Raw genomic sequence first — 229812 nt, forward strand, 5'->3', positions numbered from 1 at the left:
CAGCTGCTCGGCGTCGGCGTGTTCGGCGCACAACCGGGCCGCGTCGGCGGCGACCGAACGCCGCATCACCGCGATGTCGTGCAGGATCCGCCGCGCGGGCACCGCGCCGGAGCGCGTGAGCGCGGTGAGGATGTCCAAGCCCGCGTGCGAGCGCCAGTCCAGAACCCGCGTCTTGCCGCCGGGCGTGACGCGCACCAGCCCGCTCTGCTGGACGCGCTTGAGCGCTTCGCGGACGGCGTGGCGGTTCACCTGGAACATCTCGGCCAGTTCGCGCTCGGAGGGCAGCGTCGCCTCCGGCGCGAGCTTGCCGCTCAAGATCGCGTCGATGATCTGGCCGAACACCACATCGGAGACGGCGGTGCGGGCGACCGCGGCGAATTCCATGCCGCCGAGTGTCGCGCAGAAGGGTCAACACGTCAACTGGTTGGACCAGTTGGTCGGAAGAAAAAGGCGGATGACCGCTCGATGCGGCCATCCGCCTTATGCGCTTCGGCCGGGCGCGTCGCTCAGCTCGCGTGCGCTCCGTGCGCGGCGCTACGGTCAGTGCTTGAAGGCGTCCTTGACCTTCTCGCCCGCGTCTTTCAGGTCGGACTTGATCTGGTCGGTGCGGCCTTCGTCGCGCTTGCCGCGGTCGCCCGCCGCCTCGCCGAACTTTTCCTTGGCCTGACCAGCGAGTTTATCGGTCTTGTTCTTCGCCTTGTCGACTGTGCTCATGTCACAACCTCCTTCTGAAGCGACCGGCCGGCCATCTTCAGCCGGTCTTCTTCGCAGTAGCCCGTTATCCGGCGGCCAAACATCGGCCATTTCCGCCGGAAAAGCAGAAGACCCGGCGGAAACCGGGTCTTCGCGGAAATCTCGCGTATTCGGAATCGAGGCCGGATCCGCGTAATGGGCGGTTTCCGGCACGGGGAACTTTACGCGGCGGGAACCGTCGGCGGCGTCAGAAGTCCTTGCAGCACACCCACACCCGCGCCGACGGCCGCGCCGACGGCGATGGCCGGGGAGGCGACGAATCCGTAACCGATGGCGGCGCCGAGGGCCATGACGGCGATCGTTCCGGTCGGAATCATCGGCAGGCCCGCGATGGCGCCGCAGATCGCGCCGATGACCGCACCGATCGAGGCCACCGGCGAGGCCACCATGCTGCCAACCGAGGCGCCGATGGCGGTGGAGCCGATGAGGTCGGCGGCGATGCGGTCCGAACGCGACGGTTCGAAGCCCGCAGAATCCAGGGTCTGCGCGATGCTTGCTTCCGGACCCGCGATCGCGTCGTTGAACATCTTGCCCTGCTCGGGAGTCATGAAATCGGGACGGCCGATCACCACCGAACCCACGCGCAGCGTGCCGGGCGGCGCCTCGATCGGCGCGACCGCGGGAGCCGGGGCGGCGGGGTTGGGCAGGTGCAGCCGCTGCGGCTCGATCGGCGCGAGCACGTTCGGATCCGGCATCGGCCGGTTGACGCTCAGGTCGTTGCGGCCCGCGGAGACCGGGGGCGCGGGCGGAAGGAACTCGGGCGGAACAGCTCCGGGGTCCGCGGGATCGGCCGCAGGGACGATGCCGAGGCCGGGCGCCGGGGCGAACGGGATCTGGACGGAGATCTCCGGCAGCAGCGGGTCGGCGGTGGCGCCGGCGGCGGCGCCGACCAAGGACAACGGGATGGCGCTCGCGACGACCAGAGTGACGGCGCGGCGTAAGAAGGGGTGTGCCGCAGTTTCGATTTCGGGTACTGCTGTGCCCATGAACTTACCCACCTCATTCTGAAGAGGACATATACCTACCCTTCTAGTTCGGTTCAGAAAGCCTTACGGATGCGCGGCAGTTCCATTTCTTTCGCGCGGGCGAGGAACCGCGCGTACGCCAATCGAATCCGCGTGCCGCCGACGAATAGCGGTGGCGCCGAGAGCCGGTCGATGGAAACTGCGGTTGCGGTTCAATTCATCGACGGTAATCAGGAAATCGCGCCCGAAACGGGTTTTCGCCCCGCTGAGCGGCTTCCGATCCGCATGGGTGACCGGGGAAGCGCCCCGGGGCCGATCGGCCCCGGGGCGCGACGCGTCAGGAAGCGGCGTCGAATCCGGCGCGCAGATCGGCGAGGATGTCGTCGATTCCCTCGATGCCGACCGCGAGCCGGACCAGGCCCGGGGTGACGCCCGCGGCCAGCTGCTCTTCCGGCGTCAGCTGCGAGTGGGTGGTGGAGGCCGGGTGGATCACCAGCGAGCGCACGTCGCCGATGTTGGCGACGTGACTGTGCAGCCGCAGCGCCTCGACGAACCGCTTGCCCGCGTCGACGCCGCCGGCCAGCTCGAAGCCGATCACCGCGCCCGCGCCCTTCGGCGCGAGAGCGCGGCCCCGCTCGTACCACGGCGACGACGGCAGACCCGCGTAGGACACCGAGGTCACTTCGGAACGGGTGGTGAGGAATTCGGCCACGGCCTGCGCGTTCTGCACGTGCCGCTCCACCCGCAGGCTCAGCGTCTCCAGGCCCTGGCTGATCAGGAACGCGTTGAACGGCGACACCGCCGAGCCCAGGTCGCGCAGCAACTGCACGCGCGCCTTCAACGCGTAGGCGGGCGCGCCGAGTTCGGCGTACACGACGCCGTGGTAGCTCGGGTCGGGCTCGGTGAAGCCGGGGAACCGGCCGCCGGTCCAGTCGAACTTGCCGCCGTCCACGATCACGCCTGCGATGGCCGCGCCGTGCCCGCCGAGGTACTTGGTCGCCGAGTGCACGACGATGTCGGCGCCGTGGGCCAGCGGCTGGATCAGGTACGGCGTGGCGACGGTGTTGTCCACGATCAGCGGAACACCGTTGTCGTGCGCGACACCCGCGATCCCCGGGATGTCGAGGATGTGGTTCTGCGGGTTGGAGATCGTCTCGCCGTAGAGCGCCTTGGTGTTCGGGCGGATGGCGGCCTTCCACTGCTCGAGGTCGTCGGGGTCGTCGACGAAGGACACCTCGATGCCGAGCTTGGGCAGCGAGTAGTGGAAGAGGTTGTAGGTGCCGCCGTAGAGCCGGGGGCTGGAGACGATGTGGTCGCCCGCGCCGGCGATGTTGAGGATCGCGAAGGTCTCCGCGGCTTGGCCCGAGGCCAGCAGCAGAGCCGCCACGCCGCCTTCCAGTGCGGCGATGCGCTGTTCCACCGCGTCCTGGGTCGGGTTCATGATCCGGGTGTAGATGTTGCCGGGCTCGGCCAGACCGAACAGCGCCGCCGCGTGCGCGGTGTCGCGGAAGGTGTAGGAGGTGGTCTGGTAGATCGGCAGGGCGCGGGCGTTGGTCGTGCCGTCCGGAATCTGTCCGACGTGGATCTGCTTCGTCTCGAAGCTCCAGTTCTGGGACAGGTCGGGTTCGGTCATCGGGAAGGTCCTTCCTTGTGCGTGGTCGATCTGGTCGGGACGGCCGCTAATCGGTGATCAGCGTGGTGTCGACCGGAGTGCGCCCGGTCGTGAGATCCAGCACGGGGCAGTGCGCGTCGACGGCCTGCTGGAGTTCGGTATAACGCTGCGCGGTCTCGGGGCCGCCGATGCGAACCGTCACCCGCACCGCTTGGAAGCCGGGGCGAACGTTCTCATCCAAGCCGAAGAATCCACGCACGTCGAGATCGCCTTCGGCGCTCACGGCCAGTTCATCGATCGTGATGCCGAGGCGCTGGGCCCAGAACCGATAGGTGACCACTTGACAGGCGATGAGCGACGCCAGATACACCTCGACCGGATTGGGCGCGGTGTCCGCGCCGCCGAGCGCCGGCGGTTCGTCCACGCGCACGGTGTATCTGCCGAGGGAGATCGCGCTGCCCACCGTCCCCTCCGGAGTCCCGGAGGCACGGAACACCACCAGCGCGTTCGCCGGGTCGTCGGCGACCGCCTCGGCCGTCGCGTCGGCGATGTCGTTGAGCGGGGTGCCCACATCAGTTGTCATGTCCACTGACGCTAGGAACCGCGGCGGGCGACGGCGATAGTTACATTCGGACTGAGTACAACGATGGTGCGCGGCCGCGGGCGCTGCGTCAGTCCGCGGGATCGCTGTCCGGTTCCGGCCGCGGCGCGGTGGCCGCGTCGATCTGCTCGCCGACGTAGCGCAGGACGACCGCGGCGATCGCCACGACGGGCACGGCCAGGAACGCGCCGACGATCCCGTACAGCGAGCCGCCCGCGGTGACCGCCAGCAGCACGATGACCGCGTGCAGCTGCATGCTCCTGCTCTGCAGGACCGGTTGCAGCACGTTGCCCTCCAACTGCTGCACGGCGACGACGATGCCGAGCACGATCAGTGCGGTGACGAAGCCGTTGCCGACCAAGGCGACCAGCACCGCGAGGGCCCCCGCGACGAACGCGCCGACCATGGGGACGAATCCGCCCAGGAAGGTGATCACCGCGAGAACCAGCGCCAGCGGCACTCCGAGGATGACCAGACCGGCGCCGATGAGCACCGCGTCGACCAGGCTGACCAGCGCCTGGGTGCGGATGAACCCGCCGAGCACGACCCAGATGCGGCTGAGCACCTCCTCCAGGTGCCTGCCGCTGCGGCTGCCGGAGACGCTGTGCAGCCAGGGCAGGAAACGCGGCCCGTCCTTGACGAAGAAAAAAGTGAGCACGAGCACAAGGAACAGGGTGATCAGCGCCGACGTCGCGGTGGTCACGCCGGTGAACACGCCGCTGGCGATCTGCGCGGAACTCGACTGCAACCGGGACACGATGGCGTCCACCGCCGAATCCAATTGCTCTTCGCGCACTCGCAACGGCGGCCCTTGCAACCAGTCGCGCACCTGGTTGACGCCCTCGCTCGCCTTGTCGGCCAGCTCCGGGGCCTGGTCGACCACCGAGGGCACGATCAGCGCGATCACGCCGGCCAGCACGCCGACGAAACCGAGCACCGCGATCGAGGCCGCCGCGGCGGGCGGCAAGCCGCGGGTGGTGAGCCAGCGCACCGGCGGCCACAGCACGGTGGCGATCACGATCGCCAGCGCCACCGGCAGGATCACCACCCACAGCCGGGCGACCAGGAAGCCGAGCACCCACGCGCCCGCCGCGATCGCGACGATGCACACCGCCCATTTGGCCAGCCACAGCAGGCCCATACCGATGACATCACCGCGATCGGGCGGTGTGGGTTCGTCCGGTCTGCCGCTTTTGCTGGTTTCGCTCACCGGCCCAGTCTGGCACGCCGTCGTGCGATCGAGCAGGGCTCGCGCTCGGCCGATCCCCGTGCGGGGGCGCCGCGGTCGCTGTTTGACCCCTCGGCCCTCGGTCATCACCTGAGCAGGTCATCGGAAGGGTGGTTGCCGTGCGGTGTGTGGTGTTCGGTGCGACCGGCTACATCGGCGGACGACTGGTGCCGGAGTTGCTGCGCGCCGGTCACACGGTTCGCGTGCTGGCACGCACACCCGGCAAACTCACCGAGGCGCCTTGGCGCGATCGCGTCGAGGTGGTGGCGGGCGACGTGACCTCGGCCGCCGACGTGCGCGCCGCGCTCGCGGGGCAGGACGTGCTGTACTACCTGGTCCACTCGCTGACGCGGGCCGATTTCGACACAGTGGACCGGGAGGCGGCCACGCTGGTCGCGGCCGAGGCGGCGCGCGCCGGGCTGACCAGGATCGTCTACCTGGGCGGCATCGTCCCTGACGCCCAGCGGCTATCGCGGCACCTGGCCTCCCGCACCGAGGTCGGCGAGATCTTGCGAGCGGGTCCGGTGCCGGTCTTGGTGCTGCGGGCCGCGGTGATCATCGGTTCCGGCTCGGCCAGTTTCGAGATGCTGCGCTATCTGACCGAGCGCTTGCCGCTGATGATCACCCCGCGCTGGGTGCGCAACCGGATCCAGCCGATCGCGGTGCGTGACGTGCTGTACTACCTGACCGCAGCGGCGACGCTGCCGGAAGGCGCGGGCGGCGCGTTCGACATCGGCGGCCCCGACGTGCTGACCTACCGGCAGATGATGCGCGAGTATGCCGAAGTGGCCCAGCTGCCGCGACGGCTGATCGTGCCGGTGCCGGTGCTGACGCCGTGGTTGTCGGCGCAGTGGGTGAACCTGGTGACCCCGGTGCCGCGCGCGATCGCCGTTCCGCTGATGGAGTCGCTGATCAACGACGTGGTCTGCCGCGACCACGCGATCGCCGACCTCATTCCGGACCCGCCGGACGGACCGACCGGTTACCGGCGGGCGGTGATGTTGGCGCTGCGCAAGATTCGTGATCTGGACGTGCCGACCAGGTGGTCGGACGCGCATCCGCCGGGCGCGCCGTCGGATCCGCTGCCCACCGACCCGGAGTGGTCGGGCGGTTCGCTGTACCGGGACGTGCGCGAACGCCACACCGACGCCGACCCGGCGACGCTGTGGCGGGTGATCGAGGCGATCGGCGGCGAGCACGGCTGGTATTCCTTCCCGCTGGCCTGGTCGCTGCGCGGATGGATCGACCGGCTCGCGGGCGGCGCCGGTCTCGGCCGCGGACGCCGCGATCCGCACCGGTTGCACGAAGGGGAGGCGCTGGATTGGTGGCGGGTGGAGCGGATCGAGCGGCCCCGGATGCTGCGTCTGCGCGCCGAGATGCGGGTTCCCGGCCGGGCGTGGCTCGAGCTCGCGGTGGAGCCGGACGGTCCAGGCGCCACCTATCGCCAATGCGCGGTGTTCGAACCGCATGGGCTGGCCGGACATCTGTACTGGAAGTCCATCGCGCCGTTCCATACGATCGTTTTCGGCGGGATGGCGCGCAATATCACCGGCGCCGCGGAGTCGTCCCGGCCGCGATGACACCGGTTTCGGCTATCCGGTGGCCGGGGAGGCCGCCAGCGCGGCGGCGATGAGCGGCCACGAGTTGTGCAGGTCCTCCTGCCAGTAGCCCCAGGAGTGGGTGCCGGAGGGGCGGAAGTCGAACGTCGCGGGGATGTTCAGTTCGCGCAACCGATCGCTCAAATCGTGCGCGCACTGGTTGATGATCGCCTCCAGCACGCCGCCGGTGACGAGCTGACTGACCAGTTTGTCGCGATTTCCGTCGATGCCTGGCCCATCGGGCCGGTCGAACGGTCCCGGTATGCCGGTGCCGGTGGAGACATAGATGGCGGTGCCGCGAAGTTGTTCGGCGTGCAGGTACGGGTCGTTGGCGGCCCAGTGCGGATCGGTGGGCGGGCCCCACATGTTCAGCGCGTTGCCGTGCCAGTGGGCGACGACGGCGGCGACCATGGCTTGGCCCTGCGGATCGCTGGTGCGGACGCATCCGCTGTAGGAGCCGACGGCTCGGTACAGCCCCGGCGCGTTGAGGGCGAGTTGGAATACCGAAGTGGCCGCCATGGAGATGCCCGCGACGGCGTTGGCCCCGTTGCCTCCGAAAGTGGCGTCGATCAGCGGCGGCAGTTCTCTGGTGAGAAATGTCGTCCAGCGTTGCCTGCCGAGGACCGGGTCGTCGGCCTGCCAATCCGCGAAATAGCTACCCTCGCCGCCCATCGGCACGACGACATTGACTTGTTTGTCGCCGAAGAAATCCTCGATATCGGTCCGGTGGGGCCAGTTGCTTCCTTCCGAGCCGCCGCTGGCGCCGTTGAGCAGATACAGCGTCGGCGCGGGTTCGGAATTATCCGGCGCGCGGATCACTTTCACCGGGACGGTGGCGCCCATCGCGGGGGAATGGATCTGCACTTCGATCAGGCGACCGGCGCCCGGCCCGATGCCGACCACTCGGGCGCCATCCGTGGCGGCTGGCGGATCCGGTGCCTGTGCCGTCGGTTCGGCTGTCGCCGCAGGCCAGGACGGTGACAGCGGTGTCGCGGCGAGCGCGATGGCGACGGCGATCGAGGTGATGATCGCGCCCGGCCTGCATGTCGTTCGAGCCCGCACGCGAGACCTCCGAACCTGTTTCGTGCATTTCGTGGTGGCGAACGTAGGGCGCGGTCGCACCCCCCGGCAAGCACTGGCGCGCATTCTTGGGAGACTCGACGAGCCGTCGGTGCGGCCGGCTGGTGGTGGTCACAAGATTTCGTGCAACCCATGGTCGCCGGACGACCGGAGTCGTTAACTTTCCTGGGGGTTCAGCCGAGGATTTCTCCTCGCAAGCACGAATCGAGAACACCTGTGGTCAATTTCGGTTTTATCGACGAATGGCAGCCGACGGCGGGAAAGCTCACCAGTTGGCGTGCGGCGCCGGAATCGCTCACCGTGGCGCGCCGTGCCCCGGTTCATCCTGCGCCGCCGTCACATCAGCAGGAGGAATATCTGCGCACCACGCACCGCAATGCCGATGCGGGCGTGCGCACTTCGCGGGTGTGCATGATCGCGTTCACGATTCCCGGCGTGCCGGATCATGCCGCGTTCACGCGAACGGTCGAGGCATTCCTGCGCAGGCACGACACGTTCTGGAGCTGGTTCGTCCTGACCGAGGACGACCGGGTGGAACGCAGGGTGCTCGACCCCGCCGACATCCGGGTGGCGGCGACCGAGCACGGCGTCTACACCGACAGCGACGCCATCCGAGCGCATGTGCTCACCGAGACGCCGGGCCCGCTGGACTGGGACTGCTTCAGCTTCGGCGTCATCGAGCACGCGGAAGCGTTCACGGTGTACGCGGCGGTGGATCACCTGCACACCGACGGCGTGGCACAGGCGCTGTCGTGCGTGGACCTGCTGACCCTCTACGGCAGTGAACTGTCCGGCGGCAGCCTGACGCCCGCGCCGGTGACCGGTCACATCGCCTACTGCGAGCGCGAGCGCCGCTACAGCGCCGAGCTCGCCGCCGACTCACCGCAGATCGCCGTCTGGCTGGATCTGCTGCGACGCAACGGCGGCGATGTTCCCGGCTTCCCGGTGGATCTGTGGGTGGACGGCGACGAGCACGTCCGGGGCGCCCAGGTGACGACCGTTCTCATCGATGAGCCGGGTGCGCTGCGCTTCGAGGAGGCCTGCCGCGCCAACGACGCCCGGTTCACCGGGGGCCTGTTCGCCGCGGCCGCGCTCGCGGAGACCGAACTGGCCGGTGGTGACTGGTATTTCGGTCTCACACCGGTGAACACGCGTCGCACCGAGGGCGAGGCGGCATCGGTCGGGTGGTACACGAATCTGATCCCGGTGGCCTTCCCGGTGAACGCCGACCAGTCGTTCACGGACGTGGCTGCCGCGGCTCAGCGGGCATACGACCAAGGCAAGGACCTGACCGACGTGTCCCTGCACCGGGCACTGCAACTTGCGCCGCCGGAGCTCGGCATCCGCACCCGCCCGGGTTGGTCCGCACGCATGCTGTCCTACCTGGACATTCGCAAGATGGCCGGCGTGGAGATGTTCGACAAGATCGACGGCGGCATGTTCGCCAACCGCGGCAGCTCGCGCGAGGTCTACATCTGGGTCAACCGGTTCACCGATGTCACCACGCTCAGCCTGCTGTTTCCCGATACCCCGCAGGCGCACGAGGCGATCGGGCGCTACGTCACCGCTATGCGGGCGATCGTGGCCGACGTCGCCGCGAAGGGCGACCGCGCGGTGCGGGTCGGCGCCCTGCCATGAGCACACCGGCGAGCACGACCACCGCGACGCCGACGGCGGTCTCCGGCTCGGGTGCGTGGGCGGCGCTGGGCGCGTGCCTGCTCGCGGTGTTCATGCAGATGCTGGACATGACGATCGTGAACACCGCGCTACCGAGCATCGCCACGGAAATGGCGGCGCCCGGTTCGGCGCAGGTGTTCGTCGTGGCCGGCTACAGCCTGGCCTTCGCGGGCACGCTGATGACCGCCGCGCGGGTCGGGGAGTCGGTCGGGCGGCGGCGGGTCTTCCTCGGCGCCATGGCGGCGTTCACCATGGCCTCGGTGTGGTGCGGCCTGGCGCACCTGCCCGGTGAGCTGATCGCCGCGCGCGCGGTCCAGGGGCTGTCCGCCGCCGCGATGTCCGCGCAGGTCATCGCCATCATCAGTGCGGTGTTCCCGAAAGCGCGGCAGCCATTGGCCTTCGGGCTCTACGGAGCCGCCGCCGGGCTCGCGGCCATCGTGGGGCCGCTGCTCGGCGGCGCGATCATCGCCTCCGATCCGTTCGGCCTCGGTTGGCGCGCGATCTTCCTGCTGAACGTTCCGCTGTGCGTGCTGGGCTTGCTGCTGGCGCACCGGCATCTGCACGTCGGCAGGCCACCGGGTCGGGAACCGCTGGACGTCGCCGGCGCGCTGCTGGCGACCAGCGGGCTGGTCGCGGTGCTGTACCCGCTCGCGGCCGGGCGCGAACAGCGCTGGCCGCCCCAGCTGTTCGGGTTGCTCGGCGTCGGGCTCGGGCTGCTCGTCGTGTTCGTCTGGCACCAGCGCAGGCGGCTGCGGGCCGGGCAGAGCCCGCTGCTGCGGATCGATCTGTTCGCCGACCGCGGTTTCGCGGTCGGCTCCGTGCTCACCCTGTTGTTCTTCGGGATCTTCGCCGCGTTCTTGTTCACCGTGTCGGTGACCGTGCAATCCGGGCTGGGATTCACCGCGCTGCGGACCGGAATCCTGGTGCTCCCGTTTGCCATCGGTGGCGCGTGCGGCGCGCTGACCTCGCCGATCGTGGTGGCGCGGCTGGGCAATCGTGGGCTCACCCTCGGTGTGCTCGGGTTCGCGGTCGCCATCGTGGTCATCGCGATGACCGTCGATCCCGCCGACGCGGCGATCGATCCGGGGCGCCTGGCCGTTCCGGTGTTCGCCGCAGGAGCCGGGATGGGGCTGTTCGCCGCGCCGCTGCCCGCGGCCATGATGGCGGGGGTCGCGGAACGGGCGACCGGGTCGGCCTCAGGAACGGTGCCGACCGTGCAGCAGATCGGCAGTTCGCTGGGCGTCGCGGTGCTCGGCGCGCTGTTCTTCCGCCGGGTAGACGCCGACACCGGCCTCGGCGTCGAGCACGCGAAAGCCGTACTCGCGGGACCGTTTTCGGACTCATCGGCTACGACCGCGCAGCGCGACGGCGTCGTCACGACGTTCGCCGACTGCGCCGAAGCGGCGCTGCGTTCGCCGACCCCGCACCTGGACGCGCACACCTGTCCCGGCGCGGGAGCGGATCTGGCCGGACAGATCGCCGCCGCCCACACCTTCCTCGCCGCCTGCGTCACCGTGCTGTGGGTGGTGGCGGGAACCGCGCTGGCGCTCGTCGCGCTCAGTCTCGCATTGCCGCCGCGGGGGGAGCCACGGTGACCTCCCCGCCTCGCCGAGACGCACTCCGGCGAGCGCCAACCGCTCGATGGACCAGCGAAAGGACACTCGCGCATGACGTCGGCAGCGCCCGGCATCGTCCACTACGACCGCGCCTGGTCGCACGACGAGCTTCTCGAACGCAAGCGGCACCGCACCGTCTCGGTGGTCGTGCCCGCCCTGAACGAGGAGGACACCGTCGCGGAGGTGGTCGCCTCGATCCGCGACCTCGTCGGCACCCTGGTCGACGAGCTGATCGTGCTCGACTCCGGCTCCACCGACCGGACCGCCGCCCGCGCCAGAGCGGCGGGCGCGACCGTCTATTCCCGGGAACAGGCGCTGCCCGCCGTACCGCCGTGTCCCGGCAAGGGTGAGGTGCTGTGGCGGTCGCTGGCGGTGGCCTCCGGTGATTTCATCGTGTTCGTCGACGCCGATCTGGTCGCGCCCGACCCGAGGTTCGTGCCGTCGCTGCTCGCACCGCTGCTGTCGGACGAGCGGCTACGGTTGGTGAAAGGGTTCTATCGCCGCCCTTTCGGCGCCGCCGCGGACGGCGGTGGGCGCGTCACCCAGCTCGTGGCCCGGCCGCTGCTCGCCGCGCTCGCGCCGGAACTGGCCGAGTTGCGCCAGCCGCTGGGCGGAGAGTACGCGGCCACCAGGGAACTGCTGCGGTCGTTGCCGTTCGCACCCGCCTACGGCGTGGAGATCGGCATCCTGATCGACACGTGGCGCAGGCACGGAGCGCGAGCCATCGGGCAGGTCGATCTCGGCGCCAGGGCGCACCGCAATCGGCCGCTGCACGAACTGGCCGAGATGAGCAGGCAGGTGATCGCGACGCTGCTCGACCGGCTCGGTATCCCCGATTCGGGCGCAGCGCTGACCCAGTACCTCCCGGACGGCTCGAGCTGGCGTGCGGTGCGGGGAGCGGCGCCCGCGCCCGACCGGCCGCCGATGGCCACGCTGACCGGCACCGGTGTCCGATGACGGCGGGGCGCGCCCCGCGCCGGAATCGTCGCAGGCCCAACCGCTAGCGGCGCGGCGAAGACTCCGCATGCTCGCGAGCCCGGCCTTACCCTGATCCGGTTGGGCGTTTCACGAGCGACGACGACTGGGAGTCTCGGTGGGCACGGCATTGGTCAAGGGTCACAACGGTGTACTCGACGCGGCTCACGTGCTGGTTTCGGTACGCACCGAGGCCGCGGTCGATGTGTCGGCGCTCCTGGTGACCGAAGCGGGCCGGGTGCGATCGGACGCGGATTTCGTGTTCTTCAATCAGCCGAGCGCGCCGGGTGTGGCGCTGGGCGCGGGAACACCCGGCACGCTCTCGGTCTCACTCGGCGATCTGCCCGCCGATATCGCGCAGGTGCGCGCGGTGCTCACCCTCGACGATCCGGCGCGGACCTTCGGCGGGTTCGCGCCTCCGGTCGCCACGGTGGCCGACCCGACGGGAAACATCCTGTACGAGTACCGCATCGAAGGGTTGGGCAGCGAATCCGTGGTGATCGCGCTCGAACTGTATCGCCGTGGAGGCGCGTGGAAGGTGCGCGCGGTGGGGCAGGGCTATGCGGGCGGGTTCGCCGCGCTGGTCACCGATCACGGTGTGAGCGTGGACGAGGAACCGGCCGGTGCGGACGTTCCTTCCCCGGATCGGGCCGGGCCGGGGGTCGCCCCGGCGGCGGAGGTGTTCACCGTTCCCGGCGAGGCGAAGCTCTCCTTCGAAAAACGCGCGACGCTGGACCTGCGCAAGCGCGAGGTCGCGAAAGTCCTCATCGACAAGGCCGCTTTCGGTGTCCGGGCCCGGGTGGTCCTGGTGATCGACAAGACCGGCAGCATGCAACGGCAGTACCGCGACCAGGTGGTGCATCGCGTCGTGCAGCGGATGATCCCGGTGGCCACCCAGCTCGACGACGACGGCGTCCTGGAGGCGTACCTGTACGCCCTCTCCTTCGCCAAGCTGCCCGATATCACGGTCGAGCACGGTGACGAGTGGGCCCGCACCTATCTGCATCTCGGCGGAACCCACGGCGACATCGATTACGACCGGCTCGGCGGCCGCAACGACGAACTACCGGTCATGCGCGACATCATCGACTCGTTGCGCCCTGGCGGCCGTCCGACGCTGGTGTTGTTCTTCACCGACGGCGGGTTCGCCAAGAAACGCGAGATCGCCGCGCTGATGCGCCGGGCCTCGCTGCTGCCCGCCTTCTGGCAGTTCGTCGGCCTCGGCCGCGCCAACTACGGTCTGCTGCGCGCTCTGGACGAATTGTCCGACCGGGTCGTCGACAACGCGGGCTTCTTCGCTCTCGACGACATCGACCAGGTCGACGACGCGCAGCTCTACGCCCGATTGCTCGGCGAGTTCCCGGACTGGCTGCGCGCCGCTCGGCATGCGGGCATCCTGCGCTGATCGCGCGAAGGGACGCGTCGATCACCGCGGCGGCAGACCCTGCCCGCCGCACACTGCCCGCTTGTTATAGCGAAAAGCTATGACGGTGTGTGTTTCCGGTTCGCGGCGGCTCAGCCGATGACGGCGTTCATGATGGTGCCCGCGCTGGTGGCGATCACCCCGCCGATCATGGCCCCGGCCACCATCTTCGGTGACTCGAGCCCGCCGCCGGTCCACTTCTCCCAGGCGAAGCGGCCACCGGCGTAGATGATGCCGCAGATGCCCGACAGGAGCACGAACCACGTCAGGTAGCGGACCAGTTGGAGGAACTTGTCGGAGATCGGCGGTGCTTCTGGAGTGGGGTTGCCGATCTGCGCCAGGGTGTCGTAAGCGGCGGCCAGGATCATCGTCGTTCGCTCATTCTGGATTCGGGACAGGGGCAAGTGATTCGCTGAGAAGATCGTATCCGTTCGTTCGCCCCGACGCAGTCAGGTCCAAGCAGCGCAGGGAAGTTCGTGTTTCCCGCGCCATCGGCCGGGTAGCCGGACCTGTGAGCGTGCTGCCCGTTCCACCGCTGGGCGCGAACGTCGCACGCAGTGCGCGCACCGCGGCGGCGTCTGTGCCCGTATCCTGGTTCGTGGCCGAATTCATCGGTGGTCGAACGGCTTTCGCAAAACGGCTGGTCGGCGGCAGGGTTGTATTCGAGCGTAGAGGGAGTAAACGGTGAGCATCATTCTGGCGTCGGTCGGCGATTCGTTCACGACGTTGGCGCAGATCGGCAATCCGACCCCGGAGGCGCCGCCCCTGGCGGACAAGCTCTTACAGTTCGTCCGGTACCTGACCTGGTTCGCTCTCGCGTCCGGCATCGTCAGCATCATCTACGCGGGCGGCAGATTCGCCTGGGAGAAGTGGAGCGGCGGCGGATTGCAGTCCCCGAAGATGATCGCCGGCGCGATGATCGGCGGAGTGGTGGCCACCAGCGCGGGCACCATCATGAACACCGTGCTCGAGTTCTGAGCGCGGGCGGTGCGGCCCTGCTTCTCGCGCGTTCGGCGGCGAACACGCGGTGAACGGGCCGCACCGGCCGTGATCGCGGGGGTCTGCCCCGGACCTCGTTGGAGCACGGTCGTCCACTTGGTCCGCGAAAGCCCTTCCAACCGCGGTTTCCGCCGTTTGTGCGGTCGTACTCCGGTGCGGATCTCGCGCTGCCGATAGGATCGGAGGCGGAGCGGATCATGGACGAGAGCACCGAGGACAAGCTCACGGTGTCGCGGCGCAGGGCGCTGGGCATCGCGGCGTCGGCGGTGGCCGCGCTCGGATCGGCGGCATGCGGCGGATCCGGGCAGGATCGCGCAACCGATTCCGCCCCTGGTGACGCCGCAACGATCGCCAAAGACGCCTACGTATTCGGCTACCCTCTGGTGTTGCTGGACGTCACCCGGATGGCGGCGGAGACGGTCACGCCGATCAACCGTTTCCAGCACGCGTCTGCGTTGCCCACCCCCGCGCAGCGCGACGTGGTGCGGCTGGACCGGGACACGCTGCGTTCGACCGCGTGGCTGGATGTGGCGAGCGAGCCGATGGTGCTCAGCGTGCCCGCGATGGACAGCGGACGGTTCTGGGTGGCCCAAGTGCTCGACGCCTGGACGAACAACGCGCACAACCCGAACAACCGTCGGCCGCAAGCGAAATCGGACCGGCCGCCGTACACCTATGTGGTGACCGGTCCGGGCTGGTCGGGTGCGCTGCCGGATGATCTCACGCCGTTGCCGATGCCGACGCCGACGGTGTGGTTGATCGTCCGGATCCAGGTCGACGGCGAGAACGATCTGCCCGTGGTGCGCTCGATCCAGCAGGGACTGCGGCTGGTGCCGTTGAGCGCCTGGGTGGCGGGCGCCGAGCCGCCCGCGCCCGCCGAGAGCGGGCAGGTGAGTGCGCAGCCGCCGCCCGAATGGGTCGCCGGGATGGACCCGAGGATGTTCTTCGACCGGATGTGCGCGTTGCTGTCGACCGACCCGCCCGCGCCTGGTGACGAGCCCGCGATGCGGCGCTTCGAGAAGATCGGCATCCGGCCGGGCGGTACGGTCCACGGCATCTCGGAGACCGAACTCACCGCGGCGGTGAACACCGCCAAGCAGCAGATCCCGGTGTACCTGGGCGCCCGGACGGTCAACGAGAACGGCTGGCTCGTCGACCCCGACGTCGGCAGGTTCGGCACCAACTACCTCCTGCGCGCCGCCGTCGCCCAGATCGCGCTCGGCGCAGGCCTGGCCGAGACCGCCTTCTATCCGACGCTGTTCGCCTCGACGGAAGCCGACGCGGGCGCGGGGCGGTTCCGGCTGCACTTCGCACCCGGCCAGTTGCCGCCAGTCGACGACTTCTGGTCGCTGACCGCCTATGACGCCGAGAGCTACCTGGTGCCCAACCCGGCTGGGATTTACGCGGTCGGCCATCCGGATCCGGTGGTGGTGAATCCGGACGGGTCCGCCGACATCGCGTTGCAGTACACCGACCCCGGCTCCGCCGTAGCCGCCGGGAACTGGCTGCCCATTCCTGAATCCGGGCAATTCTCGCTGACCCTGCGCCTGTACGCGCCGAAGGCGGAGGTCATCCAGGGGCGCTGGCGTCCGCCGCCGCTGTCGCCGGCGCGCTGATTTCGTGCATGGATGCCCGCGCTCGGCCGGTGAGGGGGACGCTCAGTCGGCTACCTGTCCGCAAACGTGCGGATATACTCCGGGACGGAGCTGACGCGGCGACCGATCGCATCGGAGGCGGACAGGATCATGGACGACTGGACCCACCGCGTTCCGGCGCTGTCACGGCGCGCCGTGCTCGGCATGGCGTCGGCGGCCGCGCTCGGTGTGGCGGCGTGCGGTGGTTCGTCCGAGGACGATTCGGCCCACCCGACCGTGACCGGCGACGCCGCGACGATCGCCAAAGACGCCTACGTGTTCGGCTTTCCGCTGGTGCTGATGGATGTCGCCCGCAGGACGTCCGAAGCGGCCACGCCGGTCAACCAGTTCCAGCACGCCACCTCGTTGCCCACCTCGGCCGAACGTGCCGTGGCGCGGCCGGACCCCGACACGCTGCACTCCACCGCGTGGCTGGATGTGGCGAGCGAGCCGATGGTGCTCAGCGTGCCCGCGATGGACGGCGGCCGGTTCTGGCTGGCCCAGGTGATGGATGCCTGGACGAACAATGTGCACGATCCCAGCGCCGCCCGGCCCCAGGCGCGGTCGGCGACGCCGCCGTACACCTACGTGGTGACCGGTCCGGGCTGGTCGGGTGCGCTGCCGGATGGTCTCACGCCGTTGCCGATGCCGACGCCGACGGTGTGGTTGATCGTCCGGATCCAGGTCGACGGCGAGAACGATCTGCCCGTGGTGCGCTCGATCCAGCAGGGACTGCGGCTGGTGCCGTTGAGCGCCTGGATGGCGGGCGCCGAGCCGCCCGTCGCGCCGCCCACGCGGGCGAGTGGGCAACGCCCGGTCGATCAGGTGCTGACGATGGATCCGCACGATTTCTTCGCGCGGATGTGCGGGTTGATGTCGACCGACCCGCCCGCGCCCGAGGATGAGCCCGCGATGCGGCGCTTCGAGAAGATCGGGATCCGGCCGGGCGGCTCGATCGAAGGCATCTCCGATGCCGATCTGACCGCCGCGGTGCGGACCGCTCAGCAGCAACTCCCGGTGACGCTGGGCCCGACTACGGTCAACGAGAACGGCTGGGTCTCCGACCTGGGTGCGGGCCGGTACGGCACCGACTATCTGCTGCGGGCGGTCACCGCGCTCGGCGCACCGGGCATGCCGTTGCCCCGGGACGCGCACTTCCTCTTCACGGCGGTGCCCGCGGGCGCGGGCCCGTTCCGGCTGCACTTCGCGGCGGGCGAGCTGCCGCCGGTGGACGCGTTCTGGGCGCTGGCCGTCTATGACGCCGAAGACTATCTGGTGCCCAACGAGGCCGAGATCTACTCGGTCGGCCACCACGTGCCCGTCGTGCTCAATCCGGACGGTTCCCTCGACCTCACGCTGCAACAGCACGATCCCGGCCCCGGCGTTCCGAAGGGCAACTGGCTGCCGGTGCCGGAATCGGATCCGTTCTCGGCGAGCCTGGCGTTGTTCGAGCCGAAGGCGACCGTCCTGCAGCGGCGCTGGCAGCCGCCGCCGCTGATCGCGCTGCGCTGAGCGCAAAAGTAAACGCGTTTTACTAAACGCTGTTCACGAACGGCGGTTCTGTGGTTGCATCTGTCTTGACCGTGTTCGTCAGGTCTGCGCCCAGACCGCCGTAGGAGTTAGCCGTGACCGTGACCACGCCCTCGATCCCGACGGGCTTCGACTTCACCGACCCCGACCTGCTCGCCACCCGCCTGCCCATCGAGGAGTTCGCCGAACTGCGCCGCACCGCCCCGGTGTGGTGGTGCGCCCAATCCGATCGGGCCAGCGGGTTCGACGACGGCGGTTACTGGGTCGTGTCCAAGCTCGCGCACATCAAGGAGATCTCGAAGAACCCCGAGGTGTTCTCCTCGCACGAGAACACCGCGATCATCCGGTTCAACGAGGAGACCACCCGCGAGCAGATCGACATGCTCGGCGACATGCTGCTGCTCAACCAGGACCCGCCCAAGCACACCAAGACCCGCCGCATCATCTCCAAGGGTTTCACCCCGCGAGCGGTGGAGAGCCTGCGTGCCGCGCTGACCGAACGCGCCGCGCGCATCGTGCACGAAGCCAAGAAGTCCGGCAGCGGCGACTTCGTCGAACAGGTCGCCTGCGAGCTGCCGTTGCAGGCCATCGCCGAGCTGATCGGCATCCCGCAGGAGGACCGCAAGAAGATCTTCGACTGGTCCAACCAGATGATCTCCTACGACGATCCCGAGTTCGAGGGCGACCACCACGCCGCCACCGCCGAAGTGATGGGGTACGCCTGGAACATGGCCGAGCAGCGGCGCGCCTGCCCGGCCGAGGACATCGTCACCCAGCTGGTCAACGCCGACATCGACGGTGAGCATCTCGGCTCCGACGAGTTCGCGTTCTTCGTCATCCTGCTGTCGGTGGCGGGCAACGAGACCACGCGCAACTCGATCACCCACGGCATGAAAGCGTTCGTGGACCACCCCGAGCAGTGGGAGATCTACCGGCAGCAGCGTCCGCGCACCGCGCCCGACGAGATCGTCCGGTGGGCCACGCCGGTCACCGCCTTCCAGCGCACCGCGACGCAGGACACCGTGCTCGGGGGCCAGGAGATCAAGAAGGGCCAGCGGCTCGGGTTGTTCTACAGTTCGGCCAATTTCGACGAGGAAGCGTTCGCGGATCCGTTCACCTTCGACGTGCTGCGCGACCCGAACCCGCACGTGGGCTTCGGCGGCACCGGCACGCATTACTGCGTCGGCGCGAACCTGGCCCGGTTGCAGATCGATCTGATGTTCAACGCCATCGCCGACGTGATGCCCAACCTTCGCCAGGTGTCCGAGCCGGTGCGGCTGCGGTCGGGCTGGCTGAACGGAATCAAGCGCTGGGAAGTCGAATACGCTTGAATCGATCGGTGCAACAGTCCAAACCCCGGGGCCGCTCGCCGGTGGTGACCGACACCGATATCCGGCGGGTGGCCAGCGCGCTGCTGGTGCAGCGCGGGCCCGACGCGGTCACCCTGCGCGCCATCGCACGGGAACTCGGTGTCACCGCGCCGGCGCTGTACCGGTACTACGGCTCGCTGGAAGACCTGCTGGAGCGGCTGCGGCTGGACTTCTGCGCCGACTTGGCCGAGGAACTGACGGCGGAGATCGCCACGCTGCCCGATGACGGCGCCGCGCAGTTCTTCGCCATCTGCCGTGGGTTCCGGCGCTGGGCGCTGACGCACACCAGGGAGTTCACCTTGGTGTTCGCCTCGCCCGGCGCGGGCAGGGCCCGCGCGCTGCGCCGCTTCGACGAGCCATTCGGCCGGGTCTTCCTGGCCGCGGCGGGCAGGCTGCTGGCGAACTACGACATCGTCACGCCCCCCACCGACGTCATCCCGCCGGAGTTGCGCGAGGATCTGGTGCACTTCCAGACCGAACTGCTGGCTGCGCTGTCGGAGTCGGGCCAGAAGTTCCCCGCCGAGAAGCTGGACCTCGGGGTGACGTACTTGATGATCCAGATCTGGGCGCGGCTCTACGGCCATGTCACGCTCGAGGTGTTCGGCAACTATCCGATCCCGCTGGACAATCCGGAGATCCTGTTCGACGCGATGCTCGCCGATCTGGGCCGCACCGCGGGCCTGCTCGGCGAGTGACACCGGGCTAGATGCGGGCCCCTTTGGCCCGGTTGCAGGCGCGGCACAGGATCTGGAGGTTGGCGGCGCTGGTCGCGCCGCCGCGGCTGAGCGGGATGATGTGGTCGAACTCCAGGTAGTGTCCGTCGCCGCATTCGACGCAGCGGCCGCCGTCGCGCTGCCACACCTGCGCCTTCACCTCTTGCGGGATGCTGCGGGTGTCGCGCTGACCGGGCGTGAGGACGAGACGTTTGGCCACGCGCAGCGCGCCTTCCAGCGCGGCCGAGACGTAATCCGGATCGTCGACGGCGAAGGTCGCGCCGCCGCGCGCCGACGTGGCCGCGATCACCACCGTCCCCTGTTCCGCGTGCACGGAAACCACTCGCGACCACAGCATCTCGATGCCGGTGTCGGCGCCGACGAACCGCAGCTTCTTGTTGCTTCCGATCAGCCTGCCCTCGGTCAGCTTCGGCCCGCGCGCGAGCTGCCGCACGTGCGTCGCGGGCAGGTCGAGGTGCACCGTCTCCTCGGGGTCCAGGTGCAGACCGGGTGTGCGGACGATCGGCAGATCGCCCGTGCGCAGCCGGTAGAGGGTGTTGCCGCGATGCATCCGCCTGCGCAGGTCTTCGATGAGCGGTCCGCCGAGGGCGAGTTCGGTGACCGCGTGCTCGAACAGCTCCAATTCCGCGTGCCTGACCTCACCGTCGGCGAAGGCGAAGGTGACCAGCCGCTCCACGTAACTGAGCGCCGCGTCGCGCAAGGCCGCGCGGCCCGCTCCGGCGTCGATGCGCTGGTAACGCAACGACGCCCACACTTCCGCCCACTCGGGGCCGCGCGGCCCGTGGCCGGTGAGCACCCGCCACGCCCGGGTATGCCAGTGCACGAGGAACTCCTCGATCTCCTGGGCACACCTCTGGCACGGCGCGAACCCGCCGAAGAACTTGCGTCGCAGCGCGTTTCCGCAGCGGGCGCAATGGCGATCGCCGGGCGGTGGCCGTAGACAGCGGTCCTCGGTCCATGCTGTGCCGTCCCACCAGCGCATGACCTGCGGGTTGTCCGGCTCGGGGTGCCAGTCCGCGAGCTCGGGCCGCGGGGGCGGGGGAGCGAGGGGCGCGGCGTCGCGGCTGTGCCGGTGGAGGTCGACCGCGCGGTGGGTGTGCCGCGGCAGGGGAGAGGTGTCCACGCGGTCGAGCACTTCGGTGTGCGACCGGGCAGGGGTGTCGATATCCGGGCGTACCTCGGTTGCTTCCAGCCGCCCGGCCGGGTCGTCGGCGCGGAGGCGCTCACGCGGGGCCGGTGCGTTCTCGGCGCTGTCGGTTCGCTCCGTATCTTCGGGAGATCGCCCGTTTCGCGGAGGTTGACCGGAGGGCAGCGATCCGTGCGCGAATCGTCGGGCCGGTTCGGTGGATTCTGTCCTGTTCGACGAAAGCCGCTCCTGCGCAGAGGTATTCACAGCCGGGCGGCGCACCCGGAACGGGTTGGTGGGATGGGTGGTGCGGGCGGGCGCCTCGGGGTCGTTGACCTGGACGCCGAACTCGGTGACCAACCCGGCCAGTCCGCTGGACCAGCCCTGCCCGATCGCGCGGAAACGCCACTGCCTGTCGCGGCGGTAGAACTCGCCGAACATCAGCGCTTGCACCGCGCCGGCGTCATCGATCTCGAACGTCACCACCGCCCCGTCGACCGAGTGCACCGCGACGGTGAGCCCGTGGATGTCGCCGAAAGTGGCGTCCTCCACCGAGCCGGAGACCACGATGCGCTCGACGTCGGCTTCGGTGCGCGGCAGCGAGACGCTCAGCCGCGCGGTGCCCGGCGCGGGTTCCTGATCGAGGGTGACCGCCTGGGACACGTGCCGCGGCGCGTTGTAGAACACCAGGTCGCGGTCGGAGCGCACCGAACCGGAGGCGTCCAGCAGCAAGGCGTGCGCGTCCACCGCGTGCTCCGATCGCCATGAAACAACTACGGCTAGAAGGGATGTCGGTACCGCTGCGTTCGCGCCCTTGCTGAGTTTCATGGTGCTCGCACTATGCCACGACCCTCCGACACGCCGAACGCGCGAGGGCGGTCCTTCGGCGGGGCGTGCGGCACAGTGTTCCCATGACGAGCCCGAAGCGCCCGGGTCGTAAGCCGCAGACCCCCAAGCTCCCCGGCGGGCGTGTGCCCGGTCCCGCCGATGTCCTCGCCGCCGCGCAGGCTGCGGTCGAAGCGGCGCAGACGGCCGCGGGCCAGGCGCTGGAAGCCGCCCAGCTGACCGCGACGTCGGCGTTCGACACGGCGGTGCGGCTGCCGCCCGCGTCGGCGCAGCTGGCCGCGCAACTGCCCGGCCTGATCGAGAACCTGTCCACCGCGATCGAGCGGCTCAACTCCACCATCGACCGGCTCGACCGCACCTTGGCCCTGGCCGATCCGGCCTTCGCCGCTTATGACCGGCTGCTGCCCCGGCTGGAGGCGATGATCTCGCTCGGTGAGGACGTGCTCGGGCGGTTGGCGAAGCTGCCCGGCGTGGCCTTGCTCGGCAAGCTGACCGGCCTCAGCGCGCCGGAGCCACCCGCCGACGAGCCGCCCCGGCGGAAGCCGGCCAGGCGGCGCAAATAGTCGAATCCAGCGCTCAGCGGTGCGCGGGGTCGGCGGCCGCGCGCAACGTGGCGGCCGCCTTGAGCAGCACCTCGTGATACTCGTCTGCCGGGTCGGAGTCGAGCACGATGGCGCCGCCCGCGCCGATCCGCCAGCGTCCGCCGTAGCGGACGGCGGTGCGGATCACGATGTTCAGGTCGGCGGTGCCCCCGAGCCCGAGGAAGCCGATAGTGCCCGAATAGACCCCGCGCGCTTCGGTTTCCAGTTCGTCGATGATCTCCATGGTGCGCAGCTTCGGCGCGCCGGTCATCGATCCACCAGGAAAGCAGGCCCGCAGGCAGTCGACCGCGCCGACCTCGGGCCGCAGTTTGCCGCGCACCGTCGACACCAGTTGGTGCACGGTCGCGTACTGCTCGGTGACCATCAGTTTCGGGACGTACACACTGCCGATCTCGCAGACCCGGCCCAGATCGTTGCGCAGCAGATCCACGATCATGAGGTTTTCCGCCCTGGTCTTCGGGCTGTCGGCCAGCTCGCGGCGCAGGCGCTCGTCCTGCTCCTGCGTCGCGCCGCGCGGCGCGGTCCCCTTGATCGGCTTGCTCTCCACGATGCGGCGGCGGTCGATCTTGAGGAAGCGCTCCGGTGACGAGCAGGCGATGTCGAGATCGTCGAAACGCAGGTAGGCGGCATACGGGGCGGGGTTGCACCGGCGCAGCGTGCGGTAGAAGTCGAGGCCGTCGGCCGCGGCGGCGGGGATGGTGGCGCTGTCGGTCAGGTTGATCTCGTAGGACTCGCCTGCGTGCAGTCGCTGCAGGCAGACCGCGATGTCGGCCAGATAGCGCTCCCGGCCGCGGGTGAGCAGTGGCGCGACGGCGTCACCGTCCGGTGGCAGCTCGAGGGGCGGCGGGTTCGTCCAGGTCGGAAGGGTATCGAGGGTTTCGCGGGTGTCGCGCAGCCAGTCGGCGGCCGACCGGGCGGTCTCCCCGTCGTCGCTCAGCGCCAGCAGATGCGTCCGGCCGCCGACGTGGTCGACCACCACCATCCGGTCGGCGAAGATCCACTGCGCGTCCGGAGTCGGCGCGCGATGCGCCATGTTCCCGCCGCAGTCGGCTTTGACCTCGTAGCCGAGATAGCCGACGTAGCCGCCGGCGAAATCGAAGGGCAGATCCGGCAGTTCGAGCTTGCGCGCGCGCAGCTCGGCGGCCAGGAACTCGAGAATGCCGCCGGGTGCGGTGCGCCGATGCCCGTCCGACGACTCCACGGTCACCGCGCCGTCGCCGACGCGGTAGCGCAGCACCTCGGCCAGCGGACCGCTCGCGTCGCCCAGGAAGGAGAAGCGGTCGGCGCCTGGTTCGACGTGTTCGCTGTCGAGCCAGAACGCGGTCGGGGAGTTGGCGTACAGCTGCACGAACGCGCTCTCGGTATCGATCGGCCGTTCGAGGACGGCCCGTTGCAGCCGGAAGGTCCGCGGGGCCGGGGCATAGGCGCGAACCGCGCGCCCGGCGGGACGCTCGAGTTCGGCCGCCCCGGCGGGGAACTGCTCGGCGGCCAGCGGCACGGGCGAGTCCCCGGTGCGGGCGGCGGTGAGCGGGCGGCCCTGGGCAACCGGCTCCGCGCCGAACGCCTCTCCCGCGTCGATCGACGGGCTCGGCGCGGGCGAGGCGCGCCCGCTCCGGTGCGCTGTGGTGAGTCTCGCGAAGTTGCGCAGCAGGGCCGCGCCGAACTCGCTGGCGATCGATTCCGGGTGGAACTGCACACCCCATTGCGGTCGCGTGCGATGCCGCACGCCCATCACGACGCCGTCACCCGACAGCGCGGTGACCTCGAGGTCGTCGGGCAGCGGCCGCAGCGCGCACAGCGAGTGATACCGCACGGCGGTGAAACCCTGCGGAACCCCGGCGAACAGATCCCGGCCGTCGTGCTCGATGCGATCGAGGTAACCGTGCCGAGCGGAAGGCGCTTCGGCCACCACGCCGCCCGCGGCGACCACGATCCCTTGATGGCCCAGGCACACGCCGAGCAGCGGCAGGTCGCTGTCCCGGATCACCGCCGCGGAGATCCCTACGTCGCGGGCCACGTCCGGCCGCCCCGGCCCCGGCGAGACGACGACGTTGTCGTAGCGTCGGAGACCGAGTTCGGCGACCGTGCGCGCCTCGTCGTTGCGCACGACCGTGGGCTCGACGCCGTTCACCTCGCTGATCAGCTGGTACAGGTTGTAGGTGAACGAGTCGTAGTTGTCGATCAACAGCGTGCGCATGGTGCTGGAAACCCTACGCCGCGCCGGTCGGGGCAAACTGTTGTCGTCTGCCTTCAGTTCGGGTCGGCGGGTGGTGCACAATGTGGTGCATGTCTGTTGCGCAACCGGTCGATGTGGATCCCGCCGTCGTCGACTTCGCCGTCGTCGGAAAGTGGATGGATGAGCAGGGTCTGTCCGGGGGTGAGTTCGAGGACGTGACCGCGCTGGGCGGCGGGACGCAGAACATCATGCTCCGCTTCACCCGCGGCGGCCGGACCTACGTGCTGCGGCGCGGACCGAAACATCTGCGCGCCAAGAGCAACGACGTGATCCGGCGGGAAGCCAGGCTGCTCGGCGCGCTGGGCGACACCGAGGTCAGCGCGCCAAGGGTGATCGCGGCCTGCACCGACGAGTCGGTGCTCGGCGCGGTGTTCTACCTGATGGAGCCGATCCACGGCTTCAATCCGCAGAACGAACTGCCGGAACCGCATGCGAGCGATCCGGAGATCCGCAGGCAGATGGGCCTGTCGGCGGTCGAGGCCATCGCGCGTCTGGGCGCGCTGGACTACCAGGCGCTCGGGTTGGCCGATTACGGCAAGCCGGAAGGTTTCCTGGAACGCCAGGTGCCGCGCTGGCTGGGTGAACTCGAGTCCTACTCGGCCAACGAGGGCTACCCCGGCCCCGAGATCCCCGGCGTGGCCGCGGTGGGCGAGTGGCTGGACCGCAATCGCCCCGCCCAGTGGACCCCCGGCATCCTGCACGGCGACTGCCATCTGGCCAACATGATGTTCTCCTTCGACGGACCGCAGGTGGCGGCGATGGTCGACTGGGAGATGTCGACCATCGGCGACCCACTGTTGGATCTGGGCTGGCAGATCGCCACCCGTCCGGAGCCGGGCACCACCGGTGCGGCGCTGGTCGGCAAGCTCGGCGCGGTCGGCGGGCTGCCGACGGCCGAGCAGATGATCGAGCACTACGCGCGGTTCTCCGATCGCGACCTGACCGCCATGCCCTGGTACACCGTGCTGGCCTGCTTCAAGCTCGGCATCGTCCTGGAGGGCACGCATGCCCGCGCGTTCGCGGGTAAGGCCCCCAAGCAGGTCGGCGACTTCCTGCACGCGATCACGCTGGAACTGTTCGAACGGGCGCAGCGGCTGATGGAGTGACGCTGTCGGGATGTGCCCGATAGTTGACCGGATATCGGTGGAAGGCGCGATACGGCCGCGCCTAGGTTGAGCGCATGCCGATCGTTCCCGATGTCAAGGACTGGACCTGGGTGCTCGAGCGCCCTTGCCCGGAATGCGGTTTCGACGCCGCCGCGACCACCTACGAAGCCGTGCCCGCCCTGATCCGGGCGACGGCTGTCCGCTTCGCCGCGGTGCTCGACCGCCCCGGCGTACGCGTGCGGCCGGATGAATCGACCTGGTCGGCTCTGGAATACGGCGCGCACGTGCGTGACGTGTGCCGTATGTCCGACACTCGCCTCGGCCTGATGCTGGCCGGTGACCCCGACGGCGAGCCGCCGCGCTTCCAGAACTGGGATCAGGACGCGGCCGCGGAAGCCGACCGCTACAACGAGCAGGACCCGGCCCGGGTGGCCGAGGAGTTCGCCGAGGCCGCCGAGCGGGCTGCGCGGTCTTTCGCCTCGGTGCCGCGCGAGCGGCGCGGTCTGCGGGGTGCGCGCAGTGACGGAGCGGAGTTCACCGTGGAGTCGTTCGCCCGGTACATCCTGCACGATCTGGTGCACCACGTGCACGACGTGCGCGGCTGAAACGCATCGCGGAACTGTAACGCGTTCGGCTAGAAGGTCACGCTCTACCGACGAATTTTTCGACCGACACTAGAACGCGTTACATTTTTCTCGTACTGTGGGTGCAGTCACATATAAGCACGTGCATGCGAGAGGGTCGACAGGAATGAAGACGAAGGGCGCGATCCTGTGGGGGATCGACCAGCCGTGGTCGGTGGAGGAGATCGAGGTCGGTGACCCGGTCGCCGGCGAGGTGCAGATCCGGATGGAAACCGCCGGTATGTGCCACTCCGACCACCACATCGTGACCGGAGCGACCCCGATGCCGTCCTTCCCCGTCATGGGCGGGCACGAAGGCGCGGGCGTGATCACCAAGCTCGGCCCGAACTGCCCGGCCGATCTGCAGGTCGGTGACCACGTGATCCTGTCGTTCATCCCCGCCTGCGGCCGCTGTCCGGCTTGCGTGGCAGGACATATGGCGCTGTGCGATCTGGGCGCCGGTCTGCTGATGGGACAGGCGATCAGCGATGGCACCTACCGCATCCAGGCCCGTGGCGAGAACGTCATCCCGATGTGCCTGCTGGGCACCTTCGCGCCGTACATGACGGTGCACCACACCTCCGTGGTGAAGATCGATCCGAGCATCCCCTTCGAGGTGGCCTGCCTGGTCGGCTGCGGCGTTCCCACCGGTTTCGGCTCCTCCACCCACGTCGCCCAGGTCGCTCCCGGCGAGACCGTGGTCATCGCGGGCATCGGCGGCGTCGGCATGAGCGCCTTGCAGGGCGCGGTGCTGTCCGGCGCGTCGAAGGTGGTGGCGATCGATCCGAATCCGTGGAAGCGCGAGCAGGCGCAGAAGTTCGGCGCCACGCACACCTACGAGAGCATGGCCGCCGCGATCATGCCGCTGATGGAGGCCACCGAGGGCCGGATGGCCGAGAAGGTCATCCTGACCATGGGTGAGATGCACGGCGAGTACATCGAAGAGGGCCTGATCCTCACCTCGAAGGCGGGCACCCTGGTGGTCACCTCGATGGGCCGGATGGACGAGAACGACGTCAAGCTGAACAGCTTCCTGCTGTCGATGCTGCAGAAGACGGTGAAGGGTTGCATCTTCGGTGGCGGCAACGCCCGCCAGGACGCGCCGCGCCTGCTGTCGCTGTACAAGTCCGGCCAGCTGAACCTGGACGACATGGTCACCCGCAGCTACTCCCTGGAGGAGATCAACCAGGGCTACCAGGACATGCTCGACGGCAAGAACATCCGCGGGATCATCAAGTACACCGAAGCCGACTGGTAGAGCGCCTCACCGCCGCTCGGCGAGCGCGATGACGACGCGTGCGATCAGCTCGTACGGCACCGGTTCGCCGAGCCGGAACCGCAGCGTTCCCTTGCCCGCCCGGTACGGCCCGAGCTCGCGGGCCAACGCGGGATCGCCGTCCGGGACCGGGTGGAGGCTCACATGCTGCTTCCACCCCGCGAAGTGCACGATATCGCGGCCGTGCGCCGGAAGGTGGGAATGCCGTAGCTCATCGCCTAGGTGGCTTCGTGCAGCGCGGTCGGTAACCGATCTGCCTTCGCAGGCATGGGTCTCGCGAGTGTAGGCAGCACCGGTGCGGGCGTCGTGGAAGGCTCGGCGCGGCGGGCTCAGATCCGGCAGCGCAGCAGCGCTTCGCGGAGGTTGCGGCTGCGGACGTCGTCGAGGACCGCCAGACCGAGCCGGTTCATCGTGTACCCGAAGCCGAGCCCCGTCGCGGGATCGGCGAACCCGAACGAGCCGCCGAGTCCCGTGGTGCCGTAGGCGCGTTTGTCCGAGCCGAAGCGAAAGCTCCCGCGCGACTTGCGGAAGCCGAGGTGGTAGCGGCTCTTGGTGTGCAGCACCAGGTCCTCGGCAGGCACATCGTCGGCGGTATCGGCCGCGGCGAGCCGGTCCAGCAGCGCGTCATCGATCGGCAGCGCGCCGGTGCGACCGGCAGCCGCGCCGTAGACCTTCGCCAGCGCGCGGGCGTTGCCGACGCCGTTGGAGCCGGGCAGTTCCACTTCCAGGAACTCGCGCCGGGTCGCCCGCGCCGGCGCTCCGCAGCGCGGGTTGGTCAGCGCCGCGTAGGACAGACCGCGTTCGGCGTAGATCTCCGCGCCGATGCGCAGCGGGATATCGCGTTCGTAGCGCAGCACGTCCAGCCCCCGGGTGGCCGACATCGTGGCGATGCGGTCCATGCTCTGCTCCGCGGGCAGGCCGATGAAGAAATCGGCGCCCAGCGGTGCGGCGATGTCCTCGGCGAAGATCCGCCCCAGCGTGCGGCGGCCGTGGTCGACCCGGCGCAGCAGTTCGCCCTGGTACAGGCCGAGAGTGATGGCGTGATACCCGTGCCTGGTGCCGGGCCGCCAAGCCGGTTTCTGCGCCGCCAGAATGGTCGCGAGGCCATCGAGGTCGGCGATCTGGGGCAGACGCACGGTCTGGCTGAGGCCGGACAACCCGGCCTGATGGTCGATCAGCTGACGCACGGTGACCGTTTCCTTGCCGTTGGCGGCGAACTCCGGCCAGTACTTCGCCACCGGCTGCTCGTAGTCGAGCAGGCCTTCGGCCACCGCGGCGGCGACGGTGAACGCCGCCATGCCTTTGGTCGAGGAGAACACCGGCACGATCGTGTCCCGCTCCCACGGGAGCGTGCGCTCGCGATCGCGGAACCCGGCCCACAGATCCACCACGGGGCGCTCGCCCGCGTAGACCGCGACAGCAGCGCCGATTTCGCCGTGGCGCTCGAAATTGCGGCGGAAGGCGTCGGCGACCGGTTCGAAGCCGGGCGCGACGTCTCCGTGAACAGTGGGCGTTTCACTCATGGTGAATGGATGGTAGCTATCCGGTTCTCGTAGGCTCGCAGGGTGCGTTCACTCGAGCAGATCCGGGAATGGCCGGTCCGGCACGCGGCGGCCGCGGTGGTCACCGCCGACGGCGGTGTCGCGAGCGAAGGTGATGTGCAGCGGGTGTTCCCGCTCGCGTCGGTGACCAAGCCGCTGGTGGCCTACGCGGTGCTGGTCGCGGTGGAGGAGGGCGCGGTCGAACTCGACCAGCCCGCGGGCCCGCCCGGAGCCACGGTGCGTCATCTGCTGGCGCACACGTCCGGACTCGCGTTCGACACCACCGACGTCCAGGCCCCGCCAGGAACCCGGCGGATCTACTCCAGTTCGGGTTTCGAGGTGCTCGCCGACTTCGTCACCGCCCAGACCGGGATCGCGTTCGACGAGTACCTGCGCGACGCGGTGTTCCGGCCGCTGGGCATGACCGCTTCGGTGCTGACCGGTCCGGCCGGGCACGCCGCGCGGTCTTCCGCGGCGGATCTGGCCCGTTTCGCCGCCGAATTGCTCCGTCCCCAGCTGATCTCGGCGCAGACGCACGCCGAGGCCACCTCGGTGCAGTTCCCCGGCATGAACGGCGTGCTGCCCGGTTACGGTTCGCAGCGCCCGAACGACTGGGGACTGGGCTTCGAGATCCGCGACGGCAAGACGCCGCACTGGACCGGTGGCACGAATTCGCCACAAACCTATGGACATTTCGGCCAATCCGGGACATTTTTATGGGTTGACCCGAGCACGGGGTTGGCGTGTCTCGCGTTGAGCGACGAGAATTTCGGCGACTGGGCGCGCGCGGCCTGGCCACCGCTGAGCGATGCCGTCATCGCGGAGGCGACCGCCACGCGCAACACGGTCACGAAGTAACACGTGTAACTTCGGGCACTCCAGTACACTCAGGCAACGCCAGTTCGACGAATCGTTGGGGAAGACGTTCCTCGTCGAAGCTGGAGGTGTTGGTGGTGCGCGCATCGAGTCAGTTCGCGGACGCGACGGCGGGTGTGGTCTACATCCACTCGTCGCCTGCCGCGCTGTGCCCGCATGTCGAGTGGGCGCTCACCTCGGCCCTCGGCGCCCCCGCGAAACTGCGCTGGACCGCCCAACCGGCCGACGGCCAACTGCGCGCCACCAGCGAGTGGATCGGCCCCGTCGGCACCGCGTCGAAGATCGCCCAATCTTTGCGCTCCTGGCCGGTTCTGCGCTTCGAGGTCACCGAGGACCCCAGCGACGGCGTGGACGGCGAGCGCTACAGCTTCGTCCCCGGCCTCGGTCTGTGGCACGGCTCCACGAGCGCCAACGGCGACGTCATGATCGGCGAGATGCGCCTGCGCGCGATGCTCCAGGCCACCCGCGAACTCGGCAAGTACTCCGCCTACGACCTGGCCGCCGAAATCGACCGCGCCCTCGGCACGGCCTGGGACGAGGACCTCGAAATCTACCGGTACGGAACGGAATCCGGCGCGGAGGTCACCTGGCTGCGCCGGGACGTGGGGTAGGGCTCGCGGCTCCGGGAGCCACCGGAATTGGCGGCTGCCCGGGATCCGACGACGGACGTAGGGTGGTCACGCGGTCGGGGCCGAGAGCGAGGAGTCGACCATGAAACATGCCGGTATGCGGATCATCGCCGCAGCGACGATTGCCCTGACGGCCGCGACAGCCGTCCCAGCGACGGCCACCGCCGAGATCAGCGCCGAACCGGTAGCGGCAGCAGTGGAGATTCCCCCAGGCATCGTCGACGCGGTTCGAGGCGCGATCGCGAGCGTGTTGTTCTTCGGCATAGTCGGCCTGTGCGTGGCGCGCGTCCTCCCCGCCGACCAGTGCCATCTGTTCTGAGGGGCTGAAGTTGCGAGCCGTGCGAACCGACAGCGCCGGGGATCATCCATTCGGCCGGGTCCGGTAGCTCGTTGTCGCTGCATCGGTTTCGGGTCAAGCGCGTTCGGAGGGGGGACATCGGCGCACCGAGCAATGCGGACAGCTGGTCCTCGACACCGATGTAGTTGTGGTCGTGCTCGGCGCCGACACGGCTAGGCGTAACGCGACGATGACCGTTGGCGCCGCTCCGGCGATCGTCGTGAGCGGACTCGTCCCGCTTTGTCGCGTCGTCGTTTCGCGGCAGTCGCGTCAACGGGCTCGGTGACCGAGCACGGCGAACATGGTGACCGACAGGTGGTAGTCGCCTTCGGCGATGCCTGCCTCCATGGTGGCCAGCAGGTCTCGTCCTTCCTGCTCGGTGATCGCGCCGCTGGTGCTCGCGGACGCGATCATCTGAGTGAACAAGGGACGGGCGGTTTCCGGGTTCCAGATCACCGCCTCCGATCCCATGTCGTCGATGGTGAAACCGGCGGCGGTGAGCAGGCCGCGAAGGTGGCGGCCCGACGCGGGGTTGGGGGTGGTCTCGAGCATCGCCTTCGTCAGACGGGTGACCACCTCGGGGTCGCCGGGATGGGCGATCACGGTGTGCCAGTCGGTGTCGATGAGCAGTACGCGACCGCCCGGTCGCAGCACGCGGGTGATCTCGGCGGTGGCGGCCGCCGGGTCGTCGAGGTGCTGGTAGACCCGTTCACAGCGCACCGCGTCGAAGTAGCCGTCCGGGAACGGCAGGTGATACGCGGTGCCCTCGACGAAACGGGCGGGGGAGTCCGCCGTCTCGGCGCGCCCACGGGCGATGGCGAGCATCGCGGGGTTCGGGTCGACCCCGACCGCCTCCCCGCCGGGCCCGACCCGGCCCGCCAATTCGATCACCTCGGTGCCCGTCCCGGCCCCGATATCCAGTGCGCGTTCGCCCGGCTGGACGTCCAGCACTTCGTGCCCCCATGCCCGCATTCTCCGGATACCCGGCAGCGCCGCTTGGAGATCGAGGATGCCGACCAGCACGGCCATCGGGTCGTCGGCATCAGCCTGTGATGTATCCGGAATCGCGCTTTCGTGAAAAGACGGGAGGGGCGGCGCGGACTCGCTCGGCATATCACGACACTAACCCCGCGCCACCACTGACGACAGCACCCCGCCCCGGCTCCCGCCCCGCATCCGCGCGAGTGGCACATGGCTGCGGCGAAACGCGAGAAGCCCCCACGATGGTGTGCCACTCGCGAAGCTGGTGAGAACTCCGGGGCAGCGCGCCCGGGTACCGTTTGCCGCGAGCTTTGCCGGGTAGACATCTGGGCGGCCGGCTTGCGCGCAGCCGCGAGGCGGAGGGACGGCTCTCGGCGCGGACGGGGCAGGCCGGAACGAATTCGATGGCTTTCGGCGGCATCCACCGACCCGACCACCAAGGGAGCGTCAGATGACCGAGCCTGGATCAGCGGACCTGAAGCGGCGGCATCGCGCGATGTGGGCGCTGGGCGACTATTCGTCCATCGCCACCGAAGTCATCCCCGGACTGGGCCGGCGTCTGGTCGAGGTCTGCGGGATCGGTCCGGGGCAGCGGGTGCTGGACATCGCGGCCGGATCCGGGAATGCCGCCATCCCCGCGGCCGAGGCCGGTGCGGACGTCGTGGCCAGCGACCTCACGCCGGAGCTGTTCGAGGCCGGGCGGCGTATCGCCGCCGCGCGGGGAGTCGAGCTGCGGTGGCAGGAGGCCGACGCCGAGGCGTTGCCTTACGCCGATGCGGAGTTCGACGCCGTGGTCTCGTGCGTCGGCATCATGTTCGCGCCGTTCCATCAGGCGGCGGCGGACGAACTGGTGCGCGTGACCAAGCCCGGCGGCACCATCGGGTTGATCAACTGGACGCCCGACGGATTCATCGGGCAGATGTTCGCCACCATGAAGCCGTTCGCTCCGCCGCCCCCGCCCGGCGCACAGCCACCGCCGCTGTGGGGCGACGAGGCGCACGTGCGGTCGCTGTTGGGCGATCGTGTCGCCGGACTGGAGCTGCGACGTGAAAAGGCCGTCATCGACCGCTTCGCCGACGCGGCCGAGTTCCGTGATTTCTTCAAGTCCTACTACGGCCCGACGGTCGCGGTGTACAAGGCCATCGGTGCGGAGCCCGACCGCGTCGCGCAACTGGATCGGGCACTCGTCGATCTCGCCGCCCGGCACGACGCGGGCAGCGGGCGGATGGAGTGGGAATACCTCCTTATCACCGGACGTCGCTCGGATTGAGCAGCGCCGACCGCACTTCGTCGGCGTGCACGACGTCAGTATGAGTCCGATCGAATTCAGGCGATCGACGCCCTGAACTCCGCGCCTTCCTGGACTCCCTGCGCGGCTTCGGCAATATCGACGACGGGGTAGATCTGGTAGTCCGCGAAAAAGGCGAACTTATTGGGAGCGTCCGCCAAGTCCGCCGCATTGTCGGTCTCCACCACCGCGAACCCACCGCTGCCGTCGAGTCTGCCGACGAGCTGGTGGTAGGTCGTGGTGGTGAGCGGTTTCCAATTCGCGAACACATCCAAGGCGCGCCGGATACTCGCCTCGTTCTCCGGTGCGGAGCCGGTCCATCGGTAAGTCCACGAAACCACGTACTTCATTTCATCCTCCCTTGGATACCGCGAGCTGAATGGGTATCTCGTCCTCAGGGTTTCCCCGCACGTGGACACCACCTACTTTGCTCGGGGGAGGCTCGAGAGGATATCAACCCTCGGGCCGGAATCTTTCGACTCCAGCGCTCGGGCACTGCGAGGGGAGGCCATGACCCTGCATACGATGACGACGTTCCGGCAAAGCCCGGTGAGAGCGTCGAGCGCGGCGATTCAGGAAACCGGGCGGGCAGGGCGATGGCGTGCGGGATCATACTGCTCGAAATACGACTCGCCCACGGCGAACATTCCGCGTTGCGGTAGCCAGAAGTCGCCCAATCTGGCCTGCTCGGCCAGAGGTCCCGGCGGGCCGATATCTGTTCCGTCGATCCGGGCCGTGCTGTCCTCTACGGTCCACAGCATTCGGGGATTGGCCAGGAACCATTGACCATTCGGGGAAGTGCCGCTGAGACGCACCCGCCCGAGACCGAGCGCCGGACCCGCCACCCGGGACATGAGCGCCAAGACGGCGGGACGCCGCCATAAAGCGGCGGGCATCATGCGACCGAGGCCGGTCATCGCGGCGGTAGCCACCGACCGTCCCAGCTCCAGATCCCACTCGATCCGGTCGCCCACCCGCACGGTGAACGCGGCGGGCCCCGTCCAATCCACCGAGATGTCCTCTACTCGCGCGTCCTCGAGTGCTGACCCGAAGTAGCGGGCGCAGCTGGTCGCCGGGGAAACACTGCTGTAGATCACCCATTTTTCGTCGGGATCTCGATGCCACACCGCGTCGTATCCCGCGCCGACCGAACTGGCGGGAAAATGCCGCAGGGCCAAGTAGTGACCGCTGACGAAAGGCATTCCCATCACTCCGTAGCCGGAAAATCGCTCATCCGCCGCACCCGGCGGGAGTGTTTTGTCGATGGCGGCAATTGATCGTGGACTGTCGGTCATCACCGACCTCCTGGAAAGTGGTTTCCGTACCGAGCATTTTACGTCCGCCGCATAGAGGGGCCGGTGCGACTCGATACGCGGCCGGTAGTGGGCGCAGCAACGCGCGAGTAAGGCAAGTTCCGCGATGCGAAGTGTGGGGTCCGTGTGCTTCATGGTCGCGCAGTCGCCTGTTCGGCGCAGCGGGGCGACCGTCGGACATGGACGGCGGTGTCGACCCAATACCGCCGTGCCGGACCGAGCTGGGTGTCCACGATCCGCTCGAGCACGCCGCCCTGGCGTTCGATGGTCTTCGCCGAGGCGACGTTGTCGGCCGCGCAGACGATCAGCACCCGGTCCATGCCCAGCTTCCCGGCCTCGTCGAGCATCCGGCCGAGCGCCCAACAGGCCAGTCCGCGCCTGCGCGCGGAGGGCCGGATGCCGTAGCCGATATGACCGGCCCACCGCACGAAGTCGTCGAACCCGTGCCGCAGCGCGATCCCGCCGACCACCCGCTCGCCTTCGATGATCCACCGATAGGTGCACCGCACCCGGCCGGTCCCGGCCCATGCCTCACTCGATTCGCCGGCCAACCGGTCCACCCAGGCCGCGAAACCGGCGGGCGAACGCACCTCGTCGTACGGCCGCAACCCGAAACCATCCTCATGCGGACCGGGACCCCACTCCCGATGCGCCTCGAGCCAGGCCGCATGCAGACGTGTCGTCGGAGCGATCAACGCGGGCATATCGCGACGATACCGATCCGGCCGCCCAGGACCAGGGCGAAAGACGAGCCTTTCCTGTGGTGGGCGCAGAGGGGATCGAACCCCCGACCGCTGGTGTGTAAAACCAGAGCTCTACCGCTGAGCTATACGCCCGTGCCGTTACCGGCGGCTTATGAATCTAGCGCGGCGAGCGCTTTCTCCCAAGCTGCCTGGTCACGGGGTTCGCCGGGGCCGTTCATCTCGGCGAAGCGGATGTAGCCCTCGCGGTCGACGACGAAGGTGCCGCGGTTGGGGTAGCCCGATTTCTCGTTGAAGACGCCGTAGGCCTGGGCGACCGCCCCGTGCGGCCAGAAGTCCGACAGCAGCGGGAAGGTGTAGCCCTGTTCGGCGGCCCAGATCTTGTGGGTGGGCGGCGGGCCGACCGAGATCGCGAGAATTTCCGCGTTGTCGTTCTGGAACTTGGGCAGTTCGTCGCGCACCTTGCACAGCTCGCCCTGGCAGATGCCGGTGAAGGCGAGCGGGTAGAACACGATCAGGACGTTCTTCTTCCCCCGGTAGTCCGACAGGCTGACTTCCTGGTTGTTCTGGTCCTTCAGCGTGAAATCCGGCGCGACAGTGCCAACCTCGAGCGGCATAGCGAATCCTCCATCGTGTCGGGTCTCCACCGGGCGGGCGTGCGGCGCCGCCCTGGTGGAAACCATAGCGCGGTGGCTCAGCGCTGCTTCGAGGGTGCCTTGGGCTGCACGAGTCGGCTGCCGGTCCACGAGCCGAGGCTGATCGCCGAGGTCTGCGTGAGACCGGCGGTCGGTGCGGATTCGGCGATTTCACTCGGCTCGACATGGCCGGGTTGCCCGGTCTTGGGCGTGAGCACCCAGACGAAACCGTCGTCGGCGAGCGGAGCGATGGCGTCCATCAGAGCGTCGACCAGATCCCCGTCCCCGTCGCGCCACCACAGCAGCACGACATCGATCACCTCGTCGGAGTCCTCGTCGACGAGTTCACCGCCGATCGCGTCCTCGACATCGGCCCTCAGATCGTCGTCGACGTCCTCGTCCCAGCCCAATTCCTGGACAACCAAGCCGTGTGAAATGCCAAGCTTCTGAGCGTAGTTCTGCGCGTCCGCCGCGGCGACCACGGTGGTGTCCTCCTCAACTCCCGACAGTAGATAGTTGCAAGCGAACATGGTTATGGGCTTCAGCGCAAGCCGATCGGGCGAAATAGGTACCGAATGTCGCGTTGCGATGGTGTGTCAAGGGCCTTCTCAGCGCTTCGGGCACGAGTCGCGCACGGCGTTGCGCGCGTCGTTGACCCGCTTGCTGGCGTCGTTGAGCGCCGCGACCGGGGCGGTGTAGGTCATCTTGCGGGTCTCGGCGGCCAGCGCGCGGGCGGCGTTGACGTATTCGGTGAACAGGGCCGCCAGGTCCGGGGGTAGCGCGTCCTTCGCGGAACTCACGCCGCTTTCCACCTTGTTGGCGGCGTCCTCGAGGGTCTGCACCGCCGAGTCGCGTTTGGCGACGTAGTCCGGCGCGTTCGAATCGTGCGCGTCGACGAACTCGTTGTATCTGCCGACGCCGGCGCCGGTGATGGTGGGGAACTGGCCGCAATTGTCGGAGATGGCCTTGGCCTGGGCCGCCGCGCGCCGGGAAGAGGTCGCCGCCGCCGACGATGACGCCGCCTCGGTCTTGTATGCCGCCAGATCGCTCGTGTTCGGACCCGCCACGCCTTCCACCCGGTTGGCGCACCCCGCGACGACCACTCCGACGGCGACCGCGCCGGTGGCGCACACCATTCCGAACCCGCGTGGGTTCAGCAGCTTCATCGTCCTCCCGCTCCTCAGGGCTGCCACGCTCGACATGCTCACCTTGCCTGTCGAACGGTACTGGATTTCCGGCTGACATGATGATTTGGGACGCGCCATCGGCAAGGATGGATGGTGCGCCCGAACCTTTCGTTTACGGGCGGTCCGCCAACCAGCGAACCCGCCCGGGGATACCGACGCCATCAGCATGTCCACCCCTGTACGAGGAGCAGATTTGACCGACCTGATCCACTCTTCCGCACCGGCGAAATCCGCCGGTACCAGCTCCGCTCCCGCGCCCGCAGCGAGCCGTGATCCGAATGGGTCGCACGCGCCGCAGCCGGCCGGACGGGTGCGGGTGATCCGCGAAGGGGTGGCGTCCTACCTACCGGACATCGACCCGGAGGAAACCAGCGAATGGCTAGAGTCGTTCGACGAGATGCTCGACCGGGAGGGCCCCGGCCGTGCGCGTTACCTCATGCTCCGTCTTCTGGAGCGGGCCGGTGAACGTCGGGTCGCCATCCCGTCGCTGACCTCCACCGACTACGTCAACACCATTCCCACCGAGAACGAGCCGTGGTTCCCCGGCGACGAGGAGGTGGAGCGCCGCTTCCGCGCCTGGATCCGCTGGAACGCCGCGATCATGGTGCATCGCGCCCAGCGCCCCGGCATCGGCGTCGGCGGCCACATCTCGACCTACGCGTCCTCGGCGGCGCTCTACGAGGTCGGCTTCAACCACTTCTTCCGCGGCAAGGACCACCCCGGCGGCGGCGACTCGATCTTCATCCAGGGCCACGCCTCGCCGGGCATCTACGCCCGCGCGTTCCTGGAGGGCAGGCTGTCGACCGATCAGCTCGACGGTTTCCGCCAGGAGTACAGCAACGGCGGCCCCGGCCACGGCCTGCCGTCCTACCCGCATCCGCGGTTGCTGAACAACTTCTGGGAGTTCCCCACGGTGTCCATGGGTCTCGGCCCGATGAACGCCATCTACCAGGCGCGGTTCAATCACTACCTGCACGATCGCGGCATCAAGGACACCTCCGATCAGCACGTCTGGGCGTTCCTCGGCGACGGCGAGATGGACGAGCCGGAGTCGCGCGGTCTCGCGCACGTCGCGGCCATGGAGGGTCTGGACAACCTGACCTTCGTGGTGAACTGCAACCTGCAGCGCCTGGACGGCCCTGTACGCGGCAACGGCAAGATCATCCAGGAGCTGGAGTCGTTCTTCCGCGGCGCGGGCTGGAACGTCATCAAGGTGATCTGGGGCCGGGAGTGGGACGCGCTGCTGGGCGCCGACCGCGACGGCGCGCTGGTGAACCTGATGAACAGCACCCCCGACGGTGACTACCAGACCTACAAGGCCAACGACGGCGCGTACGTCCGCGACCACTTCTTCGGCCGCGACCCGCGCACCAAGGCGCTGGTGCAGGATCTGTCCGACCAGGAGATCTGGAACCTCAAGCGCGGCGGCCACGACTACCGCAAGGTGTACGCCGCCTACGCGGCCGCGATGGCGCACAAGGGCCAGCCGACGGTGATCCTGGCCAAGACCATCAAGGGCTACACCCTGGGCAAGCACTTCGAGGGCCGCAACGCCACGCACCAGATGAAGAAGCTGACCCTGCAGGACCTCAAGGACTTCCGCGACCTGCAGCGCATCCCGATCAGCGACGCCGAGCTGGAAAAGGATCCCTACCTGCCGCCGTACTACCACCCCGGTATGGAGGCCCGCGAGATCCAGTACATGCTCGACCGGCGCAAGGCGCTCGGCGGGTTCCTGCCCGAGCGGCGCGCCGCGGCCAAGCCGCTGAAGCTGCCCGGCGACGAGGCCTACCGCTCGGTGCGCAAGGGGTCGGGCAAGCAGAACGTCGCCACCACGATGGCGCTGGTGCGGCTGATGAAGGAGCTGCTGCGGGACAAGGAGATCGGCAAGCGGATCGTCCCGATCATCCCCGACGAGGCCCGCACCTTCGGTATGGACTCGTGGTTCCCTTCGTTGAAGATCTACAACCGCAATGGGCAGTTGTACACCTCCGTCGACGCGGAATTGATGCTTGCCTACAAAGAGAGCGCCGTCGGGCAGATCCTGCACGAGGGCATCAACGAGGCCGGGTCGACGGCGTCGTTCACCGCGGCGGGCACCTCCTACGCCACGCACGGCGAGCCGATGATCCCGCTGTACATCTTCTACTCGATGTTCGGCTTCCAGCGCACCGGCGACGGACTGTGGGCGGCCGCCGATCAGCTCGCCCGCGGCTTCGTGCTCGGCGCGACCGCAGGACGCACCACGCTGACCGGTGAGGGCCTGCAGCACAACGACGGGCACTCGCTGCTGCTGGCCTCGACCAACCCGGCCGTGGTGACCTACGACCCGGCGTTCGCGTTCGAGATCGCCCACATCGTGCGCGACGGCCTGCGCCGCATGTACGGCGGCGGCACCCCGCCGCAGGGCTCGGCACCGCTGCCGGGCACCCGCCCGCACGGCGATCCCGGCGAGTTCGGCGGCGAGGACATCTTCTACTACATCACCCTCTACAACGAGCCGTACCCGCAGCCCGCCGAGCCGGAAGACCTCGACGTCGCCGGTCTGCTCAAGGGCATCTACCTGTACCAGCGCGGAGGCGAGGGCGACGTGCGCGCCCAGATCCTGGTCTCCGGCGTCACCGTGCCGGACGGCCTGCGCGCGCAGGCGCTGCTCGCGCAGGAGTGGGGCGTGCAGGCGGACGTGTGGTCGGTGACCTCGTGGGGCGAGCTCCGCAAGGAGGCGCTGGACAAGGAGATCGCCGCGCTGCGCGACCCGGGCGCCGAGCCGGGGGTTCCGTACGTCACCGAGGCCCTGTCGCGGGTCGAAGGTCCGTACGTGGCCGCGACCGACTGGATGCGGGCGGTGCCCGACCAGGTCCGCAAGTGGGTGCCCGGTGACTTCACCACGCTCGGCACGGACGGTTTCGGCTTCTCCGACACCCGCCCGGCCGCGCGGCGGGTGTTCAACGTCGACGCGCAGTCCATCGTGGTGGCCGCGCTGGCCGGGCTCGGCCGCACCGGCAAGCTCGACCCGGCGAAGGCCGCGGAGGCGGCGGCGAAGTACGGCATCGCCGACGTGGACGCCGCGCCGAAGGCGGCGGTGAGTTCGGACGAAGACCTCGCATAGCGGAATATTGGATGGTGGACCGTAAACCGCCGCGGCCGCGACGGATCTCCGAGGGCTCTTCCGAGCACGAGGTGTATCTGCCGACGGGCGCGCTCTCCCCGAACCGGCAGACCCGCGACCCTCTTCCGGACACGCTGCTCAAACGCGTGAAGCAGTTCTCCGGCCGCCTCTCCACCGAGGCGGTGGGGTCGATGCAGGATCGGTTGCCGTTCTTCGCCGATCTGGACGCCGCGCAGCGCGCCGGCGTGCAGATGCTGGTGCAGACCGCGGTGGTGAACTTCCTGGAATGGCTCCAGGACCCCGACAGCGACATCCGGTTCAGCCTGGACGCCTTCCAGGTGATCCCGCAGGATCTGGCGCGGCGGCTGACGCTGCGCCAGACCGTGGACATGGTCCGCGTCGCCATGGAGTTCTTCGAGCAGTGGCTGCCCGCGCTGGCGCGCAACGACCGGCAGCTGGTCGCGCTGACCGAGGCGGTGCTGCGGTACGGGCGTGAGCTCGGCTTCGCCGCCGCCTCGGTGTACGCCAGCGCCGCCGAGTCGCGCGGCGCGTGGGACACCCGGTTGGAGGCGCTCGTCGTCGACGCCGTGGTGCGCGGCGACACCGGCCCGGACATGCTCTCCCGGGCCGCCACGCTGAACTGGGACGCCACCGCACCGGCGACGGTGCTGGTGGGCACGCCGCCCGGCGAGCAGGGCGTCTCGTCGGTGGGGGCGGTGCATTCCATCGCGGCGCGGCACGGGCGGGCCGCGCTCGCGGTGGTGCAGGGCACCAGGCTGGTGATGGTGGTCTCCGGGCATCTGGGCGAGACCGCGCATATCTCCCCGTTCCTGGCCGACCTGCTCGCCGAGGTGTTCTCCGACGGCCCGGTGGTGATCGGGCCGACCACCCGCACGCTGGGCGCGGCCCACGCCAGCGCGGTGGAAGCGCTGGCCGGGATGGAGGCCGTGGTGGGCTGGCGCGGGGCGCCGCGACCGGTGCATGCGGCGGAATTGCTGCCGGAACGCGCTTTGTTGGGTGATCGAGCTGCGATCGACGCGCTGAACGAGTACCTTGTCCTACCGTTGGCCGCGGCGGGGTCGTCGCTGGCGGACACCCTCGATGCCTATCTGGATTGCGGTGGTGCGGTCGAGACGTGTGCGCGTCAGCTGTACGTCCATCCAAATACGGTGCGGTACCGCCTCAAGCGAATCGCCGAGATCACCGGCCGTGATCCGATGAACCCGCGAGACGCTTATGTGCTCAGGATCGCCGCGACAGTGGGTCGTTTGACACGAACCCGTAACGAATCGTCATCTCCTGCCCCAGAGGTCACTTCGATCGCGTTGGGTCCCGACGGCTTGTAACGCGCCGAGGGAATCGGTCGATTCGGACAGCCCACGTGGTCTTTTGTGGAACCCCCACAAAAGCGCTTCCGAACCTTCATCCGCGTCGACATCTCGTGCGGCCCGCCTCACAGTGTTTTCTTAGAGGCGTGATCGCGTTGTTCGCCCCTGGACAGGGCTCTCAGACACCCGGCATGCTCGCGCCTTGGCTCGACCTTCCCGGCGCGAACGAGCGCCTCACGCTGTGGTCCAAGGCTTCGGGCCTGGACCTGGTCCGTCTCGGCACCACCGCGACGGCCGAGGAGATCACCGACACCGCCGTGACCCAGCCGTTGGTGGTCGCCGCCGCGCTGCTGGCGTTCGCGGAGATCTCGCCCGAGGAGCTTCCCGCCGCTACCATCGTTGCCGGGCACTCGGTCGGTGAACTCGCCGCCGCCGCGGTCGCCGGAGTCATCTCCGCCGACGACGCGGTCCGGCTGGCCGCGATCCGCGGAGCGGAGATGGCCAAGGCGTGCGCACTGGAGCCGACCGGTATGTCCGCGGTGCTCGGCGGCGACGAGGCCGCCGTGCTCGAACGGCTCACCGAACTCGACCTCGTTCCGGCCAACCGCAACGCGGTGGGTCAGATCGTGGCGGCGGGCCGGTTGGACGCTCTGGCCGAGCTCGCCGCGAACCCTCCGGAGAAGGCCAGGGTTCGGGCGCTGCCCGTCGCTGGCGCGTTCCACACGGCGTTCATGGCTCCGGCGCAGGATGCTGTGACCGAAGCCATAACGAAGATCACGCCGAACGAGCCGACAAGGACCTTGCTCTCGAACTTCGACGGCAAGCCGGTCGCGTCCGGACAGGACGCGATCGACAAGCTCGCCGCGCAGGTCACCCGGCCTGTTCGCTGGGATCTGTGCACCGAGACCGTCCGGCGGGCCGGCGTCTCGGCGGTGGCGGAGCTTCCGCCGGCGGGCACCCTCGTCGGCATCGCCAAAAGGGAACTGAAGGGCACGCCCACGCTGGCCCTGAAGACCCCGCAAGACCTCCCCGCGTTGGCTGAGCTGACCGTCTCCGGCTAGCTTTCCTGCGCGACCATGCATCGCACGATGCGAGGTCGTGACCGAGAGGCGGTAACTATTACCGCGCTCGATCCGAAAAAAACCAGTAGAGCCCTACAAAGTATCAAGAAGGGAGCCACGAAGTGGCCGCTCTGACCCAGGAACAAATCGTCGAGGAACTCGGCAAGATCATCGAAGAGGTGACCGGCATCGAGCCCTCCGAGGTGACGATCGAGAAGTCCTTCGTCGATGACCTGGACATCGACTCGCTGTCCATGGTCGAGATCGCGGTTCAGACCGAGGACAAGTACGGCGTGAAGATCCCCGACGAGGATCTGGCCAGCCTGAAGACGGTCGGCGACGCCGTCAACTACATCCAGAAGCTCGAGGCCGAGAACGCTGAGGCGGCGGCCGAGCTCAAGGCCAAGTTCGACAACGCCGAGTAGGGCCGAAACTGTGACCACTCCTTCCACCTTGAACGGGAACTTCCCCAACGTCGTCGTAACCAGCCTTGCGGCGACCACGTCGATCGCGGGTGACGTCGATGCGACGTGGAAGGGACTCCTCAACGGCGAGAGCGGCATCGACGTTCTCGAGGATTCCTTCGTCGAGGAATACGATCTTCCGGTCCGCATCGGCGGTCACCTGAAGGTCCGGCCCGACACCCTGCTGTCTCGTGTCGAATGTCGGCGCATGGCCTACGTCGAGCAGCTCGCGACCGTGCTCGGTCGCGAGGTCTGGCGCAACGCGGGCAGCCCGGAAGTCGACCCGGAGCGGCTGGGTGTGGCCATCGGCACCGGATTGGGAGGCGGCGACGCCCTCATCGATTCCGTGGACAAGCTGAAGAACGGCGGCTACCGCAAGATCTCGCCGTTGGCTGTGCAGATGGTCATGCCGAACGGCCCTTCGGCCGTTGTCGGCCTCGAATTGAAGGCCAGGGCAGGAGTGGTCACTCCGGTCTCGGCATGCTCGTCCGGCTCCGAGGCCATCGCCAACGCCTGGCGGATGATCGTCATGGGTGACGCGGACATCGTCGTCACCGGTGGCGTCGAGGGCTTCATCGACGCGGTGCCGATCGCGGCGTTCACCATGATGCGCGCCATGAGCACCCGCAACGACGACCCGAAGGGCGCCTCGCGTCCGTTCGACAAGGATCGCGACGGTTTCGTCTTCGGCGAGGCGGGCGCGCTGATGGTCATCGAGACCGAGGAGCACGCGAAGGCTCGCGGCGCGACCATCCACGCGCGTCTGCTCGGCGCGGGCATCACCTCCGACGGCTTCCACCTCGTCGCCCCCGATCCGACGGGTGACGGCGCCGCGCGGGCGATGACCAGGGCGATGCAGTCCGCGGGTCTGACCAAGAAGGACATCACGCACATCAACGCGCACGCGACCGCGACGCCGATCGGCGACACCGCCGAGGCGAACGCGATCAACAAGGCCGTCGGCACGCACGCCTCGGTGTACGCGCCCAAGTCGGCGCTCGGCCACTCGATCGGCGCCGTCGGCGCCCTGGAGTCCGTGCTGACCGTGCTGTCCATCCGCGACGGCATCGTTCCGCCGACGCTCAACCTGGAGAACCAGGATCCGGAGATCGATCTCGACGTGGTGAAGGGCGAAGCCCGCCGCCAGGAGATCGAGTACGCGATCAACAACTCCTTCGGATTCGGTGGGCACAACGTGGCGCTCGCCTTCGGTCGGGCATAGCCGCGCGATCGACTGCACAACGATTCCGGCGGGGCCGGCCATCTCGATTGGCTCGGCCCCGCCGTGTTTCGACATACGCAGCCGCGGCAGCGGCACGCTCTTTGAAATGAGGAGACAACGCGATGACAATCATCGCTCCCGCGTTGCACCAGGAGACGGCGACCGACCCGCGCGATCCGCTCGGCCGGCTCCAGCGCTTCTTCGATCCGGGCACCATTCTTCCGCTCCACCCGCGTGACAAGTCCGGCGTGCTCGCCGCCATCGGCGAGGTGGACGGCGTCCGCACCGTCGCCTACTGCTCCGACGCCACCGTCATGGGCGGCGCGATGGGCGTGGAGGGCTGCAAGCACATCGTCGACGCGATCGACACCGCCATCGACTCCGGTGTCCCCGTGGTCGGCCTGTGGCACTCCGGTGGCGCTCGCCTTGCCGAGGGTGTCGAGGCGCTGCACGCGGTCGGCCAGGTCTTCGAGGCCATGGTCCGCGCGTCCGGCCTGGTCCCGCAGATCTCCGTGGTGCTCGGCTTCGCGGCGGGCGGCGCCGCCTACGGCCCGGCGCTGACCGACATCGTGATCATGGCTCCGGAGGGCCGCGTCTTCGTGACCGGCCCGGACGTGGTGCGCAGCGTGACCGGCGAGCAGGTCGACATGGCCACTCTCGGCGGGCCGGAGACGCACGGTAAGAAGTCCGGCGTCACCCACATCGTGGCCGACGACGAGTCCGACGCGCTGCACCGCGCGCGCAGGCTGGTGTCGATGTTCGCCGAGCAGGGCGAATTCGATCTGGTCGCGGCCGAGCACGGCGACGTGGACCTGAAGGCCATGCTGCCGGAGTCGGCCAAGCGCGCCTACGACGTCAAGCCGATCATCAACGAGCTGCTCGACAACGTCGACGGCGAGTCGTCGTTCGAGGAATTGCAGGGCGGGTACGCCCGCAGCATCGTCACCGGTCTCGGTCGCCTCGGCGGCCGCACCGTCGGCGTGCTGGCGAACAACCCCATTCGGCTGGGCGGCTGCCTGAACTCCGAGAGCGCGGAGAAGGCGGCGCGCTTCGTGCGGCTGTGCGACGCGTTCGGTATTCCGCTGATCGTGATCACCGACGTTCCGGGGTACCTGCCCGGCGTCGGCCAGGAGTGGGAAGGCGTCGTGCGGCGCGGCGCGAAGCTGCTGCACGCGTTCGCCGAGGCGCGCGTTCCGCGGGTCACGCTGGTCACCAGGAAGATCTACGGCGGCGCCTACATCGCGATGAACGCCCGCTCGCTCGGCGCGACGGCGGTCTACGCGTGGCCGGGTTCGGAGGTGGCCGTCATGGGCGCCAAGGCCGCGGTCGGCATCCTGCACAAGAAGGCTCTCGCGGCCGCGCCGGAGGAGGAGCGCGAAGCGCTGCACGAGCGGCTCACCGCCGAGCACGAGCGCATCGCGGGCGGTGTGGAGCGCGCCATGGCCATCGGCGTCGTCGACCAGGTCATCGACCCGGCGAAGACCCGCAGCATCATCGCCGCCGCGCTGGCGGCGGCCCCGGCCCGCGCCAGCCACCACAAGAACATTCCGCTCTGAACTACGCGCTGAAGCGGGCCCGGCACACCTTGGGTTCACGCGGTCGTCGCAACGCTCTCGAATCGGGAGATTGCGGCGACCGTGTCGGTTTGCGGGGCCGGCTTCGCGTTCGGCGACTTCGTATCCCGGCGGCGGTGTGGACTCGATGGTTTTGGGGTGTCGCACGCAGTCCGAGCGGCGAAATCGTGAGGTCTCACGGGGCGGGAGCGGCTCGATGGTCGGTAGCATCGGGAGGTGCGCTACGAAGAACTGGCCGATGTGCCGTGCTCGATCACGCGCCCGCTCGTGATCTTCGGTGACCGCTGGACGTTGCTGATTCTCAAGTCGTGCTTCTCCGGCATCCGTCGGTTCAACGCGTTCCAGAGCGCACTCGGTATCTCGCGCAGCAGATTGCAGGATCGTCTGGACCGGCTGATCGAGCACGGCATCCTCGTCAAGCAGAAGGCCGCCGTCGGCGCGCACGAGGAGTACCGCCTCACCCCCAAAGGCCACGACATCTACCCGATTCTGCTGGCCATCCGCGATTGGGGCGACACCTATATGGCCCCCGAAGGCCCCCCGGTGCGGTACAACCATCACGATTGCACGGGCGAGGCGCACGTCCGGCTCGAATGCGATTCGTGCGGAAGCGAACTCACCGCGCGCGATGTCACCCCGGCGCCGGGCCCCGGCTTGCTGGGCGTCACCGGCGCCGAGGCGACCGCGGGCAGCGCGCGCTAGCGGCGGGCGCGCCCTCGGGGGTCAGTCGGCGAACCAGGTGGTGACTTCGTCGGCGTCGGCCCTGGTGGTGCGAAAGCCGTTGACCGGATGATCGAGGTCCGGATATCCGAACGAGATTCCGGCGACGACCTTGCGCTGCTCCGGGATGCCGAAGTACTCGCGGAGGAAGGGGGAGTAGGAGGCCAGTGCCGCCTGCGGCGCCGCGCCGAGCCCGAGGCTCTGCGCGCCCAACAGGAAACTGCCGATGTACAGGCCGCAGTCCACCGCCCCGTAGACGCCCAGATCGGCTTCGGTGGTCACGATCGCCACATGCGGGGCGTCGAAGAGTTCGAAATTCCGGACGGCCTGCCGCATGGTCTTCTCGTGATCGCCTTTGGCGATGCCGACGCTGTCGTACAGCTGCTTTCCGCACTCGCGCCTGCGGTCCCGATAGACGCCGGTGTACTGGGCGGGGAACTCGAAATCGGGCGCCGGTGTCGCCGTCGCGATGTGTTCGAGCAGTTCCTTCCGGAAGCGATCGGTTCCGGAGCCCTCCGTCACCACGACCTGCCAAGGCTGGGTGTTGCACCATGACGGCGTCCGCTGGGCCAGCCGCAACAGGGCGCGGATGGTGTCGCGCTCGACGGGCTGGGAGCGGAATTGCCTGCAGGTCCATCGGTCGTCGAGCACTCGGGCCAGCGTCGTGAAGTCGTCGGTCGTCACGGTCATTCCCCCGCCTCCTTTGGCAGTCTTATTTTGAGACCGAACGCTAGCATCGAATGCCGTGGCGCGAAAGCCGGGGGGATCCGCCGTCGCCGGAACGGGGCGAGTCGAGCGCGACGCGCGCGGTCGCGCAAAAGTGTTGCCCGCGTTGCGGCAACGGGCGCGGTCGCAGCAGGCAGAATCCCGATATGGCGTCCGAAGCTCCCGCCGCGCGGGACCGCAAACGGCACGGCAGGCATTACACGCCGCCCGTGCTGGCCCGGTTCCTCGCGCAACGGCTGGTGCGCCATGCCGAGCCGTCGGCCGCCGGCGTCCTGCGCGTGCTCGATCCGGCCTGCGGCGACGGCGAATTGCTGTTCGCCGTGCACCGTGAGGTGGCCGCCCGGTTTCCCGGCATCCGTCTGGTGTTGATCGGCTACGACCTGGACGCCCGCGCGCTCGCGATCGCCCGTAAGCGCGCCCGCGCGGCGGGGATCGCCGTGCACTGGCGCGAGGCGGACTTCCTCGCGGTCGAGGCGCGGCTCGCCGACGGCTCGTTCGACGCGGTGATCACCAACCCGCCGTATGTGCGAACCCAGCAGTTGGGTGGGCCGACCGCGCAGTTGCTGAGCAAACGATTCGGTCTGCGCGGGCGGATCGACCTGACCCACCCGTTCGTCGCGACGCTGCCCCGGCTGCTGGCCGCGGGAGGTGTGCTCGGCCTGCTGTGCGCCAACCGGTTCCTGACCACCAAGGCGGGCGCGAACATCCGGCGGCTGTTGCTGACCGATCTGGCTCCGGTCGAGCTGTACGACCTGGGAGACACCAAACTGTTCACCGCCGCTGTACTGCCCGCGATCACCATCGCGCGCCGCGAAAACCACGGCGAGGGCTGCCGCTATGCCTCCGCCTACGAGGTCACCGGCGAAACACCCGGTGCGAAGACGCTGTTCGAGGCGCTGCTCGACCCGGGCGGTTCGATCGTCCAGTACAACGGCCGTACCTTCGCCGTCGAGGTCGGCAGGTTGGCGACCGAGTGCGGGCCGCCCGCGGACGCCGGAGCCGGTCGTGGTCGCGAGGAGAGTCCTGGCGCCGCGCCGGAACGCACGGTGGGACGGAGGATTTCCCGGGGCGTGGCGCGGGAGCCGGAGACCGCGTGGCGGATGTCGCACGACGCGATCGATGCGTGGCTGGCGCGGATAGCGGGGGCGACCTGGCGCAGTTTCGGTGAGCTGGCGCGCATCCGGGTCGGCATCAAGACGACCGCCGACCGCGTGTTCATCTCCGACCGCTGGGCACAGGCCGACCCGTGTCCCGAGCCCGAACTGCTGCTCGACCTGATCACCCATCACGATCTGGCACCGTGGCGAGCCACCCGCGCCCGCGACGTGCGCGTGCTGTATCCCTACGACCTGGCCCGTGCCCGCCGCACGCCGATCGATCTCGGCCGGTACCCAGGCGCGGCCGCGTATCTGCGGTCGCATCGCGCGACGCTGGCCGGGCGTCGCTATGTCGTCGACAGCGGTCGCGCCTGGTACGAGATCTGGGTTCCGCAGCGCCCGCACCTGTGGCGGCAGCCGAAGCTGGTCTTCCCGGACATCAGCGATCGGCCGCGTTTCGCGCTGGACAGTTCGGGCGCGGTGGTCAACGGCGACTGCTACTGGATCTCGCTGCCCGATCTGGCCGGTGCGCCCGCCGAGGCGACGCGCTTGGCCTATCTGCTGATGGGCGTGGCCAACTCGGCGCTCGGATTGCGGTTCTACGACGTGGTCTGCGGCAATCGGCTGTACTCGGGCAGGCGGCGGTGGATCACCCAGTACGTGTCCCGGCTGCCGGTGCCCGATCCGGCGACGGCCCGGTCGGCGCGCGTGATCGATCTGGTGCGCGAGTTCGTGGAGGGCCGGGCGGCGGACCCGGTGGCGCGGGCCGAGCTGGACGCGCGGGTGGCCGCGGCGTTCGGCGTCGGATCAGGCGCTGACCTGGACGCCGACCATCGGCAGCAGTGTGCGCCGGGCGAACTCGCGGGCCGCGTCCCGATCGCTGACCGGGATCAGGCCGTCGGGGGTGAGGGCCAGCGACAGCGCCAGCCGGGCCATGATCTCGGCGACCAGGTCGGCGTCGAAGTCGTGCGTGCCACCGGCATCCCGTAGCTCGCGCAGCTTCTCGGCCAGGTAGTCGCGGCCGACGGCGAGGATCGGGCCCGCCTCGGTGGTGAGCCGGGGCAGGATCAGGTCGGGCTCGGTGCGCAGCAGCCTGCGCAGCAGTTCGTTGCCCGCGATGGCGCTGATGAACGCGACGAAGATCTCGACCAGCTGATCGTCGTTGCCCGAGACGGTGTGCACCTGCTTCTCGATCGCCGCGACGAAGCGCTGCGCCTCCCGGACGCTGACCGCCTCGACCAGGTCGTTCTTGGATTCGTAGCGCCGATACAGGGTGGCGGGGCTGATGCCGGCGCGGCGGGCGATCTCGCCCATGCTGGTCCGCTTGATGCCGAAGTCCAAGAAGGCCGACAGCGCGCTTTCCAGGAGCTTTTCGCCGTCGGCGACCGGCTTCTCGAGGATGCGCTGCAACATGGGCGAGATGGTTGGCATCGGATCTCCAGTAGGTTCGGCGCGGTCGCCGGGCGGTGGCCGGTGGGCGCGGCATCGCGACGGGTGACGGACGGGGAAGTCCATTATTTCATTGGGTGGGCGCGGCGTGACCCGGCATCGGCCGTCGGCGCGGTGACACGGAGTGGGTCGCGTGTCCAAAATCGGGGGGCTAGCCTGTGGTCGGCGTCCGGCCGCGCCTTCGGCCGGCGCGGAAAGGGGTTGAGCCATGGGGTATTTCGCGAACCGCGTGGTAGCGGTCACCGGCGCGGGCGCTGGAATCGGCCGGGCGTTGGCGGTGGCGCTGGCGGGTGCGGGGGCCTCGCTGGCGCTGTCGGACAAGTCGGCGCAGGCCGTGGCCGAGACGGGGGAGTTGTGCGCGGCCGTCGGCCGCGAGCCGTCGGTGAGCACGGTGGACGTCACCGATCGCGCGGCGGTGTTCGCGTACGCGGAGCGGACCGTCGCGCGATTCGGGCGGGTCGAGGCGCTGTTCAACAACGCGGGCATCCTGCACGTCGGCAGTGTGCTGGAGTCGCCGTTCGGTGACTTCGAACGGGTGATGGCCGTCGACTTCTGGGGTGTGGTCAACGGGACCAAGGCGTTCCTGCCCCATCTGCTGGCCGCCGAGCGCGCCCACATCGTCAATATGTCTTCGGCGTTCGGACTGGTGGCCGTCGCGCGGCACGCGCCGTACAACGCGGCGAAGTTCGCCGTGCGCGGCTTCACCGAGTCGCTGCGGCAGGACATGCGGGCGGCGGGCGGCTCGGTGCGGGTCACCGGGGTGTATCCCGGCGGCGTGCTCACCGGCATCGCCCGGTCGGCGAGCGTCGCGCCGGGCGTCGACGCGGCAGAGGTGGTGCGCCGATTCGAGGGACACGTGGCCAGGACCAGCCCGGCCGCGGCGGCGCGGAGCATCCTGCGCGGCGTCGCGCGCGGCGAGGCGAAGGTGCTGGTCGGCATCGACGCCGTCGCTGTGGACCTGGTCACACGAATCGCGGGGTCGTACCACGAGAAGGTGCTGGACATGGTATTCCGTTCCTGACCGCACGCGGGTGGCGCGGTCGGCGATGGGGAGGGCGAAATGACAACCGGCCGAATATATTCCGAGTTACGGCGACTTGACGATGATGGCGCGCTGGGGTGCCTGTGGTGACGAAATGGCTTTTGCTCGAGTGCTTTTCGGGTGAGCCGGGGTGCGTGATCGCGGTGGGTTCCACGCCGAAGTCGTTCGTGCCGCTGGGCAATATCGTGCGCAATCCGCTGTCGCGGGCCGACGCGGAGGCGGCGTTGCGGCGGGCATGCGCCACCGGTGCGCCGGTCGCGCACGTCTCCGGTGACGGGCGGCGCACGGTGCGGGCCGAGCCGTTGCTCATCGCGCCCGGGCGGGCGCATGCCGTACGACTGTGGGTCGGTCCCCGGCAGGAGCCGGTCGCCGCGCCCGACCCGATGGGGGCGTGGTACTTCGATCTCACGAACAACCGGTCGGTGCGCAGCATCGACCTGCTGGACCTGTACGGCGTCGCGCCGGAGAACCGCGCCGCCGAACTGGCCATCGCGGGCGCGTTCACCCGGTTGGTCACCAACCGCGACGAGAGCGAGGCGCTGGCCAAGATCGTCAATTCCGCGCCCGGCACCGAACATCAGGCGGTCTGGACCATCCGGCGCGACGACGACGCCCTGCGCGCCGGGCATTTCTCCTGCCGGATCGTCGCCGAGCCGGATGACGCGGGCGAGCGGCGGGTGCTGCTGCGCGGCGTGACCCAGGACATCGGCGCGGCCACGGCCGTCTCCGCCGCTCCGCCGCCGACGATCCTCGAGTACACGGTGCTGGAGGCCGCCACCGAGCCCGGTGAGTACCGCGCGATCGTGGACCTGCGCTCGTTGCGGCTGATCCGGTGGATCGGGCCGCCCATGCCCGACGTCGCCTGGGCGGATCTGCCGGGACAGCCGAGACCGCAGATTCATCCGGAAGATCTGGCGACCGCGAAGGCCATGTCGCGGGACCTGGCGCGGCGGCGCACCGAGGGAACGGTGCGTCTGCGCCGGGTGGACGGCAGCTGGCAACCGGTACGAATACGAGCCGCGTTGATGGCGCTGGATCAGCACACCACGGCCGGACTCGCCACGCTCACCGCGGAAACGTGACCCGCGGTGAGCGTGGCGGCGAAGTCATTGGCGCGGCAGATCCAGCTCGGCCATTTCCTTCTCGATCGCATTCGCGGCGAAATCGACACCGCGAGAACGTAATTCATGAACCCGGCGCTGGAGCGCCTCGACTCCGCCGGGTTGGGCCGCGATGTCGGCGACGCTGATCCGGCCCTTGGGCCCGTGCACACCCGACTGCACGTACGACACCGTGATACCTCCTGCCTGCACGCTCGCCCACCCACCGACCCGGGTGGGTTCCCCACTGCGCTACAAGTCGCACGACGACCGTGTCGACAGGAGAGCCCGGGTCGCCGGGCACGCTGGCTGAATGCTATCAGCGATCTTTATTGGACACTTGATCAGTGTGTCCTGTTTCACACCTCATTCGCCGTGCGATGTTGGGCTGTATTTGCTAGGTAGACAGTCGCATTCAGGCGAATGCGATCTTGCTCCTCGGCGCCGAGTTCGCGTCGCACCTTGCCGGGCACGCCCGCCACGAGCGAGCCGGGCGGAATCCGCGCGCCTTCCGGGATCAGCGCGTTGGCCGCGATCAGGCTGCCCGGCCCGACCACGGCGCCGTTGAGGATGGTGGCGCCCATGCCGACCAGCACGTCGTCGCCGATGGTGCACCCGTGCAGGATCGCGTTGTGCCCGACCGAGACACCCGTCCCGACGGTCAGCGGGAAGCCCGGGTCGGCGTGCAGCACGCAGCCGTCCTGGATATTGCTGCGCGCGCCGACCTCGATGGTCTCCAGGTCGCCGCGCAGCACCGCGCTGTACCAGACGCTGACTCCGGCATCGAGCCGCACGCGGCCGATCACGGTGGCGTTCGGCGCGATCCACGCGCTCTCATCGATGTCCGGCGCATGTTCGCCCAGCTGAATCCGCATGGCCACGAACTTAGCTGGCCTGGCTGTCCGGGTCGCTCATGGCCCGCGGGGCGGCAGGCCGGTGCTGCCCCTGGAAGCTGGCGCGGTGGGCGGCGGGACTGGTGCCGAGGATGCGGTGGAAGTGGTGGCGCAAGCTCACCGCCGTGCCGAAGCCGGTGTCGGCGGCGATGCGTTCCACGGTGTCGGCGGTGGATTCGAGCAGCAGGCGCGCGCGGTCGGTGCGCTGGAGCAGCAGCCACTGCTGGGGGCTGGTGCCGGTGCGGTCGCGAAAGCGGCGGGTGAACGTGCGCCGGGACATGAGCGCCACGCGGGCCCAGTGGTCCAGGTCGAGCGGGTCGCCGAGATTCGCGCGCGCCCAGACCATGGCGCGCTCGATCGGATCGTCGTCGGCGGCGTCGGGCACCGCGACGGGAATGTACTGCGCCTGGGAGCCGCTGCGATGCGGGGCGGTGACCAGTGCCCTGGCCAACTCGGTGGCCGCTTTGCTGCCGAGATCGCCGCGGACCAGATGCAGGCAGCAGTCCAGCGCCGCGGCCACCCCGGCGGAGGTCACGACGTCGCCCAGATCCGACCACAGCGTGTCGGCGCGGACCCGAACCGCGGGGAACGCGCGGGCGAGTTCCGCCGCGGAGGCCCAGTGGGTGGTGACCTCGCGACCGTCGGCCAGGCCGGTGGCGGCCACCGCCCAGGAACCGAGGCACAGCCCGACGATTCTCGCGCCGCGCGCGTGGGCGGCGCGCACGGCGGCGCGCACGTCGGCGGGCAGCGGTTCGCCGAGTGGCCAACTCGGGATCACGACGGTGTCGGCGCGGGTCAGCGTCTCCAGGTCGTGCTGGACGTGGATGTCGAATCCGGCGGGGGTGCGCAGTCTTCCGGGGCGCTCGGCGCACACGTCCACGCGGTAAGGCGCCGGCCCCTCCACGCCGACCCGGCCGAAGACGAGGCTGGGCACGGACAGATGGAAGGGGCTTATCCCGTCGAAAGCGAGGACGGCCACCGTACGCATGGCCCGATCTTAACGGTAAGCGGCTCGCGGGCCACTGTCTCCGGACTTACGGGCAAGACAAGATCAACGGCATGAGCAACACGATCGAACGCACCGGCCTGGAACTCCTGCATGTCGGCGGCCCCACGGTGTGGTTCCGCTACGCGGGCCGCACCTGGCTGACCGACCCCACCTTCGACGAACCCGGCGACTATCCCGGCCCCGTCACGCTGCACAAACTCACCGGGCCCGCGGTATCGCAGGAGGACATCGGCCCCGTGGACGTGGTGCTGCTCTCGCACGACGAACACGCCGACAACCTCGACGACTCCGGCCGGAAGTTGCTGACCACGGTGCCGACCGTGCTGTCCACACCCGGTGCCGCGACCCGCATCGACGGCGTGCGCGGGCTGGCCGAATGGGAGACGGTGACGGTGCACGGCGTGCGGGTGACCGCTGTGCCGGCCCTGCACGGCCCCGAGGGCTGCGAGCCGTTCAGCGGAGTCGTCACCGGGTTCGTGCTGCGCGCCGAAGGCGAGCCGACGGTGTACGTCTCGGGCGACAACGCGTCGGTCGAGCTGGTGCGCCGTATCGCCGAGCGGATCGGCCGCATCGATATCGCGGTGCTCAATGTGGGCGCCGCGAACATCGGCCGTTTCGGCGACACCGACGTCACCCTGAACGCGCGCACCGCGCTGCAGGCGGCAGAAGCGCTCGGTGACGCGCTGATCGTGCCGGTGCACGCCGAAGGCTGGGCGCACTTCAGCGAGACGCTCGACTATCTGGGCCACGTCTTCCGCTACGGCGGCCGCGCCGAGCAGTTGCGCGTTCCGCCGCTGGGGCGCACCACCACCGTGTGAGCCGGCCCGCCCGCGTCCAGCTGGACAACGTGCCGAGAAACTCGCCCACGGCACGGGGTCAGGATGGTCGCCGTGCGCGTCCGGCGCGTCGGTCGTGGCGCGGACCCCGGCCCGGGGCGACGATGACGGTATGAGGATCGGAGTACCACGGGAGGTCAAGGAGCAAGAGTTCCGGGTAGCCCTGACGCCTGCGGGCGCGGGGGAACTGACCGGGCACGGACACGAGGTGCTGGTGCAGGCGGGCGCCGGGGCCGGATCGGGATTCCCCGACGCCGCCTACGCCGCGGTGGGAGCCCGCCTGATTCCCGACGCCGACCAGGTGTGGCGGGAAGCCGAACTGGTGTTGAAGGTGAAGGAGCCGATCGCGCAGGAGTACCCGCGGATGCGCCGGGGGCAGGTGCTGTTCACCTTCCTGCACCTGGCCGCGTCACGCGAATGCACCGACGCCGTGCTGCGCTCGGGCATCACGGCCATCGCCTACGAGATGGTGCGCGCGGCCGACGGATCGTTGCCCCTGCTGGCTCCGATGAGCGAGATCGCGGGCAAGCTCGGCGCGCAGGTCGGCGCGTATCACCTGATGGCTCCGCTCGGCGGCGCCGGACTGCTGCCGGGCGGCGTCCCCGGCGTGCGTCCGGCGGAGGTCGTGGTGCTCGGCGGCGGCGTCGCGGGGTCGAACGCGGCCGCGGTCGCCGTCGGCATGGGCGCGCGCGTCAGCGTGCTGGACACCAACCTGAACCGGTTGCGGGAACTGGACGCCCGTTTCGACGGGCGGATCGTCACCGTCGCCTCGAACGCCGCCGAGGTCCGGCGCGCGGTGCTGTCGGCCGATCTGGTGATCGGCGCGGTGCTGGTTCCCGGCGCACGCGCGCCGGAGCTGGTCTCCGACGAACTCGTCGGCGATATGCGCCCGGGCGCGGTGCTGGTGGACATCTCCATCGACCAGGGTGGCTGTTTCGCCTCGGCGCGTCCGACGACGCACGCGAATCCGACCTACCGGGTGGCGGATTCGTTGTTCTACTGCGTCGCCAACATGCCGGGGGCGGTGCCGCACACCTCGACGATCGCGCTCACCAACGCGACCCTGCCCTACGTGCGGGCGATCGCCGAACTCGGCTGGCAGGAGGCATGCGCCAGGCGCCCCGATCTCGCGCACGGGCTCACCGCGGACGCCGGGCGGCTGCTCTCGGCGGAAGTAGCGGCCGCGCACGGGTATTCGCGGCCGCTCGGCGTCGCGGGCTGACTACTCCCGCTCGGCGCGGCGTCCGCCGATGTACCAGTCGGGCTCGCCGGTGGTCGGCAGGTCACGCAGCTTGTCGGGGTTGCGCACCACGTCGATTGCGACGATACGACCGGCGTCGACGGTGAAGGAGAACACCCCCGTGTGGGTGCCGTCGAAGACCACCAGTCCGGGCTGGCCGTTGACCAGCACGGTGCGGCCCCAGCCGCCCGCCACTTGGTACCAGCCGAGCAGCAACTTGGCCACGAGCTCGGCGCCGTGCACGGGCTGGCGGATCGCGGGCACCTTGCCGCCGCCGTCGGCGGTGAGGCTCACGTTCGCGTCCAGGACGCCGAGCAGGGCGCTGAGATCGCCGGAACGCCAGGCCAGTGCGAAGGCCGACACCACCTTCTTCTGCTCGTCGGGGGAAGCGGGGAAGCGCGGAGTGCCCTGCTCGACGTGTTTGCGTGCCCGGGAGGCCAGTTGGCGGACGGCGGCCGGGGTGCGGCCGACCACTTCGGCGACCTCGGGGCCGCTCATGCCGAAGACGTCCTGCAGCACGAACGCGGTGCGCTCTGCGGGCGACAGCGACTCGAGCACGACCAGCAGCGCGGTGGTGACCCGTTCGTCCTGGGTGATCCGGTCGGCGGGGTCCTCCCAGCTGGTCACCTCCGGCTCCGGCAGCCATTCGCCCACGTACTGTTCGCGGCGCACCCGGGCGGAGCCGAGGTGGTCGAGGGCGAGCCGGCCGGTGACGGTGGACAGCCATGCCCGCAGGTTGTCGATCTCACCGGCGGCGCCGGTCTCGTACTGGCGCTGCAACCGCAGCCACGCCTCCTGCACGACGTCGTCGGCGTCGCTCAGACTGCCCAAGGTGCTGTAGGCGAGCCTGCGCAGATACGGGCGGTGTTCCTCGAAACGCCGAGCCAGCTCGGCCTGGTCGAGATGCTCGGGGGAAGGCTGCTCGGAAGTCACTGCTGTTCGCCGTTCGTCGTTCGGGCCCCCGCCGGGGCGAGTCTATGGATGCGTCACCGGGTCGACGACGCGGGGACGCGGAGTGTGACACGGCCGGGCCGTGCGGGCCGGTCGGGGGCCGCCCGATAGTGTCGCCGGGTGCAGAAGGGGACCTCCACCGCGCTCGGGTTGCTGCTCGGTTTCGCGCTCGATCGAGCGTTCGGCGATCCGCGGCGGTGGCATCCGGTGGCCGGATTCGGTTCCGCCGTCGCGGCGCTGGAGTCGGTGACCTATGCCGACCGGCGCGCAGCGGGGCTGGTGCACGAGGCCATGGCCGTCGGCGCGGTGGTTGGGCTAGGCGTGGCTTTTCGCCGGGGCGGCGTGGCCGCGACCGCCGTCGCGACCTGGACCGTGCTGGGGGGCCGAAGCCTGGCCCGGACCGGTCGCCGGATGGCCGACCACTTGGCGGAGGACGATCTGGACGGCGCCCGCGCGCTACTGCCCTCGCTGTGCGGGCGCGACCCGCGGGCGCTCGATGGCGACGGTCTGGCTCGCGCGGCCCTGGAGTCCATCGCCGAGAACACCTCCGACGCGGCCGTCGCGCCGGTGCTGTGGGGAGCGGTGGCGGGCATTCCGGGTTTGCTCGGGTATCGCGCGGTCAACACGCTCGACGCGATGATCGGCTACCGCAACGAGCGCTACCGGCGATTCGGCTGGACCGCCGCGCGCGTCGACGACGCGGCCAATCTGGTCCCGGCGCGCGTCACGGGGGTGCTCACCGCCCTGCTCGCCCCTTCGATCGGTGGACGACCCGCCGCCGCCCTTGCCGCGTGGCGGCGGGACGCCGCCGGGCATCCCAGCCCCAACGCGGGCGTGGCCGAAGCATCGATGGCCGGGGCGCTGGGCGTCCGGTTGGGTGGCCGCACCGACTACCCGCACGGCGTGGAGCTGCGCCCGGCCCTCGGTGACGGTCCGGCTCCGACCGTGCACGACCTGCGCCGCGCCGTCCGTCTTTCCGAGGCCGTGCAGTTCACCGCCACCCTGCTCGCCGCCGCCGTGGCCGCGATCAGGCGCTGACCAGGTCTGCGATTGCCGCCGCCGGAGTCTGCGCGGCAAGCCGCGCCAGGCATAGCCGCGTGCCGCCGCAGCCGGGGCCGGCGCGGCGGTGCGGGTTCGCCGCCCTGGCAAGCCATGGCGAACGGCAGCTACAGAACCGAGTCAACGGGGCGCACCGGCGGCCCCAGCCGGTTGCGATCGCCCTGCGACCGTGGGTCACCGGCCGCAACATGCGGATCACCCCTATCAGCGAGCGCCGCCGACCGCGTGAACCCGCGTTCGGGCTCGGCTAGGGTCGGCAGGTGCGAATCGCGCTCATGACCATCGTGGTGGCGGAGTACGACGCCGCGATCGACTTCTTCGTCCACGCGCTGGGATTCGAGCTGATCGAGGACTCCCCGGCGCGCACCGACGACGGCCGCCCGAAACGGTGGGTGGTCGTGCGGCCGCCCGGTGCCGAAACGGGCATCCTGCTCGCCCGGGCCGACGGTGAGACGCAAGCGGCGGTGATCGGGCAGCAGGTCGCGGGCCGTGTCGGGTTTTTCTTGCAGGTGGACGACTTTCAGTCGGCGTATGACCGAATGGTCTCGCATGGTGTCGAGTTCGTCAGAGTGCCCCGTAGCGAGTCATACGGGCAGGTGGCTGTCTTCCTCGACATCGCGGGCAACCGGTGGGATCTGCTCGGCCCGTAACAGCCTCAGCGGCCGTCCGGCGTCGAGTCAGGGCGGAGCGGAACTGCCCGGATCAACCGCGGCCGCGGCCGTAGCGGTCGGCGAGGCGGGCTTCCGTGGTCGGTGCGGCGGGCGTGGCCGGGGCGACCGGCTCGGACCGGGCCGGGTCGGCGGGAGACGTGGCGCGGGCTGGTTCGGCGGCGCCCTTTTCTTTCCTTCTCTCCCGGATCTCTGCGTAGATGAAATAGCCGAGGCCGAGGGGAGCCATGATGCCGAAGGCGAGCCATTGCAGGCCGTAGGAGAGGTAGGGGCCGGCATCGAGCTGGGGGAGCGGAGTGGGCGTGAACGCGCCCGGCTGGTTGTCGCTCAGTTGCAGATAGCCGCCGCGTTCGCCGCCGGTGGGCACGGGAGTCAGGGACTGTCGCAGGACCGCCGTCTCCTGGGTGGTGTCGATGGAGTACACCTGGCGATAGCCGTCCTGGACGCTCGGGTCCTTGCCGGGCGTGACGCCTTCGGACATGCGGACCCTGGCCTCGATGCGCTGCGGCCCGGCGGGTGGCTCGGGGACCTGCGGCGGGCGCGACCCTTCGACGGCCGACACCAGTCCGCGGTCGACGAGCAGCACCCGTCCGTCGTCCAAGCGGAACGCCGCCAGCACCGCGTATCCCGGCGCGCCGTCGAGGTGGCGCAACCGGACCAGGACCGTCGAGTCCGGCACATAACTGCCGGAAGCGGTGACACGCCGCCACTCGGTGTGCTCGCTCGCCGTGCCGGACAGCACGGTGGTGACATCGACCGGATCGGCCCGCACCGAGTCCGCGATCAGCTGGTTGCGGTGCGAGGTGGCCGTGTTCTTGCCGAGCTGCCACGGCGCGAGCACGGTGAAGCAGAGGTAGGCGAACGCGGCGACCAGCACCGCCAGGATCAGCCAGCTGGGGCGCAGCAGGAACGCGAGCCTGCGCATCACGGTCGCTCGTCGGGAACGGGGCGCAGACCGGGCGGTTCGGCGGCCGCGAGTTCGGCGCGCACCCAGTCGAGCAGGCCGGGGACGGCGGCCTCGATCTGGGCGCGCACGAGTTCGAAGTCGGCCGCGTCGCCGTAGTAGGGGTCGGCCACGTCATGACCGTCGGCGTCCGGGTCGAAGGCGCGCAGCAACCGCAGCCGCTCGGCGGGGACGCCGAGGCGGGCCAGGTCGCGCTGGTGGGAGCGGTCCAACGCGACCACCAGGTCCGCGTCGCTGTGCTCGGCGCCGAACACGGCGGCGACGTGCCCGGTCGGGTAGCCGTATTTGCGCAGGGTGGCGCTGGTGCGCGGGTCGGCGTCGTCGCCGACGTGCCAGGAACCGGTGCCCGCGCTGCTCACCCGCACCCGGTTGGCCAGTCCGGCCCGGTACAGGTGCGAGGCGAAGATCTTCTCCGCCATCGGAGAGCGGCAGATGTTGCCGGTACAGACGAACGAGACGTGCAGCTGGCCCACGCCTGCCATTCTGGCCGGTCCGGACGCGTGACCGCCACGTAGGGTGTGGTCTCGTGGCCGAGGACACCGTCGATCGAGCGAAACTGCGTCACCACGGCGACGTGGACGCTCGTCCCGGCATGCTCGATTTCGCGGTGAACGTCCAGGGTGACGCGCCGCCGGAATGGCTGCGGCGGCGCTTGGCCGCGCGCCTGTCCGATCTGGGGCGTTATCCGAGCGCGGAGGACGCCGAAACGGCCCGCCGCGCGGTCGCGGCCCGGCACGGCCGCGATCCCGACGAAGTGCTGCTGCTGGCCGGCGCCGCGGAAGGCTTCGCCATGCTGCCCCGCCTCGCGCCGCGGTCGGCCGCGGTGGTGCATCCGTCGTTCACCGAGCCGGAACTCGCGCTGCGGGAGGCGGGCGTCCCCGTCACCAGGGTGCTGCTGGAACCGCCCTACCGGCTCGATCCCGCCGGGGTGCCCGCCGAAGCCGACCTGGTGGTGCTCGGGAACCCGACCAATCCGACCTCGGTGCTGCACCCCGCCGACACCATCCGCGCCCTGCGCAGGCCCGGTCGCGTCATCGTGGTCGACGAGGCCTTCGCCGACGCGGTGGCCGGTGAGCCGGAATCGCTGGCCGCCGACCCCGCGCCCGACCTGCTCGTCCTGCGCAGCCTCACCAAGACGTGGGCGCTGGCGGGGCTGCGCTGCGGCTACTTCCTCGGCGCGGCCGGCGTGCTGGCGCGGCTGGCCCACGGGCGTCCGCACTGGCCGCTGAGCACCTTGCAGCTGGAGGCGATCACCGCCACCGCGAGCCCGGCCGCCGTGGCCGAATCCGAGCGCCGTGCCGAGACGCTCGCGGTGCACCGTGCCGCGATGATCGAGCGCCTGAGCGACCTCGGCGTGGCGGTTCACACTCCGGCGGAAGGCCCGTTCCTGCTGCTGCGCGTGGCGGACGGCGAATTGCTGCGCAAACACTTGGTCGCGGAGGGGATCGCGGTCCGGCGCGCGGACACCTTCCCCGGCTTGGGCCCGGATCATTTGCGCGTCGCGGTCCGTGGCCCCGCGGAGGTCGATCGGCTGGTCGCGGCGATCCGATCGGCGGATGTCCGGTGAGTGCGAGGCTCCGGCCGCGCCACGTCGATCCCGCGCGCAGGCCGGCCGGACGGACGGAGATCTCGCGCGCAGGAAGTCTCGCGGCCGGCGGCCGATCTTCACGACTCGGCGAGAACCTGCTGTGGAGTCGGTCGGAATTCCGCCGCATGGTGATCGCCGCATCGGGCATCCGGACGAGCAATGCAGCAGGCGGCGGTCACCTCGACAGCCGCCCCAGCGGCGCTCGTGGCGCCGGACGGCGCCCGACCACGCACAGCGCGTGCCCTAGAGAGGCGAGCGCACGCAGCCGCGCCGGCACGTCCGGCAGTGCACCCGGTGCCGCGCAGTGCAGGACCGAAGCGAAGGAAGGTGGACGATGACCACGCTCGCGGATCTCATCGGGGCGCTCGACGCGGCCTACCCGCCCGCGCTGGCCGAGCCGTGGGACTCGGTCGGCCTGGTCTGCGGTGACCCGGCCGAAGAGCTGACCCGAGTGCTGTTCGCGGTCGACGCGACCGCCGCGGTCGTCGACGAGGCGATCGACTGGCGTGCGCAGGCGCTGGTGGTGCACCACCCGCTGCTGCTGCGCGGCGTCGACACCGTCGCGGCGAGCACGCCGAAAGGCGCGCTGCTGCACCGGTTGATCCGCTCCGGCTGCGCGCTGTTCACCGCGCACACCAACGCCGACTCCGCCGATCCCGGCGTCTCCGACGCGCTGGCCGCGGCCATCGGTCTCACGGTGACCGGACCGCTGGACGCGAAACCCGAAGCTCCCGTCGACAACTGGGTGATCCAGGTGCCACGGACGCACACCGATGCCGTGCTCGCCGCGCTTTTCGCCGCGGGCGCGGGTGCGGGCGGGCACTGTTGCGACCGTGCGCTGCGCGTGCCCGCGACCGAGCAATTCCGTCCGATCGCCGAAACCGGTCCGGACCAAGGTTCGCTGACGGAACTGCGGTACGTCGAGGAGGATCGGATCGAGGTGTCCGCCCCGCGCTCCGCGCGTTCGGCGGTGCTCACCGCGCTGCGCGCGTCGCACCCCGGCGAAGACCCGGTCTATCACATCGGGGAACGCGCCGAGCTGCCGTCCTCGCTGGGCATCGGTCGGGTCGGCACGCTGCCGCAACCGGAATCGCTGTGCGCCTTCGCCGATCGCGTGGCCCGGGCCCTCCCGCCCACCGCATGGGGCGTGCGCGCCGCCGGTGACCCGGACCGCACCGTCTACACGGTCGCGGTCTGCGGCGGCGCGGGCGACTCCTACCTGGGCAGGGCCACCGGACTGGGCGTCGACGTGTATCTGACCTCCGACCTGCGCCACCACCCGGTGGACGAGCACCTGCGCAAGGGCGGGCCCGCCGTGGTCGACGCCGCCCACTGGGCGACCGAATTCCCTTGGTGCGCACAAGCGGAAGCGGTCGTGCGAACCGCCCTGCCGGGTCTGGAGACCAGGGTGTCCACGGTGCGCACCGACCCGTGGACGGTGCGCGCGCCCGGCTGATCCGGCGAAGCCGTTGTCCCGGCGCAGAACTGGCAACGGCGTGTCGGGGCGTGTCCGCGCCGAGCCGGGAAAGGATGGGCGGTTCGGGTGAATCGACCGGTTCGCGCGGGGTACAACTACCGCATGAACTTCCCGGTCGATTTCGGGCTCGTGCAGATCGGGCTGATCCTGCTGCTGGTCGTCGGTGTCGCGCTGATCATCTCCGGTCTGATCGCCGCGCGGCGGGTGGGAATGCGGCCGCTGCTCGCGCGGGGAACGGGTGGGCTCGCACTGCTGCTGGTCGCCGCGGTGCTGCTGTGGATCGCGACCCTGCTGCAGACCTACCTCGGATTGACCGGCGAGATCAAGGCGGCGCACGTGGTCGCCAAGCCGGTGGCGGGAGAAGAACACCTGCTCGACGTCGACCTCACCTTGTACGGCGACGACGACCACCCCGAACAGCGCCTCACCCACCGGGTCGAAGGCGACATGTGGGTGCTGCAGGCGGGCATCGTGGAGCTGGAACCGTGGGTGAACGCCCTCGGCTTCCACTCCGGTTACCGGATCAGCCGCCTGTACGGCCAGCGCCTCGACGGCGTCGCGACCAAGCAGAACCAGATCTTCCTCAACGACGGCGACCGCGACTTCTTCGCCGACATGCGCGAGGGCCGCTGGTGGACCCAGCCGTTCGTGCGCTCCGCCTACGGCAACGCGGTCATCGCGGTGCCCGGCGAGTACGACGTCTACATCTCCCGCGACGCGATCAAAACCCGCGCCGTCGGCGGCTGACGCCGATCCGCCGATCCGGCGGGGTACGGTTGAACACCAGTCCCGTCCACCCCGTCCAGGAGTTTGTCCGCGTTGAATGTCGAACCCCCGATCCAGGCCGAGCTGCTGCGGCTCGCCGCCGTCGACGCCGAGCTGACCCGGATCGCGCACCGCCGTACCGTGCTGCCCGAGCAGCAGGAGGTGGCGCGGCTGGAAGCCGAGCGCAACGCGCACTCCGACGCCGCCGTGGCCGTGGAGATCGTGCTGGACGACCTCGATCGCGACATCCGCAAGCTGGAGGGCGAGGTCGACGCGGTGCGCAAGCGTGAGGAGCGCGACAAGAGCCTGCTCACCGCGGGAACGGTGAACGCCAAGCAGCTTTCGGAGATCCAGCACGAGCTGGGCAGCCTGCAGCGCCGCCGCTCCGTGCTGGAGGACGAACTGCTCGAGGTGATGGAGCGGCGCGAGGCCTCCGCCGCCGATCACGAGCACGCGGGCGCGCGCTTGAGCAAGACCGACGAGGAACTCGCCGCCGCCCGGCGACAGCGCGACGAGGCGCTCGCGGATCTGGACGTGGCGCAGACGCGCTGCGAGACCGATCGCGCCGGCGTGGTCGCGAAGTTGCCCGGCGAGCTGCTGGCCATCTACGACCGTCAGCGGCAGCAGCACGGCGTCGGCGCCGCGCTGTTGCAGGCGCGCCGCTGCGGCGCGTGCCGCATCGAACTCGATCGCGGCGAGATCGCCCGCATCGCCAAGACCGCCCCGGACGTGGTCGTGCGCTGCCCGGAGTGCGGCGCCATCCTGGTCCGGACCAAGGAATCGGGGCTGTGAGTTCGCCGCGACCGGTTGCCACGGGAGTGCGATGAGTTTCCCGGAGGTGATCGTCGAAGCCGACGGCGGCTCGCGGGGCAATCCGGGGCCTGCCGGGTACGGCGCGGTGGTCTACGACGCCGACCACCTCCGGGTGCTCGCCGAGCGCCGGGAGTTCCTCGGCGTCGCGACCAACAACGTCGCCGAATATCGCGGATTGATTGCGGGGTTGGCGGCGGCCGCGGAACTGGGCGCCGAATCGGTCGTGGTGCGTATGGATTCCAAGCTGGTCGTCGAGCAGATGTCCGGTCGCTGGAAGATCAAGCACGCGGCCCTGATCCCGCTCGCCGACCAGGCGCGCAGGATCGCGGCCGGGTTCGCCCGGGTGAGCTACGACTGGATTCCGCGCGCGCAGAACGCCCATGCCGACCGGCTGGCGAACGAGGCCATGGACGCCGGAGCCGACGATGTCCGTGCGGCCGCCACCAGCTCGACGGAGGCCGCCGATCCGGCCCTCGCGGCCACGGAGCGCGAGCTGCCGAGCTGGATCGACGAAGCCAGGGACGCGAACGCCGGGCAGACCGAGCCTGCGCGGCACGGCCCCGGCTGGACCAGCGCCATCGGCAGGCCCACGCGTTTGCTGTTGCTTCGCCACGGCCAAACCGAGTTGTCGCTGCAGCGCCGCTATTCCGGTCGCGGCAATCCGCCGCTCACGCCGCTCGGCCGCGAGCAGGCCGCGCGTGCGGCGAAAATGCTGGCCGCCAAAGGCGACATCGCCGCGGTGGTCAGTTCGCCGCTCGGCCGGGCCAGGGAGACCGCTGAGGCGGCCGCCGCCGCGCTCGAGGTTCCGCTGGAGATCCACGAGGGGTTGATCGAGACCGACTTCGGCGCGTGGGAAGGTCTGACCTTCGCGGAGGCCGCGCAGCGCGATCCGGATCTGCACGCCCGCTGGATCGGCGACCCCACCGTCGCCGCGCCGGGCGGGGAGAATTTCGAGGAGGTCCGCGCACGGGTGGACGCCGCGCTGCGCGACCTGCTCGAGCGGTATCCCGGCGCCAATGTGGTGGTGGTCAGTCACGTCACCCCCATCAAGACGCTGCTGCGGCTTGCTCTCGACGCGGGCCCGTCGCTGCTGTATCGCTTGCATCTGGATCTGGCGTCGCTGTCGATAGCGGAGTTCTATCTCGACGGCGGGTCTTCGGTGCGTCTGGTGAACGATACGTCCTACCTCTGAGCCCGGCGACGTGCCGGAATCGAGGGCGAACGTGGTGCACGGAGGGCGAATTATGCACCATTGCAACACATTTGCGTTTCACAATCGCATGATGCGGTGAATCTCACTTCAACTCGGCCTTGCGCGCCGAGTAGCGGTAGGCTTCCGGACGGTCAGGCACAGGCGTCCCAGCTGCCTGCCCGGCCGGGGCCGACACGGTGGCCTCGGCCGGCGCTGCGCAGCGGGACGGTTTCGCGCGGGCGGTGTGGCCCGCGGGCCGCGTCGCGGCACGAAGCACCTGTGCCGTCGAGTTGTTCGATGAGAGTGCAGGTTCGATGAGCAGTCCGATCAAGGTTGTCGTTCTCGGGGCAGGGATCGGAGGACTCACCACCGCGGCCGCCCTGCGGCATGCGGGATTCGGCGTCGAACTATACGAAGCGGGCCCCGAACTGCGGGCACAGGGCTTCGGACTTTCGGTGCAGGCCAACGGCATCAACGCACTGCGCACCCTCGGCCTCGGCATCGACGAGCAATTGCTCGAGCGCGGCGGCCGGGTCGAGACCTTCCGCTTCTGCAACCCCGACGGCAGCCCGATCCGGGTGCTTCCGGTGCATCGGCTCGACGCCCAGCTCGGCGCACCCGCTGTCGCACTGCACCGCACCGATCTGCACGACGTGCTGCTGAGCGCGATCGGTGACACGCCGACTTTCACCGGCGCGCAAGCCACCCGGTTCGTCGACGACGGCGAACACGTGCGCGTCGAGTTCGCCGACGGCCGGGTCGCCGAGGGTGACCTGCTCGTGGGCGCCGACGGCATCCACTCGGTGGTGCGCGCCCAGTTGCACGGCCGCGCCGAGCCGCGTCCCGGCAATTTCGTCTGCTGGCTGGCCTGCATCCCGTTCGAGCATCCCAATGTCGCGCGCGGGTTGTCGGCGCATTTCTGGGGCACCGGAATGCGTTTCGGCATCCACGACATCGGTCACGGCCGGGTGTACTGGTGGGGCACCAAGACGCTGCCCGCCGACGAGGCCGCGAACTGGCAGGGCGGCAAGGACGACCTGCTGCGCCTGTACGCCGACTGGGCGCCGGAGGTGCGCGCCTGCATCGAGCAGACCGACGAGGCGGCGATCCTGGCCGTGCCCGCGCAGGACCGTCCGCCGCTGGCGGGGTGGGGCCGCGGCCGGGTGACGCTGCTCGGCGACGCGGCGCATCCGATGCTGCCCAGCCTCGGCCAGGGCGCCAACGCCGCGATCGAGGACGCGGTGGTGCTGGCCGGTGTGCTGCGCAAGTCCCTGGATCCGGTGGCGGGCCTGCGTCGTTACGAGAAATTGCGCGCCGACCGCACCGCCATGTTCGTCAACGGATCGGCCTCGCTGGCCAAGATCGAGCAGACCACCGACCCGCGCCTGGTGCGGGTGCGCGACACCTACTTCCGGCACGCGCCCACCGAATTCTTCCTGCGTAACCTCGGCAAGCCGATGTCCTTCCCCGAACCGGACGGGCCGACCGCGCGGCTGCCGCGTCCGCTCTCCCCGGTCGAGCGCTGGCACTGGATCGCCGATCAGCTCGCGCCGCTGCACATTCTGTCGCGGGTGCGCATCCGGGGCCACGTCGAGGCCGAACAGATCCGCGCGGGTCTGGACGAAGTGCAGCGCAGGCATCCGCTGTTGCGGGTCGCCGTCGCCGCCGAACCGGACGGCACCGCACCGCGTTTCGTGCCGGTGCAGGCGCCGATTCCGCTGCGGGTGATCGAATCGGAGGACAGCACGAACTGGCTGGCCGAGGCCGACGAGGTGGAGCTGCGCGAGCCGTTCGACTGGCGCACCGGCCCGCTGGCAAGGGCGGTGCTGATCAAGGAGACCGACGGCACCAACGAGCTGATCGTCACGCTGCACTACGCCATCGCCGACGGCGAGAGCGCGCTGTCGGTCGCCAAGCAGGTGCTCCAAGCGGCCGCAGGGGAAGGGGGCGATTTCGCACCCGCTCCGGTCCGGCCGGGCCCGGAGGAACTGTTCCCGCCGCGCTTCCAAGGCGCGGGCGGTGCGCTGCGCACCGCGGGTTCGTTCCTGCGCGACCAGAAGTCGCAGCTGCGCAAGCCGCGCAGGCTGGAGCCGACCAGGCTCGCCCCGCCGGCGCAGCGGCGCAGCCGGGTGGTGCACCGCAGCCTCGACGGCGACCGGTTGGACGCGCTCACCGCGGGCTGCGCCCGCCACGGCGTCGGCCTGCAGGCCGCCCTCTCCGCGGCGCTGCTGATCGCCGCGGCCAGGGAGGCGGGCACCGAGAAGGCCGCCTGGTACACCGTCGGCAGCTCGGTCAACTTCCGTGACCATCTCGACGGCGCCGCGGGCGACACCGAAGTGGGCACCTATCAGGGCATGATCGCCACTCCGGCCAAGTACGCGCCGTGGGCCTCGCTGTGGGAGATCGCCGCCGAGATCGAACGCGAGTACGGCGCCAGAATGGACCGGCGCGATCACCTGTCCGCGCTGAACCTGCTGAAGGTGGCCGCGCCGAAGTCGGTGGCCGCGAGCGCGTCCACGGTGAAACTCATGGACACCCGCGGCCCCGGTCATCTCTGTATGACCTACCTGGGCGACTACCCGTTCCCCGACAAGATCGGCTCCTGGCAGCTGGAGGGCGCGCAGTTCGTCTCCGGCATGTCCGTCAGCGGCTTCATCATGGCGACCGCCAACGCGACGCACAACGAGCTGTCCCTCAACATCGGCTACGTCGAGCCGGCGGTCTCCCGCGACCGAGCCGATCGTCTGGCCGACGAAAGCGTGCGTGCGCTGCTGTCGGCTTGCTGACCGGCCCGCATACCCCGCGATAACAACAGCAGAGTCGCGGCATCGGCACTGCCGATGCCGTGATTCGCGATATCGATAACTGGATAAGTGTGGTAGCAGCTTTGCGTGTCAGCGATCAGGGTGGGCCCGAGCGGATCCGCGCACGGCCGGTGCCGCGACTGTCGCGATAGGAGTGACTGTGACATTCGAACCGAGTGCTACTTCCGAGAGACCCCCCGAAGCCTGGCCGGTCAGCGCGTACCAGCGCGATGTGTTGTCGGTGGCCTACCGGTATGCCCCGGCTCCGGTCACCCGGAACGCGTACTGCGCGTTCATGGACGAGCCCTTCGACATGGACCGGTTGCGCGCCGTGGTGCGCAGGGCGCTGCTGTCGGACGAGGCGCTGCGCCTGCGGTTCGAGTTCTCCGAAGGCCGTTTCTGGCAATGGGTCTCCGACGAGCTACCCGAGGTGGAGCTGGTCGATCTCAGCTGGGCCTCCGACCCGGCCGCGGCGCGCCGGGACTGGGTGAACCGGGCCAATGTGACGCCGTCCCCGCCGCGCCAGCCGTTCCGGATCGCCGCGCTGGTCGACGGGCCCGACCACTTCCATCTCTACGTGGCGATGCACCACGCGATGATCGACGGCTGGGGCGTGAACGCGCTGTGGAGCGCCCTGGTGGACAACTACAGCCGCGGCGACCTCTCGCTCGAGCAGCTCGCCGAGCCCGAGCCGTTCACCGAGCAGACCGACCGCAGTGCGGCGACCTACCGCAGGATCGCCGCCGAACACGAGGAGTATCTGTCCTCGCCGCAGTGGGCGGCGGACCGTGACGCGCTGGTGCGCCGCTTCGAAGGAGTGGTCCCCGCACTCTTCTCCGGACGCGCGAGCACCCCGAACGTCGATCGGGGGCGTCGGCGCGTGGTCGTCGAACCCGCGTTCCTCGACCGCATTCGAGCCACCGGCTTCTCCGTCTTCGCGTTCACCGTTTCGGCCCTGGCCGCCTACCTGACCACCATTCACCGCTCCGAGGAGGTGGTGATCGGAGTCCCGATGCTCAACCGGCACAGCGCGGAGACCTTCCGCACCGCCGGGCACCGGACGAACGTGGTGCCCCTGCGCATCCGGGTCGATCCCACCGAGCCGCTGTCGGCGGTCGCTACCGAGGTGGCCGCGCAGATCCGGGAACTCAAGCGCTACGAGCGCTTCCCGTACGGCGACCTGGCCCGTGCCCTCAGCAGCGATCCGACGGCTCCGCCACTGTTCGACGTGGCGTACTCCTACATCAAGATGCCGCCCTCGGATCACCTCGACAAGATCCTCGGCACGCTCGACATCGTCAATCCGGGCACGGTGCTCGAGGCGTTGAACATTCTCGGCGTCGAGCACGCCCGCGACGGCTCGCTGAACCTCCAGCTGTATTACGACAAGGACGTCTTCGACGAGAATTTCCCGTTCGAATCGGTCGTGCGCGGCGTCGGCGCGCTGCTGGTCGCGGCGCTGGACCGGCCGGAGGCGCCGATCTCGGACCTGCCGCTGATGCCGAGGCGGGAGCAGGCGGCCATCGCCGCGTTCGAATCCGGTCCGCGCGCGGAGTTCCCGTACACGACGATCGACCGGCTGGTCGCCGACATGGCCGCACGGCATCCGGATCGGATCGCGATCGAACCGGTGGCGGGGTCAGGGGAGCAGCCGCTGCGCTACGCCGAATTGTCCACGCTGGCCGACGGCTTCGCCGCCAGGCTGCACGCGCTCGGCGCGACCGGCAACGAATGCGTACCGGTGGTGCTGCCCCGCTCGACCGAGATGCTCGTCGCCATCTTCGGTGTGCTGCGGGCCGGTTGCGCGTACGTGCCGCTCGACCCGGACTTCCCGGCCGCCCGCATCGAGACCGTGCTCGCCGACTGCGGGGCGCGCTTCGTCGTGGCGGGGCCGCGGCATCAGGCGGTCTTCGACGAACTGGGCGTCACGAGGATCACGGTGGCCGACACCGTCCCGGCCCGCGGCGTCGAAAGCGTCTCGCACCCGGCCGATCTCGGCTACCTCATCTACACCTCCGGTTCGACGGGCGTGCCCAAGGGCGTGATGATCGAGCACCGGTCGGTGGTGAACCGCCTGACCTGGATGCAGCGGCGCTACCCGCTGCGCGAGTCGGACGTGATCCTGCAGAAGACGCCGGTGACCTTCGACGTGTCGGTGTGGGAGCTGTTCTGGTGGGCGATCACCGGCGCGCGGGTGGCGCTGCTGGAACCGGGCGGGGAGCGCGATCCGCGCCGCATCGCCGACGCGATCGCCGCGCACGGCGTGACGGTGCTGCACTTCGTGCCCTCCATGCTGGCCGCGTTCGTCGACGAACTCGCGGCCGACCCGGCGACGGTGGCGCGGCTGGGCAGCGTGCGGCGGATCTTCTGCAGCGGTGAGGCGCTACCCCCGGCGCTGGTGCGCCGGTTCCACGCGGTCTTCGCCGCGGCCGGAGCGGCGGCGCCGCAGCTGGTGAATCTCTACGGCCCGACCGAGGCCACGGTCGACGTGTCCTATTTCGACTGCCCCGCCGACGAGCCGCTCGAGGTGGTGCCGATCGGGCGCCCGATCGACAACATCGACCTGCTCGTGCTCGATCACATCGGCCGCCGGGTGCCGGTCGGCGTGCCGGGAGAGCTGAACATCGCGGGCGTCGGCGTGGCCCGTGGCTATCGCGGCAGGCCCGAGCTGACCGCGGCGGCGTTCGTCGACGATCGCGCGGTGCCGGGGCGCCGCCGGTACCGCACCGGTGACCTGGCGCGCTGGCTGCCCGACGGCAACCTGGAGTACCTCGGCCGCTTCGACGACCAGGTGAAGATCCGCGGCAACCGGATCACCCTCGGCGAGGTGCAGAACGCCATGCTCGGCTGCGCCGGGGTTCGTGCGGCGGCCGTGGTGGACGAGGTCTCGGAGGCGCACGGCGTGCAACTGGTCGGCTACTTCGTCGGCGCCGACGTCTCCGGCGAGGAGATCGCCGAGCAGCTCGCGGCCAGGTTGCCCCGCTACATGGTGCCGTCGCGGCTGATCCGGGTGGACCGGATCCCGCTGACCCCCAACGGGAAGCTGGACCGGCGCGCGCTGGCCGAGCAACTCGTCCTCGGTCACGGCGCCGAACCGGCCGAGGGCGGCGAGCCGCGCACCGATGTCGAGGCCGGACTCGCGCAGGTCTGGCGCACCGTGCTGGGCGTCGAGTCGATCGGCGTGCACGACAACTTCTTCACCCACGGCGGCGACTCCATCCTCGCGCTGGCCGTGCGGACCGCCGCCGAACGCGCCGGGCTCTACTTCGACGTGGACTCGTTCTACCAGGCGCCGACCATCGCCGAACTGGCCCGCGTGGTGCGCGACGACCGCCGCGACGAGCGCGGCCGCGTCGCCGCGCCGCTGGAGACGGTGCCGCTGATCGACCGCGCCGCGCTGCACCAGGCCGAGGACGCGTTCCCGGCCACCGCGCTGCAACTGGGCATGCTGTATCACAGCATCGAGCGCGCCGACTCGGTCACCTACAAGGACGTGTTCCGCTACAGTCTCGAAATCCCTTGGGACGCAGCTGAGTTCCGTGACTCGGTGGGCCGGCTGGTGCGGCGTCAACCCGCGCTGCGCTCGTCGTTCGAACTGAGCAAGTACTCGGTTCCGCTGCAGATCGTGCACACAGCGCCCTCCTACGATCTCCAGATCGTCGATCTCGGCGAGATGGACGAGGCGGACGGCGAGGATCTGATCGAGATCCATCTCCAGGAGCGGGCCCACGCCCAGTACGACATCTCGGTCCCCGCGCTGTTCGCCATCCGGGTGTTCGTCCGCCCCGGGCCGCAGGAACCGGTCGGCACGGTGGACCTGGTGCTCAGCTTCCACCACGCCATCCTGGACGGCTGGAGCGTCGCCACGTCGGTGCTGGAACTGCTGCTGGACTACCTGCATCACCTGGGCATGACCCAGAACCAGGTCGAGGCCGCCCCGCATCCGGCCACCGTGCTCGCCGAATACGCGCGGGCCGAACAGGGCGCGGCACGCGACAGCGCGGCCCGCGCGTACTGGCGCACCGCCCTGGAAGGCGCCGAGCCCACCGCGCTGACCGCGCTCGGGGCGCACCAGCCGGTGGTGGCGGGCGTGCCGCAAGCGCGGGCGCTGGTGCCGCGCAGGCTGGCCGAACAGGTCTCGGCGTTCGCCACGCGCCATCAGGTGCCGGAGAAGTCGGTGTATCTGGCCGCGCACTGCCTGGCGCTGCGGGCGCTCACCGGCCGCACGGATGTCACCACCGGCGTGGTCAGCCACGGCCGCCCGGACCGAGCCGGCGCCGAACGAGTGGCGGGGCTGTTCCTCAACACGCTGCCGATCCGGTTGGACGGCGCCGCGACCACATGGCGCGCGGCGGTGGAGCAGCTCGCGCGACGCGAACGCGAGGCGTATCCGTTCCGCCGCTACCCGCTGCGGTCGATCCTCGCCGACGGCGGGCCGGTCTTCGAGACGGCGTTCAATTTCGTCAACTATCACGTCTTCCAGCCGATGCTCGTGCTGGACGGCGTGCGCCTGCTCGACTTCGAGGCCCGCGAGGAGACCAACTTCCAGCTGCTGGTCACCGCGGCGACCGACCCGCGCGACGGCCGGATGTGGCTGCGGGTGGACGGCGATCACACGCTCACCGCCGAGCAATGCGAGACCGTGGCCCGCACGCAGCTGCGCATGCTGGCCGGTATCGTCGCCGACCCCGACACGGCGATCGACCGCGGCGTGGGCCCCGCGACCGCCCGCGACGTGGGCACTCTGGTGGCCGAGGCCGCCGCGCTCCATCCGTCGCGCGTCGCCTTGGCCGGTGACGACGAATCCGTCACCTACGACCAGCTGATCGAACGCTCCGACCGGCTGGCCCGGCGACTGGCCGGGCTCGGGGTGTCGCCGGGCGACCGGATCGGCATCCTGATGGGGCGCCGCCCGCAATTGATCCTGCTCGTGCTCGCGCTGACCAGGCTCGGGGCCGCGTGCGTACCGCTGGATGTCAGCTACCCGCGCGCCAGGCTCAATCTGATGATCGACCGCGCCCGCCCGCACCGCGTGATCGCCGACGCCGCCTATCGCGACATCGTCGACGAGGCCGCCTTGGTGCTGGACACCGCCGCGCTCTTCGACGATTCCGAACCCGACGCGGAAGTGACGCTGCCCACGCACATCTCGCCCGACGCGGTGGCCTACGTCCTGTTCACCTCGGGCTCGACCGGCGAGCCCAAGGGCGTCGCGATGCCGCATCGCGGCTTGACCTCCCTGGTGGACTGGCAGAATCGCGCGGCCACCGGCACCGGCCTGCTGAGCACACTCCAGTTGGCGCCGTTGAGTTTCGACGTGTCGTTCCAGGAGATCTTCACGACCCTCGCGGCGGGGTCGACCCTGCGAGTGAGTTCGGCCGATCTGCGATCGAACGTCGAGCAACTGCTGCGCACCGTGGTGGATGAGCGCATCGAGCGGCTCTTCCTGCCGTACGTCGCCTTGCAGGCGTTCGCCGAAGCGGCAGTGGCGCACCGGATGTTCCCGACCGAGCTGAAAGTGCTGATCTCCTCCGGCGAACAGCTGCGCATCACCGACGAGATCCGCGCGCTGTGCAAGGTGGTGCCCGGTCTGGTGCTGGAGAACCAGTACGGCCCCACCGAATCCCACGTGGCGACCAAGTTCACCCTCACGGGTCCGGCCGACGAGTTCCCCGCGCTGCCGCCCATCGGGCGCGCCGTCGACGGCGACACCGTCGAACTGCTCGACAGCGCCCTGCGCCCGGTGCCGGACGGCGTGATCGGCGAGATCTATCTCGGTGGCCGTAGCATCGCCCGCGGCTACGAGGGCAGGCCCGCGCTCACCGCGCAGCGGTTCGTCGCCACGCACGCGGGCGCGGTCCGGTACCGCACCGGCGACCTCGGCGTCCGGCTGTTCTCCGGCGACATCGTCTGCCTCGGACGCAGTGACAGCCAGGTCAAGATCCGCGGCTTCCGTGTGGAACCGGCCGAAGTCGAGTTGTGCATCCTGAGCCTGGTGGAGAAGTTCCCCGGCATCACCGAGGCCGCCGTGGTGGCCCGTGGTTTCGGCGGCATCGACGGTTCGCTGATCGCGTTCCTGGTCGGCTCGCCCGAGCGGACCGACCTCGCCGCGCTGCGGCACGACCTGCGCACGATGCTGCCCGCGCACATGGTGCCCTCGCGGTTCGCCTGGCTCGACGAACTGCCACGCACGCCCAGCGGCAAGCGCGACGACGCGACGCTGCGCGCCTACGGCGAGGACGCCACCGAGACGGTGTCGGCGCGGCGGGAGCCCGCCGACGAATACGAACGCTCGGCGGTCGAACTGCTGGCCGAGTACGCGGGGCTGCGCGCGATCGGCGTCGACGACGACTTCTTCGCCGCGGGCGGCACCTCGATCGGGGCGATGCGCGTGGTGATGGCGCTGTCGCGGCGCTGGGGGGTGGAGGTGCCGCTGGACGCGTTCATCGGCGCGCCCACCGCCGCCGGGATCGCCACGCTGATCCGGTCGGGCGACGTGCGGCGCACGTTCGACCCGCTGGTGCCGATCAGCGTCGGCGGCAGCAAGCCGCCGCTGTTCCTGGTGCACCCGATCGGGGGCAACGTGCTGTGCTACTTGGCGCTGGCGCGGTACCTGGATCCGGATCGCCCGATCTACGGATTGCAGGCCGCGGGCGCGGATTCCGGCAGCGCCCCGGAGAAGACCATTCCCGCGATGACGGAGTCGTATCTGCAAGCGGTGCGGCGGGTGCATCCGAAGGGGCCGTATCACCTGGCGGGTTGGTCGTTCGGCGGCTACGTCGCCTTGGAGATGGCCCGCCAGCTGCCCGAGCACGAGGTCTCCAGTGTGACGCTGCTGGACACGATGGCGCTGCGCGCTCGCACCCGGACCCCGATTCCGGAGGAGAAGCTCATCCGGTGGTTCTTCCTCGAGCTGCTGTGGTACGCGCGGGGAAGCCGTTCCGCGCTGGTCGATTTCGAGCCCGACGTGCACAATTCCGAGGACTTGTTCGCGGCGATGCTGGCGGAGTCGGTGCGGTCGGGCATCCTGCCCGCCGACAGTTCGCCGCAGGCGATCCGGCGGCTCTACGAGGTGTTCTTCGCCAACTACTCGGCCATGCTGGACTACAAGCTCGAGCCGTACGAGCGCGACATCACGCTGTTGCGCGCCACCGAGGGCCTGCCGCCGGGCGTCGATCTGGCGCACCAGACCGTGGGCAGCATGTTCGACAGCGCCGACAACGGCTGGAAGCAGTACGCGGCGCGCAGGTTCACGGTGATCGACGTGCCGGGCGATCACCTGAACATGATGACCGAGCCGAACATCGCCGAGCTGGGGCTGCGGCTGGACGAGGTGCTCTCGGCCGCCGACCCCGACCTGGACCGCGAGTGGGACGAATCCATGCTGGACGCCTGAGGTCCGCTCACGCCTTCGCCGTGGCCGCCAAGCGCAGCGCGGCCGCGGTGAAGTCGTCGAGTGGATAGAACAATTCGATGGCCAGCTCCGACAGCGTCACATCGGCCGGAGCGCCGAAGGTGGCCATCGTGCTGAACATCGACAGCTCGCCCGCAGGAGTGCGGATGCGGATCGGCACCTCGAACGGGCTCGGCGTGCCGGTCACCGCCGCCGCGGCGTCCGCCCCCGGCGGATCGGGGTAGCCGGAAACCTCGTCGTACAGCGCGGACAGTTCCGCGTCCCCGCTCGCGCTGACCTGCCTGGCCAAACGCTCCAGGAACAATTCCCGCACCTGGGCGAGGTTGGCCAACCGGGACGAGAGGCCATCCGGGTGCAGCACCAGCCGGTAGACGTTGGGCCGGGGCGCGCGCACGTGCTCGGGGACGCCGTCCATCAGCACGCTCATCGCCGCGTTGCCCACCACAACGTTCCACAGCCGGTCGATCACCACCGCGGGGTAGGGTTCGTGCGCGGTCAGCATGGTCTCCAATGCGGTGCGCACCGACGCGAGATGGGCGTCGTCGAGACTGCTCTCCAGGTAGGCGGGGGCAAAACCCGCCGCCACCAGCACAGTGTTGCGTTCGCGCAGCGGCACCTCCAGCGTGTCGCACAACCGCAGCACCATCGCCCGGCTCGGCGCGGCGCGGCCGGTCTCCACGTAGGACAGGTGCCGCGCCGAGGTGTCCGCCGCCAGTGCCAGGTCGAGCTGGCTCAACCTGCGCCGTTGCCGCCATTCTCGCAGCAGGATGCCCGCTCTCGACTGTGTTCGCGCCGGTGTCACCCGGCCAGTGAAGCATCCCGCCCCGCGGTGCGGCCATGACCTCCGAGGTTATTGAGACGCGCACCTGCGGCCTGCAGGCTCGGCGCCGGGAGCCGACCGGCCCCGTACGGATGGACCGACGGGAGTACTCATGACATCCACCACCTCGGCTCGCCGCGACGCGTTCCTGCGTTTCGCGTTGCGCGTGGACGGCTGGAGCACCGGCGTCTTCGGCGCGGTGCTGCTCGCCGGGGCCAGGCCGCTGCGCGAGCCGCTCGGGGTGCCGACCGGGTGGAGCGTCGCGTTCGGCGTCGTCATGCTCGGCGGTGCGCTCGTGTTGCTGTCGATCGCCCGGCGTCCGGCGGTCGCCGCGCGCTACGCGGGGGCGGTGGTCGTCGTCAACGCGCTCTCGGCGGCCGGGATGATCGGGCTGGCCGGTTCGGGGGTCTTCGCGTTGAGGGGGCCGGGCGTCGCGTTCCTGCTCGCAGGCGCGGCGGCGGTGGCGACCTTCGCCGGGCTGGAGTTCGCCGGGCTGCGCAGGCTCGGTGCGGATCGCGCTCGATGACGCCCGCCTTTCCATCCAGGGGCACGACGATCCGGTTCGGCGTCGCCGATGTGGCGGTGATGGTTGCCAGTAGGTTACTGGTCCCGATGAGCGCCGCAGGAGGCCGGACCAGGATGGTGCTGCGGCGGGCGGGACGATGAATTGTGGACCGCGTGGCAGGACACGACCGTGCCGGGCGCGGGCGAGTGGACGGGCCCGTATCGACCGCGTTGTCGAAATCCTTTGTGCGGGAAGCCGTCGACCGGGTAGAGACATGCCGATGGACATCTCGATACCCGGGATCAGGTTGCTCGTGCCCGAGGACTGGGCGGTGTTCCGGCGGGTCCGCCTCGCGGCGCTGACCGACGCGCCGGAGTTCTTCGGGACCACCCTGGCCGAGGCGCGGGCTCGCACCGAAAGCGATTGGCGGCGCGCGCTGTCGGATCGGGCCCAGTTCCTGGCCGAGGCGGACGGGACCGGAGTGGGGACCGTCGCGGGCATGCCCGACCCGGAACGCGGTGGCGTGCACCTGATCTCGATGTGGGTGGCGCCGCGGGCGCGGGGAACCGGCGTGTCGGACCGGCTGGTCAGCGCGGTGCTCGACTGGGCGGTCGAGAGGGGGCACGCGGTCGTCCGTTTGGAGGTCGCCGAGCACAATGCCCACGCCGAGCGACTGTATCTGCGCAACGGGTTCGTGCGCACCGGGGTGAGCGGGCCGATGGGCCCTGGCGACCCGCGCCGGGAGTTCGAGATGGAATGGCGGCCCGGTTTGCCTGCTGATCCGCAGGGTATCCGGGCCGCGACGGCATCCGAGACATCCGTTTCCGTACCGCGAGGCCCAGCACAGGAGAAAGCCATGAACGAGCGCAAACCGACGGACAAGGGGACCGACGACCTGCCCGGCGCCACCGGCGGCGGGCCGGCCGGAACCGCGCAGTCGTCCGAGGGTGCGGCGCACGGGGCCGGCGGGGAATCGGCGAACCAGCGCGCGACGGATACCTCCAGCAACGGCGTCGCGGGAGCATCCGAACCCCCGAGCGGGGTGCGGCTATCGCAAGACACGTCTGTGCAGGCGGGCGGCATCGCCGATGCGGCGGAGACGGTGACTTCGGGCAGGGTTCCGACCGGGACGGCCCCGCAGGCGGGCAGTGCGCCCGATGCGGCGGACAGCGGTACGGCCCCGCAGGCGGGCAGTGCGCAGGATGCGGGGGAGACCGGCGCGGCTTCGCAGGCGGGTAGCGCGCAGGATGCGGGGGAGACGGCCTCTTCGGCGAAGACTTCGACAGGCGCGGCCTCGCGGGCCGGCGGTGCCGCTGGTGCGGCGGAGACGGTGACTTCGGGCAGGGTTCCGACCGGTACGGCCCCGCAGGCGGGCAGCGCGCCCGATGCGGCGGAGACCGGTACGGCCTCTCAGACGGGCAGCACGCCCGATACGGGAAAGACGGCGTCCTCGGCGAAGACTTCGACCGGCGCGGCTCCGCAGGCCGGCGGTGCCGCTGGTGTGGGGGAGGCCGTGTCGTCGGCGCGGACTCCGGAGGCGGCTGCGCAGGCGAGCAGCGCGGCTGGTGCTTCGCAGACCCCCACGACCGCCGGTACCGCCTCGCAGGCGGACAGCGCCCTTGGTGCTGGAGGGAACCAGGAGCCGAAGACGGTGGCCTCGAACAAGAGCGAGAAGAAGGCGGACGACATCGCCAGCGCGGCAGGAGAGACGGAGCCGGAATCCACCGGGAGGCATGCCGCCGAAGCAGCGGGTGGGCAGGAGACGCCGATAGCGGAGTCGGTTCGGCGTGCCGCCGAACGCGCCGAGCAGGTGGAGGCGGAAGCCGCCACCGCCGCCGAACGTGGCGCGGCGGGAATCCCAGGACCGGTGGCCCATCCGGGCCGCACGCTTCTGGAGACGCTCCGCGACAAGCCCGTCCTCGCCGCGATTCCCGCCTCGGTCCTGGCTTTCATCTTCTGGCGGGCGTTCCGCCGAGGCTGACCTGTCTCACACGCGACGCCGGTAGATCTGCCGCGACCCGCCTTCCGGCCCGGGATCCGCTTCCTCGGCGGGATGGAAGCCCAGGTTCTCGTAGAACGCGCGCGCACCACTGGTGACCGCGCCGGGATGGTCGGCTCCGAACGTCACCACCTCGAGCGTGCCGGGGGCGGGCACGTACCGGCGGATCGCGTCCGTGGTGAGCGCCCGGCCGATCCCGTGCCCGCGAGCCTGTTCCGCGACGACCAGCCAGTGCACCCGGTAGATCGGCGGGTCGGAGCCGAAGAGGATGCCGCCGAGGATCTCCGCCCCCGCCGACCGGGCGACGAGCGCCGTGCCGCGCCGCACGTGCCGCAGCACCGAGGCGCGAAACCCGGCGTCGTCGGCTCCCGCGCCGAACCACTGCTCGACCTGCCCCGCCAGTTCGAGAAAACCGGCGAGGTCGTCCTCTCGCGCAAGCCTGACAATCATCCGCGTCATCGTGACAGCATCGGCCGATTCCGTCGACTCGAACGGCACTCAACCGGCGGCGGATCGCAACGCGCCGTCGAGTTTGGTGCGGAAACGCCCGAAGTGCGGGTCGGTGTCGTCGAGGGCGAATCCATCCAGCGCCCACCATCGTTCACCGTCGAACTCGCGCGGGTCGAGGGTGTCGCCGTCGGCGCGGCCACCGCGGATGACGTACCAGAGGCTCACGTCCTCGTGGCCGGAGCCCGGACCGACCGTGGTGGTGACGGTGAGGAACAGCGGGTCGGACCCGACGACGTCGAACCGGGCCTCGACGCCGATCTCCTCGGCCGCTTCGCGCCGCGCGGTGTCGAGCGGATGCTCACCGGGATCGACATGCCCCCCGGTCGGCAACCACAGCCCGGCGAGGCGATGCTTGCCGAGCAGCACCGCCCGCGCCGCTGGATCGACCAGCACGACGTAGGCGACCAGGTGCCGCGGCGGGGTCGCCGGTCTGACCCGCCGGAAGATGTCGTCGGTCGACGCGAGCCAGGCCAGCGTCGTGTCGATGTGCTGCCGCTCGAGGTCGTCGAGCGGCGCGATCCGACGCACGATCTCGGCGACCGCGGCGGTGACGGGTTGCATGGCTCGGACTGTAGCGCCGGGCACCGACAAGTTCAGCCGTCCAGCGCAACGGCATTCAGCCGGGCCGCGAAACGCCCTATGGCCGCAGCACCGACACCAGGAATTCGGTCTGGTCGTACACGGTCTTCTCGAAGACCTCGTCGAAATAGATGTCGAAATGTCCCGCCGGATAACGCTTCACCACCGCGTGCTTGGTGCGTTCGGCCGCGCGCAGCGCCGATTTCACCGGCGCGACGGAATCGTCGTCGCACAGCGCGTACAGCACCGGCATCTTCAGGGCTTTCGCCCGTCGCCACGGTGCGTCGAAGAGAGCCGAGAATGCCACGCGCGCGGCCACTTTCGGTTCGTAGGTCTCGCTCTCGTCGGTCAGCCTGCGGAAGCCGTCCGGTACGTCGGGCGCGCTCATCAGTGCCGCGGCGCCGCGGCGTCCGGCCAGCCGGATGCCCACCGGCTTGCGCCGCAGCGTTCCGAGCAGCAGGTCGGTGGCCGCGATGGTGCTGACCTTGAGCAGGCTGATCGGTCCCTTCGCCAACGCCGAAGACAGGCCGCTGGTGAACGGTACCTGCGCGACCACGGCCGCGATATAGGCATCGTCCGGCGCGACCGAAAGCACGTGCCCACCGCCGAACGACGTGCCCCACAACGCGATCCGGGTCGCGTCGATGCCGCGCAACGTGCGGGCGTACGCGATGGCGGCATGCCAGTCCGCGCGCTGACGCGCGATGTTCAGCAACTGGCGCGGTGTGCCCTGACTGGCGCCGAAATGCCGATAGTCGAATACCAGGACCGCCATTCCCGCGGCCGCGAAACGCCGCGCGTACCGATCCAGTCCCATTTCCCGATTGGCCCCCAGGCCGTGTCCCATCACCACTAGCGGGCGGGGTTTGGGTGCGCCGTCCGGGCGGTATAGCCACGCCGCGCACTGTTCGCTTCCGGAGGGGAAGCCGACCTCGACACGTTCCATGGCCATCAACCGTACCCAGTATCCTGTTCTGGCGGACGAGTTGGTCGGGCGGCCGCGGCACCGGGAACGGGCACGGATGTGCCGCCGCCCGGCGCCGAGGAAAGTCCGGACTCCACAGAGCAGGGCGGTTGCTAACGGCAACCCGGGGTGACCCGCGGGACAGTGCCACAGAAAACAGACCGCCCACGGCCTAGCGGTCGTGCGGTGAGGGTGAAACGGTGCGGTAAGAGCGCACCAGCGCCCCGGGTGACCGGGGCGGCTCGGTAAACCCCGCCCGGAGCAAGGTCGAAGGCCGCACCGTAGCCGGTGCGGCTGCGCAGGTGTTCGAGGGCTGCTCGCCCGAGCCTGCGGGTGGACCGCTCGAGGCACCCGGTGACGGTGTGCCCAGATGGATGGCCGCCCCCCGGCTCAGCGCCGGGGACAGGATCCGGCTTACAGACCAACTCGTCCGCCCGGGGGTGCTTCGCACACCGGCTCGATTCCGCACACGCTTTGCGCGCGGAATCGGCGGGTGTGCGAAGCACGGCCGGATTGCGAGCGGGTCAGCACATGAGTTTGGCCATTTGGTAGATCGCCTTGGCTTCCTCGGTGCTGGGCTGGGTGGCGCCGCCCGCGCGCTTGACGATGTTCTTGACGACGTCGTCCTCGGATTTACCCGCTTTGATATCGCCGCAGGTCTCGGTCAGGATGCCGGCGATCTTCGCGTCGTCCTTGCCCTCGGCCAGCTTGGGGAACGCCCCGCGGAAGCTGACGAGGAACGCGCCCGCCTTCACGCTGTCGACCTGGGCGGCGGCCTGTGCCGCCGTGGTGGTGGCGGACGAGGTGGCGGTGCTGGTCTTGTCGTCCCCGCAACCGGTGAGGAGCAGGGCCAAGAGGGTGGCGCTGGCCGCGATCGCGGCGGTAGTTCTTGTCACGGAGCGGCATGCTAGCCGTCCACAACCACCGCCGCCTCCCGTCAGGTTAACGGGAGGCGACGAGTAGCGGGAAAAGAATCGCGCGGGTCAGATCGGATTGATCACGAAAACCTGCGCCCAGTACGCGGCCTGCTCGGGGCCCAGCAGCGGCAGCAGGTAGTCGAACAAAATCGATGACATAGGTATGGAGCTCCCAAATTGTCGACGTGCGGGACATTTTCCAAACGCGCGGGCGAACCAGCCCGTCACGGCGGGCCACGTTAGCAGCGCCGCCGCCGTCGTGTCTCGGGGCGAGATTTTCCGCTGTCCGATTCGTGCGGAACTGGCCCAGATGGTGATCGACGTCATAAAGTAGTCGCCGTTGGCTCGGCCCGGTGCGGGGCAGCATCGGGCCATTCATACTTCGATCGCGGGAAAGCAGGTCTCAACACATATGCGAGTAGTTCGCTCCATGGTCGCCGGCGCATTGGTCGCAGGCGCCGCTTCGGTTTTCGCGGTGCTGGGTGCGGGTTCGGCCGGCGCTGTCGCCGTGACCCCGCTGCCGGGTGGGGTTCAGGTCGACCTGAGTCCCGCCGACACGGTATGGGTGCACCAGAATCATGTCGGTCTGGCTATCGCCGGGTTGCCGCATCCGTCCGCCGCCTCCTTCGGCGAGGCGCTGGACGCGGCGGCTCAGGTGTCGTCCTCGGTGCCGAACGGCCGGGTCACCTTCACCGTCTACGGGCCGTTCGACCAGTTGAACGGCTCCATGCTGGCGCTGCAGTAGGACCCGGCGCCCAAGCGTGGAACTCCACCAGCGGATCGTGTCGGCGCCGGTCGATTTCGGCGCCATCCGATCCGAGTTCGGGCTGGCCTCGGCGTATCCCGCCGAGGCCGGCGCCGAAGCCCGCGACGCGGTGGACGCGTTCGCGGGCGATCGGGTCGATCGCACGGACATCCCGTTCGTGACGATCGACCCGCCCGGGGCCATGGATCTGGACCAGGCCCTGCATATCGAACGCACCCCCGGCGGCTTCACCGTTCACTACGCCATCGCCGACGTGGGCGCCGTGATCCCTCCCGACGGCGCGCTCGCCAAAGAATCCGGCGCCAGGGGCCAGACCTTCTACCTTCCCGACGGCACCGTGCCGCTGCACCCACCCGCGTTGTCCGAAGGGTCCGCCAGCCTGCTTCCGGATCGCACGCGTCCGGCCGCGCTGTGGACGATCGAACTCGACGAGCGCGCCGAACCGGCGCGGTTCTCGGTGGTCCGCGCCCTGGTGCGCTCCCGCGCCCGGCTCGACTACGCCCGCGTGCAGGCCGACGCGGAGTCCGGCCGGCTGCATCCCTCCATCGCGGCCCTGCCGGAGTTCGGCACGCGGCGCATCGAGGCGGGAATCGCGCGCGGTGCGATCGGGCTGCGGTTGCCCGCGCAGACGGTGGTCGAGGACGAGCACGCCGACGGGCACTGGCGACTGGTGGTGGAGCCGCGCACCGCGGCCGACGACTGGAACGAGCAGGTTTCACTGCTGACCGGCATGTGCGCGGCGCGGATCATGCTCGACGGCGCGGCGTCGGCGGGGGAGCCGATCGCGCTGCTGCGCACCATGCCGCCGCCGTCGGAATCCGCGATCGCATCGATGCGCCGGACCGCGCAGGCGCTGGGCGTGGACTGGCCCGACAACGAAGCGGTCGGGCAGATGCTGGCCCGGCTGGACGCAGGCACGCCCGCGGCGCTGGTGCTGATGTCCGAGGCGACGACGCTGCTGCGCGGCGCGACCTACACCGTCCTCGACGGCGCCGCAGCAGCGCCGTACGCGCAGGAAACACTGCGCCACAGCGCCATCGGCGCGCCGTACGCGCACGTCACCGCCCCGCTGCGGCGGTTGTCCGACCGGTTCGCGACCGAGATCTGCCTGGCCAGGTGCGCGGGTGCCGAGGTGCCGCGCTGGGTGCGCGAGGGGCTGGCGAGCGCGGCCGAGGCCATGCGGCGCAGCGACAGCGTGGCGGGCAAGATCGAGCGCGCCTGCATCGACCTCACCGAGTCGACCCTGCTCGCGCCGCGTACCGGCACGGTGTTCGACGCCGTCGTGGTGCGCGAGGCCAACGGCAACCGGCCCGCCGTGGTCTTCCGTCGCCGAACCGCCCGTGCTCGGCCCGTGCGTGGGCAGACCACCGGAAGGCGAGACCGTACGGGTGCGGCTGCTGTCCGCCGACCCGAAGGAGCGGAAAGTGTCCTTCACCTACCCCGCGTGAACGGGCGCGGCGCCGGAATCACCCCGTGACGGCCGTCCCGAACAGCGCGGCGGCGGTGGCCGGGTAGCGGCTCAGCTCGCGCCCGGCCGCTGCCTCCTCCGCCGCCGCGAGCAGTTCGTACAGACCCGCGTTCTCGCCCGCCGCGACGGCCTCGCCGGCCCGGTCCAGGATCGCGTTGTGCGATTCCACCGCGTCGCGGTGGTCGCCGAGCACGGTCTGCAGCTTCTTGGCGCGGTCGCCGCGCTCGGCGGCCTCGTCGCCGAGCACCTGCTCGGCCGCCTCGCACGCGTAGCGCAACCGTTTGGCGCTCTTGCGGATCTCGTGCAGCAGCTCCACCCGCTCGCGCGGGTCTACGGTGGGCTCGGTGCGGATCAGGGAGTCCACGCGGTCCAGATCGCGCCGCAGCACCTTCCGGAAGACCTCCGGGGCCGCCGCCTCGGCGCGGGCGGGGCGCAGCGGCGGATCGGTGCGCCATCCGGACAGTTCTTCGCGCAGCTCGCGGTAGCGGGCGCCGTCCAACGCGGCCAGCACCTCGTCGTGCGCCGTGCGATAGTGCTGCCGTTCGGCCTCGACCAGACGCGCGGTGACGGCGTCGAGCTCCGCCGGATCGGCCCGCTCGGCGTGATCGGCCAGCAGCGTGGCGAACCGGTCGGCGCGCACCTCCGCGTCCCGCGCTTCGCCGAGCAAACCGGCCAGCCACTTCAGCTCGGCGCGCATCCCGGTGGCGGGCTTGCCTGCGAGCAGTTCGCGGTAGGACCGCAGCACGCTGCGCAGCCTGCGGGTGGCCACCCGCATCTGATGGACCGAGTCCTCCGCGTCGGCGCGGACCTCGGGCTCCGCGGCCAGGAGCCGGTCGATGTCCTCGCGCAACGCCGCCGCGAAAGCGTCCCCCGCCGTGCTCACCGTGCCCGCCTCCGCTCTCGCGAATCGGTCGGTGGCCTCGACCAGGTGATGGGTGATGCCCGGCTCGTTCGCGGCGTGCCCAGCGTCGTCGACGATGTGCAGCACCGAGCCGGGCCAGGCCCGGTGCAGTTCCCACGCGCTGACCGTAGGGCAGACGATGTCGTGGCGGCCCTGCACGATCACGGCCGGGATGTGCGCGATGGCGTCGATGTCTCGTAGCAGCTGGCCCTCGTCGAGGAACCCGCCGTGGCGGAAGTAGTGATTCTCGATCCTGGCGAACGCCAGCGCGAATCGCGGCTGCGATGTCTCGGCCACCCGATCCGGATGCGGCAGCAGCGAACTGGTCGCGCCCTCCCAGCTGGACCAGGCGATCGCGGCCGTGCGGGCGAGCTGTTCGTCGGACGAGTGCAGCAGGCGGTGGTAGACCTCGACCAGATCTCGATCGCGTTCCTGCTCCGGCACCGGCGCGAGGAACTTCTCCCACTCGTCGGGGTAGACGTAGCCGGCGGCGCCGTTGTAGTACCAGTCGATTTCCTTGCGGCGCAGCAGGAAGATCCCGCGCAGCACCAGTTCGGTCACGCGGTCGGGATGGCGCTGCGCGTAGGCCAGCGCGAGCGTGGAACCCCACGAGCCGCCGAACACCTGCCAGCGATCGATGCCGAGATGGGCGCGCAGCGCCTCGATGTCGGAGATCAGATGATCGGTGGTGTTGTGCTCCAGGCTCGCGTCGTCGGCCAGGTGCGGGGTGGAGCGGCCGCACCCACGCTGGTCGAACAGCACGATCCGATAGGCCGCCGGATCGAAGAAGCGCCGATGGAACGGGGCGGTGCCGCCGCCGGGGCCGCCGTGCAGGAACACCACCGGCTTGCCGTCCGGATTGCCGCTGACTTCCCAGTAGACCGACTGGCCGTCACCGACCGCCAGCATGCCGGAAACGTAAGGCTCGATCTCGGGATAGAGGGTACGCATCCGGCCGCCCGGCTCAGAACGCCAGGCCCGAGGCCAGGTCGGGGATCCCCAGCGCCTCCACGGCCTGCTGGCGCACGTCCGGGCAGGCCTTGACGGTGACGCGGTCGACGATCGGCTTGTCGGCCAGCACCGCGCCGTTGATGCCGCCGTTGCGCAGCGCCCACTCGTGCACCAAGGCGTTCAGCCCGATCTTGCCCAGCGTGCCGCCCTGGATCCGCCAATTGGACAGCTCCGGCCGGATCATGTCGCACAGCTGGGTCGCCGCCGCGTCGGAGATCTCCGGGCTCGCCTGCGTGACGCGGCCGGACGTCGTACCGGGCGCGGCGGTGGCCGACACCGTGGTGGAGCTCGAGCTGCCGGTCGGCGCCGGGCCCGAGTCGCTGCCGCAAGCGGTCAACGCCGCGGCGGCGAGAGCGCCGGCCACCAACAGGGTGCTGCGTGAAATCCAACGGCTGTACGGCATGGGTACCTCTGGTCGTGTCGGGATTGTCGGCATCGAGTCTGCCATTGATTCCGCCGCCCGGCCCGAACCGGCCGCTGCCGGTGGGAATAGGTCAGCCGAAGTGCGCGCGTAGCTCGTCGAGCAGGTCTCGGCGGACGTGGTCGAAGGCGGGCTCGGCGTTTTCCACGGTTCGCCACGGGTGCAGGGCGACCAAGGGGGCCAGGCGTTCGGCCGTGGCGATCTCGGCTTCGGATATCCGCTCCAACTGCCGCCAGCGGGCGAAGTACTCCATGCGATGGGGGCTGTGCAGCAGGCGGTGGGACAGGAATGGATGGGTGATCACCGCGTCACCCCAGTCGAACAGCAGGCCTGGGCCAGGATCGCGTGCGAAGACGTTGCCCGGGTGCAGGTCGTTGTGTTCGATGCTGAGTCTGCCGGACTCGGCCAGCACCGCGGCGGCAGCTTCGATGCGGGCGCCGAGCCCGGGTGCCCGCGACTCGAAATGCCGGTAGACGCCGATCAATTCGCTTGGTGGAAGGTAAGGGGTGCCGGTGGCTCGCAGATCCGCCACGTGGGTGGTGAGCGAGTGCTGGAGATCGGCGTAGTGGCGGACGAGGACGGCCCATCCGTCGCCGGAATCGCCGGCGGTGGCGCCGCCGTCGGGACTGAGCAGCCAGCCGTTGTCCGCGTGCACCGCGAACGGCTCCAGCACGCTCCCGGGACGCAGGCGGGCCAGCAGGCGCAACAGCGGGCCCTCGTGCGCGAAGGCGCGTGCGTTGGCCTTCACCCACATCGTTCCCGCGTCGGTGGGGATGCGGGCCAGCAGCGACCACGCTCGCCGTTTCGTCTCGACCGCCGCGCCGGTGATCTCGATGTTCCCGGCGCGCAGCACCGTGCGCGCCCAGCGCACCAGAGGTTCCAGCGGTTGGCCGAGCAGCGCGACAGGTGCGCGCGCCGCCCGGCCGGTGGTCGCGGAATCGCCGGTCAGAAGCTGTGCTCCGGCCCGGGGAAGGTGCCCCGGCGCACTTCGTCGGCGTAGGCCGCGGCCGCGGTGCGCAATTCGTCGCCGACGTTGCCGAATCGCTTGACGAACTTCGCGGTCTTGCCGCTGGTGTAGCCCGCCATGTCCTGCCAGACCAGCACCTGCGCGTCGGTGTCGGCGCCGGCGCCGATGCCGACGGTCGGGATGGTCAGCTTGCGGGTGACCTGCCCCGCCAGTTCGGCCGGGACCATCTCCATGACCACGGAGAACGCGCCCGCCGCCTGCACCGCGATGGCGTCGGCGATCAGCTGCTCGGCGCCGTCGCCACGGCCTTGCACCCGGAATCCGCCGAGGGTGTTGACGCTCTGCGGAGTGAAACCGATGTGCGCCATGACCGGGATGCCCGCCGCCGTGATCACCGCGATCTGCTCGGCCACCCGCTCGCCGCCCTCCAGCTTCACCGCGTGCGCCCCGCCCTCCTTCATGAACCGGGTCGCCGTCGCCAGCGCCTGCTGCGGGGAGGACTCGTAGGTGCCGAACGGCAGGTCGGCCACCACCAGCGCGTGCGGCGCGCCGCGCACCACCCCGCGCACCAGCGGGATCAGCTCGTCCACGGTGATCGGCACGGTGGTGTCGTAGCCGTACACCACGTTGGCCGCGGAATCGCCGACCAGCAGCACGGGAATGCCCGCTTCTTCGAACAGTCGCGCCGAGGAATAGTCGTAGGCGGTCAGCATCGCCCAGCGTTCACCGTCGGCCTTCATCTGCTGCAGGTGGTGCACCCGGGTCTTGCGCACCTTCTTGGGCTCCGCGGGCGCCGCACCGTAGGCAGGGGTTTCCGAATCGGATACGGACATCATCGTCCCTTTCGTCTGTGTCGCCTCGGGGCCCGTCCGGGTCCCCGGGTTTGTCTGACGAGATTCAGTGTGCCACCCGCCACCGAGGCGGATTAAGGTCGATGACCGGTGCGATTGGTCACAGCACGGCAGTCTTCGCCCGGGGCGGCCGCCGCGTTTGCCCGATGGCAATATCGACAGCATGTCGATGGTGCGGAGTGGGCGCGGCGCGCTCCCGGTAGCGGTGCTGGCGTCGCTGGCTGTGCTGGTTTCGGGGTGCGGCGTCACCCGCACCGAGACGGGGCAGCCGCTGCCCGCGCCGCCCACCGGACTGGAGAAGTTCTACGGCCAGGCGGTGCAGTGGGGTGATTGCACCGGATTCGGCGGGCCGGACGATCGGTTGCCGCCGAGCACCGAGTGCGCGCGGATCACCGTGCCGGTGGACTACGCCGCGCCCGACGGGCCGACCGCGCAGATCGCGATATCCCGGATGCGGGCGACCGGCCGGCGGATCGGTTCGCTGGTGATGAACCCGGGTGGGCCGGGGGAGTCGGGCCTGGGCCTGTCGTCGCTCGGCAACAAGACGGCGTTGGCCGAGCGCTTCGACCGGATCGGTTTCGACCCGCGCGGCGTCGGTTCCTCCACCCCCTCGATCGTCTGCCAGACGCCCCAGGAGCAGGACGCCGAGCGCGCCGAGCCGGAGGACGACTACACCCCGGCCGGCATCGCCGACGCGGAGGCCGACAACCGCCGGTACGCCGATCGCTGCGCCGAGCGGACCGGGAAGGAGTTCCTCGCCCATGTCGGCACCCGCGAGGTCGTGCAGGACCTCGACATCATGCGCGCCGCGCTCGGGGACGCGAAGCTGACCTACGTCGGCTACTCCTACGGCACCAAGATCGGCTCGGCGTACGCGGAGCGGTTCCCCGACCACGTGCGCGCCATGGTGCTCGACGGCGCCATCGACTCCTCGCAGGATCCGGTGCAGGAGTCGCTGCGCCAGGCGGCGGGCTTCCAGAAGGTGTTCGACGCCTACGCCGCCGACTGCGCGCGGCAGCCGGACTGCCCCCTCGGCGCGGACCCGGCGCAGGCGGTGGCGCGGTTCCGCGCGTTGGTGAACCCGCTGTGGGACAAGCCGGCGGCGACCACCGACCCGCGCGGGCTGACCTACGGCGACGCGATCACCGGCGTGCGTCAAGCGCTCTACACCGACGAGTTCTGGGGCGTGCTCACGCTCGGGCTGTCCGAGCTGCGCGACGGGCGCGGCGACACGCTGCTCACGCTGGCCGATCTGTACGACGGCCGCCGCGACGACGGCACCTACGCCAACACCACCGACGCGTTCAACGCGATCCGCTGTGTGGACGATCCGCGCATCACCGACCGCGCGGTGGCCGGACGTCAGGACGCGGAATACCGGAAGGCGGCCCCCTTCCTGGACGACGGGCGCGGCACCGGCGCGGCGCCACTGGAGCTGTGCACCGCCTGGCCGGTGCCGAACTCGAGTGAACCGCATCGCATCTCGGTGACCGGCCTGCCGAAGACGGTGGTGGTCTCGACCACCGAGGACCCGGCGACGCCGTACCAGGCCGGGGTCGATCTGGCCGGCCAGCTGGGCGCCGCGCTGATCACCTATCAGGGCAACCGGCACACGGTGGCGCTCGCGGGCGGCGTTCCGTGCGTCGACGACGCGGTCGTCGCCTATCTGGTCGACCTGACCGAACCCGCTTCCGGCCTCACCTGCTGAGCGGACGGGCCGGGTTGCTGATCGATCACGCACCCCGGCCCGGTACGGAAAAAACTCACAAACCGGACGATCCGACTGTGCGGAGTCTTCCGAAAAAATCCAGGTCAGCAATCTTAAGCGTGTATGTAACACAGATTTAACGCCGGATGCTTACGCTCGCGGGCATGGATCGCCAGAAGGAATTCGTGCTGCGGACGCTCGAAGAGCGGGACATCCGCTTCGTACGTCTCTGGTTCACCGACGTCTTGGGCTACCTGAAGTCCGTCGCGATCGCGCCCGCCGAGCTGGAGGGCGCGTTCGAAGAGGGTATCGGTTTCGACGGCTCGGCCATCGAGGGCTTCGCCCGCGTCTCCGAGGCCGACATGGTCGCCCGGCCGGATCCGTCCACCTTCCAGGTGCTGCCGTGGGCCACGAGCAAGGGCCACCAGCACTCCGCGCGCATGTTCTGCGACATCACCATGCCGGACGGCTCGCCGTCCTGGGCGGACCCGCGCCACGTGCTGCGCCGCCAGCTGAACAAGGCGGGCGATGTCGGCTTCAGCTGCTACGTGCACCCCGAGATCGAGTTCTTCCTGCTGGAGAACACCTCGAAGGACGGCGTCCCGATCCCCGCCGATTCCGGCGGCTTCTTCGACCAGGCCGTGCACGATTCGGCGCCGAATTTCCGCCGCCACGCCATCGACGCGCTGGAGTCCATGGGCATCTCCGTGGAGTTCAGCCACCACGAGGGCGCTCCAGGCCAGCAGGAGATCGATCTGCGCTACGCCGACGCGCTGTCCATGGCCGACAACGTGATGACCTTCCGCTACCTGATCAAGGAAGTGGCCATCGACGAGGGCGTGCGCGCGACCTTCATGCCCAAGCCGTTCGCCCAGTACCCGGGCTCGGCGATGCACACGCACATGAGCCTGTTCGAGGGCGAGACCAACGCCTTCCACGACCCCGACGACCCGATGAACCTGTCGGAGACCGCGCGCGCGTTCATCGCGGGCATCCTCGAGCATGCCCCGGAGATCAGCGCGGTCACCAACCAGTGGGTGAACTCCTACAAGCGCCTCATCCACGGCGGCGAGGCGCCCACGGCGGCCTCCTGGGGCCGGTCCAACCGCTCCGCGCTGGTGCGCGTGCCGATGTACACGCCGAACAAGTCGTCCTCGCGGCGCGTCGAGATCCGCAGCCCGGATTCCGCGTGCAACCCCTACCTGGCCTTCGCCGTGCTGCTCGCGGCCGGTCTGCGCGGCATCGAGAAGGGCTACACGCTGCCGCCGGAGGCGGAGGACGACGTGTGGTCGCTGACCGTCGCGGAGCGCCGCGCGATGGGCTTCCGCGAGCTGCCGGGCACGCTGGACGAGGCGCTGCAGGCGATGGAGCGCTCCGAGCTGGTCGCCGAGACCCTCGGCGAGCACGTGTTCGACTTCTTCCTGCGCAACAAGCGCAGGGAGTGGGCGGACTACCGCAGCCAGGTCACGCCGTTCGAGCTGAAGGAATATCTCGGGTTGTAATCCGAGCGATGCCACGGGGCCGCGTGCCCCCGATCGCGGCCGGGTAATTTGAGAACCATGGTCCGGCCCCCCTCCGCGCGCTCCGCCGTCCCCGGCGTCGGCCGGCTCGGATTGCTCGAGCCCTCCGCCGCCGCGTCGCTGCGTGATCTCGGCTGGGACAACGTCGAGAGCATCCCCGTGCTGTGGTCGTTGTCCCGCGCGCCGGACGCCGATCTCGCGTTGACCACGCTCATGCGGCTGCGGGAGAGCATCGGGGACGGTTGGCACGCCATCGATTCGGCGATTCGCACGGATACCGCGCTGCGGGGCAGGCTGTTCGCGCTGCTCGGCTCTTCCAGCGCGTTCGGCGATCATCTCGTCGCGGCGCCGGAGGCGTGGGAACGGTTGCGGCGCAAGGAATTACCTGGACGCGACGAGCTGATCGCCGATCTGCTCGCTGTGGTCGACGCGGCGCAAGAGGAGGGGCCTAACGCGACCCCGATGCTGTTCCGCGCGGGCATCTCGGGGCCGGAAGTGGTGGCGTCGCTGCGCAAGCGGTACCGCGATCACCTGATGCTGCTGGCCGCGCTGGATCTGGCGGCCACGGTGGAGAACGAGCCGGTGCTGCCCTACCAGGTGGTCGGCAGGCACCTCACCGACCTGGCCGACGCCGCCCTGACCGCGGCGCTCGCGGTCGCGGTGGCGCGGGTCTGCAAGGACGAGCCGGTGCCGGTGCGGCTGGCGGTGATCGCGATGGGCAAGTGCGGCGCGTGCGAGCTGAACTACGTCAGCGACGTCGACGTGGTGTTCGTCGCCGAACCCGCCGACGCCACAGCCACTCGTCTGGCCGCGGAGATGATGAGCGTGGCGAGCCAGGCCTTCTTCGAGGTCGACGCGGCGCTGCGGCCGGAGGGCAAGGCCGGTGCGCTGGTGCGGACGCTCGATTCGCACATCGCCTACTACAAGCGCTGGGCACGGACCTGGGAGTTCCAGGCGCTGTTGAAGAATCGTCCCGCGACCGGTGACATCGCGCTCGGCGAGCAGTACCGCGACGCGGTCATGCCGATGGTGTGGTCGGCGTCGGAGCGGCCCGATTTCGTCGCCGACGTGCAGGCGATGCGCCGCCGCGTGGAGGATCTGGTGCCGGCCGATCTGCGCGAACGCGAACTCAAGCTGGGGCGCGGCAGTCTGCGCGACGTCGAATTCGCGGTGCAGCTCCTGCAATTGGTGCACGGGCGGGTGGACGAGACCCTGCACGTACAGGGCACCGTCGAGGCGCTGACCGCGCTGGCCGCCGGCGGTTACGTCGGTCGCGACGACGCGGCCAATCTCACGGCGTCCTACGAGTTCCTGCGGTTGCTCGAACACCGGCTCCAGCTCCAGCGGCTGCGCCGCACCCACACCTTGCCCGCCGCCGACGACGAGGAGGGCATGCGCTGGCTGGCCCGCGCGGCGCACATCCGGCCCGACGGCAGACAGGACGCGGTGGGCGTGCTGGGCAGCGAGATCCGCTGCAACGCCGTGCGGGTGCGGCGCTTGCACGCCAAGTTGTTCTACCGGCCGCTGCTGGAATCGGTGGTGCGGATGGAACCCGACGCGCTGCGCCTGAGCCCCGAGGCCGCCATCCGGCAGCTGGCCGCGCTCGGTTACGCGGCGCCGGAACACGCTCTCGGCCACCTGAAGGCCCTCACCGGTGGTGTGTCCCGTAAAGGGCGCATCCAAGCCTTGCTGCTGCCGACGCTGCTCGAATGGCTCGGGGAGACACCGAATCCCGACGCGGGCCTGCTGGCCTATCGCCGCGTGTCGGAGGGGCTCGCCGACCAGATCTGGTTCCTGCGCGAACTGCGCGACGAGGGGGCGATCGCGCAACGGTTGATGATCGTGCTCGGCTCCTCGGAATACCTGCCGGATCTGCTGATCAACGCGCCGGAGACGATCCGGATGTACGCCGACGGTCCAAGCGGCCCGCTGCTGCTCGGCCCGCAGCCCGACGAGGTGGCCCGCGGCATTCTCACCGCCGCCGCGCGCTACGAGGACCCGAAACGCGCCGTGGCCGCGGCGCGTTCGCTGCGCAGGCACGAACTCGCGCGGGTGGCGTCGGCCGATCTGCTCGGCATGCTCGAGGTGCCGCAGGTGTGCCTGGCGTTGTCGTCGGTGTGGGTCGCGGTGCTCGAGGCGTCGTTGCGCGCGGTGATCCGGGCGAGCGAAGCCGACCTGGGCTGCCGTGCGCCCGCCGACATCGCGGTGATCGGCATGGGCAGGCTCGGTGGCATGGAACTCGGCTACGGCTCCGACGCCGACGTGCTGTTCGTCTGCGACCCACGGCCCGGCGAGGACGAGACCAAGGCCGTGAAGTGGGCGATCGGGGTGGCCGACCGGGTGCAGCAGCTGCTCGGCGCGCCGAGCACCGACCCGCCGCTGCACGTGGACGCCGGGCTGCGTCCGGAGGGCCGCAACGGCGCGCTGGTGCGCACCCTGGCCGCCTACGCCGCGTACTACCAGCAGTGGGCGCAGCCGTGGGAGGTACAGGCGTTGCTGCGCGCCCACCAGGTGGCCGGTGACGAGGAACTCGGGGTGCGCTTCCTGCACGTCATCGACAAGGTGCGGTACCCGGAGGGCGGTGTGTCGGCCGAGGCGGTGCGTGAGATCCGGCGGATCAAGGCCAGGGTGGACGCCGAGCGGCTGCCCCGCGGCGCCGATCCGGCCACGCACACCAAGCTGGGCCGCGGCGGGCTGGCCGACATCGAGTGGACGGTCCAGCTGCTGCAGCTGCGGCACGCCCACGAGGTGCCCGGCCTGCACAACACCTCCACGCTCGAGGCGCTGGACGTGATCGAGCAGACCGAGCTGCTGGACGCCCAGGACGTGGCGCTGCTGCGCGACGCGTGGCTGACCGCCACCAACGCCCGCAACGCCTTGGTGCTGGTGCGCGGCAAGCCGAGCGATCAGCTCCCCGGCCCGGGGCGGCTCCTTTCCGCCGTCGCACGTGTCGCGGGATGGCCCAACGACGACGGCAGCGAATTCCTCGACCACTACATGCGCGTCACCCGGCGCGCCAAAGCGGTTGTCGAACGAGTCTTCGGGGCGTGAGGTTGCTGCTCGGTCGGGGTCCTTCTCGGCGGAATCGAGCGCGCCCGGACTCAGGCGCCGACGGTGAGGCCGGCACGGGCCGCGCGCTGTTCGCCCCAGTCGTAGAGCGCGGTGAGCACGGGGACGAGCGTGCGGCCCTCGTCGGTGAGGGTGTATTCGACTTGCGGAGGCACCGTGTCGAAGACGGTGCGCCGGACCAAGCCGTCGGACTCCAGCTCACGTAACTGCTGGATCAGCATCTTCTCGCTGGTGGACGGCATCCGCCTGCGCAACTCGCCGTAGCGGTGCACGCCCTCCTTCAAGTGGGCCAGGATCACCGGCTTCCACTTGCCGCCGATCAGATCGACGGTCACCTCCACGGCGCAGTTGTAGCGCTTGCCGGGCACCTGTCCTCCGGGTACTCACTGAAAAGTGCGTTCTTGTAACACTGTAATCATCGCGATTCCATGAATGACGTTCGGATCGACCACCGCAGACATGGAGCGAAACATCGTGAAGGTCATCGTTTTCGACCGCTTCAAGCCAGGCGTCACCCTGGAGACGATCAACCCGTACCTGCCCGAGGAGGTCGCCAATGTGTGGCGGCTGTGGAAGGCGGGCATCGTCCGGGAGAACTACGCCCGCGCCGACGAGCCAGGCGTGGTGATCGTCTTCGAGGTCGGCAGTGTCGAGGAGGCGCGGAAGTACGTAGCGGACTTCCCGCTGACCAAGGCCGGCTACCTGGAATGGACTTTCGTCCCCGTCCAGGCGCCGCTTCCGCTGGAGGCGCTGATGGATCCGGCCGTCGACGTCGCCGAGCCCTACGACCGGACCGCGTGAGCATGCGGCACGCATTCGGCCTGAGCATTCCGCAGACCGTGCCGGAAGCCTGCGATCCCGCGCGGATGGCGCTGCTCATCTATGACATGCAGGTAGGCATTGTGCGGCAGATTCCCGGCGGCGAGGAGATCGTGCGGGCGTGCGTCCGGCTGCGCGATGCCGCGCGAGCGGCGGGCTTCCGGGTGTTCTACACCCGGCACATGTCCTTGCCGGTCGCGGCATCGGGCGTTGCCCAACTGCGCGGCGCGATGTCCTGGCAGCGGGTGGACGATCCGGCGCAGGTGCGCTCGAGCTTTCCGCAGGGGTCGCCGCAATTCCACTTGGTCCCCGAGTTGACGCCGGGTCCGGACGAGGTGGTGTTCGACAAGATCACCATGTCGGCGTTCGTGGCCACCCCACTGGACTTCGCGCTGCGCGACTGCGGGATCGACACCTACGCTGTGGCGGGCATCGCCATGGAGGTGGGTATCGAGCCGACCGTGCGGCACAGCCTGGACCTGGGCTACCTGCCGATCATCGTCACCGACGCGTGCGGCGCCGGTCATCCGGCGGCGGCCGAGAGGTCCTATGCCACGCTCGAGTTCACCGGTGGATCGCTGACGACGGACACCGCCGCGCTGACCGCGGCCATGAGTCGGCACGCCGACCGACGTTGACGGTCCGAGCCGGTGCGCGCGGCGTGCCGGTGTCATGGTCATCGCCTTGTCCGCCCGGCCGAACGGGCAGCCATATCCGTACGCAGCGAACCGCGATCCGGTCGCACGGTTTCCTGGGCTGCCCGAGTCGACGACCGGCCGGACGAGGCAGCCGGGTCACCGGCTCCGGCGAGGCGAGTCGACGCGCGGTGGGACGTTCGCGCCGCCGGTCAAGCTCTGGAAGCGATCGACGAACCGGCGCAGGGCCTGCCGGTCTTCGTCGCCGAGCCCGTTCGCGGTGGTGACGGTGACCTCGGTGCCGGAGCGGATCCGCAGGACGTCCCAGGCCACCGGCAGCACGGGCGCGTGCACGCTGCGCCCGTTGCTGCTGATCGTGATGGACGAACGATACATACTCGGAACGAGTGCCAGGTCTTCGGCGATCTCGGCCGTCAACGGTCCCGCCGCGCGAAACTCCTCGACGTACATTCCTCCCCCTTTCACGACGCCGCCAGTGTAGGCGGGATATCACCCCTCCCGGCGCCCACCGAGCGGATCAGGCGCGTCGCGTGCGAAGGTCCCCGGCCTGGGGCCGGTGCACTGATATTCGTTTGCTATGACGACACCGGATGATCTGGATTTCGATGCCATCTATCGGGGCGCGGGCGGCCCGTTCGGGCCGGGTGTCAAACCGCCGTGGAGTATCGGCGAACCGCAGCCGGAGCTCGCCGTCTTGATCGAGCAGGGCAAATTCCACGGTGACGTGCTCGACGTCGGATGCGGGGAGGCGGCGATCTCGCTGTATCTGGCCGAGCGGGGTTACCGGACCGTGGGATTGGATCTGTCGCCGACCGCGATCGAGCTGGCTCGTGCCGAGGCGGCCCGGCGTGGCTTGCCGAACGCTTCGTTCGAGGTCGCCGACATCACCTCGTTCACCGGCTACGACGGCCGCTTCGGCACCATCGTCGACAGCACGCTGTTCCATTCGATCCCGGTCGAGTCGCGGGATGGTTACCAGCAGGCGATCGTCCGCGCCGCCGCGCCGGGCGCGTCGTACTTCGCGCTCGTGTTCGACCGGGCAGGCTTGCCCGAAGTGCCCCAGCCGGGGCCGTCGCCGGTCACCGCCGATGAGCTCGGGGAGGTGGTGTCGAAGTATTGGACGATCGATGAGATCAGGCCGGCGCGAATTCACGCCGACTTGCCCGCGGAGTTGCCCGAGGGCGCGCCGGTCCGGTTCGAAGGGATACGCGACGAGCCCGGCGGCCGCAAGTCGGTTCCGGCCTGGCTGCTGTCGGCCCACCTGGGCTGATTCTCCGACAGCGAGGTCGCATCGAAGTGCCCGGGCTTCCTCTGCGCTGGTCTCGAGCTGCACCATCTCAAGGGCTTCACCGGCATTGCCTAGGCTCGACCGCATGCGTAGATGGATGGACCGGGCATTGCTCGGTGTGGGGTGGTGCGCAGTAGCCGTGGGCGCCATCGGGATGGTGCTGCACTTCGGGGCGTGGCAGCGACGCGGGCTGGTGTTGCTCGCGTCGGGGGCGTCGTATTTCATGACCGGCGCGATCGTCGGCCTGGTGTTGTTGCTTATAGCGCGCGGGTGGCGCAGCGCGGCTGTCGCCGGGGTGCTGGCCGTCGCGGCGCTGTGGACGCTGGTGCCCGCGTTCGTGCCGGAGAGCCGCGCCGCGAGCGGCCCGGAGCTCACCGTCATGCAGTCGAATCTGCTTTTCGGCGGCGCCGATCCGGCCGCCGTGGTGCGCGCGGTGCGGGACAACCGGGTCGACGTGCTGACGGTGGACGAACTGACCGAGGCCGCGCTGGATCGGTTGGCGAGCGCAGGCCTGCCCGGCGAATTGCCGTATCACTACACCGAGCCCACCCGCGACGGCGGTGGCGGCACCGGTATCTACAGCCGTTATCCACTGCGCGACACCGTGAAATACGACGGATACATCCTCAACAACGTCTCCGCGACGATGGATCACCCCGAACGGGGTCCGATCACGGTCTTCGCGTTCCATCCGGTCCCGCCGCCGTTCGATTTCCCCGCCTGGCAGGCGGAGATGCGCAGAACCCTGGAGATCCTCGACGCCCAGCGTGGTCCGGCCATCGTGGGCGCCGACTTCAACGCGACCCGCGACCACACGGCCTTCCGCGACCTGCTGCGTGGACGCTTCGCCTCGGCGGCCGACCAAGCGGGAGCGGGCCTGCTGCCCACCTTCCCGGCCGATCGCACCTGGGGACCGGTGATCGGCATCGACCACATCTTGCTCGCCGACGCCACCGCCGAACAGGTGCGCACCCTCTCCGTCCCCGGCTCCGACCACCGAGCGCTGCTGTCCCGCGTCCGCCTGCGGTGACGGGCGTGAAAACGCTGCGCGCCTTGCCCGTTCGGAGGCGATCGTGGCGTTGTGATGCGCGCAGCGCGCTCGCGGCGATTACGATGTGAGCGCTCGGCGGGCCCGAGACGCGGTACTCGGGGAGGCGAGTTCATGACGAGGATCAGGCGATTCGGTGTTGCCGTGCTCGCGGTGATGGCGACGGTGGTGGCCGGATGCGCGCAGGGCGCGAACGGCCGTGCGGCGCAGCCGGTTTCGCCGCCTTCCGACACCTGGGAGCTGGCCGGATCGATGACGGCTTCCGGCCCGAACGGGCCTCGCAAGGGCGTGCCGGACGCGCCGCTCACGGCGGAGAACGGCGACGGCGGCGCCGTCGACAAACTGGCTCTCAACACCATCGCCGACGTGCAGGACTTCTGGACCACCGAGTATTCCGAGCATTTTCCCGGCACCTTCAAACCGGTGACCAGGTTCATCTCCTGGGACGCCGAAGCGCCCAGGACCCAGTCGGTCAAGTTCTGCAAATCCGACACCTACCAGGTGGTGAACGCCGCCTACTGCGGCGGTGACCACACCATCGGCTGGGACCGGGGAGTCCTGCTGCCGAAGCTGGTGCAGAAGTACGGCGAGATGGCGGTGGTGATGGTGCTGGCCCACGAGTACGGGCACGCCATCCAAGGGCAGGCCAGGCTCGCGGGCTTGCTGACCCCGCCGCTGGTGCAGGAGCAGCAGGCCGACTGCCTCGCCGGTGTCTTCCTGCGGCATGTGGCCGAAGGGAATTCGGCGCACTTCACGCTCAACACCACCGACGGCCTCAACGCCGTGCTCGGCGCGACGGTGGCCGTGCGCGACCGGGACCCGAACGATCCGGACAACGTGCACGGCTCGGCCTTCGAGCGGGTGACCGCGGTGCAGATCGGCTACACCGACGGCGCCGACGGCTGCAAGAAGATCACCAGGAAGGAGATCGCCCAGCGCCGCGGCGATCTCCCCACCACCTTCGAGCCCGGTGAGGAGCAGGCGCAGCTTCCGGTGGACGCCGCCGCGCTGACCAGCCTGAGCACGGCGTTGACCAAGATCTTCCCGGTCACCCGCACGCCGCAATTCGACTACTCCGGCGTCGGCCGCGGCTGCTCGGACGGAACCGTCACCCGGCCGGTGTCGTACTGCCCGAGCGTCAACCGGATCGGCACGGACGTGCCCGCCCTGGCCCGCCGCGGCGGAACGATGGCGGACGACGACCCGCTGTCGGCGGTCGTGGACGGCGACTACAACGCGTTCGTCGTCTTCGTCTCGCGCTATGTGCTCGCGGTGCAACAGGATCGCAAGCTGTCGCTGACCGGCGCGGAGACAGCCGGTCTGCGCACCGCCTGCCTCAGCGGCGTGGTGACCACCAGATTGAGCGAGCCGGGCAGCGACCCGCACCTGTCCGCGGGCGACCTGGACGAAGCGGTCTCCGGCCTGCTCGCCGACGGCCTCGCTGCCGCCGACGTGAACGGCAAGGTCGTGCCGAGCGGCTACCAGCGGCTGGAAGCGTTCCGCACCGGCGTCCTGGACGGTGAGAGCGCCTGCCTGGCCGAGTTCCGGTAGGCGCTACACCGGCAGCGACCGCAGCGAGCTGAGCGTGCCCGCCAGCGCGCGGGCCGCTTCGGCGCCCTTGGTCACGAAATGCTCGGTGAAATACGTGACGTGCTCGCTGTGCTCGTGGAAGTGGTGCGGGGTGAGCACCACCGAGAACACCGGCACGTCGGTGTCCAGCTGCACCCGCATCAGCCCGTCGATCACCGCCGAGGCCACGAAATCGTGCCGGTAGATACCCCCGTCCACCACCAGCGCGGACGCGACGATCGCCGCGTACCGGCCGGAACGCGCCAGACGCTTGGCGTGGAGCGGGATCTCGAAAGCGCCCGGCACCTCGAAGACATCGATGGTCGCGGGATCGAAACCGAGGTCGGCGTACTCGGCGCGGAAGCCCTCGTACGCCTTGCCGACGATCGAGGCGTGCCAGCTGGCACGGATGAACGCGATGGATCCGGTGGTACTCATGCAGGGATACTACTGTCCGGTAAGGTGCGCTTCCAGCCATCCGACGACATCATCGAGCACTTTGTCCTGCTCGGGCTCGTTGAACACCTCGTGGTAGAGCCCTTCGTAGCGGATCACCGTGAGGTCTTTCGACCCGGCGCCCCGCTCGATGAGGTCGGAGCTCGACGGAGCGGCGATCGCGTCGGCCGTGCCGTGCAGCACCAGCAGCGGCACGGTCACCCGCGCCAAGCGCTGCTTGACCGTGTCGGTGGCGCTCAGCATCTCGGCGCCGGTGCGCGCGGGCAGCTTGCCGCGATACACCAGCGGATCGTTGTCGTAGGCCGCGACGACCGCGGGGTCGCGGCTGATCTGCGACGAATCGAGTTTCAGCACACCGAGATTCGGGGTGAACCTGCTCAGCACCGGCGCGAGCGCGCGCTGCACCGGATTGCCAACCGGGATGTCCAGCGGCGGGGCGGACAGCACGATGCCCGCCACGTCGATCGGCGCGCGGGTGGCCAGGTACAGGGTGATCAGGCTGCCCATCGAGTGCGCGAGCAGGAAGCGCGGCACGCCGGGCTGTTCCCGGCTCGCGATGTCCAGCATGGCGGCGACATTGTCCGCGGCGCCCGCCATGGAGCCGATATTGGCCTTGCCGCCCGCGGACTTGCCGTGGCCGATGTGATCGAGCGCGTAGACCGCGAAACCGGCGGCGACCAGACGCTGCCCCACGTGGACATAGCGGCCGGAATGCTCGGCCACACCGTGGACCAGGACGATCACGCCCCGCGGCGCGCCCTCCGGCAGCCACGCCCGCCAGGCCACTCCGCTGCCGACGCCGTCGAACTCACCGGACTCGGTGCGGATCGCGGGCGTGGCGTCGCCCGCCGTCGGCTCGGTCGTCATCCATCAGCTCCTGACGTCGATGGCGCGCCGACCGTCGCGAAATGCTCGATCAGTCGCCGGTTGAACTCGATGAGTCGAGCGTAGTTGACGCGGGAGATGCGCTCGTCGGTTCCGTGGATCGAGCCGAGGTCGCGCTCGTCCAGCACGATGGGGGCGAAATTGCACCGGGTGCCCGCCAGGTCGTCGTAGTGCCTGGAGTCGGTGGCGCCGGGGACGATGCCGGTGGTCACCGCGATGCCGGGGACGACGGCGCGGGCGAGGCCGGCGATCAGATCGAAGGCGGGGCCCGGTCCGGTGATCCGTGACGGCTCCGATGACATGCCGACGAGTTCGAATCGGATTCCTCTGTCGCGCACCACTTTCCGGCAGTGCGCCAGCACCGAGGCGACCGTGTCGCCGGGCAGGATGCGGAAGTTCACCATGGCCTCGGCCCGCTGGGGCAGCACGTTGGCCCGCACGCCGCCGCGGATCACCGTCGGCGCCGTTGTGGTGCGCACCATGGCCTCGGTCTGCGGCTGGGTGGCCATCACCCGGGTGATCACCGGCGCGGCCAGCTTCGCCAGACCGAGCAGGCGCCGCCGCGGCGCGGGCATGACCTCGCGGATCCTGGTCAGCATGTCCGCGATCACCGGGGTCAGGCGCAGCGGCATCGGATGGTCCTGGATGCGGCTCACCGCCCGCGCGATCCGGCCGACCGCGGTCTGCCTGCCCGGCATGGACGAGTGCCCACCCACCTCGGTGACCGACAGCCGGACCGTCGCGTACCCCTTCTCCCCGAGCATGATCGTCGCCACCGGCTGCCGCACGCCCTCCACGACGCCGGCGGTGATCACGCCGCCCTCGTCCAGCAGCAGATCCGCGCGCACCCCCGCCGCGCGCAGGTGCTCGGCCATCCGCTCGGCGCCCTCGCCGCCGAAGACCTCCTCGTCGTGCCCGAAGGCCAGGTACACGGTGTGCCGGGGCCGCAGGCCCGCGGCGAGCGCCGATTCGACCGCCTCCAGGATGGCGAGCACGCGGCTCTTGTCATCGATCGCCCCGCGCCCCCAGATGAACTCGCCGTCGACCACGCCGGCGAACGGCGGGTGCGTCCAGCGCTTGGCGTCGTCCACCGGCACCACGTCCTGATGCGCGAGCAGGATCGCGGCCACCCGGTCCGGTTCGGCGCCGGGCCAGCGGTAGAGCCTGCTGTGGGCGAACATCCGCAATTCGAGTTCGGCGTGCACCCGGGGGAACGAGGCCCGCAGGTGCGCGTCGAGGCGGTCGAACGCCGCGCTGTCGGCTTCGCTCGGGTCGTCGGTGGACACCGTCGCACAGCGCAGCGCGGCGGCGAGGCGTTCGGCGGTCGGGTCGTCGACCGGCTCCGTCATCGGTCACCGGCGCGGTCGGGCGGATTCATGGACACCGTTGCATTGTTCAACACACGCGGGTCCAAGGCGATCGTCTTCTCGTTTCGCCACTTCACGATGCCTTCGGTGAGCCCGCCCGGCAGATCGGGACGACGCGTTCCGGTCAGCAGGGGCAGCTCGATGCGCGCGGAGGTCACCGAGACCGCCGCGAGGGCGGGGGAGTGCGACCACACGTCGTCGACCACGTCGGTGATCCGCACGCCGATCCGGTGGCCCGCCGCGATCGGCCAGTCCTGGGCGAGCAGCCGGACCTCGGCGGTGTCGCGGACGGGTGCGATCCCGCGGGTGATGACGGTGGCCCGCAGGTCGGGCGCGATGTCGTAGAGCTCGACCGCGACCGTGGCGCTCGGCGGGCCGCTGAGCCGGAGGGTTGCGGTGGGGATGCCGGACAGGTGCTGATCACCGGTCAGCGGCGCGGAGACCGACCAGATCTCGCGATCGGGGCCGGGGAGCAGCCCGCGGTCGGTGTACTCGCCGGTCCGCAACTCGACCGGGACCCGGCTCGCGTCGGCGGGCGGCCACGCCGTCTCGGCGCGCCAGCGGCCGTCGAACTGGCCGACGGTGATCCGCGGGCCCGGCACCTGCACGTCGCGGGCGGCGACGTGCTTGTCGAAGAACGCGAGCAGTTCGGTGTCGAAGTGGGGCGTGCCGCATTTGTCGTGGCAGGTGCGGTGTCCCCACTGGCCGAACCAAGCGCGGTGCTCGCCTGGCCCGAGGCCGTTCCACAGATCGAACACACGGTAGGCCCGGGTGTTGTAGTCGACGAAGCCTTGCCCGAGGAACAGCGGGATCGTGGCGCCGCGCAGCCGCGCGACCAGATCGCGATCCCGCCAGAAGACGGTGTCGGGGTTGTGGTCGCCGATCTCGGCGAGGTAGCGCTGATAGCACTGCCACGGCAACTGCGTCGCATTCGCCTGGTATTCGCCGGAGTCCTCCGGGCGCGGCGGGGTCGAGGCGATGAGCAGGTGCTCGAGTCCCGCGAAGTCGGCCGGGCGCACCCCGCTCTCGGTGACCGGCTTGCCGGAGAACTTCCACGAGACGCCCTGCATGTACAGGTAGGAGTACGGATCGACGACCGGCTCGAACGCGCCCACCGCGGCGAGGCCCTTCGGGGCGGCGGCCAGGCCCATCAGGCCGGTCCACGCCTCGTACGACGTGCCGAACAATCCGACCCGGCCGGTGGACCACGGCTGGCTCGCCGCCCACTCCACGGCGGCGGCGACGTCGGCTCGTTCCCCTTGGCCGCCGAAATCGGGGCAGCCGCTGGAGCCGCCGAACCCGCGCAGGTCGACGATGACGTAGGTGTATCCGGCGTTCAGGAACAACTCGGCGGTGAGATTGTCGGTGGACGGGCCGCCGGTCACGCGCGGTTCGCTCAGGTACGCCAGGTGCGCGCGATACGGGCTGACGGTGAGGATGACGGGCGTGCGGGTGTCATCGGAGACGTCGGCCGGGCGCAGGATGTCCGCGTGCAGGCGAGTGCCGTCCGTGCCGTCGATGAACGCTTGCTTCCACTGATAGGGCACCGGCAGCGGTTCCGCGGCCGCTCGAGCGGGGATGCACGCGGCCAACAGCAACATCAGGCCGCAGAGGGCACGAGACAGGACGGCTCGTTCGATCACCATAGGACTATCGAGTGTGGCCGCACGGTCGTCCAGCCCCCGGAACCGGGGTAGTGGTTCTGTACTTGTCGTCTCCCCGCCGACTTCGCGCGGGCCGGGGCGAAGCCACAATGCGATGCCAATCGAAAGCATTCCTGCGGAAGCCATTCTGCGCCAGCCCGAAAACGCCGGAGGTAATCGAAAACCTCGATCGGGGATCGACTTTCCGCCGCGTGATCCGTGCGCCCGCCGCGCGCGGCCCGGTGTCACGCGGCGCGGATGTCGCAGGTCCCGGCGGTGTTCGGCGCGGAGGCGATATCTGATATGGCAAACGGCTATAGTCCGGCGAACTACGGGAACTCGCAAGGGGATTCGTCTGGTGTCCCGGCTGCGGCGGCGTATGATCACCCCAGTGCGAATACCCGGGGGAAGAATGAGCGAGCCGGCGACAACGGATTGGGAACAGTTCGTGCAAGCGCTGGCGCACTGCCTCTCGGAGCTGCCGTCGCGGGCAACCCTCATCATCGCCGCCCCCGGAAATCGCTATGTCCAATTTGTCCAATACGACATCAAATTATCCGCCGAACTGGCCGGAAACAATTATCTGAGCAACCCGATACCGGAGACCGCCGTGCGGGAGTTGCGGGCACTGGGCTGGCACGCGCCCGCGGACGGGCACGACGCGGACAACTGGACCAGGGTCTTGTTCTGGCCCATCGCGCCGAACAGCTTGCTGGAGTTCGCGCGCTCGGTCGCCATCGGCCTGCGCGACGCTCTCGGTGTCGCTGCCCCGGCCGAGTTGCGAGCGATGGGCTGGACCGAGGCATCGGGTGACCTGGATCTCACGGTGCTCGGATCGATCGCGCGCCGGGGGTAGCGCCCGGTCGGGCCGCTGTCCCACGGCGGAGCCGCGACTACCTGGGCACTATCCTGAGAGTCATGGCAGCAGGTAAGCCCACCAAGGAAGCGAAGGCCGCGGCGAAAGCGGCCCGCAAGCAGCAGTCGAGGGAACGCCGCAAGCAGTTGTGGCAGGCGTTCCAGATGCAGCGCAAGGAAGACAAGCTGCTGCTTCCGCTGATGATCGGCGCCCTGGTCGGCAGCACCGCCGTCTTCGCCGTGATCGGCCTGATCTTCGGGCTGACCTGGTTCCTGATCCCGCTGGGCGTCGTGCTCGGCGCGCTGGTGGCGTTCATCATCTTCGGCAGGCGGGTGCAGAAGAGCGTCTACCGCAAGGCCGAGGGCCAAGCGGGCGCCGCGGCCTGGGTGCTGGACAACCTGCAAGGCAAATGGCGGGTGAGCAACGGCGTCGCCGCCACTACGCAACTGGACGCGGTGCACCGGGTGATCGGCCTGCCCGGTGTGGTGCTGGTCGCCGAGGGCGCCCCGCAGCGGGTCAAGTCGCTGCTCGCCCAGGAGAAGAAGCGCACCGCCAGGCTGATCGGCGACACTCCGATCTACGACGTCGTCATCGGCAACGACGAAGGCCAGGTCCCGCTCAAGGACCTCCAGCGTTACCTCACCAAGCTGCCGCGCAACATCGACACCAAGCGCATGGACCTCATCGAAGGCAGGCTCTCGGCCCTCAGCGCGCGCAGCGGGCCCGCCCTGCCGAAGGGGCCGATGCCCGCGGGCGCCAAGATGCGCGGCGTGCAGCGCACGATCCGCCGTCGCTGATCCTGCTCCGGCGCGCTGGGCGGCCTTGTGGGCGCGCGCTGTCCTCGAACTCGAAAGGCCCGCCTCCCTGTCCCGGAGGCGGGCCTTTCGGTCGGATCGCTACCGCGCGAATCGGACGTTCAGCGTGAGTGCACCAGCGCCGTGCCGGTCGCGCGGTCGTGCATGCCGCGCCCGTCGGCGTCGGTGAACAGCGCGGGCACCACGAACAGCAGCAGCACCTGCCTGGCCAGCGCCCGCACGAAGCCGACCGGCACCGCCGCGTCGACGCGCACCGTGCGCAGCCGCAGGAAATACTGCCCCGGGGTGAACCCGAACAGCGTGACCGCGCCCACGCCGATGACGAACCAGATGAGCAGCGTCAGACTCGACGCCGAACCGCTGCGGGTGATCAGCGCGGCGATGCCGAGGGCGATCAGCCAGTCCACGAACAGGGCGGCGATACGGCGGCCCATACCGGCCAGCGAGCCCGCCCCGGTCTTCGGCAGGCCGAGTTGCGCACCGGGGAACTCGGGGGTTGCCGGGCCGCCGGAGTCGGCCGGGGGTCCGGAAAGCCAGGAGCCGGTGATGCGTGCCATGCACCCCACAATAGGCGCGACGGAACGGGCTCCGGGCATCGCATATGCGGAGTTCAGCGTCGCCGCGCGCCACCGCGAGGGCAGGACTACCATGCATTTCGAGTCATGGTGGTCAGCACCACGCCGCCGGATGCACGTGTAACACCGGCGAAACACATCCTTGACTGCAGGGAAACACGGCATCCATAGCGTCTGGTCGCGACGAACCCATGCAAGCGACACTGGCTGGGAACCGATCCGTAAGGAGAACAAGTGACGTTCAGCACGGCCGACGAGGTCATCAAATACATCGCTGACGAGGACATCGAGTACGTCGACATCCGCTTCAGCGACCTGCCCGGTGTGCAGCAGCACTTCTCGATCCCGGGGAAGGCCTTCACGACCGACCTCGCCGAGGAAGGGCTAGCGTTCGACGGCTCCTCCGTTCGTGGGTTCCAGTCCATCGACGAGTCGGACATGCTGCTGCTGCCCGACTTCTCCACCGCGCGTGTCGACCCGTTCCGCGCCGCCAAGACGCTGAACCTCAACTTCTTCGTGCACGACCCGTTCACCCGCGAGGCCTACAGCCGCGACCCGCGTAACGTCGCGCGCAAGGCGGAGGAGTACCTGCGCTCCACCGGCATCGCCGACACCGCGTACTTCGGTCCCGAGGCGGAGTTCTACATCTTCGACTCGATCCGCTACGACTCGGCCATGAACGGCGCCTTCTACGAGATCGAGTCGGTCTCCGGCTCCTGGAACACCGGCGCGGAGTTCAACCCGGACGGCACCCGCAACCGCGGTTACAAGGTTCGCAACAAGGGCGGCTACTTCCCGGTCGCGCCCTACGACCACTACGTCGACCTGCGCGACAAGATCTCGACCAACCTGCAGAACTCCGGCTTCGAGCTGGAGCGCGGCCACCACGAGGTCGGCACCGCCGGTCAGGCCGAGATCAACTACAAGTTCAACACCCTGCTCGCCGCGGCCGACGACCTGCAGCTGTTCAAGTACATCGTCAAGAACACCGCGTGGCAGGAAGGCAAGACCGTCACCTTCATGCCGAAGCCGCTCTTCGGTGACAACGGCTCGGGCATGCACGTGCACCAGTCGCTGTGGAAGGACGGCAAGCCGCTGTTCCACGACGAGGCCGGCTACGGCGGCCTGTCCGACCTGGCCCGCCACTACATCGGCGGCATCCTGCACCACGCGCCGTCGCTGCTGGCGTTCACCAACCCGACGGTGAACTCCTACCACCGCCTGGTCCCCGGCTACGAGGCCCCGATCAACCTGGTGTACTCGCAGCGCAACCGCTCCGCCGCGGTCCGCATCCCGGTCACCGGCAACAACCCGAAGGCCAAGCGCCTCGAGTTCCGCGCGCCGGACTCCTCGGGCAACCCGTACCTGGCCTTCGCCGCCATGATGATGGCAGGCCTGGACGGCATCAAGAAGAAGATCGAGCCGCTGGCCCCGGTCGACAAGGACCTCTACGAGCTCCCGCCGGAGGAGGCCAAGAACATCCCGCAGGCCCCCACCAGCCTGGCCTCGGTCATCGACCGCCTCGAGCAGGACCACGACTACCTCACCGAAGGCAATGTCTTCACCGAGGACCTGATCGAGACCTGGATCACCCTCAAGCGTGAGGGCGAGATCGCCCCGGTGAACCTGCGTCCGCACCCGTACGAGTTCGAGCTGTACTTCGACGTGTAAGCCCTTCCGGGCTTCTGACCTGCGGCGGAGCATCTAACCAAGGTCCTCCGTCCGCAGTCCGTCCGCAGTAGCTTCCCGCGAGTCCATCCGTTCCGCGATCACTTCACCGATTGCCGAACGGGTGGACTCGTCTGCGTCCGGCCACAGATGCCCGTAGGTGTCGAGCGTGGTCTTCGCGCTGGCGTGGCGGACCCGCGCTTGCACGGTCTTGATGTCGGCGCCCTTGGAGATGAGCAGCGACGCGAAGTAGTGGCGCAGGTCGTGGAAGGTGAACTCGTCCGGGAGGCCCGCCACCTTGCCCGCGTCCCGGAGCTCCCGCAAGCGCCGCTCGATCAGCCACGGGGGAGCGGGGGCACCTTCGCCGTTGGTGACCATGTGCTCATGCGGCCACTTCTTCACCGCGGCCGACAGCAGCAACGTCAGTTCCCGAGGAATCGGGATCGGCGTCTCGCTGGTCTCCGTCTTCAATGGCTTGTCCGGCCACTGCCGCTTCGGGTACACCACACCCCGCGTGAAGTCGATATCCGCGACCCGCAGCCCGGACACCTCAGCGACGCGCAGGCCCGCGAACAGCCCGAGCAGAATTGCCGGACGAAGGTGGGCAGGCATCGCGTCGTGCAACGCCCACACCTGCTCGGTCGTCGCCACGTACGGCTTCTGCTTCCCGGTCGGCGGTGAAGTCTTGCGCGAGCACGGGTTGCGGACCAACAGGCCCTCGTGCACGGCATCGTTCATGATCTGCGACAGCCGAGCGTGCAGGGCGTAGACGTAGCTGGGCTCATGTCCGGCCTTCTTGAGCTTGGCCACCCACGCCTTCACCGAGGACGGCCGCACCGCCGACAAAGGCACGTTGCCGAACTCCTGGGTGATCTGTGCGATGTGCACCTTGCCCTGGCGCACCGTCGTGTCGCGGTTCACGCCGTAGCCGACGATCCACTTGTCACACCACTGCTGCACGGTCAGCTGGGCATCGCGAGGCGCGATGTGCGTTCCCTGCTCCAGTGCGCTGGTCTGGGTATTCAGCCACCGTTGAGCGTCGGTCTTGCGGTCGAAGCCCTTCGCGTGTTCGTTGCCCTGGTCATCGACGTAGCGGGCACGCCATTTCTTGCCCTTGCCGTAGTTAGCCGAAGGAACCTGCTCGCTGGTCTTCGTCCCGTCCGGCCCGACCACGACAACGGTCTTGTACCAGCGCGGTTCGATCCCAGCGCGCCGGTTCCTCCGGACAGCCATCAGGCAGCCTCGCCGCGTCCGGTCAGCTTCTCCTGCTCAGCGATCCAGGCCAGCACAACCGACTTGCGCCACACCCGCCGCCGCGGACCGAGCTTGAAGCTTGCGGGCCCCGAACCGACGTGCGCCCACCACCGCCAGGTGGCCTCCGGAATCCCGGTCAGCGCTTCGCAGTCCTTCGCTCGCAGGTAGGTCTCTTCCTCGCTCATCTCTTCCCTCCCTGTTCCTATGCCGCCGTGTCGTCGGCTGAATCATGTTGTGCCGCAGCGGGTTCACTGGGACGCAGGTCTATCGGTGGGGCGGCGAGTTGGGCGCGGGTGTACTCGGCCTGCCAGGTGATCTTCTGGGCCACCATCTGCATGATCAGGTGCTCCCGAGGCGGCACGTTCGGATCGCCGGGTTCGGCCGGGGTGATCTGAAGCCGGGAGATGACCTCGCGGGAGATCCCGGCTTCGGCGAGGCGTTGCCGAACGAACTCCGCACGGTCGGCCTTGTGGTCGGCCAGGTCCTTGCCGGTCCACTTCCGCGACACCAGCACTCGACGCCCCCGCAACCCCAACGTGTCCCGCCGATGCGCCTTGCCCTTACACAGCCCCGGAATCGTCTTCGCCGTGGCGCCCTTGGGGACGATGCCGTAGCGGAACCACACCCCGCAGCTCGGGGAGCACGGCGTCCGGCACAGCTCCGCGTGCAACCGGTCGTAGTGGTCGGCCGCGCGCTGGGTCTTGGCCTCGAGCACGTCGCCCACGGACTTGGTGAGGTACTTCGTCAGGTACCCGATATGCCGCCCGGCCTCTTCGGTGCCGCCGAGGATGCCCTTGGCGTCGACCTGGGTACCGAACCGCACCACATGCGCGGGCTCCAGCTCGTCCACGGTGTCCATCAGGTCCAACGCCTCGGTGAACGTCGGCACCGGCTCACCGGTGTCGGGGTCGACGAATCGGCCGGCGGTGTAGTCCCAGTGCGGCATGCGGTCGGTGTAGACCTCGTGGTCGAAGTGCGGCCACCACACCTGGTGATAGGTCGCGGCCGCCAGCTGGCGGATCAGTTCCTTCGGGTCGGTACCGCGGACTCCGATGTGGATGTGCGGGGCCCCACGGCGCTGCGGCTCCACCGTCGCGAAGTACTGCACATCACGGCCCGAGGCGCGGCGGTAGTTCTGGATGAACCGGTCGAACAACGCCGAGAAGTGGATCGCGTCCCGCGCCGCACGCCGGTAGTCGTAGCTGTCCGGGTCCACCGGCGAACCGTCGGAGATCGGCTTGCCCTTCTCGTCCACCCCGGCGCCGTCGCGGTTGATCCGCCCGTAGGACGGCAGCGTGAGAGTCAGGAACAGCGACGGCCGGTACTTGCCCGCGTACACCCGCCCGACCGTGGTCTTGGCGACCTTCTTGCGCGGCAGGTCCGGCTGCTCCTGGCGCCGCCGGGTGGAGCGCTTGCGCACCGGCTTGGACTCCGGGTCCAGGCTGGGCAGCTTGCCCTTGATCCCGGTCGCGCGGAGCTCTTCGTCGAGGTCGGCTACGACTTCGCGGATGCCGTCCATCGCGTCTTCGTCGCCGTCGTCGCGGGCCTTGTCGTACTCCTGCATCAGCGTCGCGCGCGCGGTGAGCAGTTCGGTTTGCTGCTCGGTGGGTGCCTTCTTGTCCTCCACAGGTTCCTCCTCGATGTGCCAGCCCTCCCGGGCCTGCTGTTGACGAAGCCGCAAAGCCCGCGTCGCGCAGGCCGGGCACACGCACTCCAACGTCGACTTGCACGGGGCGCCAACGTATTTCGACCCGTGCGTGTCCAGGTCGGTCGCCAGCATGGCCAGCGGTCGGCGGCACACCCCGTGCTGTTCGGCCATGTCGTACGCGAGTTCAACGACATTGAGCCGGGCCCGTCGCTCGGCTGCCGTTTCACGGGCCGCAGCCCCATCACCGTCGGTGACAGGGCTGGGCAGTTGCGTGACGTGCTCCGCCGTCATGCCGCGTGGCTCCTCAGGGTCGCGAACTTCGCCGACTGGACCACTCCGAACAGGCAGCCGCAGCCACCCGGGCGCGTCCACGGCGTTCCCGCGCAGGCCGAGCAGGTCTCCCACTGTGAGGACTCGTGCCGCACTACGCAGTCCGACGACTCGCAGCCCGAGCGTTCGCACCAGATGCAGATACCAGCGAACGACAACCGCGACGGCCGCGCCGACGCCGTCTCATCCGGCCACAGATCGGCGACCGACTTCCCCAGCTGCGCAGCCACCGCATAGCGGGTCACCGGGTGCGGACGCCGCCCCTGGGCCACCCAGCGCTCGACCGTCTTCGGGTCCACCTGCACCCGCTCCGCCAGCTTCGCCGGAGTCAAGCCCGCCAGCAGGATCGCCTCCCGCAAGGTCGTGTTCGCCGCCATCACGCCACCGCCCCGAGCTCGATCACGTCGTCCAGCTCCACCGGCGCATGCGGCGTGGTCGCCAGCACCCACTCCACCGGGTTCAACCGCAGCACCACCTCAGCGAAGTCGGTCGCCTGCCACAGCGTCGCGTCGTGCTCCTCGCTGTAGGCCAGACGCAGCAGCCCGCACTCACGCCACCGCACGCACATCGCGCCGAACTCCGGCGAGCCCACCGGACCCAGTCCCGCGATTTCCTCGAACGCGATAGACATCCGGTTCGGTCGCGCCGACAGCCAGGCCAGCAACCAACGCTCCTGGATGGACAACGCCTCCGCGCCCAGCAACAGCAACCGTGCTTGAGCCTCGGTCATCACTGTGTCCACTTGCGACTGCACGACTTGTGTGTTCATCGAGAAAACCTCCGACCCAAACGAGACCAACTGATGCATATCAGTATGCATCAGTGCGTAGCAGTATGGAAGCGTCTGACCTAGATCGGCGCATATCGGTTTACGTACACTTGCCCGATGGACTCCGTACGCGCTGGCCTCGCCACATATCGGCGGGTTGTAGAGCAAATCAAGGACGAAATTCGCTCTGGCGCCCGCCAGCCCGGCGACCGCCTGCCGGGGAACCGTCGGCTCGCGGAAGACTTCGGGGTGTCGCTGGGCACTGCGCAAAAGGCTCTCCGAGTGCTTCAAGACGAGGGATGGGTGGTGACTACGCCAGCCGTCGGCGTCTTCGTTGCGGCCGATCGGCCAAGCGATCCGATCCACGATCTCGACGACCTTCGCGCTGAGGTTCAACAACTGCGCAGGATTACGGATGACCTTGGCGCGCGTCTCGATCGAATCGAGGGCAACACCCAAGGCCGGGGCTGAAAGACCGGCCGTCCCGGTCGGCGTTGTGCGCTTCACGATTTCAGGAAACGCCGACACGATGTTGCGGCACTACGCTCCGCGATGTCGCGTCTCGTGCGGGACTGTCGCACATGTCGCGGCTGTTGTAGCGTCTATGTCTCGTCTACTGCTCAGCAGGCCAGGGGAGGGGAGCGCCTATGGCATCGATCCGATTGAAACAACTGCTACGAGAACGACACTGGCAGAAGTACGCGACGTTCTGCCGAGAGTACGACCGTGTGGCATCGGGCGTCGATCCGCAGTTGATCGGTACGGCACCGAGTCGGGGGCAACTGCATCGCTGGTTGGCCGGTGAACTCAAGGGGTTGCCGTATCCGGACCACTGCCGAGTGCTGGAAGCCATGTTTCCGGGGTGGACGGCCGAAGCTCTGTTCGAAGCGATCACAGATGGTCCCGTTGCAAACGGACAGGATCATGCTGGCGTAGCTCATCTCGTCCGTGCAGTGGAAGAAGCGTTCAGCGCACCTGATGCCCATCGCGCGACTTGGAATGCGCCGATAGCTCGAATCGGTCGCCCGGCCACCGGACTCGACGGCGCACTCGGGGGAGGCAGCGACATCCCCGACGCCATGCACTTGGTGGCCAAGAAGCTGGTAGCGCTGGCTCGTGTTCTTCGCATCGACGCCCAAGAGACGGCACGACTGGCAAGTCTCGCGGGTCAGGTTGTCGAGCTTGAGATGCACGTCAGCATCGACATTCGGAGCGATGGACTCTCGACTGTGTGCTACCGGCATGAGCTATTCAATATGAGCGAGCATCCCGTAACGCGAATACCGCGAGAAGTCTGGTTCGAGCACACACCCGACGGAATTCAAATCACACCGTCTACCACTGGGTCACGCAAAGTCATCATCCAGCGCATTCACGACACGCCCGGACTTTCAAAGTTCGCCTGCCAGATATCGCCACCCATCCGGCCAGGTGAGACCGGAACCATCGCATACGAATGTGCTGGTGGACAGTTCGTAAGTGACCACTACTGGCGGCAGGGATTACCGCGGTACACCCGCCACGTCACGATCACTCTGCGGCACAATGCAGTTGGGCGACTGTTGTCGTACTCCGCCACCGAGGAGCAGGTCAACGGCTCCGAGCAAACCGTGTCAGAAGACCTCATCTGGGACAATGACGGAGATGACGTTCTGGTCACCCTCACTCGTGACTACTTGCGCCCAGGGCAATCTGTCACAGTCCGATGGGACGTCGAGCACATCGAGCGCAAGCGCACCAAGGAGATTCCGAATGTCAATTGAGACCCGGCGAGTGCACGAGACTCGATTCGACATCCTCGGGCCAGCGGGCCTGAATTCGACCGAGACGACACCCCTGTTCGCATACGGCACGCTACAGCTTGACCCAGTTCTCGACGCCTTGATCGGCCGGGTTCCGAAGTCGGCCGAAGACAAGCTGAGTGGCTGGCGAGTCGCTCGTCTGCCTCACCGTGTCTACCCCGGACTCGTACCCGACCCAGCCAAGTCCGCATACGGTCGGGTCCTGAGCGGCATCACGCCCGTGGAATGGATGCTTCTCGACCGGTTCGAGGACGACGACTACGACCTCGTGCCCGTCACCCTCGACAGTGGCCTCCACGCGATGGTCTACGCATGGAAGAAGTCCGTCGACCAGCTCGACTGGATCGCTGACGAGTTCGCAGCATCCGAACTTCCCGCCTACGTCCAGCGATGCACGGCCTGGTTGGAACGCGACCGCTCCCGGAATTCGACGCACTGACTCCCGATCATGAAGCCGATGAAGGCCACCGCCCGCGCCTAGCGTCATGCAGGTTGTTGCCGAATTTGGCTATATAGGATCAAGGGCGGCGCTGGCGCGCCGCCTACGCGGCGCACCGCGCCGCGACGCGCAACCGCCGGCCTCCGCAGGCTGCGGCAGGCGGGCGCGTCGGTGCGTTGCCCCGCGTTTAGCGACGTGGCAGAACGCACCCTGTTCCTGTCTGGCCGCTTTCTCAACGTCCTCGCAGGGCTGGGCACGACGACAGCCGTACCCGACTTACCTCCCGCAGCCCGCGACGAATCCGCCAGCACTCTGGCCGGTCCACCGGCTGTGGTCCCGGTTCTTCCATCGAAAAGGCATCGTCACGATCCCGACACGCGCTCTAACATGCGCCTCTATGCCGTCCGATATACCACCACCGCCATTGGACATTCCTGCCCAACTCTGCGAAGTCATGAGCGGAGTCGCCCAAATGTGCGCCTACCTACCGCATCGCGAGCCCGGCCACGATATTGACGCCTTCGACCGGCTACACGGTAGCGAAGACTTCCCGGACCCGCTGCTCACGGCTCACCGGCTTGGACGGTTCTACCTGTCGGGCGCCAGTAACTTCGTTCGCTCCATTGGCCATCTGATCTCACTCGAGGCACCACCGACGATCGCACCCGGAGTGCTGGCACGCTCGGCCGCGGAATACGCCGCCCGTGCGAACTTCGTGACGAATCTCGACGACAACCCCGAGACAAGGGTCTCGAAGATGGAGCGGCTGTTCTCAGACGGACTTCAGAACATGGGCGTCAACAGCAGCGATGCCACCCCGGACGAGGCTGCGCTAGCAAGACGGATCAATCGGTGGCGAAGCCAGACTCAGCTACCGAGAGTGAAGGTTCCCAACTTCACAGACTCTGTGATTCAGCTTTCCCCCGACCTTGGCCCCCGCGAATACCCTCTGTTGAGCCGCCTGGTTCACGCGAACGCCGTCACGGTCGCTGCGGTTACGATCTCGGAGCAAACAAACCACTACACCCAAGTCATGGACGCATGGCGCCATGCACTGTTCGCCGCATGGTGCACGTTGAAGGCCACCGTCAATGCATGCATCATGCGCGTTGGCGACAAGGAGCCGGTGAACTTTGCGTGGGGTCTGTACAGCGAGGTCGAGACAACCTATAACCGGTACCTCTGGGATTTGACTGTTGCTCAGGGATTCACCCCTGACGCACCACGGCCGTGAGGACCTCAGGTCGTCTCTCTGTTGATCTGTGCGCGTCCTTCGGACGCGTGGCCCTGCTGTGTGGTGGCCTGCATTGTGTTCACGCGCCCCTCCAGCGTCAAGAGCGCCTACGGCGTCCCTACGGGATGGCTACCGCCACTCTTGACCCCGGAGCCTCTACGCGCGAAAGGCAGGCCGATAAGGGGCAGGCGCAGCCAGCCCGCCTCTGGGTGCAACCCACCACACATCAGGGCCAGCGCCGCAGACCGGGCAGCGAATGTGGCGACAGACAGGCCATCTGTGTGAACTACCTCTTGGAGCGAGTTCCGCACGAGACAATGCCCGGTGTGAATCCTTCTGAGCAGCTGCCTCTCGGTGCCCGGAACGTCGTCATGGTCTACTCCACGGTGACCGTGACGGACCTCGACACTGGCGAGAACCCTAGCTTCCAAATCGTTCCCGACCACGAAGCCGACATCTCTAACGGTAAGTACCCGAAGAGTGCCCCCATCTGCCAAGCCTTGCTTGGGACCATCCTGCTGAGCACCGTCGAAACCGTCTCGCTAGACAACAAACCGGTTCGCCTCAAAGTCTTGGGTATCATCCCGCAGGGCTAGTGTCCGTCAGTCCGTCCGCAGTTCGTCCGCAGCGGCGCCAACAGAGGCCAATGGACACCAACGTTGCCACAGCTTATACGTGCAGGTAGACGCGCTGGACTGACATTTGCCAACGCTCGCAAACGACCAGCAGATAGTTCGAGCTGTACTTCGACGTGTAAGCCCTTCCGGGCTTCTTACCTGCGGCGGAGGATCTGACCAAGGTCCTCCGTCCGCAGCAGGGTTCCGGCGAGTCCATCCGTTCCGCGATCACTTCATCGATCGCGGAGCGGGTGGACTCGTCTGCGTTCGGCCCGGCCATCCGCAGGCGAGGTTCACAGTGGAACGGGCGCCAGTGCGTCGGTGGTCGCGGTGCTACGCGTCGCTCCAGGTGGGGACGCCGTAGACGTTGAGTTTGTCGAGGCCGTGCTCGGCGGATACACCCAGTCCGACTGCCGAGTAACGCCAGCTCGCGCCGGATGACGCTGCCACCTGTGCGAGTGCGTCCACGGCGACGGTGCTGCCGTGGTGCCGGGACGCGAGTTCGCGTGCGAGTCCGGCCAGGTCGTCGCCGACGCGGGCGGCCAAGGTGAAGGCGTAGGTCGGGGGGCCCGAACCGCGTGCGCAGCAGATGAAGTAGTCATACCTGTGCAGTTCGGCCGCGTCGAGACCGCACCGGACGAGTTCGGACAGGACCTCCCACGCCGGATGGCCGAAGTCTCGGACCAGCTTCATCGGCACGGCGGCATCGTATCCGGCGCGCAGGTAGATCTTGTGGTTCAACTCGCCGCGGGCATCCATTTCGAGCGCGACGATGACCGGTTTGATGAGCTTCGGATCGTCGCGCACCGGAGCCAGATCGGCGAATCCAGGCCACACGTCACACAACCGGCGCAGCCCTCCGGGCACGACGTCCGGGTAGCCGTATACCTTGAGCCGGGCCGCGTGGTCCGGCACCGCGGAGTCGTGGACGACACCGATCCACGAAGCCGAGCGATAACGTGCAGACACACTCGCCGGATCGGGATACAGCGTCGTGACGAAAGACTCGAACATATCGGCGACCGTCTGGTCTCCGTTCGGCAGCCAGGAGACGAGTGCGCGGATCGCGGCGATCTGGGCGGCCACGCGCGAGTCGAATCGCGTTTCCTGAGTGGCGGTCTCGGTGGCGTAACGAACCACGGGCGCCACTTTGCCGCCGCCGCCGGACACACTTGCCTCGAACGGAAGTCCGGAGAGGGTCAGAAGACTGGCGCGGTATCCATCCGGCCCTCGCTCGGAAAGCTGTCCACCGCAGGCGCGCTCCATCATCGCGCGAACAGAGGCGGGGTCACACGAGACGGTCAACCGCTCCGCCAAATCGACCAGGAAGTCTCCCGCCGCTTCAGACGACACCATCGTCAGGACTGTTTGCCGATGTCGGGAGCGGCGAGCGGCGGATGGACACTTCTACCCATATCGCCAAACTCTCTCACTCGGATCGAGACGTCCTGTCATCGGGCTTCCCATCGTTGGCGGCAGCAGGGGAGTGGGCACTGTCGGGAGGAGCGCTCACGGTCGCACGGACAAGCGGGTGGTGGGCGTTGACGTGGTCCAGGCGGTGGGCCGAGCGCAGCTGCGCGAGCCGGGCGAGGTCCGCTCCGTAGAGGCGCTCGGCCGGTGCGGCGTCCAGGACGTCGAAGCCGTAGAGGTAGGGACGTCCGCCCAACTCGAGACAGCGCTCCAGCAGGCCGCGCAACGCGGTCCGGGTAGCGTCGACGGCCGCGAACTCGCGGTGTAGCGATGTGCAGAAGCCCACGGCGATCGAGACGGGAGCACTGCCGACCGGAGTGAAAGGGAATGCGGTCGCGTCCGAGGAACGGTGCACGATCAGAATCCACAACAGCTCGAGCCCACGGTCCAGTGCATCCAGGTGCCGTAGTGCGTCCACGGCCGCCAGCAACGGCGCCAGCTGCCCGGCGGGCACGATGTAGTCGGCGCACAAGCGGGCATGGCCGGCGGGCGGGGCGACGGTGCGCGCGGTGCCGTAGTTTCCCCGCAGCGAGAGATCGGCGACTATCGCGCAGTCGGCGTCGCCACAGCGCTTCGGACCGCTTCCGCGCCATCCGGTGGTGGTCTGGACCACGCCGTGCCGGATGGACGCGTAGAAGATGTCGATGTCGTCGCGCAACGCCATCCGCTCGGTGTGCTCCGCGAGTTCGGCCGTCGTGTCGTGCCGCGTGCGGTGGAGGTGGGTGTCGCGACGGTACGGCACGGTGCGCAGCACCGCCCGTTCGATCAGTCCGACGGTGCCCGATCCGCCGAGCGCGAACCGGAACAGCTCGGAGTGATCGGTACGCGAGCACCAACGGCTGGTCCCCGTGCCGTCGATCAGCTGGATCCGCTCCACGTGATCGACCTGCATGCCGGAGCGCACGGAGTCGATGCCGATGCCGCCCACCGACAGCGTGCCACCCACCGACAACTGCAAATAGTCGGGCAGCACGGGAAATGCCGCGCCCCGGCGATTCAGATAACGCTCCAAGCCGTACCAGCTCATCCCGGCAGGGACCTCGATCAGGCCGTCACCGAGGTCCCGCACTTGCGCGGCGGCGGATTCCGGCGCATAGGTGACCAGCAGTTCTCCCTCGGTGACGGTCTGCCCGTCCGAGGAATGACCCGCGCCGCGCAACGTCAACTGCCGACCGGAGCCGAGCAGCGCGGAAGGAAATGCGGATGGCATCCGGTGTACAGCGCGTGGGACGGCGTAGCGCAGACCTCCGAAGTCGGTGCTGAAATCGTCGATGGGGGCCTCGCGGAACTCGTGATCTCCGTGCGGGAAACCGGCTCTGGCTCGAGTATGCTCGCTTCCCACGGTTGGGAAGTGGACTCTTTCGGGGTGCCGCATCCTGAAGGGCGCCCTGCGCTCGGCAGAGCCGGGCGCTCGGCGACGGCGTTGCCGACATGTGTACGAGTGCGGGCGCGCCGATCGCCCATAGGCGGGCGTTCGGTGGCCGCGGATAAGTGAGGATCTGTGAGGGAAGTACATCCTTACGTACGCGCCGGACTGAGCATGGCCCGGGAGTTGCGGCACCGCATCGCTGAGATGCGGGAACGGTCCGACGCCATCGTGGCGCGCCGACCCTCCCCGAGTGGCCTGGTCATTCCCGAGGTCGACGTGATGGGACGGCTGCGGGATCTCTATCTGGCGCCCGGCACCTGTGCCCGATTCGGCAACCAGGAACTCGCCGCCGAGATCATGGCCGCCATCACCGAAAGTACCGAGGATGCCCGGCGGCAATACCACTTCGCCATGAACAATGCCGAGAATTTGCCCCGCCCCTTCGCCGAGGTGATGCAGGAGTGGAAAACCGGAAGCGATCCGGTCCCCAATTTTGGGAAGGCGGAACAATGAACCCGAGATAGCTGGCGGGAGGGATCGACCGAGCATGCCCAATCACCTGGATGTTGAGCCGGATCAGCTGCGCCGCATGGCCCAGCAGCATGATTCGCTCGCCGCGGACATCCGGAAGTGGGGCGAGATCCCGCACGACTGGCTTGCCGAGTTCGAGTCCACCTACGGTGTGATCGCCGACCCGATGCGGGGTGCTCTGGTGGACTACTACAACAGGCGGCACCAGTCGGCTGAGCGCCTCGCCGCCAGACATGAGCGGACGCGAGACGAATTGCTCGCCGCCGCGGCCGCCCTCGAAGACGCCGACCACTCCGGTGGGCAGACCATCGGCAATGCGGGTGACTTCGGTAACGGCGCGCCGCGAGGCGGTCCTGCTCTCAGTACGCTCCCCGGTCCCCCGGCGCCGGTCGGCGCAGCTCCGGACACGCCGCTGACGAACGGCGCACAACCGGGGCATCCTCCCACCACATCGGCCACGCCTCAGATGCCGGAGAGCGCTCGACACTCCGACTCTGTACCGGCGCAGCCCGCGGCACCCCTACCGCAGATCCACGACAGCATGCCGACGGGAGTCGTCCCCCCGCAGGGCACGATGCCCGTTACGCCCGGCATGCCGCAGTTCGGCGTGAACGGGATGCCGGAGCCCGGTGCCGTTGGCGCATCTCTCGACCCTTTGGGATTCCAGAACGGCAGCGCCGAGGTGTCGATCGACGTGAACGGTCCCATGGGCACGACGGACGGGTTGCTCGCACCAATGGCGGGGAGCGTCTTCCCCGCGGCGGTTCCCACAGACGGTATGAGCGCGCGTACGGCCATTCGTCCCCCCGCTCCACTGTCTACCGGCCCGTTGGCGGCGGCCCTCCATCCGGCCGAGGAACGCAGGGCGCTGCCGTCGTTCGTGGTGGGTGAGCGCGTAGAAGACGACTTGGCGCTCGCGCGCACTCTGCTTGCCGCGATTCTCTCCGCCGTAGCCGATTCGGCGCTCGGTCTCGACTGGGGGGTAGCGGTGGCGCGGACTCCCGCCGGGCCCCTGGTCCTGCTGACTTCCACCGAGGGGCGTGGTTGGTTGCCTCCCGGACTGTTCCTTCCGTCGGAAGTCATCATCCCGTGGCGGTGGGACTCGATATTGCGTGCCGCAGGTCGAGAAGCCGTCGCGGCCTTGGAAGGAACTACCGATCCGGCCCGGATGCTCGCCGAATTCACCTTGTTGGTAGGCGAGCGCAGGCCGGTCCGGATCAGTGCCCTGGTGTCGTCCGCGGCTATAGCGGACGACCTGCGCACAACACTCGGCCGCGACGTCGCCATCGAGGACCGGGTGCCCGCCGCCGAGTCCGCGGTCGATCTCACATCCCCAGGGCCCGGATTGGTCGATCGGCTCACGCTGGCCGGATCGGACGACTTGCTGCGGGAGGCCGCGACGGTGCCGGATGCGGAAATCCGGGCGAAGTGCGTCGAGTTGGCGCGGGCCGCGGATGCTCGAGTGCGGGCGGCCATATCAGGCGCCGACGGGAATGGCTCGCCCCACCGCGCTCGAATCCTCGATGCCCTGCACGCGGGTCTGCCCGTCCCGCCGAGTTGGTGGCATCAGATACGAGCGGCCGACGCGCTGACAGCGGCCGCGGCGAATTCGCGACGGATCGACGTGTCCCACATCCCGGTCGGCGGCGTCCCGTTGCGGGTGGCCGACATGGAGGTACTGCGCGGCATGGTCTTCGAACGTCGTGTCGATGAACTGTTGCTGTCGCTCGCCGAAGGCGAGCCCGACCGGCAGACCCTCCGTGACGCGCTCTACACCTACAGCCAGATCACCGAGCATCCGTTGTTCCCGGCGACAGCGCGGGTATCGGTTGCGCAGACTGCCCGCATGAGTAGAACGGTCTCCGGCGGTGTGAGTTCTATGAGCCATGGCGAGAGTCCCCCTTCCGTCACCGGATTGTTGAGTGGTCTGGCGGGGTCGGAGAGCTCCGGTGAGCAGAGGAGAGCCTGATGAGCAAGGTGGACGACGTCGTCTCGCAGATCAAACACGACTACGAAGCACACGGGTGGGATAGTGTCGGTTTCCAGGACGACCAAGCCAAGAATTCATTGAACAAGCTCGCAGGGCTGAATTCGACCGAATTCACAGAGGCATTCAACAGGCTTCGTGACATCAGATGGGCCGACGCATATCAGTACGATCTGATGGAACGTTTGGTGCACGATGCCGAGGAGCAGGGTCTCGCCGACAAGCCCGAGTACAAGGATCTCATCCAATCGCTCAAGACCAAAAAGCCGGAAGATTACCTCAACGCCAAGAAAAAGAAAGAGGACGATGCGGCCGGCGATCCGAAGTTCGGGGATTACGGCTACGAGGATTTCAAGGGCGAGGACAAGCACGCGCAGTACGTCGACCTCTATGTGCCGAAAGGTGCGAGTGAGGCGCTGAGACAACTGATCGCGGACACCGAGTTCACGATGCAGTGGGACTTCGACACGCTCGGCGTCGGTAATCCCAAAGCTGCGCCGGACTTCACCGCGGTCCTCGACGGCAAGCAGGTCGAGAGCGCGGACGGCTGGTCCAAGGTCAGAGACGCGCACGGCGAACTGAAAACCCAGTTGGAGAAGCGGCAGAAGGACCACACCAGCGACCACAAGTCTGTCGCAAATGCCACCTATGATTCGAAGATCACCGGCTCCGATACCTTCAAAGAGCTGAAAAGAATCATGGACGAGCTCAACAAGGATCTCGAGTACGCACCTGCGATGGCGAGTCTCACGCGCAGTGGAAATACGCTCACCGAGAGCTCCGGTGGTCCCCCCACCTCCGAGATGCAGGTGCCTGTCTACGAGAAGAATACAAAAGAGGGCACCAAGGGTTACGGCGAATATTTTCTCACTGCCGAGGCGGAGCAGCGGTACTACGTCCGGGCCATCGACGATGCCACCGCCGAGTGGGAAAAGGTATACGGCGAAGCGACGAAAAAATATCAGAAGCAAGCTGAGGACGTCGACGGAAAAGACGCCGATGACCACAGCGGCGGTGACGACAAAGGCGACAAGGGCGACAAAGGGGATAAGGGAGATAAGGGGGACAAGGGCGACCAGGGCGACCAGGGCAACGGTAACGACGGAAACGGCAATAACGGCAATAACGGCAATAACGGCAATAACGGTAACGACGGCAACGGCAACAACGGAAACGGCAACGACAACAACGGCAGCAACAATAACGGCAACGATGACGGTGACACCGGGGACAAAGACGGCACCGGTGACGAAGAGGGCGCCGGTGACAAAGACGGCACCGGTGACGACGATTCCACTGGCAACTCGCAATCCGACAGTGACACGGAGGGCTCCGACGGTGGCACCGATACGTCCACGTCGGGCAATGGGAATTCCACGGGCGATTCGTCATCGCAGGGCACTGGCACCGGAACCGCTACGGGCGCCAATACCGGCTCCACCGGCTCGACCGGCAGCAGTGGTGACGGCGGCGCGGGCATGCTGCAAAATCTCGCCATGATGGCTGCCATGGCGGGGATGATGAACCAGGGCAACCAGCACAACGGTTACCAGGAAGAAGAGGACCGGCGGGAGCGCGAGGAGCGCGAAGAGCGGCGTGAGGAACGGCGGCGCGAGCGCGAGGCGCAGGCGGCCGCCGCGAACCAAACCGGTCAGCCGCAGCCTGGAAGCCCTTCCGGTGTGACGGCGCCGACGTACGCGGGTACGCCGCCGGCTGTGACGACGCCGGGCGCAACGGTGCCGCTCCAGATCGGCAACCAGACCGTGCAGGTGCCCCCGGACATCTCGGAACCCTTGCAGCGGCAGGCGCAGAACACCGCCATGGACGCGGCGGCCGCGTACGCCGGGACTCCCGGTGAGTCGACGGCGGAGCATCCCTGGGCGACGGTCAACGATGTCGCCCAGTTGCAGTCGGGCGATGTCGTGCAATGGGAGAAGCACAGCGCGCTGATCGTCAAGACCGACACCGGGCTGACCATCGTGGACGAGGGCCAACTGATTCCGCTGGACCCCAACAACCCGCCGCTGACGGACAAGTACGGCGGTTTCACCGGCTACGCGCATCCGACGGGTCTGAACGTCGGTTCCGCCACCGACCCCACGGCCGCGACACCGCCTACGCCCACCCTGAGCACGGCACCGCCCGCTGCTCCGCAACCCGCCGGTCCGCCGGCCATCAATCCGCCGCAGGTCTGAGCGACGCGAAGCATCGCGACCGAATCCCTCGCGAAGTGGACCGGTCGCGATGCTCGCCCGCCGGGCGCGCGGTCAGGCGTTCGGCTTCGCCTGCCCTGCCGCGGATCCGACGCAGTAGCGCCCTCCGGTCAGGCACTCCGATGCCTCACACAGGTTGATGTCCCGCTGACCATCGCGCGCGCGGCTGCTCGGCTGGACCCTGGCCGGATAGCTTCTGTATCTCGGAAGTCGGGCAGGACCTCAGTACTCACCGCCTTCGACCTCCGGGTCGGTGGCGCTGCGCAGGGCGGGAAGGGCGCCATCGATGGTGTGCGGCCGAAATGCCCGGCTATCGCCAGATTCGGCAGACGGAACAGTGGGGAAGTAGCGGGACGCTTCGGTGCTCGCGCCCCCGGTCAGCGGCCACCGCGATCGCGGCCTCGCCGGTCGAGCCCATACAGGTTCGCGAGTTTCGAGTCGGCGTATGCGTTGTCGCGCCGTGCGGTCGGATCAGCGGCATCGATCCGCCTGAGCCGGTGACCGATGCCGCTCGCCGAGCGCGCTGGCGGAACGGCGCGGCTCAGCGGCTCGGCAGAAGCGGACTACGCGCGTGCCTTCTCCCCGCGCACCGCGGCGGCGACCTGGTTGGGCATCGGTTCGTGGCGCGCGTACGCGCGGGTGAAATCGCCGGTGCCGTGGGAGATGGAGCGCAGGTCGATGGCGTAGCGGCTGAGTTCGAGTTCGGGAACCTCGGCGTGGATCCGCGTGCGCCCGGCGCCGTGCGGCTCGGTGCCGAGGACGCGACCGCGACGGCTGGACAGGTCGCTGAGCACCGGTCCGACGTAGTCGTCGGAGACCAGCACCCAGACTTCGGCCAGCGGCTCCAGCACCCTGATCCCCGCGGCGGCCGCTGCCTCACGGAGGGCGAGCGCACCAGCCGTCTGGAACGCGGCGTCGGAGGAGTCGACCGAATGGGCCTTGCCGTCGAACAGCGTGACACGCACGTCCACGAGCGGATAACCGGCGGTCAATCCACGGGTGGCTTGCGCGCGGACGCCCTTCTCCACGGACGGAATGAACTGGCGCGGAACGACTCCGCCGACAACTCTGTCCACGAACTCGATCCCGGACCCTTCGGGCAGCGGTTCGACCTCGATCTCGCACACGGCGTACTGCCCGTGCCCGCCGGACTGCTTCACATGCCTGCCGCGCCCGGTCGCCTTGCCCGCGAACGTCTCCCGCAAGGCCACCTGGTAGTCGGTGAGGTCGACCTGCACGCCGAACCGAGTTCGCAATCGTTCCAGCGCGACGTCGCGATGCGCCTCGCCGAGACACCACAGCACCAGCTGGTGGGTCTGCGCGTTGTGCTCGAGCCGCAGTGCCGGGTCCTCGGCGGCGAGCCGGGCGAGGCTCTGGGAGAGCTTGTCCTCATCGGTCTTGCTGTGCGCGCGGATGGCGACGGGCAGCAGGGGATCGGGCATCGGCCACGGCTCGATCCGCAAGGGGCTGTCCGTGGACGACAGCGTGTCGCCGGTCTCGGCATGACCGAGTTTGGTGACGTAGGCGATGTCGCCCGCGATCGCCTGGCGCAGCGGGCGTTGCTGTTTGCCGAACGGAGCCGAGATCGCGCCGACCCGCTCGTCCAGCTCGTGGCTCTCATGGCCGCGGTCCTCGAGGCCGTGCCCGCTGATGTGCACCGTGTCGTCGGCGTGCAAGGTGCCGGAGAAGACGCGGACCATGCAGACCCGCCCGACGTACGGGTCGGACGCGGTGCGGATGACCTCCGCGGCGAGCTCACCGTCCGGGTCGCAGCGCAGCGGATGCGGTTCGGCGCCGTTGCTGGCGGTGATGGGATGTTCGGCGGGCGTCGGAAAACCACCGGTGATCAGGTCGAGCAGCTCCACCGTGCCGAGGCCCTGCTTGGCCCCTTCCGGCGCGGGCGCGGCGAACAGCACCGGATGGAAGGTGCCCCGCGCGACCGCTCGCTCCAGATCTGCGACCAGCGTCGCCAGGCCGATCTCCTCGCCGTCGAGGTAGCGCTCCATCAGGCTCTCGTCCTCGCTCTCGGCGATGATGCCCTCGATGAGGCGATTGCGCGCTTCTTCCAGCGCGGGCGCCTCATCTGGCGAGGGGTCGCCCTGGACCTCCTCTCCGGAGGAGTAGTCGCCCACGCAGTGCGGCAGCAGCTCCACCATGCCGGTGACCGGCCGGTGACCGTCCGGGTTCTTCGGGCCGTACACCGGCAGGTGCAGCGGCAGGATGCTCTCCGATCCGCCGCCGAGCACGGTGCGGCAGGCTTCGGTCATCACGTCGTACTCGTCGCGCGCGGTGTCCAGATGGGTGATCACGATCGCGCGCGGCATCCCGACCGCGGCGCACTCCTCCCACAGCGCCCTGGTCGCTCCCGCGATCCCGTCCACTCCCTCGGCCGCCGAAATGACGAACAGCGCCGCGTCGGCCGCGCGCAACCCCGCCCGCAGCTCGCAGACGAAGTCCGCGTACCCGGGCGTGTCGACCAGGTTGACCTTCTTACCGTCCCACGTCACCGGCACCACCGACAGCTGCACCGATCGGTGCTGGCGGTGCTCGATCTCGTCGTAGTCCGACAGCGAGGTGCCGTCCTCGACCCGCCCGGCGCGATTGACCGCCCGCGCGGTGAGCGCCATGGCGTCGACCAGCGTGGTCTTTCCCGACCCGCTGTGCCCGACCAGGACCACGTTGCGAATCTGGTCGGGCCGCTCCGCCGTCATCACGCCGCCGTCGCCCGCGGCAGCTCCGTTGGTCTTGTCCACCATGTGTCTCGCTCCTCTGCCGACACCTGCCGTACGTCCACCTTCCCACCGGGCGTTGCGTTCCGCCGACGAATCGGCAGATCAGGGTGCGGAGCGCGGGTCATTCGCAGGCGGGCGAGGGCGGCCCGGTTCCGGCGATGTTCTCGCACGCCCAAGACCGGTCGATACGCCAGGAGCCGTCGCGCGGGACGAACGGCACGATGGCCGGGCGGCGGCCGTTGGGCCCGGCGAAGACGACGGTCGCGAGGAGGTGGCCGCCTGCGGCGGTCACTTTGCCGACCGTCGTGGTGGTCGGTGACAAGCTCTCCGCGACCCGAGTGACCAAATCCGGGTCCTTGTCGTCGTCCGCGATCCGCAGCGGCTTCCGCGCGACGGGAACCGCGGGGTCCAGCGTCTGTCGTAGTCGGTTGTCGAGATCGGCGACCGCGGGCACCGGTGGCGGCTCCGGTTCCGTGCCCGCAGGCACGCCGGGCACCGTGCCCGGATACAGCTGACGGACGATGCCGAACCAGATGACCGACGCGGTCACCCCGAGCAGGGGCGGAGAGGTGAATTCGCTGACCGCGACGGTGACGCCGGCGTCCTGCTCGGGGAGATAGGCCATGTGGGTGGTGTAGCCGGGCACGGCGCCGTTGTGGCCGATCCAGCGGCCGAACTCCACCATGCCCAGGCCGTAGCGCAGATCTCCGGCGAACTGGGTCCTGGCGCGGAAGGTCTCCGGCTTCAGCAGGTCGCCGCGGCCGAGCAGGCGGGCGTACTCGGCGAGGTCGGAGATCGTGGACACCATGGTGCCTGCCGCGCCGAAGAGGGCCGGGGTGGTCCGGGCGGTGACATCGGTGGGCGTTTCGTCGAAGTAGGAATACCCGCGGCTCTCGGGCGCGGGGACGGCGGCGTCGGTGGGATACGTCGTGGCGCGCAGTCCGTGCGCGGCGACGACTTCACCGATCACTTGGTGCACCGGTTTCCCGAAGACCTTTTCGAGCACCAGGCCCAGCAGGTAGTACTCGGAGTTGGAGTACTCCACGCGGCCGCGCGGCGGCATCGCCTTCTCCGGATGCGCGATGATCGCGCGCAGGCGGTCGCCCTCGTGCCATTCGGACGCCGGGGTCTTTGCGACTATCTGGTCGGCGAAGGCCCGCTCTCGGCGAAGATCCCAGACGCCGCCGCGCATCCCGAGCAGATCCCGAAGGGTGATGGTGTCTCCGTTCGGCACGCCCGGCACGTACCGTTCCAGCACGTCGTCCACAGAGAGCTTTCCCTCGTCGGCCGCGCGCAACACCGCGGTGGCGGTGAACGTCTTGGTGATGCTCCCGATCCGGACATGATCGGCCACGTCCATCGGACGACCGGTCGCGAGATCGGCCGTGCCGTACGCCCTGACGAAGGCGCCCCGTTTCGGGTCACGCACCGCGACCAGCACTCCAGGAGCCAGCCGCGCGTCCATCTGCGGTCGCACGACGCGGTCGATCTGCTCGGCTGCCTCGGTTGGAAAGCTTCGGTCCTCGCGCTGGTTCGACGCGCACCCGGCCAGCAACGCCGCGGTGGTCGTCAGCGCCGCGACGAGCGCACCCAGCGATGTGAATCGTCCACCCATCGAGTCGTCCCCCCTCTTCGAAAGTGCTTCTGTCAGTGTGCCAGGACCCGAAGCGGCCGGGTTGCTGTCAGCGTTCCTCGCACATCTACGAGACCTGCGAGGAACGCTTCCTTGCCGAACGTCTGTCTCAGGACAGCCGGCGGATGTCCCCGCGCACGCGATAGAAACCGCGCACCGACTCCGCGATGCCGTCGACCACGTATCGAGCGCCTGCTCGGCGAATGTCTTTGGGGAACTGCACGTTCCATCCGTGGTGATATCCCGGCGACACGACTCGCACGCGCAGGGAACTGCCATGGCTGACGCACTCGACGACGATGCCGTTGCCCGCTTCGGAGGTGAGTTCGACGGTGTTGCTGGGCACCACCACCGAGATCTCGGGGGCCTTCACCGACACCGTCTGCGGCAGCACACCTTGCTCGGCATCGCGGATGGCGGCCTCGGCGACATCGAGACAGGCCAGCGTGCCGGTCGTGGTGACCAAGTACAGCTTCTCGTCGTGGTACTGCATGGAGTACGCCGATCCGCAGCCGGTGGCCAGCTTCCACACGCGGTTGCCCGCGGCGTCGAAGCAGTACACCGAGGAGTAGTTGTCGCCGGCGAAGACGTAGCGGCCGTCCGGGGAAGCGGCACAGGAGAAGACCGCGGCGTCGCACTGGTAGGTGCGCTCGGCCCGGCCGCCTTTGGACACCATGCGGACCTGGTTTCGGGCGGTGCCCGCGTAGACGGCATCGGATTCCTGCCAGCCGAACAGGACGTCGCCGCCGGTGCCCACCTGCCACATGGTGCTTCCGCTGTCCAGGTCGTATTTGGTGACGCCGGTGGAATGCCCGTGGTAGACGCCGTCGGCGTCGATGCGCACCATCCAGCCGGAATCGCCGGTGCTGCGCCGGGTCCACAGCGACTCCTCCTCGTGGTCGATCACGGTGATGCCGCCTTGGCGGTCGGAGACGCCGAGGATGCCGTCGTGGATGTCGAGCCAGTAGATGTCCACATCGGCCGCGATGTCGTAGGCCGCCCGCGGCACCTTGCCGGATAGGTCGTACACGCGCCCGTCGTCGCATCCGGCATAGATCCAGAAGTCGTCGGCGACGATGCATTTGACCGAATCCGGCAGGCGGTAGCGGCCGGTGACCACGCCGTCGGGAGTCAGGGTGAACACGTCGCCGCTCTCGTTGCCCACCCAGCAGCGGCGCTCGTCGACGAAGATGCCGAAGGCGGCCGCGCCGGAGTCGAAACTCCACAGCACCGGCGCTGCCTTCGCGGTGGAACGCCCGCTGCTGATCGCCCGCCTGGTCACCGGACGCCTGGCCCGCGCGCCCATCACGGCGGGCGCGTAGCCCTTGCGCACCTTCTCGCCGATCTTCTTCGCCGCGGCCGCCCGCGCCTTCTCCTCGGAGGCGAACGAACTCACCTTCGTCTGCCCTTGTTCACCGATGCGACCGAAGCGGACGCTCACTTGCGTACCCGCGACGATCACCTCGTAGAACTTGTGCGCGGTACCACTGTCCTCGGACAGTTCGAGATAGGTGGTTCCCCCGATAGTCATAGCGCCTCGCCTGTTTTCGTCAGATCGGAATGGGACGAAAGTTAGCAACGGGCACCGACATTCGGCGGCGGGTCCGGATTCACCGGTGGCCGGATCTGGCAGAATCGTGCCGGGCTCGTCAGGAGGGGGATACGCCATGGTGTTGACCGCGCGGTTCCAGCCGGGATCGACCAGCCGTCCGTTCGTCGACCGCGAACCGGTGCTGACGCGGTTCGACGAACTGCTGGCCGAGGCCGCCGAGCGTCCCCGGATCATGCTGCTCGGCGGAGTCGGCGGGATCGGCAAGTCCCGGCTGGTCACCGAGTTGCGGGCGCGGGTCGGGAAGAAGTATCCGGCGGCCGTGCTCGACCTGCAGGTTCCGAGTCATCGCCAGGCCGCCGACGGACTCGCGGTGCTGCGCATGCAGTTCGGCGCGCAGAAGATCAAGTTCCACCGCTTCGACATCGCCCGTGCGGTGTTGTGGCAGCGCATGCACCCGCATCTGCGCCTGACCGGGCTCGCTCGCGCTCGCCGAGCACAGCGAGATCCTGACCGAGATACTCAACGACGCCACCGGCATCCCGGTCTTCGGCACCGCGACCCGGCTGCTCGACCTCGGCGCCCGCAGGGTGATCCGCACCCATCGGATCCGCCACGATCCGGTCCTCCAGGAACTGGACCGTTTGAGTCTCGCGGGCCTGGAAGAAGCCGTTTCCTACCTGTTCGCGGAAGACCTGAAGAGCGGGACCGAAGGCAAGCCCTATGTGGTCTTCCTGGACGCTTACGAAGCGCTGATGGGAGGCACCGATCGCGAAGGCCGCGCGGCCGCGTCCGACGCCTGGCTACGCGACGTGGTCGCGCAGCTGGACACCGGGCTGGTGGTGATCGCCAGCCGCGAGCCGCTGGGGTGGGAGCGTCATGACCCGGAGTGGTCGACCCGGATCCGGGCCGTGCCGGTCGACGACCTGCCGATGGACGCCCGCTTCGAATTGCTCGATTCCTCCGGCATAGAGGATCCCGCCGAGCGCGCGGCGATCGCCGCTTCCAGCGCGGGCGTCCCGTTCTACCTGCATCTGGCCATCGATGCCCGCACCCGTGCGGGTTGGGTGACACCGTCCGAATTGGTCTCTCCGGAGACGATTCTCGAACGCTTCCTGCAACATGTGCGCCCTGACGAAGTTCGCATACTGGAACTGCTGGGACTGCCACGGACGTTCGATCAGGAGATCTTCACCGCGGTGGCGGGGCAGTTCCACCTACCGCACCACATAGCCGCGTGGAAGTCCCTGGTCGCGTACTCGTTCGTGTACGCGGCGGACGAGAGCGACGAGGGCGAACGGTTCCAGCTGCACCAATTGATGGTCGACGCGTTGCAGCGGCGTTTGGATCCCGATGTGCGGCGCAATCTGCACGCGTTGCTGCACGATCTCTGGTTCGCGCGCGCCGAGCGGCCGACGGGCCGGGTCGCGGCCTTGCGGGAGGCGGGGTACCACGGTGTCCGGTCGGGGCTGCTGTCCGCAGTGACGTTGCTGGGATACGTCGACCGGATCGAGGCGGCGGGCGGTAGCCAGGGAATCGGCGGCGTGATCAGCGATCTGGACCGCTACCTGAGCGAAACGCATGAGAACCTGACAGGTATGGCCGAACTGTCGGAACTCACGCGGTGCCTGGAAGCGGAAGCGGCGGTGCTGCTCGGCGACGCCAAGCAAGCCGATCGGCTCACCCGGGACGTCGCCTTGGACCGGACCGGTCCGATCGCCGAGCGATTGGCCGTCGCGGCGGCGAACGCACGCCGCATACTCGGCGACACCGACGACGCGTTGGCCATCTATCACGATGTATGGTCGCGCGGCTCGGGGCGAGCCCGGCTCGTCGCCGGGCAGTGGGCGGCCGATCTGCACATGTGCCAAGGTCGATTCGGTCAGGCCCTGACCATGTGTGAGGAACTCGTCGCGATGGCGGACGACGACGACCGGGAGTTCCTCGGCGACATCGCACGGTTGCGTCATCTCGCCTACCGGCTGGCGTTCGACACCGAACGTGCCGCCCGGTATCTGACCGAGGCCGAGACTCACTACCGAGCGGCGGGCAGCGTCGTCGGACAGGCGAATGTCGCGACGAACCTGGCCGAACTCCTGGCGCTCACGGACCCGGCCCGCGCGATCGAGGCAGCCGGAGCGGCGATCGTGCGGCAGCGTGAACTCGGCGCGTTGCACGAACTCGGAAAGGCTTACACCGCCCTGGGGCTCGCCCGATTGTCGCTCGGAGAACTGGACGCGGCCGAGCACGCACTCGCCGAAGCGTGCGAGATTCTCGAGCAGGCCGGGTACCGCTCGGGACGGGCCAGGGCCGAACTGTTCCGCGCGGGGGTCTTCGCGCGCCGCGGGCAGCGCGACGATGCTGTCCGCAGTGTGCGCTGGGCCATCGCGGAATTCGAGGGCGCGAACGTCTACCCGGGGCTGGTCCTCGTCGCGCGAGCGGTCTTGGCGCTGTACGGCTGGACCGAACCCGATATCTCGAAAGCCGCGGCGGCCGCGCGGTCGCGCATCCAGCCGCCGACGCCAGGGTCTGTCTCGGACCGCGACGCCGCACGCGTGATCGCGCGGGTGATCGGTGTCGACGCCGAGTCGATGTACGACGACGCGCTTTCCCGATCGCGGTCGGCTGCGGGGTATTACAACCACAACGTCCGCGTCGACGGCGTCGCCGGGACGGTGAACGTGCGAATTCCCGTCGCCGGCGCCGATGTGATGGATCTGCGGCAGTGGCCAGAACCAGCCGTGCTGATCGCGATCGAGCCCTTCGTCACCTCGGCGCCGAGGCTGCGCTGGGAATCGGTCCACCCCGCATACCAAATCCACGACTACATCGACGGCGAGTTGCTGGATCACATCGCGCCGCGCGGCGTCCGGGTTCCGGCTCACGTACCGCAGGACGTGGCGGCGTTGTTCGGTGAGCTCCGGCGTATCCCACGGGATCTGCTGCCGCCGGTCGAGCCGGATTGGGGTGAGGAACCCGCCGCGTTCGCCCGCCGATTGTCCGCCGTCACCGCGCGCGTGCACCGCGAGAGCAGCGCCGACTTCGGTGAGGTATACCGGCGCTTGGGCGTGCCCGACGAGCCGCTGCAGCACATCGTCGCGGCGTGGGACACCCTCGAGGCCAGGCCTTTCCGGATGCTGCATGCCGACGTGCATCGGAAGAACATGATTGTGCGAAACGACCGGGTCGTCTTCCTGGACTGGGAATTCGCACTGTTCGGCGACCCGGTCTACGACGTCGCCACGCATCTGCACAAGATGGGGTACCTGGCCGAAGAGCAGGAGGTGTTCCTCGCCGCATGGGTCGCCGCGGAGCCCGCGGCTGCGATCGGGCAGTGGCGTCGTGACCTGCGGACCTATCTCGATCACGAGCGGGTCAAATCGGTCGTCGTGGATGCGGTTCGCTACAGCAAAGCGCTCCGGCAGGGCGAGGCCGGCGAGGTGGCGGAGGCGGCGTTGGTGGCCAGCATGTCCGGGAAGCTGCGGCTGGCCCGTGCCGTGTGGGGACAGACCGAGCCGGTCGAGGACGCGGCGGTGGAGGCGGCTTTGCGCGGGAGGGACTGACGCTGCGATCCCGCCCAGCTGCGCTCACCTGGAGGGTGCGCCGATCGAGATGCCGGTGATGATCTCGGCGACGATGGTGTGATCGGGATATTGCCGCCCGTAGACGGCGACGATGGCGCCGACGCGGATGTCCGGCGCCCGTTTGGCCACCAAGACGTTGACCTTGGTGTCGGCGTCCGCGCGGACCTTGACGCTGCTGCTGGTGAACGCGTTCCTGACCACCATGGTCGTGCCGTCGTTGGCGACGACCTTTCCGAAGGTGACCCCGATGCCCGTCTTGACGGGAGGCGCAGCGGCTGCCTGCGTTGTCGTCCGCACGGTGGATGTCGCCGCCGGGGCGCTCGGTGCGCTGGTGCGCAGCGCCGTCGTGGCAGCTGCCGATGTTCCGGTCGGGTGGTTGTTCACCAGTAGGCACCCCGACACCAGCAGGAGCACCACACCGACGCAGAGCCCGACGAATGCGGCCGCCCCGGAGTGGTGCACCCGATGCGGCTCGTCATCCTCACGTTCGGGCGGCGGCGGCATCGCCGTCGCCTGCGCGAGAGATTCGCTCTTGGGCGCCAGCGAGCCGGGATGCACTCGCGGCGGCGGTGGTGCTTCGCTGTTCGCGTTCGACGACCTGCCCGGTCCGCTCGCCGCGGCGGTGATCGATCTGGTGATCGATCTGGAAAGAGTTGCGGCCGAGAATGATTCGGGATCGCCACCGACCCGTGCCAGCCTGCCCACCTCCGCCGGCTTGCGACGGTGCGTACTCCAGCGAGGCATAGGGCAAGGTTAGGTGTCCCAGGAGCCGCACCTGTTGTCACTGGCGGGAGTACCCGTCCGACCTGCGTCGATGGTGGTTCGTCGGCTCGATGAGCCAGTTGCGGCGACTTGCTCGACGCTGAATGCCCTGTGGCGCAGTGCTTGTCGTGTATCGGACAGCGACGTGCCGGTGCAGGGCAAGGCCGCCTTCGTATGTTCGGGCCGGATCGGCACGCGCCGGTTCGGTCGGAACGCGAAATTCCATGGAACCGATCGGCCGTGCGCTGCGTCTGTGTCGGTATGAGACACAGCGGAACTCCGGTTGTCGCGTGTCGGCAGGTCGATTCGAAGTAGGCAGCGACGAAGTGGAGGTGTTGATGGCCGCATTCGATGTGGGCCATGCCGCGGATGATTTGGCGCGGATGGCAGCGGATCTCGAGCGTAGGGCCGGGCGGTTTCAGGAGCTGGAAGGCCGGATGCAGGCGTTGACGGTCACCGAGTCCAGCAGGGACGGCCGGGTCGGTGTCACCGTGGACAGCAGCGGTGTCCCCACGGCTATCGATCTGTCGCCGAACTCGCGCGGGATGGATCCGGGGGCGCTGTCCGCGGAGATCCTGTCGTGCATGCGACGGGCGCAGTCGAGTCTGCGCACGCGAGTCACCGAGCTGGTGCGCGACACCGTCGGTGACGACGAGGCGGGCGCCGCGATCACCGCCCAGTACGCCCAGCGCTTCCCCGACCCGGAGCCTTCCGCAGCGTCCGACGACCGTACTCAGGGCTCACCGCGTGACAGCGCGCCCAACACGCCGCCCGCCTATACCCCGCCGCCGGGCCCGGTCGCCGCGGACGCGACTTCCTCCCCGCGCGGCCGCAAACCCAACCGTGACCAGATCGTCGTTCCCGACGAGCCGGATCCGGAGACCGAGTACTACAACCGTTCCTGGCTGGTGTGACCATGACCAATCCCGACGCCATCTCCGTCGATCCCGGCGAGGTGCGCGATCACGCCGCGAACCTGCGGACGCTCATGGAGAGCTTGCGGCTGTCGCTCGAAGCCGCTTGCTACCTTGGCGAAGCGGACGACGGTTTCGGCGAGATCCCGCGGCCGTTCGTGCGGATGGTGCTGGCCGAAAAGCATCGCGACACCATCGCGGTGATTCGCAAACTCGCGGAGGACGTCGCAGCGCTGCCCGACAAACTCGCCACCGTGGCAACGGCATTCGAAGACAAAGACGGCGCGTTCGGCAGGTCGGTGACCGAACTGCGGGAAACCATCGCCGGCGCGTCTGGAGGCCCGAAGTGAGCACGAGTGTCGGCAATTGGCTCAACGAGAACACTCCCGGTTTCGACGACCGGAAGAAGCCCGAGAACAATCGACTGATCGCGGAGGGGACCGATTACCGGGAGGAGTATTTCCAGGAGACCGTCTTCTGGATGCACGACGTCGGCCTGAAGCCGGACGAGGAAACCAAGCTGCCCGGGTTCCTGTCCGGCACGATCGCCGGGGACGCTTGGGAGGCGTATGCCAATTTCCGCAACGGGAAGACCTTCGAGTCGATCACCGGTGGCATCGCGGCCGGGGTGACCGCCGCGGACGCGTGGGTCGATCCGTTCGGGTTCGTGGGCGACCAGATCGCCGGTTGGATGCTCACGCACGTCGAGCCATACCGCAAGGTGCTGGACGGGCTCGCCGGAAACGACAAGATGGTGGAGGCGTATTCCACGACTTGGAAGAATATCGCCACCGAGCTGACCACTATGAGCACGTCGTGGCAGTCGGGTCTGGAAGCCGATATCGCGACATGGACCGGGAGCGCGGGAGATGCGTACCGGAGCCGGGCCACGGATCTCATCGACCAGATCGCCGGGGCGGGCGGGGTAGCGGCCACTCTCGGCGAGATCATGCACACCGTCGCACAGATCGTCAAAGCTTTCCGGAAGATGGTCCAGGACATCCTGACCAGCTTGGCGGGAGCCCTGATCGGCTACTCCATCGAACTCGCGATCAGCTTGGGCGCCGCGGGGCCGCATGTCGCCGCGGCGGCGCTCGCGAGGATCGGGCGCGATGGATTGAAGATCTCGACACTGCTTCTCGACATGGCGAAGGCCTTCAAAGACGTCCATACGCTCACGCAGGCCGTTGTCGCTGTCATCTATGCCCTTCTGGGTAAGGACAACCAGCCTGCCCAGGCCTGATCATCCACAGTCGGCACGACGAGGGGAATCAGTACCGTGAACTATCAGCAAGGGCCACATTCCGGTGGTCCGGCAAATGGACCGTCTCGGCCGACGGGGCCGGTGGAGGGCTCGGGCGGCCCGCCTGTCGGGCAGGCGGGCTTCGGTCCGCCGCCACCCGGGACAACCGGTCCGGGTGCTCCGCCGCCGCAGTCGAGTTGGGGCGATCCGTGGCGGCCCGCGCAGGCGGGGCCTCCGCCCGCACCGCAGCCGGGCTTCGGCGCACCGTTGCCGCCGCATGGGGACCGAGGCCGGTCCGCGCCCCACGCGGTCCAGCCGAACCCCTATGCACCGGAGATGTTTTCGTATGGCGGGAGAACGCACTATGTGCCGCCACCGATGCACACCGTTGGCCTGCCGCGACTCCGGTTCGCCCAAGACAGCGAGCGTCACCCGGTCAACGCCTACCGGCCGGAGCCGGGCGAGACCGGGATAGTGGTCGACACGTCTTACTTCCGGTGGTGGATCGCGGCCCCCGTGTACGCGACGACCGGACCGCGCATCTACGTCAACGGCAACGAAATACCGAACGCCTCGTGGGGACGCACTCGCATTCCGGCGGCGCCTGGACTCTACCGGGTAGAAGTTCTGACGCGAGGCGTCCACGGCCTCGTCACGTGGTTCGTCCGGGCGTGGGATTCCGATATGGGTCCGGCCGACGCCGTGGTGCCGGTGGAACCCGGATGCCGGACGACGGTGTACTACCGCTCCCCGGCGTTTCATCTTCTGCCCGGCGCGATCGCTCCGAAACCGCCGAGATGGCCGGGTCTCAACTGGATTCGCACCAGCTGGGTCGTCTGCGGCTTGTTCCTCGCCCTGGCGCTCACGGCGGTGGTGATGAACATCCTCGACTGAGTCGTCGAAGCGCTGTGGCATGTCGGTGCTGGTGCGGATCGGCAACGACATGCCATCGGGCGGCCGGTTCCGCTGCACAGGGGGGGAAGTGAGCTGTTCGCCCGGTGCGATCCGGCGCTGGACCGTTTGCCGAGTCCGTCGGCGCGCTCGATTCCGGTTGCGGCTGGGAAGCAGCGGTACCGATGGCGTCAGCTGTAGCTGGGATCGTTTTCCTCGCGGAAGGCCGCGACCGTTGCGTGTATGGCGCGGTCGAGTTGGGATCGTGCTTCCGCGGTGTCGGCAGGGATGGCCTCGAGGGTGGCTCCACTGCGGACGAGATAGCGGCCGTCGGGATAGTCCATCACGTGGAAGCCACGGGCGGGTGCCGGGCGGTTGTCCCATGCCGGGCCCGCATACACCGCGACGTGGGCGATGGTGGTGCGGGGGCGTTCGAAGAACTGCTGGGCTCGGACGCGGGGCGGGGCCGGCGCGCCCACGCGATACGGTTCCTCGTCCTCGGCGTCGAGTTCGTGCCGGGAGATCTCGATACCGGGGCCACTGCCGCGTGCACCGTCGGGCAGCAGGTCGATGACCCGGCGGCTGACGCTCTGCGCATCTATCAGCGACATGTGCACCGCCCCGCCGCGATCCGGCGACGACGTGGGCTCCTGCACCAGCAGCACAGCATGCCGGTAATGCACGGCCGCGTGAACGCGCAGTTTGTCTTTGCCGTGGAATCCCGCCATTTCGACGCGTGCCTCGGGTTCGGCCAGCACTCGTAGCGCGCTGTAGAGGGACTCGTCGAGGCGGCGGTGCAGCCCGGCGGCTTCGGACCTCCACTCCGACTCGTAATCCGCGACGGTCTCCGCGGTGGATCGGTACTGCAGCGGGTAAGGCAGCACGTCTCGGTCGACGGCCCGCCACAGCACCGTGAAGCCGAGTGCGGTGAATGACCAGTCCCGCCGGTTCATGAAGCTGATTCCTTCGTTGCCTGCCAGGGTGGTCGCGTGGCGTCGATACCCGGGTCGCTCATTCACCGATCACCGGCGGCACCGACTTCACCCTGTTCTCCGTACCGAGCCCGGTGAGTTCCTCGCCGTTGCGCTGGTTCACCAGATAGTCCTTCGTCTGGTGTTCCTTGTCGTCGTCGCCCTTGCCGCGAGCACCCGGCGCCATCATGCCCGGCGTGCCGCTCGCCCCCGGCCGCCCGGTGCCAGGACGCGCGGACGCGGCTGCGGGAACGCCGCCCGGGACGCCGGGCACACCATTGCTGCTGCGACCCGGCGCGGGAGTGCCGAGGCCGGGCACGCCCGGGGTGACGGTGCTCGGGTGAGGCGTGCCGGGGGAGCCGGGGCTCGGTGTTCCGGGGCGGGTCGATGCCGGATCGGTGCCGGCATTCGTGCTTGCCGGTTGAGTCGACGGGCTCGTGCCTGCGGGCGTGGTCGTGGTCTGTTCGGGCGTGCTCTCCAGCTCCGCAGCAGGATTCGTGCTGGTCGGAACGGCGCTCTCCGGCGTGTTCTGGGTAGCTGGTTCTTGCGTTCGGTCGGTCGTGGTCGCTTTGTCGGCGGTGTCGTTACCGGAGGACGACGGCTGCCAACCGTTGTTCGGCGCGGGCGGCTGGTCTCCGGCTTTCTGCACGGGGTTGTACGGCTTGGGCACCAGCGGAACGCCGGTGTCGGCCTCCCGGACGGCAGGATAGAAGACGTTCTTGACGACGTTCACCGACGCATCGTGCGCGGCGTCGTCGCGATGCTGGTTCAACTTCCAGGTCGGGCCCGGCACCCAACTCGCGACGTTGCTGGTCCATGTGTGCGCAGGCGCTTCCTGCACGGCGGGCCGGGTGACCTCGATGCCGGATCGGATGATCTTGACCTTCTCGGCGACGATCTGCACCGAACCGATCAGGCCGCTGGACTTGTCGACGTACTCCTTGATCCCGTCCGCCGCGGCCTTCGCCGCCGCCCCCTCCCATTTGCCCTCCATGGCCTTGCCGATCTCCGGGCCGAAACTCCGCAATCCCTGCTCGAGCCGATTGCGAATGGATTCCCATCGCTGATGCAGCGCGACGACATCGGTGATCGACATAGCCTGCACGCGTTGGTAGAGATCGTCGATTCCGTCCGGATTCTTGTAGGCGCTCTCGGGCACTCTCGGCGACTGGGTCTGTAAATCGGTGCCACCGCGCATGATCTCGGCGATGCGGTTGCGTGCGATGGCCGCGTCGGGGCTCTCGTCGCGCGAGCCGCTGTCCGGTGGACCCGATTTCGACTGCTCCAGCAGGGCGGCGCCGATCGCCACCAAGAATGGCAGACCCATGATCTTCCCCCGGTCAGTTCAGCAGATTGCTCGTGTCTTGCGCGTTGGAGTCGTCCTGTGCGCCGATGCGGTCCACGGAAATCTGGATGGTATCACGCATCAGGGTCAATACCTCGATGTGCTCTCTCAGCGCGGAGTCCACATCGCCGTCTCCGCCGATGGCCTTGGCGCCCAGCATCTTCGCCAGCTCGTCGGAGCAGTCGAAATCGCCTAGTCCCGTGACACGGGCCATCATCTTGAGGTCTTCTAGGAGCGTGACATAAAGATCAATCTGACGATTGCAAGCATCGCGGCAACTCTCCGCGACCGCGCGATCGAGATAAAGCCTGCCGGCAGTGGCCTCATCGGCAAGGTATCGCCACCGCGATACTTCTTCGCTCATCGACATAGCGAAATCTCCTGATCAGCGTGGAAACGTCGGCACAAGCACTTCCGCAGCGTTCATGGCCCGATCGCATGGCGCAGGAGTGCTGTTGGACGATGTATTGAAGACAGTGATCTGCAGGGCACCATGCCCAGCGGGGAACGCCAGATCACAATCCTCGCCATCGACATCGGAAGTGTTTCGAAAACGAAAACCATCGCGTCCGCCGACATTGATGCTCACGAAGTCGGTATTCTCTGGCTTCTTCTTGAGATCATCGATGGAGTAGATCGTCGACCATACTCCCAGCGAGTAACTCCACTGAGAAGCCGCATCATGCCAGGAGCAGACCTTCCATCCGGGTTGCTCGACACCAGCGATGCCCGACCTTTTCGTGGATGAAATTACGCCGATCCGTTGCAGTTGCTGATCCGAAACCTGCGTGCACGGATCCCACAGTGCCGCAGTGGCCGCTGATGTGTCGGTTGTGGTGCTCGGCGTGGCAGTTCCGTTCGTGCCGGAACCGCACCCCGATGCGACCAGCGCCGCTCCAGCGAGCACCGCAACCGTCGCTGTCGTCCGTCGTCCCACCGAAGCCTCCCGATCCGGGCCGTCGAAGTCGTCCCTGAAGTCTATGACGCGCTCGGGTGGCCTTCGGTTCCATCGGATTCGCTCAGACGAGATCGGCTCGGCTCGCGCATCCCATCGGCGGGAGCGTGGCTCGGCGATCGTCGCTACGAGTGGTCTCGCGGCCGGTGAGGTTGTTGGAAGCCGGAGGGGTGCGCAGTGCGGTCGGTGCAGAGAATGATCGACCGGACAACGGTGGTGATATGGGGGCGGAACGCGTCGCGCGGTGCGACGGCCCACCACCGGTAGCCGGTCCGTTCGTCGGTGGGGGAGGGCAGCAGTATCTCGCCGCCGTCGGGGACGATGGTCGCGGAGGCGCGCAGCAGTGCGATGAAAATGCCGGTGTCGTCGGTGAGCCGGCGGGTGTCGTCGGGGCGGACGAGAATCGTCCAGCGTCCGGAGCCGTGTGCGATGACGGGGCCGAGCAGGTATTGCCTGGCGAGGTCGGCGTGGACCATTCTGCCGACCTGTTCGGGCACCGTCACCGCGCCTACTTCACCTGCGCGCAGGGTGATTCGCCGAGTTTCCTCGTGGACATAGCACGGCAGCCCATAGACGTGCCGGTAGCGCAGGCAGCGGGTGAGTGTGGGATCGGAGGCGGAATCCGTGTTCATGGCCCGCTCCCTAGCGCGCAGTAGGGAACAGTCGGCCTTGTTTCGGACGAGTGGAGCGCATCGATGAGATCTCCGTTGGCGTTTCGATGATGGATGAGGGTGTGGCAGGGCGCAGCGGTCAGTCCCACAGCCGGGCGCATGGCAGGTGCGGGAGATCGTCGTCCCAGTCGTCGTCGACGGTGACCTCGACAGCCGGGAACCGTTGCGCCAGCGCATGTGCGACGCTTTCGGCGTGTTCGGCGCTCGCCTGGTAGTCGAGGCGCAACGGGCCGGACTCGATCCGGATGTGGCGGCGCCGGTGCGGCGGCCCCGGCGGGGCTGCCGTCACTGCGGCCTGCTCGGATCGGGCACCATTCGTCCGCTGTCGACGAGCACCTGCCGCGCCGCAGCCTTGCGTGCGCAATGTTTCGCGCGGCAGGCCACATGGATCTGCATCACGTCATGGGCCTGGCCGACGCTGAACGGTCGCATCGGCGCTTGGTGGGCGGCCGCGTCGCACAGGGCGATGAGCTGGTAGATGGCGAGGGAATGGGTGGACACGGGAAACCTCTCTGTCTCGCGGATCGACCGGCGCCCGGCGCCGGGGGCTCTCGCCACCGGCCCGCCACTGTGACGGGCTGATGCACCGCTGATGGCGCGGCGTCATCCCGGCCCCGGGCACCCGCGACCGAAGGTAAGCGCGGTAATCCGCCAAACGGGAGCGTCGATCGCCGTTTTCGTTCCGGCTATCCGAAGAGCCGTATATCCTCTCGGGACCACCGCTTTCGGGGTAAAAGCTGTGGGGAAATCCGACCAACGATCAGGGGGACGCTCGGCCATGTACATGACCACGGGCGAAGTGATCCGGCGCATCAGGAAATCCGTCGGCATGACGCAGACGGAATTGGGTGCCCTCATCAACTTCTCACAGCCCGCCGTCTCGGGTCTGGAGCGCGGCGGGCCTGCCTCGCACGACGTTCGGGTCTTACGGCTCGTAGCCCGCGCACTGGGAGTTCCGCTTGCCATACTGGTAGTGGAGTCGGACCAGGAGGCAGATGTGGACCGTCGCAACTTCTTCAAAGCAGGGGCATTAGGAAGCGCCGGGGCTGCCATGATGTCGGTTTCCGCCACCGCGAGCGCCGCGTCGGCGTCCGGCGGGAAAGTCGGCGCGAGCGACGTGGAAGCCATCATCGACAGCGTGAACCAGATCCACGAACTGGATCTGGTGGTCGGCGGTGACCGATTGTGCCGGGTGGCGGCCAATCAGGTCCGCTATGTCGAACAGCTTCTCGACCAGGGCAGTTACACCGAGGCGGTCGGGCGTGCGCTCACCAGCGCCGCGGCCGAGATGATGACCGCCGCCGGGTGGGTGCACTACGACGCCGGGCGTCTCGACGACGCGCGGCGGTATTACGCGGACGCGGCGAACGCCGCGAACGCGGCTGGTGACGGGATCGCCGCGGCGCATGCGCTGGGGAATGCCAGCTTTCTGATGGCGAGTCGTCCTGGAGACGACGCGAAAGGCAACCCTCTGGCCGTGCAGTACGCCCAGGCCGGGGCACGGGCCTCGCTCCGTGACGGTGGTCCGAAACTGCGTGCGCTGATGGCGATCAGAGAAGCCGAAGCGTATGGGGTTCGCGGGGACAAGTCGGCGATGACGGCGGCGGTCAGCCGCGCGCACCGTGCGTACGAGTCGACTCGTGGGTACGACCCGGATTGGGTTTACCTGCCGGAGGCCGAATTCGTCGGTGGGATCGGCTGGGCGCAGATGCGGCTCGGCCAGCACTCCCAGGCGACCTCGAACCTGCAAGCCGCCATCGAAAGCTCGTCGGCATGGCCCAGGGAACGCGCCGCGTGGCAGGTCCATCTCGCGGAGAACTTCACGACTTCCGGTGACGTCGCACGAGCCTGCTCACTGCTTGCCGACAACTACGACACCATCACCGGACTGGCATCCACCCGCTTGCACCAACGCATCGACGCTATCGCGAATACGGTGCGCGGCCACGCTCGCGTCCCCGAGGTGCGAGAGTTCCTGGCTCGGCGCGCGGCGCAGGTCTGACAACTCGTATTTGTTCGCAGCGCCAACGGCTCGAGAAGTCGTGAACAAGCCTCGCCGTATCCCCTGACCGTCGCGGAGTTCGTGGGAAAAGGTGTCGCCGGTCGAATTGCCTTAGTGCACATGGCCATTGGAGGTGCCGAGAATACCGGATGACGGAGTTTCCTCATGTTCGGAATCGATGTGGGCGCTGACGCCCATCTGGCCAGTGGAGTGAGATCGACAAGGCCACACGCATTGGCCTTGCTCGGCAATTCGGATTTCGTCCGCCGACGGACCGCGGCCGTGAGGGTGAAGGGTACGCCCAGACCCAAGCGGCCCTCGGCGAGCCACGCTGTGGCTGCTGCCGCGTCCGGGGAAAGGTCGAGGCGTGGCCTGGCACAGCTTCTCCCGCGATTGTCTCACGCGCCGCGATAGATCCCGGAAGTCGGCGGCGAGTTGAAACAGTGAAGTCTCACAACTCTCCGGATGAGCCGCTGGACGCTATCTTCTGTCTGCTCGCAGTGCAGCGAGCAGATCGGAGTCAATTCATGCGCACCACATCGATCACGCGCCGCATCGGGATGGCACTACTCACCCTGGTCGCGACCGCTACCGCTTCCCTCGGCATCGCCACGCCGCAGGCGGCCGCCGCGCCGGCGCGAGATCCGATCCTCTTCGTCCATGGCTGGCAAGGATCTGCGGCGGACTGGAATTACATGTGGGGCCGATTCCTGGAGGCGGGATACTCCGAGGGTGAGATGGCACGATTCAGCTACGACACCACCCAGTCGAACAAGGACATCGCACTGGAGGTGAAAGCGCAGGCCGATGCCCTGCGCGCGAAAACCGGCGCAGCCAAGGTCGATATCGTCTCCCACTCGATGGGCGGCCTCAACAGTCGCTGGTACTTGAAGAACCTCGACGGCCTGAATTCCGTCGACGACTGGGTTTCCATCGCAGGCCCTAATCACGGCACCGACGTCGCCAACGGATGCTTCGACGTCTCCTGCACCGAGATGCGGCCCGGTTCAGCTTTCCTCGCCGAACTCAACAGCACCGACGAGACTCCCGGCCGCGTGAATTACGGCACCTGGTGGTCACCGTGCGACGAGATCATCAACCCTGATCAGAGCACCGTTCTCAGCGGCGCGACCAACACCCAGACGCCGTGTCTGGGCCATGTCGCGCTGTTGTCGTCGTCGACGGTTTTCGAGGGCGTGCGCGACTTCGTGAAGTAGTCGGGGCCCGGAAACGGCAGCGCCTCCGCGTCGAGGAGACGAGGAGGCGCTTGCCCGGATTCGGTTCGAGGCTCAGTAGGCCCCGTTGACGTTGTCCATCGAGCCGTACCGATGCGCCGCGTAGTTGCAGGCGGCGGTGATGTTGGCGACCGGGTCCCAGATGTCGAAGGCGGTGCCGTCGACGTGGTAGGCGTTGAAGGTCGGGTCGATCACCTGGAGCAGGCCCTTGGACGGAGTTCCCTTGGCGGCGTTGGAGTCCGACAGGTTGATGGCCTTGGGATTGCCGCCGGATTCCCGCATGATGTTGCGGTGGATGCCCTCGTAGCTTCCCGGGATGCCGTGCATCCGCATGATGTCGAGAGACTGACGGATCCAGCCGTCGAGGTTGTTCTCGTAGACGGGGGGCGGCGCGGGCAGGAAACCCTCGGGCGCGGGCAGGCCTGGCAGCGGGGGCAGTTCGGGTAGCGCGGGCAGGCCGGGCAGGCCGGGGAGGTCGATCGGCGCGGCGGCGGCGACCGGAGCCGGAGCGTGGTCGTCGGCCACCGCGACACCTGCGGAGAAACCGACGGCGATCACGCCGACGGTGGCGGCGAGGGCTGCGCCCTTACGAAGGGACGGGCGGCGGAGGAAAGAAAGGCGTGCGTCAGGCATCGAGAAATCAGTTCCTTGTTCGTGCGGCGATCCGGCCGGAGAAACCAGCGCGGGATCCACGGCGTGCACCAGGCGCGGTGTTCGCCGTCTCGGCTCGTGTGCGGTTTTCGGATTTCGTTGTGAAAGCCGGGTTCGAATCCCCGGCGGCGCGACGCGGTGCACAATCGGGCGGTGCCCGACGGTGCCGCTGCCGTACCCGAAGAGAAACAAGCCGGTGGAGCTGTGAAGCTGGTTTCTCAGGTCTCTTCCGGACCTGATCTCAGCTTGATCACGGCCGGTGAACATTGGGCAAACTCAAAATTAATGACAGTAATTACCGATCTTGGAGTGCTGTTCTACGTTTGAGCACGCGGCGCTGACCTGCGTTTTTGCAGATAAACGTGATTTACGCCACAAATCCCACTTCCGCGGTAACGAGACCGAGTTTGTCTCGATTCGATCACCGGAGTCCCGATCCCGACCTGAGGCGACCGTTCGGCGCGAGGTACCCGGCGAATGCGTTACGGCTGAGCTGAGCGATCGGAATCTTCCTCGCAAGCATGTCTCGCTGTATTGCCGTGAATTGCAATTCAGGGGCTGGAATGGACACTACCGACAACGGAAGCGACCGTATGGCGGTGGGTCACTCCCACGCTCGGACGAGATCCTCTGGCCCCCAGGGCATTAAAAGCGGCAAGTCTCGGCGACACCGGGTGGGAGACAGCAACGACCGGTGTCACGGCCGGTGCCGGAGGGCCGCGAGTACCGAGCGGTCAAGGCTGTCGAGACCCGACCTGCTCGCTCGTCGGCTGAACCGGGCGATCGAGGGCACCGGCGACAGCGTGGCAGGGAACTAAGACGCCGACTTACTAAGCTCGCAATTTAGTTTGTCCGGTTGCTGGAGTTGCTCGGTCTGCCCGGACTTCGCAGATATGCGTCGGCCCTCACGCAGGAAGGACGCGAGGGCCGAAGGTACTCGGAGGTAGGTCAGCTGCCGAAGCGGGCCAGAACGGAGCTGGCTTCCTGGGAGGCCGTGCCTTCCTCGGCGAGGTGGGCCATTTCCGGGGCGATCTCGCGGCCGTGGTGGGCCATCGCCTGGGCGTAGAGCCGTCCGGCCCGGTAGGACGAGCGGACCAGGGGGCCGGCCATGATGCCGGCGAAGCCGATTTCCTCGGCCGTCTTGGAGTGCTCGACGAATTCCTCCGGCTTCACCCAGCGGTCCACGGGGTGGTGGCGGGGGGAGGGGCGCAGGTATTGGGTGATGGTGAGGATGTCGCAGCCTGCGTCGTGCAGGTCGCGCATGGCCTGGGTGACTTCCTCGGGAGTTTCGCCCATGCCGAGGATGAGGTTGGACTTGGTGACCAGGCCGGCTTCGCGGGCGGCGGTCAGGACCGCGAGGGAGCGCTCGTAGCGGAAGGCCGGGCGGATGCGCTTGAAGATGCGGGGGACCGTCTCGAGGTTGTGCGCGAGCACTTCCGGGCGCGCGGAGAAGACCTCGGCGAGCTGGTCGGGATCGGCGTTGAAGTCGGGGATCAGCAGTTCCACGCCCGTGTGCGGGTTCAAACGCTTGATGGCGCGGACGGTTTCGGCGTACAGCCACGCGCCGCCGTCTTCCAGGTCGTCGCGGGCGACGCCGGTGATGGTGGAGTAGCGCAGGCCCATGGCCTGGACGCTCTCGGCGACGCGGCGGGGCTCGTCGCGGTCGAGGGCGGCGGGCTTGCCGGTGTCGATCTGGCAGAAGTCGCAGCGGCGGGTGCACTGTTCGCCGCCGATCAAGAACGTGGCCTCGCGGTCTTCCCAGCATTCGAAGATGTTGGGGCAGCCCGCTTCCTCGCAGACGGTGTGCAGGCCTTCGCGCTTCACCAAGCCCTTGAGTTCGGAATACTCGGGGCCCATGGTGGCGCGGGTGCGGATCCACTTGGGTTTGCGCTCGATCGGGGTTTCCGCGTTGCGGGCTTCGATGCGCAGGAGCTTGCGGCCGTTTGCGGCGCGAGCGTCGGGCCCGGAGGCGGTAGCGTGCGTAGCCACGGAGGGACCCGGGAGTGCCGCAGCGGATTCGGCTGCGGACGCGCCGTGTGGTGTCGGGGTGTCGACTGAGGTCACCTGATCGACCTTACGCCGTCGTGATCGGGGACTGCGGGGTGGTGTCACCAGGGGTGACGCGGGTTATGTCGTGGTCGGTGACCGGCAGGTCGCCGTCCAGCGCGCGGACGATGGCGTCGGCCACCAGCGGCTTGATCTCGGCGACGGTGACTTCGCGGCCGAGTTCGCGGGTCAGCGTGGTGACGCCCGCGTCGCGGATGCCGCACGGGACGATGGCCTGGAACCCGTCGAGGGCGGAGTTGCAGTTGAGCGAGACGCCGTGCAGAGCGACGCCACGCTGCACGCGCACACCGATCGCGGCGATCTTGCGTTCGGCATGCCACTCGGTGGCGGGCAACCAGACGCCGGAGCGCCCGTCGACGCGGCCGCAGACCAGCCCGAGGCCGGTGCACACGGTGATCAACGCCTCCTCGAGGCGGCGCACGTAGCCGACGACGTCGACCGGCTCGGCGAGCCGCACGATGGGATAGCCGACCAGTTGGCCGGGACCGTGCCAGGTGATCTTGCCGCCGCGATCGACCTGCACCACCGGGCTGCCGTCGATGGGCAGATCGTCGGCTTCGGTGCGGCGGCCCGCGGTGTACACCGAGGGGTGCTCGAGCAGCAGCAGATGATCGGATCCGGTGCCGTCGGCGCGCTGCTCGGCGATGCCGCGTTGCAGGTCCCAGGCGGCGTGGTAGTCGATCAGCCCGAGGTCGTCGACCACGATCGGGGTCGTATCGAAGCGGGCGGACACGGTGGTGCGCGGCTTGGTCACAGCGATGACGGTACGCCCACGGGTGCAGCCGTTTCCAGCACCTCGAGGTGAGAGCCCCCACAGCTGAATCGGGGTTGCCAGGGGAGAGCTGACAAGGTCCAGCGCGGTGGAGTCGTTGTGGTCGGCGGCAGATTACTGCGCCGACCGCGCGCGTGGTCAGCTCGGGCGCACCGGGTGGTCCAGCGCCCGGCCGACCGTGGCGGTGCCCGAGCTCGCCGCGACGATCGGCATCCCCACCGGCGGAAGCGCATTTCGTCACTGACACCTGCCGGTGGGAGTGCAAGACCCCGCGCGCTCGCAGCAGCGCCGAATGGCTCGCTGCCCGGCGTAGATCAACGAGCGCACACCCCTAGCGCTCCCGGCGCATTCGGCAGGCCCCGGTGTGAAGACGCGGGGTCAGTCGACGTCGACCGGCAAGGTCAGCTGCATGAGCGTCAGATCCATCCAGCGGCCGAACTTGTGGCCCACCTCGGGCAGCACGCCGACGGTGCGGAAGCCGAAGCGCTCGTGCAGCAGGATCGAACCGGTGTTGGAGGATTCGATGGCGGCGATCATGGCGTGCACGTCTCCCGCGCGGCGCGCGCGGTCGATCAGTTCGGTGAGCAGGGCGGTGGCGATGCCGCGACGCTGGAAACGGTCGTCGACGTACACGGAGTTCTCCACCGTGTAGCGGTATCCCGATTTGGCGCGCCACGGCCCGTAGCTCGCGTAACCGGCCAGTTCCCCGTCGCTCTCGGCGGCCAGCACGGGCAGCCCGGCGCCGGTGCGGGTGCGGAACCAGCCGAGGCGCTCGTCCAGGCCGACGCGCTCGGTGTCCCAGATCGCGGTGGAGGTGGCGATATTCGTGTTGTGGATGTCGAGGATCGCCGGAAGATCGTCGGTGGTGGCGTCGCGGATGACGGTGGCGGGCCTGGTGTCGATTCGGTCGGTCATCGAGCATCTCCGGGTCGTCCCACCGTGGCCGCCAGCGCGGCGCCGATGGTGGGATGGTGGAACTGGTAGCCCGCTTCCTCGAGGGCGGTGGGAATCGCTCTCGGCCCGCGCAGGATCGCCTCCCGCGCCAGCTCACCGACCAGCGCGTGCAGCGCGAACGCCGGGACGACGAGCGGCGTGGGGCGATGCAGCGCCCGGCCCAGCGCGCGGCTGAACTCGGCGTTGGTGACCGGGGCCGGGCCGACCACGTTGATCGGACCGGACACCGTGTCGTGGGTGAGCGCGAAGACGATCGCGCCGATCTCGTCGGCCATGGAGATCCACGGCGTGTACTGGCGGCCGTTGCCCAGCCGCCCGCCCAAGCCGATCGCGTACAGCGGGTGGAGCATTCCGAGCAGGCCGCCGGCCCGGGACAACACCACGGCGCTGCGCAACAGCACCGTGCGCGCACCGGCCGCGGCGGCGGGCTCGGTCGCCTTCTCCCAGTCCTGGCACAGCGTGGCGAGGAATCCCGAACCGGCGGGGGAGGACTCGTCCACCACCCGATCGCCGGTGTCGCCGCCGTAGTAGTGCACCCCGCTGGCGTTGAGCAGCACGGGCACGCCGGCGGCGGCCACCGCCCCGGCCAGCACGTCGGTCGGTGTGATCCGGCTGTCGCGCAACTCCTGTTTGAAGCTGCCGTTCCAGCGCCGTCGTCCGACGCCCGCCCCGCACAGGTTGACCACGGCGTCGGCGTCGCGAAGCGCCCGCTGGTCCAGCTGGGCGCGGGCGGGGTTCCAGGCGAATTCGTCCGGGCCAGCCGGTTTCCTGCGCACCAGCCTGGCGACCTCGTGCCCGTCGCGGCGCAGAGCCGCGACGAGCGCCGTCCCGATCAACCCGGACGAGCCGGCGATCACGACCTTCATACGTGCCGCGGGACCTTCCTCACAGGCCGAGATCGGCCTCGAACGCCGCTTCCTCGAGCCGGTGCCGGATCGTGGTCAGGAAGCGCCCTGCGTCGGCGCCGTCGATCAGGCGGTGGTCGTAGGTGAGCGGCAGGTAGCACATCGAGCGGACGCCGATGGACTCGTTGCCGGTCTCGTCGGTCACCACGACCGGGCGCTTGACGATCGCGCCCGTGCCCAGCATGGCCGCCTGCGGCGGAACCAGGATCGGGGTGTCGAACAGCGCGCCCTGGCTGCCGATGTTGGTGATGGTGAAGGTGCCGCCGGCCAGCTCGTCGGGCTTGAGGCCGCCGTTGCGGGCCCGGTTGGCGATGTCGGCGATGGCGCGGGCGAGTCCGGCCAGCGAAAGGTCGCTGGCGTTGTGGATCACCGGCGACAGCAGGCCCTGCTCGGTGTCGACGGCGATGCCGAGGTGCACCGAGGCGTGGTAGGTGATCTCCTTGCTGGACTCGTCGTAGCTGGCGTTGACGTTCGGGTGCACGCCGAGCGCCTCGACCACGGCCTTGGCGAAGAACGGCAGGAACGTCAGGTTGACGCCCTCGCGCTCCTTGAACGCCGCCTTGGCCTGATTGCGCAGCGCCGCGATCTTGGTGACGTCGGCCTCGTGCACCTGGGTCAGCTGCGCGGTGGTCTGCAGCGACTCACGGGTCTTGGTCGCGGTGATCTGACGGATGCGGTTGGCCTTCTGCACCGTGCCGACCAGGTGAGCCAGCTGCGAACGGGCGGCGGCGGGCGCCGCGGGCGCCTGCGCGGCCGGAGCGGACGCGGCAGGGGCGGCGGCCGGAGCCTTCTTGGCCTCGGCGGCGGCGAGCACGTCCTGCTTGCGGATGCGGCCGCCGACACCGGAACCGGTGATCGCGGCGAGGTCGACGTTGTGCTCCTCGGCCAGCTTGCGGACCAGCGGAGTGACGTAGGGGGTTGCGCCGTTGGAGGATTCGGCGGCCGCGGTGGCGGCGGGCGCGGGAGCAGGCTCGGGCTTGGGAGCCGGTGCGGGGGCGGGCGCGGGCTTCGGGGCCGGAGCGGCGGCGGCCGGAGCCGGTTCGGGCTTCGGTGCCGGGGCGGGTTTCGGAGCGGGCTCGGGCGCGGGGGCCGGTGCGGGGGCGGGAGCCGGTGCGGCGGCCGCCGGTGCTCCGCTGCCGATGACGCCGAGCTGCCCGCCGACGGGCACGACATCGTCTTCCTGGGCGGTGATCTCCAGCAGGGTGCCCGCGACGGGGGAGGGGATCTCGGTGTCGACCTTGTCGGTGGAGACCTCGAGCAGCGGCTCGTCGACAGCGATCTCGTCACCGACCGACTTCAGCCAGCGGGTGACGGTGCCCTCGGTGACCGACTCACCGAGTTCCGGCATCTTCACCGGCGTGCCGTCACCGGACGACGCGGGAGCGGCCTGGGCGGCGGGAGCGGACTGCTCGGCCTGCGGCTCGGCGGCGGGCGCTTCCTCCGCGGGGACGGGAGTCTCCTGCGCGGGCGCCGCGGCTTCCGGAGCGGGCGCGGGAGCGGAGGACTCCGCCTCACCGGGCTCACTGATCACGCCGAGTTCGCCGCCGACCTCGACCACGTCGTCTTCGCCTGCGACGATCTTCGACAGCACACCCGCCGCGGGGGACGGGATCTCGGTGTCGACCTTGTCGGTGGAGACTTCGAGCAGCGGCTCGTCGACCTCGACCGTGTCTCCTTCCTGCTTCAGCCACCTGGTCACCGTTCCCTCGGTGACGCTCTCACCAAGAGCGGGCATCTGGACGGAGAAGGCCATGTCCGTTGACTCCTCTGACTGCTCGACGGGGTTCTACAACAGTTGATCTCGCTGCGGACGCCCGCCGCGGGTCGCGACGGGAGTCCGGAAGCCACCGATCATTGTGCGTGGCACCGGAGATCCGTGTGGTTCTTGTACCGCGGTCCATCCTTGCACTCGTCCGCAAGCCATGTAGCACAGGGCGGCGAACTGCGCGGAGCTGGCAGTATGGGAAGACCGGCGGTGAACATTCTCCGGTGCAGGAAAGGAGGTCGGCGTCGTTGGGTTTGCTGGATCGTTTCCGCGGCGGCGTCGCCCGGGGTGGCGGCACTCTACGTGGGGGTTCGGTGTCCGGGCAGGACGCTCGGTACCTGGCCGACTGGGTGCGCACGCATGTGGGCGTCGAGGGCTATATCGAACCGAAGACCACGGTGACAGATGTCACAGTCGTCCTTGTTGCCGCGGATGGTGAATGGACACGCCGGATCGTCGGCGAGCGCGGGGCGCGAAGGCTTGCCGGGGATTTGCACATCCCCGTCTACGACGTCGGCAAGACCGGATATCCGCAGCGGATGCGCGACTACGACGCGCGCAAGCGGATCGAGCGGCAGCGCGAGTTGGAGCGCGATCTGTACGACCTCTGAGGCTGTCGATTTGTCCGTTGCGCCCGATTCCCGGGCGCCGTGCGCCGCTTCCCCAGCGGTCGTGAACGCCGGCCGGATCCGCCGATTCCCGGTGGGCTCGGAGTCCGCCGGACGCGTGCTGCCGGGCGCATGGACGACGCGCGCCGTCCGGGAGCCACCCCGGACGGCGCGCGTGACGCTCACTCCGCGGCGATGTCCTGCAGCACGGCGATCAGCGTGCGGACCGGGACGCCGGTGCCACCCTTGCCGATGTAGCCGAACGGACCGCCGGTGTTGTAGGCCGGGCCCGCGACGTCGAGATGGGCCCACTGCACGTTTTCCGGCACGAACTCCTTGAGGAACAGCCCGGCCGAGAGCATGCCGCCCCAGCGGTGCGGCGCTACATTGGCCAGATCGGCGATCTTGGAGTTCAGGTCGGCCCGCAGTTCGGCGGGAAGCGGCATGGCCCAGCCGTTCTCCCCGACCTCGCGCGAGATGCGGGCCACCCGGTCGCGGAACTCGTCGGTGCCCATCACGCCGGGCGTGCGGGTGCCGAGCGCGACCATCTGCGCCCCGGTCAGGGTGGCCACGTCGATCAGGTACTCCGGCTCGTCCTCGCTCGCGCGCACGATCGCGTCGGCGAGGATCAACCGGCCCTCGGCGTCGGTGTTGAGCACTTCGACGGTGGTGCCGCCGTACTGGGTGAGCACGTCGCCGGGGCGCTGCGCGGTGGCCGACGGCATGTTCTCCGCCATCGGCACCGTGGCGGTGACGGTGATCGGCAGGCTCAGCCGCGCGGCCAGCAGCGTCGTGGCGATCACGGCGGCGGCGCCCGCCATGTCGGAGGTCATGTTCTCCATGTTCTGCGCGGGCTTGATGGAGATGCCGCCGGTGTCGAAGGTGATGCCCTTGCCGACCAGCGCGACCTTCTTCGGGCCGCCCGCGTAGGTGATCCGGATCAGCCGCGGCGGGCGCGAGGAACCCTTGCCCACGCCGAGCACGCCGCCGTAACCGCCCGCTTCCAGGGCCTTCTCGTCGAGCACCTCGACGGTGAGGCCCGCGGCCTCGGCGAGTTCCTGGGCGCGCGAGGCGAACTCGGCCGGGAACAGGTGGCTGGGCGGGGTGTTCACGAAATCCCGTGCGGTGGCGACGGCCTCGGCGGTGAGCTGCGCGCGGAACAGGGCTTCTTCGCCGAATCCCGGCTCGGGCACGAGCAACTCGACGCGGGCCACGGGCCGCTCGTCCGGCTTGGGCGCGGACTTGTCCGAGCGGAACGGCGTGAACGAGTAGGCGCCCAGGTAGAAGCCCTCGGCGGCGGCGCCGATATCCAGCCCGGACAGCGTGGTCACCACCAATTCGGTGCCCGACAGCGCGCGGGCGGCGACACCGGCCGAGCGGCGGATCTGCTCGGCGTCGAGTTTCTCGGCGGAGCCGAGCCCGACGGCGAGGACGCTGGTCACCCCGTCCAGTCCGGCGGGCGCCGGGATGCGGGTGAGTTCCTCGGCCTTGCCCTTGGCGCCCACCGCGCCGAGCTGATCGAGCAGTTCCGCGCGCACGTCGGCGGTGAGCACGTCGCCGAACAGGTCCTCGGGCACGATGGCGGGGCCGTCCTCCGAGGAGGTCAAGCCGATGACGAGCACATCGGTGTCCGCGCCGATGGTCTCGGTGCGTGCCAGTTCCGGTCCGAGCGAGCGATCTGCAACAGCGGTCATTGGCACAGGCTATTCGGTTGGTTCCGGATGGCGCAGCGCGACGCCGTCGAGCAGCAGTTCCACCGCGTTCGCCAGCAGGTCGTCGAAGTCCATGCCGAAGCCGGAGTCCAGGTCGGTGAAGTAGCGGTGCAGGACCGGACGCAGCGCCGGGTCGAGCAACTCGGCGAACTCGGGGGGCGTCTCGGCGGCGTCGCGCGGATCGCCGAAGCGGTCGGCGCGCTCGGAACTCCACAGCAGGGCGAGCCCTTGGACCAGGCCGGACACGGCGAGATAGATGGTGAATCCGTTCTGCCTGGTCAGGCCGGGATGGTCGAGGGCGGCGAAGTTCCGTTCCAGGACGTCCAGCAGCGCGGGGCCCAGCGGCGGGCGCACCCGCGCCAGCAGCGGCAGCATCCACGGATGCCTGCGGTAGAGGCGCCACTCCTCGTGCGCCTCGTGCCGTAGCCGGGGGCGCAGGCCGGTGCACGCCGGCCCTGGCGGCGGGATCTCGGCGAGCACCAGTTCCGCCATGCTCGCCAGCAGCGCTTCCCGGTCGGGGAAGTGGCGGTAGAGGGTGGCGGTGGCGACGCCGAGCGCACTGGCCAGGCGGCGCATGGTGAGGCCGTCGATTCCGTCGCGGTCGGCCAGCTCCACCGCCGCGCGGGCGATGCCGACGGTGGTCAGTCGCGTGGTACGAGCGGGGCCACGTACCGGGATCGCCGCGCGGCGGGCGCGATAGGCGCGGGCCTGGCAGGAGCGTGAGCAGTATTTGCGCCGCCGGCCCCGGCTGGGCTGGGTGAGTTCGTCGCGGCAGGTAGCGCAGGTCATCGCCGATCCTTTTCGACACACGAACAGGTGTGACGAAATGCTACTGATACCGCTGTGAGCTGCCTAGATTCGAGCTCGGAAAACGGTGTTCACGAGGAAAGGGGACGGGGATGGAAATCACCTCTCGACAGGCCGGTGTCGCGGACCGCGACGCGCTGATCGAGGCGTTCGGCATCGCCAGCGCGGACGAGGTGGTGACCGCGTGGGTGCTCGAAGGGCAGTCCGACGCGGGTTTGCGCACCGCGTTCGTGCCCGGCCTGGTCGACCGGGCGTTGCGCGAGGACGAGATCTGGGTCGCGGGGGCGGGCGAGGAGATCTGGTCGATATCGATCTGGCAGCACGTCACCTCGGTGGAGCGATTCGCCGACGAAGCCGCCGAGGCGCGGACCATGCTCGAACAGGCTCCCGATCTGCGCGTGGCGCAGCGGCTGGCGATCGTCACCGACCTGCTCGCCCGCGAGCATCCCCGCGAGTTCCCGCACCGCTACCTGCAAGTGATCGTCACGGTGCCGGAGCATCGGGGTCAGGGAGCCGGTGCGGCGATCCTGGCCGATCGGTTGGCAGCGGCCTCCGAAGCCGGCGTCCCGGCGTTCCTGGAAGCCAGCACCGAGCGATCCGCCCGGCTCTACCGCCGCTGCGGGTTCGCGCCGACCGCAACGACGCACACGTTGCCGGAGAACGGCCCGACGCTCATCCCGATGTGGTACCGGCCGCAGCGCGTGCGGGACTCGGCCGGACCCGGCCCGGATAAGCTCGGCTGGTGACCGAGACGAACCTCCTGCAAGGACCCATCCACGCCGTGCACGTCGAGCTGGGGGCGACCTTCGCGCCGTTCGGCGGCTGGGAGATGCCGGTGTCCTACGCGGGCACGGTGACCGAGCACCAGGCGGTTCGCACGACGGTGGGGCTGTTCGACGTCAGCCACCTCGGCAAGGCGACGGTGCGCGGCCACGGCGCCGCGGCGTTCGTGAACTCGGCGCTGACCAACGATCTGGGCCGGATCCGGCCGGGCAAGGCGCAGTACACGCTGTGCTGCGCCCCCGACGGCGGCGTGATCGACGACCTGATCGCCTACTACGTCTCCGACGACGACATCTTCCTGGTGCCCAACGCCGCCAACACCGCGGCGGTCGTCGCGGAACTGCGCAAGGCCGCGCCCGAAGGCGTCACGGTGAGCGACGAGCACCGCGACTACGCCGTGTTCGCCGTGCAGGGCCCGCGCTCCGTCGAGGTGCTGAGCGCGCTCGGGCTGCCCGCCGACCTCGAGTACATGGCCTACGCCGACGCCGACTGGGACGGCCGCCCGGTCCGGGTCTGCCGCACCGGGTACACCGGCGAGCACGGCTACGAGTTGCTGCCCCGCTGGGACGACGCCGAACCGCTGTTCCGCGCCGCGGTCGAGCAGGTGCGTGCCGCTGAGGGCCAGGTGGCCGGGCTCGGCGCCCGCGACACCCTGCGCACGGAGATGGGCTATCCGCTGCACGGGCACGAACTCTCCCTCGACATCTCCCCGGTGCAGGCGCGCTGCGGTTGGGCGGTCGGCTGGCAGAAGCCGCAGTTCTGGGGGAAGGCCGCGCTGGAACAGGAGAAGTCGGCTGGTCCGCGCCGAATCCTGCTGGGGCTGAAGGCGCTCGACCGCGGTGTGCTCCGGCAGGGGCAAACCGTGCTGCGCGATGGCGAGCCGGTCGGCGAAACCACCTCAGGGACCTTCTCGCCCACCCTCAAGCTCGGTATCGCGCTGGCCCTGCTCGACACCGCGGCGGGCCTCGAGCCCGGCGCCGAGGTCGAGGTCGACGTGCGCGGCCGCCGCCTGCGCTGCGAGATCGTTCGCCCGCCGTTCGTCCGGACCAGCACGAAGTAGCCGCTTTCCGCAGGCCCCGGCGGCGCTCGGCCGCGCGGGGAGGGGGTGGACCGTGGCGAAATGCCCGCAACGGGGCCGGATAGGATCGTCGCCATGACCGCTGCCGCACAGTTCACCCGTATTCCGCACCCCGCGCCGCTTCCGGCGCAGCGGCGACAGGAGGTACTGACGGAGCCGGGGTTCGGGCGGTACTTCACCGATCACATGGTCTCGATCGATTACGTCGGCGGCACGTGGACGAACGCGCGGGTGGAGCCCTACGGGCCGCTGGCGCTGGACCCCGCGACCATGGTGTTCCACTACGGCCAGGCCATCTTCGAAGGCCTGAAGGCCTACCGGCAGAGCGACGGCAGCGTCTCCTGTTTCCGCATCGACGCCAACGCCGCGCGTTTCCGCCGGTCGGCTCGCCGGATGGCGATGGCCGAGCTGCCCGACGAACTGTTCATCGAGTCGGTGCGCCAGCTGCTCGAGGTGGACCGCGACTGGGTGCCCGCGGCGGGCGGTGAGGAATCGCTGTATCTGCGGCCGTTCATGTTCGCCACCGAGGCCGGGCTGGGCGTCAAACCGGCCGCGGCGTACAAGTACCTGCTGCTCGGCTCCCCGGCGGGGGCGTACTTCCCGCGTGGCGTGAAGCCGGTGCGGGTGTGGCTGTCCACCGAATACGTGCGCGCCGCGCCGGGCGGGACCGGTGAGGCGAAGGTCGCGGGCAACTACGCCGCTTCCCTGCTGGCGCAGGCGGAGGCTTCGGCCAAGGGATGCGACCAGGTGGTGTGGCTGGACGCGTGCGAGCGCCGCTACGTCGAGGAGATGGGTACGAACAACCTGTTCTTCGTCTTCGGTTCCGGCTCCGACGCACGGCTGGTCACCCCGGAACTGTCCGGTTCGCTGCTGCCCGGCATCACTCGCGACTCGCTGCTCACCCTCGCCGCCGATTCCGGCTTCCCGGTCGAGGAGCGCAGGATCTCGGTCGAGGAATGGCGCAAGGGCGCCGAATCCGGTGAGATCACCGAGGTTTTCGCGTGCGGAACCGCCGCGGTGATCACGCCGGTCGGCTGGGTTCGTTCCGATGCGGGCGAATTCACCATCGGCGGTGGCGAGCCCGGCACGGTGACCATGGCCCTGCGGGACACCCTCACCGGCATCCAGCGCGGCACCTTCGCCGACAAGCACGGCTGGATGCGGCGGATGTGACTCAGCCCGGCATCAGCATGTGCCACTGCTCCAGCGTCTGCGGGCGCATGACGTAATTTTTGTCCCGGACAGTGGACAGCGCCGCGCTGGGCTCCTGCGAGTACCAGTGGCCCGGATACACGACCGGGTCGCCCGCGAGTCCGGCCAGGTAGCGCAGGCTGCGGAACATCTCGTCCGAATCGCCGCCGGGGAAGTCGGTGCGGCCACACCCGTCGATGAAAAGGGTGTCGCCCGCGATGAGGCGGTTGTCGAACAGGAAGCACTGGCTGCCCGGAGTGTGGCCGGGCGTGTGTAGTAATTCGATGTCGAAGGCTCCGACGGTGACCTTGTCGCCGTGCTCGTGGCCGGTGAGCTCGCTCTCGGCGATTCCCGTGACATTCGCCACCCACGGCAGCTCTTTGGCGTTGACATGCACTGGGACGCTTGTCTTTTCGAGCAGCTCGCGTACCCCGCGCAGGGTGAAGCCGAGCATCGTGCCACCCACGTGGTCGGGGTGGTGGTGGGTGGCGAGCACCCCGCTCAAGCGCAGACCGTCGCCCTCGGCGATGTCGACCAGATCACCCGCGGCGTAGGCGGGATCGATCACCACGCACTCGCCTGTTTCCCGATCGCCGATCAGATACGCGAAGTTGCGCATCTGCGTCGCGATCGGATCGCCCACGGCGTAGTCGCGTCCCGACAACAGCTGGCGAAAATACAGGCGCTCAGAAGACATACCGCCCACCTTATTGCCCGACCCAGACGATCCGCGCACCACGGCCGGAAAAATTCCAGTGACTCAGACTCTCGCCGCTGATTCACCCCGGACAACGTTCCATCCGGCCTCTCGGGGACGGTCAGACGGGCTGGACGGTGAGTGACAGGACGACTGCCGTGAGCGCAACGGTGGTCTCGACCGCCGCGCCGAGGACGTCACCCGAGAGCCCGCCGAAGCGGCGCGCGCAGTGCCGGACCAGGAGCGTGGAGGCGGTCAGGCCGAGGGCGACGGCCAAGGGGCCGAGCCACGGGCAGCGCGGAACCGCGAACACGGCCAGACCCACCGTGGTCACGGACCAGAAGGCCGCGGCGGTGGCCGACTGCGTGTCCGCGACCAGGACGCCGAACCCGGTGCCAGGCGCGGCCGGGACACCACGGCAGGCGAGGATCACCGCGACGCGGCCGGTGGCCACGGCGAGGGCGACGGCGAACCATCGGCCCGAGTCGGCCAAGGACGCGAACGAGAACGCCTGTATGCCGATGGCGAACGCGAGCCCCGCGACACCGAACGGGCCGGCCCCGCCGCTCTTCATGATCTGCCTGGCCCGCTCCGGCGGACCGTAGCTGCCGAGTCCGTCCAAGGTGTCGGCCAAGCCGTCGAGGTGCATGCCCCTGGTGATCAACGCCAGCGCGCCGACCACAAGCAACCCGGCCAGCGCCGCGCTCGCCCCGGCCCGGCTCAGCGCCCACAGCAAACCCGCGGCTCCGGCTCCGAGCAGCGCGCCGACCAGCGGCGCCAGCAGGATCGCACGGCCCGCCGCGGCCCGGTCGACGGCATCCGGCCCGCGCACCGGCAGCACCGTGAGCCAGGAAATCGCCAGCCGGGTACCGTTCACGACTTTCGCAGGTTCGGCGGGGCGCTCGCCGGTTCGGCGTCGGCGGTGCTGACACCCGCTTCGGCGAAGGTCGACATCTCCGCGAGGGCGGCCACCGCCGAGCGGAGGATCGGGAGGGCGGTCAGCGCGCCGGAGCCCTCGCCGAGGCGCATGGTCAGGTCGAGCAGGGGTTCCAGGCGCAGGTGTCGCAGCGCGAGGTCGTGCGCCGGTTCGGTGGAGCGGTGACCGGCCAGCCACCAAGCGCTCGCGCCCGCGGCGAGGTCCTCGGCGACCATCGCCGCGGCCGTCACGACGACGCCGTCAAGGACGACGGGTGTGCGCCGGGTGGCGGCTTGGGCGAGGAACGCGGCCAACGCGGCGAAGTCGGCGCCACCGGCCACGCGGAGCAGTTCGACCGGGTCCTTCACCACCGGGCGCGCGCGCCGCATCGCATCGCGGATCGCGGCGACCTTGCGGATCCATCCGGCATCGTCGACGCCCGTGCCGCGCCCCACGGCGGCGACCGGTTCGGTATTGGTCAGGCTCGCGATGAGCACGGTGGCGGGTGTGGTGTTGCCGATACCCATGTCACCCGCGATCAGCAGGTCCGCGCCCGCGTCGATCTCCTCGTCGGCGATGGCGCGGCCCGCCTCGATCGCCGCCTGGACCTCGTCGGCGGTGAGCGCGTCCTCGCGATCGATCGCCCCGCTGGAGCGGCGCACCTTGTGCTTGGACACCTGCGGGTCGGTGTCGGCGTCGACGGAGATGTCCGCCACCCTGACCGTCGCGCCGGCCACCGCCGCCAGCGCGTTCACCGCTGCGCCGCCGCCGAGGAAATTCGCGACCATCTGCGCGGTGACCTCGCTCGGATACGCCGACACCCCGTGCCGCGCGATGCCGTGATCCCCGGCGAAGACCACGACCCTGGCGCGCTCGAACTGCTTCGGCGGGCAGGCGCCCTGGCAGGCCGCCACCCAGTTGCCGAGTTGCTCCAATCGGCCCAGCGCACCAGCGGGTTTGGTCAGCTGGGCTTGCCGCTGCTCGGCCGCCGCACGAAACTGTGTGTCCGGAGGCGCTACCGGTCCGAATCCGTGCGTCACTATCGAGCCTTTCGGTCATGGCGGTCCCGCCGACTACGCCGCCCAATCTTGCCATTGCCCTTCCACGCCGTGGGGCCGTGACCTGATCACGGCGTAGCCGTTCGACGCGCCGCAGGACCACCTGCCGGTTCGCTGCCGGAGAAGGTAGGACGCGGCCTGCTCCGGGTCGGCGGTGTGTCGGCGAGACCTCCGCGAGCCGGGTCGGTGATCGGCGCAGGTGACACCATGATCGACGTCGCGAATCGGCGCCAAGGGGCGCGACCTGCTCGACACAGCGGTGTGATCGAGGTCGGAGCCAGGAGCCTCTGCGACGACGTCCCGGCGATCGTCTCGCGCAGTGGTCGGCGCACATGCAGGAAACGCGGCGGGCGACCGGCGGCGCGGCCGGGGGATTCCGGGGCGACAACACGCGTTTCCGGCCGCGACATCCAAGTGACCAGGCAGCCCTCCGACGCCGCCGAGCCGCGGCTGCGTCGCCCGGCGGCGCCGCGGGCCGCCTGTCGCGGTCGGTGGTTGCTCGCAACGACGGAGCGCTGCGAACGGCGGCTACTTGAGACGGAGGGGGAGGCCCGCGACGACCAGGAAAGCCTCGTCGCAGACCTGGGCCAAGCGCTGGTTGAGGGTGCCGATCTCGTCGCGGAAGAGACGGCCCGAACGCGTGGCCGGGATGACGCCCATACCCACCTCCGGGCTGACGATCACGAGGTCGCCGGTGTAGGCGGCGACGGCAGAGACCAGCGCGTCGGTGTCGGGAGCGACCGTGCCGCGCGGCGCTTCCCAAGCTTCGCGCGCGTCGATGCGGGCGGTCAGCCAGGTGCCGATGTCGTCGATCAAGGTGACCGGCGGCGGGCTCGGCATGGCTGCGAGGAGAACCGCTGTGGGGTCGGCGCTCTCGATGGTCGACCAGCCCGCTGGGCGTCGGCCTCGGTGTGCGGCGATGCGCTCGGCGAAATCATGATCGGCGGGGTCGGGCACGGCGGTGGCGAGGTAGCGTACTCGGCCGCCCGCCCGCACGGCCAGATCCTCCGCGAACGCCGACTTCCCCGACCGCGCGCCACCCAGAACGAGGATGCTGCGTGGCGTAGGCGCGGGAGTCTCGGACACGAGTGCACGGTATCAACCGAACCGCGGATTGCCGCGTGACTCTCGAGGCATGCCCGGTCCGGGCGGGGAACTCCGAAGATGGGGCAGGCGCAGCCGCGGTGAATCTGTGACGGTAGGCCGAACAGACGGCGACCAGCAACGGTGCTCGATGAACCGGGGCGAGTATGCCGAGACGTCTCGGACGTACGCGGAAAGCCGGTCGGCTGTATGGCTCCGTGATCAGGCGGAGGCGTCCGAGCTGCGCCCGAAGCGGCGGCGGTACTCGGTGGGGGCGATGCCGACGAGGCGCTGGAAATGGTGGCGCAGGAGCGCGCCGGAGCCGAAGCCGGAGCGGGCGGCGATCTGTTCCAGTCCGAGGTCGGTTTCCTCGAGCAGTTGCTTGGCCAGCAGTACGCGCTGGTTGGTGAGCCATTTCACCGGGGTGGTTCCGGTCTCGGCGGCGAAACGGCGCGCGAAGGTCCGGGTGGACATGTTGGCGCGTGTGGCCAGGTCTTCCACCGTGTGCGGCAGATCCAGGTGCTCGTTCATCCACTCCAGGGTGGGAATGAGGCTGTCGGAGGTGCAGGCCGCGACCGGGCGTTCGATGAACTGGCGCTGCCCGCCGTCGCGCTGCGGCGGGACCACCATCCGCCGCGCGATCGCGTTGGCCACGCCGCTGCCGAGTTCGCGGCGCACCAGGTGCAGGCAGGCGTCGATGCCCGCGGCGGTGCCCGCGCTGGTGATCAGATCGCCCTCGTCGACGAACAGCACATCCGGATCGACGGTCGCCGCGGGATACTCGGCGGCGAGTTGCTCCACGTAGCGCCAATGCGTGGTGCACTTACGGCCGTCGAGCAGCCCGGCCGCACCGGCCAGGAACGCGCCGGAACACACGGTGAGCACGGTCGCCCCGGCGGCCGCCGCGTCGCGGACGGCCGTGACGATCCGCGGATCGAACCCCCGATCGGCCGCGGCGGCGGGGATGGCCACCAGATCGGCCGTCGCCAGCTCTTCCAGCCCGTACTCCGGTGTGACGGTGATACCGGGGCTGGTGGAGTGCAACGGGACGCCCGGCTCGGCCCCGCACACCCGGAAATCGAAGGCGGGTAGTCCGTCGGCGGTGCGGTCGAGCCCGAAAACCTCACAGATGACCCCGAATTCGAACATGGCCATGCGTTCGGACAGCACCACGGCGACCTTCGACAGCATGCCGCCAGTCTAGTGGCCGGATTTTGACGAACAATGTCGGTACCGCCACTGTCGGCGGTAAATCATTGACCGCAAAATTACTGCCATGGTTACTTTCCTCATCACCTTGGCAGTCATCGTGGCGTTTGCCACACTCGTCGCCCGCGGCACCGACCGCGCGGGCTCCGCGCAGGTGATCGACCGCGACGCACAACGGCTGCACGCAGAATTGACCGCCATCCTCGGCCGCAACACCCACCACCGCTGACCCAGCCGAATCGCTCTGATCGCACGACGGAAACCGTGCACCTGTCATCCGCAGCCCAGCCCGCGTGCGCGGCCGCTGCATAGGCGACGAAGGAGCAGGCGATAGTCGCCGACCGATCAGGCCATGACAGGGACCATCGTGACGGGCGGCCTGCCACCCAGCCACTCCAAAGCGCGTGCATCCCGCAGCAGGCTTCGCACGCGCCCCGCCCACGTCTTTCGACCGAAGCGAGGTCGAGCACGCGCCGTTCGTAACCGGAGTTCGCGTGCGCGCGGCCACCGCCTACGCGACAAAGGAGTAGGCGCCGACCGCCGACCCGATCAAGCGGAAGGCTGCGACCGGCGCGGCGGACGGCCGTCCGACCAGTCACCCCGGACGGCCAGCCGACTAGCCACTCCGGACGGTGCGCACCTGATCAGTAGCTTCGCCACCGACGCGCCCAGCGCACCCCAACTACGACTTTCGAGCGAAGCGAGACCGAGCATCCGCCGTTCGCGGCCCGGCTCGCGTGTGCGCGGCCGCCGCGTACGCGACGAAGGAGCAAGCGGCGGCCGCGCACACGCGAGCCACAAAGGGGCCGCGAACACCCAGCGCCGCAGGCGCTGGAAAAACTACACAGCGTCGCCCGGCCCGACCCGTGGTTTCGGGGCGCGCATCTTGCGGATCTGCGACGCGCGGACGAAGGCGTACCAGCCGAGGCGGTATCCGCCGTCGGTGGTCTCCGGGAAACGCTCCCTGACCCGGTTGTTCACCACCCGGCCGAGCAGGACGCCCTCGATGCCCATGAACAGCATCATCACCAGCATGGCCAACGTGACGACGGTCTGCAGCGCGGGGGCGAGGAACATCGAGAAGATCAGCACCAGCGCCATCGGCATGAACAGGCCGACCAGGTTGCGCCGGGCGTCGACGATGTCGCGGACGAAGGCCCGGACCGGCCCCTGGTCGCGGGGCGGAAGGTACTTGTCCTCGCCCGCGAGCATGCGCTCGCGCCGATCCGCGGCGGCCTCGCGCCGTTTCGCGGCCGCGGCCTTGCGCTCGGCTCTGGTGCCCCGCGCGGCCTTGCGCCGGGCGCGGGCCTCCTTGGCGGTGAGCGGGGCGGGCGCTATCGGGCCGCGGCGCTTGCCTTGCGCGTCACGGCGTTTCGGGGTGGGACGGCCCTTGCCCGCGGTGGCCGTCGCCGCCGCGCGGGTGGTGCCCGCGGCCGAGTCGCCGTCCGTGACCACCGTCGATTCGGCGGTCGCGTCGGTGGTGCTGGACTCGCCGCGACGGAACAATTTCACATCGACCAGGCTATTCGATGGGTAGCGCGGCGAGAAATGCGGTCCGATTCGCCGGGAGTGTGCGGGGTCACGGAGGTTGCGCGCCGTCGCGGCGGGGGTGGTGGCAAGATGGAGGAATAGCAGCCTGCCGAGTGGTGTTGACCGACACGACCCGTGCGCTGTTCACGGGTTGACCACAGGTTCCTCGAGGAGAGTTCATGACTGTGCAGAACGAGACCGCCACCCACGGTGTGACTCTGACCGACGCCGCCGCCGCGAAGGCGAAGGCCCTGCTCGACCAGGAGGGTCGCGACGACCTGGCGCTGCGGATCGCGGTGCAGCCGGGTGGTTGTGCCGGCCTGCGTTACCAGCTGTTCTTCGACGACCGCTCGCTCGACGGCGACCTGACCGTCGACTTCGGCGGCGTCACGCTGGCCGTCGACCGGATGAGCGCGCCGTACGTGCAGGGCGCCTCGATCGACTTCGTCGACACCATCGAGAAGCAGGGCTTCACCATCGACAACCCGAACGCCACCGGCTCCTGCGCCTGCGGCGACTCCTTCAACTGAGGCAGTGATCCCGGCGCGGTCGCGGAGATCGGCCGCGTTCGATCGGAACACCTGATCTCGTGCGGACACGGGTAACTCGTCGGGAACGCCCAGGACCCGAGCGGCACTCACGCAGGACCTGAACGCAAATCCGGTGCCGCTCAACTAGTACGGCCTGAAGACCCGGACAGGCGGCATCAGCTACGGTGAGATCGGGACCCGCGTCCCGGTCTGCACCGCCTGCCGCCTACCGTTGAAGGGGCTCAGCCACGTGTCCATAGCCGTTTCCGCGTCCATTGCGACCGACCACCTCATGCGTTTTCCCGGACGGTTCGCCGACGTACTGCTGGCCGATCAGCTCGACCACGTGTCGCTGAGCTTCCTCGTCGACGATCTGCAGATTCGGCGCGGCGGCGTCGGCGGCAACATCGCCTACGCCATGGGCCTGCTCAATCGCACGCCCCTGCTGGTCGGTGCCGTCGGCGCCGATTTCGGCGAGTACCGCGCCTGGTTGGAGAAGCACGGGGTCGACTGCTCCACCGTGCTGGTGTCCGATCGCGCGCATACCGCGCGTTTCGTCTGCACCACCGACGACGACATGGCTCAGATCGCGTCGTTCTACCCCGGCGCGATGAGCGAGGCGCGCGATATCTCCATCGCCGAGCTGTCCGAGTCCAGGGAGCTCGACCTCGTCCTGATCGGGGCCAACGACCCGGAGGCGATGCTGCGGCACACCGCCGAGTGCCGCGAACTCGGCATTCCGTTCGCCGCCGATCCCTCGCAGCAGCTGGCCCGCCTGGACGGTGACCAGTCCGTGCAGCTGATCGACGGCGCCGCGTACCTGTTCACGAACAAGTACGAGTGGGCGCTGTTGCTGCAGAAGACCGGCCTGAGCGAGGAAGAAGTCGCCCAGAAGGTCGGCGTCCGCGTCACGACCCTGGGCGCGGAAGGCGTGCGGATCGTCGACCGCGACGGCACCGAGGTGACCGTCGGCGTCGTGCCGGAGCTCGAGAAGGTGGAGCCCACCGGCGTCGGTGACGCCTTCCGCGCGGGCTTCCTCACCGCGCACACCGCCGGGCTGAGCCTGGAGCGTTCCGCGCAGCTGGGCTCCCTGATCGCCGTGCTGGTGCTGGAGACCATGGGCACCCAGGAGTGGACGCTGAACAAGGAGTCCGCGCTCGAGCGCCTCACCCAGGCCTACGGCCCGGAGGCCGCGGCGGACATCAAGACTTTGCTCTGACCCTGAACGACGAAAGGCGCGCACCCGACCGGGTGCGCGCCTTTCGTGTACCTCAGAGCGAGACCGGGTAGACCGGCTCCTGGATCTCCGGCTTGATCCGGTCCTCGACGAAGATGCCGTGCCACACCATGAACACCAGCAGGGTCCACAGCCTGCGGCTGTGATCGGCGGTCCCCGCCCGGTGCGCGACCAGCATCTCGCTGATCGCGGCCTTGTTCAGCAGGTGGTCGGTCTGCGACTCGGCGATCTGCTGCTGCGCCCAGTCGTAGAGTTCCGTGCCGCGCAGCCAGTGCCGCAGCGGCACCGGGAAGCCGAGCTTGGCGCGGTGCAGCACGTGCGGAGGCACGATGCCCTCCAGCGCCTGACGCAGCGCGTACTTCGTGGTGTCCTTGGTGATCTTCTGCTCGAACGGCAGCCCCTCCGCCGCCTTCAGCACCTCGGTGTCCAGGAACGGCACGCGCAGTTCCAGCGAGTTGGCCATGGTCATCTTGTCGGCCTTGACCAGGATGTCGCCGCGCAGCCAGGTGAACAGGTCCAGGTGCTGCATCCGGGCCACCGGGTCCCAGCCGCGCGACTGCGCGTACAGCGGCGCGGTGACGTCCTGATGGGTCCACTCCGGCCGGAACTCGCGCAGCACGGCGCGCAGCTGGGCGTCGTTGAAGCTGCGCGCGTTGCCGTAGTAGCGCTCCTCGAGGGTGAGCGAGCCGCGGTGCAGCAGGCTCTTGCCCCTGGTGCCGTCCGGAATCCGGTCCGACAGCTTGCCGGCCAGTCTGCGCAGGCCGCGCGGCAGCTTCTCGAACGGCTTCAGCGACAGCGGCTCGCGGTAGATGGTGTACCCGCCGAACAACTCGTCGGCGCCCTCACCCGAAAGCACCACCTTGACGTGCTTGCGCGCCTCCTTCGCGACGAAGTACAGCGGCACCAGCGCCGGGTCGGCCACCGGGTCGTCGAGATACCAGACGATCTCCGGGATGGCCTGGGCGAACTCGGCGGGGGAGACCACCTTCACCACGTGGCGCGCGCCGATCGCCTCGGCGCTCTCGGCGGCCACGTCCACCTCCGAGTAGCCCTCGCGTTCGAACCCGGTGGTGAACGTGATCAGCTTCGGGTTGTGCCGCATGGCCAGCGCCGCGACCGCGGTGGAGTCGATGCCGCCGGAGAGGAACGAACCGACGGTCACGTCGGCGCGCATGTGCTTGGCGACGGAGTCCTCGAGCGCCGCGGCGATCTCCCGGTAGCGCGCCGCCGCCGAACCCGGGGTGAACGGGCGCACCGGGAACTTCGGCGTGAAGTACCGGGTGACGACCGGCGCCGCACCGGGCCGCACGGTGGCGTAGCTGCCCGACTCCAGCCTGCGGATGTCCTTGTGCAGCGTCTCCGGCTCCGGGACGTACTGCAGCACCGTGTAGTGCTCCAGCGCCCTCGGGTCCAGCGCGTCGCTCAACCGCAGCGCGGGCAGCAGTTCCAGCAGGCTCTTCTTCTCGCTGCCGAACGCGGTGCCGCCCGGTCCGGTGGCCAGGAACAGCGGCTTGATGCCGAACGGGTCGCGGGCCAGGAACAGCTCCCCGGTTTCGGTGTCCCAGATCGCGAAGGCGAACATGCCGCGCAGCCGCCGCACCGCCTCCGGCCCCCAGTAGTGGAACGCCGCGACGATGGCCTCGCTGTCGCCCTCGGTCTGGAAGATCTTGCCGTCGGGGAACTCGGCGGCGTGCGCCTCGGCGAGTTCGGCGCGCAGCTCCAGGTAGTTGTAGATCTCGCCGTTGAAGGTCAACGCGTAGCGGTCGGGCTGCTCGGGCGGGCCCCAGCGCAGCGGCTGGTGCGAGTGCTCGATGTCGATGATCGACAGGCGGTTGAAGCCGAAGATCACATGGTCGTCGTGCCAGGTGCCGCGCTCGTCCGGGCCGCGGTGACGCACGCAGTGCAAGGCCTCGTAGACCTGCTCCACCGTGCCAGGTGCCGCCTCGTCAGATGCCAGGAATCCGAGCAGTCCACACACGGCGTCGGCAACCTCATTTCTCGCAGTCGGGATACGCGCGCACCGGATGGCGCGCAAGGGGACGAAGTCTAGTGTCCGAGTATGCCGCACCCGTGGCGTCCGCGCGTCGCGCGCATCACGTCGCGGGCGGAATCGCTGGTGGCGGTGATCGCGCTGAGCTCCCCGAGGTGTCGAAGCCGACCCGACGACGACCGAGGGGTGCGTTTGGTCTACGCTGCGTAGTACTCAGGTCTCTCTCAGGCGACCCGCGTGTCACGCGCTGGTCGAGAGGGTGCCCTGGAACGAGCTTAGGACGTATCGCCGGGGTAGATCGCAGCCCCGACGATGCACTGTCGGAATGTGTGGCGACCAGGAAGGCGTGAGCGTGGCGCACAAGGCGAGCGAAGAGATCGGGGCACGACCCGCCCGGGGTGGGCAGTACTCACCCGCCCCGCCGGCTTCGCCGGCCAACCGTCCCCCCAGCCGCATCCTTCGGCGGGCCGGGCTGGCGGTGTCCTTGGGGATCACCGCGCTGCTCGTCTCGGGCTGCTCGATCGACAATGTTTGGCTGCGGTTCGGCTGGCCGTCTGGCATCACGCCGCAGGCCACCCGGATGCGGGAACTGTGGACCTGGTCGGTCGTCGCCGCGCTGGCGATGGGCGTGCTGGTCTGGGGCCTGACCTTCTGGACCGTCGCGTTCCACCGCAAGAAGGCCGACTCACCGGAGTTCCCGCGCCAGACCGGCTACAACGTGCCGCTGGAGCTGACCTACACGGCGATCCCGTTCGTCATCATCGCGGTGCTGTTCTACTTCACCGTGGTCGTGCAGGGCTACGTGCAGGAGAAGGTGGACAACCCCGATGTCACGGTCGACGTGACCGCCTTCCAGTGGAACTGGAAGTTCGGCTATCGCAACGTCGACTTCAAGGACGGCTACCGGTTCGACGGCATCGACGCCTCGCGTGAGGCGCTGAACCAGGAACAGCTCGAGGGGTACGAGGAGCGGACCAAGGACGGTCACCCGCAGCCGGGCCCGGTGCACGGCAAGCCGGAGAACGACATCCTGTCCTACCTGCACTACGACAAGGTCGAGACGATCGGCTCGAGCAACGAGATCCCGGTCCTGGTGCTGCCGACCGGCAAGGTCATCGAGTTCCAGCTCGCCGCCGCCGACGTGATCCACGCCTTCTGGGTGCCGGAGTTCCTGTTCAAGCGCGACGTGATGCCGAACCCGAAGGAGAACAACTCCGACAACGTCTTCCAGATCACCAAGATCGAGAAGGAAGGCGCGTTCGTCGGCCGCTGCGCGGAGATGTGCGGCACCTTCCACTCGATGATGAACTTCGAGGTCCGCGCGGTCACGCCGGAGAAGTTCACCAAGTACCTGGACGCGCGCCAGGCGGGCAAGACCAACGCCGAGGCGCTCGAGTCCATCGGGGAGTCCCCGGTCGCCACGTCCACCGCGCCGTTCAACACCAGGCGCGACACCAAGAGCGCCGCCTCGGCCGAGAGCAAGTGAGGATTGATCTGACATGAAGATCGAAGCGCGGATTTTCGAACTGCTCACGGTGTTCTTCGTCATCATCGCGGGCGTCTACGGCTTCTTCACCGGTCAGTCGCGCACGGGCGTCGAATGGGCCGGCACCACGGCCATGGTGCTGACCGCGGGTCTGTCGCTGATCATCGGCACCTACTTCCGGTTCGTCGCCCGTCGTCTCGACCTGCGCCCGGAGGACTACGAAGACGCCGAGATCGTGGACGGCGCCGGTGACCTCGGCTTCTTCTCGCCCGGCAGCTTCTGGCCGATCACCCTGGCCGCCGCCGGTTCGGTGACCGCCCTCGGCCTGGCCTTCTTCCAGTTCTGGCTGATCGGCATCGGCGTCGTGTGCATCCTGACCGCCGCCGCGGGCCTGGTGTTCGAGTACTACCTCGGGCCCGAGAAGCACTGAGCCGACATCGCACCGAAACGGCCCCACCGGTTGTCCGGTGGGGCCGTTTTCGTGGGTGATGAGCCTGCCGGAGGGCGGAGTTCATACGGCTGCCAGGCCCGCACCTGATATGAAGGTGCGGGTGGGAGAGAAGTTGCTGGAGCCGATCCTGAAGGCCCTACCGCACGGGCCGCACGGACTGGCTCGCGACCTGGTGACGGGGTCGCAACGTCAGCGTCTGCTGTTCGGCGTCACGGTCGTTGTCGCCGAGCGCGGCTACCTCGATGCGACGGTCGCGGACATCGCCGCGACGGCGAAGGTTTCGCGCCGGACCTTCTACCAGCACTTCCCGGACAAGGAAGCCTGCTTCCTCGCGGCGGCCGAGACCGGCCGCGATCTGATGATCGATCATCTGCGGCAGGCGATGAGACGGATCCTGGCCGAACCCGTCGAGCCGCTCGAGGCGCTTCACCGCGGCATACGCGAATACCTCACCCTGCTGCGGGACGAGCCGTCGTTCGCCCGCGCCTTCTATCTGGAGACCGCCGTGGCGGGGCCGCGCGCGATCGAGTCGTTCGAACGATGCCAGCACTGGTTCGCCGGTTTCATCCGATCGTGGCGTGCGACGGCGGGCCCGGTCGATCCCTCCGTTCCGGACCACGCGTACCTCGCGGTGACCGACGCGACCAACGAGGCCATCCGACGAACCCTCCGGGCCGGAGGAGACTTGCTCGAGCTCGAGGAAGCCGTCGTGTACATCCATCGCGCCTTGCTCGGCCCGGCGACGCCCGCGGGCTAGGACAGGACTCTGTCGCCGGCCCCGGTGAGGTTGCAGGACGCATCGTCGCTGGTATTGCCGCCTTCGGAGACGATTCTCGCGAACACCTCGACACAGTTGACCACGGCGGCGCCGGATCTGTTCCCGAGAACGGTGGAGTCCCGCAGGACGACCGTGCCGAGCGGGACGCCGACCAGGTCGGTCAGCCGGCGCGGAAGGGTGTCGAGGTAGGCAGGCGCCACGTTGATGCCGCTGCCGCCGTCCGAAGCGGTGTTCCCGGTGATCGTCGCGCGATCGAACGTCACCACGCCCCTGCCTCGGACGTCGACGCCGCCGCCACGACCGGCGAATCCGCCAGGGCGGTACCAGACTCCGGGGTCGACCACGCGATTGCCGGTGATCGTGGTGTCGGTGAAGGCGCAGGTGTTGTCGCAGCGCACGCCGCCCGCCTCGCCCGCGGAGTTGCCGGTGATGACCGTATTCCGCGTCTTCAGGTCCGAGCCCGGCACGTTGAAGATGCCGCCGCCGTATCCGGCGCTGTTGCCCTGGACTACGACGTCATCGAGGACGAGATCCGATGAATTCGCGATGCCGCCCCCGCCGGTGTCATAGAACGGGATCTCGTGCTGGGCGGCGACTCCGCCGGTGACGGTCAAACCCGTCAATGTCACGGGCGCGGAGACGCTGAGCACGCGGTCGATCCCGTCGGCGTCCAGCACCGTCCGATCGCGACCGGCGCCGCGCAGCATCGTCGGCGCGGTGAGGTTCAGGTCTCCTGTCGTCGCATCGGGGTTGCGCCCCTGCACTTTTCGCTGGTCGGGGGCTATCGTCAGAACATATCGACCGGCCGGAAGCGCGATCGTGCTACCCGGATGGGCGTTGGCCGCCTGCACCGCGGCGCGCAATGTGCAGGCGCCGGAGGCCGTGCGGCATTGCCCGCTTCGGGGATCGGCCGCTGCCTCGTCGCTGGTGGTGTCCACCGTGATCACCCCCGGTGCGGCTCCGTCGGGTGCGTCGTCGGCGTAGGCCGTTGCCGGAAAGCAGGCCGCGGTCCCCGCGACCAGGGCCGAAATGGCGAATGCGCTGATCGCCGCGGCAGATGTGCTCGTCCTCATGAAGTCTGATCCGATCACGAACATGGAGTGGGGTACGCCCGCGTATAAGTAGGGAACGCGAGCGTTTACAACTATGTCGCACGGGGACTCGCTACCGGTGGCGTTTCCGGGAATTCCGTGTGAGTGGCCGCGAGCAGGTCGGCATGCCGAGCAGCAAGGTGAATTCGACGACTTCGTGCGTCGCGACGCCGTGGAGAAGGCACGGATCCGTGGCGAGGATCGCGTCGAGCCGATCGTGCGGCATGCCTGCGGTGAGGTAGACGCCACCCACCAACGGGACGCGGCGTCCCGCCTGCACGAGCGACTGGCCGGCGACGAATTGCTCCAGCCACCGACCGTGGTCCGGGCGCACCGGATCCACGGGACGGCGCGGGGCCGAACCGCTACTCCGCTTCGTACCGCAGCGAGTTCTCCGAACGGCAGATCTCCTCGATGCCGGAGACGATGTCGCGCAACTGCTCGGACGGGAGAGCGGCGGGGCGCAGGCGGCAGGTGAAGGTGATCAGGCCGTGGTCCTCGGCGGGCAGGCCGCGGGCGGCGGATTCGGCGCGCAGGTAGCGGGAGCGGACGCCGTAGGTCATCGCGGAGATGACGGTGAAGCAGCCGGTGCGTTCGCGGTGGCCGGAGAACAGGTCGTGCAGACGGTAGAACACCGACGTGTAGCTCGACAGGGGCGCGAAAACGCCCACCCGGTAGGCGGGACCACGCTCGGACGAGCTGAGCGCCGTATCGGCCAGATACTCGGCATCGCGGAGGGTCTGCACCTTCGGCGCGAACAGCACCGCGCCCGCGGCCGCGTTGCGCACGGGCATGCCCGCTTTGCCCGGCGCGGCGGAGGCGATGGCGCCCAGCGATTTCCGCGCACGCGACCCGACCTCGCGCCGGGCGCGCAGCCCCCTGGTCGGCGCGGTGGGGTACAGGCTCGACCACTGCCCGAACCGCACGGTGCCCAGCTGCACGTGGCCGGTGCCGACCGGACGCGCCACCTTCAGCGGCGCCGTGTCCACCCAGCGGCCGACCTGGAGTTCGGCGTTGCCCGGGCGCAGGATCTCCGCGTAGGCGTGCTCGACGAAGGAGTCGAAGTCGAGGAACCGGTCGGCGTGCGTGGTCAGCCAGGTGCGCTCCTTGTCGATCTCGATCGCGTCCAGGGTGAGCGCGGTGATGATGCCCGCCCGGCCACCCGCGCCCAGGATGCGCTGGAACCGCTCGGTGTGGTGGGTGCGCCCGCAGGTGCCGATGCGCCCATCGGTGTCCACGTACTCCAGATCGACGATCTGGTCGATGAACAGACCGTGCTTGTGCGAGGCCGCGCTGACGCCGCCGACCGACGCGAAGCCGCCCGCGGTGATGTCGCGGTGGTCGCCGACGATGGGCAGGCCGAGTCCGTGCGCGCCGAGCCTGCGGTCGACATCGGACAGTTTCGCGCCCGCCTGCACCCGGACGGTGCGCCGGCCCAGGTTGATGTCCAGCACCTGGTTCATCCGGCGCAGCGACACCACGGTCGGCTGGGCGGGCAGCGTGAGCCCCTCGTCGATCAGCTCGCCGCCGCGCACCATCAACCGTTCCGTTCGCCCGCGTGAATCCCGCACCGTGCGAACGACATCGGCGGTATCGCGGGGGAGGTATTCCTCGGCGTTGGAGACAATGTGCGGCGTGCTCATGGCAGAAAAGCTAACCACAGCGCGGCCCGCGCCGCTTCCCCGAAGCCGGGTGTCATCGCGACGCGGGCGCAAGGCTCTTGCTGAACAGGACGGATCCGGCGGCGTCGCACAGATCGACGGTCAGTTCCCTCGATCTTCCGTCGATGCGCACCTCGCCGAAATGCTGGAAGGCGTCCAGCGGTGAGCTGTTCTGCACCGGCGGTGCGTGGACGTAGACCGCCTCCGGACCGAACGTCCCGTCGAGCTGGTTCGGGCCGAACGCGCCCGCGTTGAGCGGGCCGGAGACGAACTCCCAGAACTCGTCGAAGTCGGTGAAGGCCGCGCGCTCGGGCGAATAGCGGTGCGCCGCCGTGTAGTGCACGTCGGCGGTGAGCCAGACGACGCCGGTCACCTTGTTCGCCTTGATCGACGACAGCACCCGGGCGATCTCGCGCTCCCGGCCCGACGGTGCGCCTGGATCGCCGTTGGCGGGTCCTTCGAATGCGGTGGCGTTCTTCTGCTCACCGTCCGCGACGACCAGGCCGAGCGGCAGGTCGTTGGCGATGATCTTCCAGGTGGCGGTGGACTCGCGCAGGCTGTCGACGAGCCACTTGGTCTGTGCCGGACCGAAGATGCGTCCGTCCGGTCCGGTGTTGGCGTCGTTCGCGTCCTTGTTCGTGCGCATGTCCAGCACGAAGACGTCGAGCAGCGGGCCGTAGGCGATCTTGCGGTACAGGCGGCCGTCCACCGCTTCCCTCGGTTCCAATGGCATCCACTCGTGGAAGGCCTGCCAGGAGCGGGTGGCCAGGGTGTCCATGGCGCGTTCGGTGTAGCCCTTGGATTCGGCGACCAGGCCGCCGGGGTACCAGTTGTTCACCGTCTCGTGGTCGTCCCACTGCACCACCTGCGCGACCGCACTGTTGAAGCGGCGGTAGTTCTCGTCGGTCAGGTTGTAGGCGTAGTTGCCGCGGAACTGGTCCAAAGTCTGCGCGACAGCGCTTTTCGCCTCGCTCACGACGTTGCGCCAGATCCGGCCGTCGGGAAGGGTGATCGATTCCCGCAGCGGTCCGTCGGCGTAGATCGAGTCGCCGGAATGCAGGAACAGGTGCGGGTCGCGGGCGGCCATGGCGGCGAAGATCTTCATGCCGCCCAGCTCCGGGTTGATGCCGTAACCCTGGCCCGCGACGTCACCGGACCACTGCAGCCGGATGTCCGACGCGGCCGTGGGCGCGGTGCGGAAGACGCCGGTGACCGGTTCGGAGGTGGCGCCGTCCTCGCCGCGCAGCGTCACCCGGTAGTGCACCTGCGTCCCGGCGGGCAGGCCGTTGACGCGTACCCGGCCGGTGCCGTCGGAGTCGGGCGTGAGCAGCGGCCCGGTGAAACGCCTGGGGTCGCGGAACGATTCGGTAGCCGCGGTTTCCACGAGCAACGTGGCGGGGCGATCGGCGCGCGCCCAGATCAGTGCGCCGTCCGCGCGTGGATCGCCCACCGCGACTCCGTGGGTGAGCGCCGGACGCTGCCGCACCAGCGCCGGGCCGTCGTCCCGTGCGCATGCCGCCAGCGCGGGAGCCGCCACCAATCCGAGTGCGGAGGCGCGCAATACGGTTCGCCGGGATGGTCTCGAGTCCGAGCCGGTCATGAGGCAACCTTGACGCGACTACCTCAACGGCGCGTGAACGGGCCGGGTCCGGGCGGACAACAAGCAGGGCTCAGTGCGCCAGGCGCGCGATGCGGTGGTGCAGTTCGCCCGTCCAGTCCACCCCGCCCAGCTGCTGGTAGTCCACCCACAGCGCGTCGAAGACGTCGCGGCCCTCGGAGAGCCAGCCGCCGCGTTTGTCCGCCTCCAGGACCACGCTCATGCCGGTGTCGGTCGGGACGAAAGTCACCTCGAGCTGGTTCAAGCGGGGGTAGTTCGGCGCGCCGGTGAACTCGATCTCCTGGTAGAACGGCAGCGTCTGCGGCGTGTTGTGCACCCGGCCGGACTCGACGTCCGCGCTGCGCAGGTGGAATCCCAAGCGCTCCACCGCTTCCAGTAGCACGTGCTGGGCGGGCAGCGCGCCGACGCCGATCGGGTCGGTGTCGGCGGCGTCCACCGCGCCGTGGATCTCCACGATCGTGCGCAGCGAGACGACCGTGCCGGGCAGGTGCCGTCCGTTGTAGAACGTGATCGGTGTTTCCATGGGCGCGCGGGCCGCGAACCGGAACTCCAGCGGCGCACCCGCGGGCAGAGACAACGGCCCGTGCACCCCGGTACGGCCGAACGCGATGTCGCGCACGCCTTCGTGATCCTCGTACTCCTGCTCGGCCCTGGTCACGAACTCGACGGCCACCCGGGTGATCTCCTGCGCGACCGCCCCGCCCCGCAACCGGATCACGCCCTCCACCGTGCCCCCGGGCTGCACCCCCGGCGTGAACAACTCGGTCTCCACTTCGGCCCCGCCGACCCCGGCCGCCGCCAGCAACTTCTCGAACATGCTCCGCAGTCTCCCCGACCTCGCCGAACAAAACCTTGGCGTTCCCTTACGTTGTGGGCAACGCCATCTCGATCCCTTGTCCCGTACTTCTCCCGCGTCCGGAGCCGGTCGCGCTGCCGAACTCGGAATGCTCGACACGGCAGCATGTTCCGAGAGGCACACGGAAGCGGCCACGGCTCGAGCGGCGGCGGACTCCCGAGGGCGCGGCGGCCCACTTCGGGGTGCTGCGGTCGCGGAGCCGCGCTGCGCGGGCATTCAGCCGATACGAAAACGGCCCCGAGAACTGTCTCGGGGCCGAGGCGGGGCTTCGGGTCAGCCCGCGGCGGTGTCCGGGATGCGGACGGAGACGGAGGACGGGCGGCTGCCGCTGGGGACGCCCTTCTTCAGGCTGTGGGCGTAGACGTCGACGTACTCCTGGCCGGTGAGCCGCATCAGCTCGTACATGACCTCGTCGGTGACGGCGCGCTCGACGAAGCGGTTGCCGCCCATGCCTTCGTAGCGGGAGAAGTCGATGGGCTCGCCGAACTTGACGGTCACCTTCCTGCGGCGCCAGCGGAACGGCCCTGGCGGGCTCACCTCGTCGGTGCCGATGACCGCGACCGGGATGACGGGGACGCCGGTCTCCAGCGCCAGGCGGGCCAAGCCGGTCTTGCCCTTGTACAGGCGGCCGTCGGGGGAGCGGGTGCCCTCGGGGTAGAGGCCGACCAGACGGCCCTGGTCGAGCAGCTTGCGGGCGGCGTTCAGCGCGTCCTCGGCGGCGTCGGCGCCGCTGCGGTCGATGGGGTACTGACCCGTGGCGCTGAAGAAGAACTTCTGCAACCGGCCCTTGATGCCGGGCGTGGTGAAGTACTCGGCCTTGGCGAGGTAGTTGATTCGCCGCGGGCTCAGCAGCGGCGCGAACAGCCAGTCGGCGAAGGAGAGGTGGTTACCCGCCATGATGGCCGGCCCGTCCGCCGGAATGTTCTCCACACCTTCGACCGTCGGCCGGTTGTAGAGATGAATGAACGGTCCCAGCAGCACGAACTTCAGCAGCCAGTAGAACATGACGTCCTTCCCCCGGGACCGGGATAGTAGCGGGCACCTGCGTCAATTGCCGACTTTACCGCTGGTGCAAGATCACATCCAACCGCAGCGGCGAATCTCACCACACTTCGGCCCCGACGCCGAGCGATGGTACGCGTCGGCGTGTCGCGGCAGGCCGCGACGGCTCGCGGCGGCGGTGTCACCGGCTGGTCCGGGCGACGCGCGCGGACTTGCGCGCGTCCGAGGGCAGCGCGGCCCTGGCGAGGTCGGCGGCGCCGATCATGCCTGCGGCCTCGCCGAGTTGAGTGGTCCTGATGCGGGCCAGCGGCCGGTGCCCCGCGCCCGTGATCGCCCGCGCGTACTCCTCGCGCGCCTCGTCCAGGAACAGCGGCGCCGAACTGCTCACCCCGCCCGCGATCACCACCAGGTCCGGATCGAAGATGTCGCTGACGAACGCGAGCCCGAGCCCGAGCCAGCGCGCGAAGTCGGCCATCACCCGCACGGCGAGCGGGTCGCCGTCCTGCGCCGCGCCCGCGACCCGCCGTCCGGTCAGCGAGCCGGGATCGCGCGCCACGTCCCTGGCGAGCACGGAGCGCACGGTGTCGCTGGCCAGCATCTCGATCGCGGTCTCGGCCAGGGCGGTTCCGCTGCAGTAACGCTCCCAGCATCCGCGCTTGCCGCACGGGCAGGCCCGCCCTTGCGGAACCACCTGCAGATGACCCAGTTCCGGCGCGACGCCGTGCGTGCCCCGGTACAACTGGCCGTCGATGAGCAGGGCGGCGCCGATACCGGTGCCGATGGCGACGAGCACTACGTTGTGCCCGCCCGCGGCGGCGCCGAACCGGTACTCGGCCCACATCGCCGCGTTGGCGTCGTGCTCCAGGATCACCGGCAGTTCCAGTCGTTCGGTCAGGCGCTGGGCGACCGGGGCGTCCTGCCAGGGCAGGTGCGGGGCGAACCGGACGGTGGAGCGGTCGCCGTTGATGAACCCGGCGACCGCCAAGCCCACCGCGCCGATGGGATGCCTGCCGGACAGCTCGCGCACGGCCCGGTCCAGCGCGTCCTCCAGCGCTCGCGCGGAATGCGGCGTCGGCGCCTGGACCGTGTCCAGCACCTCGCCGCTGTCGTCGATCACCGACGCCCGAATGTTGGTGCCGCCGACGTCTATTCCGACGGTCAGCGATCGCGTACCGGCCATCTGCTGCGTCATACCTTGATCGTCACGGGTATGTCGACGTAACGGGGGCCGTCGTCGTCCCCGCGCCGGTCGTGGTGATGCGGCGCGCCGGTCTCCGGATCGGCGTCGGTGGGCATGACCGGTTCGACCGGCACCCCCGCCAGCGCTTCGCGCAGCACGGTGACGATCGCGGTGCCGTGATCGGCGATCGCGGCCAGCACCTCGTGGTGCTCACCGCGCACCAGCGCCGCGGCCGCGCACACCGGGCACCAGCTGCAGCTGGACCACTCGACCTGACCGTCGGCCGCGCGCCGCAGCACCGGCTCCACCCGCTCCAGCACCGCCTCGGCCAGCAGCTTCAGCTCCTCGGCGAACTCGGCGACACCGTCGGGCGCGGTGTGACCGCCGGCCTGCTCGCCCCTGGGCGAGTGCGGATCACCGGTCATGGCCGTGACTTTCGGACGCGTGCGCCCAGACCCGGGGATCGGGCCGGAAGCGGACCACCAGATATTCGTCCTCGAGTTCGGCGCCGTCGACCGTGCACCGCCGCAATACCGGCGCCAGGCGCACCCGGCGCCGGACACCGTCCGCTCCCACGATCAAATCGTCCTCCACTCGGCCAAGGCGCAACGTGGCGGCGTCGACCACCGGCAGGTGCATGCGCAGCGCGTACACCGACCGCAACCCGGTGCCGGATTCCAGGCGAACCAGCGGTTCGCCGGAACTCGCGTCGACCTCCGTCTGATTGTCGCTCAGCATAAGCGCAGCGTCCCCGGTGCCGCCCGCCGAGCCCATCGCGTCCGACAGCGCGGCCAGCGATTTCAGCCCGATCGGCTCGGGACCGGTGTGCTGCGCGATCACCACCGGAATATCCCGCATCGCGCTCCGCAACTCGGCGATGATGTCCGATTGCTCGCCGCGCCGGTTCGAATACCACTGCACCGCCGGATGTTCGGCCCCAGCGGGCGCCGCGAGATCGGGCAGCACCTTGTTCACCACCACCGCATCCAGCCGCAAGCCCAGCAGCGCCGCGGCGGAACGCACCCGCCGCGATTCGGCCACCGCCACCCGCTCGGCGAGGGTGACCAGCCGCGCGCCGGTGCGCCGGTGGTCGGCGAGCAGATCGCGAACCTCGGCGACCGCCTTGACGATTCGCTCCACCGTGGCCGCGAGCACGGCGCGCCGCAGGTCGGTGCCCGCGGCGCTCATCGCTCGCGCGTGCGGCGGCCAGATCCGTTCCACGTAACCGAGCAGGGTGCCTGGCGCGGTGACGATGCGCAGCATGTCCGCCGAGGGCGGGCAGTCGACGACGATCAGATCCCAGTCGTCCTCGGCGGCGAACTGGGCGATCTCCACCAGCATCAGCAGTTCCTGCACGCCGGGCAAACCGGTCAGCTCCGCCGGATCCAGCGCGCCGAGGTCGAAGCCGTGCTCGTGCCCGCGACCGGTGGAGACCAGACGCACCACGTCGCGGACCCGGTCCTCGAGCAGCGCGAGCGAATCGATCTCGATCACGTCCAGTCCGGGCAGCACGGTGGTGATACCGGTCACGGTGCCCGGATCGTGCGGGAAGCGGAAACCCAGCGCGTCGCCCAGCGAATGCGCCTGATCGAGCGAGGCGATCAGCACGCGACGGCCCGACCCTGCCTCGGCCATGGCGGTGGCGCAGGCGAGCGTGGTCTTGCCCACCCCGCCCTTGCCGATGAACAGCTCGACCCGGGTCTTGTGCGCGGTCAGCCTTCGACCCGTTTCTTCAGTTCCTTCAGCGCGGTATCGGTGATCACTTTCTCGGCCTTCCGCTTGAACATGCCGATCATCGGGATGTTCAGATCGACGGTCAGCGTATAGACGACTTCGGTGCCGCCGGGCCGATCGATCAACTCGTAGGTGCCGTTCTGCGCCTTCTGCAATTCGCCGCTGAGCAGCCGCCAGCTGACCGCCTTGCGGTCGGCGCGCCAGTCGTAGGACAGCACGTAGGTGTCCTTGACCACCCCGGCGTCCAGCACGAATCGCGCGGTCTTCGCCAAACCGTCCGGCCCGGTCTCCAGCACCTCGACCGACTTCGCCGCGGACACCCACTCCGGGTAGGACTCCAGATCGGCGATGACGGACATCACCTGCTGCGACGGGGCCTCGATGACGATCGATCTCTGGGTCCTGTCGGCCATGCGGACAGCGGTTCCTTTCAGCGTCGGTGCCGGTGGATCAAGGCTGGGGCGCGGGAGTGACACCGGCGGGACGGCCCGCCTCCAACCGGGACTTCAACTCGAACGACATGTTCTTGCCCGCGACCCGGCGCGCCCGGTTGGCGGCGGCCAGCTTGCCCGCGGGCAGCGGGGGCTGCGGCTCGGCGTGCAAGAAGTAGTGCAGGATCACCCCGTCGAGCGAAGGCTCCAGCCACACCTCCATGGTCCCGGTCAGCGCACCCGTCACCGACCAGCGGATACCCTTCTCGGCCCGATCCTCCCTGACCTCCAAGGCCAGGTCCGGCCACCAGCGGCGCCAATTGTTCGGCCCCGCCAGCAGCTCGGCCACGGCGGCACCCGATGCGGCGACGAAGGTCTGGTCTGCGACCTGGATACTGCTCACTCCGCTGAGCGTAGTAGATGCGACGCGGATCACCGCAGCAGCTGTCGCAGGCGCGCGCCCAGGCTGTCCCAGCGCCACTGCTGCTCGACGAACGCGCGTCCCGCCGCGCCCATCCGCGCGGCGGCGTCCCGGTCGGACAGGATCTCCACCAGGGCGTCGGCGATCTGCTGCACCGAACGGCCGTCCACCACACGGCCGGTCTTGCCTTCGATCACCGTCTCCGGCGCGCCGCCGGAATTGCCCGCGACCACCGGGACGCCCGACGCCGACGCCTCCAGGTAGACGATGCCGAGCCCCTCCACATCCAGCCCCGCGCCCCTGGTCCGGCACGGCATCGCGAAGACGTCCGCCAGCGTGTGATGCGCGGCCAGCTCACCGGACGGGACGCGGCCGGTGAACACCACGTCCTCGGTGACGCCCGCGGCGACCGCGAGGGCACGCAGCTTGTCCTCGAACGGACCGCCACCCGCGATCACCAGGACCGCGCCCCGCACTCGCTCACGGATATCGCGCATCGCCAGGATCAGCGCGTCCTGCCCCTTGCGCGGCACCAGCCGCGACAGGCACAGGATGGTCGGCCGGTCACCCAAGCCGTACCGGGCGCGCAGTTCGGCGCGCGCGGCGGGATCCGGGCGGAAGACCTCGGAGTCCACGCCGGGCGGCAGATACTCGAGCGCCGCGTTCGGGCCGAACGCGGAGGCGAACCGGCGGCGGGTGTAGCGGCTGACATAGGTGACCACATCGGTGTGCTCACCGATGGCCCGCAGCGCCTGCCTGCCGCCGGGCAGCATCGACCACCCGACCTCGTGCCCGTGGGTGCTGGCCAGAATGCGTTCGGCGCCCGCACGGCGCAGGGCGGGCGACATCAGCGCCAACGGCGCCGCCGCCCCGAACCACACCGTGTCGCACTGCTCGCCGCGCAACAGCCGCGCGGCGCGGCGCAGCACGAGCGGAGTCGGCAGCATCAGCGTGGTGGGATGGCGGACGACCTGGAACTTCTGCCCGGCGTCGAACTTCAGATGGCTGTCGCCGCGCCAGCGCGGCGCGTAGACCACCAGGTCGTCCGGCGGCAGTTCACCGGCCAGCGCCTGCAGATACGACTGGATACCGCCCGGCCGCGGCGGGAAATCATTGGTAACCAGCAAAGTTCGGGCCATGCGCAACAAAATACTGTGTTTGTTTGGCCGCGCCTTCGGCGCGGCGTGTTCGCGGCCCCTTTGTGGCTCGCGTCCGAGTGGCCGCCGCTTGCTCCTTCGTCGCTTGCGCGGCGGCCACTCGGACGCGAGCCGGGCCGCGAACGGCGGATGCTCGGTCTCGCTTCGCTCGGAAGACGTGGTCGCGGTGCGCTGGGCGCGTCCGGGATCCGAAGTCGGGACGCTGTGCGTGGGCGGTGTGGGTTGGACTGGTGGGTCACCGTGGGCGGGGGTAGTTGGATGTGTGCTCCGGCCGCGATCGGCGGGGGCTCGGTCTTGCTTCGCTCGGAAGGCGTCGCGGTGCGCGGGGCATGTCATAAGCCGAGGGCTCAGGCTGCGATGCATGGCGAAACCTCCGCCTGCGAAGAGGAAGGGTCGGGCCCATTCGGGTCGGCGGATCGGTGCGGGTGGTGTCGCGATTGCGTCATGTGTCCCACTCGGCGTGCGGGCCGTGCGGCGGCGGCAGACCGAAGGATGGGGTCACCGACCAAGGGAGCGGGGCGGCGCCGCGCGCGCCGACGATCGGAGCGGGGTCAGGCGGTTCGGGTGCGGAGCCACTCGCGCCAGTCGCCGACGAAGTCGGTGCGGGTGGTGCCGAGGACTTCGCGGAGGACGGCGTCTTCGGTGGCGGGGGTCTGTCTGCTCGCGGCGATGCGGCGGTAGAGCTCGACGAGGTGGGTTCGGTCGTACTTCTCGGCGACGAAGGCGCAGACCGACCAGGCCTTCTCGTAGGTGAAGGCGGCGTCGGGGCCGGAGAAGTCGGTGTCGGGCGGCAGGTCGTCGGGGATGCGACCGGCGTGGGCGTGCGCGGTGAGCGTGGGAGCGATGTCGGCGAACCGCTGGCCGTCGCGATGGTGCGCGGTGTACTCGGCGAAACCTTCCAGCATCCACAGCGGGGCGCCGTCGACGGTGTCGGCGCGAGCGGCGATGTGGGTCAGTTCATGCCGCAGCAGCGTGGCCATGCCCTCGGGATCGAGGCGGCGTCCGGTGTCGGGGCCGAACACGACCCGCTGGCCGGTCGGCTTGCTGCCCGGCGTGAACGGGTCGGCGACCGAGGCGGCGGCGACCTCGGCGGACAGCAGATCGGGCGAGCGCAGCAGGGCCGCGAATTCGGAAGGCGAGGAGGCGACGACGACGAGCGCCGATTGCGCCCAGCCGGGACCCCAGACGTCGGTCACCGCGGCGGTGGCGTCGGCGAGTTCGCGTTCCAGCACGTCGATCTCGATCCGCTGATCGGGATGCCCGACGATCAGCGATCGCCGCCCGTCTCCGGTCGGCACCTGGCGGGCGACGATCGATCCGAACGGCTCGACGATGCGCCGCACCTCCGCCAGCCTGGGATCGGCGGCCGCGGCCTGACCCACCGCCTCGGTCGCCCCCGGCTCCGCGGCCCGCAGCTCGGGGAGCACCGTGCTCGGCAACATGATCAGCGCCACGCACACGCCGGTGAGCGCCACCACCATCGCGACGGTGAGACAGAACTCGAATCGCCGCCGCGCCGACCACCACGCGCGCAGTCTTCGCATCCCGGTCATCGGCGCGCCCCGGCCGGGGACACGGCTGTGCCGCTCGCCGCGGCGATGCCGCGCCGACCGCGCGGCTGGCTCACCGTCGCCCGTCGCGGGTCGGTGGGGTGGTGGGTAACGCGGTGCCGCTGGTTGGCTCGCTCACGGCCTCTAGTATCGCCGAGCCGAATGGAACGGCGTCGAGCCCATGGGCGCGACCGCGACGGGCACGCCGAAGGTGGAGGCGTGCAGCATGAGTCCGTTGCCCGCGTAGATGCCGACGTGCGAGATGTCGGAGTAGAAGAACACCACGTCGCCGGGCTGCAGATCCTCCTTGGGCACGGGTGTGCCGTAGGTGGCCTGCTGCGAACTGGTCCTCGGCACGTTCTTGCCGACCTGCTTGAACGCCCACTGCACGAGACCGGAGCAGTCGAACTGGTCCGGACCGGTGGCGCCCCACACGTAGGGGTCGCCGACCCGCGTGAGCCCGGCCGCCAGCGCGCTGGTTCCGCTGCCGGGGACGAGGCCCTGCAAGAGGCTGTCGCGGTCGAAGCCGGGCGGGAACGGCGATCCGGCGAGGGCGGACTTGTCCTTTGCCGACAGCGTGCCCCAGGCCTGCACCACCTCGGCGATGGCGCCGCCGAGATCGCTGCGCTTGCGTTCCAGATCGATGCGCACCGCGTCGGCTTTCTGCGCGGCCGACCGGGCGGCGTCGGCGGCGGTGCGGGCCTCCGATTCGGCCGCGGTCGCGGCGTCGGTGGCCTTCTTGTAGTGCTCGAGCTGCGCGGAGGTCTGCGCGGACACCACGTCCAGCGTGGACATCTGGTCGAGCAGTTGCTGCGGTGAATCGCTGACCAGCACGGCGAACAGGCGATTGGTGCGGGCGCCCTGGTAGGCGGCGATCGCGGTGCGGTCGATGACCGGCTGATACCGGCGGACCTCGTCCTTGGCCCGGTTCACCAGGTCGGTGCTGGCGGCCAGCCTGGCGTCGGCGTCACGCCGGACCGCGAGCTTCGCCTCCAACTCGGCTTCCGCGCCGAGCGCCTGCTGGTTGAGCTGTTCGGACTGACGAGACAGGTCGATCATCCGCTGTACGGCTTCGCCGGCGGTCGTGGGGAGCGCCACCGGATCCGCTCCGGCCGGGCCGCCGCCGTAGAGACAAGCGGCGAGGAATCCGGCTGCCAGCGTTCCTGCGACCAGACGTTTGGTCTGCTGTCCCCGGTGATGTACAGCCACAGCCCGCGGTGCCCCGTTCTCCTCGTGAAGCTTTCGGCGAACCCCGAGGTTTGCTCCGGGCGAACCCGGGGTAATCGGTCGAAGGTCTCGGTTAGGTTACGGAACGGCCCGTGTCGATGTCCAGCAGAGAACGAATTGATCACAGGGCCGTGGTGCGGTCGGGCCGCGGCGTCGCGGCCCGACCGGCTGCTCAGAAGCGGCGCGCGCCCGCGATCGGCATGGAGGAGATTGGCGCCACCTTCACCGGCTGGCCCGAGGTCGACGCGTGCACGACGTTGCCGTCACCGGCGTAGAGGCCGGAGTGGCCGCCGCCGTAGAACGACACCAGGTCGCCCGGCCGGAGGTCGTCGAGCGACACGGGGCTGCCTGCGGCCAGCTGGGCGCCGCTGGTGCGGGGGAGTTCGACACCCGCCTGGCGGTAGGACCACTGGACCAGGCCGGAGCAGTCGAAGGCGTCCGGGCCCGCCGCGCCGTAGACGTACGGCGAGCCGACCTTGCTGAGCGCGGCGTCCAGCGCGACGTCGCCGGAAGACTTGGGTGCCACGAAGGGCAGGGGAGCGGGGCCGGGCAGCTCGAGGCCGGGCAGGCCCGGCGGAACCGGCAGCTCGTTCGGAACGTCGAAGGTGCCCACGCCGGGGATGGTCACCGGCTGGGCCGACGCGGGTGCTGCGGGCAGCAGGAACGCGCCGATGGTGGCAGCGCCGACGGCCCCGGCGGCAACGGCGCGCTTCGCCTGACGCTTGGCGGCGTTGGTCGTCATGATGCGGTACTCCCAATCTGCCTCACGACGCCGCACCCGGTGGTGCCGCGGACTTCGTCGGCGCCGCACCGTTCGGCGCGGCGGACTCCGTGAGGTCTCAGGAAGGTTACGAATACATCACGGTCGTTTGTAAAGCCGCGGCAAAGCGAAAAGGGCTTGCTCAACAATTTCGGTGGCTAATGGGTGTGAGATATGTCCCAGCGAATCACGAAAAGATAACGACGCGGAATGCGTAGGGATATGTGCGCCCGGGTGGGGTCGCGAGGCGGGACGGACCAGCCTTCCGCCCGGGGTGCGGATGTGCGGCATTTCGCCAGCTAGAAGCGGTTTACTCGCCGTAGGATCCGGTATGGTCGCCGGTTCGTACACCGTAGAGCCGACCGGCGGCGACACGCCCGGCCGTGCCGGCTCGCGTTTCACCGGACGCGCGGCAATGTTTGATACAGTTTTCGACCTTATGTGATCTGGGTCTCTTTTTCGATTTTCTAGATCAATTCCCGGGTATCGCCTCCGAATCCGCACGGTGTTATTCGGACATTTCGTGGCGTCTCCGCGCGTCCGGTTCCTGTCGGACCGTCGCTCTACGCTGCTGGCCGTGTCCGAACCCGTGCCGCGCCCTGCCGCCAAGCAGCTGGCCTTCGACGAGCTCGACACCCCGTTGTACGACACGACTTTCGTGGTCGTGGACCTGGAGACCACCGGGACCAGTCCGGGAGCCGACGGCATCACCGAGATCGGAGCGGTGAAGGTGCGCGGCGGGGAGGTGCTCGGCGAGTTCGCGACGCTGGTCAACCCGGGTCGGGCGATTCCGCCCGCGGTCGTGCACGTCACGGGCATCACCACCGCGATGGTGTACGCCGCGCCGCGCATCGAGGCGGTGCTGCCCGGCTTCCTGGAATTCGCCGCGGGCGCGGTGCTGGTCGCGCACAACGCCAGGTTCGACATGGCGTTCCTGCGCGCCGCCGCGGCGCAGTGCGACACCGCATGGCCGCCCGCGCAGGTGCTGTGCACCGTGAAGCTGGCGCGGCGGGTGCTCGGACGGGACGAGGCGCCCTCGGTGCGGCTGGGTTCGCTGGCCCGGCTGCTCGGCGCCACCACCCAGCCGACGCACCGGGCGCTGGAGGACGCCCGCGCGACCGTCGACGTGCTGCACGCCCTGATCGCCCGGGTCGGGAACCAAGGCGTGCACAGTCTCACCGAGCTGCTCGACTATCTGCCCGACGTCACACCCCGGCAGCGCTCCAAACGCGCCCTCGCGGCCGATCTCCCCGCCGCTCCGGGGGTGTATCTGTTCCGGGGGCCTTCCGATGAAGTCCTATATATAGGCACGGCTGTGAACTTGCGCCGTCGCGTCCGCAATTACTTCACCGGTTCGGAGACCCGGGGGCGGATGAAAGAGATGGTGTCACTGGCCGTTCGGGTCGACCACGTGGTGTGCGCGCACGCGCTCGAGGCGGGGGTGCGCGAACTTCGGCTGCTGGTGGCGCACACCCCGCCCTACAACCGCCGGTCGAAATTTCCCAAGCGCGCCTGGTGGCTCACTCTCACCGACGAGCCGTTCCCGCGCTTCTCGGTGGTGCGGGAGTCGGGCGCGGCCGCGCTGGGGCCGTTCCACTCCCGCAACGACGCCGCCGACCTGGGCGTGATCATCGCCGAATTCACCGGGTTGCGCACTTGCACGGCACGGCTGTCCCGAAAGGCGGTGCACGAGTGCCCGCCCGCTCTGGTCGGCGGGTGTCCGGCGGGCTCCGGCGGGAAGCGGTTGAACATGACGCAGTACGCCGCGGCGCCCGCGCTCGTGCGCGCGTTGTTCGCCGGGTACAGCGACGCGCCGATTCGCCTCATGCTCGATTGCATCGAAACCCATTCGCGCGCTGAGCGTTTCGAGGCGGCCGCGCGGCTGCGCGATCGTGCCGCGCGCGTGGTGCGCGCGCTGCGGCGCACCCAGCGACTGGCCGCGGTGGCGCGCATCGCCGAACTGATCGCCGCGCATCCCGACGGCGACGGCGGGTGGGAGTTCGCGGTCATCCGGTACGGCCGCCTCGCCGGCTCCGGCACCGCGGCGCGCGGTGTGCCGCCGATGCCCATCGTGGAGCAGATCGCCGCCGCCGCCGAAACCGTGGTTGCGGCCACTCTGCCGAACCCCGGCGCGCTGCCGGCCCTCGGCCCGCACCTGCCGGACCACACATGGACTCCGGTCGAGGACGCCCCGCCGTTACGCGGCGCGTCCCCGGAAGAAGTGGCGCTGGTCGCCCGCTGGCTGGCCCGGCCGGGGGTGCGGATCGTGCGGACCACGGACGGTTACCACGAGCCGATGTATGGCGCGGCACGCTGGCTGGGCTGGGCGGAACTGGCCGACGCCGCGGTCCGCGCCCAACCGACCGAGCAGGGCTATCTGGACCGCTTAGGCTGAGCGTCATGATTACCGCGATCGTCTTGATCCACGCCGACAACGGCCGTATCCCGGAGACCGCGCAGGCGGTCGCGGACACCGACGGCGTCGCCGAGGTCTACTCCTGCGCGGGCGACGTGGACCTGATCGCGATCGTGCGGGTGCGCGACCACGAGCAGATCGCCGATGTGGTGACCGGCCGGATCGACAAGACCCCTGGTGTCCTGCGCACCACGACGCACATCGCGTTCAAGTCGTATTCCCGCGCCGAGGTGGAGGCCGCTTTCTCGCTCGGGGAGTAGTTCTCCACCGGGCGGCGCCAGGCCGGGCGTCAGTTGTCGCCGAGCGTCTGCGTCAGCTTCGCCCAGCGCTCCAGCAGCGCGGTGGCGGCGCCCGTGTCGATCGCCTCGGCCGCGCGCTCGACGCCCGCCGCCAGCGCGGCGTGCAGGTCCGCGTCCGGATCGCCCACGCCGCGCGACCAGTCGTAGGCGACGATGGCGGCCGCCGAATTCACCAGCACCGCGTCCCGCGCCGCGCCGCCGCGACCGGCGAACACGTCGCGGGCAACGCCCGCGTTCACTTCGGCGTCCCCGCCGCGCAGCGCGTCCAGATCGACCCGGGGGATACCGATGCGGGTCGGATCGATGGTGGCCCGGCGCGTCCGTCCGCCCGACACGATCCACGCCTCGGTGGTGTCCGAGGTGGTGATCTCGTCCAAGCCGTCGTTGCCGCGCACCACCAGCGCGCTCGCGCCGCGTTCGGCGAACACGCCCGCGATCACGGGCAGCAATTCGGTGAAGGCGCAGCCGACCAGACCGGCGCGCGGCTGCGCGGGATTGGTCAGCGGACCGAGCACGTTGAAGACGGTCGGGATGCCGATCTGGCTGCGCGCCGCACCCGCGTACTTCAGGGCGGGATGGAACACCGCCGCGAAGCAGAACCCGATGCCGGCTTCGCGCACGCAGCGCGCCACCGACTCCGGACCGAGCGCGAGCTTCACGCCCAGCGCCTCCAGCACGTCGGCGCCGCCGCTCTTGGAGGACGCGGCCCGATTGCCGTGCTTGACCACCGGCACCCCGGCCGCGGCCACCACGATCGAGGACATGGTGGAGATGTTCACCGAACCCGACCGGTCACCGCCGGTGCCGACGATGTCGACCGCGTCGCCATCGATCCGCACCAGCCGCGCGTGCTCGAGCATGCCGGTGGCCAGGCCGGTCAGCTCGGCGGGCGTGGGGCCCTTGATCTTCATGGCGACGCCGAAGGCGGCGATCTGCGCGGGGGTGGCGTTGTCGGACATGATCTCGCTCATCGCCCACGCCGTGTCGTCCGCGGCCAAGTCGCCACCGTCGGCGAGGGTTCCCAGCACCTGGGGCCAGCTGCGCACGCTCATTCCACACTCCCGTCACACTGGTCGCGACCTGTCCCGGCACACCGGTCCGCGCACCAGTTTGTCCGCAGAGCAGCCTAGTGCGCGACCGGTTATGCCGGGGCGTGTGGTGCGGAGCCGGGTTGCAAGGCGTCCCATCCGTCGGCGATGCCGTCGTGGCGCTGGGCCAGCCCGGCCATCCGGGAGCGCTCCTGGGAGCAGTGCAGGGCGTCGAGGATCTGGACGCGCCGCAGGATCACCGTCTCGAACTCGTCGGCGCCGGGGCCGCCGACCCGCGGCGCGGGGGAGTAGCCGTCCTGCGCGGCGATCGCGCAGACGGCCTGCACGTGCCGGGCCGGGATGCGCAGGTGGTGGCGCAGCACCGCGGGCGCGTCCGGCGTCAGATCGGTCGCGCGCGCCAGCGCGGCCGAACACGCCTCCGCGTCGTCGAAGCCGGACGCGACCACGACCAGATCCGCCCGGTCCGGGTCGAGCGCGGCCTGCCGGTCCCGCCGCAGCAGCCGCCGCAGTCGCGGTGTCACCTTCATCTCAGCTTCTCCTTACCCTCGCCTGTCATGCTGACCGGGCGCTCGTCCGCGCGCGGCTCGCGTACCGAGCTCGTCACCGCCCCCCGCCTGGTCGGGAGCCCGTCCTCGCCTGCGTTTTCCGACACGGAGGAACGAGTTTCGTACCCGGCTACGGCCGTCGTACTACGACGAGTCATACTTACCCCCGTGACGACCGCAGTAGGGACCCCAGGATCGGCCATTACCCAGCGTGTGCATTCGCTGAACCGGCCCAACATGGTCAGCGTCGGTACCATCATCTGGCTGTCGAGCGAGCTGATGTTCTTCGCCGGCCTGTTCGCGATGTACTTCGTCGCCCGCGCCCAGGCGCACGGTAACTGGCCGCCGGAGCCGACCGAGCTGAATCTGAAGCTCGCAGTGCCGGTCACGACCGTGCTGGTCGCGTCGTCGTTCACCTGCCAGATGGGCGTGTTCGCCGCGGAGAAGGGCGACGTGTTCGGCCTGCGCCGCTGGTACGTCATCACTCTGATCATGGGCGCGTTCTTCGTCGGCGGCCAGGGCTACGAGTACATGAACCTCGTGCACGAGGGCACCTCGATCTCCAGCAGCTCCTACGGCTCGGTGTTCTACATCACCACCGGCTTCCACGGTCTGCACGTCATCGGTGGTCTGATCGCGTTCGTGTTCCTGCTGGCGCGCACCAAGGTCAGCAAGTTCACCCCGGCGCAGGCCACCGCGGCGATCGTCGTCTCCTACTACTGGCACTTCGTCGACATCGTGTGGATCGGGTTGTTCGCCACGATCTACTTCGTCCGCTGATCGTGGACGCCGCGCCGCTCAGCGGGCGCGGTGCGACCCAAGATCCTTCGCACAAGTCGGTTCCGTCTACTCCAAAGGGACACAGATGAGTTCATCGCCCCCGTCAGCGCCAGAGCCCGCCAGCCCCGGGAACGGCCAGGCCAGCAAGACGCGCAGGCAGCGCCGCGTTCGCCGTCGCATCGCGGGCGGGCTTGCGCTGCTGGTGGGCCTCGTCGGAGCAGGCTTCCTGGCATCGGCCCTCACACCGGACCCGCAGCGCGCCACCGCGAACGAGGACCAGTCCGCGCTCATCCGCGAGGGCCAGCAGCTCTACGAGACGTCCTGCATCACCTGCCACGGCGCGAACCTGCAGGGTGTCGCCGACCGCGGTCCCAGCCTGATCGGCGTCGGCGAGGCCGCGGTCTACTTCCAGGTGTCCTCCGGCCGCATGCCGATGGCCCGCAACGAGGCCCAGGCGCAGCGCAAGCCGCCGAAGTTCGACGCCCACCAGACCGACGCGCTGAGCGCGTACGTGGCCTCCAACGGCGGCGGTCCGACCGTCGTCCGCGACGCCGACGGCCAGGTCGCCCAGGAGTCGATGCGCGGCGACGACATCGCCCGCGGCTCCGAGCTGTTCCGGATGAACTGCGCGTCCTGCCACAACTTCACCGGACGCGGCGGCGCGCTGTCCTCCGGTAAGTTCGCGCCGCCGCTGGAACCGGCGAGCGAGCAGCAGATCTACGCGGCGATGCTCACCGGCCCGCAGAACATGCCGAAGTTCTCCGACCGCCAGCTGAGCGCGGAGGAGAAGCGCGACATCATCGCCTACGTCAAGAACGCGACCGAGGAACACAGCCCCGGCGGCTGGGATCTCGGCGGGTTCGGTCCCGCGACCGAGGGCCTGGCCATCTGGGTGGTCGGCATCACGCTCGTCGTCGGCGCCGCGATGTGGATCGGATCCAGGTCATGAGCAATAGCGAGAAGGAGCGAGACGACATGGGTCGGCCGGATGAGGGCCACGACGCGCAACTGTCGAAGGAGCAGTCGGTGAACGCCACCCCGGCGGAGCCCACCGAGGCCGACCTCGACAAGATGTCGCGCGACGAGCTGGTCAAGCTCGGAACCGAGCGCGACGGCGTCGACGTCGCCTACCGCCGCGAGCGCTTCCCGATCCCCGGCACCCGGGCGGAGAAGCGGGCCGAGCGCGCGGTCACCTTCTGGTTCGCCGTGTCCGGCATCGCGGCCGCGGCGCTGGTCGGCGTGTTCCTGTTCTGGCCGTGGGAGTTCAAGGGCAAGGACGAGGAGGGCCACGGGCTCTACTCGCTGTTCACCCCGCTGGTCGGCCTGACTTTCGGCATCTCGGTGCTGGTCATCGGCATCGCGGTGGTGCTGATCCGCAAGCTGTTCATTCCCGCCGAGCTCTCCATCCAGGAGCGGCACGACGGTCCTTCGCCCGAGGTCGAGCGCCGCACGCTGGTCGCCGAGCTGCAGGACGCGCTGGATACCTCCACGCTGGGACGCCGCAAGATGATCACCCGCACCGCGGGCGCGGGCGTCGGCGTGCTCGGCATCGGCGCGCTGCTGGTGTTCGTCGGCGGTCTGGTCAAGAACCCGTGGGCCAAGGGCGACAAGTCGCCGCTGTGGGTCTCCGGCTGGACTCCGGACTACCCGGGCGAGACCATCTACATCCGCCGCGACACCGGTCGCCCGGAGGACGTGGTGCTGGTGCGTCCGGAGGATCTGGACGCGGGCGCCATGGAGACGGTGTTCCCGTGGAAGGAGAAGTGGCGCGGTGACGAGCACGCGACCTTGCAGTCGCTGCGCGGCATCCGCAACGCCGTCATGCTGATCCGCCTGCGCACCGAGGACGCGCAGAAGGCGATCAAGCGCAAGGGTCAGGAGAGCTTCAACTACGGCGACTACTTCGCCTATTCGAAGATCTGCACCCACCTCGGCTGCCCGACCTCGCTGTTCGAGCAGCAGACCAACCGGATCCTCTGCCCCTGCCACCAGTCGCAGTTCTCCGCGACCGAGTGGGGCAAGCCGGTCTTCGGTCCCGCCGCTCGCGCGCTGCCGCAGCTGCCGATCACCGTCAACGCTGAGGGCTTCCTGGTCGCCAACGGCGACTTCATCGAGCCGCTCGGCCCGGCCTACTGGGAGCGCCGTTCATGAGTCCTTCAGTCGCAGCCCAAGCCAGCGAGGCGGACGAGCGCTACCGCGCCGCCGCCTTCGTGAAGCGGTCGATCAACAAGGTCTTCCCGACGCATTGGTCGTTCCTGCTCGGCGAGATCGCGCTCTACAGCTTCATCATCCTGCTGCTGTCGGGCGTCTACCTGACCTTGTTCTTCGACCCGTCCATGAGCGAGGTCGTCTACAACGGCGCATACCAGCCGCTGCGCGGCGTGACCATGTCGCGCGCCTACGAGACCGCGCTGAACATCACCTTCGAGGTCCGCGGCGGTCTGTTCGTCCGGCAGGTGCACCACTGGGCGGCGCTGCTGTTCGCGGCGTCGATCATCATCCACCTGTTCCGGATCTTCTTCACCGGCGCGTTCCGCAAGCCGCGTGAGGCGAACTGGGTGATCGGCTCGTTGCTGCTGATCCTGGCGATGTTCGAGGGCTTCTTCGGTTACTCGCTGCCCGACGACCTGCTGTCGGGCACGGGCCTGCGGGCCGCGTTCGGCGGTATCACGATGAGCATCCCGATCATCGGCACCTGGATGCACTGGCTGATCTTCGGCGGTGACTTCCCCGGCGACATCATCATCCCGCGGCTCTACATCGCGCATGTGCTGTTGTTCCCGGGCATCATCCTGGCGCTGATCGCGGCGCACGTGGCGCTGGTGTGGTATCAGAAGCACACGCAGTTCCCCGGCCCCGGCCGCACGGAGAACAACGTGGTCGGCGCCCGGATCGTGCCGGTGTTCGCCGCCGACCAGGGCGCGTTCTTCGCCTTCACCCTCGGCATCGTGGGCATCATGGGCGGCGTGTTCCAGATCAACCCGATCTGGAACCTGGGTCCGTACAACCCGTCGCAGGTCTCGGCGGGTTCGCAGCCGGACTTCTACATGATGTGGACCGACGGCATGGCGCGTTTGATGCCGCCGTGGGAGCTGTACCTGGGCCGCTACACGGTGCCCGCGGTGTTCTGGGTCGCGCTGATCATGGGTCTGGTGTTCGCGGTGCTGATCGCCTACCCGTGGATCGAGAAGCGGCTCACCGGCGACACCAGCGCGCACCACAACCTGCTGCAGCGTCCGCGTGACGTCCCGGTCCGGACCGCGATCGGCGCGATGGCCATCGCGTTCTACCTGGTGCTGACGCTGTCGTGCGTCAACGACATCCTCGCGCTCAAGTTCGACATCTCGTTGAACGCGACCACCTGGATCGGCCGCATCGGCCTGCTCGTCGCCCCGCCGGTGGCGTACTACCTCACCTACCGGTTCTGCATCGGCCTGCAGCGCAGCGACCGGGCGGTGCTCGAGCACGGCATCGAGACCGGCGTGATCAAGCGCTTGCCGCACGGCGAGTACATCGAGGTGCACCAGCCGCTCGGCCCGGTCGACGACCACGGCCACCCGATCCCACTGGAGTACCAGGGCGCGCCCGTGCCGAAGAAGATGAGCAAGCTGGGTTCGGCCGGCAAGCCCGGCACCGGCAGCTTCCTGCGGCCCGACCCGCAGGAGGAGAGCGATCGGCACTTCGAGATCGAGCACGCCGAGGAGCACAAGCAGCTGAAGGTGCTGCAGCAGGCGCAGGAGGCGGCGAACGGCAAGCACGGCCACTGACGCCCCCTTACGCCGACGGCCCCGAGTCGATCACGACTCGGGGCCGTCACGCGTCATGCCGCCGTTGTCACAGGCGTGGCGCCGCGCGGCGGGCGGCTTCGATGGCCTCGAACTTGGCGAGATTGTGCCGGGCATCGGCGAGCGCGTCGTGCGCGTCCGGCGGGATCGGCGGCAGCTCGGGACGGCCGTGCGCCTCCCAGTGCTGGCGCAATTCGTTGGTGTAGCGCGGCAGCGCGTTGGGCAGGTCGACCATCGAACCCCACAACTGGCACAGGGCGACGTGATCGTAGGCCGACACCCAGGCCCACAGTTCCGGTTGCACGGTCGGCCGCGGCACCAGGAACGCGTACAGCTCGTCGCGGATCTGGGCGCGGCTGCGCCACAGCGGCGAAGCAGGCGAAGGCAGTTGGGGCAGCACGAATTTGCGCACCCAAGGCCCCGCACGCCCGGCGTCGAACTCGGTGGACACCGCGTAGTACTCCCGGCCGTCCTCGCAGACGACGCCGATGGAGACCAGATCGATGGTCACTCCGTCTTCGATGAATTCGCAGTCATAAAAATATCGCAAGCACTGTGCCTCTCTGATATCTCCGTCGGCCGGAAGTTCGACCGCAATGGGGGCGTTGCCGATGTTCTCGATCGCACTGGAACCATACGGGTCGCGCGAGGTGGCGCCACCTACCGGGCAGAACCCATTCACCCTGGGTGGAGCGATTCCACCCCTGGGACTGGGTGTCCCCACAGGGTCTGCGGTCCGTAAGCTGAAGTCGTGAACTGGACCGTCGACGTACCCATCGATCGCCTGCCGGAACTGCCGCCGCTGCCCGTCGAGCTGCGCAGGCGGTTGGACGACGCGCTGGCGCGCCCCGCGCTGCAGCAGCCGTCCTGGGACCCGGAGCAGGCGGCCAAAATGCGCACCGTGCTGGAGAGCGTCCCGCCGATCTGCGTGCCCGCCGAGGTGGAAGAGCTGCGCGGGCAGCTGGCCGAGGTCGCCCGCGGTGAGGCATTCCTCCTGCAGGGCGGTGACTGCGCGGAGACCTTCGCCGACAACACCGAGCCGCACATTCGCGGCAACATTCGTACGCTGCTGCAGATGGCGGTGGTGCTCACCTACGGTGCCAGCCTGCCGGTGGTGAAGGTCGCGCGGATCGCGGGCCAGTACGCCAAACCGCGCTCGTCGGACACCGATGCGCTCGGACTCAAGTCCTACCGCGGCGACATGGTGAACTCGCTGGTCGCCGACGCGGCGCTGCGCGAGCACGACCCGTCGCGCCTGGTCCGGGCCTACGCCAACGCGAGCGCCGCGATGAACCTGGTGCGCGCGCTGACCGGTGCGGGCATGGCCGACCTGCACAAGGTGCACGACTGGAACCGCGACTTCGTGGCCAAGTCGCCCGCGGGCGCCCGCTACGAGGCGCTGGCCGAGGAGATCGACCGCGGCCTGGCGTTCATGACCGCGTGCCGGGTCAACGACCCGAGCCTGAAGTCGGCCCGCATCTACGCCAGCCACGAAGCGCTCGTGCTGGACTACGAGCGCGCCATGCTGCGCCTGAGCGAGAACGCGATCGGCGAGCCGGTGCTCTACAACCTGTCGGCGCACTTCCTGTGGATCGGCGAGCGCACCCGCCAGCTCGACGGCGCGCACATCGCGTTCGCGGAACTGCTCGCCAACCCGATCGGCCTGAAGATCGGCCCGTCCACCACGCCCGAGCAGGCCGTGGAGTACGTCGAACGGCTCGACCCGAACAACGAGCCCGGCCGGCTGACCATCGTGTCGCGCATGGGCCACAGCAAGGTCCGCGACGTGCTGCCGCCCATCATCGAGAAGGTGCAGGCCACCGGTCACCAGGTGATCTGGCAGTGCGACCCGATGCACGGCAACACGCACGAGGCGTCCACCGGCTTCAAGACCCGCCACTTCGACCGCATCGTCGACGAGGTGCAGGGCTTCTTCGAGGTGCACCACGCGCTCGGCACGCATCCCGGCGGCATGCACATCGAACTCACCGGTGAGGACGTCACCGAATGCCTCGGCGGCGCCCAGGACATCTCCGACCTCGATCTGTCCGGCCGCTACGAGACCGCCTGCGACCCGCGGCTGAACACCCAGCAGTCGCTGGAACTGGCGTTCCTCGTGGCCGAGATGTTGCGCTGAGTTCCGCACGGCGATCGTCGGAAAGGTAGGCGCGTGGGCGCCTGCCTTCCCGCGGAGCCGTGATCAGGGCAGAGCGACGATGGTGACGGTGTCGCCCGCCTCGAGGTTGACTCCGATCGCGGGGGTCTGCGAGACCACCAGGGAGCTGTCCGCGCGCGCCAACTGCTTCACCTCGACCTGCAACCCCAGGCTCTCCAGCTTCGCGCGGGCGTTGGCCACGGTCCATCCGCGGACGTCGGGCATCTTCAACGCGTTGGAGATCAGCAGGACGACGCCGTCGCCGGACTGGATGGTGGCGCCCGCGCCCGGCTGGGTGCCGATGGCCTTGTCCGCCTCGACGCTGCGGTCGAACTGCGGTTTCGTCTCGCGGATCGCGATGCCGGCGGCGGCGAGGACCCTGGTGGCTTCCTCGGTGGACTTGCCGCGGACGTCGGGGACCTTCACCGGCTGGGATCCCTTGCTGCGGTAGACCTTCACCTGCGCGCCGAGGGGCAGCACGGTGCCCGGTTTCGGCTCCACCCTGGCAACCGATCCCTTGGGCGCGGTGCTGCCTTCTTCGCCCGCGTCGACCGGTTGCAGGCCGTTGTCCCGGATCAGCTGGTTGACCTTCGACACCTGGTCACCCGCTTTCACGTCCGGCACCTTGGGCTTGCCGTTGGAGACCAGGACGGCGACCGTCGACCCTTTGGTGATCTTGGATCCGGCCGAAGGGTCGCTGCCGACCACGCCGCCGACCGGGATCGTGTCCGACGCCTTCTGCCTGATCTCGGTCTCGAATCCGGCGTTCTGCAGGGTGGCGACCGCCTTGTCGGTGTCCAGCCCGGCGATCGGCGGCACCGCCGTGTAGCGGCCGACCCCGAGCCACCAGCCGCCGACGCCGACCAGCAGGGTGAGAACCGCGACGACGGCCACCCACACCCACACCGTGCGCCGGGAGCGGTTGAGGTCGTCGGCGTAGGGCGGATACGGCGGTGCGGGGTGCGCTTGACGCACCGGTTGCGGGTCGTAACCCTCCAGCGCGTTGTGCTCGAGACGAGGACGCTGGGCGGTGACCACTTTGGTGTGCTGCACCGGCTGCGGTGGATGGGCCGACGCACCGGCCGAGCCGGGCCGGTCGTCCGGCGGAACGGCTCGGTAGCCGGCGCTGAGATGCTCGGCGGAGTCCTGCGGCGCGGGCACCCGGTAGGCGGGCAGCCGTAGCTCGGCGCCGATCAGCCGCAGCGCGGCCGCCATCTCGTTCGCGTCGGCGAACCGGTGGCCGGGTTCGCGCGCGGTCGCCTTCGCGACCAGATCGTCGAACTCCGGCGGCACCCCGGAGATGAACCCGCTCGGGCTGGGCACATCGTTCTCGATGCGTTGATAGGCCACCGAGATCGACGTGTCACCGGTGAACGGAACCCGGCCGGTCAGCATCTCGAAGATCAGCACGCCGAAGGAGTAGACGTCGCTGCGCGAGTCGGCGGAGCCGCTGGTCACCTGCTCGGGCGACAGATAGGCGGCGGTGCCGAGGATGACGCTCGCCGAGGTGGTGTTCGCCGCCGCCACCGCGCGCACCAAACCGAAATCGGCGATCTTCACCTCGCCCGCGTCGGAGATCAGCACGTTCTCCGGCTTGATGTCGCGGTGCACCAGCCCGGCCGAATGCGCGACGCCGATCGCCGCGAGCACCGGTTCGGCGACCGCGCGCACCGCGTGCGGCGGCATCGGGCCGCGCTCGCGCAGCAGCTCGCGCAGCGTGCCGCCCTCCACCAGCTCCATGATCAGGAAGGGGTGGTCGCCGTCGACGCCCTGGTCGTACACCGCGACCAGCGAAGGATGCTTGAGTTTGGCGACCGCGCGCGCCTCGAACTCGAATCGGGACAGGAACTGGGGGTCGCCCGCGAACTTCGGGTCCATCACCTTGATGGCGACCGGCCGGTCCAGGCGGGTGTCGACCCCGCGGAAGACCATCGACATTCCGCCGCGGGCGATCGGCGCATCGATCCGATAGCGCCCTTCCAGCATCTGGCCGATCAAGAGAAGTCCTCCGGCTTTCACAAGTCAGCCGCTCCGTGCGGCCCCCACGATGGTATCGACTCGCACCACCCCGGGTGTCTCACGACGTGCGGCGGGGGACCGTCTACCGTTGTGCGGGTGAGTGCATTTCCCTGCAGTGACGACGTCCTTCCGCAGTCGGTGCCCCTGGTGTCGCTGCCGGAGGTGGCCGAGCGACTCGGGCTGGTGGTGACCCGGGTGCACCAGATGCTGCGCGACCACCAACTGATCGCCGTCCGCAGAGCGGGCGTGGCGGGCGTGCCCGAGCGATTCTTCGACGACACCGGCGCGGTCGTGAAAGCGCTGCCCGGCCTGATCACCGTGATGCGCGACGCCAAATACACCGACGAAGAGATCCTGGAGTGGATCTTCACCGACGACGACAGCCTGCCCGGCAAGCCGATCGACGCCCTGCACGGGCCACTGGCCCGCGAAGTGCTGCGCCGAGCCGCCGCCGAGCCGTTTTAGTTCGGCCGCGACTTCGTCGCGGCGTGTTCGCGGCCCTCTTGTGGCTCGCGTCCGAGTGACCGCCGCTTGCTCCTTCGTCGCTTGCGCGGCGACCGCGCACACGCGAGCCGGGCCGAGAACGGAACAGGCTCGGTCTCGCTTCGCTCGAAAGTCGTATTGCGGTGCGCTGGGCGCGTCGGTAGCGGAATGCGCTGTCCGTCGCATGCGGGTCTGGAGTGACTGGTCTGCGTGATGACCTTGCTGGTCTGGGCTTCGCTCGAAGCCGGTGTCGCATGGGCGGGGCCGCCGTCAGCGGGCGAGGCGGTCGCGGAGGGTGGCGGTGGTGAATTCGGTGGCGGCTATGCGGAGGCGGTGGTGGCGGGGGACCACCGCGCGGTGGTCGAAGACGGCGTAGTCGCTGCGTTCGATGTGGTGCAGGATGTCGGCGTACAGGGTTGCCGCGGTGCGGATGGCGGGGCGTACTCGCGGTTCGAGCAGGTCGATGCCCGGTTCGGCGCGGCGGTAGAGGTCGCGGTTGACCGCGATGAGGTGGGCGAGGGCGCGGCGGACGCGCGGATCGGTGCGGCCGGTGCGGCGGCACTCGAACAGCAGCTCCTCGTCGACGCCGAACGCGGCGATGGCATCGGCGGGCAGGTAGACGCGGTCGCGGTCGAGATCCTCCGCCACGTCGCGCAGGAAGTTGGTCAGCTGGAACGCCTCGCCCAGCGCGGCGGCGGCGGGCTCGGCCGCGGACACCGGGACGACCGTGCCGAGCACCGGCAGCAGCTGCAAACCGATCGCGGCCGCCGAACCCCGCATGTATTCACGCAGCTGCGCCATGGTGCCGTAGCGGTTACGGAACGTGGGCGCGCCCGGCGCGTCCATCCGCATGGAATCCAGGAACGTCCAGAAGTGCTGGGGGGCAATGCCGTAACGGTGGATGGTGTGGGTGACGGCGGCCAAGACGAGATCGCGCGGCCGTGGGACCGATGCCCAACTCTCGCCGTGCTCGGCGGACGACGCGTGCTGCGCGGCAACGCCGGAGCGCGATTCCAGGGCGACCCGCAGATCTCGCTCGATCGAATCGAGTTCCGCGGCCGGGCCGCCGTCGTGCGGACGGGCGGCGCGGTCGACGACGTCGTCCACCATCCGCGCGAACGCGTAGAGCGCGTGCACGGCGGGCCGCCGCTCGGCCGACAGCAGCCGCGTGGCGAGGAAATAGGTGCGGCCGTGGGTGGCGGCGATCTGCCTGCACTCGCGATAGGCCAGCGGGAGCAGGGCGGAACCGGATAGGCGGCCCTCGGTCATCGGGCGGCGGGCGAAGCGGTGGCCTCGCCTGGCGTTGCCGCGACAGTGCCCGGCGGCGTGGCGCGCAGCCGCAGCGGGTCCACCGTGCGCAGCGACAGCGCCGCCACGACCGCGGCGAAGGTGGCGGCGGCGACGTGCCAGAAGTTGTACAGGCCGATCGAACCGTCCGGCTGGAACACCAGCATGAGCCACGTGCACACCCCGACCAGCGCCATCAGCGTGGTGGTGGACAGCGCGAACCCGGCGGCCAACGCCAGCGGCCACGAGTAGTACCAGGGCAGCGCGGCGGGGGAGAGGATGACGATCGCGACGAACGCGATCAGGATGCCCGCCACCGCCTCTCGCTCACTGTGCCGGAACCGCCACCAGGTCGATGCCAGCACCGCGACCAAGGCCAGCGCGCACATCGCGCGGGTCACCTCGAGCACCGATTCCAGCCGCAGGGGGGTGATCCAGGTGACCGCGTGCGCCATCACGGTGGGCAGCGACAGCCAGTTGATGATCTTCTTCGACCCGGACAGGGCGGTCAGCCAGCCGATGCCCACGCCCGCGATGGCCGAGGCGGCGACGAAGACGACCGCGAACACGCTCAGACCCAGACCGGCGATCTTGCCGAACACCAGCGCGGGATGCGGCATGTCCTCGGTGGGCTCGGCGGCGTCACCGGGTTGTTCGCTCGCGGGCAGGTGCGCCGGATCGCGCCCGACCCGCTGCGCGGCGCGGCGTTCGCGTTCGTGCAGCATCCAGATCCAGACCAGGAACGGCAGCGCCACACCCGCGGTCGCCTTGATGGCCACGCCGATGGCGACGACGACGATGCCTGCCACGTGATGGCGCTCCAGCACCAGCGCGATGCCGGCGCACATCAGGCCGACCATCAGCATCTCGTTGTGCACGCCGCCGATCAGGTGGATGAGCACCAGCGGGTTGAGCACCGCCAGCCACAGCGCGACGGTCGGCTTGCCGCCGAGGTGCTTGGTCAGATACGGCACCGCCCACATCATCAGCGCGAGACCGGGCAGCATGACCAGTCGCATCGCGATGGTGCCCGCCACCACGTTGTCGCCGGTGACAGCGGTGATCGCCCGCCCGAGCAGCAGGAACACCGGGCCGTACGGCGCGGTGGTGGTGGTCCACACGGGGCTCACGTTGTCCAGCAGCACACCGGGATTCGCCACCGGACCGACCTGGTAGGGATCGAAGCCGTCGCGCAGCAGCGCGCCCTGAGCGAGATAGGAGTAGGCGTCGCGGCTGAACATCGGCACGGCGAACAGCAGCGGCGCGATCCAGATGCCCACGATGGCGCGCAGCTCGTTGAGGGTCACCTCGGCGCCGGTGCGGTCGGCCGTGCCGATCGTCGCGCGCCCGAGCCGGACCCACGCGGTGATCATGAGCAGCACGCCGATCCAGATGCAGATGGTCGACAGCGCGTAGCCGTGCCCGAACCGTAGCCAGGACAGGTGCATGGCCTCGAGCAGCGGGTCGCGCTTGCGGACGCTGCCCGCGCCGAAGCCGCCGAACATGATCATGATCGCGCCGAAGAAGCCGAGCAGGGCGGCATGCCCCTCCGGGCTTCTGGCGAAGTCGGCGGAGGTGCGGACCCACCACAGGAAACGGCGGGGGGCGGCCGATTCGCGACCTGCGGAGGCGGGCGACGAGGAGCGGATGTCACCGGCGGAGGCGGCCTCAGCGGTGCGCGTTTCGGGGGATGCCATCTGGTGTCGGTCCCCCCGAATGGTCGGCGGTCGCAACCGCGAGCGAATAGGTCGGCGCTTAGTTTACGGCGTCGCCTCGAACACTATCCGGCTGGTGCGCGGGGTTCCAGGCGAAGTGGGTCCGAGCTCACCGGCGATGCGGTTTGCCGCCAGTTTCCCGGAGAGCAGCGCGGTCGGCACGCCCACACCGGGCGTGGTGCCGCAACCAGCGATAACCACGTTGTCGCTGGAGCGTGGGAAATTGCTCGGCCTGAACGGACCGGTCTGGCGGAAGAGGTGAGCCGCGGAGAACGGCGTGCCCGCGAGCATGCCGTGGTCGAGCCAGGTCCGCGGGGTGTCGAGCCGATCGACGGCGAAGTGCTCGGCGATTCCCTGGTAGCCGCGCTTTTCCAGCACGGTGAGCAATTCGCGGAGATAGGCGGGTCCGAGGCGCGGCCAGTCCAGCGGTGCGGCCGTGAGATTCGGGCACGGCGCCAGCAGCGAGAACGGTTCGTAGCGGCCGTCGGCGCGGTCGATGAACAGGCTCGGGTCGGTCAGAGCGGGCCGGGTCAGCAGCAGCGAGGGATCGCTCATCAGCTTGCCGCGGCCCCGGCGGGCGGTGATCTCGGCGAACGTCCGGTCCCAGGCCTGCCCGAACTCGATGGTGTGGTGCGCCTGCACCGGCCAGCTCGCCGCCACCGCGGCGGGGACGGTGCCGTGCGCGACGACCGCCGACGGCGAGGCACGTAGACCGCGCCTCGGCCGTACGCCCAACCGGTCGAGCGAGCCGAGGTCGGCGGTCAGCACCAGCGCGTCGCAGTCGAACGAGCGTCCGTCGGCGGCGCGGGCGCGCCGGGCCCGACGGCCCGCGTAGTCGATCCCGATCACTTCGGTGTTCAGTTCGAGTGTGCCGCCGGCTTCGGTGAACGCTTGCGCCAGCGCTGCGGCGATCGCCCGCATCCCGCCCTCGGGGAAGTACACGCCCAGCGAGGTGTCCATGTGCGGGATCGCGCCGTAGACGGCGAGCGCCCGAGCGGGTGGCATGCCCGCGTAGAGCGCCTGGAAGGTGAACAGTCGCGCCAGCCGCTGGTCGCGCAGGAACCCGCGCACCCGGGGGCCGAGCCTGCCGAAGCCGCCGAGTCGCACCAGTTCGGCCAGGGCGCGGCGCTTGTCGGGGACGCGCACCATATCCAGCGGCGAGTCGAAGTTCGTGTCCATGAACTCGGTGAACTCGGCCGCGTAGATCCGCGCCAGCCAGTCGCGCAGGCGCCGGTATCCCCGCGCCTCGCCCGGGCCGCAGCTGCGCTCGACTTCCGCGGCCATCACGTCCGGGTCGGCGAAGACCCTGATCTCGGCGCCGTCGGCGAACCGGGCGTGATAGCCGGGCGCCAGCCGGTGGATGCGCAGCGGCGGCGCGCAGGTCTCCGGGGTACGGCCGACGGCGGCGAGCGCGTCGGTGATCAGCTCGGGAAGCGTCAGGACGGTGGCGCCGGAGTCGATCTCGTAGTCGGCGCCCAGGTAGCGCCCGACCCGGCCGCCGGGGTGGTCGGCTCGCTCGAGCAGCGTCACCCGATGACCCGCGCCGGTCAGATACAGGGCGGCCGACAGCCCGGCCAGTCCAGCGCCGACCACCACGACGCGATCGGTCGGTCCCGCGACGGTTCTCATCCGAGTCTCCTTGGTCACGCGGCGCGCTTGGTGGCGGCCAGCGCCATCGCGCGCAGTCGTTCCTTGGCCGCGGTCGTCGCCGAGCTGGCCTCGATGGCCGCCAGGCCGGTGTCGGTGAGTTCGGCGATCCGGTGCTCCACCTCGTCGACCGCTCCGAGTTCGACCAGCAGCGCGCGCAGCCGCTGCACCTGCTCGGCGCTCAGATCGGTGCCGATGCTCGCGCGCAGCAGCGCGGCCGCGGCCGGATCGCCGGCGTCGGCGCGCCGCAACGCCTCGGCCAGCAGCACGGTGCGCTTGCCCTCGCGCAGGTCGTCGCCGGACGGCTTGCCGGTGACCGCGGGATCACCGAACACGCCGAGCAGGTCGTCGCGCAGCTGGAAGGCGATCCCGATGGCGGTGCCGAATTCGCGGTAGGCCTCGACCAGTTCCTGGTCGGCGGCGGCGATGGCGGCGCCGAGGTGCAGCGGGCGTTCGACGGTGTAGGCGGCGGTCTTGTACCGGTTGATCCGCAGCGCGGCCTCGACCGATTCGTCGCCGCCGGCCTCGCCGTTGATGTCGAGCAACTGGCCGCCGAGCACCTCGGTGCGCATGTCGGCCCACACCGGAGCGAACCGGGCGATCGCCGCGGGCGCGAGGCCGGACGCGTGCACCATGTCATCGGCCCAGGACAGCGCCAGATCGCCGGCCAGGATGGCGACGCTGACGCCGAAGTGCGCCGCATCGCCGGACCACCCGCGGTCGCGGTGGCGCTGCTCGAAGTCGACGTGCACGGTGGGGAAGCGGCGGCGGGTGCGGGAGGAGTCGATGATGTCGTCGTGGATCAGCGCGCACGCCTGGACGAGCTCGAGCGCCGAGCAGGCGGTGAGCACCGCGGCGGCGTCGGGCGCCTGCGGATCGCCGCCCGCGCCGAGCCACCCCGTCCACGCGAACGCGGGCCTGGTGCGTTTCCCGCCGCGGAGCACGAACTGCTCGAGCGCGTCGGTGGCCTCGACGAAGACCGGGCCGAGGCGCTCGGTCGCCGGGCGGCGAGTGGCGAAGAAGCGGGTCAGGGCGTCTTCCACGGCGGTGACGAAGGCGGGGGTGCCCGGCTGCGGCACCGCGGGACGCGGCTTCTGGGTACCGGTTGCGGCGGACAGAGGAGCCTCCAAGGTCGTGCGGACGGTGGACGCACGGGGTCGCGGAGGGTGCCCCGGCGCTGCGGATGATTCGGGGCCGAGCGGGAGGCGGTCGCGCGTGTCGCTCGGCGTGGCGAACAACTCGCCCGCTGCGAACGATACGCGGGGCGTGCGAGCGACCCGACAGGACCGCCACCGGCCACCTCTACACTGAACCGGTGACTTTCGACAACGTGCGGGGCAGCTCGACCCCTGGCCGGCCGTCCCGGACGCACCCGAACGTCTCCGCCACACCGTCGGTCGTACAGAGTCTGCGGGCGCACGCGGGGCACGCGGTGCCGTTCTCCGTGGAGTTCAATCCGCCCCGTGACGCCGCCGCCGAGGCGCGGCTGTGGCGCGCTGTGCGGCAGTTCGAGTGCATGCACCCGGCGTTCGTGTCGATGACCTACGGCGCGGGCGGTTCCACCCGCGACCGCACCGTCCGCGTGACCGGGCAGCTGGCGCAGGAGACCACGCTGCTTCCGGTGGCGCATCTGACCGCGGTGGAGCACAGCGTCGCCGAGCTGCGCTCGCTGGTCGGCGCGTACGCCGACTCCGGCATCCGCAACATCCTGGTGCTGCGCGGCGACCCGCCCGGTGATCCGCTCGGCGAGTGGCACAAGCATCCCGAGGGCGTCTCCTACGCCGAGGAACTGGTGCGCATCGTGCGCGACCTCGGCGATTTCCACGTCGGCGTGGCCTCCTTCCCGCAGGGCCATCACCGTTCGCCGGACCTGGCGACCGACACCGCGTTCCTGGCCGCGAAACTGCGCGCGGGCGCGGAGTATTCGATCACCCAGATGTTCTTCGACGTCGAGCACTACCTGCGCCTGCGCGATCGCCTCGTTGCGCTCGACCCGATCGAGGGCGCGAAGCCGATCATTCCGGAGCTGATGCCCATCACGTCGCTGCGCACGGTGCAGCGCGCCGAGGAGCTGTGCGGCAGGCCGCTGCCCGCCGCCGTGCTGGACCGGCTGCGCAAGGCGGCGGGCGACGGCGGCGAGGAGAACGCCGCCGCGGTGCGCGCGGCGGGCATCGAGATCGCCACCGAGATCGCTCAGCGGCTGATCGACGAGGGCGCGCCCTGCCTGCACTTCATCACGCTCAATTTCGCCAAGGCGACCAGCGAGGTGCTGACCAACCTCGGTTACGGCGTCACGGCCACTCCGGTCAGCGCCTGACGCGAACGGCTGTCCGGGGGAACGGGCGCCTGGACGAACCGACGGTCGGCGGGCCCGGACGCCGACCGACGGAGCGCGAAGTCTGCAGGCGCCGCACCAGGGCGCACCGGTATTCAGGCCGCGACGGCCGCGCGCAGCCCCCATGCCTCGGCGAGCAGCCGATACGATTCCAGCCGGTCGGCGTGCCGATGGGTGATCGTGGTGACCAGCAATTCGTCCGCCCCGCTGACGCGTTGCAGCGCGTCGAGCCGTTCTGCGACGGTGCCGGGTGAGCCGACGAACTGGGTGGCCAGGCGGTCGTCGACCAGACGTCGCTGCTCCGCGGTGAGCGGAGCGATGGTCGCAGGGTCGGGGTACTCGGCCGCGCCCGCGCCGCTGCGGATGCTGTAGACCCAATGCCCGTAGCTGGCGGCAAGCCGCTGCGCGGTCGCGTCGTCCGGGGCCACCACCGCGTCGGCGGAGATCACCACTTGCGGCTCGGCCAGGTCGGCGGACGGGCGGAACGCCGCGCGATACGCCTCGATCGCGTCCAGCGCGGTGCCCGGCGAGACGTGATATGCCGCGGCGAACGGCAGTCCCAGCCGTCCGGCCAGCTCCGCGCTCTCGCCCGCGGTGCTTCCGAACAGCCACAGCCGCACCTGGGCGTGCTCCCCCGGAACGGCGTGCAGCGCAACGCCTTCTGGGCTGACGAAGCTGCCCGCCAGCAGGGCGCGCACCTCACCGATCTGCTCGGCGAAGTCGAGCGGCTGCGCGCCGCGCTGCTGCAGCGCGCCCACCGAGGCGACGAACTTGGACCGGTCCAGGATGCGGCCCGGGTCGAACGGCGGCGGGACGACCACGCCGTCGCGGATCTCGGTGCGCCCGGTCACGGTGTCCACCACCGGTTTACCGCCCTTGTGCCGCCCGGCTTCGGCCCCGAACTGGCTGCGTCGATGACCCGACCGGCCCAGTCCCAGGTCGAGCCGGCCAGGGTACAGCGCGTCGATCGTGCCGAAGGCCTCAACGATCGAGGCCGAGGTGTGATGACCCACCTGCACGGCCGCCGAACCCACCCGGATGCGCTCGGTGGCCGCGGCGACCAACCCGATCAGGGTGATGGAGGATGAGCTGGCCACCGAGACGAAATGGTGTTCGGCCAGCCAGTACCGGTGGTAACCCCACTGTTCGGCGTGCTGGGCCAGATCGACGGTGTTGCGCAGCGCCTGCTGCGCGGTGGAGCCGGCGCTGATCGGGGACAGGTCGAGGATGGATAGGGGAACGTGCCCGCTCATGCCGCACGCCCCTGCCGCGGATCCTGCTCGCCCGCTTCGATGGCCACGCGCAGCCGGTTCTGCGCGGGCGCCACCGGGCAGGTCGCGAAATCGGTGAAGGCGCAGGGCAGATTCGCCGCGCGGTTGAAGTCAAGCACGACCGTCCCGTCCGGGCCGGGAGCGCCGACGGTCAGCGAACGCGCGGCCGGGTAGGTGGTCACACCGCTCGTCGCGTCGGTGAACAGCACGCGCAGGTCGTCGCGGTCGCCGAACGCGACGACCCGTTCGGTCACCGCGCCGATGCGGAATTCGATGGTGCCCGCCGCGCTGTGCTGGTGTTCGATGCCCTCGACCACCGCGCCCGTGACCACGGTCCGCGGTTCCTCGAACGGTGTGAATCGCCCGGAGACCACCCAGCGCGGGTCCGGTCGATAGGACGGGATGCCGTCGAAGGTGAGCAGGGCGGGCGCGGCCGGGTCGTGCACCCGGACCGCGTAGCGACCCGTGCGGCGGATCACCTCGAGCACCCGCCGCTCCTGGCGGACGTGCAGTCCGGGCGCGCCTTCGGCGGGCGTGACGATCTGCACGCCCGCGATGCCGATTCCGTCGTACTCCAGCCGATCGGCCGGCTGGGCGGTGATGAACACCTTCTCGTCGGTGACCCACCAGGTGCCGGGGACACCCGGCAGCCGCTCGGGACGGTCGGTGAGCCAGTGCAGCCCGGTCAGGCTGAGGAAGCCGAGCGGGTCACGCAGCTGGTCTTCGCGCGCGTGGTGCCAGCGCGCCCACTCGGTCTCGAAAACGCTGGTGATGCTGGTGGTCATGACGCTTGGACTCCTTCGTGGGCGGTGGGGCGAGGGGGACGGCGCTGGAGGCGATGGGTCATCAGGCCGTGCCCTCCGGGTCGATCTGCTGCCGCAGCGCCGGGTGCGTTCCCGCTGCGGCTACATCGGGTGCCAGGAACAACGCCTGCTGCCACAGTGCGGCGGCCAGCGGGGGTGAGGACCGGACGTCGCGTCGGTCCCGCGGGGCGCGGACCGGTGCGACCGCGTGCACTCGCCCGTTGCCGAAGGTGCCGGCGGCACGCGGGGCGCGCATCCGGGTGCGCCACCAGCGGGCCGGGTCGGCGTCGAAGGTGGCGGCTGGACCGTCCGGCGCGTCGGCGGGGTCGGCGTCGGCGGCGGGTTTCCGGTTGAAGGCGTAGTACACCATCAGGGCGATCCTTTTCGGTCGGTGCCACCACGTGCTCGGCTTGTGGCCGCTGGTGGGCTCCGGTGAGCGGGGAGGGGTAATCGCGGAGGACGGGACGGGTTCCGGGCGACTGCGGCACGGAGCCCAGCAGGGCCGGTTCAGCACGCGGCTGTGGCGGTAGGTCGGAGGGGCCATCAGGGCACGCCTTTCGCCACGGCCGGCGCCGGGATGGCCGACAACAGCTCGCGGGTGTACTCGTGCCGCGGATCGCCGAAGATCTCCGCGGTGCGGCCGGATTCGACGATGCGACCGTGCCGCAGCACCGCCACGTGATCGCTGATGCGGCGCACCACCGCCAGGTCGTGGGAGATGAACAGGTAGCTCAGCGACAACTCGGCCTGCAGCCGGTCGAGCAGTTCGAGTATCTGCGCCTGCACCGAGGCGTCCAGCGCGGACACCGGTTCGTCGAGCACCAGCAGCTCCGGGTGCAGCGCGAGCGCCCGCGCGATGGCGACGCGCTGGCGCTGTCCTCCGGACAGCTCGGCGGGCTTGCGCTGGGCGAACCCGGCCGGGAGCGCGACTTGCGCGAGCAGCTCCGCCACGCGGTCGCGGCGCTGCGCGCGGTCGCCGACCCCGAACGCGCGCAACGGTTCCTCGATGATCGCGCCCACCCGCCAGCGCGGATCCAACGACGCGTAGGGATTCTGATACACCACCTGGAAGCGTTTGCGCAGCGCGCGCAGCCGCGACCCGCGTGCCCGCGACAGCGGTTGCCCGTCGAAGACGACCTCGCCGCGGTCCGGTTCGGTGAGCCGCAACGCGATCCGCGCGGTGGTGGACTTGCCCGATCCGGATTCACCGACCAGCGAGAGGGTTTCGCCGCGACCGAGTTCGAAGCCGACCCCCGCCACCGCGGTCACGCTGTCGCCCCCGTGCGCCCGGAAGGTCTTGTGCACGTCGCGCAAGATCAGCAGCGGCTCGCCGTCGCGCGGCTCGGGGTCGCGGTAGCCGCCCGCGGGAGCGAGGCTGGGCGAAGCGGCGAGCAGGCGTTTGGTGTACGGGTGGCGCGGTGCGGCCAGCAACTCGGCGGTGGCGCCGCTCTCCACCACCTCGCCGCCGTTGAGCACCACCAGCCGGTCCGCGCGTTCGGCGGCGACGGCCAGGTCGTGGGTGATCAGCAGCACCGCGGTGCCGCGCTGCGCGATCTGCTCGGCGAGCCGATCCAGCACCCGGCGCGCGACGGTCGCGTCGAGCGCGCTGGTCGGCTCGTCGGCGATGACCAGCTCCGGTGCGCAGGCCAGCGCCGCGGCGATCAGCACCCGCTGACGCTGCCCGCCGGACAGCTCGTGCGGGTACTGGGCGGCCCGCAGCTGCGGCCGGTCCAGTCCGGCGTCGGCCAGCAGCTCGATCGCCCGCGCTCGCGCCGCTTTGCGGTCGGCCAGCCCGTGCACCAGCAGCGATTCGGCCACCTGAGCGCCGACCCGCCGGACGGGGTTGAGCGACAGCCCTGGGTCCTGCGGGACGAAGCCGACGCGCGCTCCCCGCAGCCGCCGCAGCGCCCGTTCGGAACCGGTGTCGACCACGGCGCCGTCGAAGGTCACGGTTCCCCCGGCGAGTTCGGCGTTCGGACCGAGCAAGCCGATCACGGCGTGGGCGAGCGTGGACTTGCCGGAGCCGGACTCGCCGACCAGCGCCACCACCTCGCCGCGGGCCACGGTGAGCGACACACCGTCGAGCGCGGTGATCGGGCCGGTGTCGGAGCGATAACGGACCCGCAGGTTCTCGACCTGCAACAGCGGAGATGCCGAGGCGCTCACGCGGATTCCCCCTTCCCGATCGCGCGTCCGAGGCGCTGGGCGGCGAGCACGACGGCGATGATGACCAGACCGGGCAGGGTGGTCATCCACCACGCGGTCGCCAGATAGTTGCGTCCCTCGGAGATCAGCGTGCCCCACTCGGGTGTCGGCGGCTTCGCGCCGTATCCGAGGAAGCTCAGCGCCGACACGGCCAGCACCGCCATGCCGAATTCCACCGCGGCCAAGGCGAGTACGGGCTGGTAGGAGTTGGGCAGCACGTGCCTGGCCAGCACCGTGTACCAGCGCACGCCCGCGGCGTGGGCGGCCTCGACGAACACCGCTCGGCGCACCCGCAGCACTTCCGATCGCATCACGCGCGCGAAGTTGGCCACCAGCGAGATGCCCACCGCGACGGCCACATTGCGGGTGCCGAAGCCGAGCGCGGTGACCAGCGCGAGCGACAGCAGCAGCGACGGCACCGACAGCAGCACATCGACCACCCGCATGACGACCGCGTCCACCACGCCGCCGATCGCGCCGGACAGCAGCCCGAGCAGTGACCCGGCGATCAGCGCGATGCCCACCGCGGCCAGGGTGGCGGTCAGCGACAGACCGGCGCCGTGCACCATCCGGGTGTACAGATCGCGGCCGAGATTGTCGGTGCCGAACCAGTGCTGGCCGCTGGGGCTCTGCAACTTCTGCGCGGGCACGCCGGTCAGCGGGTCGCCACCGGCGAAGACCGACGGCGCCAGCGCCCACCCGACGGCGAGCAGGGCGACGGCGCCCGCGACCAGCACTCCGGCATTGCCGCGCAACGTCTTCCATCGCACGACCGGTCGCCGCAGGCCGGGCAGCACCGCTCTGCGCTGTTCCTCGGTGACGTCAACCACGAGTCCGCACCCCCTCGGCGAGCGGTGCGCCGGGCACGAGCCAGGCGATGGGAAGGACGGGAGCAGGGTCAGGCACGAACGATCGCCTCCTCGGCGGTGTCGGCGGCGGTCTGCTCGGACTCGCCGCGCACCCTGCGGGAGCGGGCGGCGATACGCGGGTCGAGCAGCGGATACAGCAGGTCCACCGCGAGATTCACGCTGACGAACACCACCGAGGTGAGCAGCACGATGCCCTGCACCACCGGGATGTCCTGCGCCAGCACCGCGGTCTGGGTCAGCCGCCCGACGCCCTGGCGGGCGAAGACCGTCTCCACCACCACCGATCCGGCCAGCATGTTGCCGACCAGGACCCCGGCGATGGTGAACGCGGGCACGCTGGCCGGGCGCAGCACGTGCGTGCGCCGCACCCACCAGCGCGAACCGCCCTTGGCCAGGGCTACGTCGACGAACGGCTGACGCCAGGTCGTCTCCAGCCCGGCGGTGAGCACCTGCGCGATGACCGCGCCGATCGGTAGGGCCAAGGTGAGCGCGGGCAGCACCGTGCCGGCGAAACCGTGCCCGCCGAACGCGGGCGCCAGCCGCAATTGGAACGAGAACACCTGCAACAGCAGCAATCCGGTCCAGAAGGTCGGCACCGAGACGCCGAGCGACGGCAGCGCGGTCAAGGCGTTGCGCAGCCAGGGCCGCCGGCTCTGCGTCGCCGCGAACGCCAGCGCGACACCGCCGCCGACCGCGAAGAGCAGTGCGGTCCCGGCCAATTCGAGCGTGGCGGGCAGCGCGTCACCGATCGCGCCGGTGACCGGCTGCCCGGTCGCGATCGAATGCCCCAGATCGCCGCGCACCGCGTGCCCGAGCGCGGTCGAATATTGTTCCCACAGTGGCCGATCCAGCCCGTAGCGAGCTTGCAGCTCGGCGATGGCGGCCTTGTCCACCGGCGTGCCGGCACCGCCGCCGTCGGCCGCGATCGAGACCGGGTCGGCGGGCAGCAGATACAGCACCACGAACGACAGCGTGAACGCCGCCCACAGCACCCAGATCGCCTGCAATGCCCGCAGGGCCAGATAGCGCGCCATGACTATCGTCCGCTCAGCCAGGTGTCGAAGAACTGCAATCGGGCCGAGGCTTCGAACTTCAGGTCCCGTGTGTTCCCGCTCGCTCCGATGGCCTGGGACAGCTCGACGGTCGGCAGCTGCAACCCGGCGTCGAGCACCTGTTCCTGCGCGGCGCGGATGAGCCCGTTGCGTGTCGCGGTGTCGACGGTGCTGACCTGCCCGTTCAGCACGTCGTCCAACGCGGGGATGGGACCGCGCGCGTTGAGATTGCGCCCGTCGAGACCGAAGGTGGTGCGCAGAATGTCGCCGTCGGCGCGGGTGGTGTTGCCGTAGAAGGCGTCGAAGTCCTTGCTGCCCTGCCGAGCGGTCGCCTCCGCCGTGGACACCAGATCCAGCTTCAGCTCGACGCCGACCTGCCGCAGCTGCTGCTGGACCAGTTCGAGGATCGCCTGGTTGCCCGCGAACACCTGGCTGAACAGCACCGAGAACGACAACCGCTCGCCGTTCTTCGCCCGGACGCCGTCCGCCCCTGGCAGCCATCCGGCCTGATCCAGGAGGGTGCGCGTCTTCGCCGGGTCGTAGGCCAGGCGCGCGGACAGGTCGGTGTAGCCGGGTGTGCTGCTGGCCAGCGTGCTGGTGGCGGGCTTGAACTGCGGGCCGAGCACGGTGTCGACCAATTGCTTGCGATCGATGGCGGGCAGCAGGGCGGTGCGCACCGCCGGATCGCGCAGCGGCCCCCGGGTGACGTTGAGCTGCAAGCCGAACGGCACACCCGGATTGGCGGTGCTGAGCACCCGTCCGCCCGCCGCCTCGATCTGCGCCGCGTCCTGCGGCAGCGCGTCGCTGATCGCGTCCAGCTGCCCGGAGGCGAGACTGCCGGTGCGGACACCGGATTCGGGCACCACGGTGAACTCGATCTTGTCCAGGTAAGCCTCGCCGCGATGGGCGAACACCGTCGAACCCCAGTGGTAGCCGGTTCGTTTGGCCAGGGTCACCGCGGCGTCCTGGCGGTAGGCCGCGTAGGTGAACGGCCCGCTGCCGACGTTGTCGCCGAGGCAGCGCTGCTCGGCGGGCTTGGCGGTGGTCACGTCGGCGAGGATGCCGAGCGCGGCGGTCGAGGACGCCTGCAGGAACGGCGCGTTGGGCTTGCTGAACTCGACCCGGGCGGTGAGCCGGTCCACGACCGTGGTGCCGACGTAGCCGGTGAGGTAGCTGCTGCCCAGCGGCGCCTTGCCCGAGCCGAGCTTCACGACCGAATCGAAGGTGTTGCGCACCGATTCCGCGGTGAGCGGCGTGCCGTCGCTGAAGGTGACGCCGTCGACGAGATGGAAGGTGAAGACCTTCGCGTCGGGGCTGGACTCCCAGCTGTGCGCCAGCCACGGCTTCAGCTCGCCGGTGGCCGGGTCCTGGTCGGTCAGCGAATCCACGATCTGCCGGGCGACATACAGCGTCTGATTGGTGCCTGCCTGGGCGGGATCCGAGCAGGTCGGCGCCTGCGACAGGCCGTAGCGCAGCGTGCCGCCCGGCTGGGGCGGGCCCGCGTCGCCGCCGGGCGCGGCCGAATCACTGCCGCAGGCGGCCACGGTGGTGGCCGTGGCGAGCGCGCCGGCCAGCGCGACGATTCGGTGACGGGTTCGGATCACGGGGCAACTCCAGATACTTCGGGACGGACGAGTTTCTCGCCGGGGTCGGGGTCGGTGTCGGCGGTCGCCGACGGCCTGCTGGGAACGCGGCGGCGCCATTCGGGCGCGACGCGCCATCGGCTCATCGCTTCTTCGGCAGGCCGGGCGGGTTGATCCGCGATTCGGTGACCGTCTCGCTCTGCAGGCCCCAACGGTCGATCACCTGCTGATAGGCGCCGTGCTCGATGGCGTAGGCCAGTGCGTGCTGCACGGCGGTGATCAGCCCGTTGTCCTTCTTGGTGAGCACCGCGATCTCGCCTTGCAGCGCCTCGCCCGCACCGGAGAAGGTGCCGACGATCCTGGTCTGTTTCGCGGTGGCCGCGTGGTAGATCGCCGTCGGGTTCGGTCCGAGGTAGCCGTCCAGCCGCTGCGAGGCCAGCGCCAGGTAGTAGTCGGTGACCTGCTGGAAGTAGGCGATGTCGATCGGCGCCAGTCCCTCGGCCCGGTTCTGCTCGTTCCACTTGACCAGCAGCTGTTCCTGGTTGGTGCCGCTGCCGACGCCGATCCGCTTGCCCGCCAGGCTCGTGCGGTCCTTGTAGTCGAGCTTGCTCTGGATCGGCACCTCCAGCGCGACGTTGTCCTTGCGGTAGGTCGCGAAGTCGTACTTCTCCTTGCGTTCCTCGGTGACGGTGACGTTGGAGATGAACGCGTCCACCTCGCCGGAGTCCACCCGCACGAAGTTCTGCGACCAATCGGCCACCCGCGCGTCGAGTTTCAGGCCGAGGATGTCGGCGATCAGCGAGGCGAAGTCGACTTCCGAGCCGACCACCGTCTTGTCGTCGGTGGCGTAGAACCGCAGCGGCGGCGCCGCGCCGGCCGCGCCGGTCACCACCAGCGTGCCGCGGTCGCGGATCGCCTTCGGCACCTCGGCGGCGATGGCGTCGACCTTGGCCACCCTGATCCGGCCGGATTGGGCGGGGGAGAGGTCGAAGGTGATCGAACCGGCGGGCTGCGCGGCGTTGTCCGCCTCGGGTTCGGTGCAGCCGGTGGCCAGCAGCGCGACCGTGGTGGCGGCGACGGTGACCAGGGCGGAGAACTTCATCGGAAACCTGTTCGTCAACGGACTCGGGAAAGGAACGCGCGGGTGCGCGGGTGTTCGGGATGGTCGAGGACGGCCGAGGGCGGGCCCTGCTCGACGATGACGCCCTCGTCGAGGAACACCACGGTGTCGGCGACCTCACGGGCGAAACCGATCTCGTGGGTGACGATCACCAGCGCGGTGCCGCCGTGCGCCAGATCGCGGATCACGTCGAGCACCTCGCCGACCAGTTCCGGGTCGAGCGCGGAGGTCGGCTCGTCGAACAGGATCACGCGCGGGCGCAGCGCCAGCGCGCGGGCGATCGCCACTCGCTGCTGCTGCCCGCCCGACAGCCTGCGCGGATACGCGTCGGCCAGGTGTCCGATGCCGACCCGGTCCAGCAGCAGGCGCGCCTCGCGCTCCACCTCGGTCCGGTCGCGCCGCTGCGCCGACAGCGGCGCCAGCGTGACGTTGTCGAGCACGGTCAGGTGCGGGAACAGATTGAACTGCTGGAAGACGAAGCCGATCCGGGAGCGCTGCTTGCGCACCGCGTGGTCGGGCAGGGCGTGCAGGCGATCGCGGCGCAGCCGGTATCCGATCAGCTCGCCGTCGATGTGCACGGTGCCCGCGTCCAGCGTCTCCAGATGGTTGACCACGCGCAGCAGGGTGGACTTGCCGGACCCGGACGGGCCGATCACGGCCACCACCTCGCCGGAGCGCACGGTGAGATCGATGCCGCGCAGCACCTCGTGCGAGCCGAAGGACTTCCGCAGGCCGCGGACCCGCACGGCGGGTGCGGCGCTCATCGGGTCGCTCCGCGCGGTGCGGCGGGACCGGCCTCGGCGACCTCGCGCAGCTTCCGCCACGCGCGTCGCAGCGGCGTCGGCGGCGGCGTGCGGTGCGCGCCCTTGGCGTAGTGGCGTTCGATGTAGTACTGCGCCACCGACAGCACGGTGGTGAGCACGATGTACCAGACGGTCGCGACCATCAGCAGCGGCACCACCCGGCCGTTGCGCCCGTAGATCACCTGGACCTGGTAGAACAGTTCGGCGATCGCCATGACCGACACGATCGAGGTGCCCTTGAACAGGCTGATCACCTCGTTGGTCGCGTTCGGCAGGATCGAGCGCATCGCCTGCGGCATGACCACCGTGCGGAACTGCCGCAGCCGCGGAATCCCGAGCGCCGCCGCGGCTTCCAGCTGACCCGCGTCCACCGCGATGAACCCGGCCCGGATGATCTCCGCCGAATAGGCCGCCTGATGCAGCGCCAAGCCGATAACGGCGGCGGTGAAACCGCTGATCACCCCGTTCACCTCGAAGGTGAACAGCGCGGGCCCGAACGGGATGCCGACCGAAAGGGTCTGGTACAGGTAGGCGATGTTGAACCAGAACAGCAACTGCACGATCAGCGGGATCGAGCGGAACGCCCAGATGTAGACCCACGAGAGCACCCGCAGCACCGGGTTGTTCGACAGCCGGGCGATCGCGAGGGCGGTGCCGAGCAGAAAGCCCAGCGCCGTGCCCCATGCGGTCAGCTCCAGGGTGACCCGCAGCGCCGACAGCACCGACTTCGCTGTGATGTACCGCGCGAACGTCGGCCAGTCCCAGCCGGGGTTGGTGGCCAGGCCGTGCACGAACTGGGCGAGCACGATCAGGGCGACGGTGCTGACCACCCAGCGCCACGGATGCCGGGTCTTCGCGACGGTAGGCGTCGCGGCGCTCGCGACAGGGGCGGGCGTGCGGGTCGGGTCCGGTTCGTTCGGCGCGGCGGCCTCGGGGGCGGCGTCCGGCGCGGTGGACGCGCTCATGACGGGTCCTCGATGATCACTTCGGTTCCTCCATCGGTCCCGGCGGAAGCACCCGCACCCGGTGACCGGGGGGTTGCTGCGACGTCGACGAGCCAGGTCTCTCGGTCGCTCTGGATGGTTGGCGCCGACCCCCTGTCAACGGGTGTCAGGGGCGAGCCGAATCATGATGCCCAGCAAGGGAAGCATGGAACAAGAGAAGTAATCACCGTGAGCGTAGACCTTGCCCACGCGCGTGCATCGGATCCTTGTAGTAACCAGGCGTGCGCTGCTCGATCGAGGGCGCGGTGCAGGACAGGCGCTGCGGGACGATGCCGGTCCGATGCAGCATACGGGTATCACCGAGGCTGGGGAACGCCGGTGTGCGACGCTGAGGTCCGTTCCGGGCAAACAGGACTCGCCACGAAATTGCTGTGTGGAATCCCGGCTGATGAATGCGTTTGCCGGAGTACTGTCCCCCTCGATCGTTCCGCCGATGAGGAGGTTTCGTGACCATATTGCGCCGTCTGACCCAGTTGTCCGCTGTCGCGACCAGTTCGATGGCCCTCGTGTTCTCCGGGCCCGCCGCCGCGTTCGCGGCTCCGGACGTAACGCTTCCCGCATCCGCCGAGGACTCCGTGCCGATCGCCGCTCCCGGTGACCTGTTCGGCGCGTATCAAGCCGCGCTCGACGCGCTGCGCGCGCTCGGCATCCAGCCGTTCGCCTACCCCAGCGCGTCGGCGTTCTGCCTCGACAACACCACGGCCGGGCTGGCGCCCGCCGTGGCAGGCGCCATCCCGGGGCCGTGGCCGAAGAACACCGTCCAGATTCCCGGCCAGGATCTCAGCGCCGTCAAGGCCGGGCAAGCCATGTTCACCTTCGTGCCCTACGGCCTCGGGCCGGACGGTCCGAATACCGGAGGCATGCAAGTGGCCTGGCTCAATCTGAACACCGGCCGCGGCGGCACGGCCGCCATGGGACCGTTGCCCGAGGTCGCCCGCTCGATGATCCCCGCGGCCGTTCCCGCCGACCTGCGACCAGCCGCCGAGCAGGCGATCCGCGACTTCCTCGTCGCGTCGCTCCCGATGGGCGGGGTGCGTGCCGTTCCGGTGGACACCGGCAAGGGAACCGTGCTCGCCGCGGTCTTCGGCTCGGTGCAGAACGGCGCCAAGTCCTGCGTCTTCCTGCCGACCGTCGGAATCACGCCGGTGCCGTGAGGTTGCGGCCGCGGCTCGGCGCGATCAGGGAAGCGAGCGACCTTTCCAGCGCGCCGTGCCGCGGCGACGGGCCCGGTGCGACCGCGCCCACAGCAGCAGATACGCCGCCACCGACACCGGGTGCGCGACGGCGGCCGGCAGGTCAGATGGCCGCAGCGGGCCGCCGGTCTCGGTCGAACGGGCCAGCAGCCGCCCGGCGACGGCGGCGAGCCAGCCGATCGATCCGGTCGTTCGGGTCGCTCCACGGCCGAACACCGCCATCGCGGGCGGCGCCCAATAGGCAAAGGCGGCAATCAGTCCCACCGCCGCACCGCCAGCGATCGTGCCGTCGTAGGCCGACCAGAGCCAGCGGGTGTAGCCCGCGTCCAATTCCGCGGCGCCGCGATACATCCTGGTGCGGGCCGACGCTCCCGCGGCCACCAGAACCGTCGAGTGACCGGCTCGCCGCAGCGCACGGGCGATATCGAGGTCCTCGGTGACGCTCCCGGCCACCGCCGCGTGACCGCCCACCGACCGGTAGGCGGCGTTGTCGAACACGAGGAACTGGCCGCAGGCCACCGCCGTGGCGGGCCGCAGGCTCCGGTCGGCCGCGGTGATCGGCAGCGTCGAGGCCCACGACCAGCACAGCAGGGGCTGCACCACGGCCTCCGCCGCCGAACCGGCGACTTGCAGGGGCCACGGCGAGACCAGCGCGGCGCCCCGACCGCGCAGCGCCCCGACCGCCGCCGCCAGCGCCGTCGGGGCCAGGCGCACGTCGGCGTCCAAGAAGATCAGCACCGGCGTCGACACTTCCTCGGCCAGCCGGACGCAGGCGGCTGCCTTTCCCGTCCAGCCGGGAACCGGATGGGACTCGCTGCGCAGCAGCGTGAAACGCGGATCGCCGTCGATGGCCGCGCGGGCGGCGGCGCCGGTGTCGTCGGTGGAAGCGTCGTCGAGAATGCGCACCGCCATGCGCGGCACGCCGATCTGGGCGCGCAGGTCGCCGATCAGCTCGGGTAGCCGGTCGGCCTCGTCACGCGCCGGGATACAGACGGTGACCGGTTCGATCACCGTCGTCGGGGTGGTCGTCAACCGCCGCACGGTGACCCGGTTGTACAGCGCGATGCCCGCGCCGAGCGCCGCCACCGCGGTGGCGCAGGAAGGCAGGATCCTCACCATGCGGGCCACGCTATCCCGGCGCACCGACCTGTCGCTCAGCGATTCTGCGTCACCGACCGCCACCAGCGGCTCAGGGAGAAGCCGACTTCCGGCGCGCCGGGCGCGGCGGGGTTGCGGTCCATGTACGCCATGGCGGCCACGATGGCGGCCACCGCGAGGGTGATGCCGCCTGCGATGCCGGCCCAGCCCGCGAACGAGCGGGTGTTCGGGTCGGCGTAGCTGACCTCGGCGCGCAGCGTGGAGACATCGCCGGGCGGCAGCTTCCAGGACACGACGTTGTCGCCTTCGCGGCTGCCGTTGGTCTTGGCGACGCGGGCCGGGAACGCGATGGTGAACTGCACGTCCGACCCGTGCGGCGGAACCGATTTCAGATCGACTCGCCCGGTCAGGCTGACCAGGTCGCCGGTGCGCTGGAACTGCAACTGGAACATGCCCTGGGTCTGCTCGGACAGCTGGCCGAGCTGCTGCACCTCGCCGAAGGACAGATCCTCGAAGAAGACCTGGCTGCCGGTGTACCCGTCCTGGGCGTACGGCTCCACCCGCACCTTGGCGGCCAGCGTCTCCGGCGCCTTCAGCTGCGGGCCCTTGTCCCCGGCGTCGGCGGGCACCACGGCGGCGACGATCCGTCCGGACACCCGGTCGTTGGACGAGACTCCCATCGACACCTGCACCCGCAGGCAGCCGGCGAGCAGCGGGACCAGCATCGCCGCGAGCAGGACGACCGAAGCGGCACGCACACCGCGGCGTGGGACCCGTCGCTGCGGGAGATCCGGGGAATCGAGCTTCGTGGTGACGGGACTCGGCTGCACGGGTGACATCGTGCCAGGCCATCCGCCCGGAATGAAACGCGCCAGTCGCAGCGCGCGTCGGCGCGCCGGGTCAGCGCCGCGCGCGAGCCAGCGCGACGAGCAGGGGAACGCCGAGCATCCCCATGCCGGCGAAACCGTATCCGGCCGACGGCGCGAGACCGAGGAACGCCGCGTGCGCCAGCGCCGACCCGAGCCAGGTCCACAGGAAGAAGGCCACCGGGACCGCGACCGCGCGGCCACCAGGCCGCATCCGTACCGGATCCGGCGCCGCTCGCTCCCAGACCGCCAGCAAGCAGCCCATCACCAGCGCGACGCCGAACCAGCCCAGGTAGTTGGTGACCGGAATCAGGTCCAGTCCGGGCAGCCCGGATCGGGTGTCGCACCAGGTCCACTGCCCGTCGGTCACCATCTGCGGATCCAGGAACAGATCCCAGCCCACCGCGCCCACCGCCGTCGCCGCGACTCGCACCGCCGTTCGCCGCGACAGCAACCCGGCCACCACCCACACCGGATACATCCCGCCGGTCCAGGCCAGCGGGACCAGCAGCGGCACCTCGAGCAGGGCCGGCCCGAGCCGGTCGGTCGCGTACTCGTAGCAGCCGAACGGTATGCCGGTCGCGGTGCCGATCACCTCGGCGGTGAGGCCGATGCCGGAGACGACCACCAGGAAACCGACGGCATAGCGCAACCCCCTTGTCGCGGTCGCGTGCGCCAGCGCGGCGGCGGCGGACAGCAGTACGACCGCGATGGTGACGCGGTCACGCGCGGCACCCGCCGTCAGCGGGTAACCGATCTGCGCGACGATCGTCATGGCGACCAGGGCGAGTGGCAGCAGCAAGCCGGCCGACCGAGCCGTTGGGTCTTCCCGCGTGGGCGCGGACCCGGTGGGCGCCACGCGCGGCGAGTAGCCCGAGTCAGTCATCGCCGCAGCCACCGCAGCAACCTCGGCCGGTTCAGGTCGCGCAGCGCGAGGGCGGCGGCCGTGCGCCCGCTGGCGCCGGAGACGCCGCCACCGGGATGGGTCGACGCGCCCGTCAGATACAACCCCGGCGCGCCGGGCACCCGCTGCCCCGCCAGCTCGGGCAGCGGACGCCACAGCATCATCTGGTCCAGCGACATCTCCACGTGCATCACGTTGCCGCCGATGAGCCCGAGTTCGCGCTCCAGGTCCACCGGCGTCTGCACGTGCGTGCGCAGCACGGTCGCCGCGAAGCCGGGCGCGTAGGAGTCGACTTCGGCGATGATCCGGTCGCCTTCCCGCTGCGCGAGGTCGGCCCAGTCCGCGCCGGAGGGCCGGTACGGGTGCCACTGCGCCCACAGCGACAACTGGTGCTCGCCGGGCGGCGCGATCGTCGGGTCGACGGCGCTGAAGCTCATCGCGAGCACGACCGGCCGCGGCGGAAGGTCACCCGCCAGCGCCGCTCCGTGGGCGCGCCGCAACTGCGCACGATCGGACACCAGGAACTGCAGGCCGCGGGAGGAGTGCTCGATCGGGCTGCCGGGGTAGCGGGGCAGCGCCGAGGTCGCGGCCCGCACCACCATCCCGATCCCGGGGCCCACGCGGATGCGCCCGCGCCAGTCGTCGAGCACCGCGCCGTCGAAGCCACCGGCGCGCAGCAGGTCCAGGGTGGTCAGCACGTGGCAACCGGCGATCACGATGCCGGCGCGCAACTCTCGGCCCGACGCGGTGCGCACCAGCCAGCGGTCTCCGTCACGACGCAGGGCGGACACCGCATCGCCCGCGCTGACCACCCCGCCGTCGGATCGCAGCCGTGCCACCAGCGCGGTGGTCAGCGCTCCGCTGCCGCCGACCGCGCGACCCGGCGGCAGCGTGTGCATGAGCGCGGCGAAGCCGGCCATCGGCGCCGTGCCCGGCTCCGACATCGGCGGCCCGGATTGCGCGCCGAACCAGGCCAGCGCCGCCTTCAGCCGTTCGTCCTCGAAGAACGAGTCCAGCAGGGCGTCGCCGGATTGCAGGAATTCCCGCGACAGCGCGCTGCCGCCGCTGTTCGCGTCCAGTCCCCAGAACGACCGCACCAGCCTGCCCGGCGTCGGCGCGCCGCCGAACGCCCGCATCACCCTGGCGCTGCGCGGACCCCACACCCGGACGAACCGGCGGTAGGCCTCCGCGTCCCGCCTGCCGCAGGCCGCCGCGATGGAGGCGCAGGTGGCATCCAGGTCGCGATGGAAGACGATGGCGGGGCGGCCGGTGTGCGCCGGGGTGAATCCCCATGGGTCGCAGTCGATGTACCGCAGGCCGAAACGGTCGAGTTCCAGGTCGTCGACGATGCCGGTGTGGCGGATCATGATGTGCGCCGACGAGCCGCGATCGACCCGGTGACCGGGGAACCGTTCGACCGTCGAGACCGCTCCGCCGAGGACGTCGTCCCGCTCGAGTACTTCGACCTCGTGCCCGGCGCGGGCGAGGTAGCAGGCGGCCACCAAGGCGTTGTGACCCGAGCCGACGACGACAGCCGTCACGTGATCCTCACAGCGGCAGCCGCCTGCCGAGAATCGCGAACGGCCGGTTGTCGCCCGCGAAGACGAAATTCCGGACCACGTCGGTGAATCCCTGCCTGCGATACAACCGCCAGGCCCGGTTGTCCTCCTCGGCCACCTCCGGCGTCGACAGCAGCACCGCGCGCTCGGTACGGTCGCGCAGCAGCCGTTCCAGCAGCGTGCCGCCGATGCCGCGGCCCTGCGCGGCCGGATGCACGTGCAGCTCGGTGAGCTCGAAGTAGTCCGAGAGCAACTCGCGCGCGGAATGTTCCGGCCAGCCCGAGCGCCGCATGCCGCTGTGCACCTGCTGGTGCCACCACTGGTGCGCGGCGCCGCGATAGCCGTAGGCGATCGCCACGATCGGCGCGCGCCGCAGATCGATCCGGCCGGAGTCGTCGGGCAGCACCGCGGCGACCGCCTGCCAGCCGGGCCGGGTGGTGTGCTCGGTCCACATCGGCGCGCGGTGGTTCTCGGTCCCGCGCGGGTAGTCCATGGCGGCCACGTAGACCGACAGCGCGTCGTGCAGCCGGGAGCGCAGCGCCGCTACCGAGAGATCGACGACGGCGGGTGCGGGAGTGTGATTGGGCTTGACGGCGGTCATGGCTCTCGTCGGTCGCGCGGACGCGGAAGTTTGTCGGTGGGCGTCTCTATATTGAAGCTCAATTCAAACGTTCGAATGCCTGTTCGGTCCGGGCGGTGCTGGAAAGCGGTGGGGCACGCCGCCTCCTGCGCCCTATGGGCCAAGGTACGCGAGGGTGGAGGGACGGCGATGTCTGGTCGAGTGGAACATCCGGGCGGGCCCGGCCGGGCCGGCAAGCTGCTGGAGCGCGCGGACGGGTTGCTCATGCAGGCGGCGGGGGAACGGGATCCGCGGGAGCGGTTCCGCACCGCCTACCTGGCGGCGCTGCGCGGGGCGGGCGCGGTGATCGCGCTCACGGGCGCCGATGCCGCGCCGAGGGCGCGCTCGCGCAACGCGTGGGTGCTGATGCAGCGCGCCGCGCCGGAATTCGTGATGTGGGCCGACTACTTCAGCGCCCGCTCGGAGATCCGCGCGGCGCTGGAGGCGGGGCTGGACCGGAATGTGGACGAACACGAGGCGGACGAGTTCTCTTCCCGGGTGGCGGCATTCCTCCACGACGTGGAAGACCTCCTCGCCACATCGGCCCGGCTGCGCCCGGCCCCTGGAGTCACCGGCGGTATGACGGCCTAGGCGTACCTCCGCCTTCGCTGCGGCCATGCGCGGGCAAAGGACGGACTGCGTCCGGCGGTGCTTGTTGTGCGTACCTCCGCTTTCGCTGCGGCCGTGCGCGGGCAAAGGACGGACTGCGTCCGGCGGTGCTTGTTGTGCGTACCTCCGCTTTCGCTGCGGCCGTGCGCGGGGAAAGGACGGACTGCGTCCGGCGGTGCTTGTTGTGCGTACCTCCGCCTTCGCTGCGGCCGTGCGCGGGTTGAGGACGGACTGCGTCCGGCTGTGCTTGTTGTGCGTACCTCCGCCTTCGCTGCGGCCGTGCGCGGGGAAAGGACGGACTGCGTCCGACTGTGTGCATAAGGTGGTCTGGCCCTGATCGAACTCGTATCATTGGTGACAGATGGCCGCCAAGGTCGGCTATCTGTCGTCTACCCGGAGGCGACAGCCACGTCCTAGTGCCGGGGGAGGTACCGTGCCACTCTCCGAGCACGAGCAGCGCATGCTCGAACAAATCGAGAGCGCTCTCTATGCTGAGGATCCCAAGTTCGCCTCGTCCGTCCGCGGCGGACGGCTACGTTCGACCTCGAGTCGTCGCAGACTCCAGGCCGCGGCGTTGTTCGTCCTCGGCCTCTTCCTCCTCGTCGCGGGCATCGCCGCGCCCGTGAAGCCCGGCGGCTTCCCGATCATCAGCCTGATCGGTTTCATCGTGATGTTCGGCGCGGGCGTGCTCCTGCTGCTCGGCACCTCCAAGAGCATCGCGAAGAACGATCGGCCCGGCGGGCAGGCATCCGCCGGCGGCGGGCGAGGTCGCCAGCGCAAGGCCGGCGGGTTCTCCGAGCGTATGGAGGATCGCTTCCGGCGGCGGTTCGAGCAGGAGTAGCTCGCCCGTAGCCTGACAACTTCAGCACGACCGGCGACGCCGCACCGCGATGGTGCGGCGTCGCCGGTTCGCGTGTGTGGCCGGTCACGTGTCGGATGATCTTCGGAGAGGTCTTCCCCCTTCCTCCACACCTCCCCACGAACTTCCCCCACTTCGCCCCCTCCGGTGCCGCACCAGCACGTTTGCTGGGTGTTTTCGGGCGTTTGTCACCTGGGTCGGCGCGTGTCGGCAGAACTCGCGAAAGTTCTCCACGCCGGTGATAGCTGACATGACCTGCGGAATCGTCTGAGTCGGGAGCCAGATCACCGCCTGTTTCGATTGAAAGTGGGGGAAAGTGGGGTAATGTGGAGCGCGCAGTACCGAAGGGCCGACCATCGAGGTGATCGACTAGGGAGGTATCGGGATGTTTCTCGGTACCTACACACCTCGCTTGGACGACAAGGGGCGACTCACGTTGCCTGCGAAGTTTCGAGACGATCTGGCGGGAGGGTTGATGGTCACGAAGGGGCAGGACCACAGCCTTGCCGTGTACCCGAAAGAGGAGTTCACCGCGCTCGCCCGGCGAGCCGCGGCCGCGTCTCGAACCAATCCGCAGGCCCGTGCGTTCGTCCGGGCACTCGCGGCCGGAACGGACGAGCAACGTCCGGACGCGCAGGGCCGGATCGTGTTGTCCGCCGACCATCGTCGCTACGCCAACCTGCAAAAGGATTGCGTGGTGATCGGTTCGGTCGACTTCCTGGAGATATGGGACAAGCAGGCGTGGGAGTCCTACCTCGCCGAGCACGAGGAGGACTTCTCGCAAGCCAGAGACGAGTCGCTGGGCGGAATCTTCTAGCCGCGGGCGCACGAGTGCCACGCGGTCTCTGCCCGGACGCGGACCCTGACGTACTTCCCCGACGCCAGGTGCCGAAGTTCGGTCAGAGACCACGGGGCATTCGTATCCGTATAGAAAGCACTGTGTATCAAGGCGACCCGTGTGCGGTGCGCGACGACGCGAGGCAGACTCCGGGAGGTCTAGGTGAACCGTGAACAGCGCGGTCCCCGCCATGTTCCGGTTCTGCTGGAGCGAGCCGACGCGCTGCTCGGACCGGCCCTTGCCGAGCCGGGCGCGGTCTACGTGGACGCGACACTCGGCCTCGGCGGTCACGCCGAGCACTTCCTGAGCGCCTACCCCGGCGTCCGTCTCGTCGGGCTCGACCGCGACACCACCGCCCTGAAGCTGGCCGGTGAGCGGCTCGCGCCGTTCGCGGATCGAATCACGTTGGTGCACACCCGCTATGACGGCATCGCCGACGCGCTGGCGGAGGCGGGGCTGCCCGCCACCGGTTCGGTGTCGGCGATCCTGATGGACCTGGGCGTCTCCTCCATGCAGTTGGACGAGGCCGACCGCGGCTTCGCCTATTCCGTCGACGCCCCGCTCGACATGCGGATGGACCCCACCACCGGACCCACCGCCGCCGACGTGCTCAACACCTACAGCCACGGCGACCTCACCAGGGTGCTGCGGACCTATGGCGAGGAACGTTTCGCGAGCCGGATCGCCGCCGAGGTGATCCGCCGTCGCCAGAGCAAACCGTTCCGCACCAGCGCCGAGCTGGTGGAGCTGCTGTACGCGACGATTCCCGCGGCCACGCGCCGCACCGGAGGGCACCCGGCCAAGCGCACGTTCCAAGCGCTGCGGGTGGAGGTCAACGGAGAACTCGACTCCCTGCGGGCCGCGCTGCCCGCCGCGCTCGCCGCGCTGCGTGTGGGCGGCCGCATCGTCGTCATGTCCTACCAATCGCTGGAGGACAAGGTGGTCAAGCACGAGCTCACCGCCCACACCGCGTCCAGGACGCCGGTGGACCTGCCGGTCGAGCTCCCCGGTATGGGACCGGAGTTCCGGATGCTGACCCGTGGCGCGGAGAAAGCGACCGAGCAGGAGATCGAAGACAACCCGCGGGCGGCTCCGGTGCGGATGCGCGCCGCCGAGCGGATCCAGGAGGCGCGGTGAGCGAGCAGTGCCCGCGGCGCGCCGACCGGGTGCGGATGTCCCGCAGCGGTGGCGGAGGCCGGATGAGACAGCGCAGCGCTGTGCCCGCCCGGCGTCCCCGGAGGACGGAGGAGGGGAATTCATGAGCGTGCGGACGAGGACCGTCGAAGCGCCGGGCCGGGTCGCCCGGCGGGTCCAGGACGCCGAGCGGGTGAAGTCGGGCGCGGCGCAGCGCGCCTACGCGCGGCGGCGCATGCGCGAAAGCGGTTCGGACAGCGCGATTCTGCCCGCCGTGCGGCGCTCGGCGATGGCGGCGCGCATTCCGTTCGTCACGGCGATCATCGCCCTGCTCGGGTGCGGTCTCGCGCTGACCTTGCTGTTGACCACCAGGGCCGCCGAGGACAGCTATCAGCTCGGCGACGCGCGAGCGACGAACCGGCGGCTGGCCGACGAGCGCGCCGCCCTGCAGCGTGAGGTCGAGGTCGCCGATTCGGCGCCCGAGCTGGCCCTGCGGGCGCGGGAGCTGGGCATGATCCCCGCCAAGGACCCGGCTCGCCTGCTGGTCGGCCCGGACGGCTCGGTCACGGTGATCGGCAAGCCGGTCCCGGCGGAGGGCACCCCGGTGCCGCCGCTGAACGCCTCGCCGTCCGCGCGGTCGCCGCGCGGGGAGCGGGTGGTGCCGGTCACCACCACGCCCGGTGCTCCGGTGCCGGGTCAGCCGAACCCTGGATCGCAGAACAACGCGCCTGTCAACGCGGCGAGCCCGGCTCCGGCCTCGGCGAGCAATCCGCCGCAGCCGGGACCGTCGGCCGCGCCGCAGGCCGCCGTGCCGCAGCCGCAGGCGGAAGCGGCGCCGCGGCAGGAAGCCGCGCAGGCGCCGGAGGCGGCGCCCGACGGAGTGCCGCAGTGACCCATCCCGGGCCCGCGCCGCGCCGGCGGCGCGGGTCGTCGGCGCCCCGCGCGGCGGGCGGCCCGCGGCCACCCCGTTCCGCTGTCCCGGACGGTCCGCTTCGGTTACGCCTCGGCGTCGGGCGGGTGGTCATGTTCGTCGCGCTCGCCGTCGTCGCGCTGCAACTGCTGTGGGTGCAGAGCATCGCGGCGCCGGGACTGTCGGCACAGGCGGCCAGCCAGCGCACCACCCATCAGCCCGATCCGGCCACTCGCGGGCCGATCACCGACCGCTACGGCAAGGCGCTGGCCTTCACCGTGTCGGCGAAGAAACTGCACTTCCGGCCGGTCGCCGTCCGCAAGGAACTGGCCGACGCCAAGGCCGAGAACGACAAGGCGCCCGATCCGGACCAGCGGCTGCGCGACATCGCGCGCACCATCCACGAGAAGCTCGGCAAGGACGCGCCCGCGGAAGCGGACCTGCTCGCCAAGTTGAACAGTGACGAGCAATTCGTGTTCCTGGCCCAGAACGTGGATCCCCGCGTCGCGGACGAGATCACCGAGAAGTACCCGCAAGTGGGCAGCGATCAGCAGTTCCCCCGGGTGTATCCCGGCGGGTCGCTGGCGGCGAATGTCGTCGGCGCCGTCGGCTGGGACGGCCACGGGCAGATCGGGCTGGAGTCGTCGCTGGACTCGGTGCTGGCCGGTACCGACGGATCGCACACCTACGACCGCGGCTCCGACGGCGCGGTCATCCCCGGCAGCTGGCGTGACGAGCAGCCGGCCGTCAACGGATCGACGGTGGAACTCACCCTGGATTCCGATCTGCAGTACTACGTGCAGCAGCAGGTGCAGCAGGCCAAAGACGTCTCCGGCGCGGGTTCGGCCTCCGCCGTCGTCCTGGACGCCAAGACCGGGCAGGTCCTGGCGATGGCCAACGACAACACCTTCAATCCCGACCTGGGACCGCAGAAATGGGCCAATGCCCAGCTGAGCAATCCTTCGGTCACGGACGTGTTCGAGCCCGGCTCGGTGAACAAGATCGTCACGGCGGCCGCGGCCATCGAGTACGGCCTGACCGATCCGGACGAGGTGCACCAGGTGCCCGGCGCCATCCAGATGGCGGGTGTCACGGTGCACGACGCGTGGTCGCACGGCGTCGAGCCCTACACGACCACCGGGATTTTCGGCAGGTCATCCAATGTGGGCACGCTGATGCTCGCGCAGCGCGTGGGCGAGGACCGCTTCGCCGACATGGCCCACCGGTTCGGGCTCGGGCAGCGCACGGGCATCGGCCTGCCGGGCGAGAGCGCGGGCCTGATGCCGGACCGCGATCAGTGGTCCGGCGGCACCTTCGCCAATCTCCCCATCGGTCAGGGCCTTTCGATGACGACGCTGCAGATGGCCGGGATGTACCAGGCCATCGCGAACGACGGCGTCCGCATCCCGCCACGGATCGTCCGGGCGAAGATCGCGCCGGACGGCACCCGCACCGAGGAGACCCAGCCCGACGGCGTGCGGGTGGTGAGCAAGCAGACCGCCGCCACCTTGCGGACGATGTTCCAAGCGGTCGTGCAGCGTGACCCGATGAACGCCAATCAGAACGGCACCGGATGGCCGGCGGCCATCACGGGTTACCAGGTGGCGGGCAAGACCGGCACCGCGCAGAAGGTCGATCGCAATTGCCGGTGCTATTCCACGTCGTCGTTCTGGATCACGTTCGCGGGCATGGTGCCCGCGGAGAACCCGCGGTACGTGATCGGGCTCATGCTCGACGCGCCCGTCCGCAGTTCGGATGGCTCCGGTGGCGGTTCGGTCGCTCCGCTGTTCCACAACATCGCGTCCTGGGCGCTGCAGCGCGACCGCATCCCGCCCTCCGCGCAGCCGTCCCGGCAATTCGTCTTGCAGGCAGGGTGATCGGACCGCTGCGCGGGCGTGCGAGCGGTAGCGGCGAGAACGGATGTATGCGGAGGAAACAGCAGGTGAGTGCGGTGTTCGAGGGCCGGAGGCGCGGGGCGGCCCTCGGTACGCGCCGCGTCGGGGGCCGATGGCGTCCGTGTGCCGCGTGGCGCGGTCCGGGCCGGGCGAGCGAACCCGTAGGGTGCGGTGGGCGACTTCCCCGGCTTTGCGACGGGGCGCATGGTCCCGCCGTGACCGGTCGCCGGTAACCTGACACGTCGATCGCCGCCCCCGAAAGGAGCCTGGTTTCTGTGCAGTCCGGTCAACCACGCGCATTGCGGCCAGAGCATTCGCCGTCGACGCCGCTGGCGTCGCTGGCCGCCGCCATCGGGGCCGTGACGAGCCCCGAATCGGCTGTGCGTGACGTGTCGGTCACCGGCATCGAGCAGCGCTCGGACGCCGTGCTGCCCGGTGACCTGTTCGCCGCGCTGCCCGGCGCCCGCGCGCACGGAGCGCGTTTCGCGCGCGACGCCGTAGCCCGCGGCGCGGTGGCGGTGCTGACCGACGCGGCGGGCGCGGAGCTGGCCGGTCCGCTCGAGGTGCCCGTGCTGGTGCGTCAGAACCCTAGAGCGGTGCTCGGCGAGCTGTCGGCCACGATCTACGGCAATCCCTCCGAGCGGCTGCGCATCGTCGGGATCACCGGCACCTCGGGCAAGACCACGACCTCCTACCTGGTCGAGGCGGGACTGGCCGCCGCGG

General features: G+C 69.5%; 208 protein-coding genes, 1 tRNA gene, 1 other RNA gene, 4 pseudogenes and 1 riboswitch (2 of these 215 cut by a window edge). Of the genes and pseudogenes, 98 read left to right on the plus strand and 116 right to left on the minus strand.

The window, feature by feature from the left end:
* The 6 genes from U3653_RS06605 to U3653_RS06630 form a co-directional block, all read right to left on the minus strand.
* Positions 1–384 carry the 5' portion of a FadR/GntR family transcriptional regulator gene (locus U3653_RS06605; protein WP_195077694.1) on the minus strand. Its footprint begins 330 nt before the window's first position, so the window shows 384 of its 714 coding nt (coding positions 1–384); it begins with the start codon at positions 382–384; its stop codon lies off the left edge, out of view.
* 156 nt (positions 385–540) lie between these two features.
* Positions 541–714, minus strand: coding sequence for a CsbD family protein (locus tag U3653_RS06610; RefSeq protein WP_195077936.1), 174 nt, complete (start codon positions 712–714; stop codon positions 541–543).
* A gap of 200 nt (positions 715–914) precedes the next feature.
* Positions 915–1739, minus strand: a complete 825-nt coding sequence (locus U3653_RS06615; protein ID WP_195077695.1) for a hypothetical protein — start codon at positions 1737–1739, stop codon at positions 915–917.
* Between the two features lie 316 nt (positions 1740–2055).
* Positions 2056–3351: a bifunctional o-acetylhomoserine/o-acetylserine sulfhydrylase gene (locus U3653_RS06620; RefSeq protein ID WP_195077696.1), complete on the minus strand. Its 1296-nt coding sequence runs from the start codon at positions 3349–3351 to the stop codon at positions 2056–2058.
* A gap of 46 nt (positions 3352–3397) precedes the next feature.
* Positions 3398–3913, minus strand: coding sequence for an OsmC family protein (locus tag U3653_RS06625; RefSeq protein ID WP_195077697.1), 516 nt, complete (start codon positions 3911–3913; stop codon positions 3398–3400).
* 88 nt (positions 3914–4001) lie between these two features.
* Positions 4002–5072 (minus strand): AI-2E family transporter, encoded by a 1071-nt coding sequence (locus U3653_RS06630; protein WP_435406551.1) that lies wholly within the window; start codon positions 5070–5072, stop codon positions 4002–4004.
* A gap of 215 nt (positions 5073–5287) precedes the next feature.
* Here U3653_RS06630 and U3653_RS06635 point away from each other — a divergent pair, with 215 nt between their 5' ends.
* Positions 5288–6739 (plus strand): SDR family oxidoreductase, encoded by a 1452-nt coding sequence (locus U3653_RS06635; protein ID WP_324722347.1) that lies wholly within the window; start codon positions 5288–5290, stop codon positions 6737–6739.
* A 12-nt stretch (positions 6740–6751) separates the two neighbouring features.
* On the opposite strand, the gene U3653_RS06640 is transcribed toward U3653_RS06635, so the two are convergent.
* A complete protein-coding gene (locus tag U3653_RS06640) occupies positions 6752–7819 on the minus strand; it encodes an alpha/beta hydrolase (protein WP_323123896.1) in 1068 nt (355 codons plus the stop codon).
* A 150-nt stretch (positions 7820–7969) separates the two neighbouring features.
* Between U3653_RS06640 and U3653_RS06645 the strand changes: the two genes are divergently transcribed.
* From U3653_RS06645 to U3653_RS06660, 4 genes are all read left to right on the plus strand, one after another.
* Complete coding sequence (locus U3653_RS06645) at positions 7970–9475, plus strand: condensation domain-containing protein (RefSeq protein WP_323123895.1); 1506 nt, start codon at positions 7970–7972, stop codon at positions 9473–9475.
* Entirely contained in the window at positions 9472–11109 is a 1638-nt protein-coding gene (locus U3653_RS06650) for an MFS transporter (RefSeq protein ID WP_195077701.1), read from the plus strand. The genes U3653_RS06645 and U3653_RS06650 overlap by 4 nt, the downstream gene beginning before the upstream one ends.
* Positions 11110–11181: 72 nt before the next feature.
* On the plus strand, positions 11182–12087 hold the full coding sequence (locus tag U3653_RS06655; protein ID WP_195077702.1) for a glucosyl-3-phosphoglycerate synthase: 906 nt from the start codon (positions 11182–11184) through the stop codon (positions 12085–12087).
* Positions 12088–12223: 136 nt separating this feature from the next.
* Positions 12224–13510, plus strand: coding sequence for a vWA domain-containing protein (locus U3653_RS06660; protein ID WP_195077703.1), 1287 nt, complete (start codon positions 12224–12226; stop codon positions 13508–13510).
* A gap of 110 nt (positions 13511–13620) precedes the next feature.
* Here U3653_RS06660 and U3653_RS06665 read toward each other — a convergent pair whose 3' ends face one another.
* Positions 13621–13896 carry a hypothetical protein gene (locus tag U3653_RS06665; protein ID WP_039796837.1) on the minus strand — a complete coding sequence of 92 codons (276 nt, stop codon included), beginning with the start codon at positions 13894–13896 and terminating at the stop codon, positions 13621–13623.
* A 316-nt stretch (positions 13897–14212) separates the two neighbouring features.
* Here U3653_RS06665 and U3653_RS06670 point away from each other — a divergent pair, with 316 nt between their 5' ends.
* The 5 genes from U3653_RS06670 to U3653_RS06690 all read left to right on the plus strand — a co-directional run bounded on the left by U3653_RS06670 (position 14213) and on the right by U3653_RS06690 (position 19756).
* Positions 14213–14506 (plus strand): hypothetical protein, encoded by a 294-nt coding sequence (locus U3653_RS06670; RefSeq protein WP_195077704.1) that lies wholly within the window; start codon positions 14213–14215, stop codon positions 14504–14506.
* A gap of 218 nt (positions 14507–14724) precedes the next feature.
* Complete coding sequence (locus tag U3653_RS06675; RefSeq protein ID WP_195077705.1) at positions 14725–16143, plus strand: DUF1254 domain-containing protein; 1419 nt, start codon at positions 14725–14727, stop codon at positions 16141–16143.
* Between the two features lie 129 nt (positions 16144–16272).
* Positions 16273–17673 (plus strand): DUF1254 domain-containing protein, encoded by a 1401-nt coding sequence (locus U3653_RS06680; RefSeq protein WP_195077706.1) that lies wholly within the window; start codon positions 16273–16275, stop codon positions 17671–17673.
* A 119-nt stretch (positions 17674–17792) separates the two neighbouring features.
* A complete protein-coding gene (locus U3653_RS06685; RefSeq protein WP_195077938.1) occupies positions 17793–19022 on the plus strand; it encodes a cytochrome P450 in 1230 nt (409 codons plus the stop codon).
* A gap of 8 nt (positions 19023–19030) precedes the next feature.
* A complete protein-coding gene (locus tag U3653_RS06690; protein ID WP_323123894.1) occupies positions 19031–19756 on the plus strand; it encodes a TetR/AcrR family transcriptional regulator in 726 nt (241 codons plus the stop codon).
* Between the two features lie 7 nt (positions 19757–19763).
* On the opposite strand, the gene U3653_RS06695 is transcribed toward U3653_RS06690, so the two are convergent.
* A complete protein-coding gene (locus U3653_RS06695) occupies positions 19764–21749 on the minus strand; it encodes a TerD family protein (protein ID WP_195077707.1) in 1986 nt (661 codons plus the stop codon).
* A gap of 83 nt (positions 21750–21832) precedes the next feature.
* Between U3653_RS06695 and U3653_RS06700 the strand changes: the two genes are divergently transcribed.
* On the plus strand, positions 21833–22330 hold the full coding sequence (locus U3653_RS06700; RefSeq protein ID WP_195077708.1) for a hypothetical protein: 498 nt from the start codon (positions 21833–21835) through the stop codon (positions 22328–22330).
* Positions 22331–22343: 13 nt separating this feature from the next.
* Here U3653_RS06700 and pabB read toward each other — a convergent pair whose 3' ends face one another.
* A complete protein-coding gene (pabB, locus tag U3653_RS06705; protein WP_195077709.1) occupies positions 22344–24566 on the minus strand; it encodes an aminodeoxychorismate synthase component I in 2223 nt (740 codons plus the stop codon).
* An 89-nt stretch (positions 24567–24655) separates the two neighbouring features.
* Between pabB and U3653_RS06710 the strand changes: the two genes are divergently transcribed.
* The 3 genes from U3653_RS06710 to U3653_RS06720 all read left to right on the plus strand — a co-directional run bounded on the left by U3653_RS06710 (position 24656) and on the right by U3653_RS06720 (position 27592).
* A complete protein-coding gene (locus U3653_RS06710) occupies positions 24656–25711 on the plus strand; it encodes a phosphotransferase family protein (protein ID WP_397070021.1) in 1056 nt (351 codons plus the stop codon).
* A 74-nt stretch (positions 25712–25785) separates the two neighbouring features.
* The gene (locus U3653_RS06715; protein ID WP_195077711.1) at positions 25786–26316 is read left to right on the plus strand and encodes a DinB family protein; all 531 of its coding nucleotides are present in this window, start codon (positions 25786–25788) and stop codon (positions 26314–26316) included.
* Between the two features lie 145 nt (positions 26317–26461).
* A complete protein-coding gene (locus U3653_RS06720; protein WP_067800980.1) occupies positions 26462–27592 on the plus strand; it encodes an NDMA-dependent alcohol dehydrogenase in 1131 nt (376 codons plus the stop codon).
* Between the two features lie 6 nt (positions 27593–27598).
* On the opposite strand, the gene U3653_RS06725 is transcribed toward U3653_RS06720, so the two are convergent.
* Entirely contained in the window at positions 27599–27754 is a 156-nt protein-coding gene (locus U3653_RS06725) for a hypothetical protein (RefSeq protein ID WP_195077712.1), read from the minus strand.
* Between the two features lie 185 nt (positions 27755–27939).
* The gene (locus U3653_RS06730; protein WP_195077713.1) at positions 27940–29133 is read right to left on the minus strand and encodes a serine hydrolase domain-containing protein; all 1194 of its coding nucleotides are present in this window, start codon (positions 29131–29133) and stop codon (positions 27940–27942) included.
* 42 nt (positions 29134–29175) lie between these two features.
* Here U3653_RS06730 and U3653_RS06735 point away from each other — a divergent pair, with 42 nt between their 5' ends.
* The 3 genes from U3653_RS06735 (at position 29176) to U3653_RS06745 (ending at position 30975) form a co-directional block, all read left to right on the plus strand.
* Positions 29176–30009, plus strand: a complete 834-nt coding sequence (locus U3653_RS06735) for a serine hydrolase domain-containing protein (RefSeq protein WP_195077714.1) — start codon at positions 29176–29178, stop codon at positions 30007–30009.
* Positions 30010–30104: 95 nt separating this feature from the next.
* Positions 30105–30638 (plus strand): DUF3145 domain-containing protein, encoded by a 534-nt coding sequence (locus tag U3653_RS06740; RefSeq protein ID WP_039796858.1) that lies wholly within the window; start codon positions 30105–30107, stop codon positions 30636–30638.
* A gap of 115 nt (positions 30639–30753) precedes the next feature.
* Positions 30754–30975: a hypothetical protein gene (locus tag U3653_RS06745; RefSeq protein WP_195077715.1), complete on the plus strand. Its 222-nt coding sequence runs from the start codon at positions 30754–30756 to the stop codon at positions 30973–30975.
* Positions 30976–31263: 288 nt separating this feature from the next.
* On the opposite strand, the gene U3653_RS06750 is transcribed toward U3653_RS06745, so the two are convergent.
* Entirely contained in the window at positions 31264–32106 is an 843-nt protein-coding gene (locus U3653_RS06750; protein ID WP_323123893.1) for a methyltransferase domain-containing protein, read from the minus strand.
* Positions 32107–32425: 319 nt separating this feature from the next.
* Between U3653_RS06750 and U3653_RS06755 the strand changes: the two genes are divergently transcribed.
* On the plus strand, positions 32426–33244 hold the full coding sequence (locus tag U3653_RS06755; protein WP_195077716.1) for a class I SAM-dependent methyltransferase: 819 nt from the start codon (positions 32426–32428) through the stop codon (positions 33242–33244).
* 56 nt (positions 33245–33300) lie between these two features.
* Here the strand turns inward: U3653_RS06755 and U3653_RS06760 are convergent, their stop codons facing one another.
* From U3653_RS06760 to U3653_RS06790, 7 genes are all read right to left on the minus strand, one after another.
* Positions 33301–33612: a DUF3303 domain-containing protein gene (locus U3653_RS06760; protein ID WP_195077717.1), complete on the minus strand. Its 312-nt coding sequence runs from the start codon at positions 33610–33612 to the stop codon at positions 33301–33303.
* A gap of 222 nt (positions 33613–33834) precedes the next feature.
* Entirely contained in the window at positions 33835–34464 is a 630-nt protein-coding gene (locus U3653_RS06765) for a hypothetical protein (protein WP_323123892.1), read from the minus strand.
* A gap of 242 nt (positions 34465–34706) precedes the next feature.
* A complete protein-coding gene (locus U3653_RS06770) occupies positions 34707–35279 on the minus strand; it encodes a GNAT family N-acetyltransferase (RefSeq protein WP_195077719.1) in 573 nt (190 codons plus the stop codon).
* A 57-nt stretch (positions 35280–35336) separates the two neighbouring features.
* A tRNA-Val gene (locus U3653_RS06775) sits at positions 35337–35411 on the minus strand.
* A gap of 17 nt (positions 35412–35428) precedes the next feature.
* Positions 35429–35893, minus strand: a complete 465-nt coding sequence (locus tag U3653_RS06780; protein ID WP_067800944.1) for a peroxiredoxin — start codon at positions 35891–35893, stop codon at positions 35429–35431.
* A gap of 77 nt (positions 35894–35970) precedes the next feature.
* The gene (locus tag U3653_RS06785) at positions 35971–36393 is read right to left on the minus strand and encodes a DUF3052 domain-containing protein (protein ID WP_039796889.1); all 423 of its coding nucleotides are present in this window, start codon (positions 36391–36393) and stop codon (positions 35971–35973) included.
* A gap of 126 nt (positions 36394–36519) precedes the next feature.
* A complete protein-coding gene (locus tag U3653_RS06790; RefSeq protein ID WP_195077720.1) occupies positions 36520–37077 on the minus strand; it encodes an Rv2240c family protein in 558 nt (185 codons plus the stop codon).
* Positions 37078–37291: 214 nt separating this feature from the next.
* Here U3653_RS06790 and aceE point away from each other — a divergent pair, with 214 nt between their 5' ends.
* The 7 genes from aceE (at position 37292) to U3653_RS06825 (ending at position 46558) form a co-directional block, all read left to right on the plus strand.
* Positions 37292–40207 (plus strand): pyruvate dehydrogenase (acetyl-transferring), homodimeric type, encoded by a 2916-nt coding sequence (aceE, locus tag U3653_RS06795; protein WP_435406545.1) that lies wholly within the window; start codon positions 37292–37294, stop codon positions 40205–40207.
* Positions 40208–40218: 11 nt separating this feature from the next.
* Positions 40219–41553 carry a PucR family transcriptional regulator gene (locus tag U3653_RS06800; protein ID WP_323123891.1) on the plus strand — a complete coding sequence of 445 codons (1335 nt, stop codon included), beginning with the start codon at positions 40219–40221 and terminating at the stop codon, positions 41551–41553.
* Positions 41554–41681: 128 nt separating this feature from the next.
* Positions 41682–42596: an ACP S-malonyltransferase gene (locus tag U3653_RS06805; RefSeq protein ID WP_195077721.1), complete on the plus strand. Its 915-nt coding sequence runs from the start codon at positions 41682–41684 to the stop codon at positions 42594–42596.
* Positions 42597–42718: 122 nt separating this feature from the next.
* Complete coding sequence (gene acpM / locus U3653_RS06810; protein ID WP_039796877.1) at positions 42719–43021, plus strand: meromycolate extension acyl carrier protein AcpM; 303 nt, start codon at positions 42719–42721, stop codon at positions 43019–43021.
* A 10-nt stretch (positions 43022–43031) separates the two neighbouring features.
* A complete protein-coding gene (locus U3653_RS06815; protein ID WP_195077722.1) occupies positions 43032–44282 on the plus strand; it encodes a KasA/KasB family beta-ketoacyl-ACP synthase in 1251 nt (416 codons plus the stop codon).
* 122 nt (positions 44283–44404) lie between these two features.
* Entirely contained in the window at positions 44405–45838 is a 1434-nt protein-coding gene (locus U3653_RS06820; RefSeq protein WP_195077723.1) for an acyl-CoA carboxylase subunit beta, read from the plus strand.
* 234 nt (positions 45839–46072) lie between these two features.
* Positions 46073–46558, plus strand: coding sequence for a winged helix-turn-helix transcriptional regulator (locus U3653_RS06825; RefSeq protein WP_195077724.1), 486 nt, complete (start codon positions 46073–46075; stop codon positions 46556–46558).
* Between the two features lie 21 nt (positions 46559–46579).
* Here U3653_RS06825 and U3653_RS06830 read toward each other — a convergent pair whose 3' ends face one another.
* Complete coding sequence (locus U3653_RS06830) at positions 46580–47266, minus strand: nitroreductase (RefSeq protein ID WP_195077725.1); 687 nt, start codon at positions 47264–47266, stop codon at positions 46580–46582.
* Positions 47267–47448: 182 nt separating this feature from the next.
* Here U3653_RS06830 and U3653_RS33285 point away from each other — a divergent pair, with 182 nt between their 5' ends.
* Positions 47449–49389, plus strand: coding sequence for an Eco57I restriction-modification methylase domain-containing protein (locus U3653_RS33285; RefSeq protein ID WP_435406546.1), 1941 nt, complete (start codon positions 47449–47451; stop codon positions 49387–49389).
* Here the strand turns inward: U3653_RS33285 and U3653_RS06840 are convergent.
* Positions 49312–50058, minus strand: a pseudogene (locus tag U3653_RS06840) (TetR/AcrR family transcriptional regulator); the annotation flags it as partial. The gene U3653_RS33285 and the pseudogene U3653_RS06840 overlap by 78 nt on opposite strands.
* Here U3653_RS06840 and U3653_RS06845 point away from each other — a divergent pair.
* Positions 50057–50869 carry an SDR family NAD(P)-dependent oxidoreductase gene (locus U3653_RS06845; RefSeq protein ID WP_195077726.1) on the plus strand — a complete coding sequence of 271 codons (813 nt, stop codon included), beginning with the start codon at positions 50057–50059 and terminating at the stop codon, positions 50867–50869. The pseudogene U3653_RS06840 and the gene U3653_RS06845 sit on opposite strands and share 2 nt — an antisense overlap.
* Before the next feature lie 107 nt (positions 50870–50976).
* The gene (locus tag U3653_RS06850) at positions 50977–51972 is read left to right on the plus strand and encodes a GAF domain-containing protein (RefSeq protein WP_323123889.1); all 996 of its coding nucleotides are present in this window, start codon (positions 50977–50979) and stop codon (positions 51970–51972) included.
* A gap of 24 nt (positions 51973–51996) precedes the next feature.
* On the opposite strand, the gene U3653_RS06855 is transcribed toward U3653_RS06850, so the two are convergent.
* From U3653_RS06855 to U3653_RS06865, 3 genes are all read right to left on the minus strand, one after another.
* Positions 51997–52182 carry a hypothetical protein gene (locus tag U3653_RS06855; RefSeq protein ID WP_039803648.1) on the minus strand — a complete coding sequence of 62 codons (186 nt, stop codon included), beginning with the start codon at positions 52180–52182 and terminating at the stop codon, positions 51997–51999.
* A gap of 167 nt (positions 52183–52349) precedes the next feature.
* Positions 52350–52865: a gamma carbonic anhydrase family protein gene (locus U3653_RS06860; RefSeq protein ID WP_195077728.1), complete on the minus strand. Its 516-nt coding sequence runs from the start codon at positions 52863–52865 to the stop codon at positions 52350–52352.
* Positions 52866–52875: 10 nt separating this feature from the next.
* A complete protein-coding gene (locus tag U3653_RS06865) occupies positions 52876–53871 on the minus strand; it encodes a GlxA family transcriptional regulator (protein ID WP_195077729.1) in 996 nt (331 codons plus the stop codon).
* A 71-nt stretch (positions 53872–53942) separates the two neighbouring features.
* Here U3653_RS06865 and U3653_RS06870 point away from each other — a divergent pair, with 71 nt between their 5' ends.
* Both U3653_RS06870 and ald read left to right on the plus strand, forming a co-directional pair.
* A complete protein-coding gene (locus tag U3653_RS06870) occupies positions 53943–54710 on the plus strand; it encodes an MBL fold metallo-hydrolase (RefSeq protein ID WP_195077730.1) in 768 nt (255 codons plus the stop codon).
* A 130-nt stretch (positions 54711–54840) separates the two neighbouring features.
* Positions 54841–55950 (plus strand): alanine dehydrogenase, encoded by a 1110-nt coding sequence (ald, locus tag U3653_RS06875; RefSeq protein ID WP_195077731.1) that lies wholly within the window; start codon positions 54841–54843, stop codon positions 55948–55950.
* Here ald and sigJ read toward each other — a convergent pair whose 3' ends face one another.
* Positions 55951–56901, minus strand: a complete 951-nt coding sequence (gene sigJ / locus U3653_RS06880; RefSeq protein WP_195077732.1) for an RNA polymerase sigma factor SigJ — start codon at positions 56899–56901, stop codon at positions 55951–55953. It lies immediately after the preceding gene.
* Positions 56902–57039: 138 nt separating this feature from the next.
* Here sigJ and U3653_RS06885 point away from each other — a divergent pair, with 138 nt between their 5' ends.
* Together U3653_RS06885 and U3653_RS06890 are read left to right on the plus strand one after the other, a co-directional pair.
* Positions 57040–57957 (plus strand): cobalamin biosynthesis protein, encoded by a 918-nt coding sequence (locus tag U3653_RS06885; protein ID WP_195077733.1) that lies wholly within the window; start codon positions 57040–57042, stop codon positions 57955–57957.
* Between the two features lie 281 nt (positions 57958–58238).
* The gene (locus U3653_RS06890; RefSeq protein WP_195077734.1) at positions 58239–58628 is read left to right on the plus strand and encodes a VOC family protein; all 390 of its coding nucleotides are present in this window, start codon (positions 58239–58241) and stop codon (positions 58626–58628) included.
* A 52-nt stretch (positions 58629–58680) separates the two neighbouring features.
* Here U3653_RS06890 and U3653_RS06895 read toward each other — a convergent pair whose 3' ends face one another.
* A complete protein-coding gene (locus U3653_RS06895) occupies positions 58681–59571 on the minus strand; it encodes an SURF1 family cytochrome oxidase biogenesis protein (RefSeq protein WP_195077735.1) in 891 nt (296 codons plus the stop codon).
* Positions 59571–60092 carry a low molecular weight protein-tyrosine-phosphatase gene (locus U3653_RS06900; protein ID WP_195077736.1) on the minus strand — a complete coding sequence of 174 codons (522 nt, stop codon included), beginning with the start codon at positions 60090–60092 and terminating at the stop codon, positions 59571–59573. Before U3653_RS06900 ends, U3653_RS06895 begins: the two co-directional genes overlap by 1 nt.
* 44 nt (positions 60093–60136) lie before the next feature.
* On the opposite strand from U3653_RS06900, the gene cobC reads away from it, so the two are divergent.
* The 7 genes from cobC (at position 60137) to U3653_RS06935 (ending at position 75645) form a co-directional block, all read left to right on the plus strand.
* A complete protein-coding gene (cobC, locus tag U3653_RS06905; RefSeq protein WP_195077737.1) occupies positions 60137–61177 on the plus strand; it encodes an Rv2231c family histidinol phosphate aminotransferase CobC in 1041 nt (346 codons plus the stop codon).
* Positions 61178–61532: 355 nt separating this feature from the next.
* Positions 61533–62654, plus strand: a complete 1122-nt coding sequence (locus U3653_RS06910) for a Nif3-like dinuclear metal center hexameric protein (RefSeq protein ID WP_195077738.1) — start codon at positions 61533–61535, stop codon at positions 62652–62654.
* Positions 62655–62777: 123 nt separating this feature from the next.
* Positions 62778–63422 carry a hypothetical protein gene (locus U3653_RS06915; protein WP_195077943.1) on the plus strand — a complete coding sequence of 215 codons (645 nt, stop codon included), beginning with the start codon at positions 62778–62780 and terminating at the stop codon, positions 63420–63422.
* A gap of 72 nt (positions 63423–63494) precedes the next feature.
* Positions 63495–64232: a zinc ribbon domain-containing protein gene (locus U3653_RS06920; protein ID WP_195077739.1), complete on the plus strand. Its 738-nt coding sequence runs from the start codon at positions 63495–63497 to the stop codon at positions 64230–64232.
* A gap of 31 nt (positions 64233–64263) precedes the next feature.
* On the plus strand, positions 64264–65445 hold the full coding sequence (locus tag U3653_RS06925; protein WP_195077740.1) for a bifunctional RNase H/acid phosphatase: 1182 nt from the start codon (positions 64264–64266) through the stop codon (positions 65443–65445).
* Positions 65446–65759: 314 nt separating this feature from the next.
* Positions 65760–68231 carry an FAD-dependent monooxygenase gene (locus tag U3653_RS06930; protein WP_195077741.1) on the plus strand — a complete coding sequence of 824 codons (2472 nt, stop codon included), beginning with the start codon at positions 65760–65762 and terminating at the stop codon, positions 68229–68231.
* A gap of 178 nt (positions 68232–68409) precedes the next feature.
* The gene (locus U3653_RS06935) at positions 68410–75645 is read left to right on the plus strand and encodes a non-ribosomal peptide synthetase (RefSeq protein WP_323123888.1); all 7236 of its coding nucleotides are present in this window, start codon (positions 68410–68412) and stop codon (positions 75643–75645) included.
* 7 nt (positions 75646–75652) lie between these two features.
* Here U3653_RS06935 and U3653_RS06940 read toward each other — a convergent pair whose 3' ends face one another.
* Positions 75653–76465: a helix-turn-helix domain-containing protein gene (locus U3653_RS06940; RefSeq protein ID WP_195077742.1), complete on the minus strand. Its 813-nt coding sequence runs from the start codon at positions 76463–76465 to the stop codon at positions 75653–75655.
* Positions 76466–76595: 130 nt separating this feature from the next.
* Here U3653_RS06940 and U3653_RS06945 point away from each other — a divergent pair, with 130 nt between their 5' ends.
* Together U3653_RS06945 and U3653_RS06950 are read left to right on the plus strand one after the other, a co-directional pair.
* Entirely contained in the window at positions 76596–77009 is a 414-nt protein-coding gene (locus tag U3653_RS06945) for a hypothetical protein (RefSeq protein WP_195077743.1), read from the plus strand.
* Positions 77010–77268: 259 nt separating this feature from the next.
* Positions 77269–78969: a GNAT family N-acetyltransferase gene (locus U3653_RS06950; protein WP_195077744.1), complete on the plus strand. Its 1701-nt coding sequence runs from the start codon at positions 77269–77271 to the stop codon at positions 78967–78969.
* 6 nt (positions 78970–78975) lie between these two features.
* Here the strand turns inward: U3653_RS06950 and U3653_RS06955 are convergent, their stop codons facing one another.
* The 3 genes from U3653_RS06955 to U3653_RS06965 form a co-directional block, all read right to left on the minus strand.
* On the minus strand, positions 78976–79437 hold the full coding sequence (locus tag U3653_RS06955; RefSeq protein WP_195077745.1) for a GNAT family N-acetyltransferase: 462 nt from the start codon (positions 79435–79437) through the stop codon (positions 78976–78978).
* Positions 79438–79485: 48 nt separating this feature from the next.
* A complete protein-coding gene (locus U3653_RS06960; RefSeq protein ID WP_195077746.1) occupies positions 79486–80058 on the minus strand; it encodes an NUDIX hydrolase in 573 nt (190 codons plus the stop codon).
* 76 nt (positions 80059–80134) lie between these two features.
* Entirely contained in the window at positions 80135–81022 is an 888-nt protein-coding gene (locus U3653_RS06965) for an alpha/beta hydrolase (RefSeq protein ID WP_195077747.1), read from the minus strand.
* 36 nt (positions 81023–81058) lie between these two features.
* Between U3653_RS06965 and rnpB the strand changes: the two genes are divergently transcribed.
* Positions 81059–81473: RNase P RNA component class A (gene rnpB, locus U3653_RS06970), an RNA gene on the plus strand.
* 91 nt (positions 81474–81564) lie between these two features.
* Here rnpB and U3653_RS06975 read toward each other — a convergent pair.
* A complete protein-coding gene (locus tag U3653_RS06975) occupies positions 81565–81936 on the minus strand; it encodes a hypothetical protein (RefSeq protein WP_195077748.1) in 372 nt (123 codons plus the stop codon).
* A 451-nt stretch (positions 81937–82387) separates the two neighbouring features.
* On the opposite strand from U3653_RS06975, the gene U3653_RS06980 reads away from it, so the two are divergent.
* Both U3653_RS06980 and U3653_RS06985 read left to right on the plus strand, forming a co-directional pair.
* Positions 82388–82702: a hypothetical protein gene (locus tag U3653_RS06980; protein ID WP_228827325.1), complete on the plus strand. Its 315-nt coding sequence runs from the start codon at positions 82388–82390 to the stop codon at positions 82700–82702.
* Positions 82703–82718: 16 nt separating this feature from the next.
* A pseudogene (locus tag U3653_RS06985) lies at positions 82719–84171 on the plus strand (RNB domain-containing ribonuclease).
* A gap of 18 nt (positions 84172–84189) precedes the next feature.
* Here the strand turns inward: U3653_RS06985 and U3653_RS06990 are convergent.
* The 5 genes and pseudogenes from U3653_RS06990 to panB form a co-directional block, all read right to left on the minus strand.
* Positions 84190–85074, minus strand: a complete 885-nt coding sequence (locus tag U3653_RS06990) for a CHAD domain-containing protein (protein WP_323123954.1) — start codon at positions 85072–85074, stop codon at positions 84190–84192.
* A 21-nt stretch (positions 85075–85095) separates the two neighbouring features.
* Positions 85096–86043, minus strand: a pseudogene (pip, locus tag U3653_RS06995) (prolyl aminopeptidase); the annotation flags it as partial.
* 13 nt (positions 86044–86056) lie between these two features.
* Positions 86057–86506, minus strand: a complete 450-nt coding sequence (locus U3653_RS07000) for a hypothetical protein (RefSeq protein WP_195077750.1) — start codon at positions 86504–86506, stop codon at positions 86057–86059.
* A gap of 91 nt (positions 86507–86597) precedes the next feature.
* Entirely contained in the window at positions 86598–87395 is a 798-nt protein-coding gene (locus tag U3653_RS07005) for a phosphotransferase (protein ID WP_195077751.1), read from the minus strand.
* A 74-nt stretch (positions 87396–87469) separates the two neighbouring features.
* The gene (panB, locus tag U3653_RS07010) at positions 87470–88324 is read right to left on the minus strand and encodes a 3-methyl-2-oxobutanoate hydroxymethyltransferase (protein ID WP_195077752.1); all 855 of its coding nucleotides are present in this window, start codon (positions 88322–88324) and stop codon (positions 87470–87472) included.
* A 187-nt stretch (positions 88325–88511) separates the two neighbouring features.
* Between panB and U3653_RS07015 the strand changes: the two genes are divergently transcribed.
* From U3653_RS07015 to U3653_RS07025, 3 genes are all read left to right on the plus strand, one after another.
* Complete coding sequence (locus U3653_RS07015) at positions 88512–90050, plus strand: alpha/beta hydrolase (protein WP_195077945.1); 1539 nt, start codon at positions 88512–88514, stop codon at positions 90048–90050.
* 164 nt (positions 90051–90214) lie between these two features.
* Complete coding sequence (locus U3653_RS07020; protein WP_195077753.1) at positions 90215–91552, plus strand: glutamine synthetase family protein; 1338 nt, start codon at positions 90215–90217, stop codon at positions 91550–91552.
* Positions 91553–91609: 57 nt separating this feature from the next.
* Positions 91610–94621, plus strand: coding sequence for a bifunctional [glutamine synthetase] adenylyltransferase/[glutamine synthetase]-adenylyl-L-tyrosine phosphorylase (locus tag U3653_RS07025; protein WP_195077754.1), 3012 nt, complete (start codon positions 91610–91612; stop codon positions 94619–94621).
* Between the two features lie 50 nt (positions 94622–94671).
* Here the strand turns inward: U3653_RS07025 and U3653_RS07030 are convergent, their stop codons facing one another.
* Complete coding sequence (locus U3653_RS07030; RefSeq protein WP_195077755.1) at positions 94672–95007, minus strand: winged helix-turn-helix transcriptional regulator; 336 nt, start codon at positions 95005–95007, stop codon at positions 94672–94674.
* Positions 95008–95113: 106 nt separating this feature from the next.
* Between U3653_RS07030 and U3653_RS07035 the strand changes: the two genes are divergently transcribed.
* Positions 95114–95440 carry a YciI family protein gene (locus U3653_RS07035; protein ID WP_067801329.1) on the plus strand — a complete coding sequence of 109 codons (327 nt, stop codon included), beginning with the start codon at positions 95114–95116 and terminating at the stop codon, positions 95438–95440.
* Positions 95441–95442: 2 nt separating this feature from the next.
* On the plus strand, positions 95443–96096 hold the full coding sequence (locus U3653_RS07040) for a cysteine hydrolase family protein (RefSeq protein ID WP_195077946.1): 654 nt from the start codon (positions 95443–95445) through the stop codon (positions 96094–96096).
* A gap of 156 nt (positions 96097–96252) precedes the next feature.
* On the opposite strand, the gene U3653_RS07045 is transcribed toward U3653_RS07040, so the two are convergent.
* Positions 96253–96579 (minus strand): hypothetical protein, encoded by a 327-nt coding sequence (locus tag U3653_RS07045; protein WP_195077756.1) that lies wholly within the window; start codon positions 96577–96579, stop codon positions 96253–96255.
* 112 nt (positions 96580–96691) lie between these two features.
* On the opposite strand from U3653_RS07045, the gene U3653_RS07050 reads away from it, so the two are divergent.
* From U3653_RS07050 to U3653_RS07060, 3 genes are all read left to right on the plus strand, one after another.
* Entirely contained in the window at positions 96692–97384 is a 693-nt protein-coding gene (locus U3653_RS07050; protein WP_195077757.1) for a class I SAM-dependent methyltransferase, read from the plus strand.
* Positions 97385–97487: 103 nt separating this feature from the next.
* On the plus strand, positions 97488–98432 hold the full coding sequence (locus tag U3653_RS07055) for an endonuclease/exonuclease/phosphatase family protein (RefSeq protein ID WP_323123887.1): 945 nt from the start codon (positions 97488–97490) through the stop codon (positions 98430–98432).
* Positions 98433–98564: 132 nt separating this feature from the next.
* Complete coding sequence (locus U3653_RS07060) at positions 98565–100001, plus strand: neutral zinc metallopeptidase (RefSeq protein WP_195077758.1); 1437 nt, start codon at positions 98565–98567, stop codon at positions 99999–100001.
* 3 nt (positions 100002–100004) lie between these two features.
* Here the strand turns inward: U3653_RS07060 and U3653_RS07065 are convergent, their stop codons facing one another.
* Genes U3653_RS07065 through U3653_RS07080 form a run of 4 tightly spaced genes read right to left on the minus strand, consistent with a single transcriptional unit; the run spans position 100005 to position 104373 of the window.
* Positions 100005–100457 (minus strand): 6,7-dimethyl-8-ribityllumazine synthase, encoded by a 453-nt coding sequence (locus U3653_RS07065; RefSeq protein ID WP_195077759.1) that lies wholly within the window; start codon positions 100455–100457, stop codon positions 100005–100007.
* A gap of 9 nt (positions 100458–100466) precedes the next feature.
* On the minus strand, positions 100467–101342 hold the full coding sequence (locus U3653_RS07070) for an alpha/beta hydrolase (RefSeq protein ID WP_195077760.1): 876 nt from the start codon (positions 101340–101342) through the stop codon (positions 100467–100469).
* The gene (locus U3653_RS07075; protein ID WP_195077761.1) at positions 101339–102709 is read right to left on the minus strand and encodes a M20 family peptidase; all 1371 of its coding nucleotides are present in this window, start codon (positions 102707–102709) and stop codon (positions 101339–101341) included. Before U3653_RS07075 ends, U3653_RS07070 begins: the two co-directional genes overlap by 4 nt.
* Positions 102706–104373: a CocE/NonD family hydrolase gene (locus tag U3653_RS07080; protein WP_195077762.1), complete on the minus strand. Its 1668-nt coding sequence runs from the start codon at positions 104371–104373 to the stop codon at positions 102706–102708. Before U3653_RS07080 ends, U3653_RS07075 begins: the two co-directional genes overlap by 4 nt.
* Before the next feature lie 409 nt (positions 104374–104782).
* On the opposite strand from U3653_RS07080, the gene U3653_RS07085 reads away from it, so the two are divergent.
* Positions 104783–105226: a TY-Chap domain-containing protein gene (locus tag U3653_RS07085; RefSeq protein ID WP_195077763.1), complete on the plus strand. Its 444-nt coding sequence runs from the start codon at positions 104783–104785 to the stop codon at positions 105224–105226.
* A gap of 62 nt (positions 105227–105288) precedes the next feature.
* Positions 105289–106023 carry a DUF4191 domain-containing protein gene (locus U3653_RS07090; RefSeq protein ID WP_195077764.1) on the plus strand — a complete coding sequence of 245 codons (735 nt, stop codon included), beginning with the start codon at positions 105289–105291 and terminating at the stop codon, positions 106021–106023.
* A gap of 119 nt (positions 106024–106142) precedes the next feature.
* On the opposite strand, the gene U3653_RS07095 is transcribed toward U3653_RS07090, so the two are convergent.
* On the minus strand, positions 106143–106598 hold the full coding sequence (locus tag U3653_RS07095) for an RDD family protein (RefSeq protein ID WP_195077765.1): 456 nt from the start codon (positions 106596–106598) through the stop codon (positions 106143–106145).
* 252 nt (positions 106599–106850) lie between these two features.
* Here U3653_RS07095 and glnA point away from each other — a divergent pair, with 252 nt between their 5' ends.
* Positions 106851–108287, plus strand: coding sequence for a type I glutamate--ammonia ligase (glnA, locus tag U3653_RS07100; RefSeq protein ID WP_067800793.1), 1437 nt, complete (start codon positions 106851–106853; stop codon positions 108285–108287).
* A gap of 33 nt (positions 108288–108320) precedes the next feature.
* On the opposite strand, the gene U3653_RS07105 is transcribed toward glnA, so the two are convergent.
* From U3653_RS07105 to U3653_RS33290, 5 genes are read right to left on the minus strand one after another with little or no spacing between them, the layout of a single operon-like run.
* A complete protein-coding gene (locus U3653_RS07105) occupies positions 108321–109517 on the minus strand; it encodes a tyrosine-type recombinase/integrase (RefSeq protein ID WP_195077766.1) in 1197 nt (398 codons plus the stop codon).
* Positions 109517–109723 carry a helix-turn-helix transcriptional regulator gene (locus U3653_RS07110; RefSeq protein ID WP_195077767.1) on the minus strand — a complete coding sequence of 69 codons (207 nt, stop codon included), beginning with the start codon at positions 109721–109723 and terminating at the stop codon, positions 109517–109519. The genes U3653_RS07105 and U3653_RS07110 overlap by 1 nt, the downstream gene beginning before the upstream one ends.
* A 17-nt stretch (positions 109724–109740) precedes the next feature.
* Positions 109741–111477 carry a replication initiator gene (locus U3653_RS07115; protein ID WP_323123886.1) on the minus strand — a complete coding sequence of 579 codons (1737 nt, stop codon included), beginning with the start codon at positions 111475–111477 and terminating at the stop codon, positions 109741–109743.
* Positions 111474–111893 (minus strand): helix-turn-helix transcriptional regulator, encoded by a 420-nt coding sequence (locus U3653_RS07120; protein ID WP_195077768.1) that lies wholly within the window; start codon positions 111891–111893, stop codon positions 111474–111476. The genes U3653_RS07115 and U3653_RS07120 overlap by 4 nt, the downstream gene beginning before the upstream one ends.
* Positions 111893–112792, minus strand: coding sequence for a hypothetical protein (locus tag U3653_RS33290; protein ID WP_435406547.1), 900 nt, complete (start codon positions 112790–112792; stop codon positions 111893–111895). Before U3653_RS33290 ends, U3653_RS07120 begins: the two co-directional genes overlap by 1 nt.
* A 140-nt stretch (positions 112793–112932) precedes the next feature.
* Here U3653_RS33290 and U3653_RS07135 point away from each other — a divergent pair, with 140 nt between their 5' ends.
* From U3653_RS07135 to U3653_RS07150, 4 genes are all read left to right on the plus strand, one after another.
* A complete protein-coding gene (locus U3653_RS07135) occupies positions 112933–114048 on the plus strand; it encodes a hypothetical protein (protein WP_195077770.1) in 1116 nt (371 codons plus the stop codon).
* A complete protein-coding gene (locus U3653_RS07140) occupies positions 114038–114526 on the plus strand; it encodes a gamma-glutamylcyclotransferase family protein (RefSeq protein WP_195077771.1) in 489 nt (162 codons plus the stop codon). The genes U3653_RS07135 and U3653_RS07140 overlap by 11 nt, the downstream gene beginning before the upstream one ends.
* A gap of 454 nt (positions 114527–114980) precedes the next feature.
* Positions 114981–115760, plus strand: coding sequence for a hypothetical protein (locus U3653_RS07145; protein WP_195077772.1), 780 nt, complete (start codon positions 114981–114983; stop codon positions 115758–115760).
* A gap of 326 nt (positions 115761–116086) precedes the next feature.
* A complete protein-coding gene (locus U3653_RS07150) occupies positions 116087–116356 on the plus strand; it encodes a GreA/GreB family elongation factor (RefSeq protein ID WP_195077773.1) in 270 nt (89 codons plus the stop codon).
* Positions 116357–116710: 354 nt separating this feature from the next.
* On the opposite strand, the gene U3653_RS07155 is transcribed toward U3653_RS07150, so the two are convergent.
* Entirely contained in the window at positions 116711–117733 is a 1023-nt protein-coding gene (locus U3653_RS07155; protein WP_195077774.1) for a hypothetical protein, read from the minus strand.
* Between the two features lie 73 nt (positions 117734–117806).
* Positions 117807–119057, minus strand: a complete 1251-nt coding sequence (locus U3653_RS07160; RefSeq protein WP_195077775.1) for an FAD-binding protein — start codon at positions 119055–119057, stop codon at positions 117807–117809.
* A gap of 330 nt (positions 119058–119387) precedes the next feature.
* On the opposite strand from U3653_RS07160, the gene U3653_RS07165 reads away from it, so the two are divergent.
* From U3653_RS07165 to U3653_RS07175, 3 genes are read left to right on the plus strand one after another with little or no spacing between them, the layout of a single operon-like run.
* Positions 119388–119729 carry a hypothetical protein gene (locus U3653_RS07165; protein ID WP_323123883.1) on the plus strand — a complete coding sequence of 114 codons (342 nt, stop codon included), beginning with the start codon at positions 119388–119390 and terminating at the stop codon, positions 119727–119729.
* A 34-nt stretch (positions 119730–119763) separates the two neighbouring features.
* Positions 119764–121716 (plus strand): type VII secretion target, encoded by a 1953-nt coding sequence (locus tag U3653_RS07170; protein ID WP_195077777.1) that lies wholly within the window; start codon positions 119764–119766, stop codon positions 121714–121716.
* Positions 121716–123929: a hypothetical protein gene (locus tag U3653_RS07175; RefSeq protein ID WP_195077778.1), complete on the plus strand. Its 2214-nt coding sequence runs from the start codon at positions 121716–121718 to the stop codon at positions 123927–123929. The genes U3653_RS07170 and U3653_RS07175 overlap by 1 nt, the downstream gene beginning before the upstream one ends.
* Before the next feature lie 581 nt (positions 123930–124510).
* On the opposite strand, the gene U3653_RS07180 is transcribed toward U3653_RS07175, so the two are convergent.
* The 3 genes from U3653_RS07180 to U3653_RS07190 form a co-directional block, all read right to left on the minus strand.
* The gene (locus U3653_RS07180) at positions 124511–126703 is read right to left on the minus strand and encodes an elongation factor G-like protein EF-G2 (RefSeq protein ID WP_195077779.1); all 2193 of its coding nucleotides are present in this window, start codon (positions 126701–126703) and stop codon (positions 124511–124513) included.
* 97 nt (positions 126704–126800) lie between these two features.
* Positions 126801–128294: a serine hydrolase domain-containing protein gene (locus tag U3653_RS07185; RefSeq protein ID WP_195077780.1), complete on the minus strand. Its 1494-nt coding sequence runs from the start codon at positions 128292–128294 to the stop codon at positions 126801–126803.
* 127 nt (positions 128295–128421) lie between these two features.
* Positions 128422–129843: a WGR domain-containing protein gene (locus tag U3653_RS07190; protein WP_195077781.1), complete on the minus strand. Its 1422-nt coding sequence runs from the start codon at positions 129841–129843 to the stop codon at positions 128422–128424.
* 136 nt (positions 129844–129979) lie between these two features.
* On the opposite strand from U3653_RS07190, the pseudogene U3653_RS33370 reads away from it, so the two are divergent.
* A pseudogene (locus U3653_RS33370) lies at positions 129980–130222 on the plus strand (ATP-binding protein); the annotation flags it as partial.
* A gap of 229 nt (positions 130223–130451) precedes the next feature.
* Positions 130452–133424, plus strand: a complete 2973-nt coding sequence (locus U3653_RS07200) for a phosphotransferase (RefSeq protein WP_195077783.1) — start codon at positions 130452–130454, stop codon at positions 133422–133424.
* A gap of 24 nt (positions 133425–133448) precedes the next feature.
* Here U3653_RS07200 and U3653_RS07205 read toward each other — a convergent pair whose 3' ends face one another.
* Positions 133449–134189: a hypothetical protein gene (locus tag U3653_RS07205; protein ID WP_195077784.1), complete on the minus strand. Its 741-nt coding sequence runs from the start codon at positions 134187–134189 to the stop codon at positions 133449–133451.
* A 356-nt stretch (positions 134190–134545) separates the two neighbouring features.
* On the opposite strand from U3653_RS07205, the gene U3653_RS07210 reads away from it, so the two are divergent.
* From U3653_RS07210 to U3653_RS07225, 4 genes are all read left to right on the plus strand, one after another.
* A complete protein-coding gene (locus U3653_RS07210; RefSeq protein WP_195077785.1) occupies positions 134546–135121 on the plus strand; it encodes a YbaB/EbfC family nucleoid-associated protein in 576 nt (191 codons plus the stop codon).
* Positions 135122–135123: 2 nt separating this feature from the next.
* Complete coding sequence (locus U3653_RS07215; RefSeq protein ID WP_195077786.1) at positions 135124–135471, plus strand: hypothetical protein; 348 nt, start codon at positions 135124–135126, stop codon at positions 135469–135471.
* A complete protein-coding gene (locus U3653_RS07220; RefSeq protein ID WP_195077787.1) occupies positions 135468–136364 on the plus strand; it encodes a WXG100 family type VII secretion target in 897 nt (298 codons plus the stop codon). Before U3653_RS07215 ends, U3653_RS07220 begins: the two co-directional genes overlap by 4 nt.
* A 378-nt stretch (positions 136365–136742) precedes the next feature.
* Positions 136743–137258 (plus strand): hypothetical protein, encoded by a 516-nt coding sequence (locus U3653_RS07225; RefSeq protein WP_195077788.1) that lies wholly within the window; start codon positions 136743–136745, stop codon positions 137256–137258.
* Between the two features lie 188 nt (positions 137259–137446).
* Here the strand turns inward: U3653_RS07225 and U3653_RS07230 are convergent, their stop codons facing one another.
* The 7 genes from U3653_RS07230 to U3653_RS07260 all read right to left on the minus strand — a co-directional run bounded on the left by U3653_RS07230 (position 137447) and on the right by U3653_RS07260 (position 141698).
* Positions 137447–138208: an ESX secretion-associated protein EspG gene (locus U3653_RS07230; protein ID WP_195077789.1), complete on the minus strand. Its 762-nt coding sequence runs from the start codon at positions 138206–138208 to the stop codon at positions 137447–137449.
* A 58-nt stretch (positions 138209–138266) separates the two neighbouring features.
* Complete coding sequence (locus U3653_RS07235) at positions 138267–139553, minus strand: hypothetical protein (RefSeq protein ID WP_195077790.1); 1287 nt, start codon at positions 139551–139553, stop codon at positions 138267–138269.
* Positions 139554–139566: 13 nt separating this feature from the next.
* Complete coding sequence (locus U3653_RS07240) at positions 139567–139935, minus strand: hypothetical protein (RefSeq protein WP_195077791.1); 369 nt, start codon at positions 139933–139935, stop codon at positions 139567–139569.
* Positions 139936–139956: 21 nt separating this feature from the next.
* Positions 139957–140508: a DUF3558 domain-containing protein gene (locus U3653_RS07245; RefSeq protein WP_195077792.1), complete on the minus strand. Its 552-nt coding sequence runs from the start codon at positions 140506–140508 to the stop codon at positions 139957–139959.
* A gap of 143 nt (positions 140509–140651) precedes the next feature.
* A complete protein-coding gene (locus U3653_RS07250; RefSeq protein ID WP_195077793.1) occupies positions 140652–141158 on the minus strand; it encodes a DNA-directed RNA polymerase subunit beta in 507 nt (168 codons plus the stop codon).
* Positions 141159–141276: 118 nt separating this feature from the next.
* Positions 141277–141486, minus strand: coding sequence for a hypothetical protein (locus U3653_RS07255; protein WP_195077794.1), 210 nt, complete (start codon positions 141484–141486; stop codon positions 141277–141279).
* Complete coding sequence (locus tag U3653_RS07260) at positions 141483–141698, minus strand: hypothetical protein (RefSeq protein WP_195077795.1); 216 nt, start codon at positions 141696–141698, stop codon at positions 141483–141485. The genes U3653_RS07255 and U3653_RS07260 overlap by 4 nt, the downstream gene beginning before the upstream one ends.
* Before the next feature lie 91 nt (positions 141699–141789).
* Between U3653_RS07260 and U3653_RS07265 the strand changes: the two genes are divergently transcribed.
* Both U3653_RS07265 and U3653_RS07270 read left to right on the plus strand, forming a co-directional pair.
* The gene (locus U3653_RS07265) at positions 141790–143199 is read left to right on the plus strand and encodes a helix-turn-helix domain-containing protein (protein ID WP_195077796.1); all 1410 of its coding nucleotides are present in this window, start codon (positions 141790–141792) and stop codon (positions 143197–143199) included.
* Between the two features lie 443 nt (positions 143200–143642).
* Entirely contained in the window at positions 143643–144416 is a 774-nt protein-coding gene (locus U3653_RS07270) for an esterase/lipase family protein (RefSeq protein WP_323123881.1), read from the plus strand.
* Between the two features lie 72 nt (positions 144417–144488).
* Here U3653_RS07270 and U3653_RS07275 read toward each other — a convergent pair whose 3' ends face one another.
* Entirely contained in the window at positions 144489–145067 is a 579-nt protein-coding gene (locus U3653_RS07275; protein WP_195077797.1) for a transglycosylase SLT domain-containing protein, read from the minus strand.
* A 171-nt stretch (positions 145068–145238) separates the two neighbouring features.
* Here U3653_RS07275 and U3653_RS07280 point away from each other — a divergent pair, with 171 nt between their 5' ends.
* Positions 145239–145412: a hypothetical protein gene (locus U3653_RS07280; protein WP_195077798.1), complete on the plus strand. Its 174-nt coding sequence runs from the start codon at positions 145239–145241 to the stop codon at positions 145410–145412.
* Between the two features lie 621 nt (positions 145413–146033).
* Here the strand turns inward: U3653_RS07280 and lipA are convergent.
* The 5 genes from lipA to sucB all read right to left on the minus strand — a co-directional run bounded on the left by lipA (position 146034) and on the right by sucB (position 151536).
* Complete coding sequence (gene lipA / locus U3653_RS07285) at positions 146034–147074, minus strand: lipoyl synthase (protein WP_195077799.1); 1041 nt, start codon at positions 147072–147074, stop codon at positions 146034–146036.
* Between the two features lie 85 nt (positions 147075–147159).
* A complete protein-coding gene (gene lipB, locus U3653_RS07290; RefSeq protein ID WP_195077800.1) occupies positions 147160–147906 on the minus strand; it encodes a lipoyl(octanoyl) transferase LipB in 747 nt (248 codons plus the stop codon).
* A gap of 396 nt (positions 147907–148302) precedes the next feature.
* Positions 148303–148839: a GNAT family N-acetyltransferase gene (locus tag U3653_RS07295; RefSeq protein WP_195077801.1), complete on the minus strand. Its 537-nt coding sequence runs from the start codon at positions 148837–148839 to the stop codon at positions 148303–148305.
* Positions 148836–149744 (minus strand): TIGR01777 family oxidoreductase, encoded by a 909-nt coding sequence (locus U3653_RS07300; protein WP_195077802.1) that lies wholly within the window; start codon positions 149742–149744, stop codon positions 148836–148838. The genes U3653_RS07295 and U3653_RS07300 overlap by 4 nt, the downstream gene beginning before the upstream one ends.
* Before the next feature lie 19 nt (positions 149745–149763).
* Positions 149764–151536, minus strand: coding sequence for a 2-oxoglutarate dehydrogenase, E2 component, dihydrolipoamide succinyltransferase (gene sucB, locus U3653_RS07305; RefSeq protein ID WP_195077803.1), 1773 nt, complete (start codon positions 151534–151536; stop codon positions 149764–149766).
* A gap of 260 nt (positions 151537–151796) precedes the next feature.
* On the opposite strand from sucB, the gene U3653_RS07310 reads away from it, so the two are divergent.
* Positions 151797–152159, plus strand: coding sequence for an oxidoreductase (locus U3653_RS07310; RefSeq protein ID WP_435406548.1), 363 nt, complete (start codon positions 151797–151799; stop codon positions 152157–152159).
* Positions 152160–152338: 179 nt separating this feature from the next.
* Here the strand turns inward: U3653_RS07310 and U3653_RS07315 are convergent, their stop codons facing one another.
* Positions 152339–153850, minus strand: coding sequence for a leucyl aminopeptidase (locus U3653_RS07315; protein WP_195077804.1), 1512 nt, complete (start codon positions 153848–153850; stop codon positions 152339–152341).
* 9 nt (positions 153851–153859) lie between these two features.
* Positions 153860–154657: a TetR/AcrR family transcriptional regulator gene (locus U3653_RS07320; RefSeq protein ID WP_195077805.1), complete on the minus strand. Its 798-nt coding sequence runs from the start codon at positions 154655–154657 to the stop codon at positions 153860–153862.
* A gap of 110 nt (positions 154658–154767) precedes the next feature.
* Between U3653_RS07320 and U3653_RS07325 the strand changes: the two genes are divergently transcribed.
* The 3 genes from U3653_RS07325 to U3653_RS07335 all read left to right on the plus strand — a co-directional run bounded on the left by U3653_RS07325 (position 154768) and on the right by U3653_RS07335 (position 157709).
* Complete coding sequence (locus U3653_RS07325) at positions 154768–155421, plus strand: GNAT family N-acetyltransferase (protein WP_195077806.1); 654 nt, start codon at positions 154768–154770, stop codon at positions 155419–155421.
* The gene (gcvT, locus tag U3653_RS07330) at positions 155418–156518 is read left to right on the plus strand and encodes a glycine cleavage system aminomethyltransferase GcvT (protein WP_195077807.1); all 1101 of its coding nucleotides are present in this window, start codon (positions 155418–155420) and stop codon (positions 156516–156518) included. Before U3653_RS07325 ends, gcvT begins: the two co-directional genes overlap by 4 nt.
* Positions 156519–156611: 93 nt before the next feature.
* On the plus strand, positions 156612–157709 hold the full coding sequence (locus U3653_RS07335; RefSeq protein ID WP_195077808.1) for a branched-chain amino acid aminotransferase: 1098 nt from the start codon (positions 156612–156614) through the stop codon (positions 157707–157709).
* A 1-nt stretch (position 157710) separates the two neighbouring features.
* On the opposite strand, the gene U3653_RS07340 is transcribed toward U3653_RS07335, so the two are convergent.
* From U3653_RS07340 to U3653_RS07360, 5 genes are all read right to left on the minus strand, one after another.
* The gene (locus U3653_RS07340; RefSeq protein WP_195077809.1) at positions 157711–158424 is read right to left on the minus strand and encodes an MBL fold metallo-hydrolase; all 714 of its coding nucleotides are present in this window, start codon (positions 158422–158424) and stop codon (positions 157711–157713) included.
* A gap of 121 nt (positions 158425–158545) precedes the next feature.
* A complete protein-coding gene (locus U3653_RS07345; RefSeq protein ID WP_195077810.1) occupies positions 158546–159301 on the minus strand; it encodes an adenosylcobinamide-GDP ribazoletransferase in 756 nt (251 codons plus the stop codon).
* Positions 159298–160380 carry a nicotinate-nucleotide--dimethylbenzimidazole phosphoribosyltransferase gene (cobT, locus tag U3653_RS07350; RefSeq protein WP_195077811.1) on the minus strand — a complete coding sequence of 361 codons (1083 nt, stop codon included), beginning with the start codon at positions 160378–160380 and terminating at the stop codon, positions 159298–159300. Before cobT ends, U3653_RS07345 begins: the two co-directional genes overlap by 4 nt.
* 546 nt (positions 160381–160926) lie before the next feature.
* Positions 160927–161484: a bifunctional adenosylcobinamide kinase/adenosylcobinamide-phosphate guanylyltransferase gene (cobU, locus tag U3653_RS07355; RefSeq protein ID WP_195077812.1), complete on the minus strand. Its 558-nt coding sequence runs from the start codon at positions 161482–161484 to the stop codon at positions 160927–160929.
* A 219-nt stretch (positions 161485–161703) separates the two neighbouring features.
* Complete coding sequence (locus U3653_RS07360) at positions 161704–162672, minus strand: helix-turn-helix domain-containing protein (protein WP_195077813.1); 969 nt, start codon at positions 162670–162672, stop codon at positions 161704–161706.
* Positions 162673–162757: 85 nt separating this feature from the next.
* Here U3653_RS07360 and U3653_RS07365 point away from each other — a divergent pair, with 85 nt between their 5' ends.
* Positions 162758–162919, plus strand: a complete 162-nt coding sequence (locus tag U3653_RS07365) for a hypothetical protein (protein ID WP_195077814.1) — start codon at positions 162758–162760, stop codon at positions 162917–162919.
* A gap of 611 nt (positions 162920–163530) precedes the next feature.
* Here U3653_RS07365 and U3653_RS07370 read toward each other — a convergent pair.
* Positions 163531–164202 (minus strand): DUF3043 domain-containing protein, encoded by a 672-nt coding sequence (locus tag U3653_RS07370; RefSeq protein ID WP_195077815.1) that lies wholly within the window; start codon positions 164200–164202, stop codon positions 163531–163533.
* 197 nt (positions 164203–164399) lie between these two features.
* Between U3653_RS07370 and U3653_RS07375 the strand changes: the two genes are divergently transcribed.
* Positions 164400–164750 carry a HesB/IscA family protein gene (locus tag U3653_RS07375; protein ID WP_039797033.1) on the plus strand — a complete coding sequence of 117 codons (351 nt, stop codon included), beginning with the start codon at positions 164400–164402 and terminating at the stop codon, positions 164748–164750.
* 250 nt (positions 164751–165000) lie between these two features.
* The gene (locus tag U3653_RS07380) at positions 165001–165969 is read left to right on the plus strand and encodes a carbohydrate kinase family protein (RefSeq protein WP_195077816.1); all 969 of its coding nucleotides are present in this window, start codon (positions 165001–165003) and stop codon (positions 165967–165969) included.
* Positions 165970–166021: 52 nt separating this feature from the next.
* Here the strand turns inward: U3653_RS07380 and asnB are convergent, their stop codons facing one another.
* Positions 166022–167965 (minus strand): asparagine synthase (glutamine-hydrolyzing), encoded by a 1944-nt coding sequence (gene asnB, locus U3653_RS07385; protein WP_195077817.1) that lies wholly within the window; start codon positions 167963–167965, stop codon positions 166022–166024.
* Between the two features lie 364 nt (positions 167966–168329).
* Between asnB and ctaC the strand changes: the two genes are divergently transcribed.
* From ctaC to U3653_RS07400, 3 genes are all read left to right on the plus strand, one after another.
* Complete coding sequence (ctaC, locus tag U3653_RS07390) at positions 168330–169463, plus strand: aa3-type cytochrome oxidase subunit II (RefSeq protein ID WP_323124699.1); 1134 nt, start codon at positions 168330–168332, stop codon at positions 169461–169463.
* Between the two features lie 13 nt (positions 169464–169476).
* Entirely contained in the window at positions 169477–169893 is a 417-nt protein-coding gene (locus U3653_RS07395; protein ID WP_067800673.1) for a cytochrome c oxidase subunit 4, read from the plus strand.
* A gap of 121 nt (positions 169894–170014) precedes the next feature.
* Positions 170015–170671, plus strand: coding sequence for a TetR/AcrR family transcriptional regulator (locus U3653_RS07400; protein WP_195077818.1), 657 nt, complete (start codon positions 170015–170017; stop codon positions 170669–170671).
* On the opposite strand, the gene U3653_RS07405 is transcribed toward U3653_RS07400, so the two are convergent.
* The 15 genes from U3653_RS07405 to U3653_RS07475 all read right to left on the minus strand — a co-directional run bounded on the left by U3653_RS07405 (position 170668) and on the right by U3653_RS07475 (position 185362).
* Positions 170668–171765: a CSLREA domain-containing protein gene (locus U3653_RS07405; protein ID WP_195077819.1), complete on the minus strand. Its 1098-nt coding sequence runs from the start codon at positions 171763–171765 to the stop codon at positions 170668–170670. The genes U3653_RS07400 and U3653_RS07405 overlap by 4 nt on opposite strands.
* Before the next feature lie 91 nt (positions 171766–171856).
* A complete protein-coding gene (locus U3653_RS07410; RefSeq protein ID WP_195077820.1) occupies positions 171857–172117 on the minus strand; it encodes a YciI family protein in 261 nt (86 codons plus the stop codon).
* Positions 172118–172148: 31 nt separating this feature from the next.
* The gene (locus U3653_RS07415) at positions 172149–173426 is read right to left on the minus strand and encodes an FAD-binding oxidoreductase (protein WP_195077821.1); all 1278 of its coding nucleotides are present in this window, start codon (positions 173424–173426) and stop codon (positions 172149–172151) included.
* A gap of 52 nt (positions 173427–173478) precedes the next feature.
* Positions 173479–175044, minus strand: a complete 1566-nt coding sequence (locus U3653_RS07420; protein ID WP_195077822.1) for an alkaline phosphatase D family protein — start codon at positions 175042–175044, stop codon at positions 173479–173481.
* A 70-nt stretch (positions 175045–175114) separates the two neighbouring features.
* Complete coding sequence (locus tag U3653_RS07425) at positions 175115–175879, minus strand: sporulation protein (RefSeq protein WP_195077823.1); 765 nt, start codon at positions 175877–175879, stop codon at positions 175115–175117.
* A 312-nt stretch (positions 175880–176191) separates the two neighbouring features.
* On the minus strand, positions 176192–176923 hold the full coding sequence (locus U3653_RS07430) for a lysophospholipid acyltransferase family protein (RefSeq protein WP_195077824.1): 732 nt from the start codon (positions 176921–176923) through the stop codon (positions 176192–176194).
* A gap of 178 nt (positions 176924–177101) precedes the next feature.
* Positions 177102–178112, minus strand: a complete 1011-nt coding sequence (locus U3653_RS07435; RefSeq protein WP_195077825.1) for an ROK family protein — start codon at positions 178110–178112, stop codon at positions 177102–177104.
* The gene (locus U3653_RS07440; protein ID WP_323124693.1) at positions 178109–178525 is read right to left on the minus strand and encodes a hypothetical protein; all 417 of its coding nucleotides are present in this window, start codon (positions 178523–178525) and stop codon (positions 178109–178111) included. The genes U3653_RS07435 and U3653_RS07440 overlap by 4 nt, the downstream gene beginning before the upstream one ends.
* Positions 178515–179816 carry an ArsA family ATPase gene (locus U3653_RS07445; protein WP_323124700.1) on the minus strand — a complete coding sequence of 434 codons (1302 nt, stop codon included), beginning with the start codon at positions 179814–179816 and terminating at the stop codon, positions 178515–178517. Before U3653_RS07445 ends, U3653_RS07440 begins: the two co-directional genes overlap by 11 nt.
* Positions 179813–180247 carry an SRPBCC family protein gene (locus tag U3653_RS07450; RefSeq protein WP_195077826.1) on the minus strand — a complete coding sequence of 145 codons (435 nt, stop codon included), beginning with the start codon at positions 180245–180247 and terminating at the stop codon, positions 179813–179815. The genes U3653_RS07445 and U3653_RS07450 overlap by 4 nt, the downstream gene beginning before the upstream one ends.
* Before the next feature lie 37 nt (positions 180248–180284).
* The gene (locus U3653_RS07455; protein ID WP_195077827.1) at positions 180285–180668 is read right to left on the minus strand and encodes a polyketide cyclase / dehydrase and lipid transport; all 384 of its coding nucleotides are present in this window, start codon (positions 180666–180668) and stop codon (positions 180285–180287) included.
* A gap of 29 nt (positions 180669–180697) precedes the next feature.
* Positions 180698–181825, minus strand: a complete 1128-nt coding sequence (locus U3653_RS07460; RefSeq protein ID WP_195077828.1) for a glycosyltransferase family 4 protein — start codon at positions 181823–181825, stop codon at positions 180698–180700.
* A gap of 569 nt (positions 181826–182394) precedes the next feature.
* Positions 182395–183396 carry a hypothetical protein gene (locus U3653_RS07465; RefSeq protein ID WP_195077829.1) on the minus strand — a complete coding sequence of 334 codons (1002 nt, stop codon included), beginning with the start codon at positions 183394–183396 and terminating at the stop codon, positions 182395–182397.
* A gap of 141 nt (positions 183397–183537) precedes the next feature.
* The gene (locus U3653_RS07470) at positions 183538–184602 is read right to left on the minus strand and encodes an NlpC/P60 family protein (RefSeq protein ID WP_195077830.1); all 1065 of its coding nucleotides are present in this window, start codon (positions 184600–184602) and stop codon (positions 183538–183540) included.
* 190 nt (positions 184603–184792) lie between these two features.
* Positions 184793–185362 carry a C40 family peptidase gene (locus U3653_RS07475; protein WP_195077831.1) on the minus strand — a complete coding sequence of 190 codons (570 nt, stop codon included), beginning with the start codon at positions 185360–185362 and terminating at the stop codon, positions 184793–184795.
* Between the two features lie 595 nt (positions 185363–185957).
* Between U3653_RS07475 and U3653_RS07480 the strand changes: the two genes are divergently transcribed.
* Both U3653_RS07480 and U3653_RS07485 read left to right on the plus strand, forming a co-directional pair.
* Positions 185958–187775 carry a DEDD exonuclease domain-containing protein gene (locus U3653_RS07480; RefSeq protein WP_195077832.1) on the plus strand — a complete coding sequence of 606 codons (1818 nt, stop codon included), beginning with the start codon at positions 185958–185960 and terminating at the stop codon, positions 187773–187775.
* A 5-nt stretch (positions 187776–187780) separates the two neighbouring features.
* Entirely contained in the window at positions 187781–188056 is a 276-nt protein-coding gene (locus U3653_RS07485) for an Lrp/AsnC family transcriptional regulator (protein ID WP_067800602.1), read from the plus strand.
* 29 nt (positions 188057–188085) lie between these two features.
* Here the strand turns inward: U3653_RS07485 and trpD are convergent, their stop codons facing one another.
* Positions 188086–189147: an anthranilate phosphoribosyltransferase gene (gene trpD, locus U3653_RS07490; RefSeq protein ID WP_195077833.1), complete on the minus strand. Its 1062-nt coding sequence runs from the start codon at positions 189145–189147 to the stop codon at positions 188086–188088.
* 89 nt (positions 189148–189236) lie between these two features.
* Positions 189237–189671 carry a hypothetical protein gene (locus U3653_RS07495; RefSeq protein WP_195077834.1) on the minus strand — a complete coding sequence of 145 codons (435 nt, stop codon included), beginning with the start codon at positions 189669–189671 and terminating at the stop codon, positions 189237–189239.
* Between the two features lie 186 nt (positions 189672–189857).
* Between U3653_RS07495 and ctaE the strand changes: the two genes are divergently transcribed.
* The 4 genes from ctaE (at position 189858) to qcrB (ending at position 194236) form a co-directional block, all read left to right on the plus strand.
* A complete protein-coding gene (gene ctaE, locus U3653_RS07500) occupies positions 189858–190469 on the plus strand; it encodes an aa3-type cytochrome oxidase subunit III (protein WP_195077835.1) in 612 nt (203 codons plus the stop codon).
* Between the two features lie 85 nt (positions 190470–190554).
* Entirely contained in the window at positions 190555–191418 is an 864-nt protein-coding gene (gene qcrC, locus U3653_RS07505; RefSeq protein WP_195077836.1) for a cytochrome bc1 complex diheme cytochrome c subunit, read from the plus strand.
* A gap of 26 nt (positions 191419–191444) precedes the next feature.
* On the plus strand, positions 191445–192620 hold the full coding sequence (qcrA, locus tag U3653_RS07510) for a cytochrome bc1 complex Rieske iron-sulfur subunit (protein WP_195077953.1): 1176 nt from the start codon (positions 191445–191447) through the stop codon (positions 192618–192620).
* Positions 192617–194236: a cytochrome bc1 complex cytochrome b subunit gene (gene qcrB, locus U3653_RS07515; RefSeq protein ID WP_195077837.1), complete on the plus strand. Its 1620-nt coding sequence runs from the start codon at positions 192617–192619 to the stop codon at positions 194234–194236. Before qcrA ends, qcrB begins: the two co-directional genes overlap by 4 nt.
* 67 nt (positions 194237–194303) lie before the next feature.
* Here the strand turns inward: qcrB and U3653_RS07520 are convergent, their stop codons facing one another.
* A complete protein-coding gene (locus tag U3653_RS07520) occupies positions 194304–194804 on the minus strand; it encodes a polyadenylate-specific 3'-exoribonuclease AS (protein ID WP_195077838.1) in 501 nt (166 codons plus the stop codon).
* Positions 194805–195005: 201 nt separating this feature from the next.
* Between U3653_RS07520 and U3653_RS07525 the strand changes: the two genes are divergently transcribed.
* A complete protein-coding gene (locus U3653_RS07525; RefSeq protein WP_195077839.1) occupies positions 195006–196391 on the plus strand; it encodes a class II 3-deoxy-7-phosphoheptulonate synthase in 1386 nt (461 codons plus the stop codon).
* A 63-nt stretch (positions 196392–196454) separates the two neighbouring features.
* Here the strand turns inward: U3653_RS07525 and pknB are convergent, their stop codons facing one another.
* Positions 196455–198395, minus strand: coding sequence for a Stk1 family PASTA domain-containing Ser/Thr kinase (gene pknB, locus U3653_RS07530; protein WP_195077954.1), 1941 nt, complete (start codon positions 198393–198395; stop codon positions 196455–196457).
* Between the two features lie 129 nt (positions 198396–198524).
* On the opposite strand from pknB, the gene U3653_RS07535 reads away from it, so the two are divergent.
* Positions 198525–198893 carry an Rv2175c family DNA-binding protein gene (locus U3653_RS07535; protein WP_067800581.1) on the plus strand — a complete coding sequence of 123 codons (369 nt, stop codon included), beginning with the start codon at positions 198525–198527 and terminating at the stop codon, positions 198891–198893.
* A gap of 288 nt (positions 198894–199181) precedes the next feature.
* On the opposite strand, the gene U3653_RS07540 is transcribed toward U3653_RS07535, so the two are convergent.
* The 4 genes from U3653_RS07540 to U3653_RS07555 form a co-directional block, all read right to left on the minus strand.
* Positions 199182–200180 carry a phytoene/squalene synthase family protein gene (locus U3653_RS07540; protein WP_195077840.1) on the minus strand — a complete coding sequence of 333 codons (999 nt, stop codon included), beginning with the start codon at positions 200178–200180 and terminating at the stop codon, positions 199182–199184.
* Positions 200177–201895, minus strand: coding sequence for an alpha-(1->6)-mannopyranosyltransferase A (locus U3653_RS07545; RefSeq protein ID WP_195077841.1), 1719 nt, complete (start codon positions 201893–201895; stop codon positions 200177–200179). The genes U3653_RS07540 and U3653_RS07545 overlap by 4 nt, the downstream gene beginning before the upstream one ends.
* A 63-nt stretch (positions 201896–201958) precedes the next feature.
* The gene (gene crtI, locus U3653_RS07550) at positions 201959–203542 is read right to left on the minus strand and encodes a phytoene desaturase family protein (RefSeq protein ID WP_195077842.1); all 1584 of its coding nucleotides are present in this window, start codon (positions 203540–203542) and stop codon (positions 201959–201961) included.
* 14 nt (positions 203543–203556) lie between these two features.
* Positions 203557–204690, minus strand: coding sequence for a polyprenyl synthetase family protein (locus tag U3653_RS07555; RefSeq protein ID WP_195077843.1), 1134 nt, complete (start codon positions 204688–204690; stop codon positions 203557–203559).
* 185 nt (positions 204691–204875) lie between these two features.
* Here U3653_RS07555 and U3653_RS07560 point away from each other — a divergent pair, with 185 nt between their 5' ends.
* The gene (locus tag U3653_RS07560) at positions 204876–205877 is read left to right on the plus strand and encodes a methylenetetrahydrofolate reductase (protein WP_195077844.1); all 1002 of its coding nucleotides are present in this window, start codon (positions 204876–204878) and stop codon (positions 205875–205877) included.
* Between the two features lie 113 nt (positions 205878–205990).
* Here U3653_RS07560 and U3653_RS07565 read toward each other — a convergent pair whose 3' ends face one another.
* The 10 genes from U3653_RS07565 to U3653_RS07610 form a co-directional block, all read right to left on the minus strand.
* The gene (locus tag U3653_RS07565; RefSeq protein WP_195077845.1) at positions 205991–207148 is read right to left on the minus strand and encodes an LLM class flavin-dependent oxidoreductase; all 1158 of its coding nucleotides are present in this window, start codon (positions 207146–207148) and stop codon (positions 205991–205993) included.
* Positions 207145–207951 (minus strand): DUF1684 domain-containing protein, encoded by an 807-nt coding sequence (locus tag U3653_RS07570; RefSeq protein WP_195077846.1) that lies wholly within the window; start codon positions 207949–207951, stop codon positions 207145–207147. The genes U3653_RS07565 and U3653_RS07570 overlap by 4 nt, the downstream gene beginning before the upstream one ends.
* Positions 207952–208012: 61 nt before the next feature.
* A complete protein-coding gene (locus tag U3653_RS07575) occupies positions 208013–208339 on the minus strand; it encodes a hypothetical protein (protein WP_195077847.1) in 327 nt (108 codons plus the stop codon).
* A gap of 173 nt (positions 208340–208512) precedes the next feature.
* The gene (locus U3653_RS07580; RefSeq protein ID WP_195077848.1) at positions 208513–210135 is read right to left on the minus strand and encodes a dipeptide ABC transporter ATP-binding protein; all 1623 of its coding nucleotides are present in this window, start codon (positions 210133–210135) and stop codon (positions 208513–208515) included.
* Positions 210132–210944, minus strand: coding sequence for an ABC transporter permease (locus tag U3653_RS07585; RefSeq protein WP_435406552.1), 813 nt, complete (start codon positions 210942–210944; stop codon positions 210132–210134). Before U3653_RS07585 ends, U3653_RS07580 begins: the two co-directional genes overlap by 4 nt.
* A 128-nt stretch (positions 210945–211072) precedes the next feature.
* The gene (locus U3653_RS07590; RefSeq protein ID WP_195077850.1) at positions 211073–212077 is read right to left on the minus strand and encodes an ABC transporter permease; all 1005 of its coding nucleotides are present in this window, start codon (positions 212075–212077) and stop codon (positions 211073–211075) included.
* Positions 212078–212079: 2 nt separating this feature from the next.
* Complete coding sequence (locus U3653_RS07595; protein WP_323124694.1) at positions 212080–213699, minus strand: ABC transporter substrate-binding protein; 1620 nt, start codon at positions 213697–213699, stop codon at positions 212080–212082.
* Between the two features lie 121 nt (positions 213700–213820).
* Positions 213821–214780: an ABC transporter substrate-binding protein gene (locus U3653_RS07600; RefSeq protein WP_195077851.1), complete on the minus strand. Its 960-nt coding sequence runs from the start codon at positions 214778–214780 to the stop codon at positions 213821–213823.
* A 14-nt stretch (positions 214781–214794) separates the two neighbouring features.
* Entirely contained in the window at positions 214795–215562 is a 768-nt protein-coding gene (locus U3653_RS07605; protein WP_195077852.1) for an amino acid ABC transporter ATP-binding protein, read from the minus strand.
* The gene (locus tag U3653_RS07610; RefSeq protein WP_195077853.1) at positions 215559–216566 is read right to left on the minus strand and encodes an amino acid ABC transporter permease; all 1008 of its coding nucleotides are present in this window, start codon (positions 216564–216566) and stop codon (positions 215559–215561) included. The genes U3653_RS07605 and U3653_RS07610 overlap by 4 nt, the downstream gene beginning before the upstream one ends.
* 27 nt (positions 216567–216593) lie before the next feature.
* Positions 216594–216687, minus strand: a riboswitch (SAM riboswitch).
* A 364-nt stretch (positions 216688–217051) separates the two neighbouring features.
* On the opposite strand from U3653_RS07610, the gene U3653_RS07615 reads away from it, so the two are divergent.
* Positions 217052–217759: a hypothetical protein gene (locus tag U3653_RS07615; protein ID WP_195077854.1), complete on the plus strand. Its 708-nt coding sequence runs from the start codon at positions 217052–217054 to the stop codon at positions 217757–217759.
* A gap of 24 nt (positions 217760–217783) precedes the next feature.
* Here U3653_RS07615 and U3653_RS07620 read toward each other — a convergent pair whose 3' ends face one another.
* From U3653_RS07620 to U3653_RS07640, 5 genes are all read right to left on the minus strand, one after another.
* Complete coding sequence (locus tag U3653_RS07620; protein WP_195077855.1) at positions 217784–218917, minus strand: glycosyltransferase family 2 protein; 1134 nt, start codon at positions 218915–218917, stop codon at positions 217784–217786.
* A gap of 35 nt (positions 218918–218952) precedes the next feature.
* A complete protein-coding gene (locus U3653_RS07625) occupies positions 218953–219735 on the minus strand; it encodes an LppM family (lipo)protein (protein WP_397070100.1) in 783 nt (260 codons plus the stop codon).
* A 61-nt stretch (positions 219736–219796) separates the two neighbouring features.
* Complete coding sequence (locus U3653_RS07630; protein ID WP_323124703.1) at positions 219797–220537, minus strand: carotenoid biosynthesis protein; 741 nt, start codon at positions 220535–220537, stop codon at positions 219797–219799.
* Positions 220538–220644: 107 nt separating this feature from the next.
* Entirely contained in the window at positions 220645–222207 is a 1563-nt protein-coding gene (locus U3653_RS07635; protein ID WP_195077858.1) for a phytoene desaturase family protein, read from the minus strand.
* Positions 222208–222214: 7 nt separating this feature from the next.
* Entirely contained in the window at positions 222215–222826 is a 612-nt protein-coding gene (locus U3653_RS07640) for a GNAT family N-acetyltransferase (protein ID WP_195077859.1), read from the minus strand.
* A gap of 168 nt (positions 222827–222994) precedes the next feature.
* Here U3653_RS07640 and U3653_RS07645 point away from each other — a divergent pair, with 168 nt between their 5' ends.
* The 7 genes from U3653_RS07645 to U3653_RS07675 form a co-directional block, all read left to right on the plus strand.
* Positions 222995–223435, plus strand: coding sequence for an SAV_6107 family HEPN domain-containing protein (locus U3653_RS07645; RefSeq protein ID WP_067800524.1), 441 nt, complete (start codon positions 222995–222997; stop codon positions 223433–223435).
* A gap of 451 nt (positions 223436–223886) precedes the next feature.
* On the plus strand, positions 223887–224294 hold the full coding sequence (locus U3653_RS07650) for an SCO2097 family morphological protein (protein ID WP_195077860.1): 408 nt from the start codon (positions 223887–223889) through the stop codon (positions 224292–224294).
* A gap of 403 nt (positions 224295–224697) precedes the next feature.
* Positions 224698–225129 (plus strand): division/cell wall cluster transcriptional repressor MraZ, encoded by a 432-nt coding sequence (gene mraZ / locus U3653_RS07655; RefSeq protein WP_195077861.1) that lies wholly within the window; start codon positions 224698–224700, stop codon positions 225127–225129.
* Positions 225130–225312: 183 nt separating this feature from the next.
* The gene (gene rsmH / locus U3653_RS07660; protein ID WP_195077862.1) at positions 225313–226287 is read left to right on the plus strand and encodes a 16S rRNA (cytosine(1402)-N(4))-methyltransferase RsmH; all 975 of its coding nucleotides are present in this window, start codon (positions 225313–225315) and stop codon (positions 226285–226287) included.
* 121 nt (positions 226288–226408) lie between these two features.
* A complete protein-coding gene (gene ftsL, locus U3653_RS07665) occupies positions 226409–227176 on the plus strand; it encodes a cell division protein FtsL (protein WP_323124695.1) in 768 nt (255 codons plus the stop codon).
* 131 nt (positions 227177–227307) lie between these two features.
* Positions 227308–229071, plus strand: coding sequence for a peptidoglycan D,D-transpeptidase FtsI family protein (locus tag U3653_RS07670; RefSeq protein WP_195077863.1), 1764 nt, complete (start codon positions 227308–227310; stop codon positions 229069–229071).
* Between the two features lie 293 nt (positions 229072–229364).
* Positions 229365–229812, plus strand: partial view of a UDP-N-acetylmuramoyl-L-alanyl-D-glutamate--2,6-diaminopimelate ligase gene (locus tag U3653_RS07675; RefSeq protein WP_195077864.1) — the 5' portion only. 1136 nt of this gene lie beyond the right edge of the window; only the first 448 of its 1584 coding nucleotides appear in the window; it begins with the start codon at positions 229365–229367; its stop codon lies off the right edge, out of view.

This window comes from Nocardia implantans, assembly GCF_035544775.1.
GTDB lineage: Bacteria > Actinomycetota > Actinomycetes > Mycobacteriales > Mycobacteriaceae > Nocardia > Nocardia implantans.

Bases quoted from the DNA above. Each gene is read 5' to 3' on its own strand.
- U3653_RS07250 (WP_195077793.1), bottom strand. From the start codon at position 141,158: ATGAACACGGATTCCGCCTCCGATCCCACACTCACCCGCTGCCTGCGC.
- U3653_RS07115 (WP_323123886.1), bottom strand. From the start codon at position 111,477: ATGACGGCGGAGCACGTCACGCAACTGCCCAGCCCTGTCACCGACGGT.
- U3653_RS06645 (WP_323123895.1), top strand. From the start codon at position 7,970: ATGGTCGCCGGACGACCGGAGTCGTTAACTTTCCTGGGGGTTCAGCCG.
- U3653_RS07565 (WP_195077845.1), bottom strand. From the start codon at position 207,148: ATGAGCGGGCACGTTCCCCTATCCATCCTCGACCTGTCCCCGATCAGC.
- U3653_RS07065 (WP_195077759.1), bottom strand. From the start codon at position 100,457: ATGAGTACCACCGGATCCATCGCGTTCATCCGTGCCAGCTGGCACGCC.
- U3653_RS07020 (WP_195077753.1), top strand. From the start codon at position 90,215: ATGGATCGCCAGAAGGAATTCGTGCTGCGGACGCTCGAAGAGCGGGAC.
- U3653_RS07225 (WP_195077788.1), top strand. From the start codon at position 136,743: ATGCACACCGTTGGCCTGCCGCGACTCCGGTTCGCCCAAGACAGCGAG.
- U3653_RS07435 (WP_195077825.1), bottom strand. From the start codon at position 178,112: ATGACGCAGCAGATGGCCGGTACGCGATCGCTGACCGTCGGAATAGAC.
- U3653_RS06980 (WP_228827325.1), top strand. From the start codon at position 82,388: ATGGTCGCCGGCGCATTGGTCGCAGGCGCCGCTTCGGTTTTCGCGGTG.
- U3653_RS06715 (WP_195077711.1), top strand. From the start codon at position 25,786: ATGCCGATCGTTCCCGATGTCAAGGACTGGACCTGGGTGCTCGAGCGC.
- U3653_RS06860 (WP_195077728.1), bottom strand. From the start codon at position 52,865: ATGCGGATTCAGCTGGGCGAACATGCGCCGGACATCGATGAGAGCGCG.
- U3653_RS07475 (WP_195077831.1), bottom strand. From the start codon at position 185,362: ATGACGACCAACGCCGCCAAGCGTCAGGCGAAGCGCGCCGTTGCCGCC.
- U3653_RS07160 (WP_195077775.1), bottom strand. From the start codon at position 119,057: ATGCCATCCGCATTTCCTTCCGCGCTGCTCGGCTCCGGTCGGCAGTTG.
- U3653_RS07625 (WP_397070100.1), bottom strand. From the start codon at position 219,735: ATGTCACCCGTGCAGCCGAGTCCCGTCACCACGAAGCTCGATTCCCCG.
- U3653_RS07485 (WP_067800602.1), top strand. From the start codon at position 187,781: ATGATTACCGCGATCGTCTTGATCCACGCCGACAACGGCCGTATCCCG.
- U3653_RS07060 (WP_195077758.1), top strand. From the start codon at position 98,565: ATGACGAGGATCAGGCGATTCGGTGTTGCCGTGCTCGCGGTGATGGCG.
- U3653_RS06680 (WP_195077706.1), top strand. From the start codon at position 16,273: ATGGACGACTGGACCCACCGCGTTCCGGCGCTGTCACGGCGCGCCGTG.
- U3653_RS07070 (WP_195077760.1), bottom strand. From the start codon at position 101,342: ATGACGACCGAGCCGACGGCGGGCGACGCCACGCCCGCGATCCGCACC.
- U3653_RS06650 (WP_195077701.1), top strand. From the start codon at position 9,472: ATGAGCACACCGGCGAGCACGACCACCGCGACGCCGACGGCGGTCTCC.
- U3653_RS07090 (WP_195077764.1), top strand. From the start codon at position 105,289: ATGGCAGCAGGTAAGCCCACCAAGGAAGCGAAGGCCGCGGCGAAAGCG.
- U3653_RS33285 (WP_435406546.1), top strand. From the start codon at position 47,449: ATGGCGTCCGAAGCTCCCGCCGCGCGGGACCGCAAACGGCACGGCAGG.
- U3653_RS06700 (WP_195077708.1), top strand. From the start codon at position 21,833: ATGACGAGCCCGAAGCGCCCGGGTCGTAAGCCGCAGACCCCCAAGCTC.
- U3653_RS07300 (WP_195077802.1), bottom strand. From the start codon at position 149,744: ATGAAGGTCGTGATCGCCGGCTCGTCCGGGTTGATCGGGACGGCGCTC.
- U3653_RS06845 (WP_195077726.1), top strand. From the start codon at position 50,057: ATGGGGTATTTCGCGAACCGCGTGGTAGCGGTCACCGGCGCGGGCGCT.
- U3653_RS06950 (WP_195077744.1), top strand. From the start codon at position 77,269: ATGGACATCTCGATACCCGGGATCAGGTTGCTCGTGCCCGAGGACTGG.
- U3653_RS07145 (WP_195077772.1), top strand. From the start codon at position 114,981: ATGAGCGGAGTCGCCCAAATGTGCGCCTACCTACCGCATCGCGAGCCC.
- U3653_RS06610 (WP_195077936.1), bottom strand. From the start codon at position 714: ATGAGCACAGTCGACAAGGCGAAGAACAAGACCGATAAACTCGCTGGT.
- U3653_RS06695 (WP_195077707.1), bottom strand. From the start codon at position 21,749: ATGAAACTCAGCAAGGGCGCGAACGCAGCGGTACCGACATCCCTTCTA.
- mraZ (WP_195077861.1), top strand. From the start codon at position 224,698: ATGTTTCTCGGTACCTACACACCTCGCTTGGACGACAAGGGGCGACTC.
- U3653_RS07050 (WP_195077757.1), top strand. From the start codon at position 96,692: ATGACGACACCGGATGATCTGGATTTCGATGCCATCTATCGGGGCGCG.
- U3653_RS07600 (WP_195077851.1), bottom strand. From the start codon at position 214,780: ATGAAGTTCTCCGCCCTGGTCACCGTCGCCGCCACCACGGTCGCGCTG.
- U3653_RS06665 (WP_039796837.1), bottom strand. From the start codon at position 13,896: ATGATCCTGGCCGCCGCTTACGACACCCTGGCGCAGATCGGCAACCCC.
- panB (WP_195077752.1), bottom strand. From the start codon at position 88,324: ATGTCCGTATCCGATTCGGAAACCCCTGCCTACGGTGCGGCGCCCGCG.
- U3653_RS07075 (WP_195077761.1), bottom strand. From the start codon at position 102,709: ATGACGGAGCCGGTCGACGACCCGACCGCCGAACGCCTCGCCGCCGCG.
- U3653_RS07265 (WP_195077796.1), top strand. From the start codon at position 141,790: ATGGCGCGGCGTCATCCCGGCCCCGGGCACCCGCGACCGAAGGTAAGC.
- U3653_RS07000 (WP_195077750.1), bottom strand. From the start codon at position 86,506: ATGCCGTACAGCCGTTGGATTTCACGCAGCACCCTGTTGGTGGCCGGC.
- U3653_RS07545 (WP_195077841.1), bottom strand. From the start codon at position 201,895: ATGGCATCCCCCGAAACGCGCACCGCTGAGGCCGCCTCCGCCGGTGAC.
- qcrC (WP_195077836.1), top strand. From the start codon at position 190,555: ATGAGTTCATCGCCCCCGTCAGCGCCAGAGCCCGCCAGCCCCGGGAAC.
- U3653_RS06750 (WP_323123893.1), bottom strand. From the start codon at position 32,106: ATGCCGAGCGAGTCCGCGCCGCCCCTCCCGTCTTTTCACGAAAGCGCG.
- U3653_RS06720 (WP_067800980.1), top strand. From the start codon at position 26,462: ATGAAGACGAAGGGCGCGATCCTGTGGGGGATCGACCAGCCGTGGTCG.
- U3653_RS07590 (WP_195077850.1), bottom strand. From the start codon at position 212,077: ATGGCGCGCTATCTGGCCCTGCGGGCATTGCAGGCGATCTGGGTGCTG.
- U3653_RS07395 (WP_067800673.1), top strand. From the start codon at position 169,477: ATGAAGATCGAAGCGCGGATTTTCGAACTGCTCACGGTGTTCTTCGTC.
- U3653_RS06955 (WP_195077745.1), bottom strand. From the start codon at position 79,437: ATGATTGTCAGGCTTGCGCGAGAGGACGACCTCGCCGGTTTTCTCGAA.
- U3653_RS07320 (WP_195077805.1), bottom strand. From the start codon at position 154,657: ATGACCTGCGCTACCTGCCGCGACGAACTCACCCAGCCCAGCCGGGGC.
- U3653_RS06965 (WP_195077747.1), bottom strand. From the start codon at position 81,022: ATGGAACGTGTCGAGGTCGGCTTCCCCTCCGGAAGCGAACAGTGCGCG.
- U3653_RS07175 (WP_195077778.1), top strand. From the start codon at position 121,716: ATGAGCAAGGTGGACGACGTCGTCTCGCAGATCAAACACGACTACGAA.
- U3653_RS06870 (WP_195077730.1), top strand. From the start codon at position 53,943: ATGAGCAACACGATCGAACGCACCGGCCTGGAACTCCTGCATGTCGGC.
- U3653_RS07230 (WP_195077789.1), bottom strand. From the start codon at position 138,208: ATGAACCGGCGGGACTGGTCATTCACCGCACTCGGCTTCACGGTGCTG.
- U3653_RS07495 (WP_195077834.1), bottom strand. From the start codon at position 189,671: ATGAAGGTGACACCGCGACTGCGGCGGCTGCTGCGGCGGGACCGGCAG.
- U3653_RS06780 (WP_067800944.1), bottom strand. From the start codon at position 35,893: ATGCCGCTCGAGGTTGGCACTGTCGCGCCGGATTTCACGCTGAAGGAC.
- ald (WP_195077731.1), top strand. From the start codon at position 54,841: ATGAGGATCGGAGTACCACGGGAGGTCAAGGAGCAAGAGTTCCGGGTA.
- U3653_RS07105 (WP_195077766.1), bottom strand. From the start codon at position 109,517: ATGGCTGTCCGGAGGAACCGGCGCGCTGGGATCGAACCGCGCTGGTAC.
- U3653_RS07140 (WP_195077771.1), top strand. From the start codon at position 114,038: ATGTCAATTGAGACCCGGCGAGTGCACGAGACTCGATTCGACATCCTC.
- U3653_RS06655 (WP_195077702.1), top strand. From the start codon at position 11,182: ATGACGTCGGCAGCGCCCGGCATCGTCCACTACGACCGCGCCTGGTCG.
- trpD (WP_195077833.1), bottom strand. From the start codon at position 189,147: ATGAGCGTGCGCAGCTGGCCCCAGGTGCTGGGAACCCTCGCCGACGGT.
- U3653_RS07540 (WP_195077840.1), bottom strand. From the start codon at position 200,180: ATGACCGAGGGCCGCCTATCCGGTTCCGCCCTGCTCCCGCTGGCCTAT.
- U3653_RS06790 (WP_195077720.1), bottom strand. From the start codon at position 37,077: ATGAAGCTGCTGAACCCACGCGGGTTCGGAATGGTGTGCGCCACCGGC.
- U3653_RS07630 (WP_323124703.1), bottom strand. From the start codon at position 220,537: ATGACGATCGTCGCGCAGATCGGTTACCCGCTGACGGCGGGTGCCGCG.
- U3653_RS06820 (WP_195077723.1), top strand. From the start codon at position 44,405: ATGACAATCATCGCTCCCGCGTTGCACCAGGAGACGGCGACCGACCCG.
- U3653_RS07295 (WP_195077801.1), bottom strand. From the start codon at position 148,839: ATGACCGACCGAATCGACACCAGGCCCGCCACCGTCATCCGCGACGCC.
- U3653_RS07375 (WP_039797033.1), top strand. From the start codon at position 164,400: ATGACTGTGCAGAACGAGACCGCCACCCACGGTGTGACTCTGACCGAC.
- U3653_RS06745 (WP_195077715.1), top strand. From the start codon at position 30,754: ATGCGGATCATCGCCGCAGCGACGATTGCCCTGACGGCCGCGACAGCC.
- U3653_RS06760 (WP_195077717.1), bottom strand. From the start codon at position 33,612: ATGAAGTACGTGGTTTCGTGGACTTACCGATGGACCGGCTCCGCACCG.
- U3653_RS07365 (WP_195077814.1), top strand. From the start codon at position 162,758: ATGGTTACTTTCCTCATCACCTTGGCAGTCATCGTGGCGTTTGCCACA.
- U3653_RS07415 (WP_195077821.1), bottom strand. From the start codon at position 173,426: ATGAGCACGCCGCACATTGTCTCCAACGCCGAGGAATACCTCCCCCGC.
- U3653_RS07670 (WP_195077863.1), top strand. From the start codon at position 227,308: ATGTTCGTCGCGCTCGCCGTCGTCGCGCTGCAACTGCTGTGGGTGCAG.
- U3653_RS07055 (WP_323123887.1), top strand. From the start codon at position 97,488: ATGCGTAGATGGATGGACCGGGCATTGCTCGGTGTGGGGTGGTGCGCA.
- U3653_RS07460 (WP_195077828.1), bottom strand. From the start codon at position 181,825: ATGGCCCGAACTTTGCTGGTTACCAATGATTTCCCGCCGCGGCCGGGC.
- U3653_RS07180 (WP_195077779.1), bottom strand. From the start codon at position 126,703: ATGGTGGACAAGACCAACGGAGCTGCCGCGGGCGACGGCGGCGTGATG.
- U3653_RS06960 (WP_195077746.1), bottom strand. From the start codon at position 80,058: ATGCAACCCGTCACCGCCGCGGTCGCCGAGATCGTGCGTCGGATCGCG.
- U3653_RS07085 (WP_195077763.1), top strand. From the start codon at position 104,783: ATGAGCGAGCCGGCGACAACGGATTGGGAACAGTTCGTGCAAGCGCTG.
- U3653_RS07315 (WP_195077804.1), bottom strand. From the start codon at position 153,850: ATGACCGCTGTTGCAGATCGCTCGCTCGGACCGGAACTGGCACGCACC.
- U3653_RS06930 (WP_195077741.1), top strand. From the start codon at position 65,760: ATGAGCAGTCCGATCAAGGTTGTCGTTCTCGGGGCAGGGATCGGAGGA.
- crtI (WP_195077842.1), bottom strand. From the start codon at position 203,542: ATGAGAACCGTCGCGGGACCGACCGATCGCGTCGTGGTGGTCGGCGCT.
- pabB (WP_195077709.1), bottom strand. From the start codon at position 24,566: ATGCGCACGCTGTTGATCGACAACTACGACTCGTTCACCTACAACCTG.
- U3653_RS07430 (WP_195077824.1), bottom strand. From the start codon at position 176,923: ATGTTCTACTGGCTGCTGAAGTTCGTGCTGCTGGGACCGTTCATTCAT.
- U3653_RS06755 (WP_195077716.1), top strand. From the start codon at position 32,426: ATGACCGAGCCTGGATCAGCGGACCTGAAGCGGCGGCATCGCGCGATG.
- sucB (WP_195077803.1), bottom strand. From the start codon at position 151,536: ATGGCCTTCTCCGTCCAGATGCCCGCTCTTGGTGAGAGCGTCACCGAG.
- ftsL (WP_323124695.1), top strand. From the start codon at position 226,409: ATGAGCGTGCGGACGAGGACCGTCGAAGCGCCGGGCCGGGTCGCCCGG.
- U3653_RS07425 (WP_195077823.1), bottom strand. From the start codon at position 175,879: ATGTTCGAGAAGTTGCTGGCGGCGGCCGGGGTCGGCGGGGCCGAAGTG.
- U3653_RS06800 (WP_323123891.1), top strand. From the start codon at position 40,219: ATGGTGGACCGTAAACCGCCGCGGCCGCGACGGATCTCCGAGGGCTCT.
- U3653_RS07335 (WP_195077808.1), top strand. From the start codon at position 156,612: ATGACCGCTGCCGCACAGTTCACCCGTATTCCGCACCCCGCGCCGCTT.
- U3653_RS06710 (WP_397070021.1), top strand. From the start codon at position 24,656: ATGTCTGTTGCGCAACCGGTCGATGTGGATCCCGCCGTCGTCGACTTC.
- U3653_RS07110 (WP_195077767.1), bottom strand. From the start codon at position 109,723: ATGAGCGAGGAAGAGACCTACCTGCGAGCGAAGGACTGCGAAGCGCTG.
- U3653_RS07340 (WP_195077809.1), bottom strand. From the start codon at position 158,424: ATGTCTTCTGAGCGCCTGTATTTTCGCCAGCTGTTGTCGGGACGCGAC.
- qcrB (WP_195077837.1), top strand. From the start codon at position 192,617: ATGAGTCCTTCAGTCGCAGCCCAAGCCAGCGAGGCGGACGAGCGCTAC.
- U3653_RS07120 (WP_195077768.1), bottom strand. From the start codon at position 111,893: ATGGCGGCGAACACGACCTTGCGGGAGGCGATCCTGCTGGCGGGCTTG.
- U3653_RS07205 (WP_195077784.1), bottom strand. From the start codon at position 134,189: ATGCCTCGCTGGAGTACGCACCGTCGCAAGCCGGCGGAGGTGGGCAGG.
- U3653_RS06630 (WP_435406551.1), bottom strand. From the start codon at position 5,072: ATGGGCCTGCTGTGGCTGGCCAAATGGGCGGTGTGCATCGTCGCGATC.
- U3653_RS07215 (WP_195077786.1), top strand. From the start codon at position 135,124: ATGACCAATCCCGACGCCATCTCCGTCGATCCCGGCGAGGTGCGCGAT.
- U3653_RS07360 (WP_195077813.1), bottom strand. From the start codon at position 162,672: ATGCTGTCGAAGGTCGCCGTGGTGCTGTCCGAACGCATGGCCATGTTC.
- U3653_RS06925 (WP_195077740.1), top strand. From the start codon at position 64,264: ATGAGTTTCCCGGAGGTGATCGTCGAAGCCGACGGCGGCTCGCGGGGC.
- U3653_RS07155 (WP_195077774.1), bottom strand. From the start codon at position 117,733: ATGGTGTCGTCTGAAGCGGCGGGAGACTTCCTGGTCGATTTGGCGGAG.
- U3653_RS07645 (WP_067800524.1), top strand. From the start codon at position 222,995: ATGTCTGGTCGAGTGGAACATCCGGGCGGGCCCGGCCGGGCCGGCAAG.
- U3653_RS07605 (WP_195077852.1), bottom strand. From the start codon at position 215,562: ATGAGCGCCGCACCCGCCGTGCGGGTCCGCGGCCTGCGGAAGTCCTTC.
- U3653_RS07210 (WP_195077785.1), top strand. From the start codon at position 134,546: ATGGCCGCATTCGATGTGGGCCATGCCGCGGATGATTTGGCGCGGATG.
- U3653_RS07190 (WP_195077781.1), bottom strand. From the start codon at position 129,843: ATGACTATCGGGGGAACCACCTATCTCGAACTGTCCGAGGACAGTGGT.
- U3653_RS06945 (WP_195077743.1), top strand. From the start codon at position 76,596: ATGACATCCACCACCTCGGCTCGCCGCGACGCGTTCCTGCGTTTCGCG.
- U3653_RS07095 (WP_195077765.1), bottom strand. From the start codon at position 106,598: ATGGCACGCATCACCGGCTCCTGGCTTTCCGGACCCCCGGCCGACTCC.
- U3653_RS07040 (WP_195077946.1), top strand. From the start codon at position 95,443: ATGCGGCACGCATTCGGCCTGAGCATTCCGCAGACCGTGCCGGAAGCC.
- U3653_RS07185 (WP_195077780.1), bottom strand. From the start codon at position 128,294: ATGGGTGGACGATTCACATCGCTGGGTGCGCTCGTCGCGGCGCTGACG.
- U3653_RS06675 (WP_195077705.1), top strand. From the start codon at position 14,725: ATGGACGAGAGCACCGAGGACAAGCTCACGGTGTCGCGGCGCAGGGCG.
- U3653_RS07610 (WP_195077853.1), bottom strand. From the start codon at position 216,566: ATGAGCGCGTCCACCGCGCCGGACGCCGCCCCCGAGGCCGCCGCGCCG.
- U3653_RS06900 (WP_195077736.1), bottom strand. From the start codon at position 60,092: ATGGCAGGCGTGGGCCAGCTGCACGTCTCGTTCGTCTGTACCGGCAAC.
- U3653_RS06915 (WP_195077943.1), top strand. From the start codon at position 62,778: ATGAACTTCCCGGTCGATTTCGGGCTCGTGCAGATCGGGCTGATCCTG.
- U3653_RS06865 (WP_195077729.1), bottom strand. From the start codon at position 53,871: ATGCGTACGGTGGCCGTCCTCGCTTTCGACGGGATAAGCCCCTTCCAT.
- U3653_RS07450 (WP_195077826.1), bottom strand. From the start codon at position 180,247: ATGGCCGACAGGACCCAGAGATCGATCGTCATCGAGGCCCCGTCGCAG.
- U3653_RS07025 (WP_195077754.1), top strand. From the start codon at position 91,610: ATGGTCCGGCCCCCCTCCGCGCGCTCCGCCGTCCCCGGCGTCGGCCGG.
- U3653_RS07165 (WP_323123883.1), top strand. From the start codon at position 119,388: ATGGCCCGGGAGTTGCGGCACCGCATCGCTGAGATGCGGGAACGGTCC.
- U3653_RS06910 (WP_195077738.1), top strand. From the start codon at position 61,533: ATGACCACGCTCGCGGATCTCATCGGGGCGCTCGACGCGGCCTACCCG.
- U3653_RS06730 (WP_195077713.1), bottom strand. From the start codon at position 29,133: ATGAGTGAAACGCCCACTGTTCACGGAGACGTCGCGCCCGGCTTCGAA.
- U3653_RS06770 (WP_195077719.1), bottom strand. From the start codon at position 35,279: ATGCCCGCGTTGATCGCTCCGACGACACGTCTGCATGCGGCCTGGCTC.
- U3653_RS07420 (WP_195077822.1), bottom strand. From the start codon at position 175,044: ATGACCGGCTCGGACTCGAGACCATCCCGGCGAACCGTATTGCGCGCC.
- U3653_RS07240 (WP_195077791.1), bottom strand. From the start codon at position 139,935: ATGAGCGAAGAAGTATCGCGGTGGCGATACCTTGCCGATGAGGCCACT.
- U3653_RS07275 (WP_195077797.1), bottom strand. From the start codon at position 145,067: ATGCCTGACGCACGCCTTTCTTTCCTCCGCCGCCCGTCCCTTCGTAAG.
- U3653_RS07405 (WP_195077819.1), bottom strand. From the start codon at position 171,765: ATGAGGACGAGCACATCTGCCGCGGCGATCAGCGCATTCGCCATTTCG.
- U3653_RS06625 (WP_195077697.1), bottom strand. From the start codon at position 3,913: ATGACAACTGATGTGGGCACCCCGCTCAACGACATCGCCGACGCGACG.
- U3653_RS07135 (WP_195077770.1), top strand. From the start codon at position 112,933: ATGGCATCGATCCGATTGAAACAACTGCTACGAGAACGACACTGGCAG.
- U3653_RS07170 (WP_195077777.1), top strand. From the start codon at position 119,764: ATGCCCAATCACCTGGATGTTGAGCCGGATCAGCTGCGCCGCATGGCC.
- U3653_RS07015 (WP_195077945.1), top strand. From the start codon at position 88,512: ATGGTGCGGAGTGGGCGCGGCGCGCTCCCGGTAGCGGTGCTGGCGTCG.
- U3653_RS07325 (WP_195077806.1), top strand. From the start codon at position 154,768: ATGGAAATCACCTCTCGACAGGCCGGTGTCGCGGACCGCGACGCGCTG.
- U3653_RS07440 (WP_323124693.1), bottom strand. From the start codon at position 178,525: ATGACCGGTGATCCGCACTCGCCCAGGGGCGAGCAGGCCGGCGGTCAC.
- U3653_RS06620 (WP_195077696.1), bottom strand. From the start codon at position 3,351: ATGACCGAACCCGACCTGTCCCAGAACTGGAGCTTCGAGACGAAGCAG.
- U3653_RS07235 (WP_195077790.1), bottom strand. From the start codon at position 139,553: ATGGGTCTGCCATTCTTGGTGGCGATCGGCGCCGCCCTGCTGGAGCAG.
- U3653_RS07570 (WP_195077846.1), bottom strand. From the start codon at position 207,951: ATGACCACCAGCATCACCAGCGTTTTCGAGACCGAGTGGGCGCGCTGG.
- U3653_RS06615 (WP_195077695.1), bottom strand. From the start codon at position 1,739: ATGGGCACAGCAGTACCCGAAATCGAAACTGCGGCACACCCCTTCTTA.
- U3653_RS07620 (WP_195077855.1), bottom strand. From the start codon at position 218,917: ATGGTGAGGATCCTGCCTTCCTGCGCCACCGCGGTGGCGGCGCTCGGC.
- U3653_RS06765 (WP_323123892.1), bottom strand. From the start codon at position 34,464: ATGCCTTTCGTCAGCGGTCACTACTTGGCCCTGCGGCATTTTCCCGCC.
- U3653_RS06895 (WP_195077735.1), bottom strand. From the start codon at position 59,571: ATGCGCAGGCTCGCGTTCCTGCTGCGCCCCAGCTGGCTGATCCTGGCG.
- U3653_RS07575 (WP_195077847.1), bottom strand. From the start codon at position 208,339: ATGGTGTACTACGCCTTCAACCGGAAACCCGCCGCCGACGCCGACCCC.
- pknB (WP_195077954.1), bottom strand. From the start codon at position 198,395: ATGCTGGAAGGGCGCTATCGGATCGATGCGCCGATCGCCCGCGGCGGA.
- U3653_RS07640 (WP_195077859.1), bottom strand. From the start codon at position 222,826: ATGACCGCCGTCAAGCCCAATCACACTCCCGCACCCGCCGTCGTCGAT.
- U3653_RS06830 (WP_195077725.1), bottom strand. From the start codon at position 47,266: ATGACCGTGACGACCGACGACTTCACGACGCTGGCCCGAGTGCTCGAC.
- U3653_RS07080 (WP_195077762.1), bottom strand. From the start codon at position 104,373: ATGGTGATCGAACGAGCCGTCCTGTCTCGTGCCCTCTGCGGCCTGATG.
- qcrA (WP_195077953.1), top strand. From the start codon at position 191,445: ATGGGTCGGCCGGATGAGGGCCACGACGCGCAACTGTCGAAGGAGCAG.
- U3653_RS07465 (WP_195077829.1), bottom strand. From the start codon at position 183,396: ATGACCGGGATGCGAAGACTGCGCGCGTGGTGGTCGGCGCGGCGGCGA.